Below are 224,851 nucleotides of genomic sequence, written 5' to 3'. Positions count from 1 at the left end.
CTGCGGCTGGGGAATTATCCGACGCCGCGGGATGAAGGGGAGTGGGGGGTGTTGAGGGCGTTTGAGGCGCGGGTGGTGGAGGTGGGGTAGGGGGAGAAGGAGATGTCGCGGGTTGATGCGGCGAGTTGGGGGATTTTTGCGATCGGGTGAGGACGGGGTGTCGGCCGAAGCCGACTTTGGGTCTCCGGCCTATTCGGCGGGTCAATGGCCGTTTTCGTCAGTCCGAACGCAAAACGAGAATGCTGCCCAGCGACCGAAGGCGAACGACCTCTTCGAGAATCAGGCCGCCGGCCCGAATAACTGACTTCCATTCGGCCAACGTGCGCTCCCGTCCGCGACAGCCGACAAACATCTGCATGTCGAAGGAGGCAGCGGCAACATCGGCACTGCTTTCCGGCAGGACCATTTCCAGAATTGCCGCGCGCGCACCGCTATCGCCGATGGCCTCGCGGAGTTTCTGCAATGCCCGAACGCAGGTATCGTCGTCAAAGCCATGCAGTACGGCCGAGAGCAGATAGACATCCTTCGGCCCTGTCGCCGCCGGAATCGTTTCGAGCAGGTTGCCGGGTTGGAAGCGCAGGCGTTCGACCCCCTCGGCTGGATGGTTTGCCCAATACCGTTGAGACGCCGCTACAACCTGGGGCCGGTCTACGATCAGGGCGGACAGCCCGGGGTGGCATTTCAGGATGCCCAAGGCCTTGGTGCCCCGGGAGCCGCCGACATCGATGATGCGTTCGAACCGACTCCAGTCCAGGTCGGTGGCATAACCGTCGCCGGCCAGGGCCTCCACGCTGTCCATGGCTGCAGAGAAGAGCTGATCGAAGTCGCCGTTGTGGTCCAGGTAGTCGAACAGGTGCTCTCCATGGCTGAGACTGAAAGGCGGCGTTCCGCTGCGGATGCCGGCTTCCAGTTGCTCGAACCAGGGGCGGCTCATGGCCTCCGAGTTGTGCATCAGGATCATGGCACGCACGCTTTGCGGGTCGTCACTGGCCAGACAGCGGGAAAGCGCGTTGTTGCGGAAAGTCATCGGGGCCATTTCCTCGAAGACTCCCATAGCGGCGAGGAATCGCATCAGGCGCCCGAGGGCGCTGCCGTTGGCGCCAAGCCGGCCGGCAAGTTCGGATGCCTGCAGGCTCTCCGTTCCTAGAACAGTGGCCACGTCCAGCCGCGCCGCGACGAAGAGCGCCCGAGATTGCCAGTAGGCCGAGCCAATTTGGACGAGCCGGAAAGGGGCCGGTGTCACTTTGTTGGGGATGCCTTGAAGCCACGCGCCAAATTTCATGGCCTTTGCGAATCGGCGCACCGCACCGGCGTTCATTTGGAGTGTCATGCCGCTTCCCCCTGTCGGCGGGAAATGGTCGGCGCTAGGCCGGCGGCAAACAAATGACCGTTGAACCTGGCGAGGCTCTCCAGGAAGGCATCGTCCATGGGTCGCTCCATCTGTTCCTCGAAGATGTCCTTGAGCAGCATCGGGGTCATGGCCAGGCTGACGAAAGCCAGGCGCAGGATGTCGGGGTCGATCGCTGGTGCGACCTGTCCCTGGGCCTTCAAGTCGGCGACCTTGCGCGCCCCGCGGGTGCGTCCGCGTTCCAGCAGCTGATGAATGAAGCGGCGACCCGGCCCGTGTCGGAGTGCCAGCACCTTGAGGATCAGTTTGGGAAATTCGGGACGGGCCGACATCGTTCGGTAGTACAGACCAAGGAATTCCGCGAAACCAGCCGTCGAGGACAAGAGCGGTCCATCGAGAACATCCAGCAGCGGGCTCAAAGTCTCACGGATCATTTCCTCGTAGAGCCCTTCCTTGCTGCCGAAGTAGTAGCGGATCATCGATACATTGGCATCGGCACACTCGGCAATGCGCCGGGTCGTGACGTTGTGATAGTCATCGGCAAGGAAGCAGTCGAGTGCTGCCTTGATCAGGCGGCTACGGAGCGGTTCTGCAGGATTGCAAGTGTCCATGATCGGTTCTGATGGCTTGGATGACAGTGAGGTTAGCAGCCGCCCTGGCCCGATCGTGACGCTTTCGTCAATCAAATTCAGCCAGATGATTGATCGAGGCCGTCATCCCGAGCCGGCGGATACAAGGGGCAAGCCTTTGGGGCGTGCCTCAAGCAATTCACGCCGGGCAATCTCACATTGCTGGCGTAAAGCGGGATGTGCCCCAACGGCTGTTCTGGCCGACAAGCTGCAGTCGGTGTCGTCCGCTAAAGCTTCGCCGCTACGCCTCGGAGGTGCCAGGGTAACGACGTACCTCATCCTCTCAATGAAGGCGTGGTCCTAACCCGCTCCCCACCCCACGCCACGCCACGCCACGCAGTACCATTCCACCCCGGCATCCCCGTCACCCCCTCCATGCCTTTCCTCCCGCCGCCTTTATCCCGCGACGAACTCCTCGCCCGCCATGGCGAGCGCTACAAGTGGTACGCGCTGATCGTCGTCGGCCTCGGCACGATGGCGGCGGTGCTGGCTACCACCAGTTTCAGCGTGGCCGTACCCGCGTTGGGGCAGGCGTTCGGGATTGGGCAGGAGCGGGTGCAGTGGGCGATCACGGGGTTCATGGCGGCGCTGACGGTGGCGATGTTGCCGACGCCGTGGCTGCTGGACCGGCTCGGGTTCCGGCGGCTGTTTCTTGGGGCGATTGCGATGCTGGCGCTGACCAGCATTGCGGGGGCCTTGGCCACCGGCTTTGTATGGGTGGTGGTGGCGCGGGTGCTGCAGGGCGTGGCGGCGGGCTTGTTGCAGCCGTTGTCCAGCATGGTGGTGATGCGCTTGTTTCCGGCACACAGCCAGGGGCGGGCGTCGGGGCTGCTGGGGTTCGGCATCGTGCTGGCGCCGGCGGTGGCGCCGACTTTGGGCGGGGTATTGCTGGACCGCTTTGGCTGGCAGGCGATCTTTTTGCTCAGCGTGCCGTTCTGTGTGGTGGCAGGCGGGCTGGGGTGGGCGCTGCTGCCACGCGCGGCAGAGCCGGTGCGGCGGCCGTTCGACTGGTACGGAGTGGGGCTGCTGGGCGTGGCCACGCTGGTGCTGATCGAGTGCGTGGCCAGCCTGCGCCACAGCGGACTGCTGGCGCCGTGGACGCTGGCGCAGTTTGCGCTGGTGGCCGTGGCCGGCGGCTTGTTCGTGCGGCATGCGCGGCGGGCGGCGGCGCCCATTGTTCATCTCGGTCTGTTTGCCGAGCGCAGCTTTGCGATGGGCACACTGGTGTGCTTTGCCTACGGTTTCGGGCTGTACGCCTCCACCTATGTGATTCCGGTGTTTCTGCAGAGCGCGCTGGGCTATCCGGCGACGGACGCGGGCCTCGCGCTATTGCCTTCCGGGGTGGCGCTGGCGGTGACGATTCCGCTGGCGGGCCTGTTGTCCGACCGTTATTCGCCGCGTCTGATCACGATTGCCGGCCTGTTGTTGTTCTGTGCGTCCTTTTTGCTGCTGGCGTGGCGGGGCGGCGGCTTGAGCCATGCGGAGCTGATCGGCTTCACGGTGATGGGCCGAATCGGCCTCGGCTTGATCATCCCGGCGCTGACGCTGGCGATGCTGCGCCACACGCGCGCGGAACTGCTGGGCCAGTCGTCCATGGTGGGCAGCTACACGCGCCAGCTTGGCGGCGTGCTCGGTATCGCGGTGGTGGCGGTGTTCGTCGCCTGGCGCGAGACGGTGCATGGCCAAGTGCCGCCAGGGTTGTTCGAGGCCTATTCGGAATCCTTCGAACTGCTGGCGGCGACCTTCATCGTCGCCACGCTGGTGGCAGTGCGGATGAAGCCGCGCGGCCCGTCCGGAACGCGTTAGTCCTGGCGCGTGGCGGCTTCCGGATAAAGCTCGGGCAGCAAGAACTGCAGCGCGTCGAGCGGAAAAGCGAAGCGCACTGGCGCGACATGGCCGGTGCTGGTCACCAGCCCGGTCTCGATCAGGCGGGAAAGCAGGCTGCGCGCAGTGCGTTCGCCCAGTCCCGTCATCTGCAAGAATTCCCCGCGCGGCGTGGGGCCGGCGAGAAAGAGGTGGTAGAGCGGGAGCGCGGCCTCCGCGCGGATGAGCTTGTCGTGCGCTGAACGGAAGGCGATCAGCGCCTGGATGCGCGTCTTCATGCCGTCGAGATGGAACATGCGGGTCATGAAGTCGACCTGGTCTTCGCAGACGCCAATGAACCACTCGCACCACTCGTGCAGCGCCTTTTCGCTGAGGTTGCCGCGGCCATCCAGATCGCCTTGGCGGGGCGCGTCGGCAGCGTCCAGTCTGGCGTAGTACTCGTCGCGCCGGCGCGCCAACCCGCGGCTGACGGACCACAGGCCCTGGCTCAGCGGCCACAAGGCGCAATGGGTCTGCAAGCGACAGGCACGGCCGTTGCCGTCCGGAAAAGGATGAATCCAGGCCATGCGCTGGTGGGCTGCTGCGGTGACCAACAACTGGTCGTCGAGCAGGTGGCGGCGGCCGTAGACCTGGTCGAAGCGAGCAAGAAAGGCGGGCAGCGCAGTGGGTGGAGGCGGTTCGTGACGCCCCACCGCCACCTGTACGGCGCGCCAGGCGCCGGGCTCGATCGGAAGGCCGCTGCCTGCAACACGGTCATCCGGCAGCAGCCGTCCATACAGCGCGGCGTGAGCCTGCTGGATGAAGGCGCTGGAGAGCGGGGGCGGTGTATCCAACGTGGAACCGGCCCGTCGCTCAAGGCTTGCTTCCAGCGTGCGTTCGGCCTCGATGTGGGCCACCGCCAGCCGCTGCAGGCGGGCGATGTCGGGCTTGTCGGAAAAGTTGTGACGTAGTGCCCGGCTGATGTTGGCCGGATGAGTGCTTTGTCCCTCGATCCGGTTGGAATAGTAGGAGTTCATCTCCCGGACCAGTTCCCGCAGGCTGGCGAGGGTGTCGGAATGTGCTGCAGCGCCAAGGCGCAAGGAGCACTCGATGACGCTGCGGGAGCGCTCGCGCAAGGATCCGAGGCCGCTCTGCGGCAGCAGCGGTTCGAACTGGTGTGGTTGGGTGTAGTGCGTAATGGGAGAGGTCGGTACGGTCACGGTTTTGCCGGTTTTGATTCCGGTTAGGGTTCCGGGTTGTGCTCCATGATACAACCTTTATTAATAATGACTTGTACGCCATTGCAGGCCCGCTTTGCCTGTTGGTGTGGAGTATTTTTGCCGGTTCTCTCGCCGGCGCGTGTGGGGAGTATTCCTGGCCTCACGCCTCATTCGCCGGCGGCGTGCAGCGGGCGATTTCCTCCGCCGTGGTGATGCCCGCGGCGATGTGGCGGGCGCCGGCCAGGCGCAGCGGCTGCATGCCTTCGCGCACGGCTTGTTCGCGGAAGGGGGCGATGTCCATGCCGGGCTGCACCATGCGGCGCAGCGTGGGCGTCATCACCAGCATCTCGTGGATGCTGATGCGGCCGAGGTAACCGGTCATGCGGCATTCGAGGCAGCCCTTGGGGCCCTTGGCCTGTTGCGGCACCGGGGCCTTCCACGGGCTGACGAGTTCGTTCCACTCGTCCTCGGGCGGGGGCGCGGGTTCCTTGCAGTGCGGGCACAGCGTGCGCGCAAGACGCTGGGCGAGCACGCCGAGCAGGCTGGAGCGGATGAGGTAGGGCGGCACGCCGAGGTCCATCAGGCGGGTGATGGCGGCCGGGGCGCCGTTGGTGTGCAGCGTGGAGAGCACCAGGTGGCCGGTCAGCGCGGCCTGCACCGCCATTTCGGCGGTTTCGAGGTCGCGGATTTCGCCCACCATGATTACGTCCGGGTCCTGCCGCAGCAGGGTGCGCACGCCGGCGGCAAAGTCCAGCCCGATGCCGTGCTGCACCTGCATCTGGTTGAGGTAGGGATAGATCATCTCGATCGGGTCCTCCACCGTGCACACGTTCATCTCGGGCGTGGCGATCTCCTTCAGCGTGGAGTACAGCGTGGTGGTCTTGCCGGAGCCGGTGGGGCCGGTGACGAGGATGATGCCGTGCGGTTGCTGGTAGAGCCGCCGCCAGCGCGATTCTTCCTCGCGGCCGAAGCCGAGGTCGGCGAAGGACTTGAGCTGAAGGCTGGGGTCGAAGATGCGCAGCACCAGCTTTTCGCCGAAGGCGGTGGGCATGGTGGACAGGCGCAACTCGATTTCCTCGCCCTTGGGCGAGCGCGTGCGGATGCGGCCGTCCTGCGGGCGGCGTTTTTCCACCACGTCCATGCGGCCCATCAGCTTCACGCGATTGGTGATGGCGGCCATCACCTGCGGCGGTGCCTGATACACCTGGTGCATCACGCCGTCGATGCGGAAGCGCACGTTGCAGATGTCGCGGCGCGGCTCCATGTGGATGTCGGACGCGCGCTGTTCGAAGGCGTACTGCAGCAGCCAATCGACGATGTGCACGATCGCCTGGTCGTTGGCGTCGAGCGACTTCTTGCTGCCGAGCTGCACCAGCTGCTCGAAGTTGCCGATGCCGGTGGGCAGGTCCTGGTGCTTGTCGGTGGCCTGCTTCAGCGAGCGCGCCAGGCTGTAGAACTCGGCGAGGTAGCGGACGACGTCGGTCGGGTTGGAAAGCACGCGGCGGATGCGGATGCGCAGCAACTGCTCCAGCACCGTCACCCACTCGGTTTCGTACGGTTCCGCGGTGGCAATGGTGACCTCGTCGCCCTGCACGGCCACCGGCAGGATGCCGAAGCGGGTGGCATAGGCGTGCGACACCAGGCCGCACACGGTGGTGACGTCGATCTTGAGCGGGTCGATGTGGAAGTAGGGCACGCCGCTGCGGCCGCCCAGCCATTCGGTCAGCGCCTCGGTGGTCAGCACGTCGTGCGGCGGCAGCGCCCGGGTGAGGCGGCGTTCGCCGATCTGCTGCAAGGGATGCATCTCACGCGTGCGCAGGCGCAGGATGGCCTGGGTGTCGTCGTGGTCCTTGCGGCTGATCTGGCCTTCGGCGAGCAGTCCTTCCAGGACTTCGTCGGCGGTCAGGCGGTGTTCGAAAGCGCTCGTGTTGCGGGCGTGCGCCGGGGGCGCACTGGCGGTGGGGGAGTTAAGGGCTGTCATGGCGGTCGCGCGGATATCCCGGCAGGCTATAGCAAGGGGCGGCCGCGGCTCAAGTGCCGGCGCCGATACATTGCCGCGATGACGAGCGGATCAGGAAAGACCGCCCCGCCAGCCGCCGCGGGCAGGGGTGCGCGCGGACGGAGGGCGGGGCGTATGGGCTTGTCGATACAGCCCGTGTCCCTGCTTGCAAAGTCGCCGCGGCATCGCGGCCAAAAAGCCGTTCAAGGATGGACCGCGGCGACAGCAGGGAGGTTCGCCCGCCGTCGCTTTGGCGACGGGGCGAACCGGGCTTGCGCGCGTTACAGCAGGCGGAAGGCGGCGATGGCCACCAGCGTGGGCGGCAGCGCCGATACCAGCAGGCCGAGCGGGTTCACGGCTTCTTCGTCGAAGTTCTTGCGCAGGATGGACATGCCGGCCGGGTTGGGGGCGTTGGCGATCACGGTGAGGCCACCGCCGGTTACCGCGCCGGCCACCACCGCATACTTGAACTCGTCGCTCAGCCCTTCCACCAGCGAGGCGAGATAGGTGAGCGCGGCGTTGTCGGTGATCGCGGTGAGCGCGGTGGCGCCGAAATACACCGCGTTGGCGTCCATGCCCGCCAGCAGCGGCTGCAGCCACCACGCCTGTTGCCCGCCCAGCACGACCAGGCCGGCAAGGAAGAACGCCACCATCAGCCCTTCGCGCAGGATCAGCCGTTCCTGGAACTGCGGATACGCGGTCGCCAGCCCCATGAACAGCAGGAACACGCCGAGGAACACCGGCGGGTGGTGGGCGAACAGCACGATCAGCGACAGCAGCACCAGATGCACCGCGACCATGGTGTACGGCACCGGCCGTTCCGTACTCTGGGCGAGCGACGTGAGGGCGCTGAGTTCGCGGCGAAACGCGGCGCTGACGACGATGGCGTTGATCAGCACCGCCACGCTGGCCTTCCAGCCGAAGTGGGTCATCATGAACGCGCTGTCCCACGCCCAGGTGGTCGCCACCATCAGCACCGGCGGGGCGGCGAAGTTGGTCAGCGTGCCGCCGATGGAGATGTTGACGAACAGCACGCCCAGCGTGGCGTACATCAGACGCGGCGGCAGCCCGCGGCTGTAGTAGCGGTCGCGCAGCATCAGGGCGGCCAGCGTCATCGCCGCCGGCTCGGTGATGAAGGAGCCGAGCAGCGGCACCACCGCCATGATGGTGAAGTAGACCGCCAGGGGTTCATTGGCCGGTATCAGGCGCGCAACGATGCGCACGATGGCGGAGGCGAACTGCATCACCGGGCGGCTGGCCGCCACCACCATGATCGCGAACACGAACATCGGCTCGGTGTAATTGCGGCTGTCCAGATACTCCACCGCGGTCTCGGTGCCGAGCACGATGCCCATGAACACGACCAGCACGATGGCCCACAGGCCGAACACCGCTTCGACCTCGCCCAGCAGATGCCACAGACCGGCATGGCTGGGACGGGTGTGCGCCAGGTGTTCGAAGATCTTGGTCGAGAAGGTATGGATGATGGCGAGCGCGAAAAGGATGGCGCCCACAAGCTGTATGGTTGTCGGGTTCATACGGGTTGGTCGTTGTTGTTGAAAGAGGGGGCGGGCCAGAGCCCGGGGAAGTGGCAGTCCAGCGGCGCTGGCGGATCGCGGGACGCACCGGCCGGCAGCGTGCGGCCGTGCTCAGCATGACGGGGGCCGTGCCGGGAAGCACGGCGGCACGACGGTGCGAAGGACCCGGCGGCCGGCGTGGAGCGGTCGCGCGGATGGGCGAGAAGGCGGGCGAGAGATGTCACGGGCATGGGCGCAGGAAAGCACGTGCGGCGGCCCGACCGACACGAATCCTGTCTTCCGGCAACCGGCCGGCATGACACCCTGACCGAACTTTACCGAAGCAGGCGCCGCGCGGCCAGCCTTTGCGCCGCGTTGGATGGGCCGCGGCACGCAGCGGCTTCAGGCCGAGGGCCATGCGCGTTCCAGCAGCGGCGCGGCCGCATCGGCGGATTGCAGGGCGCCGAAACCGTGGTCGCCATGGCGGTACACCCGGCTGGCGGCAAAGGCGGCGGCCACTGCCGCGGGGGCGTGGCGACGCAACAGGGCGGCCTGCACCAGCACCACCAGACGGCTGGCACCGCGGCGCGCCAGCCAGGGATCGTCGCGGCCGGCGTTCAGGGTGGCCGCCAGCTCTTCGCAGGCGGCACGCCACCGTCTGTCGCCATCGGCGGCATCCGCCAGGTCGGCAAGCAGCGCGGCGGCGGCGTCCTGCTCGCGGGCGAGGGCGCGCAGCAGGTCCAGGCACATCACGTTGCCCGAACCTTCCCAGATCGAATTGACCGGCGCTTCGCGCAACAGGCGGGGCATGGGGCCGTCTTCGACGTAGCCGTTGCCGCCGCAGACCTCCATGCATTCGGCGCAGAACGCGATTGCGCGCTTGCAGATCCAGAATTTGGCAGCCGGTGTCAGCACCCGCCGCCACGCGCGTCCGCGCGCCGCCGTGCCGCCGCCTGCGCATTCGGCATCGGCGCAGGCCGCAAGGTGGATGGCGAGCAGGGTGGCGGCCTCGCTTTCCAGCGCGAGATCGGCGAGCACGTTGCGCATCAGCGGCTGCGCGATCAGCGGGTGGCCGAAGGCACTGCGGTGGCGCGCGTGGTGCAGCGCTTCCACCAGCGCGCGCCGCATCAGGGCCGCGCTGCCGAGCACGCAGTCGAGCCGGGTTTGCGCCGCCATTTCGATCAGCACGGCGATGCCGCGCCCCGGCTCGCCCACGGGGATGCCAAGGGCGTCGTGGAATTCGACCTCGCCGGAGGCGTTGGAGCGGTTGCCGAGCTTGTCCTTCAGGCGCTGGATCCGTACCGCGTTGCGTTCCCCGTCCGGCCGCCAGCGCGGCACGAAGAAGCAGGCGGGGCCGTCGTCGCCGCGCGCCAGCACGAGGTGGCCGTCGCACGCGGGAACCGAGTAGAACCACTTGTGGCCGACCAGCAGGTATTCGCCGCCAGCGGCGCGCCGGGCCTGGGTGGCCACGCTGCGCAGGTCGGAGCCGCCCTGCTTTTCGGTGAGGCCCATGCCGACGGTGACCGAACGCTTGGACGGGGCCGGCAGGTCGCGGCCGTCGTAGTCGAGCGCGCCCAGTTGCGCCGCCAGTGCCGCGTGCAGCGCGGGTTCGCGGCGCAGCAGCGGGATCGCGGCGAAGGTCATCGTGGCCGGACACAGCGACCCGGCTTCCACCTGGCCGTGCAGGAAGAACGCCGCCGCGCGCGCGACGTGGGCGCCGGGGCCGGGCTCGGTCCATGCCGAACAGTGCACGCCATCGGCGTAGAGCAGGCGCATCAGCGCATCCCAGGCGGGGTGGTACTCGACGCGATCAACGCGCCGGCCGCACGCGTCATGGGTGTGCAATTGGGGCGGATGGCGGTTGGCGAGATCGCCCAGCCGCAGTACCTCGGCATGGCCCAGGCGGGCACCGATAGTGTCCAGCTCGCCCATCCGCGCCGCTGCGCCCGCCGCCGCGACCGCGTTTTGCAGCGCGGGGTCGCACGCGAAAAGGTTGTAGTCGACCAGGGCATCGACCTGGTTGGCGACTTCGTGCGTGGTCCACATCGCGTGCCCGCGCGCGCTGCGTCAGCCGAAGCGCACGCAGTAGATCGGCGGCAGATGGGGCGACAAGCAGCGCCAGTGGTCGCCACCATCGTCCGACAGCCATAGCGTGCCGGTGGTGGAGCCGATCGCCAGGCGGTCGCCGCTGCTGTCCACCGCCAGGCAGTGGCGGTAGATGAGGTCGTAGGCGGGCGGGTGCGGCAAGCCGGCATCGGACGCCTCGAAGTGAGCGCCGCCGTCGCGGGTGCGGGTGACGACCAGCCGGCAGTCCACCGGCACCCGGCACTCGTCCTTTACCGCCGGGACGAACCACGCGATATCCGGGTCACGAGGATGGGCCGCCACGGCGAAGCCGAAGGAGGACGGCGTGGCCTCGATCCGCTGCCAGTGGGCGCCGCCGTCGGTGGAGCGGTAGATGCCGCTGTGGTGCTGCACCCACAGGCTGTCCGGGTGGGCGGCGCATTGCACCAGCCGGTGCGGATCCTGGATCACCGGGTCGGCGCGGCGTTCCGGCGGCATGTAGTCGGCGTACATGCCTTCGGTGGTGCAGGCCCATTCGCCGCCGCCGTCGCGGCTTTGCCACACGCCGCCGCAGGACACCGCCACGGTGAGATGGCGGCTGTCGCGCGGGTCGACGCAGATGGAATGGATGCCGGGGTGGTCGTAGCCGCCGCCGAACCACTGCAGGCGCTCCGGGCGGTCCCACAGCGGACGGTTCAGTGCCCAACTCGCGCCGTGGTCGTCGCTGCGGAAGAGTCCGCCGGGAATGGTGCCGGCCCACAACACGCCCGGCTGGTCGGCGCCACCGGCTTCCAGCGCCCAGATCTGCTGCAGCGACCACGGCGCCGGCGGCGGTCCGTCCGGCGCGGGCGGGGGCAGGCCTTCCGGCTGCGGGGGATAGACCGGCACGCCGCAAGCCTCCCAGTGCGCGCCGTCGTCGCCGCTGCGCCACAGCTTGACGCCGAAGTGGCCGAGGTTGAGCGCGGCATAGACGCTGCCGTCGCGCGCGTCGCCCAGCGCCATCGAGACGGGTTCGCCGAGGAAGTGCGGGCGGCTGATCGGCCAGCCGCCGTCGGCGCCGCGGTGCAGGATGAAAAGGCCCTTGCGGGTGGCTACCAGCAGGCGATCGTCCATGTCCGGGTTCTCCTTGCGTCGGGTTCAGCCGCCGGAAAGCGCCTGCACCACGTAGATTTCGCTCTCCGGCCCCAGCGCATCGCTCAGGCGACGGCGGTCGCGGACGGCCTGGCCATCGACGAACACCGCCACATGGCGGCGCAGCGCGCCCTGGTCGTCCAGCAAATAGGCGCGCAGCGCCGGGCGGGTTTCAAACACGCCTGCCAGCGCGTCGGCCACCGTCGCGGCCGGCAGCGTGGTGTCGGGCGTGGGAACGTGGCGCTGGATGGCGGGGGCGATGACGACGCGCGGCATGCGTTTTTCGGCGAGGACGGTCATCCTTGCAGTGTAGGAAACGCGTTGCGCTCAGGCCGAACCGTTACCGTCGCCCGCGATCTGGTCGGTCTTGGCCGCCATGATGAAGTCGTTTTCGTGCAAGCCCTTGATCTTCTTGGTCTGCCAGGACACGGTCGCGTGGCCCCAGCCGAAGGAGATGTCTGGATGGTGGCCTTCGTCCTCGGCGAGCTGGCTGAGGTCGACCACGAAGCGCAGCGCGCTGCGGTAATCGCGGAAGCTGTAGTGGCGTTCGATGCGGCTGCCGTTGTCGGCCAGCGACCAGCCCGGCGCCTGGCTCAGGTAACGCTCGGCCTCGCTGCGGTCGAGGGCCGGCATTCCGCCTTGGCAGGGCGTGCACTTGCGGGTGGAGAGTTCGTTGAGCATGGAAACCTCGCCTTCGTTCGCTGGGGTGAAAGAAGACCACCGCTCGGCCTTGCGTTGCCATGCCCGCTCGGGGCGCCCGCGGAAGTGCCGGGACGGGGCCGGTATGCGGGCAAGCCGGGGGCTCGGTCCGGCTCGCCCGTGAGGGTAGACCGCGCGGAGGACCAGGGTTCGGCGTGCGGCGACATCGGCGGGCCCTAAGCAAAGCGGGCGCCGGCGCGCTCCGGAACCGCCGGCACGCCGGTGCGCAGCCAGCTTTCCACCTGCTCGGCCACCCACGGCCCGGCGTCCAGCGCAAGGTCGTGGCCGGCGGTGGGGTGTTGCAGGTGCGGAAGCTGCCAGCGCGCGGCAAGCTCGGCCGAGCAGCGCGGATCGACCAGCGCGTCCGCGGCGCTGCTGAGCACCAGCATCGGCACCGGAGGCGGTTGCGGCAGGCGGAAGCGCGCCGCGGCGATCAGCTGGCGGAGCGCGTTGAGGCGCGACACCGGATGGCGCTGCCTCAGCGCAATCCAGGCGTCGAGCGTGCCGGGGGGCGGCTGTTGCGCGGTGAGCTTGAGGATGCGCGCCTCGCTCGCCGCGGCGGTGCCGAGCAGTGCCGCCGTCACTGCCGGATAGCTTGTCGGGCGCAGTCGCCGGTACAGCGGGCTGAGCCCGCGCACGCTGGTGTTGAGCAGCACGCAGCCGGCAACCTCGGCCGGCCGCGCCGCGGCCCAAGCCAACGCCACCATGCCGCCAAGCGACATCGCCAGCAGGTGGAAGGGCGCTTCCACCGGGCGGCTCAGCAACTGGGCGCGGCAGGCCGCGGCGATGTCTTCGACGCGGAGCGGCGTGCGCTGGCGGTACAGCGGACCGTTGCCCGGCAGGTCCACCGCCACCACCCGTGCGCCCGGCAGGCGCGCCGCCAGCTGGGCGGGAAAATCGCCCCAGTGGCCGCTCTCGCGCGTGAGGCCGCGCAGCAGCACCCAGGTGCTCACGTCGGTCTCCCCATCGGTACGCAGGTCGCGCGCGCCTTCATGCCGCCTTGCCTCCGTACCAGCGCTGCATTGCCGCGCGCTGGTGGTGGTCGCGCTCGGCCCCCAGCGGCTGCCAGCCGCGGTGACCGCAGGCGGCGCGGCCGACGAAATCCAGCCACGCCACCTGGCGTCGCAGCACGCGCGCTTCACGGTGCGCGATCAGCGGATTGAACAAGCCCTGTAGCGACAGCAGCTGACGCGGGTTCTTCTTCACCCACAGCCACGACCCCATCTCCAGCGTCAGCGGCAGATGCACCCGTTGCGGGTCTTCGCAGGCGCGGCGGTACAGGTGGTCCCACAGGTCGCCATGGGCCAGGTATTGCCGGCTTTGCGGCTCGAACACGTAGCGGTGGTGCTGGTGGGTCTGGTCGAGGATGTCGCACAGCGCGTGCATCTCAGCGAGGTGGGCGATCGGTTCGCGGGTGTGGGCGTAGGGAAACCAGATCCGGTCGCTCAGCCCGAAGCCGGAGTGGCAATCCACCGCGATGCTGAAACGGTGCGACAGCAGTTCTTCTTCCACCACCGCACACAGCGCCGCGCTTTCGGACTGCAGCGGCGCATCGGCGCGGCCGCGGTACCAGGGCAGGCGCGGGCTGAGGCGGTGGCCGCCCACCAGCGGGGCGACCCGCTCGCGGGCTTCCACCGGCGCGTTGCGCATCAGGTCCACCCCGGCCGGATTGGCGCGGGTGCCGTGCAGCAGGCCGCCCGGATTGACCACCGGCATGAACACCATGCGCATCAGCTCCAGCTGGCGCTGCAGCGTGCTGTCCCACCTCAGGCGCGCGGTGACGCTGTGGAGGAAGGCGATGACCACCGCCGCGCCGATGCGCTCCAGCCCATGCACGCCGCCGAAGAAGCCGACCGCCGGCGCGTCCGGGGCGGGATTGCCGAGCGCGATCACATGGATCGGCAGGCGCTGCCCGGCGGTCTCCACCTCGCCCATAACGCGGGCCTCGGCGCGGCTGTCGAGCCGGTCCACATAGCTGCGCAGCATCTGCAGTTCGACCGGAAGCCGCTCCTTACCTGCCGCGCGCGGGTCCGTCTGCCCGGCGGGCGGGAACAGCGAACGCGGCGAGGAGGCGCTCAGAGGCATCCGGGCTCCGGTACGGCGTAAGGGGACACGGCGCGCGGACGATGCCGCGGCCTAATGAACCATGGGTCAGGTGCAGGCGAAAATCAAACCCGGCCGGCGCGGCGGAAGGTGAGGTTGATGCGGCAGGCGCCTGTCGCGGCGTGCTCGCCGTCCTTCAGCGCCAGCACGCCGTGGTAGCGCAGGCGCGCGGGGCCGCCCCATACCACCACGTCGCCGTGCTCCAGCAGGTAGCGGGTCACCGGATCGCCGCGCCGCAGCCCGCCGAACTGGAACACCGCCGGCAGGCCGAGCGAGACCGACACGATGGGCTGGGAAAAGTCGTGCTCGTTGCGGTCCTGGTGCAGGCTGAGGCGGGCGCCGGGCGCGTAGCGATTGACCAGGCAGGCGTCCGGCTCGAAGGCGGGAAAACCGGCGTCGGCCGCGGCCTGCCGGGCAAGCTCGAGGAAGGCGGCGGGCATCGCCGGCCAGGGCGCGTCGCGCGCGGGGTCCAGCGGCGCGTAGCGGTAGCCGGTGGCGTCGGACACCCAGCCGAGGGCGCCGCAGTTGGTCATCGCTACCGACATGCGGTAGCCGTTGGGCGTGGACATCCAGCGAAAGGGCGCGACCGCTGTCACCTCTGCCACGCCGGCGAGCAACGCTTCGGCCTGCGCGAGCGCGCGCTGGCGCAGCAGCACCGCGCCCGGTGCCAGCGGCACCAGGGTGACGCGGGCGGGCTGTGGCACAAGGGTGGAGAAGAGGTCGGGCGTCATCGCAAGGGCGGGTTTCAGCGCTCGGCCGGGGATTGCGTGTCGGCCGCGAAGAGATCGGTTTCCGTGCGGGCGGCGCGCTCGCGTGCGAGCAGCGCGCGTTTGCGTTCGACGCCCCAGCGGTAGCCCGACAGTCCGCCGTCGCTGCGCACCACGCGATGGCAGGGGATCGCCACCGCAATCGGATTGGCGGCGCAGGCACCGGCCACCGCGCGCACCGCGGCGGGCGCGCCGATGCGTTCGGCGATTTCCGCGTAGCTTGCGGTGCTCCCCGCGGGGATGCGGCGCAGGGCTTCCCACACGCGCTGCTGGAACGCGGTGCCGCGGATGTCGAGCGGCAGGTCCAGCCCGATGGCGGGCGCCTCGACCAGACCGACCACGCAGGCCACGGTGTGCTCGAAGGCGGCGTCGCCACCCACCAGTTGCGCACGCGGAAAGCGGTGCTGGAGGTCCTGCAGCAGCGCGTCCGCATCGTCGCCGAGCAGGATGGCGCAGATGCCCTGCGCGGTGGCGGCGACGAGGATGTCGCCCAGCGTGCAGGCGCCCACCGCGAAGCGGATCTCGACGCCGTCGCCGCCGTTGCGAAAGCGCGACGGGGCCATCCCCAGCATCGGAGTGGCATCCGCATAGAACCGGCTGGCGCTGTTGTAGCCGGCTGCGTAGGCGGTATCGGTGGCCGCTTCCCCGTCGCCCAGCAGGCTGCGGCTGCGCGCCGCGCGTATCGCCTGGGCGTAGGCGCGCGGGGTAAGGCCGGTGTGGGCGCGGAAGATGCGGTGAAAGCGCGAACTGCTGAGCCCGGCCTGGGCCGCCAGCTCCGCCAGCGGCGGCGGTCCGGCGGCATCCTCGATGGCCCGGCAGGCGGCGGTGACGAGCGCACGCTGGCGTTCTTCCAGCGACGGCGCGTCCGGCCGGCAGCGGCGGCAAGGGCGATAGCCGGCGCGTTCGGCGTCTTCGCGGCTGGCGTGGAAGCTGACGTTTTCCGGCCGCGGCGTACGCGACGGGCAGGAGGGGCGGCAATACACGCCGGTCGTGCGCACGGCGTAGTAGAACTGGCCGTCCGCGCTGGCATCGCGCGTCCGCACGGCGGCCCAGCGCGGATCGTGTTCGGCGGCCGGCCCCGTGCGGGCGGGTTCGACTGTAGGGAGCACTGAAGCTGCGGAGTTCATGTTGCCGGATCTCGAAGGGCTGAACGCTGGGGACACTCTAGCGGCGGGCCGAGGTCCGCGCATCCCGAAGCTTGCTGCCGAATTCGACGCCGAGGCGGGGGCGGGGTTTCGTCAGCCGGCGCTCTGGCCGCGCGGCCGGCGGGCTTTGGCGGGGCGCGCGGCGCGCAGTGCCGCAGCAAGCGCGAGCCGGCCCCATTGCGAGGCGGCGTCCGGCGACTCCAGCACTTCGTCCGGCGCGCGGTGGTAGGAGACCTGCACCGTTCGGCCGTTGCGCGCGTATTCGAAGCAGGGCAGGCCGAGTTCGGCGAAGCGGGGCAGGGTCTGCGCATCGGCCTTGAGGTAGAGGACGTCGTCCACCACCAGGCCGAACATCACGCCGTCCAGGTAAAGCCCGTGCCCGCCGAACATGCGCCGCGCGCGCACCGCGCCCAGCGCGGCGAAGGTTTCGACAAGATGGTCGGTGAACTCGCTCATCGGCGCAGCTTATACCGCGAGCTGCACCTCGCGCGGCCGCACGCAGTCGTCCTGGCGCTGGCCGTCGGCAAACAGCGTGAGCGAGCCGGCCGGCAGCCGGTGCCAGTCTTCGTCCGCGGTCAGCGGCCGGGTGGTGACCACCGCCATGCGGTCGTCGAGATGGTTGTGGCGCGCGAAGTCGATCGCGCGGTCGCAGTCCAGCAGCCGGGCGGAACGGAAGGGGTAGGCGCGCACCACGTAGTGAAGGTCGGTGCTGCAGTGGGCGAACATGCGTTCGCCGCAGGACAGCAAGTAGTTGAAGGTGCCGTGGCGCGCGATCCGTTCGGACAGGGTGTGCAGCGCGTCGCGCAGGTCGGCCAGCGCGGGCGGAATGTCGCCGAAACGCAAGGTGAGCTGTTCGAGCAGGTAGTGGAAGGCGTGCTCGCTGTCGGTGGTGCCTTGCGGCTGGCGGCCCGCAAGCGGCGGGCGGAAGCCCTCCAGATTGCCGTTGTGCGCGAACAGCCAGTCGCGCCCCCACAGCCGGCCGCGGAAGGGGTGGCAGTTCTCCAGCCGGATCTCGCCTTGGGTGGCCTTGCGGATGTGGGCAATGATGTTGCGCGAACGGAAACGCTGGCCGCAGTAGCGGCACGCGGGCGAGGTGGCGGCAGGATTGGCGTCACGGAAGACGTGGGCGCCGTCGCCGTCAAAGTAGCCGATGCCCCAGCCGTCGCGATGCTCGTCAGTGCCTCCGCCGCGCTGCACAAAGCCCTCCAGCGAAAACTGGAGCGTGGCGGGCTTGTTGCAATTCATTCCAAGCAATTGGCACATGGGGCGATCTTCTGCTGCACTGCACAGAATGATCGCCAAATCAGTGACCTGTGCCAACCAAGGATGCGTGATTTACTACGCAGCGATGACGAAACTGTGGCATCGCGGCGACGGGCGGCGGGAATTCAGTCGCCAGTGGGGGAGATGCGGAACTCGCGCACGCTGGCGAGCGTGCGGAGCGACTCGGCGAGGCGCGAGAACGCCGCCGGACTTTCGGTGCGGATCACCATGCGGTATTCGAAATAGCGCCCGTCTTCGACCACGCGGTAGCTGAGGTTGGCGACCGAGAAGCCGTGCTCGGCGAGCAGGGCGCAGAGTTCGCCTTCGGCGAGCACGTCGTCGCGCGCAAAACGGATCTGGTGATGGGCGTAAGTCTGCGTGGGCATGCGGGTTTCGACCCAGCGGAACACCGACAGCGTGCCCAGCGTCAGCGCGGTGGCGAGCAGGGCGGGAAAGTAGAAGCCGATGCCGAACAGGATGCCGACGGCGGCCGTCATCCAGATCGAGCCCGCCGTGGTGAGGCCGCGCACGCTGAAGCCTTCCTTGTAGATGACGCCAGCGCCGAGAAAGCCGATGCCGGTCATGATCCCTTGCGCCATCCGGGTGGGGTCGGTGCGTACGCTGTCCAGCGGAATGCCCGGCAGCCAGTTGCCCTGGAACAGGGTCACCAGCATCAGCACCGCCGAGGCGAGGCACACCAGCGTGTGGGTGCGGAATCCGGCGGGACGTCCGTGATAACTGCGCTCCAGCCCGATCAGCCCGCCTGCCACCAGCGCACCCAGCAGGTGCGCGGTCATCGTCGCATTGTCGGAATGCCACAGGGTCTGGAGCAGGGTTTCGGACATCGACGCCTCCGTTCGTTGGACGCGGCCCCGGGTGACCGCGGACAGGTTTTCCCCCATGCGTAATTCGTGCCCGGGGCCTTGCCTCGCAATGTCGCAGCACCCGCCTTCCAAACCGCACGAATGCCCGCTATAATGCGCGGCTTCCACGGAGAGGTGGATGAGCGGTTTAAGTCGCACGCCTGGAAAGCGTGTTCAGGGTAATACCCTGACGCGGGTTCGAATCCCGCCCTCTCCGCCAGAATTCCCGAGGCCCCTGCACTGCAGGGGCCTTGTCGTTTACCGGCGCAATGCGGTGCCATTGGTCTTTGGTCCATGGCCGCGCGGCGTCTAGAACAATAAAATGCGCGCCTACTGGACGCGCCGGGGCGGATGCTCGCCACCGATCACAACAAAGCAGCAAACCCCAACAAGAGAACGGCGGCCATGATTGCCCTCAACCTCCACGACGCGATCACCGCGCTGTCGACCTCCTTCGACTTCGTCGGCATCGATGAAGTGCAGCACGGCAAGCGCGTCGGCTACATGGCGCGCGCGGTCGCCCACCACCTGGGCTGGTCCGACGAGCAGTGCTGGAAGATCCTGCACGCCGGCATGCTGCACGACTGCGGCGTGTCGCGTGTGCGCGAGCATCGCCACCTCACCGAAACCCTGGAATGGGACGGCGAGGAAGAGCACTGCATCCGCGGCGCCAACTACCTGCGCGTCTGCCCCATCCTCGCCCATTTCACCGACATCGTGCGCTACCACCACACCCGCTGGGCCGTGCTGGAGCAGATGGTCGAACTCGACCCCGCGCTGCGGCTGGAAGCCAATCTGGTGTATCTGGTCGACCGCGCCGACGTGCTGCTGGCGCCGTGGCTCGATGGCGGGCGGCTGGACAGCGCGATCATGTGGGAGAAGGACGCGATCGTCGAACGTTTGCGCGGGCTGGCCGGCACGCTGTTCTGTCCGGCGCTGGTGGATGCGTTCGCCGCGGTGGCGGAGTCCGAGGCGTTCTGGCTGGGCATGGAGCCGCTCTACCTCAATGAAGAGATGGAGGCGCTCGGGCGCCAGATTCCGGCGCTGTGCCTGTCGCCTGCCGAGATGCGCGAACTGGCGCTGCTGTTTTCGCGCGTGGTCGATGCCAAGAGCCCCTATACCGACGACCACTCGCGCCGCGTCGCCGCGATCAGCCGCCATCTGGCCGGTGCGCTGGGGCGTGACCGCGACACGCTGGAGATGATCGAACTGGCCGGCTTGCTGCACGACATGGGCAAGCTGCGCGTGCCGGACGAGATCATCGAAAAGCCGGGTGCGCTGACGCGCGAGGAAAAGGCGTGCATCTCGCGCCACAGCTACGACACCTATCGCATCCTCGCGCGCATTTTCCCGTCCACGCCGATTCCGGATTGGGCCGGCGCGCATCACGAAAACCTGCTCGGCCAGGGCTATCCCTTCCGCCGCCGGGCAGGAGAGATCGACCTGGAGACGCGCATCATCTCCGTGGCCGACATCTTCCAGGCTCTGCTGCAGGACCGCCCGTACCGCGCGCGGCTGTCGGGCGAGGAGGTGATGCAACGGATCGAGGCGCTGGTGGATGAGGGCAGGCTGGATGCGGCGGTGGTGTCCGCCCTGCGGCGCGAATTCGACACCTGCGTGCACCTTGCTTCCGGCGCTGACGCGCTGCGCGACCACTTCCCCGAGCTCACCGCCTGAGGGTTTCCGGCGCTTGCCCGGAGTGGGGCATTTGCGCTCTACTGGGGGCGTACCACCTCAGGACATCCTGCCATGGCTTCTTCCCGTAACGTGCTCGGCGGCGAGCTGCTGGCGTGCAGCTACGCCCCGCTGACCGGCTACTACCGCACCGGCTGCTGCGAGGCCGGCGCCGAAGACCGCGGCCGCCATCTGGTGTGCGTCCGCGTCACCGAGGAGTTTCTGCAATTCTCGCGGCGGGCCGGCAACGACCTGTCCACGCCGCGCCCCGAATACCGCTTTGCCGGCCTTAAGCCGGGCGACCGCTGGTGCCTGTGCGCGCTGCGCTGGGTGGAGGCGCTGCAGGCGGGTTTTGCGCCGCCCGTGGTGCTGGAAGCGACTCACGAGGCGGCGCTCAGCATCGTCGATCTCGGCACCTTGAAGGCACATGCCCACGGAACCAAAACGGGGCCGGCGGGCTGAAGTCCGCACCGCCGCTGTGCGCAAGACCCTGCCGGCGAAAAGGTGAAATTTCCCGCCGAAACAAAAAACTAGCAAACGCGTGGACACGAAAATTTACCCCTGATATGTTTAATCATGAATTAAACGCAGGGGTGATGAAATGGCCGCTCAATCCGCGCCGGCAGCCGCTGGCGCCCCCGCAGGCAAACTCTACGACGGACTGATGCGCGCCTGTGGCGTCACCGCCGCGGCGCTGTTCGGTGGTATGGCGCTGCTGGTGTGCGCCGATGTCTTCATGCGCAACGTCGGGCTCGGCACGCTGGCGTGGAGCGTGGAGGTGACCGAGTACATGCTGATGGTCGCCACCTTCGTCGCCGCCCCTTGGCTGCTCTACGCCGGCGATCACATCCGCGTCGACCTGATCGTGCGTGGCCTGCCGCCCGCGGCTCGCTGGCTGTGCGAGGTCGTCACCGACCTTGCCGGGCTGGCGATCAGCGTGGTGCTGGGCTGGCAGTGCTGGACCATCACCCGCGACGCGGCCGAGCAGGGCAGTGTGGTGTTCAAGGTGCTGGTCTTCCCCGAATGGTGGCTCAACCTGCCGATGGCTTTCGCCTGCGCGATGCTGGCGGTGGAGTTCGCCCGCCGCCTGCGCGCGGCCTTCGTGCGCGGAGGACGCTGAGATGGAATGGCAATCCGCGCTGGTATTGATGCTGGGCTGCCTGTTCGCGCTGATGCTGCTGGGGCTGCCGGTCGCCTTCGCCTTTCTCGGGGTGAATCTGCTGGGCGCCTGGATCTTCCTCGGCGGTGAAGCGGGGCTGGGGCAGCTCGTGCGCAACTCGGTGGGCGCGGTCAGCAGCTTTTCGCTGACACCGATTCCCTTGTTCGTGCTGATGGGCGAGGTGCTGTTCCACACCGGGCTTGCGTTCAAGGCAATCGAGGCGATCGAACGCCTGATCGCACGCGTCCCGGGGCGGCTGTCCGTGGTGTCGGTGCTCGGCGGCACGGTGTTCGCCACGCTGTCGGGTTCCACCATCGCCAACACCGCGATGATGGGCGGCACGCTGCTGCCGGAGATGCTGCGCCGCGGCTACCACCCCACCTTGTCGATCGGGCCGATCATGGCGGTGGGCGGCATCGCGATGCTGATCCCGCCCTCGGCGCTGGCGGTGATGCTGGGCAGCCTGGGGGGCATCTCGATCTCACAGTTGCTGATCGGCGGCATCCTGCCCGGATTGGTGATGTCGGTCGGCTTCCTGGCCTATATCGTGCTGCGCTGCAAGGCCGACCCCTCGCTCGCGCCGGCTGACGACAACGTGGTCGAGGTACATGGCTGGGCGCGCTGGCAGCCCTTCGTGCGCGACGTGGTGCCGCTGTTCGCAATCTTCGTCGCGGTGGTCGGCAGCATGCTGGCCGGCTGGGCCTCGCCGACCGAATCGGCCGCGATCGGTGCGCTGGCCTCGGTGGTGGCGACCATGGCCTACCGCGCGCTGACGCTGCAAGCGCTCTACAAGGCGCTGATGGAGACCGCGCGGGTGTCGGTCATCATCCTGTTCGTGATGGTCGCCTCCACCACCTTCTCGCAGCTGCTGAGTTTTTCCGGTGCCACCAGCGGCTTGCTCGGCCTGATCAACGGCCTGGAGCTATCGCCGCTGATGCTGGTGATCGGCATGCTGTTCCTGCTGCTGTTGCTCGGCTGCGTCATCGACCAGGTCAGCATGATGATGATCACGCTGCCCTTCTTCATGCCGCTGGCGCACGCGGCCGGCATCGACACGGTGTGGCTGGGCGTGATGATGCTGATCGCGATCGAGCTGGGTCTGCTGACGCCGCCTTTCGGTCTGTTGCTGATGGTGATGCAGAGCGTCGCACCGCCGCATATCCGTCTGCCGCAGATCTACCGCTCCGCGGTGCCCTTTGTCGCCATCGAACTCGTCGTGCTCGGCCTCATCGTGGCCGTGCCCGCACTGGCGCTGGGCTTGCCCCGGCTGATGAGCTGAGCGTCCTTTACCGAATCGTCTTCCCACGGAGAGCACCATGCACAAGACCACCCGTACCCTTGCCGCCACCTTCGTACTCGCGCTCTCGGCCGGCGCCGCCCACGGCGCGGAAATCACCCTGAGGGCGGTCACCGCCTTCGGCCAGGACACCTTCTTCTCGCAGCGCTTCAAGGCCTTCGTCGACAAGGTCAACGCCGAGGGCAAGGGCATCATGAAGATCCAGGTCGTCGGCGGACCGGAATCCATGCCGCCGTTCGAGGTGGGCAACGCGCTGCGCGCCGGCGTGGTCGACTTCGCCAACAGCACCGGCGTGTTCCACGCCAACCTGGTGCCCGAGGCGCTGGCGATGACGCTGGCGGAAAAGCCGATGGCGGAGCTGCGCGCCAACGGCGGCTACGCGCTGCTGGACCAGATCCACCGCGAGAAGGGCAACATGGTGTGGCTGGCGCGGGTGTCGGACGGCCTGCAGTACCACATCTATTCCAACAAGAAGGTGAGCAGCAGCGACTTCAGCGGTTTCAAGCTGCGCAGCGTGCCGGTGTACCGCGCCTTCTTCCAGTCGATCGGCGCTTCGCCGCTGCAGGTGCCGCCGGGCGAAGTGTTCACCGCGCTAGAACGCGGCGTGGTCGATGGCTACGGCTGGCCTTCGATCGGGGTGTTCGACCTCGGCTGGCAGGAAAAGACCAAGTACCGCGTCGAGCCCGGCTTCTACAACGTGGAAGTCAGCTTCTTCATGAACCAGAACACCTGGAAGAAGCTGGACCCGGCCCAGCGCGCCTTCCTCGAGAAGCAGATCGCCTGGGTGGAAGCGCAGAACGCGGGCGACCTGAAGAAAGCGGAGGAAGAGAAGGCGCGCCAGGCCAAGGCCGGCATCGAAGCGGTGGCGCTGCCTGCCGACCAAGTCAATCTGTTCGTCGCGCGCGCCTATGAGGCCGGTTGGAAGGGCGTCGAGCAGGCCAGCCCGCAGAATGCGGCCAAGCTGAAGCCGCTGTTCAGCAACGGTCGCTGAGCGGGGGGGCTGGCGGGCATTGCGCCCGCCGCGCTTATTCCAGCGCCTGCAGCATGGCGGCGCCGAGCGCGCCGGCCGATTGGGCGCCCGACACCGCGATCTTGCGGTTGAAGATGAAGAAAGGCACGGCGCTGATGCCTTGCTGCTGCACCTGTCCCGCCATGCGCCGCACGGTATCGGCGTCCGCGTCGCTCTTCAGGTAGTTGCGGAAGGCGTCGGCCTTGCCGCCGTCCGGCGAGGCCAGTTCCACCAGCGTGTCGATGTCGCCGATGTCGCGGCCCTGCTGGAAGTGGGCCACGAAAAGGTCGTTGGCGAGGCGCGCCACCTTGTCGGCGGCGGCGCCGCTGGCCTGGGCGCGGTAGATCAGGCGGTGGGCCGGCAGGGTGTTCGGCCGGGTGCGGATGCGGTCGAACGCAAAGCTCACGTCCGGCGCGCCGGCTTCAGCCACTTTGGCCCACACCGCATCCACCGCCGCGGGACCGCCGAACTTGGCCTCGAGGAAGGCGCGGTAGGGCTCGCCTTCGGCCGGGGTGTCGGGGTTGAGGAAGAAGGGCAGCCAGTTGATGTGGGTCTCGACCTCCGGGCGGGCAGCGCGCAAGTCGGCCAGCGCGCGCTCCAGCCGGGTCTTGCCGATGAAGCACCACGGGCAGACGAAATCGGAAACCAGGTCGATGTTGAGCAGCATGCGGGCAGGGGCGCGGGGCGCGGCGAAAGTGGCAGGGCCGCCACGCTAGCACATCCGCCGCCGCCTGCCGTGTTTCAGCGCGCGGCGATGCGGCGGCCGTCGGCGGCCAGCGTGAGCGCGGCGGCGCGACCCGGTTCGGCCGCGTGCAGAAGCCGCTCGCGGATGCGGGGCACCGACAGGATGACGAGAATGCCGTCGCGGCCCTGCGCCGGATCCGGGCGCACCACGCTCTCCGCCATCACGCCATGGCCCGGGAACAGGTTGGCGATCGGGTCGAGTTGGTTCAGCGGAATTTCCGGGGTCTCGGCGAGTGCGTGGGTCAGGATGCCGAACACGCTGTCGTCGGGCGCGCGCACGATGACGATCTGGCGGTAGCTGGCAGCGTCGATCGGACGGGCGGCGCGCAGATCGTGCGCGAGATCGAAAACCGGCACCGGCGAACCGTGGAACATCATCACGCCGCGCACGTGGCCCGGCATGCCGGGCACGCCGGTGATGCTTTCGATGCCGACCGCTTCCACTACGTCGCGGCAGGCAATGCCGAACCACTCGTCGCCGATGTAGAACGTGGCCACTTCCAGCGCCTGCACCGCGTCGTCCGCGTGATGGCGGTGGGCGGTGCGGATGCGGTCGGCGAACGCGGCGGGGGCGATGTCCACGCGCGCCTCTGCGCCCAAGGGCACGAACACCAGCGCGGCCACCGGGTTGCGATACGGGTCGTCCGGGCCCTTGTATTCACGGTAGCCGGAGGACATGCGCGCGCCCACCGCGTGGTAGCTGCCGTCGCGCACCACGATGCTGGAGTGCGCCGCGCCCGGTTCCAGCGCCAGCAGCGCGTCGTCCACGCCGATGGCGCTGCCTACCGCGATGTCGGCCCGGCTGCTGGCGATCACCGTGCCCTTGCGGTCGGCGAACACCGCGAACGGGGCCGCGGCGCCGGGCTCGTCGTGGGCGACGGCATCGCCGAGCATGGCGCGGAACTGCGGCTCGGCGTCGAACACGATCGCAATGCCGCCGACCACGCAGCCTTCGCCCGGGGCGGCGATCGGGGCGGCGTAGATGTAGGTGGGGCGGCCGTCGTAGAGCGGGCTGGGTTCGAACGGCGACACGACGTAGTGGCGCGGGTCTTCCACCCCCAGTGTGCGCCGCGCCCAGTCCTCGCCGAGGGTGCGGCCGAGCAGGTGGCCGTGGGCCGGCGCGGAAACCGCCACCACGCGGGCGCGGCGATCGAACACCACGAGCTTGTCATAGACCGTGTACAGGGCGTTGATCTGGGCGAGGCTCTCGCTCATCCGCGCAAGCTCGTGCGCGGCCGGCGCCTCCTGCGCCAGCCCTTCGCGGAACACCGGGTTCAGCGCCCACCAGCGGCAGTCGTTGGCGCGCTCGTAGAGGTTGCGGTCCATGATGTCGATCGCGAGCGCGGCCTGGAATTCGCAGTCGCCGAGGATGGACGACACGACCGTCTCATGGAGCTGGCCGATCGAACGCGCGAATACGTCCCGGGTCTGCACGCCGGTGTTGGCGATTTCGCCCAGCAGCACCTTGGAGAAGGTGCCATTGAGCGTGCTGCCGCCTTTGCTCTGGCGCACCGCGCCGTTCCATACGGAGCGGTTCAGTTCGCGCTGGATGCGGTCGGCGTGTTCCGGGATGCGCTGCAGCGCGGCCGAAAACAGCGTGGGGCTGCGCATCACGCCTTCCAGCGTCGCGGCCGGCAGGCCGCCGAGGCGGTCGTTGCCGTCGCGGTCGAAGGCGTGCTCGATCGGCACCATCACGTGGCCCAGCCAGCCTGGGCCCATGTAGCCCTGGTAGCCGCGCGTGGCGGTGGAGACGGCGAGGTATTCGCGCCCGCCGAGGCGGACGATGCGGCAGTCGGCGTCGAGCACCGTGTCGGCGCGCGCGCCGACCGGTAGCTGCTGGGGGTCGGAGCTGGCGATGCACCTGCCCTGGGCGTCCAGCAGGCTGACGAGATACCAGTCGTCCGCGCGCAGCAGGTGGGCGAAGATGCCGGCGGTTTCGTCCTCGAAGCGGAAGCACAGGCACAGCACGCCCAGCGGGGCGCCGCCGTCGCCATCCTCGATGCGGTAGGCGTAAGTCAGCGCCGGGCTGGAGCCGGGCTGGAGGTCGGTGACACGGAAGTGCTCCACATAGGGCGCCGTGGTGCGCAGCGCCTCATCGACCAGCGGGTCGCGGCTGTGGGTTTGCTGTTGCCCCTGGTCCAGCCGCGCGAGGATGCGGCCATCCGGCGCGAGCAGCACGATGTCGTGATAGACGGAGTACTTTTCGACGTAGGCGCGAAAGCGCGCGACGATGGCGTTGCGCGCCGCGTCGTCGGCGCTGCCGGCCAGCGCGGCGCGCGCGAAACGGCGCAGTTCCTCGTCGATGGCGAGAAAGCCGATGTCCGCGGTCCGTTCGAACAGGTTGCGCACGAGGATGTCGACCGCCACCTGGGCGCGCGACTTCATCTCCAGCACCACCTTGCGCCGGGTTTCCATGCCGAGGTTGTCGAGCAGCGTCGCGGTCAGGTCGGAGAACGCCTGCCGGGTGCTGTTCATGTCGGTGGCGATGCCCGAGAGCTGCCCGAGCAAGGCCAGGTTGTCCCACACCGCCTGCAGCCGCTGCAGCATCTCGCGATATTCCTCCACGTGCGCCATGTGGCGGATCAGCGGACGCAGCCGCGGCTCGATCTCGATGCCCTTGTAGGTGGTCATGCGGCATTCGCTCCAGTGCGGGAGGGGCGGTACACGATGCGGCGGGAAGGATCAGGATACAGCGAAAGCGGTAATGCGAAAGAGATAGCTGGTGCGGAGATTGCCGGGTCCGGCGGAATGCCCGCCGGACCCCCGGAACCCTTCGCGCTCAGGCGCCGAGCAGTGCCGGCTTGACCTGCTCAAGCCAGGTGTCGACGCGCTCGTCGGTGAGGCCGGCCTGGTTGTCGTTGTCCAGCGCAAGGCCGCAGAACTGGCCGTCGATGACCGCCTGCGAGCTCTTGAAACTGTAGCCCTCGGTCGGCCACGGCCCCACCACGGTGGCGCCGCAGGTGGTGACCGCGTCGTAGAGCAGGCCGATCGCGTCGCAGAACTCGTTGGCGTACTTGTCCTGGTCGCCCAGGCCGTAGATCGCCACCACCTTGCCGCTCATGTCGGCGCCGTCGAGCTGGGGCAGGAATTCGGCCCAGCTCTCGTTCTGCGCGCCCGATTCCAGCCCCGGCAACTGACCGTCGCCCAGCGTCGGGCTGCCGATGATCAGGGCGTCGTAGGCGAGGAAGTCCTCGACCGTGGCCTTGTTGACGTTGACCGGGTCCGCCACCACTTCGCCGAGCTTCTTGGCGATGTACTTGGCGACCTTGCGCGTGCGGCCGGTGTCGCTGCCGAAGAAAATGCCGATTTTTGCCATGGTGTGCTCCGAACGTTTTCAGGGAAAGACTGGGTCCGCTACACGTTGGCCGTCGCGGCGCGTGTGCGGACCGGTGTACAGGGCGGGTGGCGCTTCATGCGTACCCCGGCAGGTTGAAGTGGGTGCGGAGAACGCGCAGCAACTGGTCCAGGGAGAGGTCTTCCTGGTACAGCGGCACGTTGGCGGTCGCGACGTCGGCAATTTCCGGGAAGTCGAGTTCGACGCCGTAGCGTCCCGGGGGCTGGCCGTAGATGAAGATGTAGGCGCCGAGCTTGGGCTCGCCCGGCTGATGGAGGCGCACCGCCTGCTCGTTGTCCTCCCAGCCTGTGCTGACGGCGAGGCGGCCGTCGTCGATCAGCTCGGCAAGGGCGTCGAGCACGGCGAGCAGCGAGCGGTACTTGGGCGGCTGTTGGGTGACCATGGGCGGCTCAGCGCAGGGTGTGGCGCAGCAGCTTGAGGCAGTCGCGCGTGGCGGCCAGGTCCACCGCGCGGGCGTCGTCGAAGTTGGGAATCTGCGGGTCGGCCCCGCATTCGAGCAGCAGCGCCACCATGTCGGCCTTGCCGGCGGACGCGGTGTACATCAGCGCGGTGGCGCCCATGTCGTTGCGGTTGTCGACGTCGATGCCGGCCGCCACCAGCCGGCGCACGACCTCGGCGTTGCTGGATACGCAGGCCAGCCACAGCGCGTTGTTGCCGTCCATGTTGCGGCGCGCGATCGAGACGCCCACCGCAAGCAGTTCGGCGACGATGTCGGCGCGGCCTTCGAGCGAGGCCCGCATCAGCGGGGTCAGCCCGTGCGCACGGGTGGCATCGAGGTCATCGGGGTCGAAGCCGTAGGCAGCGAGGAATTCGAGCAGGGTCGGGCTGAGGCTGGCGGTGCGCGTCGTGCTGCCGCTGCGCGCGGCTTCCGCCTTGGCAAGTTCGGCCGCGAACACCTCGTAGCCGCCATCCACGCTGTAGACCTCGGGAAAGCGGAAGTCGGCGAACATCTGCGCGTAGGTCTGGCTGGCGTTGCCGTGGTAGCAATAGACCAGCACCGGCACGGTCTTGGGCAGGCGCCGTGCCACCGTCAGGAAGCCGGCTTCGGTGAGCGGTTCGGCGCCTTCGATGTGGGCAGCGGCGTAGCGCGCGGCGTCGCGCACGTCGAACACGGCAAGCGCCGGCAGCACGCCGTCGCGGTGGCGCAGCAGCATGTCGGCCGCGTCTGCCGCCGAGATGCGATGGCCGCTGCGGCTGGTCACGGGGGCGGGGGTGGCGGTCTGCGTCATGGCGGTCTCTCTGGTCGGGGGGCGTTGTTCTTTCCGCCGCGTTCAGCCGCGCTGCGGTTCGCGGGCGGGGTAGCCGGGGGTCGATTCGATGCGCGGGTCGTCCACCGCCTTGCCCACGGTGAAGTGGTAGAGCGTCTGGAAGGCTTCGCCGTCCAGCCCCAGCAACTCGTGCACCGGGTCGTCGAAGAAGCAGCCGATGCCGGTGCCGCGCAGGCCGAGGTTTTCGGCCTGCAGGTAGAGCACCTGACCCAGCAGGCCGGCTTCGCGGAAGAGGTCGCGATAGGCGGCGGCGTCTTCGGCCACCACGGCATCAAACGGCGCCAGCATGCCGAGCGCGAAGCAGGCGTTGGCGGCGATGTCCTGATGGCAGTGGAGGCTGCGTGCGAGGCGGTGCAGTTGCACGGTTTCGAACTGCTGCAGGAAGCGCAGATCGAGGTCGTCGCCCAGGCCCTCGACGCGTTGCGGCGAGAACGGCTGCTGCAGCCGGGCAAGCAGCGGGGCGGCGGCCCCGCCGTCGCGGCTGAAGACGTAGAGGCCGGGTTCCAGGCCCTCGACGCGGTGGATGAACAGCACCAGCGTGATCCGCGCAGGGTCGCCGAGCGCGTCCCACGGCAGTCCCGCGTGCGGCTTGAGCGCGCGCAGCAGGTCGGCGAAGGCCGAGCGCGGCATCACGTATTCGGGCGTGAAGCGTTGCGCGCTGCGCCGCTGCAGCAGCAACTCGGCGCTCGGGTGGGCGGTGCCGGTGTCGGCAGCCGTCTTGCGCGTGGCCGGCAACGTGCAGGGCACCGACAGCGTGCGGCGCGGCGCATCGTCGTCCGCACGGCGGGTGGCGACGGCCACCTCGCCGATGATGGGCCAGCGGAACATCGGCCGCGGATCGAGCACGGTGGCCTGGCCGTACCATTCCGCCGCCGCGGCGGCGGCACGGAGCGCCGATGGCGTAGGGGCAGCCTCGTCGGCGAGGTCGTCCAGTTCGATGGTGAACAGGATCTCGGCTTCCTCCCGCTCGCTTTCCGGGAACCGGTGGGTAGGGAAATCCGGGTCGCGGTCCAGCCCCAGCCGCGCGGCCAGCGTCGCGGTGCCCACCTGGCGCTGTTCGGCCAGTCGCCAGCCGAGCAGCGCGCAGGCGTAGCGCAGCGCACCGACCGCATGGCCGACGTCGAGCTGGCAATAGCGGAATGCGCGTTCGCCGTACTTCCACGCTTCGCGCCACATCGCGCTCGACAGCGCGATCTGCAGCCGGGGACTGCCGGCCGGGGCGTCGAGATCGCGCGCGCGGCATTCCAGGGCGTGGTCCTCCGGACGGTAGTGGTGAACGCCGTCGGCCAGGCCGGCCACGCCGCGCGCGATCACCCAGGCTTCGACCGGATGCAGGTTGCCGCTGGACGGGTTGGCACGCACCGCCCAGCGGTCGGGCCCGAGCGATTTCCAGCCGGTGAGGCCGAGCGAGAGCTGCAGCAGCGCACCGATCGCGGCGAGCGTGGCGGGTTGGGCAGGGGCAGGGGCCGGCAGCGCGCCGAACGGGATCGCCATCGCCTGGGCGAGCGGCGAGGCGGGGTCCAGCTCGTCGATCAGCGGCAGGACGACCGCGGAGGCGCCAGGGTACTGGCGGAAGGCGGCCGGCTGGGCGTCCCAGTCGAGCACGCCGGGGCCCATCGCATAGGCCTGGAAACGGTGTTTGGTGTTGCGGTGGTACAGCCGCACCACAAGCGCGGGTGACAGCGCGATGCCGGCCGCCTGGGCGGGCGCGGCGGGCGGGATGACGGGGGCGGGTGAATGAGGGCTGGCGATGTTCATGCCTTCGCCCGTTGCAAATCTGATACCAGCTTTGAACGCGGTGCGAAAACCCCGTACTGGCGCGGGTTTCAGCCCCGCAGGCGAGGGAGTGTCGGATGCATTGCGACGACCGGGGCGGGCTTGTCGAATTTGCGACAGCGCGGCGCGGGTGTGCTGCCGATCAACCCGCTGGCCTGCGCCGCGTCCCTCCTCGCGGCGGTCCCGCAGGGTGGCGGCGGCTGTCGGCCAGAAGGGTAGCGGCGCGCCGCGGTTGAGAAGAATCCGCTTGGCGATGGTCCAACGCGCAAGCCGTGCGGCGCGCGGAGCGCGGAGCGCGAATGAGGCGAGGGAGCGCGCGGTCCGGCGTTCCCGCTGGCGCCGCCAGGGCGCCCCGGCCGGCGGCCCACGCGGTGGATGCGTCGCGCTGTATTACTTTTTGCCAGCAGCCGCCCTGTTCTACCTTGGATCTACGGCCAGGGTGCTGCGGCGCATGACGGGGTAAATACGCAGGGCATGAAATATTTGCCCAAACTATAATCGGCGGCCCCGGACCTGGCGCCCGGCGCCTGCGTCCTCCCATTTTGCGAGGAGAGCTGCAATGAATCTGCCGCTCTGGCCGTCGTGGCCACCGCATTTCGATGCCCTGTTGTTCTTTGCCGTCGCGCTGCTCGCCACCGCGCTCGGCGGCGAGGTGCTCGGGCGCCTGCTGCGCCTGCCGCGGGTGACGGGCTACACCCTGTGCGGGCTGGTGCTCGGCCCCTTGCTGCTGGGCGGTCTGGACAGCAGCGCGCTCGCGGTGCGGCGCGGCGTGCTCGACCTGGCACTGGCGCTGCTGCTGTTCGAACTCGGCGTTCGCCTCGACGTGCGCTGGTTTCGCGCCAACCCCTGGATGCTCGTCTCCAGTCTTGCCGAGGCGGGGCTCACTTTCCTGTTGTGCGCGGGTGCGCTGCGCCTGATCGGCGTTGACCGCGGCATCGCCTTGGCGGTGGCGGCGATCGCGGTGGGCACCGCGCCGGCGGTCGTCATGCGTGTGACAGCCGAACTGCGTGCCGGCGGCCAGGTTACCGAGCGTGTGCTAGCGCTGTGCGCGCTCAACGTCGGTTATTCGGTCGTGCTGTTCAAGCTGATGCTGGGCGGGCTGCACGGCGGCGACCCGGCCGGCGGCTGGGTGGCGGTGCTGCATCCGCTCTATCTGATGGCTGGCTCCCTGCTGGTGGGCACGCTGCTGGCGGTGGGCTTCATCGGGCTGCGCCGGGTGGTCGATCCCGGCACCGAGCAGGGCGTGGTGGCGATCTTCGGCCTGCTGCTGGCGGCGCTGGCCGTGCTTGCCGCGCTGCGCTTGCCGGCGCTGCTGGCACCGCTGGTGGCGGGTATGGCGGTCAAGTGGTACGACCCGCGCCCGCATCGCTGGCCGCAGCATTTCGGCACCGCCGGCGGGGTCATGGTGATTGCGCTGTTCATGCTCAGCGGCGCAACCGTGAGTGCCGGGCCGCTGGTGGCCGGCGTGGCTGCGGGCATCGTCGCCATCGTTGCGCGCGCGGTGGCCAAGCTGGCCGGCGTGATGGCCTTCGGGCCGGCCAGCGGGCTGGGCTGGCGCAAGAGCTTCGCCCTGGGCGTGGCCTTGATGCCGCTGTCGGCGGTGGCGCTGTTGCTGGTGGAGGACGTGCGCACGCTGTATCCCGCCTTCGCCGCGGAACTGGCCCCCATCGTGCTGTGCATGGTGGCGCTGCTCGGCGTGTTCGGGCCGATCGCCACCCAGCGCGCGCTGATCCATGCGCGCGAGAACCGTAGCGGAGCCGAGCAATGAGCCTCGAAGCCTTTTCGCCGTCGCGCGCACTGTCGATCGGTGTGGAACTCGAACTGCAACTGGTCGGCACCCACGACTATGACCTGGTCGGCGCCGCCGACGACATGCTGCGGCTGACCGCGGGGCTGGACCTGCCCGGCGACATCAAGCCCGAGATGACCGATTCGATGATCGAAATCTCGACCGGCGTGTGCGACAACCACGCCATGGTGTTGACGCAGCTGGACGGGCTGCGTGCCGCGCTGGTGGATATCGCCCGCCGGCTCAACGTCGGCATCTGCGGCGGTGGCACCCACGGCTTTCAGGATTGGGGCGAACGCCGCATCTTCGACAACCCGCGTTTTCATTACCTGCACGAACTCTACGGCTACCTCGCCAAGCAGTTCACCGTGTTCGGCCAGCATGTGCACATCGGCTGCCCGGGGCCGGACGCGGCGCTCTATCTGGTGCACGGCCTGTCGCGCTACATCCCGCACCTGATCGCGCTGTCAGCCTCGTCGCCTTTCCTGCAGGGGCAGGACACCGGCTTCCAGTCCTCGCGCCTCAATGCGGTATTCGCCTTCCCGCTGTCGGGCCGCGCGCCCTTCGCGCTCAGCTGGAGCGACTTCGGCGCCTACTTCGACAAGATGAGCGCCACCGGCGTCGTCAGCAGCATGAAGGACTTCTACTGGGACATCCGCCCCAAGCCGGAGTACGGCACGGTGGAAGTGCGGGTGATGGACACCCCGCTGACGGTCGAACGCGCGGCCGCGCTGGCAGCCTACATCCAGGCCTTGGCGCGCTACCTGATGGTGGAGCGGCCGATCCAGCCGCGCGAGGATGATTACCTCGTCTATACCTTCAACCGCTTCCAGGCCTGCCGCTTCGGCTATGCCGGCACCTATGTCGATCCGGAGAACCACACCCACTGCTCGATTGCCGAAGCGCTGGAAGAGAGCTTCACGCGCATCGAGCAGCATGCGATCGAACTCGGGGCGGAAGCGGCAATCGGGCGCCTGCGCGCGGATGTCGCGAGCGGGCGCAATGACGCCTGGTGGTTGCGCGGGCAGCTGGGCCCGCAGGTAACGCTGCCGGAGGTGGTGATGGCGCAGTGCCGGCGCTGGATGAACGGGGAGGGCATGTGAGTGGGGGACCACTGCGGATAGGACTCTCGGCCCGGCTGCTGCACAAGCCGCCGCCCGAACTCGGCTTTCCCGGCAAGAGCCTGCAATATCTCGAGCAGTCGATGGCGCACTGGATCATGGCGCACGGTGCGCTTGCCTTCATGGTCCCCACCATCGGCGAGCATCTCGGCCTGCGTCGTGCGCAGATTTCGGTGCACGATTACGTCGCGGCGCTGGACGGGCTGGTGCTGCAGGGCGGCGCCGACGTCAGCCCCACCACCTACCACGAAACCCCGCTGCGCCCCGAATGGGCCGGCGACCGGGTGCGCGATCTGTACGAGATCGAGCTGCTGTGGGAATTCGTCATCCAGGGCAAGCCCGTGCTCGGCGTCTGCCGCGGCGCGCAACTCATCAACGTGGCCTGCGGCGGCACGCTGTGGCAGGACATCACCGAATACGTGCCGGGCGCCGGCACGCACCGCAACGACGATCTCTACGACAGCCACTATCACGACATCGAACTCCAGCCCGGCAGCCGCCTCGCGGAGCTGTACGGCAAGGTGCCGGGCGGGCGGGTGAACAGCATCCACCATCAGGCGGTCCGCAAGCTCGGGTCCGACCTGTGCATCGAAGCGCTGTCCGTCGGCGACGGCGTGATCGAGGCCATCCGCTGGAACGGCAGCAGCTACATGTTCGGCTGCCAGTGGCACCCCGAATTCCACGGCGACGGCGAGTTGCTGGAGGGCGAGGTGATCCTGCGGGATTTTCTGGAGGCGGCGGCAGTCGCTCGCGACAAGAAGGTGTGAGGGCACCTGCGGACGGCTCCATGTGGGGGCTTGTATAGCGCACGATTCCAAATTTGGTTCGCAGTTTTTGTTATTTCTCGTTCTAAAGAGAGCTGTATGTAATGTCTCCACGTTATTAGTTAGCTGGAGGCCGCATATGAAATCCCCGTTTCGCCTGAAGTCCCTGGTCATCGCCGCTGCACTCGCCGTCGGCGTCACCGGCACCGCGCTGGCACAGACCACCTTGCTCAACGTGTCCTACGACCCCACGCGCGAGTTGTACAAGGACTTCAACGCCGCCTTCGCCAAGCACTGGGAGGCCAAAACGGGCGAGAAGCTGAGCGTCAAGCAATCGCATGGCGGTTCGGGCAAGCAGGCGCGCACCGTGATCGACGGGCTGGATGCCGACGTGGTGACGCTGGCGCTCGCTTACGACATCGACGCAATCGCCGAGAAAGGCAAGCTGTTGCCGGCCGACTGGCAGAAGCGCCTGCCGCACAACAGCACGCCCTACACCTCCACCATCGTGTTCCTGGTGCGCAAGGGCAACCCCAAGGGCATCAAGGACTGGGACGACCTGGTGAAACCCGGCGTGGCGGTGATCACGCCCAACCCCAAGACCTCCGGCGGCGCGCAGTGGAACTACCTGGCGGCGTGGGAGTTCGCCAAGCGCAAGTACGGCGGCGACGACAAGGCGCGCGACTTCGTGTCGCGGCTGTACAAGAACGTGCCGGTGCTGGATTCGGGCGCGCGCGGCTCCACCGTGACCTTCGTCGAGCGCGGCATGGGCGACGTACTGCTGGCGTGGGAGAACGAGGCGATCATGTCGATCAAGGAACTCGGGCCGGACAAGTTCGACATCGTCGTGCCGCCGCTGTCCATCCTGGCCGAACCCCCGGTGGCCGTGGTCGACAAGAACGTCGACAAGAAGGGCACGCGTAAGGTGGCGCAGGCGTACCTGGAATACCTCTACACCGAGGAGGGCCAGGAGATCGCGGCGCGCAACTACTACCGCGCCACCGACCCCAAGATCGCCGCCAAGTACGCCTCGCAGTTCCCCAAGGCCACGCTGTTTACGATCGACGAGGCGTTCGGGGGTTGGCAGAAGGCCGCCAAGACGCATTTCGCCGACGGCGGCGTGTTCGACCAGATCTTCACGGCGCGTTGATTCCATAAGCATTTTCCGGCCCCGCGCCGCGGTTTTCCGCGCCGTGGGGCCGTGCTGTCTTTTTTCGATGCAGTGCACCACGGGGAGGATGTCGTGATTAGAATCGCGGCATTCCGACAACCTGTGCCGCAGCGGCCAGCAAGAGCCGCGCGGTTTGCCCGACATGCCCCTGACTCCCCAGGCCCGGTCGTTGCTCGACATGGTGTATCGCGTGGGTGCCCCGCGATTCCATGAACTCTCCGTGGCGCAGGCGCGCCACTCCTTCCAGAAGCTGCAGTACGCCTTCCGTCCGGATGTTCCCGCGGTGGCCTCGGTGACCGAGGTGCCGATGGCCCGTGCCGACGGCTCGGCGCTGCTTGCCCGCTACTACCGCCCGCTGCAGGCGGGCCCGCACGAAGCCTTGCCCTTGCTGCTGTACTTCCACGGCGGTGGCTGGTGCGTGGGCGATGTCGAAAGCTACGACGTGCTGTGCCGCGAACTGGCAAACGCTGCGGGCTGCGCGGTGCTGTCGGTGGACTATCGCCTGGCGCCGGAGCACCCGTTTCCGGCCGCGGTGCACGATGCGCGTTTTGCGGTGGAGTGGGCGCGCGAGCAGGCCGGGCTGCTGGATATCGACCCCGCCCGCATCGCGCTGGCAGGCGACAGTGCCGGCGGCAACCTCTCCATCGTCACCGCGCTCGCGATGCGCGACGAAGGCGCTGTCCCCGCGCGCTGCCTTGCGCTGGTCTATCCCAGCACCGAGATCGCCAGCGGTCGGCCTTCGCGCGAGCGTTATGCCGAGGGCTATTTCCTCGATCGCGAAAGCCTGCAGTGGTTCTTCGAACGCTATCTGCCGGAAGGCGGCAGCGAAGACTGGCGGGCCTCGCCCATGCGCGCCGACTCGCTTGCCGGCCTGCCGCCGATGCTGCTGGTGAGCGCCGAGTGCGATCCGCTGGTGGACGATTGCACTGCCTTTGCGGCGCGCGTGCGCGCCGAGGGCGGTACGGTGGATGAGGTCTGCGTGCCGGGCATGGTCCACGGCTTCCTGACGCTCGGCAAGTACTTCCCGGAAGCCGGTCAGACAGTACGACTTTTGGCTGAGACCTTGAAAGCGCGTCTGGCATAGAATGCGCGGCCGTGCGAAAACGCATGGCGCACCAGCACGCTGTTGAGTGAAGCTGTCAGTATCCCGCAGCGGGACCCGGCATTTCTCGCCAGGTCTTTGATAATCAGGGGTTGTGGATGCAGGTTGAACACGAGGTTGCAACCGAAAGCGGGCAGGCTCCGGCCTCCTCCGGCCACCGCAAGGGCATCGCAGGTCTGGCCGTGGCCGCGATTGGTGTTGTCTATGGCGACATCGGCACCAGTCCACTCTATACGCTGAAAGAGGTATTCAACGGTCCCCACGCGGTGCCGGTGAACGAGGCCAACGTCTACGGCATCCTCTCGCTGGTGTTCTGGGCGCTGGTCACCGTGGTGTCGGCCAAGTACGTGGTCTTCATCACCCGCGCCGACAACCGCGGCGAGGGCGGCATCATGGCGCTTACCTCGCTCGCGTTGCGCGTCGTTCAGCCCGGCCGGCGCGCCTGGTGGCTGTCGGTGCTGGGGGTGTTCGGCGCCGCGCTGTTCTACGGCGACGGCATGATCACGCCGGCAATCTCGGTGCTCTCCGCGGTGGAAGGCCTGGAGGTGGCGACGCCGGCGTTCAAACCCTTCGTGATCCCGATCGCGCTCGTGGTGCTGGTGGGGCTGTTCGTGATGCAGCGCCGCGGCACAGGCAGCGTGGGGGCCATCTTCGGGCCGGTCATGGTGTGCTGGTTCCTGGTGCTGGCGGTGCTCGGCATCAACGGCATCACGCTGCACCCGGAGATCATCGGTGCGCTCGACCCGCGCTGGGCTGCGCGCTTCTTCATTGACCAGCCGCTGATCGGCTGGCTGGCGCTCGGCGCGGTGGTGCTGGCGATTACCGGGGGCGAGGCGCTGTACGCCGACATGGGCCACTTCGGCCGCCGCCCGATCAAGCTGGCGTGGTTCAGCCTGGTATTCCCGGCGCTCTATCTCAACTACCTCGGCCAGGGCGCGCTGATCCTCGATCACCCGGACAACGTCCGCAACCCGTTCTACATGCTGGTGCCGGACGCGCTGGTCTATCCGATGGTGGGGATGGCGACGCTGGCCACGATCATCGCCAGCCAGGCCGTGATTTCCGGCGCGTTCTCGCTCACCCGGCAGGCCATCCAGCTCGGCTACGCGCCGCGCATGCAGACGCTGCACACTTCCGAGCACGAGATCGGCCAGATCTACGTGCCGGGCGTGAACTGGATGCTGCTCGGCGCTGTGGTGGCGCTGGTGGTGGGCTTCCAGTCGTCCAGCGCGCTGGCGTCGGCCTACGGCATCGCCGTGACGCTGACGATGATGATCGACACCGTGCTTGCCTTCGTGGTGGTGCGCAGCCTGTGGAAGTGGGGACGGGCGAAGGCAGTGTTGTTCCTCGTCGTGTTCCTTGCAGTGGATATCGCGTTCTTCTCCGCGACCACGGTCAAGATCTTCGCGGGCGGCTGGTTCCCGCTGCTGATCGGTGCGGCGATCTTCACGTTGCTGCGCACCTGGAAGCGCGGCCGCAGCCTGCTCAACGAGCGCATCCGCAGCGACACGATGCCGCTCGACATCTTCATCCAGTCGATGTTCCAGAGCCCGCCGCCGCGCGTCGAAGGCACCGCGGTGTTCATGACGACCTGGCTGGACGGCGTGCCGCGCGCGTTGCTGCACAACCTGATCCACAACAAGGTGCTGCACGAGCGGGTGGTGCTGCTGCGGGTGGACACCGCGGACGTGCCGCACGTGCCGGAGGGCGAGCGGGTCGAGGTGGAGGAGATCGACTACGGCTTTTACCGCGTGCGGGTGCACTACGGCTTCAAGGACGATCCGGACATTCCCGCTGCGCTCGGGCTCTGTGCGCAGCGCGGCTTGCCGTTCGACATGATGGAGACCTCGTTCTTCCTCGGCCGCGAAACCCTGGTGTCGCGCGTGGGGTCCGGCATGCCGCAGTGGCGCGAGAAGCTCTTCATCCTGCTGTTCCGCAACGCGGGCAGCGCGGCGGACTACTTCTGCATTCCGCCCAACCGGGTGGTGGAACTCGGCACCCAGGTCGAGCTGTAGCGCAGGCGTCGGCCGACGCCTGCGCTGGCGGGCGTCGTCAGCCGCACACGGCGGCGAGCATCTCCTGCTTGCTGCTGCGCGCGGCATCGAGCAGCGCGTCGAACTTGTCCTTTTCGATGCCCGCCACGCAGGTGTCCAGCAACTGCGGCCGGTGCTTGACGCCCAGCAGCGAATCGAAGGGGTTCGGCGTTTCGGCCGCGACGTTGGCGATGAACAGGATGTCGGCCAGGTTGGCGGGCGGCCACGAGCCGCCGTAGGGGTCCTCGTATTCGAAGGCGTCGAGCACCGCTTCCGGCAGTTCGAACACTTCAAGGATCGCGCGCGCCACCGGGTCGCTCCACGTGGAGACGAATTCGGCGAAGCGATCGAGGTTTTCTTCCAGCGCGGGGTAGGCGGAGGCGCGGGCGACGAGGAAGAACTGCCCTATGTCGACCATCATCCCGGCCAGCATCGCGGTGTCCGGCGTCACCGTGCGCAGGTGGCGCGAAAAGGCGTAGCACCACGACGCGACATCGACCGAGTGCATCCACAGCCCCGATGCGATGAGCCGGATCTGCTTCGAGCGGTGATCCTGCGACAGCTGTTCCGCCGCCACCGCAAAGGCCAGGCAGCGCAGCGAGGCCAGCCCGATGCGCTTGACCGCGTCGTTCACGCTGGTGATCTGGGCGCCGTAGGGGTTGAGCAGCACCGCGTTGGCCATGCGCACGACCTTGGCGCTGAGCACCGGCTCTGCGCGCACCACGTTGGCGATGTCTTCAAGCGACGAGGCGGGGTCGTCGGCGAGGCGCTTGATCCGCAGCGACACATCGAGCGAGGTCGGAAAGTTGAGGCGGCCTTCTTCCAGTTCGGCCTCGATCTGTTCGGAGAATGTCTGGGCCTGGGCTTCGAAGTCGTGCATGTGCATCGCTCGGCGGGAAGATGACGTGAAAGTTTAGCCTGCGGTGGCGGGCGAGGGCGAGCATTTCGGCCCCCGGCGATCGTGCCGCAGCGACCGCCCGGCCTTCGGCGATGTGTTTCCGGACGGCCCCCGGTATGGGCAGTGGCGGGGGCGGCAAGGCCGCGCTCGCGCCCGGCATCAAAGCGACGAGCACGGGGCGGCTTTGCCCGCTTATCGGCCGATGCCCGCCGCGGGGTAATGACTATCATGAGGTCGTCGTCGAATCGTGCCCGCGCGGCGCGTGACTTCGCCTTTTCTGGAGAGCGTCCATGGACGTCCTGTTTCGCCCCGTCATCGTTCTGCTGGATCGCCTGCGCTATCCGTACAAGTTCGCATTGATCGGTTTCGTCAGCGTCGCCGCGTCGGTTGCGCTGCTGGCCCAGATCTACATCGGCCTCAGCCAGGACATCGAATTCACCGAGCGCGAGGTTGCCGGTCTGACGCTGCTCGACCGTGGCTTTGCCGTGCTGGTGACCAGCCAGCAACACCGCGGCCTTTCCGCCGGCGTGCTGGGCGGCAGCGACGCGCTGCGGCCCAAGGTGGCCGAGCGCGCGGCGGCGCTCGCCGACGCGATGGCCAAGCTCGACGCGGAGCTGGCGGCACCGCAGTGGGCCCCGCTGCGCGGCTCGTGGGAGGATATCCGTGGGCGGCTGCAGCGGCTTGCCAGCAACGGGCTGAGCATGAGCGCCCCCGACAACTTCCGCGAGCACACCGCGGTGATCGAGCGCATGCTGAGCTGGATCGGAGATGTCGGCGATGTCTCCAATCTCGCGCTCGACCCCGAAGGCGACAGCTACAACCTGATCGACCCGATGCTGCACGCGCTGCCCGAGATGACCGAGCGCCTAGGGCGCCTGCGCGGCCGCACCACCGGGCTGATCGCGCGCGGTTCGGCCGAGCGCGAAGACCAGTTCGCCATCGTCGCCCAACTTGCCGAACTGGCGCAGACCTCTGCCCAGCTCAACGACCGCCTGCACCGCGCCGGACGCGAGAACGCCACGCTGCGTGACACCTTGGGCGCAGCCACCGTCGAGATCGACACCGCGGTGAAGCGGCTGCGCGATGCCGCCACCTCGCAGGTGCTGGAACAGCGTTTCTCCATGCAGCCGTCGGCCTTCTTCGACCTCGGCACCGAGACCATCGACATCGTGCTGCGCCACCAGCGCGACACGGTGAAGCCGGCGGCGGAGCGGCTGCTCGCGGATCGCCTTGCCGGCCTGCATGCGGCGATGGTGCGCGATGCGGTGCTGTCGGCGATTGCGCTGCTGATCGCCGCCTACCTGTTCATGGGCGTGTATTTCTCCATCCTGCGTTCGGTACGCGAGTTGTCGCGCGGCGCCCAGCAGTTCGCCAAGGGCGACTACCGAACGCGCGTCAGCTTCTCCGCGCAGGACGAACTGCGCGAGGTGGCGGACCGCTTCAATGCGATGGCGCACGACGTGGCCGAGCTGATCCGCGAGATCCAGCACGGCGCGGAGCAGGTCGGCACCTCGTCGGCCGAGGTTTCGACCGCGGCGCATCGGGTTGCCGCAGGCTCCGATACCCAGAGCGAGGCCGCCTCCGGCATGGCGGCGGCGGTGGAGGAGATGACGGTCGGCATCGACGAGATTTCGCGCCACGCCGGCACCGCGCAGACGCTGGCGGAACGCTCGGAGAAGCTTTCCACCGACGGCGGCGAGGTGATGAAGCGCACGGTGGACGAGATGGAGCGCATTGCCGCGGCGGTCAATGCATCCGCGGCCACCATCGGCGAACTCGGCCACAAGGCGCATCACATCAGCGCGATGGTGGATGCGATCCGCGAAATCGCCGACCAGACCAACCTGCTCGCGCTCAATGCCGCAATCGAGGCGGCCCGGGCCGGCGAGAGCGGGCGCGGGTTTGCGGTGGTGGCGGACGAGGTGCGCAAGCTTGCCGAGCGCACCGCGCGCGCCACCGAGGAGATCACCGAGATGGTGGGCTCGATCCAGCAGGGCACCGAAAAGGCGGTGGCGTCGATGGAAGCGGGCGTGTCGCGCGTGCGCGACGGCGCCACGCTGACGACCCAGGCGGGTCAGTCGATGGGCGAAATCCGCGACGGCGCGCGCGAGGTGCTGCAGGCCGTCAGCGACATCTCGCTGGCGCTGCGCGAGCAGAGCAGCGCCAGCGCCGACATCGCCCGCAATGTGGAGCGCATCGCGCAGATGGCCGAAGAGAACAGTTCGGCGGTGCGCGACACCGCCGAGATCGCCTCCACCCTGCAGTCGCTCGCGGGCGAGCTGGAACGCAAGGTCGAACGCTTCAAGGTCTGAGGCCCGGTCGCGCCGGGCACTGCGATGCGGTTCAGCCGCGGCCGCCGAGCTTGCCGACCAGTCCGCGCAGGGTTTCCTGCAGGTCGGCCGGCATCACCACCACCTTCGAACTGCCGCCCTGGCCCAGCTTTTCCAGCGAGGCGATGTATTTCTCGCCGAGCAGGTAGAGCATCGGCGTGGTCTCGTTGCCCACCGCCACGCTGACGCGGCGGATCGCCTCGGCGGAGGCTTCGGCCAGCATCACCTGGGCGTTGGCGTCGCGCTTGGCCGACTCCAGCCGCGCTTCCGCTTCCAGGATGGCGGCCTGCTTCTCGCCTTCGGCCTTGGTCACCGCCGCTTTGCGCTCGCGCTCGGCGGCGGCCTGCATCTCCATCGCGCGCTGCATCGACTGCGATGGCTTGATGTCCTGGATTTCCACCGACTTCACGGTCAGGCCCCAGTCCACCGCCTCGTCGGCGATGCTTTCGCGCAGCCGCGCCTTGATCTTGTCGCGCGAGGACAGCGCCTCGTCCAGCTCCATTTCGCCGACGATGGAGCGCAGCGTGGTCATGATCAGGTTGCGGATCGCTTCCGAGAAGTCGGTGACGCCGTACACCGCCTTGACCGGATCGGTGACCTTCACGAAGGCGATCGCGTTGGTGAGGATGACCGCGTTGTCGCGCGTGATGACCTCCTGTTCTTGCACGTCGAGGATGATGTCCTTGGTGACCAGCTTGTAGGCCACGGCGTCGAGATAGGGAATCAGGATGTTGAGGCCGGGCTTGAGCGTGCCATGGTACTTGCCCAGCCGCTCGACGATCCATTCTTCGCCTTGGGCGACGACGCGCACCCCCTTGGCGATGGTGACGGCCACGAAGACCAGCAATGCGATGACGAAGATCAGGCCTGCACTCATGCGATTCTCCTCGGAGGGTTGAAGCGGAAGACGGAAGGGCTCAGGCGCGGGTGACGCGCAGGAAGCTGCCCTCGATGCCGACGACGCGCACGCGCTCGCCGGCGGGGATGGCGGTTTCGGCGAGGCAGATCCATTCGTCGGCCCCCAGCACCGGGCGCTGGAAGCGCACCTTGCCGCGGCCGTAGGCCTCGATCGCGCCGACCAGCAGGCCGACCTCACCGATGACGTCGCCTTCGGCGGTGCCCGACAAGGTCTTGTGGCGGCGGTGCTCGAACACCTTGAACCACAGCACCGTCATCGCCACCGAGGCAAGCAGCCACAGCACAAGCTGCGCAGTCAGCGAAAGGTCGGCAACCAGCGCAACCAGTGCGACCAGCAGCGCACCAAGGCCGAACCACACCACAAAGAAGGCCGGAATCACGAGTTCCAGCAGGATCAGGGCGATGCCGCCCACCGCCCAGTGCCACCATTCCATGCTCATCGGGTTCTCCAGGTTTGGCGGCATTCTAGCCGCATCGCGCGTGCGGCCAGTGCATCGCACCGGCCCGATGGCGACGAGCGGTGGTAGCACCGCGTCGCGGAAGGCCGTGAGCGATGCCGTCCGCCTGCGCCCATGCCTGCGCTTGCGCCCGGCGGCCATGGAGCGCATCGTCGTTCCGGTTGTCCCATCCAGCGCTGCCGGCGCGCCGGCCATCACGGAGGAGAAGCGAGCATGAACGAACTGGTTCTATACACCCATCCCTATTCGCGCGGACGTATCGCCCACTGGATGCTGGAAGAGGTCGGGCAGCCGCACCGCATCGAGTGGGCCGAATTCGGCCCGGCGATGAAGACGCCGGAGTTCCTGGCGCTCAATCCCATGGGCAAGGTGCCGGTGCTGACCCACGGTGATGTGGTCGTCACCGAGGCGGCGGCGATCTGCGCCTACCTCGCCGACCGCTTTCCGGATAGCGGGCTGGCGCCGGCCGCGCATGACTCCGCGCGCGGCCCCTGGTACCGCTGGCTGTTCTTCGCCGCGGGGCCGGTGGAGCAGGCGGTGACCGCGCATTCGATGGGCTGGCAAGTGCCGGAGGGCAAGGATGCCTTCGTCGGCTTCGGCAGCTACGCGCGCGTGCTCGACACGCTGGAGAAGGCCGTCTCCGCGGCACCGTACCTGTGCGGCGAGTTCAGTGCGGCGGATGTGTACGTCGGTTCCCATCTCGGCTGGGGGATGATGTTCGGCAGCATCGAAAAGCGCCCGGCGTTCGAGGAATACGTCGCCAGGCTGCAGGCGCGGCCGGCGGCACAGCGTGCCGACCGCATCAACGCCGAGCGCATCGAAACCATGCAGAAGAAGGCCTGAGCCGCCCGGCGCCCCCGCGCCGTATCAACTCACCGCGCCGACGAAGGCGGCCAGTTCCGGCGTCTGCGGCGCGGCGAACACCGTCTTCGGGTCGCCGCTTTCGTGGATGCGGCCGTGGTGCATGAAGATCAGCTTGTTGCCGACCTCGCGCGCGAAGCGCATCTCGTGGGTGACCATGATCAGCGTCATGCCTTCGGCCGCGAGCTGCTGCACCACCGCCAGCACTTCGTTCACCAGTTCCGGGTCCAGCGCCGAGGTGATCTCGTCGCACAGCAGCACCTTGGGCTTCATCGCCAGCGCGCGGGCGATGGCCACGCGCTGTTGCTGGCCGCCGGAGAGCTGGTCGGGGAAGCTGTTGAACTTGTCGGCGAGGCCCACCTTCAGCAGCATCTCCTTGGCGATGTCCTCGGCCTCCGCCTTCGACGTGCCCTTCACCACGGTGGGTGCCAGCATCACGTTCTGGCCGGCGGTAAGGTGGGGGAAGAGGTTGAACTGCTGGAACACCATGCCCACCTTCTGGCGCAGCGCGCGCAGGTCGCCCTTGCCGTCGTGCAGCGCGGTGCCATCGACCCGCAGCTCGCCCTTGTCGATGGATTCCAGACCGTTGATGGTGCGCAGCAGGGTGCTCTTGCCCGAGCCACTGCGCCCGATCAGCGCGACGACGTCGCCCTGCTGGACATCGAGGTCGATGCCCTTCAATACGTGATTGGGGCCGAAGTGCTTGTGCAGGCCGGCGATCTTAACGAGCGACATGGAATTTCCTCTCCAGGCTTTTCGCGTACAGCGAGAGCGGATAACACAGGGCGAAGTAGCCGGCCGCCACCAGGCCGAACACCATGAAGGGCTGGAAGGTGGCGTTGGCGAGCATCGAGCCCGTCTTGGTGAGTTCGGCGAAACCGATGATGGAGGTGACCGCGGTGCCCTTGACCACCTGCACCGAGAAGCCGACCGTCGGCGCCACCGCGATGCGCAGCGCCTGCGGCAGGATCACATGGCGCATCTGCTGGGCGTAGGACAGCGCCAGGCTGGACGAGGCCTCCCACTGGCCCTTGGGCACCGCCTCGACGCAGCCGCGCCAGATCTCGGCGAGGTAGGCGCTGGTGAAGAGCGTCAGTCCGGCTGCGGCGGCGAGCCAGGGCGACACGTCGATGCCCAGCAGCGACAGGCCGAAGAACACGATGAAGAGCTGCATCAGCAGCGGCGTGCCCTGGAAGACCTCGATATAGCCCTTGGTGAAGGCCTGCAGTGCGCGGTTCTTGGAGATGCGAGCGAACAGGATGGCCAGCCCGACGATGCCGCCGAGCACGAAGGCGATCAGCGACAGCGCCAGCGTCCATTTGCCGGCGTCGAGCAGGTTGCGGACGATGTCCCAGGTGGTGAATTGCACGAACATCAGCGTGCCCTCCCGACCACGTAGCCCTGGCCGACCTGGATCAGCAACTGGCGGATCAGCAGCGCCATCGCGAAGTAGATCGCGGTGGTGACGAAGTAGGTTTCGAAGGCGCGGAAGTTGCGCGACTGGATGAAGTTGGCGGCGAAGGTGAGTTCTTCCGTGGCGATCTGCGAGCACACCGCCGAACCCAGCATGACGATGATCACCTGGCTGGTAAGCGCCGGCCACACCTTGGCCAGCGCCGGGCGCAGCACCACGTGGCGGAAGATCTGGCTGCGCGTCAGCGCCAGCGATTCGGCGGCCTCGATCTGGCCGCGCGGCGTCGCCTGGATGCCGGCGCGGATGATTTCGGTGGAGTAGGCGCCGAGGTTGATCACCATCGCCAGCACCGCCGCCTGCCATTCGGTCATCTTCACGCCGAGCGAGGGCAGGCCGAAGAAGATGAAGAAGAGCTGCACCAGGAAGGGCGTGTTGCGGATCACCTCCACATAGACGCCGAAGATGCGATCGAAGGGGGCGAGCTTCCAGGCGCGGCAGATCGCGCCGAGGATGCCGAGGCCGATGCCGAACACCGCGCCCACCGCGGTCAGCGCCAGCGTGAAGCCGGCGCCCGACAGCAGCAGGTCGGCGTTGTCGAACACCGGCGCAAAGTCGAATTGATAGGCCATCGTCGAGTCCGTTGAAGGCGGATCACAGGCATGCGTGCGGGGCCGCAGCCCCGCGCGCGGCGGCTTGCGCTTACAGGTCCTTCGGCAGCGGAGCGTTGAGCCAGCGCTGGGCGATGTCGTTGAGCGTGCCGTCCTGCTTGGCCTTGACGATGATCGCGTTCACCTTGGTCATCAGCGCGGTTTCGCCCTTGGCGGTGGCGACGTAACAGGGCGAGTTCTTGATCAGGAACTTGGCGCCGAGGCGGCGCAGCTTGGTCATGTCATTCACCGCGGCGGCCACCACGTTGCCGGTGGCGACGAACTGCACCTGGCCGGTGAGGTAGGCGGAGATCGTCGCGTTGTTGTCCTCGAAGCGCTTGATCGTGACCTTGGGCGAGGCGATCTTGGTCAGCTCCAGGTCTTCCACCGAGCCGCGGGTCACGCCCACGGTCTTGCCGTCCAGCTCTTCCACCTTGGTCAGCTTCACGTCTTCCGGCCCGAACACGCCGTTGAAGAAGGGCGCGTAGGCTTCGGAGAAGTCGATCACCTTCTCGCGGTCGGGGTTCTTGCCCAAGCTGGAGATCACCAGGTCGGCCTTGCCGGTGGTGAGGTAGGGGATGCGGTTGGTGCTGGTCACCGGGATCAGCTCGACCTTCACGCCGAGTTCCTTGGCGATCAGGTTGGCCATGTCGATGTCGTAACCGCGCGGCTTGAGGTCGGTGCCGACGCTGCCGAAGGGCGGAAAGTCCTGCGGCACTGCGACGCGCAGGGTGCCGGCCTTCTGCACGTTGGCCAGCACGTCGGCGCGCGCATCGGCGAGGCCGATGGTGGAGGCGACGGCGATGCCGGCGGCAAGGCCGAAGAGGCTGCGCAGGAAGGGGCGGCGGGTGGTGTGCAGCGCGTGGTTCATGTTGCGGGCTCCGTTTGGAAAGAAGGGCGAAGGGAAGAGAAAACGTCGGGCTCAGCCCGGCGGGCGGTAGTCGATGCCGATGCGGCGCGAGGCGCCGCCGAGGTGGGCATGCATCGCGGCGGCGGCGGCGGCGGCATCGCCGGCGAGGATGGCGTCGATGATCAGGCGGTGTTCGTCGGCCGGTTCCCAGATGCTCGCCGAACGCGAGAACGGCAGCCGCAGGCTGTGGCCGATCTGTTCGCGGAACTGGTGGGCGATCTCGATCAGGCCGGGGTTGCCGCAGAGTTCGGCGAGCAGCATGTGGAACTGCAGGTCCCAGTCGGCCGCCATCACCAGGTCGCCGACCTTGAGCGCGTCTTCCATGCCGGCCTGGATGGCGGCGAGGCGGGCGCGGCCGTCGTCGTCGATGCGCTGGGCGGCGAGCGCAGCCCAGGCGGGTTCGAGCGCGGCGCGGAATTCGATCAGCGCCTGCGGCGTCATGCTGGCGGTGCCGCGCAGCGGCTGGGTGGCGTCGCGCTGGCTGCCGGCGGTGACGAACACGCCTTTGCCCGGCTGGCTGCGCACGAGGCCGAGCGCTTCCAGCGTGGAGATGGCTTCGCGCAGCGAGGCGCGGCTGATGGCGAGCTGGTCGGCGAGTTCGCGCTGCGAGGGCAGGGCGGCGCCGGCGGCGAATTCACCGTTGGTGATCCGGCGTTGCAGGGCCTGGGCGGCGATGTTGGCGATGCTGGGCATGGTTTTCCGGGTGAGTGTTCTGACTGGTCGGACCAGTTGGGCCAGTAAAAGCAGATGGCGTGCCAACAGACCCATTTGCCGATTAGGGCTATCAAGAACGCCGGATGGCGCGGTGTTGAGCGTCGGCTGAAGGTGCGCGCGCGGGCTTGCCGGCCGGACGACGCGCGCCGCGATGGTGCGGACGCGCGTGCCGAGGAACCACGCTGGGGCGCGCCGAGCCGCGCGGCAGGCTGGAGAAACGGGGGTGGAGACGTGCGCCGGACGGCGCGTGGCGCCGGAGGGGGCGCCAGGAAGGGGGCGGAAGCGGGCGGAAGGGCGCGGCCGCCCCCTCCGCCCGTTCAGGTCAGCGCCGGGCGCTATCGACGTGGCGCAGGGTTTCGGAAGGTAGCTCTCCGAACATTGCCTTGTAGTCTGAGGCGAAATGCGACAAATGCCAGAAGCCCCAGCGCGCGGCGATGTCGGCCACGGTTTCGCCGCCCGGCTCGGCGCGCTTGAGGGCGCGGCGCACGCCGTTCAGGCGGAGGGCGCGCAGGAAGCTGACCGGGTTGAGGTTGAGCACGTCCTGGAAGCTGTACTGCAGCGTCCGCCGCGACACGCGCAGTTCGGCGCACAGGTCGGCCACCGTGATCGGCTCGTCGATATGGTGGCGCATGTAATCGCGCGCGCGTTCCACCACCAGCTGACGGGCATTGCCGGAGGGCGAGCGGTGCTCCGGCTCGCCGCCGATGGCCGCGAGCAGGGCCCCGTACACCGCCTGCTCCAGCCCCTTGCGCATCGGCGCGTGGCGCAGCATGTCGGGCGTGGCACGCAGGCTGGCCATCACGGTGCGAAGGAAGGCGCGCAGCGCGTCGGCCTGTGCCGCGGTGCCGGGCACCGTGCGACGGTCGCCGAGTTCGGCTTCGATATCGCGATGTTCCACCTGCAGCGCGTAGTCGTTCAGCGCCTGCGCGCTGGTCGTCACGGCCAGCACGTCGTGCAGGCGGGGCGTGCGGAAGTCGAGTTCGTCGCCGCCGCGCAGCGTGATCACCGAGTTGAAATCCAGCGTTTCGCCGCAGTACCAACCCGGCCCATCGACCTCGATCGGCACGCCGAAGGTGCGCGAGCCGGCCCAGGCCTGGCCGGCCTCGTGCACCGACTGGTTGGTGCGTTCGCGGAAGATCTGCACGTTGCCGAACCAGAACTCTTCGAACGTACCGGAGAAGACCCCGGCGGTGAGCTGGTCGTAGCGCTGGTTCCAGCGCTGCAGGCAGGAGGCGTGGTCGTCGGCGTCCCGGGTGTCGTGCCAGATGGCGCTGAAGGGTTCGTGTACGGCGGCCGGCGAGGAAAGGTTCATGTAAGCGCGACTCCACAACTGTGCTTGGTGGAAGTGCGCATGCACGGCCCGTGCCAGCCGTGGCGTGGGCGGCTGTGAGGCTTCATTCGGTCTGTCTCCTGACCGGAAGTGGTGCTTTTTCGTTATGGGTGACGCTCTGTTTTTTCAGCGTAAACCCGAAGCCGGGCGCTTCACAAGCCCCTTTTCGCCGACCTCGCCGCGGCGGCCCCGCAATGTTGCGGCGCATCGTCGGACAGGCGCCCGAATGGTGCATCGCACTATCACTTACGCCTCATTGCGCCGGTTTTCGCCCGCGATGCACGGCTTGCCGATTTCGGATAACGGCCGCTGCCGCCCTCGGACCAGAATCCATCTCAACCGCTGGCTTTGATCTGCATCAATCCGGCGGACCAAGACCAGCGTATCCGCCGTGCGCGGCGGATTCCGAGAACAACGCGGCGCCTTGCGCCGTGCCCGACAAGGAGGCTCGACGTGCTTCGACACCGTGCGTTGCGAACCTGTCTCGCCGCCGTGCTGATCGCCCTCGCGGGCGGGTCTGCCCAGGCCGAGCTGCAGGTGGAGATCCCGAAGACGGTGGATCTGCCGCCGCCCAATCCGTATCGCATCTACCTCTCCGACATCTCCATCGGCCACATCGTCGATGGCCGGCTGCACGTCATCGACGGCGACGCGCTGCGCTACCTCGGCGTGGTGTCCACCGCCTACGCCGGCCAGGCGGTGGTATCGCCGGACCGCAAGGAGATCTACGTCGCCACCACCTACTACTCGCGCCTGGCCTCGGGCGAGCGCACCGACACCGTGGATATCCACGACGCGCAGACGCTCGCCAAGACCGGCGAGATCGTCATCCCGCCTATCCATGCCCAGGCGCTGAACTACAAGGGCATCGTCCGCACCTCGGCCGACGGGCGCTGGCTCTACGTGCTCAACGCCACCCCGGCGATCTCGGTGACGGTGGTGGACCTGAAGGCGAAGAAGGTCGCGTCGCAGATCGACATCCCCGGCTGCTGGATCGTGCTGCCGGCGGCGAGCGCCTCCAACCGTTTCTCCACCATCTGCGGCGACGGCACCATGCTCACCGTCACCCACGACGACAAGGGCGAGCCGACCGACCAGCAGAAGAGCGCCGCGTTCTTTAACCCGGATGTCGATCCCGTCTTCATCCACGGCGAGCAGGACGGCGACACCTACCGCTTCGTCTCCTACGGTGGCGACCTCTACACCGCCCACGTCGGCGGCGCCGTCGCCAGCTTCGAGCCGAAGTGGTCGCTGCTCACGGACAAGGAGCGCAAGGCCGGCTGGCGTCCGGGCGGCTATCAGCTGCTCGCCCAGCACAACGCGAGCGGGCGCGTGTTCGTCGGCATGCACGATGGCGCCAAGGTCGGCAGCCACAAGTTTCCCGCCAAGGAAATCTGGACCTTCGACCTCAAGACCGGCAAGCGCATCGCGCGCAGCCCGGGCAGCAACGCCATTGCGCTCGCGGTCAGCCAGGGCGACAAGCCGCGTCTGTTTGCCTACGACGGCATGAAAGGCGCGCTCGCCGCCTACGACGCCGCCGCTGCGCCGAAGCTGATCCGCCGCATGGAAGGCGTGGGCGAGTCGCCTTCCCTGATGGAGCTGCAGTGATGGACGCGCTCGCACTCGACCCGGTGCTGGCGCGCACCTGCGGCGCCGCGCTGGCGGTGATCCTGCTGCTGGGCGCGTGGCAGAAGCTGCGTGATCTCGCGGTGTTCGAAGCCTCGGTGGAGCTGTACCGGCTGTTGCCCGAGCGCATGGTGCCGCTGTTCGCGCGGCTCTTTCCGCTGGCCGAAGCCGTGGCCGGAGCGGCGCTGCTGTTCGAGGCCAGCCGCAGCGCCGGCTTCGTGCTCGGCCTCGCGGTGCTCGGCGCGGCCACGCTCGCGGTGGCCATCAATGTGGCCCGTGGCCATACCGACATCGACTGCGGCTGCGGTGGCGCCGAAGGCCACACCCGGCTGTCGTGGGCGCTGGTGGCGCGCAACACGGTGCTGCTCACGCTGCTGACCCTCGGCGCGCAACCCGGCAGCGAGCGCGCGCTGGTGTGGATCGACTACCTCTCGGTGGCCGGCGGCACGCTGATGCTCATCACCCTCTACGCGGCGGCCAACCAGCTGCTCGCCAATCACCCCAATCTCGCCCAATTGAGGAGCCGCTCATGAACGAAGCGCTGATGATCTCCAACGTCCTGCTGTGGGTGGCGGTGCTCGCCGCGCTGGTCGGACTGTTCGCCCTCGCGCGCCAGATCGGCGTGCTCTATGAACGCGTCGCGCCGATGGGGGCGCTGATGCTCGATACCGGGCCGCAGGTGGGCGAAGCCGCGCCGGTGTTCGACCTGCCGCACCTGGTCAATGCCCGCGAGCGCGTCTCGCTCGGCCTGCCGGGCGACAAGAGCACGCTGCTGTTCTTCCTGTCGCCGACCTGCCCGGTGTGCAAGAAGCTGCTGCCCATCCTGCGCTCGGCCAACCAGTCCGAACGCAGCTGGCTGCGCGTGGTGCTGACCTCGGACGGCGAGCAGCCCGAGCACCTCGCCTTCTACGACAAGGCCGGCCTGCAGGACTTCCCCTACGTGCTGTCGCGCGAGCTGGGCATCGCCTACCGCGTCGCCAAGCTGCCCTACGCGGTGCTGATCAGCGAACACGGCCGCATCGCCGCCAAGGGGCTGGTCAATTCGCGCGAACAGCTCGAAAGCCTCTTCACCGCCAAGGAACTCGGCGTCGCCTCGGTCCAGGACTACCTGGAACAGCCGGGCCGCGCCTGATCACCACAAGGAGAAGCCGGAATGAAATGGCTCGATGAATTCTTCGAACGCAAGACGCGCACGGTGGCGCAGCGCGCCTCGCGCCGCAGTGCGCTGATCAGTATCGGCAAGCTGCTGGTGGGCTCGGCCTTCGTGCTGCCGGTGCTGCCCTTCGACCGCACCGCCCAGGCCGCCGGCGCCGCCGCCAAGAAGGCCGGCGGCAAGGCGCCCACCGACGAGGACTGCGAATACTGGCGCTACTGCGCGCAGGACGGCTACCTGTGCAACTGCTGCGGCGGCACCGCGTCGAGCTGCCCGCCGGGCACCGAGGCCTCCAAGGTGTCGTGGATCGGCACCTGCCACAACCCCGAGGACGGCAAGGACTACCTCATCAGCTACAACGACTGCTGCGGCAAGACGGCCTGCGGACGCTGCTTCTGCAATACCAACGAGCGCGAGATGCCGGGCTACCGCATGGGCCTGCACAACGACATCAACTGGTGCATGGCCAACGACTCGACGATGTTCCACTGCACCATGGCCACCGTCGTCGGCCTGGCCGAGACCACGCGCTGAGGCAAGCATGAACGGGACGCGCGGGCGAGGGCAGGGCAGGGCAGGCGGACGCGGCGTCCCGGCGCTGCTGGCCTCCGCGCTGCTCTGCACCGCGCTGCCCGCCGCCGGCAGCGACGATGCCGGCAAGGCGCGCTACCAGTTCATCCTCAACTGTGCCGGCTGCCACCAGGCCGACGGCAGCGGCGCGCGGTCGGGCGGCGTGCCCACGCTGCGCGGCCAGATGGGCCATTTCCTGAAGACGCCGGAAGGGCGCGCCTTCCTCGTGCAGGTGCCGGGCACCTCCAACTCCGCACTCTCCAACGCCGACATCGCCCGGATGCTCAACTGGATGGCGGCGGCCTTCTCCGCGGCCACCCTGCCGCCCGACTTCCAGCCCTACACCGAGGCCGAGGTCAGCGCGCTGCGCGCCAACAAGCTCACCGATGTTTCCGGGGCGCGCCGCGCCATCGTCGCCCGCCTGGCCGCGGAGGGCATCCGCATCGAATAAGCGCGCCGATTTCCTTCCCCAACGATTCCGTTTCCGCACTTTCTTCTCCGACGAGGACACCGACATGACCAAAACGACAAGTAAATCGCTCCGTCCGGCACTGCTGGGCATGGCGATCGCCGCCCTCTTTGCCAGCAACGTCGCGCTTGCCGCCGCCACCGACGCGGAAGTTGCCAGCCTTGGCAAGACGCTGACGCCGATCGGCGCCGAAGTGGCCAAGAATGCTGACAGCAGCATCCCCGCCTGGGCGGGCGGCATGACCCAGGTGCCCGCGGGCTGGAAGCCGGGCAAGCTCGACCCCTTCAAGGACGACAAGCCGCTGTTCAGCATCGACGCGAGCAACGTCGACAAGTACGCCGACAAGCTCTCCGCCGGCCAGATGGCGCTGATCAAGACCTACAAGGGCTACCGCATGGACGTGTATCCGTCCCGCCGCAGCTGCCCGGTGCCGGATTTTGTCGCGGCCCAGACCAAGAAGAACGCCACCACCGCCAAGCTCGGCGCCGACGGCTGGCAGCTGGAAGCGGTGCAGGGCGCGGGCATCCCTTTCCCCTTCCCGAAGAGCGGCGCGGAGGCGATGTGGAACTACAAGCTGCGCTACACGGGCCAGGGCCGGCGCGCGCAGATTTCCGCGCTGATGCCGGACAAGGACGGCTCCTACGTCGAGAACAAGCAGTGGGCCTATGAGCTGTACCCGTTCAACGATCCCAAGGTCACCGGCCCGGCCGACGTGGGCGGCGTGGAAAGCAAGCTGCTGTACGACGTGCTGTCGCCGGCTTCGCGCGCAGGCGAGGGCTACCTGATCCACGCCTACATCGACAAGCCGCAGGACGCCTGGATCTACTTCCCCGGCCAGCGCCGCGTGCGCCGTTCGCCGACCTTCGCCTACGACAACCCGATCGCCGGCTTCGACAACCTCTACTTCGTCGACCAGATCAACATGTTCACCGGCGCGATCGACCGCTACGACTACAAGCTGGTCGGCAAGAAGGAGATGTTCGTCCCGTACAACACCTACAAGCTGATCGACAAGAGCAACAAGTTCAAGGACATGCTCGGCCCCGATTACGTCAATCGCGACTTCATCCGCTACGAGCCGCACCGCGTGTGGGTGGTGGAAGCCACCGTGAAGGGCGACAAGCGCCACTCCTTCGCCAAGCGCGTGTTCCATTTCGACGAGGACTCGTGGGCGCTGCTGCAGGTGGACATGTACGACGCCAAGGGCAACCTGTGGCGGGTGCAGGAAGGCAGCCTGTGGGCCGCGCCCGACGTCGGCGCCTGCATCACCTACGAAACCCAGATGTACGACCTGGTCGCGCGCCGCTACGTGACCGACAACTGGACCGCCGAAGGCGAGGTGATCGACCTCACCGCCGCCAAGGAAGGCCGCGTGAATGCCGCCACCTTCAGCCCGGACGAAATGCGCCGCCGCGGCGAACGCTGATCCAGACCGACCGCTTCCAGGAGAAAACAACATGAATGACAAGACGATTGCGCATCGTCGGGCGGCGCGCGCCCTGGCACCCTCCACGCTGGCACTGGCGGTGGCCGCCACCTTGTGGTCGCCGGCCAGCCACGCCTTCCGCTTCGGCTCGGAAGAAGGGCTGTCGGGCAGCTTCGACAGCACCGTGTCCTTCGGCGTGATGGCCCGCACCCAGTCGGCCGGCTGCTCCACCATCGGCAACGACAGCGGCGGCTGCAACAACGGCACCAACAACGAACTCAACGCCAAGCAGGCCGGCCGCGGCTATGCCAACGCCGACTTCAACTTCACCAACTTCGACGACGGCAACCTGAACTACAAGAAGGGCGACATCGTCTCGGCGGTGCTGAAGGGCACCCACGACCTGTCGCTGAAGCTGCCGGACGGCTGGAGTTCGCTGGTGCGGATGACCTGGTTCCACGACTTCAAGTCGTCCGACACCCGCCGCACCGACGTAGACAGTGCGGCCGAAGGCGAGGTGACGCTGCTCGACGCCTGGGTGGCGAAGAGCTTCTCCATCGGCGAGCACAACGGCAAGATCAAGTTCGGCAACCAGGTGATCTCCTGGGGCGAGGACATCTTCATCCTCGGCGGTGTGAACCAGATCAACGCGATCGACCTGCAGAAGTTCCACGTGCCCGGCACCCAGTTGAAGGAGATCTTCATCCCGGCGCCGATGCTGTCCGGCTCCTTCGGTCTCACCGAAAACCTGGGCATGGAGGCCTACTACCAGTTCGCCTGGAACAGCTTCAAGTTCGACCCCTCCGGCACCTTCTTCTCCACCGCCGACGTGCTGGGCAAAGGCCGCCGCAACGCCTTCGTGCCGACCAGCATCATCGAGGACTTCGCCGGCCCCGGCGCCTGCGCCGGTCTGCCCACCGGGCATTGCGGCGACAACCCGGGCATCTCCGACGCCGATGCGATCGCCGCCGGCATTGCGGTGCCTTACCTCGGCACCAACAAGCCGCGCAAGGGCGGCCAGTACGGCATCAACTTCCGCTACAACGCCGACGAGATCGACACCGAGTTCGCCTTCACCTACCAGCGCTACCACGACAAGCTGCCCTTCCTCGGCTTCACCGGCAACACCGCCGGCGCGGTCACCGGCTATTTCATCGCCTACGGCGAGGACAAGGACCTGTACGCGGTTTCGGCCAACACCAAGATCGCCAACGTCGCGGTGGGCATGGAACTCTCGTACCGGCCCAACGACAGCGTCGGCATCGACCCCACCGTGCCCTTCGGCTCGCTGGCCGGCGCGTTCGACAAGTACAGCGTGTATGACGTCGGCAGCCACCCCGGCTTTGTCGAGGAAGAGAAGTACCAGCTGCACCTGACCGGCTTCTACACCTTCTCGCACAACGACCCCCTGGGCGGGCTGGCGAAGGCGATCGGCGCGACCGACGGCTTCATCCTGGCCGAAGCGGCGGTGACCCACTACCCCGGCCTGGACACCAGCGGGCGGATTCCGTACTTCCTGCCGGACTACTCGCTGCCCGACAAGACCTCGTGGGGCTACGTGGCCGAGATCGGCGTGAATTACCCCAATGTCTTCGGCAGCGGCATCACGCTGACGCCGCAGATCGACTGGTATCACGACGTGGCCGGCACCAGCCCGAACGCGATTCCGTTCGTCGCCGGCCGCAAGGCGCTGACGCTGTCGCTGTTCGCCAACTACCGCGACCGCTGGAAAGGCGCGATCCAGTGGGTGAACTTCCACGGCGGTGGCGCCAACAACCTGATGCGCGACCGCGATTTCATCTCGGCCAGCCTGTCGTACTCGTTCTGATGCCGCACCCCGACCGGCGCTCCGCAGACGGCTGCTCCCAGTGCGGGGGCGCCGTGGCGGAGCCGCCGGGCGGCGCCGGCGTGCATCCGCACCGGCGCCACGTACTCCCCGAAATGGAATCCCCGACATGATCGAGAAACTCGTGCTGGGCCTGCAGCGCTTCTGCTTCAGGTTCCGGCTGCCGATCCTGGTCGCGCTGCTTGCCTTCACCGCGGTGATGGGCACCTTTGCCGCCCGCCTGCACATGAGCGCCGGCTTCGACAAGCAGCTGCCGCAGGATCACGAATACATCCAGACCTTCAACCAGTATCGCGAGGTGCTGTTCGGCGCCAACCGCATCATCGTCACCGTCGAAGCGAAGAACGGCGACATCTGGAACGAGAAGGCGCTGACCAAGCTGTACGACGTCACCCAGGCGCTGTTCTTCATGAAGGGCGTGGACCGGCGCACGGTGAGTTCGCTGTGGACGCCCAATACCCGCGCGGTGCAGATCACCGAGGAGGGGATGAAGGCCGAGGACGTCATCGGCGGTGACGTCACCGTGAAGGCGCTCACCCCGGACAACATCGCCGCGATCCGCGAGCGCACCATCGTCGGCGGCTTCATCGGCAGCCTGGTGGCCAACGATTCGTCCTCCGCGATGGTGGTGGCCGAACTCGCCGACCCCGATCCGCAGACCGGCGAACGGCTGGACTACTTCGAATTCAGCCAGCGGCTGGAAAAGGAAGTGCGCGACGCGTTTTCCGACGACGACGTGCGCATCCGCATCATCGGTTTCGCCAAGCAGATGGGCGACATCTCCGAAGGCGCCACCAGCGTCATCGAGTTCTTCGCGCTCGCCTTCCTGCTGACCGCCGCGGCCGTGTATTGGTACACCCGCTCGTGGGTGCTCACCTTTCTGCCGCTGGCGTGCTCGCTGGTGTCGGTGGTGTGGCAGTTCGGCACCATCACGCTGCTCGGCTTCGGGCTGGACCCGCTCGCCATCCTGGTGCCCTTCCTGGTGTTCGCGATCGGCGTGTCGCACGGCATCCAGCAGGTGAATTACATCGCCAAGGAAGTCATCAACGGCGCCGACGGCTACACCGCCGCCAGCCGCAGCTTCACCGGCCTGTTGGTGCCGGGCACGCTGGCGCTGATCACCGCCTTCGTCGGCTTCGCCACCCTGGTGCTGGTGCCGATCCCGATGATCCGCGAGCTGGCGATCACCGCCTCGGTGGGCGTGGCCTACAAGATCGTCACCAACCTCATCATGCTGCCGGTGCTGGCGAGCTACTTCCGCTTCGACGACAAGTTCGTGCTGCGCGCGAGCAAGGTCGAGGGCATGCGCAACCGCATGATGGCCGGGCTGGGCGTGCATATCGCCAACCCGCGCAACGCCGCCATCGGCACGCTGGTCGGCATCGCGCTGATGGGCGTGGCGGTGTGGCAGAGCCAGGGCCGCCACGTCGGCCACGTGCTGCCGGGCGCGCCGGAGCTGCACGACGATTCTCGCTACAACCAGGACGTGGAAGCCGTGGTGGCGCGCTACAGCCTGGGCCTGGACCTGCTCACCGTGGTGGTGGAAACCCCGGCCGACGGCTGCTTCCGCCACGACGTCATGAGCCATGTGGATCGCCTGACCTGGCACCTGGCCAATGTGCCGGGCGTGCTGTCGGCGCAGTCGCTGCCGACGCTGACCAAGCTCGCCGCCTCCGGGGTGAACGAGGGCAATCCGAAGTGGGCGGCACTGCCGCAGGAAGAGCTGACGCTGGGCGAGGCGGTGCGCCAGGTGCCCGAGGGGCTGCGCCTCTTCAACGCCGACTGCACGCTGCTGCCGGTCAATCTCTACCTGGCGGACCACAAGGCGGCGACCATCAAGGAAGTGGTGGAGGCGGTGAAGCACTTCCGCGCCACCCAGCCCTTCGAGGGCGTCACCGTGCGGCTGGCCAGCGGCAACGCCGGCGTGCAGGCCGCCACCAACGAGGTGGTCGAGCATTCCGAGCTGCCGATGATGCTTTATGTGTACGCCACCATCCTGGTGCTGGTGTTCGCGGTGTACCGCGACTGGCGCGCAATGATCGCCTGCTGCGTGCCGCTGACGCTGGCGACCTTCCTCGGCTACTGGTTCATGAAGTCGCTCGACATCGGCCTCACCGTGGCCACGCTGCCGGTGATGGTGCTGGCGGTGGGCATCGGCGTCGATTACGCCTTCTACATCTACAACCGGCTGCAGATGCACATGGCGCACGGCGAGGACATCGTCACCGCGTTCAAGCAGGCGCTGCGTGAAGTGGGCGTGGCCACGGTGTTCACCGCGGTGACGCTGTCGATCGGCGTGGCGACGTGGTCGTTCTCGGCGCTCAAGTTCCAGGCCGACATGGGCATGCTGCTGACCTTCATGTTCATGATGAACATGCTGATGGCGATCACCCTGCTGCCGGCGCTGGCAGTGACCATAGACATGCTGATCCCGCGTCGCGGCCCGGTGCGGGCGCCGCTGATGGCGCACTGAGGAGGCCCGCGATGACGATCAAACGCAAACTCCTGGCGCTGTGCGCCGCACTGGCCGCGGCGGGGGCGACCACGGTGTCGCTGCACGCCGCCGGTTCGGCCTCCAGTGCCGGCCCGGTGCCGGCGATGAAGGCACGGCTGGCGGCCAAGGTGCCGGTGACCGGCATGGCGCGCGCCGGCGACGCGCTGGTGGCGGTGGGCGACTACGGCACCGTGGTGCGCTCCACCGACAACGGCAAGAGCTGGCAGCAGGCCGAAGTGCCGGTCAGCAGCCTGCTTACCGCGGTGCATTTCGCCGACGCCCAGCGCGGCTGGGCGGTGGGCCACGGCGGCGTGGTGCTGGCCACCACCGACGGCGGCGCCAACTGGACGCTGCAGCAGGTGCTGGACGACAAGCCGGTGCTGCTGTCGGTGTATTTCGCCAGCGCCGAACGCGGCTACGCGGTGGGCGCCTACGGCACCGCCTGGCGCACCGAGGACGGCGGCCAGAGCTGGGAACCGATGAGCGTGGGGCAGGGCCGCGACGCCGACCTCCACCTCAACCACATCTTCGCCACCCGCAAGGGCGCGCTCTACGTGGCCGCCGAAACCGGCTTGGCGTTCCGCTCCACGGACGGCGGCGACAGCTGGACCGCGCTCAAGCCCGGTGTGTCCGGCTCGCTGTGGGGCGGGCTGGAGGCAGGCGACGACGTGGTGCTGCTCGGCATGAGCGGCCGCGTGCTCGCCAGCCGCAACGGCGGCGACAGCTGGCGCGCGGTGTCGGGCGACACTGAACAGTCGCTCACCGGCGCGGTCTCCACAGCGGACGGCAAGCTGCTGGTGGTCGGCGCTGGCGGCGTGATGCTGCGGGGCGACGCCTCCGGCCTGAACGCTGAAGTGCGCGGCGACCGCCAGAACCTCGCCGCCGTGGTCCTCGCGGCCGACGGGAGTGTCGTCATCGGCGGCCAGCTCGGCGTCGAACGCCTGTCCGCTTCCACCACGACCTCGCACTGACGGAGAACCCATGCTGACCCGATTGATCGCGCTGCTGCGCGGCGACCTCGCTGCCGAAGCGAACGAAACCGGCCCCTTCCAGCGCCGCCACATCGCCGTGGCCGCGCTGCTGCTGGAGGCGATGTACGTGGACCACCGCGCCACCGAACAGGAGCACGCCGCGGTCACCCGCCTGCTCGGCAAACAGTTCGGCCTGCAGGAAGGGCACGCGCAGGAACTGCTGCGGGTGGCCGAGGAGCGCTACGCCGAAGTGCTGGACGACTGGGAATTCGCCGAGGCAGTGCGCGCCGGCTTTGGCCCCGCCGAACGGCAGGAAATCCTGACGCTGCTATGGGAAGTGGCCTATGCCGATGGCGATCTCGCCAGGCTGGAGGACCGGCTGATCAGCCGTCTCGCGCGTCAGCTCGAGCTGGACCCCGAGGCCGCGGACGCCGCGCGTGCGGCTGCGGTGGCACGGTCGGGGTTGATTGACGGGGGGAGTTAAGTAACGCGCTCGGCGGCGGTCGGGTCTTGCTCCTCCCCCTTCAAGGGGGAGGCGGGGAGGGGGATGGGGTTGGGCGCACGCCGCATCTAACCCCATCCCCACCCCAACCCTCCCCTTGAAGGGGAGGGAGCAAAACAGGCCAACCCGGGAGCCTCCGCTTCGCTCCGTCGTTCAGCAGGCGGCAAGCGGTGCTTGCCGAAACCCCTGCCTCACCCCCTTGAAGGGGAGGGAGCAAGACAGCCCACCCGGTAGCCGGTGCCAGAGGCACCGTCGTTCAGCAGGTGGCAAGCGGTGCTTGCCGAAACCCCTGCCTCACCCCCTTGAAGGGGAGGGAGCAAACAGGCCAACCCGGGAGCCTCCGCTTCGCTCCGTCGTTCAGCAGGCGGCAAGCGGTGCTTGCCGAAACCCCTGCCTCACCCCCTTGAAGGGGAGGGAGCGAAACAGGACAGCCCAGGAACCTCCGCTTCGCTCCGCCGCTCCGGCGGCGCAGAGCAGTGTTCTGCGAAACCCTGCCTATGCCCCCTTGAAGGGAAGGGATGGGGCTGCGCCGAGCCTGACCCATCCCTCCCAGCTTCCCCTTTAGGGGAGCGGGGAGTCAGACCGTTTCGCTTGCCACGACTGCCCGATAGCAGCAAACAGTTCACACAACCACAAGAGGAGACAACCACGTGACCCTGTACCCCGACCAACTCATCAGCCCCGCCACCCGCGCCTTCCTCGCCCGCCCCAAGCGGATGCTGATCGGCGCCGAATGGTCCGCCGCCGTCAGCGGTGAAACCCTGGCGGTGCTCGATCCGGCGACCGGGCAGGCTTTCGCCACGGTGCCGGCTGGCGGTGCCGCCGACATCGACCGCGCGGTGGCCGCTGCCCGCCGTGCCTTCGAATCCGGCGAGTGGCCGAAGATGCGGCCGGTGGACCGCGAGCGCCTGCTGCTCAAGTTTGCCGACCTGATCGAAGCCAACGCCCAGGAACTCGCCGAGATCGAGGCGCTGGACAACGGCAAGCCGGTGATGATGGCGCGCCATGTGGATGTGGCGCTGGTGGTCGATTTCCTGCGCTACATGGCGGGCTGGGCGACCAAGATCGAAGGCTCGACGATGGACGTGTCGGTGCCGCTGATGCGCGACCGCGAACTCTTCGGCTTTACCCGCCGCGAGCCGGTGGGCGTGGTCGGCGCCATCATCCCGTGGAATTTCCCGCTGCTGATGGCGGCGTGGAAGGTTGGCCCGGCGCTGACCTCCGGCTGCACCATGGTGTTGAAGCCGGCCGAAGAAACGCCGCTCACCGCGTTGCGCTTCGCCGAACTCGCGCTGGAAGCCGGCTATCCGGCCGGCGTGCTCAACGTCGTCACCGGCCACGGCCACACCGCCGGCGCGGCGCTCGCCAGCCACAAGGGCATCGAGAAGGTGGCCTTCACCGGCTCCACCGAGATCGGCAAGCTGGTCGGCAAGGTGGCGATCGACAACATGACGCGGGTGTCGCTGGAACTGGGCGGCAAGAGCCCGGTGATCGTGCTCGACGATGCTGATCCCGCGATGGCCGCGGCCGGCGCGGCGCAGGCGATCTTCTTCAATCAGGGCCAGGTGTGCACCGCCGGCTCGCGGCTATTCATCCACAAGAGCCGCTTCGAGAAGGTGGTGGAGGGGCTGTCGGGCATTGCGGCGTCGATGAAGCTCGGGCCGGGCATCGATCCCTCCACCCAGATCGGTCCGCTGGTGTCGGCGGTGCAGCAGCAGCGCGTGCTCGGCTACATCGAGAGCGGGCTTGCGGAAGGCGCCAGGGCGGCCACCGGCGGCGGAGCGGGCGGCGACGCCGGCTACTTCGTCAAGCCGACGGTACTGGTGAACACCCACGACGCGATGAAGGTGGTGCGCGAGGAGATCTTCGGCCCGGTGGTGGTGGCCATGCCTTACGAGGACCTCGACGAAGTCGCCCACCGCGCCAACGACACGCCGTACGGCCTGGCGGCGAGCATCTGGTCCAACGACCTGACCCGGGTGCACCGGCTGATCCCCAAGATCAAGGCCGGCACCGTGTGGGTGAACTGCCACAACATCCTCGACAACGCGATGCCCTTCGGCGGTTACAAGCAGTCCGGCATCGGCCGCGAGATGGGCCGGGCGGTGCTCGACATGTACACCGAATCCAAGTCGGTGATCATGGCGCTCTAAGCCGCGGCAGTTTCCGCTCAATCCTTCATGGTGTTGCGGTCGGTCGGCCGGGTGGATACCCGGGCCGGCTGACCGTTTTTTTTTGCCGACCGCATGTATCCAGGGCGGGGCGCGCGGCGGATCGGCCACCGCGGCGCGCAGGTCGGCGACGAAGGCCGCATAGGCGCGCTCACGCTCGTCCGCGTCGGCCATCCGCAGCAGCGCCGACGGGTGGATGGTGGCGACCACGCGCGGGGCGAGCGGCGAGGGCTGCGGCACGCCGCGCTGCGCCGTCACCCGGAAGCCGGCGCCGAGCAGCGACTTGGCGGCGGTGGCGCCGAGCAGGATCAGCACCTGCGGCTTCACCCGCGCGATCTCCGCCTCCAGCCACGGCGCGCAGGCCTGCACCTCCACGGTGCGCGGCGTCTGGTGCAGCCGCTTGTGGCCGCGGGTGAAGATCCATTTGAAGTGCTTCACGGCGTTGGTCACATAGCTGCGGCTGCGGTCGATGCCGGCGTCGGCCAGCGCGCGGTCGAGCAGCCTGCCGGCCGGGCCGACGAAGGGATGGCCCTGGCGGTCTTCCGCATCGCCGGGCTGCTCGCCCACCAGCATCACCGGCGCGTCGTCGGGTCCTTCGCCGAACACCGTCTGCGTGGCGTCACGGTAAAGGTCGCAGCCGGTGCAGGCCGCTGCCGCGGCGCGCAGTTCGGCGAGCGTGGCGTCCGGTTTGACGAAAGGGGCTGCGGTGGGCTTCGGTTGGGCGGGGGGCATGGCGGGCATCTGCGGGAGGATGGGCAGGGTGCATCAAGCGCTGTGCCCGGTATTGTCGGCGGTGGCGCCAACTGCATCCTCCGTCGCGAACCCGGCCCGGAGCACAGCCGGTTGGTGCATATCCACCTTGCCGAAGAGGGCCGCATGTTCGAGCAGGTGCGGGAGCGCGCGCTGCGGATCGAGGCGCGGGCGCTCGGCTGGACGATGATGAGCGGGATCCTCTGCGCAGTTTCCTGCGCGAGCTGATCGCCACCCGGAGCCCGGCCTGAGTCCGTCCGCCTACGGGCAGCGACGACCGTCCGCGGGTGCGGTCAGGATGGGGAGATAGAACCAGCGGTTGGGCCACTCCGCCATCATCAGCGGCCATTCGCCGCGCCGCGACCAGGTTGGATCCACCGTGCCGCCGATGCTGCGGTAGGCGCCGGTCCATTCGGTTGCACGCATGCGACCTTCGAGCAGGAAGCGCGCGCGGACGGTCCAGAAGTAGTAGCTGCAGGGCTGCAGCGGGCGCTGGGGCGTGAAGCCGGGCTGGGGCAGCCCGAAGTGCTCCTGCACCAGCTGCGCCGCGGCCACGCCCTCGATGGGAAACGGGCCGGCGTCGTACAGCCGCAGGTCGTAGATCACGGGGACGGCGGTGGCGTCCGCGTCGGCAGGCGCCAGGTCGCGCGGCCAGGCTTCCCAGGCGAACCTTGGCGTGGTGGATACGGCGACCGGTTCGAGGTGGCCCGGTAGCAGCGGCCGCTTGAGGAAGCGTCGCTCCACCCGGAGCGGGGGCGTGAGCGGCTGAAGCGCGTATTCCGGCACGCGCGGGCGCTCACCGTCGGAAGGCGTGGCCGGCTTTCCGGCGGCGGGTGGGTCGCCCCTGTGGACCAGCATCCATTCGTCGATGATCGCCTCCGCCGCTTCCGCCAGCGCGGCGTCGATCGCGCGCGCCATCGCGCCGCCCTGGTCGGCGAGCCACTCGTCGACGGTACGCAAGGGCGTCGAGGTGCGAAGCGTGAGCGTGTCTACCGTGCTGCCGTCCATGTTGCGGATCAGCCGGGCGTGCACCTCGAACAGCAAACCGTAGGGCAGGGCGTTCGCGCCGGTCGTCACCACCTGCGCCTCGATCACCGCCGCTTCGATCACGTAGTCGGTGGAGGCCGGGTAGGTCGGGGTGTCGGCGGGGCGGGACGGACCTTCCGCAAGCGGGTAGAGCTGGGCGCGCAGGTCGGTCTTGTCGGCGTAATGCTCCAGCGCGCGGCCCAGCGCGGCCTGCAGATCCACCGTGGCGAGCCGTTGGTCGAGGCGCCCGTGGCCGGCCACGATGGCCTCGCCGCTGGCGCTGCTGCTAGCGCCAAGTACGGCGCCCACCGCCGCGCCGAACGGCAGGCAGATCAGCGTGATGAGTCCGGTGCCGGGTCCGCTCGAACCTTTCTCAAGCTCGAGACAGGCGAGCGCGCCGTGACCCGCGCCATGGAGGGCGCCGCCGCCCTTGCCGGACACCTCGGCATCCAGTTGCACCCGCGGGGAAAAGTGGCCAAGCGCGATGCCGATCCGGTGCTCGCCGGTGAGCGTGTCGCGATGCCGGGCGGCGCTGCGGGCGCCGTCGCTGGGCAGCGTGCTGCAGGCGGCAAGCAGCAGCGCAAGCAGCGCCGTGCCCACGCGCCGTACCGGCAGGCTGCGCCCTCGGGAACGATGAATCATCGAATGCGCCTCGCAGTGCGGTGCGCGGCGCGCCGGTTCTACGGGAGAAGGCTGGAGGGTGCCGTGGTCGCCCCGGCGCGCGCGCTGCCGTAGCCCATTGTGGCGCGGGCGCGGCCGGGAAACTGCGGAGCGGGTCACGCGGTACCGCTACGAGCGGTAGGGGTACAAGCGGGAGGGTGGGGTGGCGCGGCGGAGCGTGGGGCCGCAGGACGCCGCGGGCACAAGCAGGCGGCGGCCGTCGTCAGGCCGCCGCGGAATCTAGAACGCGTTGCGGTCCCGCACCACCAGCAGCGCCGTCTTCACGATGATCCACAGATCCAGCTTCAGCGACCAGTTGCGCAGGTATTCGAGGTCGAAGTCGATCCGTTTCTGCATCTTGTCCACCGTTTCGGTTTCGCCGCGGTAGCCGTTGACCTGCGCCCAGCCGGTGATGCCCGGCTTGACCTTGTGGCGGATCATGTAGCCCTTGATGAGCTTGCGGTAGGTCTCGTTGTGGGCCACCGCGTGCGGGCGCGGGCCGACGATGCTCATGCGCCCTTGCAGCACGTTGAAGAACTGCGGAAGTTCATCCAGCGACGTGCGGCGGATGAAGGCGCCGAAGCGGGTGATGCGCTGGTCGTTGCGCGAGGCCTGCTTGACCACCGCGCCGTCGTCGCAGGTGGTCATCGAGCGGAACTTGTAGACCACGATCTCACGCCCGTCCAGACCGTAGCGACGCTGGCGGAAGATGGCCGGGCCGGGGGAACTCAGCTTCACGCCTGCCGCCACCGCCAGCAGCAGCGGCGACAGCAGCACCAGAATGATCGCCGCCAGCACGACATCGCTGACCCGCTTGAGCGCCCCGTCCAGCCCGGTGAAGGGCGTCTCGCACACCGCCACCACCGGCATGCCGCAGACGGTGTCGACGCGGCCCTGGATCAGGTCGGTGACGAAGATGTCCGGCACGAAGTAGATCGAGGCAGTGGTGTCCTTCAGGTCGTCGAGCAGCCCGAGGATGCGCGGCTGGGTGGCCATCGGCAGCGCGAGGTAGATGGTGTCGATGCGATGCTGTTTCACGTAGCCGGCCAGTTCGGTCATGTTGCCCAGCACCGGATGGTTGCCGGCGGCCGCCCGGGCCCGTTCGCGGTCGTCGAAGAAACCGGCGACGCGGGTGCCCAGATAGGGGTTGTCGGCAAACTGCCGCGCCAGCTGCATGCCGATCTCGTTGGCCCCCGCGATGACGGCGGTGCGGCGGTTTTCCGCGGCACCGATCACACGCGGCAAGGTGGCGCGCAGCGCCAGGTGGGCAAGCGCGATGGCGAGCGGGGTGCCGCCGATCCAGGTGATCAGCATCGGCTGCGGAAAGTAATACAGGTAACCGCTGAGATAGCCGAAAGCCCACAGCGCCGCCGCGAGCAGCAGCCACCCCACCACGAAACGCCGCAGCACGCGCTGCAAGGGATCACGCAGATGGGCCTTGCCCGGAAAGGTCAGCGAGAACGCGAGCATCGCCAGCACCACATAGGCGGGCCCCAGGCGCTCGTCGTGCCCGTAGGCGGCCGCGAACAGCATTGCGACCACGATGGTCGGGTCGAGAAAGGCTTCGAGCACGCCGGTGAGGCTGACGTGGCCGCGAAGGACGGAGGGAGGGTTGTGGATTGCAGCAGACATGGGCTTGTTTTTCCGGCTTGTTTCTGCAACGCAGCATCACTACAAATATAGCAGGGGGTGCCTGTAACGCTATGGCGAGAATGTGTTTCGTTTAAATGTGATTTGCAACAATTCGAATCGCAGCGTGACCTTCGGACTTGTTTCGTACATCCTGATTTGCGTTCATTCGACTCTCCAATGAGGCCCAACGTCATGGAGAACCGGTTTGCCAGTCTGCACTGCGTGATCGGTATAAGTACCTCTATCTGTATGTTATTGAACACTAATAATTCAAAAGCTGCTGACCCCGACGAGGCCCTCCAGGTGATTGCACGCCAGGAGGTGCGTTACGACAGCAACATATACCGCCTTCCGGACGGTGCGGCTGCACCGAAAGGCCAACGTTCGGACTGGGTGGGCGTGACCGGAGTGGGTTTATCTTTCGATAGAACCTACAGCCTTCAGCGGCTGTACGCCGATATCCAGATCGACCGTACTTATCATGCAGTGCACAAGGCGCTGGACTACACCGGTGGCAAGGCCGACCTGCGTTGGGACTGGGCACTTGGGCGGCACTGGACGGGCCAGCTCGGCCACCTGCACCGTGAAGTTTCTACCGCCGACGACGACTTCATCGGCGCCAGCGAGAGCATCAACGTCTTTCGCCGCAGCAACGCGAGCGCCGATTTCTGGTGGCATCCCGACTGGGCCATCGGCGGCGGCGCGAGCCGTGTCAGCAGCCGTTTCCGCGACGGGGAGCGTCCGCTGTCGGAGTACGACGCCGACGTTGTCGACCTGAACCTGACCTACCGCCCCCGCAGCGGCAACCGGGTGACGCTGTCGTGGCGCGACACCGACGGCCGCTATCCCAACCGCCCGGCGGCAGCGGGCTCGCTGCGTGAGTACCGCCAGCGCGAACTGCGCCTGGGGGCCGATTGGCAGGCCACGGGCAAGCTGCGGGTCAGCGGCTACCTCGGCCGCACCGAGCGCAGCTACGAGTTCGCGCCGGAACGGGATTTCGAAGGCACCACCGGCCGGGTCACCTTCAACTGGCTCGCCACCGGCAAGACGTCGGTCGATCTGTCGCTGCGGCGGGAGATCGGCGCAGAGGAAGACGTCGTCGCCAGCTTTGCGGTTACCGAGGCGGTGCTGCTGCGTTCGCGCTGGTGGATCACCGACAAGGTGGCGCTCGGCGTCGAGGGCGAGGCGCGGCGGCGCGATTTCGATGGCGCGGCGGATCGCGACGAGCGCTCGTATCGCTACGGGCTCAGCGTGCTGTACCGGCCGTTGCGCTCGGCCACCTTCAGCTTTGCCCTGTACCGGACGCTGCGCCAGGCCGATGTGGCCTTCCGCGAGTTCGATGGCTACGTGGGGCGGCTTGCAGCGGAGTTGCGTTTCTAGTGCGGGGAGACGTTTGCCACCAGCCCCGGAGAGGGCCGATCAGCACAATGGAGGCCGTTTCGATGACGAAGTTTGGAACCGTATGTGCGATTGCCGTAGGTGTGGGCCTCTCCCCGGCCTACGGCCAATCGTTCTCGAGCTGGGCGTCGGCTTCTTCCGACCGTCCCGGCCTGTTGCCCGAAAGCGGGCGCGGCGAACCACTGCCTGCCGTGATGCGGCCGGGCGACAGTTTTCTGGGCATGGCCTTTCCGGGCGCCACGGCGCCCGGGGACGAGGCCGCGGCGCGGTTGTCGGCGCCGGCGGTACAGCGGGTCGCCTTCATTCCGGCGGCGGTTGCCGCGTCGCCCGAGGTGGTGCGCGAACCGGCGCCGCGGCGTGACGACCCCAGCCCGGCGGCGGCGCTGGCGGCGGGCTTCGGCTTGCTGGCCTTCATCGTGCGCCGTCGTCTCGCGCGGGTAGGTTGAGATGCGGCACCTGAGTCTGCCCGCGGGGTTGGTGCTGCTGCCGCTGTTGCTGGCCGGATGCCGCGACGGCGCTCGGTCGGGTAGCGACGAGGCGGTCGCCGCGCGCGTCAACGACAGGGCGATTTCGGTCAGTCAGGTGGATCAGGCGATCCCCCGTGACGAACCGATGTCGGCCGACGACATCGCCCGCGCCCGCAGCGCCGTCCTCGAATCGCTGATCGATGAAGAGCTGATGGTGCAGAAGGCCAACGCCCGCCGGCTCGACCTCGAGCCGCGCGTCAGCGAGGAGCTCGAGGCAGCCCGGCGGCGAATCCTTGCGCGCGCTTACCTCGAACAGGTGACGGCCGTCGATCCCCGTCCGGATGACGAGGCGGTCAGCGCCTTCTACCGCAGCCACCCGGCGCTGTTCGCCGAGCGCCGCATCTACTCCTTCCACGAGTTCAACATCCAGGCGCGGCCCGAGCGTCTCGAGGCGCTGCGCGCGGTGGCGGTGCGCGAGCGCGACAGTGCCGCCATCGCCGCCACGCTGGAGCGCGAAGGCCTCAGCTTCGCCGCCCGCGTTGCCGTGTTGCCGGCGGAACAACTGCCGTTCGAGCGCTTGAACGCCTTCTCGCGCCTCAAGGATGGCGACAACCTGCTGACGCCGACGCCCTACGGCGCGGAACTGGTGCATCTGGCTTCGTCGCGCCGGCAGCCGCTGGACGAGGCCTCCGCGCGGCCGGTGATCGAGCAGTTCCTGCGCAACCGCGAGCGCGTCGAACTCGCGCGCGACGAGGCGCGGCGCCTGCGCAAGTCGGCAGAGATCGAATACGTCGGCCCGTTCTCGCGCGCACCGCGGGCAAGCGCCGGGCCGGAGCCCACGGCGCTGCCCGCGGCCCGCCGCACGGCGGCCAACCAATAGCCGGTTTTCCGGGAAGCGAGCGCGCCGCGCTCACCGTTCGTTCGAGGTGATCATGTTCAACAAGCTCATCCGGTTTTCGCTGCTGTTCCTGGCATCCCTCGCGGCCAGCCTGCCTGCATTGGGCGCCTCGCCGGCCGCCCAGCGCGAATACGTGCTCGGCGCGGGCGACGTGATCCGCATCAGCGTGTTCCAGAACCCCGATCTCGCGACCGAGAGCCGGGTGTCGGAATCCGGCGCGATCACGTTTCCACTGATCGGCAGCGTCGAGGTCGGTGGCAAGAGCGTGCCGGCCGCCGAACGCCTGATCGCCACCCGCTTGCGCGAAGGCGGTTTCGTGCAGCAGCCGCAGGTCAGCATCCTGCCGGTGGTGATGAAGGGCAACCAGGTGGCGGTGCTGGGGCAGGTGAACCGGCCCGGGCGCTATCCGCTGGAAACCTTCAACCTCAAGGTGTCCGACCTGCTGGCGCTCGCCGGCGGGGTGGCGCCGCCGGGGGGCGACACCGCGGTGCTGGTGGGCTTTCGCGACGGCCAGCCCATCCGCCAGGAAATCGACATCCCCACGCTGTTCGCCAACGGGGGTGAAACCGACGTGCTGCTGATGGGCGGCGACGTGCTTTACGTGGACCGTGCCCCGGTGGCCTACATCTACGGCGAGGTCCAGCGACCGGGTGCGTTCCGGCTGGAACGCAACATGAGCGTGATGCAGGGGCTGGCCACCGGCGGCGGACCCACGCTGCGCGGCACGGTGCGCGGCCTCAATGTCCATCGCCGCGAAGGCGATCAACTGAAAGTCTTCGAACCGGGGCTGGAGGAAATCCTGCGTCCGGATGACGTCATCTACGTCAAGGAAAGCCTGTTCTGACCAGGAGCGCGCCATGAGCATCCAGCAACTTTTCCTCGTCCTGCGCGCCAACCTGCGGCTCATCGCCAGCGTGTTGTGCGCCGTCGTGGCGCTCGTGATGGCGGTCAGCCTGCTGTTGCCGCGCAAATACACCGCGCAGGGCGAGGTGGTGGTGGACGTGCGGGGCGCCGATCCCATCCAGGGCGCGGTGATGCAGGGCAGCCTGATCCCCGGTTACCTCGCCACCCAGGTCGACATCCTTACCTCCGAGCGCGTCGCGCGGCGCGTCGCCGATCTCCTCAAGCTGAAGGACAACGCCGAATTCCGCGCCGCGTGGGAAAGCGAGCGCGGCGGCGTCGGCAGCTACGAGGACTGGCTGGCGCGCACGCTGGGCGCGGCGCTCACGGTCAAACCCTCGCGCGACAGCAGCGTGCTCGGCATCGCCTTCACCGCGCGCGATCCGGCCTTTGCCGCCGCGGCCGCGAACGCCTTTGCGCAGGCTTACATCGACACCTCGCTCGAACTCAAGGTGGAGCCGGCGCGGCAGTACTCGGACTGGTTCAACGATCGCAGCAGCGGCGTGCGGGAAGAACTCGAAGCCGCCCAACGCCGCCTGTCCGATTACCAGCAGCAGCACCGCATCCTGACTGGCACCGACGAGCGGCTGGACGTCGAGAGCGAGCGCCTCGCGCAGCTTTCCGCGCAACTCGTGGCGGTGCAGGCGCAGCGGGCGGAAAGCCGCTCGCGCACCAGCCAGCCCGGCTCGGTGGACACGTTGCCGGAGGTGCTGCAGAACGGGTTGATCCAGGGGCTGAAGACGGACATCGCGCGGCTCGAGGCGCAGCGCGGTCAGTCGCTGCGCCGGCTGGGGCCCAACCATCCGGAGGTCGCACGCATCGACGCCGAACTCGGCTCGCTGCGCAGCCGGGTGGGTGCTGAAACCGCGCGCGTAGCCGGTTCGCTCGCCACCGCGGCGCGCATGAACGATGCGCGCGAAGCGGAGATTGCTGCCGCGGTGGAGGCGCAGAAGGCCAAGGTGCTGGAATTGAAGGCGCATCAAAGCCGCATCGGCGTGCTCCAGCGCGACGTGGAGAACGCCCAGCGCGCCTATGACATGGTGACCCAGCGCTACGCCCAGACCAGTCTCGAAAGCCAGACCCGCCTGACCAATGTCGTCGTGCTCAGTCCGGCGGCCGAGCCGGTCGTTCCCTCCACGCCCAACCTGCCGCTCAATCTGCTGCTGTCCATCGTCGTGGGCGGGCTGCTGGGCGTGGGCGCCGCGCTGTGGCGCGAACTGCGCCACCCGCGCATCCGCGGCGAGGGCGAACTCGATCAGTTGCTCGGAGTGCCGGTGCTGGCGGTGTTGCCGCCGCGGCCGGCGCTCGCAGGCGTGGGCCTGCGCCGGCTGCTGCCGGCGGTGCCCCAGGCACGCCGTTTGCGCTGAGCGTCTCAGCGTCCCATCTGCTGCACCCGGAGGCGTCTTTCCATGAATGCTCCGCACAAACTTCCGCCGCAGCCGCAAGAGCGGCCGATCGGCGCCATCCTCGTCGAATCCGGGCGCCTGCGCGCGGAGGACGCTGAACGGGTGCTGCGCCTGCAGCGCGAACGCGGCCTGCGCTTTGGCGATGCGGCGCGCGAACTGCGCCTGGTCGATGACGAGGACGTTGCGTTCGCGCTCGCGCACCAGTTCGACTATCCCTACGTGGCGTGGGGAAAAAGTGCCATCCACGACGCAGTTGTTGCCGCCTACCAGCCCTTTGGCGACGCGGTGGAAGCGCTGCGCGGCCTGCGCACGCAGCTGATGCTGCGCTGGCTGGGTGACCCGGCCGCGCGGCGGCGGCTGGCGGTCGTCAGTCCCACCCGCGGCGACGGCCGCTCGTGGACTGCGGCGAATCTGGCCGTGGTGTTCAGCCAGCTCGGCGAGCGCACCTTGCTGGTCGATGCCGATCTGCGCCGTCCCGCCCAGCATCGCCTGTTCGGGCTGCCCAACGGCAGCGGTTTGGGCACGCTGCTCGCGGGCCGCAGCGGCGGCGAGTCGATCCGCCGCGTGGATGGCCTGGTGAACCTCAGTGTGCTGCCGGCCGGGCCCCAGCCGCCCAATCCGCTCGAGCTGCTGTCGCGGCTACCGTTTCCGGCCTTGCTCGACCGCCTCGGGGTTCAGTTCGACGTCGTCATCATCGACACCCCCGCGGCGGAGCAGGGCGCCGACGCCGAGCTGATCGCGGCACGGGCGGGCGCAGCCTGCGTGCTGGCACGCCAGAATGCATCCGCAACGCGTCCCCTCGTCCAGCTTGCCGAGCGCCTGCGCGCCGCCTCGGTGAATGTGGTCGGAAGCGTGCTCAATGCCTATTGAAGCAGGGCGGATGCAACCGCAGCTGGCCGAACCCCGCCGCAATGCCGCCATCGACGCCGCGCGCGCGATCGGCATCGTGCTGGTGGTGATCGGCCATGCGCGCGGCTGCCCGCCCTGGCTGGCAAGCTTGCTGTACAGCTTCCACGTACCCCTGTTCTTCTGGCTTGCCGGCGCGGTGGTGCGTGACGCACGCCTGACCGAAGGGCTGGGCCTCGGTGTCCGCCGTCTCGCCCGCAGCCTGCTGCTGCCCTATGCCTTCTTCTTTGCCGGCGCCTACCTGTACTGGCTGGCGACGCGGGGCATTGGCGACAAGGCGGCGCGCTGGGGCGCCCGCCCGTGGTGGGAACCGCTGCAGGGGCTGGTAAGCGGGCAGGGCGACCTGCTCTACGTCGATCCGGCGCTGTGGTTCCTGCCGGCCTTGTTCGTCACCGCCTGCGCCTATCTGCTGCTGCGCCGCCACGCCGGTGCCGCCGCGGTTGCGCTGGGCGCAACCGCCTTCGCGCTGCTGTGGTGCGCGCTCTTTCCGCAGGCGGGCTGGCGGCTGCCGTTCGCGCTCGACGTGCTGCCGGCCGCGCTGGTGTTCTACGCCTGGGGGCAGTGGCTGCGCGGTGTGGCGGGGCAGTGGCACGGGGGCGTGCTGGCGCTGCTGCTTGTTGCCGCGGTGTGGCTGGCCGCCGCGCTCGCCAACGGCCGCGTCGACCTCAACCAGCTCCGCTTCGGCAACTGGGTGGGGCTGTACTTCGTTGCCGCCGCCGCCGGCATCGCGCTGGTTACGCTGTTGGCGCAGCGCGTGCGCCCCAACCGCGTGGTCGATTGGCTGGCCGCCAACACGCTGCTGATCTTCGCCAGCCACATGGTCACGTTCAGCGTGCTGTCCGGTGTGGCGGCAGTGGCGGGGTGGCGGACTGCCGACGCTGGTTTCGGCTGGGCGCTGGCCAGCTCCGCGATCGCGATCCTGATCTGCGTGCCCTTGCGCGCGCTGCTCGGCGCCCGCATGCCGTGGGCACTGGGCTTGAGGGCGCCGGTAGCGGCGACCCCGGCGGGAGCAGTCTGAGATGGCCGCAGGCAGCTTCGGTGCAGGGCTTGCTCCCGCGCTGGCGATGCCAACCGCATCGCCCCGCGCGCTGTCCGTGGGGGAGCGCCGGGTGGTGCTGTGCGCCGTGGTGCTCGCGTGTTGCTACCCGCTGCTGCTGGTCGGCATTCATACCAACGTGCTGCGGCTCGGCGCCGCGGCAGTCGGGGTGGCGGAAGGGCTGATCCTGGCGCTGTGCCTGCCGCTGCTGCTGCGCCGCGTGCCGGGGCCGATGCTTGCCCTGCTGGTCGGCATGCTCGGCATGCTCGGCTCGCTGTGGCTGCTGCGCGGCGCGGTGGATTTCAAGTCGGCGCGCGACCTCGCGATTCCGGCGCTGTTCCTGTGGCTGGGCAGCGTGGTGGGCGAGCGCGCGCTGGCGCAGCGCGCACTCTTCATCGTCGCCGGGGTGACGCTGGTGGTTGCGCTGGTCGAGCTGCTGTTCGTCGATGTCTATGCGCGCTACTTCAACATCCTCTCGTACTACATCTCGCAAGGCGTGGTGCCCGAGAGCTACCAGCAGGATGTCGCGCTCAATGTGAACGGCGTCCGCCCCGAGGGCATCGGGCGCACGCTGTTTCCCGCGCTGCTCGGCAGCCACCGGGTGTCGTCGATCTTCATCGAGCCGGTGTCGATGGGCAATTTCGCCACCTTGCTGGCGGCGTGGGGGCTGTCGCGCCCCTCCACCGAGCGCGGCACGATTGCGCTGGCACTGTTGCTGGCGTGGGCGCTGATCGTGCTGGCCGATTCGCGCTACGGGCTCGTGGTGGTGACGCTGATGGCGGCGATGCGGCTGACGCTGGTTCCGAGTTGGCAAGGCCTCGGGTTCGGTTTCCCGTTCATCGCGGTGACCGGCATCTGCGCGCTGGCGATCGCGTTTCCGCATCACCTGGCGGACGACTTTGTCGGCCGCCTCGCGCTCGGCGGGCGTTCGGTGCTCGAACTCGGCTGGGCCGGGCTGCTGGGGCTGGAAGGCTGGGCCGCCCGCCACGGCGACGCCGGCTACGCCTACCTGTTCACCCGCTTCGGCCTGCCGCTGGCGCTGGGGCTGTGGTTGTTCCTGTGGTTGTTGCCGATGCGTGACGAAGCGGCTGCGCGCCTGCGCGCCCAGGTCTCGCTCTACATCGCCTTGATCCTGACGGTGAGCGGCACGTCGCTGTTCGCCATGAAGACATCCGCGCTGCTGTGGTTTCTGATCGGCGTGAGCGTGGCCAGCCGCTTCGGCGGCACGACGGAGGACGCCAACGCGGGCGCGCCTCGGGCCGCCGCGCCGTCCTTGTCCGACCCAGTCACCGGGAGAAGTCCATGAAAGTCGTACATGTCGTCCGCCAGTTCCATCCCTCCATCGGCGGCATGGAAGAAGTGGTGCTCAACATCGCCCGCCATCAGGTCGAGGTGTGCGGCCAGCAAGCCGAGGTGGTCACGCTCAACCGCATGTTCCGCGACGAGGATGTGCTGCTGCCGAGCGAGGACGAGCACCAGGGCATCACGGTGCGCCGCCTGCCCTATACCGGCTCGTCGCGCTATCCGCTGTGTCCATCGGTCATCGGTGCCATCCGCGGCGCCGACGTGGTCCATGTGCACGGGGTCGATTTCTTTTTCGACTATCTGGCGGCGACCCGTCTGTTGCATGGCAAGCCGATGATCGCCTCGACCCACGGCGGCTTCTTTCACACCGCGTTCGCGTCGCGCGCCAAGCAGCTGTGGTTCCGCACCATCACGCGGGCCTCGGCCCATGCCTATCGGCGCGTCATCGCCACCAGCGACAACGACGGCGAGATTTTCAGCCGCGTGGTTTCGCCGTTGCGCCTGCGCGTGATCGAGAACGGCGTCGACGTCGACAAGTTCGCCGGCGCGGGCAGCGAGGTTCCGGGCAAGACGCTGATCTACTTCGGCCGCTGGTCGGTGAACAAGGGCCTGATGGAAACCCTGGACCTGTTCGCGCAGCTGGTGGAGGCCGATGACCAGTGGCGTCTCATCATCGCCGGGCGGGAGTTCGACCTCAGCCTGGTCGACCTCGAATGCGCGATCGCGCTGCGCGGGCTGGACGGGCTGGTGGAACTGGTCGCGGCGCCGTCGCAAGCGGCGCTGCAGGCCTTGCTTGGGCGCGCCCAGTATTTCGTCTGCCTGTCGCGTCATGAGGGCTTCGGTATCGCGCCGATCGAGGCGATGAGCGCCGGCCTGGTGCCGGTGCTGAGCGCGATTCCGCCTTTCGCCAAGCTGCAGGCAGAGTCGGGCATCGGACTGCTGATGGGCGAGGGCGTGGGTGTGGACGACGTGCTGGCGCTCGCCGACGTCACGCCCGGGGACTATCAGGCCCGGCGCCAGCGCGCGATCAACTACGCGGCGCGCTACCACTGGCGCCACGCGGCGCACCAGTACGTGGACGAGTACCGCAATGTGGTGGGGAGGGCGTCATGAACACGATGCTACGGCGCTTCGTGCGCACCCTCGCCACCGTCGTGCTCGCGGGCACCGCCTATTCCGCCGCCGCCCAGTGCGACCTCAGCCGTCAGCTCGCCGGGGTCAATCTCGCGGGCGCGGAGTTCAACGGCAAGAAGATTCCGGCGCGCTACGGTTACGACTACATCTACCCGCCGGCGCAGGATCTCGCGTACTTCCAGAGCGTCGGCATGAACACCATCCGGCTGCCGTTCCGCTGGGAGCGGCTGCAGCCGCTGCTGGGCGCTGGCCTCGACACCGCCGAGCTGGGGCGCATGCGCACCGTCACCGAAGCGGCGCGCAGCCTGGGCATGTGCGTGATCCTCGATGTTCACAACTACGGCGCCTATGCGGGGCAGAGCATCGGCAGCGCCGCGGTCAGCGAGGCGGTGTTCATCGACTTCTGGGTGAAGCTCGCGCGCGAGTTCGCCGGTCAGGCGCACGTGGCCTTCGGGCTGATGAACGAGCCGAACCTGATCACGATTCCGCAATGGGCCAGTCTCGCCCAGCGTACCGTCGATGCCTTGCGCAGCGCCGGGGCGAACAACCTGCTGCTGGTTTCGGGCGGGCGCTGGAGCGGCGCCCACGAGTGGCAGAAGCCGATCAACGGCATCTCCAATGCGCAGGCCTTCAGCAGCTTCCGCGATCCGCTCAACAACTTCGTGTTCGAAGTGCATCAGTACGCCAACGCCAGCTATTCCGGCACCACGGTGGAGTGCATTCCGGCCGAGCAGCTGCGCCAGATCATGACGAATGCCAGCGCCTGGGCGCGCAGCACCGGCGCCCGCTTCTTCCTCGGCGAATTCGGCGTGGCCGCCAGCGAGCCCTGTCTCGCCGCGCTCGACGCCATCCTCGCCGAGGTGGACAACAACCCGGTGTGGGCGGGGTGGACCTACTGGGCGGCCGGGCGGTGGTGGGGCACCTATCCGTTCAGCATCCATCCCGCGGCCTCCGGCGTGGAGGCGCCGCAGCTGACGCTGATCCGCAAGTACCTGTAACCCGCAAGACAGACAACAAAGGGGATACTCCATGGAGCAACTCGCACCGGCGCCGGCCGCTCCGGCCACGACATCACCCCGCTATCTGGTGCTGTCCGCGCACGATTACCGCACGCCGCGCCGCGCCAGCATCCACTTCATTGCCGACGAGCTCGCGCGCCGCGGGCAGGTCCGCTTCTTCTCGCTGCGCTACAGCGCGCTGTCGAAGATGAAGGGCGACATCCGCCTGGCGATCGACGACCGCGCCAACCAGGTGGAGCACTGGAACGGCGTCGATTGCTACCTGTGGAAGACGCCGGTGCATCCGTTCAACTCGCGGCGCTGGTATCTGCGGCCGTTCGAGGACGCGATGTTCTGGCTGTACGCCAATTCGGCCAACCCCACGCTGCAGGAATGGATCGGCGAAGCCGACGTGGTGGTGTACGAGAGCGGCATCGCGCCGATCTTTGCCGACCTCGTGCGGCGCATCAATCCGCGCGCGCGCCAGATCTACCGGGCCTCCGACAGCCTGGCCACGATCAACGTGGCGGACTACGTGAAGCGGCGCTTCGTCAAGGCATCGGGCGACATGGACGTGATCGCGCTGCTGTCGCCGCAGCTCGCCGGCGAGATGCCCACGCGCGACAACGTGTTCCATGTGCCGCAGGGTTTTGATTCCAGCCTGGAGTCGCACAGCGACCCTTCGCCCTACGGTGCCGGGCTGCACGCGGTCAGCATCGGGTCGATGCTGTTCGACCCGGCTTTCTTCGAAGTCGCCAGCCGCGCCTATCCCGGCATCACCTTCCACGTCATCGGCTCCGGCTCGCCGCGGCTGCCGGGCTACGGCGACAACGTCCGTGTGTACGGCGAGATGAAGTACGTCGAGACGCTGCGCTACATCAAGCACGCCCGCTTCGGCATCGCGCCCTACCGCTCCGAAGCGGTGCCGAGCTATCTCGCCGACAGCTCGATGAAGCTCGCCACCTACGACTATTTCGGCGTGCCGTCGGTGTGCCCCAACGCGGTCGTCGGCAATTACGCCTCGCGCTTCGGCTATACGCCGGGTGACGAGGCCAGCATCGTCGCGGCGATCCGTCTCGCGCTGGCCGCCCCGCACGAACGTCAGCGCCAGTGCCTGAGCTGGTCCGAGGTGGTGGACCGCCTGCTCGACCCCCACGCCTACCCGGACACCCGGCTTTCATGAGCACCTTGGCAAGGTGGCCGCGAGGGTGCGCCCGCGGCCTCTCGGGTGATATTGCCTCCCGGCCGGCGGGGCAGTTGCGCGGCGCCGCACGTCTGCGGAGGTGGCGATGAGCGCCGGGCAGCGCCGTGCCGGCTTCGGCAGCGGGGCGATGTGGGCGATGCTGGACAACCTCGCCCAGCAAGCGCTGTCCTTCGCCATCTTCATCGTGCTGGCGCGCTTTCTGCTGCCCGAGCACTTCGGCCTGCTCGCGATTGCCCACCTGGTGCTCGGCGCACTGCGCCAGATCGTGTTCGACGCGATCGCGATGCCTGCGCTGCGTGCGCCCGCACCCGACGACGCGCTGTATTCGCGCACCTTCCGCCATTGCGCCGCGGTCGGAATCCTGTGCGGCGGCCTGGTCGCGGCGGGCGCGGGGCCGGTCGCCGCGCTGTACGGCCAGCCGGAACTCGAATCCGTATTGCGCTGGATGAGCGTCGCAGTGGTGTGCGTAGGCTGCGCCCGCGCCTACGAGGCCCGGCTTGCGCGCCAGATGGCGTTTCGCGTGCTGGCGGTGCGCTCCATCGTCTCGGTGTCGATCGGCGGGCTCGTTGGCATCCTGCTCGCGCTGCGCGGCCACGGCGTGATGGCCCTCGTGGCCCAGCAGGTGGTGGGCGCGGTACTGGCGCTGGCCTTGCTCGTGGGGCAGTCGCGCTGGTGGCCGCGCCTGCGCGACGAGGGCGGGGCGCGGCCACGCAACCGGCGCGAGATCGCCCAGGTCGGCTTCACCGGTGTCACCGGCTTCCTCACCACGCATGGCGACATCCTGCTGGTCAGCATCCTGCTCGGCAGCCACGCCACCGGCCTGTACAACTTCGCCAAGCGCATCACCTCGGCGGTGTATCTCGTGGTCGGCAGTTCGATGATCAAGGTGGCGATGACTGCCTTTGCCGATGCAGTGCGCGAAGGGCCGGCCGCGCTGCGTGCCGCCTACGTCCGGGTGCTGGGCGTGACGCTGTTCGTGATGCTGCCGGTGCTCGCCGGCCTCGGCGCGCTGGCTTCACCGCTGATCGCGGCGGTGTTCGGCCCGGTGTGGGCCCCCGCGGCGCCGCTGGTGGCGGTGCTCGGCGTGCTGCACGTGATGCTCGCCATCCACCAGACCAACGACTACCTGCTGTTCGCGGTGGGGCGGCGGCGCGTTCCGGTGCTGCGCGGGCTGGCGCAGGTCGCCGCCGCGGGCCTGTTCGCGTGGTTCGCGGCCGGGCAGGGGGTGTTGGGCGTCAGCTTCGCCTTCGTCGCCGCCAGCGTGCTGGTGTGGCCGTGGACACAGCGCGCGGCCGGGCGGCCGCTGGAGAGCGGCGTGCGTGCGCTGGCGGGCGCCTTGAAGACGCCGGTGCTGGCCACCGCGGCGATGCTGGGTGCGGTGCTGCCGCTCGCCTACTACGGCGCCGCCGCGATCTCGCCGGCGGGCGTTGTGGCCGCCGGCGCAGTGGCCGGTGCGCTGTGCTACTTCCTCGTCTATCTGCTGGTCGCCCGCCTCAGTCGCGGCAGCTACAACGCCTTCGGCGAGCTGCAGCGGCTGCGGCGCGCGGCCGGACGTTGATTTTCATTTCGGCAGACCGGTCATGGAAAACACGCTCTATCTCGGCGGATTCCGCATCCGCAGCGTCACCGGCGACGACTTCGCGGACGAACTCCTGCGCCACTGCGAGGCGCGGGAGAGACGCCGCGTGGTGTTCGCCAACACCAACTTCATCGTGCAGTGCAGGGGGCTGCGGCGGCGCCTGGCGCGCGGCTCGGTATGCGTGGTCAACGACGGCATCGGCGTAGACCTCGCTGCCTTGCTGGTGCATGGCCGCCGCTTCGCCGACAACCTTGCCGGCAGCGACTTCATTCCCAAGCTGTGCGAGCGCAGCCCGCGCCCCTTGCGTTTCTTCCTGCTCGGCAGCCGGCCGGGCGTGGCGATGCGCGCCGGGCAGCGGCTGGTGGAGGAGTACGGCCAGGAGGTGGTCGGCTGTTGCGATGGCTACGACGGCTTTGCCGCGCTGCGCGAGAGCGGCCAGCTTGCCGAACGCATCAACGAGAGCGGCGCCGACGTGGTGCTGGTGGCCTTCGGCAATCCGATGCAGGAGCAATGGATGCTGGACCACGACGAGGCGATCGAGGCGCCGCTGATGTTCGGCGTCGGCGCGCTGCTCGACTTTCTCGCCGGCGAGGCCAAACGGGCACCGGAGTGGGTGCGGCGCGCCCGGCTCGAATGGCTGTACCGCCTGGCGCGCGAGCCGCGCCGTCTGCTGCGCCGCTACACGCTGGACATTGTCACCTTTCTGTCGATCTGCCTGCTGGCGGGCCGGGGCGCCGCGCGCGTCGGCCAGGCGCGCTGATCGGCCGCGCCACCGTTTTCGCTTAACAGGGAGCCCAAGCAATGAAAATCACCGTCATCGGGACCGGCTATGTGGGCCTGGTTTCCGGCGCCTGCCTGGCGGATGTCGGCAACGAAGTGCTCTGCCTCGACGTCGATCCGGCCAAGATCCGCATCCTGGAAGAAGGGGCGATTCCGATCCACGAACCCGGCCTGCTCGAGATCGTCCGCCGCAATGTGGAGGCGGGACGGCTGAGCTTCACCACCGATCCGGTGAAAGCCGCGCAGCACGGCCTGGTGCAGTTCATCGCGGTCGGCACGCCGCCGGACGAGGACGGCTCGGCCGACCTGCAGTACGTGCTCGCCGCCGCGCGCAACATCGGCCGTCATCTGGATGGCTACCGGGTGGTGGTGGACAAGTCCACCGTGCCGGTGGGCACCGCGGACAAGGTGCGCGCGGCAATCGCCGACGAACTGGCCGCGCGCGGCTCCAGCGAGGCCTTCAGCGTCGTCTCCAATCCGGAGTTCCTCAAGGAAGGCGCCGCGGTGGACGACTTCATGCGGCCGGACCGCATCGTCATCGGCGCCGACGACGAGCGCGCGATCGAGCTGATGCGCCAGCTCTACGCCCCGTTCCAGCGCAAGCACGACAAGCTGGTGTTCATGGATGTACGCAGCGCTGAGCTGACCAAGTACGCCGCCAATGCGATGCTGGCCACCCGCATCAGCTTCATGAACGAACTGGCCAACCTCGCCGAAAGCCTGGGGGCGGACATCGAGCTTGTCCGCCAGGGCATCGGCTCCGATCCCCGCATCGGCTGGCACTTCCTCTACGCGGGCTGCGGCTACGGCGGCTCGTGCTTTCCGAAGGATGTGAAGGCGCTGATCCGGACCGCCGCCGAACAGGGTACCGCGTTGCGGGTGCTGACTGCGGTGGAAGAGGCCAATGAAGTGCAGAAGCACGTGCTGATCGACAAGATCGTGCGCCGTTTCGGCACCGATCTTTCCGGCCGTCGCTTCGCGCTGTGGGGGCTGGCTTTCAAGCCCGATACCGACGACATGCGCGAGGCGCCCAGCCGGGTGGTGGTGGAGGAACTGCTGGCGCGCGGCGCCAGTGTCACCGCTTACGACCCCGTGGCCATGGGCGAGGCCGAACGCATCTTCGGCGACGAGCCGCGGATCAGTTACGCCGGGCGGCCCAAGAGTGCGCTGGAAGGCGCCGATGCGCTGGTGATCCTGACCGAGTGGAAGGAATTCCGCAGTCCGGACTTCGAAGCCATCCGCAGCCGGCTGCGCACGCCGGTGGTGTTCGACGGCCGCAACATCTACGAGCCTTCGGTGCTGCGCGCCGCAGGCATCGAATACCACGGCATCGGCCGCCCGTGATCATCGCCGCGACAACGACAGGAGAGACTGCATGGCGAAGGGAATGATACTGGCGGCGGGGCAGGGCACCCGCGTACGGCCGCTGACCAAGTACCTGCCCAAACCGATGGTGCCCATCCTCGGCAAACCGGTGCTGGAATACCTGATCGAGCATCTGGCGCGCTACGGCGTGGACGAGATCATGATCAACGTGGCCTACAACCACTACAAGATCGAGGACTACTTCGGCGACGGCCATCGCTGGGGCGTGCAGATCGGGTATTCCTACGAGGGTGTGCGCGAACACGGCGAGGTGGTGCCGCGCCCGCTCGGCTCGGCCGGGGGGATGCGCAAGATCCAGGACTTCAGCGGCTTCTTCGACCAGACCACGCTGGTGGTGTGCGGCGACGCGATCGTCGATCTCGACATCCGCGCGGCACTGGACGAACACCGCCTGAAGGGCGCGCTCGCCAGCGTGATCACGCTCGAGGTGCCGCGCGAACAGGTGCAGAACTATGGCGTGGTGGTGGCCGACGGGGACGGGCGGGTGCTTTCCTTCCAGGAAAAACCCAGCCCCGAGGCGGCGCTGTCCACCCACGCCAGCACCGGCATCTACGTGCTGGAACCGGAGGTGATCGACCTCGTTCCGCCCGGCGAGGCCTTCGACATCGGTAGCCAGCTGTTTCCGATGCTGGTGGAAAAGTCCCTGCCGTTCTTCGCCCAGAAGCGCTTCTTCAACTGGATCGACATCGGCCGCCTGAGCGACTACTGGTCGGTATTGCAGCGCGTGCTGCGCGGCGAGGTGGCGCAGATGGACATGCCGGGGCGCGAGGTCCGGCCGGGCGTGTGGGTCGGCCTCAACACCTCGATTGCGTGGGAGAGCGTGCAGATCGTGGGGCCGGTGCACATCGGCTCCGGGGTGCGGATCGAGCCCGGCGCCTCGGTGATCGGCCCGAGCTGGATCGGCCACGGCAGCCACCTGCGGCCGGGGGCCCGGGTGGAGCGCAGCATCCTCTTTCCCTACACGCGCATCGGCGAGGGGCAACGCTTCATCGACAAGATCGTGTCGCCGCAATACTGCGTGGATCGTTCCGGGGAGACGCTCTACGTGGGCGACGATACCGCGGCGCTGCGCTGGGGCGATGCCCGCGGTTGAGCGCGGCGGCGGCAGATGATGCGGGCGGCGGGCGGCTCAGCCGCCTTGCCGCTTGCCCGCCGTGCTGCCGTGCTCGTTCTTCCACACCCCGCGCAGGTTGGTGGCGAAAAGGCCGAACTGCAGCACGATCAGCGCCCACGCCTGGGCTTGCCAGCCCCACACGATCCACAACACGTTGCTGAGGATGAAGCACCAGAAACCGGTGCTGCGTTTCCAGCGCTGTTGCGAGCCCACCAGCCACGCCGCTACCAGCGTGGCCACCATCGCCGGCCACTGCATCGCGTCGATCACGGCTTCCATCTGCGCCGCTCCCCGCCTGAACCCGCGCGGGCGAAGCGCCCTCGCCCACGCGGGCTGGTTTGCAGTTGCTTCATCCCGGTGCCTCCGCGCCGATGCCAGATGACGCTGCGCGTCAGCAGGCGGCGTGCCCGGGGCAGACTCAGCGCAGATTGCTCGAGTTGAGCAACACCGCCTGATCGGCGACAAAATTTACGTTGATATAACGCGTGTCATCACCCCAGGTGCAGGCTTTGACGGCGAGCAGATCGCTGCATCGGGTCGGTTCGCCAAGGATGGACTTGACCTCGGCATAGTGCATGCCCATTCTGAGTTTGTCGTAGTTCTCCGGGGTGAGCTTGTTACACCCGGCGAGCGGAAGTGCGGCGAGCAGGAGAAGGGCGAAGCGCATGGGGCTGTCCTTGGGGGGCGATCGGGCAGGATTCTGCCATAGCAGCGGGCGGGTTCCAGGCAGGCATGGCGATTGCGGCCTCACCGTCGCCGGGCGCGAAACGGCGGTGGCGGGGGGAGGTCACCGGTCCACCGTCCTCCGCCATTCATACAACAAGGACAACTTAACGGAGACCCGCCGCCGTGAAGGACACCCTGAAGTTGAGCCACCTGTTTTCGCTCGCGCTGGTGATCGTGGCGGCGGTCATCGCGCAGTGGATCGAGACGCCCGAGCGGTCGCGTTCCGCGCTCGAGCGGGTGCGCGATGGCGGCGTGGTGCTGGCGGGTTACGCACTGGAGCCGCCGTTCGTGACGCTCGAAGCCGATGGCCGGGTCAGCGGCGAGGCCCCGGAGGTGTTCCGGCGCGCGGTGGCGGCGGTCGGCCCAGGCCAGATCGACTGGGTCCATTCGGATTTCGGCAGCCTCGCCCATGAACTTGCTTCAGGCCGGATCGACGTGATCGTGTCCGGCATGTTCATCACCCCCGAGCGCGAAGGGCAAATGGTATTCACCCGCCCGACCGCGGTGGTCTGCCCGGCCTTCGCGGTGCCGGCCGGCAATCCGCAGGGTGTGCATTCCTACACCGAGGTGGCCGACCGCGGCGAACTGCGCCTGGGCGTGGTGGCGGGGGCGGTGGAGGTCGCACAGGCGCGTGGGTTGGGGGTACCGGCGGAGCGGACCGTCGCCTTTCCCGATGCCCTGAGCGGGCTGGCCGCGGTTGAAAGCGGCCGGGTCAGCGCATTTGCGCTGTCCGCGGTATCGCTGCGGCGCGCGATCGTCGAGCATCCCTTGCTCCAGATGGTCGCGCCGCTCGTGGGCGATCCGCCGGTGCTGCCCGGCCGTCCCGCGTTTGCGCTGCGTCCGGGCGACCGCGACTTCCGGGACGCGCTCGATCACGTGCTGGACGGCTTTCTCGGCAGTCCCGAACACCACGCGCTGGTGGTGCCGTTCGGCTTCTTGCCGACGGAATTGCCGCACTACGAACGCAGCGCGAGGTGTGGCCAATGAAGGACGCCCTGCCACGCTCGCCCTTCCAGGTCAGCAGCATGCTGACGCTGGTGGCCATCACGCTCGTGGCGATCGCGGTGCTGCTGCTGGTGGCGTGGTCGTCCGCCCGGTGGGACACCCTGCTGCGAGACAGCGCGGTGCCGCTGGATCGCCTTTCGCAGTCGCGCAGCTTTGCGCTGCAGGCCGAGCTGTTCACCGAGCGCCTGCTGGCGGGCGACCCCGGCAGCTCGCCGAGCCTGGTCCAGGCCAACCTGCAGCGCGCCAGCCACGCCGCGCGCGCGATCGTCAATGACACCACCCGCCTCGGGCGGCTGGAGATCGCCGGGCCGGTGTCGCCGGAACTGCGCCTTGCGGTGGGCGAATACCTCCAGGTGCTGGACGACATGGGCCGCCACATCCGCGCCCGGCTGATCGATCCGGCGCAGACCTCGGCACTGGATCTGCGCGTGATGCACGCTTCGCTGCGAGCTGCCGGGGTGAGGGTGGAGAGCGTGCTGCTGGCGGACATGAATGGCCGTTACGCGTTCCAGCGCGATCTCGACCGGCTGGTCGGGCTGCTGCTGACGGCCATGATGCTGGTGGTGATCGGGCTGCGCTACCGGGCCTCGGTGCGCCAGCGCCATGCGCTGCTGCGCCTGGTGGATAGCGAAGCACGGCTGCGCGCGTTCGCGTACGCGATGCCGGACACCGCCTTCATCCTCGATCGGGAGGGGCGTTACATCGAGGTGTTCGGCATGGGCCGCAGCCTGACGCCCTATGGCCACGAGCGCATGGTGGGCGCCACGGTGTTCGACTACTTCCCGCGTCCGCAGGCCGAGAACTTCGTCGGCGTGGTGCGCGACGCGCTGACCCGGGGCGAGGTGGTGCGCTACGAATACTCCCTGCGGCTTGCCGGTGGCACGCGCTGGTTCGAGGCCCGGGTGGCGCCGGTCGACAGCATGCAGCGGGTGGTGTGGGTGAGCCGCGACGTGACCGAGCGCAGGCGCGCCGAAGAGCGCATCCGGCTGCACGCAGTGGCGCTGGAAGGCACGCGCGACGGCGTGATGGTGACCGACCTGCACGGGCGCATCCAGTCGGTCAATCGCGCCTTCACCTCGATTACCGGCTACAGCGAAGAAGAGGCGATCGGCAAGACGCCGGGGCTGCTCAAGTCCGGCCGCCACGACCCCAGTTTCTACCGCGGCATCTGGAGCGCGCTGCTGAGCGGCGGCTACTGGCAGGGCGAGATCTGGAACCGCCGCCGCAACGGCGAGGTGGCGCCGCACTGGATGTCGATCAGCGCGGTGGGCGAGCAGGGACATCCCTACGAGCACTATGTCGCGGTGTTTACCGATATCAGCCAGTTGCGCCAGTTCGAGGAGCGGGTCAGCCACCTTGCCAACTATGACCTGCTCACCGATCTGCCGAACCGGCTGCGGATGAGCGACTGCCTGGAGACCGCGATTGCCGCCGCGCGCCGCAGCCATACGCAGGTGGGCGTGATGCTGGTGGATCTGGACCGCTTCAAGAACGTCAATGACGCGCTGGGCCATGCGCTGGGCGACGAGTTGCTGGCGGGCGTGGCGGAACGCCTGCGCAAGCACCTGCGCCACGGCGACACGCTGGGGCGGTACGGCGGCGACGAGTTCCTGCTGGTGCTGGAGCAGTTGCGCGATGCCGGCGAGGCCGCGGCCGTCGCACGCACGATGAACAGCGCGCTCGACCAGCCCTTCTTGATGCGCGGCGGGCAGGAGCTGTACATCAAGGCCAGCATCGGCATCAGCCTCTACCCTGAAGACGGTGATACGGCGGCCGAACTGATCAAGGACGCCGACGCGGCGATGTACGAAGCCAAGCGCCTCGGCCGCAACACCTTCCGCTACTACCAGGAAGACCTGACCCGCACCGCCAACGAACGGCTGGCGCTCGAGTCGCGCCTGCGGCGTGCGCTGGACGAATCCATGTTCGAGATGTACTACCAGCCGCTGGTCGCACTCAACAGCGGCGAAGTGCTCGGCGCGGAAGCGCTGGTGCGGCTGCGCCCGGACGGCGGTCCGCGCATCGGCCCGGCGGATTTCATTCCGGTACTTGAGGAAAGCGGCATGATCGCCGAGCTGGGGCGCTGGGTGCAGCGCGAGGTCTGCCGCCAGGGGCGCGCCTGGCTGGACGCGGGCTACGACTTCCAGTTGCTGACGCTCAACCTCTCCGCCGAGGAGGTGCGCCGCGGCGGCGTGGTCGACAACCTGCGCGAGGTGCTGGCGGAGACGGGCTTCCCGGCTGAAAAGCTGGAAGTGGAAATCACCGAGAGCGGCCTGATGCAGCGCGGCAGCGAGGCACTGGACTTTCTGTACGAACTGAAGGGACTGGGCGTGCGGCTGTCGATCGACGACTTCGGCACCGGCTATTCCTCCCTCTCCTATCTCAAGCTGTTCCCGGTGAACAAACTCAAGATCGACCGCGGCTTCATCACCGACATTCCGGAGGACCAGAACGACGTGCAACTGACCACGACGATCATCGCGCTTGCCCGCAACCTCGGTCTGGACGTGCTGGCCGAGGGGGTGGAAACCGAGGCGCAGCGCACTTTCCTGGCCGAGAAGGGCTGTGATGCCTATCAGGGTTATCTGTGCAGTCCGCCGGTAGAGGCCGCGGTGTTCCAGGAGCGCTTCCTCCATGGGCGTCGGTGAACCGCGCCGCGCCGGGCGGCGTCTGCACGCCGCCATGCTGGCGGTGGCGCTCGCGGTTGCGCCGGGTCCGGCCGCCGCACAGGGGCCGGGCGGCGGGGACGGCCGCGCGTTGCGCGTCGCGGTCGACGTGGGCCATACCCTTGCGGCGCCGGGCGCCCGCAGTGCCCGCGGGCGGGGCGAGTTCTCCTTCAACCTGGCCTTGGCGGATGCGGTGGCCCAGGCATTACGGGACCGCGGCGTTGTGGTGCAGGTGGTCAATGCAGATGGCGGCATCGGCTCGCTGCAGGATCGTCCCGCCGAAGCAGCCGCTTTCGGCGCGGATCTGCTGCTCTCCATCCACCACGACTCGGTAGGCCCGCAACTGCTGCGCACCTGGGAATGGGCCGGGCGTACCGAGGCCTATAACGACGACTACGCGGGGCATTCGCTGTTCGTCTCGCGTGACAACCCCAGGGTGGCGGAAAGCGAGCTGTGCGCCCGGGTGATCGGGGCGCGGCTGCAGCGCATGGGCTTTGTGCCGACGGACAAGAACGCCAACCGTCCGTATTCCGACCCGGAGCTGGCCGTGCATTTCTACGACGGGCTCGCGGTGCTGCGCCACGCGACGATGCCGGCGGTGCTGTTCGAAGCGGGGGTGATCCGCAACCGTGCGGAGGAGTTGCTGCTGGCGGATGCCGGCTACCAGGCGCGCATGGCCGACGGTATCGCCACCGCCGTGGCCGCCTGCCTGCGCAGTGGCCGCCCGGCTGCGGAGGCGGCTGGCGGAGCGCGTTGAGGGCGGCGGTCAGTCCGCCGCGCGTTCCTGGTCGTCGATGATCAGCATCTCGGCCTGCGAGGCGGTGACCGGTCGGGAATAGAGGTAGCCCTGACCATATTCGACGCCCAGCTCGCGCAGCAGGGCTTCCTGTTCCGGCAGCTCGACGCCTTCGCACACCACCGCCCGGCCCAGCTTGTGGGCCAGGTTGACGATGGTCTCGACGAAGCTGCGGTCGTCCGCGCGCTCGTGCATGTGCATCACGAAGGAGCGGTCCACCTTCAGCGCGTCGATCGGCAGCCGGTGCAGGTAGGACAGTGAGGAATAGCCGGTGCCGAAGTCGTCCAGCATCAGCGACAGCCGGGTGCGCTTGAGGGCTTCGAGCAGCTCGATCGCGCGCTGGGCGTCCTCCATCATCACGCTCTCGGTGATCTCGAGCTTGAGATGGCGCGCGGAAAGCCCGGTGTCGCGCAGGGTACGGCGGATTTCCGGCAGCAGCTGCGGATGCAGCAGCTGGCGCGCGGAGAGATTGACGCTGACGGTCAGCGCCGGCCGCCGCGGATATTCGAGCTGCCAGCGCCGCATCTGGGCGCAGGCTTCCTGCAGCATCCAGCGCCCGATGTGCACGATCAGGCCGTTGTCTTCTGCCAGCGGGATGAACTCGGCCGGCGAGATCAGGCCGCGATCCGGATGGTTCCAGCGCACGAGCGCCTCGAAACCCATCAGGCGGTTGTCCTTCAGGCGCACGATGGGCTGGTAGTAGGCCTCGAACTGGTGCTTCTCCAGCGCGCGCCGCAGGTCGAGTTCGAGGTCGAGGCGGCGCAGCGCTTCCTCGTGCATGCCGCGGTCGAACAGCACGTAGCCGCCGCCCCCGTGGGCCTTCGCACTGGCCATCGCCATGTCGGCGTCGCGCAGCATCAGGTCGGCCTCTTCGTACTGCTCGCCGCCGAGCGTGATGCCGGTGGACATGCTGGCGAACACTTCGTGTTCGTGCAGCTGGAAAGGCAGCACGAAGTTTTCCTGGATGCGCTTGACCACCCGCACCGGCGAACTCGCATCGCGGATGTCTTCGAGCAGGATGCCGAATTCGTCACCGCCGAGTCGCGCCACCATGTCGGTGGGGCGGGTGGAGCGGCGCAACAGGTTGGCCACCTCGATCAGCAGCAGGTCGCCGACCCGGTTGCCCAGGCTGTGGTTGATGACGCTGAAGCGGTCGATGCCGCAGTGGATGACCGCGAAGCGCAAGTCCTTGCGGCGCTGCGCGCGCAGCATGGTGTGGCAGACGCGGTCGAGGAACAGGCCGCGGTTGGGCAGGCCGGTGAGACCGTCGATGTAGACCTCGGGCAGCCGCGCTTCCAGCTCGGAGAGGTTGACCGCGGTTTCGTGCGCGGAGGCATAGAACAGGTGCTGGTCCACATCGTGGCTGACGTTCCAGGTCAGTCCCACGTAGCGCCCGTCGGCCTTGCGGCAGCGGCATGAGAAACGGACCGTGCTGAGCGCTTCGCCGATGTGGCCGAGGCGCTGCTCGACGTCGGCGCGGTCCAGTTCGTGCACCAGCTCGGTGAACCGACGCCAACGGAGGTCGGCCTGCGTGCCGAGCACCTCGCGCCAGGATTCGCTCATCATCTGGATGATCCAGTCCTCGTCCAGCACCATCAGCAAGGCCCCGGGCAAGCGGAAGAATGCGCTTTCCGAAGGCAGGGCCTGCGGCGGTTTGCGGTAGACCTGGATCATGAATGAAGCGTCTCGATCATCGTGTTCTCGTCGGCAGACGCGTCTGGCGGAGGGAGGGACGCCGGCTGCGGGCGCGATGTTAGCGTGGCCGGAGGCCCCTGCGCACTATGCGGCGCAGCATCTGCCGCTCGTCCGTGACGGACGGCGCAGAATCAGCGTGCGCGGGCGCGCAGCAGGCGGTCGAGCTGGTTGGCGAAGCGCTGCCGGTCGGCATGGCCGAAGGCGGCCGGACCGCCGGTTTCGACGCCGGTGCTGCGCAGCGTGTCCATGAAGTTGCGCATGTCGAGCAGCTCGCGGATGTTCTCCTTGCCATAGCGCTCGCCGCGCGGGCTGAGCGCCACCGCGCCACGCTCCACCACCTGCGCTGCCAGCGGGATATCGGCGGTTACGACGAGATCGCCGCCGGCCACCCGCTCGGCGATGTATTTGTCCGCCTCGTCGAAGCCGCCCGGCACCTGCACCATGCGGATGTGCGGCGCCGGCGGGATGCGCAGCGCCTGGTTGGCCACCAGCGTCAGCGCCAGGCCGGTGCGCTGCGCGGCGCGGAACAGGATGTCCTTGATCACCGCGGGGCAGGCGTCGGCATCCACCCACACCTGCATGCGCGGCTCGTTCAACGCGTCCATGCCGGCTCTCCGAGAATGTGGGTGGCGGCAATGCAGCGGTCGTCGCCGAGCATCATCAGCACGAACAGGCGTTCTGCCAGCGTGCCGGCAAGGGCGCGGCGCGCCAGCAGCGGCGTGGCGGCGGGGTCGAGCACAACGAAATCGGCCTCTTTGCCCGGTGCGAAATTGCCGATGCGGTGATCCAGGTACAGGCTGCGCGCCCCACCCAGGGTGGCGAGGTAGAAGGCGCGTTCGGGCGACAGGTGCTGCCCGTTGAGCTGCAGCACCTTGTAGGCCTCGCTCAGGGTCTGCAGCATCGAGAAGCTGGTGCCGCCGCCAACGTCGGTGCCGATGCCCACCCGCACGCCCTGGGCATGCGCGCGGTCGAGGTCGAACAGGCCGGAGCCGAGGAAGAGGTTGGAGGTCGGGCAGAAGCTGATCGCCGCGCCGGTGGCCGCCATGCGTGCGCGGTCGGCATCGTCCAGCCAGATGCAATGCGCGAACACCGTTCGCGGCCCGAGCTGGCCGAAGCCTTCATATACGTCCAGATAGCTGCGCGCGGTGGGGTAGAGCTGCGCCGCCCACGCCACCTCGCTGCGGTTTTCTGCCACGTGCGACTGCAGGTGGAGGTCCGGGTACTCGGCATAGAGCTGGCCGGCGAGCCGCATCTGCGCGTCGCTCGAGGTGGGCGCGAAACGCGGCGTGACGGCATAACCGAGGCGGCCGGTGCCGTGCCAGCGCTCGATCAGCGCCTTCGACTCGGCGTAACCGCCGTGCGCGGTGTCGCGCAGCGCGGGCGGGCAGTTGCGGTCCATCAGCACCTTGCCGGCGATCATCCGCATGCGGCGCGCGTGCGCCGCGCTGAAGAGCGCGTCCACCGAGGCGGGATGCACGGTGGCGAAGGCCAGCGCGGTGGTGGTGCCGTTGCGCAGCAATTCGTCGCAGAAAAAGGCGGCGACCTCCGCGGCGTGCGCCGGATCGGCAAAGCGCGCTTCCGCCGGAAAGGTGTAGCGCTCCAGCCACGCGAGCAGCTGTTCGCCGTGGCTGGCGATGATGTCGGTCTGGGCGTAGTGGACGTGGGTATCGACGAAGCCGGGCAGGATGAGCTTGCCGCGATGGTCGGTGACCGGCAGCTCGGGCGGCAGCGTTGCAAGCATGGCGGGCGCCGGCCCCAGCGCGGCGATGTGGCCGTGCTCGATCAGCAGCAGCCCGTCCGGAAAATGGACGAGCGCGTCGGGGCGGTCGGCGGGGTCCGCGAGGAAGTGCAGGATTTCGCCGCGGACGGCGTGCAGGGCGTGGGGCATCGGGCGGCAGCGGGCTGGAACAGCCCCGACTATAGCGCGCCCGGGGCGCTAGGCCGAAGGCCGCGCGGGGAGTTCGAGCACGCGCGTGGCGAGGGCCTCGATGCAGGCCGGGTCGTGCGAGGCGACGACCATGGGCAGGCCGGTTTGCGCCAGTGCCGCGAGCACGCGCGCGCTCGCATCGGCATCCAGGCCGTTGGTCGGCTCGTCGAGCAGCAGCACGCGCGGGGCCATCGCCAGCACCCCGGCCAGCGCCGCCAGCCGCTGCTCGCCGCCCGACAAGGCGTGCACCGGCCGCGCCGCGAGGTGGGCGATGTGGAGCGCTGCGAGCATGGCCTCCGCGCGCGCCGCGGCCTGGGTGGGTGCGAGGCCGAGGTTGAGCGGGCCGAAGGCGACGTCCTCGGCCACGGTGGGGCCGAAGAGCTGGTCGTCCGGGTCCTGGAACAACAGCCCGAGCGGGCCGCGCAGCGGGATGAAGTCGCGCTCGCACCGACGCGCCTCGCCAAATACCGCAAGCGTGCCCGCAGCCAGCGGGACGAAGCCGAGCAGCGCGTGCAGCAGCGTGGTCTTGCCCGCGCCGCTGGGGCCGAGCACGAAGAGCCGTTCGCCCGCGTCGAGGACGAGATCCAGGGCGGCGATCACCGTGCGGCCTTCGCGCGCCAGGTGCAGGCCGCGCCCTTCGATCAAGGGCCCGCTCAACGGTCTGCCCCGCCGCCGGGGTGACGAGGGCCGCTGCGTGCCCGCGTCACAACATCAACCACAGCAGGCAGCACGCGGTGGCGGCGCCTGCCGCATGACGCCACGCGGGCGCTGCAGCAGGAAGGGGGCGCGCGGGGGCGAAGCCGCGCGCCCGCAGCGCGAGTTCGACGCGCTCGGCGCGCAGGACCGCGTGCACCAGCACGAGGGCGACCTGCTGGGCAATCACCGCAGCGGAGCGCAGGTCCGCGCGCGGATGGAAGCCGCGCGCCCGCATTGCCAGGTCGATGCGCCGCCGGGTGTCGTCGAGTACCGCGAGGTGCCGCACCGTCATCGCGAGCAGGCGGGCCAGCCGGTCGGGTAGCCCCAGTCCCGCAGCGGCGCGGGCAAGCGCGAATGCGTCCATGCCGGCCAGCAGCGAAATGCAGGCCAGCGCCGCGGCCTCGGTGCGCAGGCTGATGCGCGCGGCCAGGTCCACGCCGGCCTCGGCGAGATGGATGCCGGCGGCATCGATCGACCATGGCAGCAGCAGCCACAGCATCGCGACGAAGGCGGTGACCGAACCCGCCCGGCGCAGCATGGCGGAGCGCAGCGCGGGTCGCCGCGCGAACACGGCAACGAAGGCGCATAGCGCGAGCACCGCGGCGGCACCCAGCAGGCCGATGGCGTTCAGCTGGCAGATCGCCACGCTCGCAAGCAGCGCGGCGGCGAGGCGGTAGCGGTCCATGCGCGCGTTCATGCCGCCCCCGCCGCCAGTGCGCGCGGCATCATCCGGCCCAGCAGCGCGACCGCGAACGCACCGATGACGGCATCGACCGCGAGCACCGGCAGGTGCGCCGCCACCAGCAGCGCGATGAGGTCGGCGAAGGCCCGGCCGCCCGCCAGGGCAAGCAGCAGGCTGGCGATGAGGATGGCGCCGCCGATGCCGACCAGCCCGCACGCGGCACCCGCCAGCATCAGGCGGCGCCGGCCCGGTCCGCCCGGCGCGCGCGACGCCACCAGGCCGCGCAGCAGGTAGTGGGCGGCGACCGCCGGCAGCGCCATGATCAGCAGGTTGGCGCCCAGCACCGTGAAGCCGCCGAACGAGAACAACGCCGCCTGCAGCAGCAGCGCGACGAAGAACACCGGAAACGCCGCCCAGCCGAGCAACAGCCCGGCGAGGCCGTTGAGGATGAGGTGCACGCTGCCGACGCCGACCGGGACATGGATGGTGCTGGCGACGAAAAAGGCCGCGCCGAGCAGGGCGGCCAGCGGCAGGCGCGCGTCGTCCAGGCGTCGCAGGCCGAGGCCGACGCCCATGGCGGCCACAGCGGCGCTGCCGAGCAGTGCGGGCGCGGAGAGCACGCCTTCTGCCAGATGCATGGTCAGCCCCTCCTGCGCGCGGAAACCCACGCCGCGATGCCGGCGAGGCCGACGATGTAGCCGATGCCGCCGATGATGTCCTGCATCCGCAGGCGGTGTTCGAGCCGGGCAATGTCCTCGCGCAGCAGGCCCAGCGCGGCCACGGAGGCCTCGTCGCGCGCCGGAGCGAGGGGTTCGGCGATCACTTCCACGCGGTGGCCTTCCTCGCCTTCGGCGACCACCCGCAGGCGTTTGCCTGCCGGCGCGGGGAGACGGAAACGGCCCTCGGCATCGCTGTTGCCTTCGGTCACCATCGTGCCGTCGCCCTGCGCGAGGCTGGCCGACACATAGATGCCGGCGGCCGGCGTGTCGTCGGTATAGGCGACGCGGCCGACCAGCTGGGCGCCTTCGCCCTGGGCGGTCAGTGTCAGGCCGTGGGCATGGGCCGCGGAGGCCGCGCCCAGCGCGAAGGCGAGGAGCAGGGGGGCGGTGGCGTGCTTCATCGGGCAGAGAACACCAGGCTGTACTCGATGCTCAGCTCGGTCAGCCGCGGGTCGTTGCTTACTGCCTGCCGGCGCCCGGCCCACAGGCGGTTGATCCCGGCACGCGGCGTGAGGGTTGCGATGCCCTTGTCGTCACTGATGGCGTCGGCGCCTTCTTCGCCGAACGCCACCCGGATGCCCGGCGCCGGCTTGCCGTCGATCAGCACCTCCAGCTGCAGCGGCTGACCGGCGCGGGCCGGCGTGGCCGCGAGCGGGCGCAGCTCGAAGGGCTGGCCGAGGGCGCGGGTGGCCTGCTCGCCCCACTGCACGATGGTTTTGTGAAACTTGATCGCATGCACCGCCGAGCGCGCCCCCGCCACCTCGTTCATCGGCTTGTTGATGCTCTTGCCGTTCGCGGTCTTGCTCCAGTAGCCATTGTCATAGCTGGCGGTGAGCAGTACCGGCGCGCCGGCGGCACGTACCCGCACGCCCTCGGCGCCGTCTTCGCGCTGCACTGCGAGCGGCGCGCCGGCGGCGTCGTAGGCATGGACCGCGCCGAGCTTTTCGGCGGGATAGCTTTCGAGCTTGTCCGCATGACCGCCGAAGCGCACGAGGTAGTCGCCGGCGCGCGCGGAATCGGCCTCCAGCCAGACGGTGTGGGCGGCGGCGGGGCCGGCAAGGGCGGCGCACAGCAGCGCGGCGAGGGCGGCGAGACCGGAACGGCGGACGGGCGAGGACGGAGAAGGCATGGATCAGAAACTCAGTTGGGCGCCGACGCGCAGCGTGCGCGGAGCGGCGGTGGCGTAGCCCACCGTGGAAACGGCGGTGGCGTATTCGCGGTTGGCGACGTTGTCGATGGTGGCGTACAGCGTGTAGGCGCCGGCGCCCGGGAAGGTGTAGGCGGCGCCGAGGTCGAACACGCTGTAGCCGCCGTAGGTTTGCGTGTTGTCCTGCGTTACCGCGAACGAGCCGACCCGGCGCCAGGTGACGGTGCCGCGCCAGCCGGGCGCCGGGCGCCAGTTCGCTTCCACCGTGGCGGTGTAGCGCGGCACCGCGGTGACGCGCTTGCCTTCCAGGCTGCTGTTGGGGTTCTCCAGTACCTTGCTGTGCGCGCTGGCCCAGTTCAGCGACAGGTCGAAACGGTCTGCCGGCGCCCACAGCGCCGAGACTTCCACGCCGGTGCGACGCGTGCTGCCCGCGTTGATGTATTCGTTGGCGACGCTGTCGTAGTTGATCTCGTCGGACGAGCGCAGGTGATAGGCGGCCAGGTCCAGCACGAGTTGCGAAGACAGCCTGACGTTGGCCCCCAACTCCGTCTGCCGGAACACGTTGGGATCGACGTGGCGGGCGCCCAGCGAATACTTCGCCATGTCGTTGGCGAGCGCGAAGCCCTCGGTCCAGCTCGCACGCAACTCCACGCCATCGGCGACCTGAGAACGCACGCCCAGCTTGGGGCTCAAGTGCTCCACCGCGTCCATCCGCGCGCAGGGCTGGGCGCTGGTCTCGGCGCCGCGCCGGTCGCAGTCGCCGGTAAAACGGTCCCAACGCAAGCCGATCGACGGTTTGAACAACCGGAGCGCATCGAGTGCGGCTTCGCCGAACACGGCCAGGTTGTCGAGCTTGAAGCGGCGGTCGAACTCGGCGGTGCCGATGCGGCGGCGGAACCGGGTGTTCTCGTACTTGAGGTAATCGGTGGTCTCGGAGGAGGTCTCGACGCCGCCGACCCAGCTCAGTTGCCCGGCGGCGCCCAGGTGGTGGTGGCCGTTGAGGTTGAACCCCGCGCCGAGCACGTCGCGCTCGTAGGTTTCCTCGCGCTGGCGCCAGCTGGGTGCGGCGGCGCCCCCGCGGCTGAACCAGCGGGTGAAGTCCTGCCGGGTCGCGTAGGCGAAGCTCAGCAGCTTGAGTTCGGGCGCCAACTGGTAGTTGAGGTCGGTGCGCAGCGTGTAGAAGCCTTTTTCAGCGCCGTCGTTCTGGGTGCGCGGGTCCTTGCCGTAGGGGTCGTCCTTGAACTGGGCGCGGGTGAGGTAGCCGGGGTTGTCGGCCTTGGCCTCGTGTGCGCGCGCGGACACGGCGACTTCAAGGTCGGACGTGGCCTGGACTGCCCAGCGTCCCGCCAGCGTGCTGCGCTCGCCCGCGGACTGGTCGCGAAAACCGTCGCTGCGGTAGTGCTGGGCGGCCAGGTTGAGTTGCTGGTTGCCGCCGAACCCGGCACCGAGCGCCGCCTGCAGGTCGACGGTGCCGTAGCTGCCGAGGCTGAGGTCGAGGTCGCGGTAGGCGCCACCCTTGCGCGTTTGCAGCGTGACGGTGCCGGCGCGGTTGTAGTTGCCGTACAGCGCAGAAACCGGACCGCGCAGCACGGTCATGCGCTCGAGTTCCAGCGGCACGATCACGTTGAGGTCGGCGTAACCGTCGGCGTGCGACATCGCCTCGTTGAGCGGAATGCCGTCGATGACGAAGCCGATGTCGCCGCCGTGTCCGCCGTTGCCGAAGCCGCGCAGCGCAACCTGGTCCGCCACGCCGGGCAGCCCGTAGCCGGTGAGGTTCATGCCCGGCACCAGGCGGAACAGGTCCTGCGGGCGCGCCACCCGGCGGTCGCGGATATCGTCGTGTTCGAGCCGGGTGGCGGAGTAGGCCGCGCCGGTGCCGTGCAGCGCCTCGCCCTTCACCTCGACCGCCTGCAGCTCGGTTGCGCCGTCCTCGTGGGCGAGCGCGGGCAGGGACGCGGCCGCGGCGAGCAGAAGGGCGAGCGGATGCGGACGGGTGGCAAGTGAAAGTGCGGGGCGAAGCATGGATGGAGGTCGGGCACGAGCGGGGGTATGGCTGTATGAAAAATTCTAGCAAAGTTCATACCGACGCCGCCGCCGTGTGCCCGACCGGATGGATCTCGCGCCGGGGCGGACAGATGTCTGCGTTCAGTCACGGGATTCGTCGTCCGGGTACCGCCTCGGCCGGCGGGTGCGCAGGGTTGCGGCGAGCACTGGCCTGCAAAGCAGGTTTTCACCCGTTTGATCGGACTGGTTGCGGCTGTACCGCTATGTCGGCCGGTCAGCGTGTCAACGCGGTCAGCGTTCCGGCCGGTAGGGTTTGCCGAGCGAGAGCGGGGCATGCAGACGGGCCGTGGCCCGGTTGCGGGAGATCGCCACCAGCACCACGATGGTCGCCCAGTAGGGCAGCGAGGACAGCAGCTGGGACGGAAAGTCGATCTGCAGGCCGGAGCCCTGGATAAAGAGCTGGGTGACCATGACGCCGCCGAACAGATAGGCACCGAGCAGTACCCGCAGCGGACGCCAGCTGGCGAACACGACCAGCGCGAGCGCAATCCAGCCGCGCCCCGCGACCATGCCTTCAACCCACATCGGCGTGTGGAACACGGACAGGAACGCGCCGCCCAGGCCCGCCATCGCGCCACCGAAAACCACCGCCAGGTAGCGCACGCGCTGCACCGGATGGCCGATGGCATGCGCGACCGCGGGCGACTCACCCACCGCGCGCAGCACCAGACCGGGGCGGCTGCGGTACAGGAACCACACGATGCACCAGAACAAGGCCCACGACAGGTAGACCAGCGCCTGCTGGTTGTAGAACGCCTCGCCGATCAGCGGAAGGTCCGCGAGGAAGGGGATGCGGATCGGCGGCACCGCCGGCAGCGCCAGCGACTCGTAGGGCTTGCCGGCGAAGGCGGCGAGGCCGACGCCGAAGATCGCCAACGCCAGCCCGGAGGCCACCTGGTTGGCCTGCAGCGTGATCACCAGCAGGCCGAACAGCAGCGCCAGCGCCGCGCCGGCGAGCATGCCGGCGCCCACGCCGAGCGCGGCGCTGCCGCTTGCATGAGTGGCGACGAAGGCCGCCACCGCGCCGACCGCCATCATTCCCTCGGCGCCGAGATTGAGGATGCCGGCACGTTCGTTCACCAGCAGCCCGAGCGCAACGAGCACCAGCGGTGTGCCGGCCACCACGGTGGCGAACAGGATCGGGGCCAGGGTCGCGCCGTCCATCGTCAGCCAGTCCGGCGCCCGAGCCGCAGGCGGTAGTGGATCAGCACGTCGGCGCCGAGCAGGAAGAACAGCAGCAGGCCCTGGAAGACCAGCGCGATCGAATTCGGCAGGTTCATGTACTGCTGCACCTGCTCGCCACCGATGTAGAGCAGCGCCATCAGCAGACTGGCGAGGGCGATGCCCACCGCGTGCAGGCGGCCGACGAAGGCGACGATGATTGCGGCGAAACCGTAGCCGGAGCCGACCTTGTCGGTGAGCTGGCCGAGCGGCCCGGCGACTTCGCCCATGCCGGCAAGGCCGGCCGTGGCGCCGCCGGCGAGCAGGCCGATCCACACCGCCCGCGCGCGCGAAAAACCCGCATAGCGCGCCGCGGCCGGCGCCTCGCCCGCCACCTGCAGCCGAAAGCCGAGATAGCTGCGGTTCATCAGGACGTGGCCCGCCACGAGTGCGCTCAGCGCAAACAGCAATCCCACGTGCAGGCGCGTGCCTTCGATCAGCGGCGGAAGCAGCGCGTGGTCGCCGAACATCGCGCTCTGCGGAAAGTTGAAGCCCTGCGGGTCCTTCCACGGCCCGAATACCAGCCAGGACACGAACAGTTGGGCGATATAGACCAGCATCAGCGAGACGAGGATCTCGCTGGCCTCGTAGCGGGTGCGCAGCCAGGCGGGAATCGCCGCCCAGCCCGCCCCCGCGGCGGCGCCGGCCAGCACCATGGCGGGCAGCACCAGCGCGCTGTCGCTGTCCTGGAAGTACAGCGCCACGCCGCTGGCGCCGACCGCGCCGAGCAGAAACTGGCCTTCCGCGCCGATGTTCCAGACGTTTGCGCGAAAGCCGATCGCCAGCCCAAGCGCGCACAGCATCAGCGGCGTGGCTTTCAACAGCAGTTCCGAGATGCCGTAGAGGTCCTTCAGCGGGCTCAGCAGAAAGAGCCGCAGACCCTCGCCCGGGTCCTTGCCGAGCAGCGCGAACAGCGCGGCGCCGGTGACCAGCGTCAGCACGATCGCGATCAGCGGCGACACATAGCGCATTGCCGGCGACGCGGTGGCGCGGGCCTCAAGCCGCAGCATGGCGCCCCCCGCCGGCAACGGGGCCGGGGTCGGCGCCCGGCCACAGGCCGCTCATCCACAGCCCTACTTCCTCCATCGAGGTGTCGCGCACCAGCCGCAGCGGGGACAGCCGGCCTTGCGCGATCACCGCAATGCGGTCGCTGATCTCGAACAGTTCTTCCAGCTCTTCCGAAATCACGAGGACCGCGCAGCCCTGCCGGCGCAGGTCGATCAGTGCCTGGCGGATGAAGGCGGCGGCGCCGACGTCCACGCCCCAGGTCGGCTGGGCACACACCAGCAGGGCCGGTGCCTGCAGGATCTCGCGGCCGATGATGAACTTCTGCAGGTTGCCGCCCGACAGCGAGGCCGCCGGCGCCGCCGGACCGCTGCACTTGACCGCGAAGTGCTCGATGCAGCGCTGCGCGAAGGCCCGGGTGGCGCCGAAGCGGCGCAGGCCGGCCCGCACCAGGACCTGCGAGCGCGCCGCGGTCAGCAGCGCATTGTCAGCCAGCGAGAGCGCCGGCACCGCGCCGCGCCCCAGCCGCTCTTCGGGCACGAAGCACAGGCCGAGCGCGCGCCGCGCTGCCGCGCCGAGGCGCCCGGCTTCCACGCCCATGATCTGCACCGGATGCTTCTCGGCGAGTGCTTCCTCGCCCGAAATGGCGCGCAGCAGTTCCTGCTGGCCGTTGCCGGATACCCCGGCGATGCCGACGATTTCGCCGCCACGCACATCGAGGTGGATGTCGCGCAGGTCGGTGCCGAAAGGCTCGACCGCCGCGTGCGACAGCCCGGCAAGCCGCAACCGCACGGGACCATCCAGCACTGCCGGCGGATGAGCGCAGCGCGGCAGCTCGCGGCCTATCATCAGGCGCGCCAGCGACGCGGGCGTCTCCTCCGCCGGCCGGCAGTGCCCGACCACGCGCCCGCCGCGCAGGACGGTCGCGCTGTCGCACAGGCTGCGGATTTCCTCGAGCTTGTGGCTGATGTAGAGAATCGAGCAACCCTCGGCCGCCAACTGACGCAGGCTGGCGAACAGCGTCTGCACCGCCTGCGGCGTCAGCACCGAGGTCGGTTCGTCCAGGATCAGCAGGCGCGGTGTCTGCAGCAGGCAGCGCACGATCTCGACGCGCTGGCGTTCGCCCACCGACAGCGCGTGCACCGGGCGCCGTGGGTCCACCGGCAGGCCGTAGCGCTGCGCCACCGCTTCGATCCGTGCCGCAAGCGCACGCCTACCGATGGGCTCGGGCATTGTCAGCGCCACGTTCTGCGCCACCGTCAGCGTTTCGAACAGCGAGAAGTGCTGGAACACCATGCCGATGCCGAGCGCACGCGCCGTGGCCGGGCTGGTGATGGACACGGGCTGACCTTCCCAGCGGATCTCGCCCGCGTCCGGCTGGACCACGCCGTGGATGATCTTCATCAGGGTCGATTTGCCGGCGCCGTTTTCGCCCAGCACGGCGTGGATTTCGCCCGCTGCGACGCGGAGGTCGATGCCGTCATTGGCGATCACGCCGGGGTAGGCCTTGGTGATGCCGGCAAGTTCCAGCCGTGTGGAAGGCTGGACGACGGTCATGCGCAGTTCTCGACGTTCGCGCCGGTCGTGCATGCGACCGGCGGCACGCCTGCTGACGGAGGCGTCGACCTTGTGCGGAGCGTGAGCAACTGGGCGGCGATCGCAATGGCGATGACCTCCGGTTCCTTGCCGATCACGCCGGTGTCGCCCACCGGGCAGGTCAGGCGCGCCAACTGCTCGGCGCTGTAGCCGCGGTCGCGCAGCCGGTGCTCGAAGCTGGCGCGTTTGGTACGCGAGCCGATCAGCCCGAGGAAGCGGAAGTCGCCGCGGTCGAGCCAGGCACGGACGAGGGCGAGGTCGAGCGCGTGGCTGTGCGTCATCACCAGCGCCGCGGTGCCCGCGGGCAGCATTGCTAGCGCGTCGTCCGGCTCGTCGTACTGCAGGCAGCGCACGTTGGGCGGAACCTGGGCGGGGAACGCGCCCTCGCGCGGGTCGATCCAGCTGACCGCCACCGGCAGCCGCCCGAGCACCTCGATCAGCGCGGTGCCGACGTGACCGGCGCCGAACAGCGCGATGTGGAGTGCGGGGCTGCGCACGCTTTCCACGCTGTAGCGGGGGGCGCCGGTGCCCGGCACGAGCGTCGCGTTGTCGTCGGCCGAGCACAGCAGGGCCGCGACCGCATTGGCGAGGTCGGCGGGCAGTGCATTCTGCAGCGCGTGCGCCGGCACCACGCTTACGCGGCTGTGGTGAAGGTCGAGGATGCGTATCCAGTCTTCGCCCTGCGCCTCCAGCTGGCCGGCAGCGGCCAGCCATTCGGCCTGCGCCGGCCGCACCAGATCGAGCGCCAGGTCCACCATGCCGCCGCAGCATTGGCCGAGGCTGGCGCCAAGGATCAGGCGCTGGTGCCGCGCGGCGGGCGCACGCCCGGGGTTGCCGGCGGCGTCGCGGAGCATTTCGCGCGCGAGTTCGATCGCGCGCAGTTCGAGGTGGCCGCCGCCGATGGTGCCGCTCGTCGCGTTTTCATCGACCAGCATCCGCGCGCCCGGCCCGCGTGGCACCGAACCGCGTGTCGCCGCCACGCTCACCCACACCGCGGGGTGGCCGGCGTCGAGCTGGCGGTGCAGGGCGGCGAGCAGATCGGCGGTCCGCATCGGTGGGCCTTCAGACGCCTGCGGCCTGGCGGGCGGCGTCCACCGCGCGGAGGATTTCCTCCGCGGTGGCGGGCGCGTCGAGCCGGGGCGTGACGCGGTAGTCCGCCGCGGCGGCCACGGCGTCCTTGATCGCGTACCAGACCGACAGCGCCAGCATGAAGGGCGGCTCGCCCACGGCCTTGGAGCGGAAGATCGCGTCCTCGCTGTTGTGGCCGTCTTCCCACAGGCGCACGTTGAACACCGGCGGCAGGTCCGACACCGCGGGAATCTTGTAGGTGGATGGCGCGTGGGTCAGCAGCCGGCCTGAAGCGTCCCAGCGCAGGGCTTCCATCGTCAGCCAGCCCATGCCCTGGATGAAGCCGCCTTCCACCTGGCCGAGGTCGATCGCCGGATTCAGCGAGCGGCCGGCGTCGTGCAGGATGTCGACGCGCAATACACGCGATTCGCCGGTGAGGGTGTCGATGGCGACTTCGCTGCAGGCCACGCCGTAGGCGTAGTAGTAGAACGGCCGCCCGGAAAGGGTCGCGCGGTCGTAGGAGATCTTGGGGGTGCGGTAGAAGCCGGTGGCCGACAGCGACACCCGCGCCATCCACGCCGCGTGGGCGAGTTCGGCAAAGCTGAGGCTGGCGGTGCCGGCGTGGACACGGTTGGCGCGGAACACCACCTCGTCCTCGCGCACGCCGAACCGGGCCGCGGCGAATCCGGCGAGGCGTGCCTTGATCTTGCGCGCGGCATCCTGCGCCGCCTTGCCGTTGAGGTCCGCGCCGCTGGAGGCGGCGGTGGCGGAGGCATTGGGTACGCGCGAGGTGTCCGATGCGGTGACGCGGATGCGGTCGAGGTCGATCTGCAGCTCTTCGGCCACCACCTGCGCCACCTTGGTGAACAGGCCCTGGCCCATTTCGGTGCCGCCGTGGTTGAGCAGCACGGTGCCGTCGGTATAGACGTGGAGCAGGGCGCCCGCCTGGTTGAGGTGGGTGGCGGTGAAGGAGATGCCGAACTTCACCGGCGTCAGCGCGATGCCCTTCTTGATGACCGGGCTGGCGCCGTTCCACGCGCGCAGCGCCGCGCGCCGGGCGGCGTAGTCGCACTCGGCTTCGAGCGTGGCGGTGAGCGTGTGGATGACGTTGTCGGTGATCGTCTGGCCGTAGTGCGTGGTGTTGCGCGCGTCGGTGCCGTAGTAGTTGAGTTTGCGCACTTCCAGCGGGTCGCGCCCGAGGTGGCGGGCGATGGCGTCGATCACCTCTTCGATGCCGAACATGCCCTGAGGACCGCCGAATCCGCGAAAGGCGGTGTTGGACACCGTGTGCGTCTTGCAGCGGTGCGACTCGATCGTCACGTCGCCGAGGTAGTAGGCGTTGTCGGCGTGGAACATCGCGCGGTCGGCGATGGCGCCGGTGAGGTCGGCCGAGTAGCCGGCGCGGCAGCCGTGCATGAAACGCACGCCGAGGATGAGGCCGTCATCGTCGAAGCCGGCTTCCCAGTCGATGCGGAAATCGTGGCGCTTGCCGGTCAGCGCCATGTCGTCGTCGCGGTCAAGTCGCAGCTTGACCGGGTGGCCGGTGTGCCACGCGGCGATTGCGGCGATCGCGGCGATCTGCCCGGGCTGGCTCTCCTTGCCGCCGAAGCCGCCGCCCATGCGCCGGCATTCGATCACCACGTCCTTGGCGTCGACGCCCAGCGCGTGCGCAACCTGCAGCTGTACCTCGCCCGGATGCTGGCTGGAGGAATGCACGTGCAGCGTGCGGTCTTCGCGCGGGATCGCGTAGGCGATGTGGGTTTCGAGATAGAAGTGGTCCTGCCCGCCCAGCCGCACGCTGCCGGCGAGACGGTGCGGCGCCGCGCCGATCGCGGCATCGGCGTCGCCGCGGCGCAGCGTCGCGTCGGGCAGCACGGTGCTGCCGGCCGCGAGCGCCTCGTCGGTGGTCAGCAACGCGGGCAGGTCTTCGTACTCCACCCGCGCCAGACGGGCCGCCATCCGGGCCGCGCGCATGTCGTGCGCCACTACCACGAACAGGGCCTGGCCGTGGAACTGCACCTCGTCGGAGGCAAAGATCGGATCGTCGTGGATGACCGGGCCGAAGTCGTTGAGGCCGGGGACGTCGGCCGCCGTATAGACCGCGACCACGCCCGGCGCGGAACGGACCGGGGCGAGGTCGAGGGCGAGGACGCGGGCATGAGCGCGCTGCGACAGTCCGAGCGCGGCATGCAGGGTGCCACGCAGTTCAGGCAGGTCGTCGATGTAGCTGGCGCAGCCGGTCACGTGCAGGTGGGCCGAGTCGTGCGTCTGCGCGGTGCCGACCCCGCCGCGGATGGCCGCCGCATCGACTGTTCCCAGCTCAGATGGATGCATGTCCCGCGTCTCCCAGGTCGGCAAGGCTGGAGGCGGCCCGCGCCCCTCCGCTTGTTTCGAGTTGCAGGCGCGTCAGCAGGTTCTGCGCGACCCGCATCCGGTACTCGGCCGACGCGCGCACGTCGCTGAGCGGGGTGAAGTCCTGCTGCAGCGCGCGGCGGGCGTCGGCCAGCGCGGCGGCATCGAAGGGACGCCCGAGCAGCGCCGCCTCGGCGGCGTAGGCCCGGCGCGGCGTGGCCGCCATGCCGCCGTAGGCGAGCCGTACCCGTGTGATGCGCCCGTCTTCGTACTGCAGCGCAAAGCCGGCAAATACCGCGGAGATGTCCTGGTCGTGCCGACGCGACACTTTCCAGGCGCGGAAGTGGACGTCGCCGGCGGCACGGGGTAGCGGAATGCGGACCGCCTCGACGAACTCGCCGGCCGCCAGCGCCTTCTGCTGATAGCCGAGATAGAGGTCTTCGAGCGCCAGCCGGCGCTGCTGGCCGGCGCGGTGCAGCACGACTTCGGCCCCGAGCGCGATCAGCGCCGGCATGCTGTCGCCGATCGGACTGCCGTTGGCGATGTTGCCGCACAGGGTGCCGGCGTTGCGGATGGGCAGCGAGGCGAAGCGGCGGTGAAGCCCGGCGGCATCCGGATAGTGCGCGACGAGCGCGCGGAAGGCGTCCTCGAGCCGGACCGCGGCGCCGATTTCGAGCGCACCGTCGTGCTGGCGGATGGCGGCCAGCTCTCGCACCCGGCCGAGATGCAGCAGCAGCGGCAAGGGGCGAAAGTGCTTGGTGATCCACAGCCCGATGTCGGTGCCGCCGGCGAGCACGGTCGCGTCGGGGTTGTCCGCGTAGCAGTTTGCGAAGCTGGCCAGCGTACGCGGCGCGAGATAGCGCCCCTGCGCGTGGGCCAGCACCAGGTCGGCCTCGCCATCCAGGGCCTGCAGGCGGGCGTACAGGGCGGCTTCCCCCGCTGTGCGGTCGGCATCCTCAGCCGGCGCGGGCAAGGCGTACATCCGCTGCGCCGCATCGACGATGGGGCGGTAGCCGGTGCAGCGGCACAGGTTGCCCGACAGCGCGTCGGTGACGGCGTCATCGTCCGCACGGGACTGGTTGCGGTAGAGCGCGAACAGGGACATCACGAAGCCCGGCGTGCAGAAACCGCACTGCGAGGCATGGCAGTCGATCATGGCCTGCTGGGCGGGATGCAGTGTGCCGTCAGGTCCGCGCAGACTTTCTACCGTGTAGAGCGCCTTGCCGTGCAGCGTGGCGAGCAACTGGATACAGGCATTGACGCTACGCCAGGCGATCCGCCCCTCCACCGCCTCTGCGACGACGACGGTACACGCGCCGCAATCGCCCTCGGCGCAACCCTCCTTGGTGCCGCAGCGGCCGCGCGATTCGCGCAACCACGCCAGCAGCGTGGTGGTGGGCGCGAAACCGCTGCACTGCACCTCCTCACCGTCGAGGAGGAAGCGGACGGTGTGGTCGGGGGAGAGGGTGGGCGGCGGGGCGGGTTGACGGCCCATACGGGCTCCGTGGGCGATCGGGATGCGGATCAATGTAGCGAGGCGATCGCGCCGCTGTCAACCATACACATTATGCAAGATACTGAAAGAAAAGATGTTTTTGCGCCGGTTTGGTGCGCGGGCCGGCGCGGATGCACGGCCTTGGGGCCCGCCGGCGAAAACCATCTGCGGTGCCCGCCGTGGAATATGCCGGCAGGGGCGGAACGTCTTAACGCGGGAAGTCCGCGGTGGCGCGCACGCACTCCCGCACCAGGTAGGGACCGCGGTAGATGAGGCCGCTGTACAGCTGCACCAGACTCGCACCGGCTTCGAGCTTGGCGCGCGCGCTGCGGGCGTCCATGACGCCGCCTGCGGCGATGATCGGCAGTTCGCCGCCCAGCGCCGTCGCCAGCTGCGCGACGACGGCGGTCGAGGCCTCGAACACCGGGGCGCCGGACAGGCCGCCCTGCTGTTCCGCGAAGCGCACGCCCTGCACCTTGTCGCGTGAAATCGTCGTGTTGGTGGCGATCACGGCGTCGATGCGGTGACGGCGCAGCGCGTCGGCGATATTGGTGATCTGCGCTGCTTCCAGATCGGGGGCGATCTTCAGCGTCAGCGGCACGTAGCGGCCGTGCTGATCGGCGAGGCGTTGCTGGGCCGACTTGAGGCGGCCGAGCAGGTCGTCGAGTTCGGATTCGCCCTGCAACTGGCGCAGGTTCTTGGTGTTCGGCGAGGAGATATTGACCGTGACGTAGCTTGCCAGCGGATAAACCTTGTCGAGGCAGGCGAGGTAGTCATCGGCGGCGTTCTCGATCGGCGTGTCGAAGTTCTTGCCGATGTTGATGCCGAGCACGCCCTTGAAGCGCGCTGCCTTGACGTTGGCCACCAGCGTATCGACGCCGTGGTTGTTGAAGCCCATGCGGTTGATGATGCCGCGCACTTCCGGCAGGCGGAACAGCCGCGGGCGCGGGTTGCCCGGCTGCGGGCGCGGGGTGATGGTGCCGATTTCGATGAAACCGAAGCCCAGCCGGGCGAGACCGTCGATGGCCTCACCGTTCTTGTCGAGGCCGGCGGCGAGTCCGATGCGGTTGGGAAAGTCGATTCCCATCACGCGCACCGCGTCAGCGGCTTCCGGTTTGCCGGCGGGCAGCGTGCGGCCGGCGAGGTTGAGGGCGGCGAGGGTGAACTCGTGGGCGGTTTCCGCGTCGAGCGAAAACAGGAAGGGGCGGGCGATGTCGTAGAGCATCGCGGGATTGTAGCGTTTCGACCCCGCGTGGTCGAAGGCGGGGCAGGCGGAAAGCCGCGCGGGCGTCGCGTCAGGCGTCGGGCGGTGCGATTTGCGGTTCGAGCGGCTGCCAGCGCCCGTCGGTATAGCCCTCGAGCGGGCGGAAGCGCGCCTTGTAGGCCATCTTGCGGCTCTCCTCGATCCAGTAGCCGAGATAGAGATAGGGCAGCTTCAGCCGGCGGCACGCCTCCACCTGCCAGAGCACGCCAAAGGTGCCGAACGCGCTGCGCGAGGTGTCCGGCTCGAAGAAGGTGTAGACGCTGGACAGGCCGTCAGTGAGGCGGTCGATGACGCTGACCATGCGCAGCAGGCCGTTCTCGCGGAACTCGACCAGTCGCGTATCGACATGGCTCTGGAGCAGGAAATGCGCGTATTGCTCGCGGTTGTCCTGGTCCATGCCGCCGCCGGCGTGGCGCGAGGACTGATAGCGCTGGTAGAGGGTGTAGTGTTCCTCGGAGAACAGCAGCGGTTGCTCGGCCACTTCGAGGTCCGCGTGGCGCGACCACGCGCGGCGCTGGCTGCGGTCGGGCTGGAAGCGCTGGACCGGAATACGCACCGGCACGCAGGCGCTGCAGTGGTCGCAGTGGGGCCGGTAGGTGAACACGCCGCTGCGACGAAAACCGCGGCGGACGAGTTCACTATAGACCTGGGGATCGATGAGGTGGCCGGGGGTGGCCACCTGCGAGCGCGCCATGCGTTCGGGCAGGTAGGAGCAGGCGTACGGTGCCGTGGCGTAAAACTGGATCAGGGCGTAGGGGTAGTCCTTCTGCATCGTCGTGCGCCTGCGTGCGTGATTGCCTGCTCGCTCCAGTTGAGTCGCCGGACGGCGCGTCAGTTCCAGTCGAATTCGGCGGCAGTCGTTCCGCTCCATTTCGCGGGCGGCGGTCCTTCCGCCGTCCACCGTTCTAGGCCCGCGCAGAACTCGCGCCGGGCGATTTCGTGAGCCCCCATGGAGAGCAGGTGGGGCGTAGTCATCTGGCAATCTATCACGCCAAAATCGCGCTGCTCAAGGAAGCGGGCGAGGTGGGCGAGGGCGACCTTGGAAGCGTCGCTGACGCGGCTGAACATGGATTCGCCGAAGAAGGCGCGCCCCAGTGCCATGCCGTAGAGGCCTCCGACCAGGCGGCCGTCGAGCCATGACTCCACACTGTGGGCGTAGCCCAGTTCGTGCATCCGCAGATAGGCGGCGCGGATTTCCGGGGTGATCCAGGTGCCGCCGCCGGGTTCGCGCGGGGCGGCGCATTCTTCGATGACGCGTGCAAAGGCGGTGTCGAAGCGCACTTCGAAGCGTCGCGCGCGCAGCACCTTGCGCAGCGAGCGCGTGATGCGGATCTGGGCCGGTTGCAGCACCAGGCGTGGGTCCGGGCTCCACCACAGGATGGGTTCGCCGTCGCTGTACCACGGAAAGATGCCGCGCCGGTAGGCCGCGAGCAGCCATTCGGGCGTCAGCCGGCCGCCGGCGGCGAGCAAGCCGTTGGGCTCGGTCAGGGCGCGTTCAACAGGCGGAAACGCCGGGCGGTCGGTCAGCCACGGGATCATTACGAAAGCTGGACCAGCGCGGGCTCCGGGACCTGCTGCGGCGGGGCGGCTTCGTCCTCGTCGTCGGTATGGAAGGTGACGACGTGGTCCGCCGCGAGCCGGATGCCGATGCGTTCGCCCAGGGCGTGATTGTGGTGGCTTGGAACGAGCGACAGCACACGTGCCCCGCTGCCCAGCCTCAGCGTGTAGAGGATGTCGGCGCCGCGGAAGGCCTTGTGCACCACCTCGGCCTTCAGCGGGCTGACGTCATCGTGCACCACGTCGTCCGGGCGCAGCAGCACGTCGACCCGGCAGCTGCGGGTGCAGCCGCCACAGCCGCTGCTGCACTCGACCGGCAACGCGCTATTGAGCGTGCCGAGTTCGACCTGCACCTGGCGGTCGTTGAGGACAGTGCCTTGCAGGAAAACCCCCTGGCCGATGAAGTCCGCCACGAAGCGGTTGGCCGGCCGGTGGTAGAGGTTGTACGGCGTGTCCCACTGCTGGATGTGCCCTTGGTGGACGATGCCGATTTCGTCCGCGACGGCAAAGGCCTCGTGCTGGTCGTGGGTGACCAGGATGGCGGTGGTGCGGGTGGCCTTGATGATGTCGCGGACTTCGTACGAGAGCCGCTCGCGCAGTTCGACGTCGAGGTTGGAGAAAGGCTCGTCGAGCAGCAGCAGGCTGGGACGGGGCGCCAGCGCGCGGGCGAGGGCAACACGCTGTTGCTGGCCGCCGGACATTTCATGCGGGAATTTCTCACCCTGGCCCGCGAGGCCGACCAACCCGAGCAACTCCTCGACACGGGCGCGCTTGGCTTCGGCGCGTTCGCCATGCAGACCGAAGGCAATGTTGCCGGCGATGGTGAGATGGGGAAACAGCGCGTAGTCCTGGAACACCATGCCGATGCGGCGGCGTTCGGGCGGAAGATGGAAGTCGCGCCGGCTTACCACGGCGCCGTCCAGCCGGATTTCCCCTCCGGCCACCGGCTCGAAGCCCGCGATGCTGCGCAGCACGGTGGTCTTGCCGCAGCCCGAGGGGCCGAGCAGACAGCCGATGCTGCCCTGTTCGAGACGGAGCGAAAGCCCCCGTACGATCTGGTGCTTGCCGTAGGCGAGGTCGATGCCGGCGAGTTCGAGGTGGGCCATGGTCAGGAGCTATGCGGTTTGGCCGATTATTGCACTGCGGTGAATCAAATGCGATCAATTATAATTTGCGCCGCAAACCGCGCGGAATGGTCCCGCGGATACTTCCCGGGAGCATGATGGAACTCAGCGCAGGTTTTGCGCGCGTTGGCCGGCGCTGGTCCGCGCTGACGGTGGTCGCGCTGGTGATTGCCTTCCTGGTGGCGGCCCCCGTGCTGTCGGTGTTTTCCAATGTGTTCATGGGCGGCACGTCCGGAACCTGGAGCCACCTCGCCGCCACGGTCCTTCCGGAGTTTCTCGCCAATACGCTCGTGTTGTGCGTCGCGGTGGGGCTGGGCGTGGCGTCGATCGGCGTGACTACCGCCTGGCTGACCACCATGCACGATTTCCCCGGGCGCCGCTTCTACGACTGGGGGCTGATCCTGCCGCTGGCCGTGCCCGCCTACGTCATGGGCTATGTCTACACCGACTTCCTGCAGTTTGTCGGCCCGGTGCAGGGCTGGCTGCGCGAAACCTTCGGCTGGCGCCGCGGCGACTACTGGTTTCCGGACGTGCGCACCGTCGGCGGCGCGGCGGCGATGTTCATGTTCGTCCTCTATCCCTATGTATACATGCTGGCGCGGGCGGCCTTCCTCGAGCGGGCGGGCGGCATGCTCGAAGCGGGGCGTTCGCTCGGCCTGGGACCTTGGGGCTGCTTTCTGCGGGTGTCGCTGCCGCTGGCGCGGCCGGCACTGGTGGCGGGCACGGCACTTGCGTTGATGGAAACGCTGGCCGACTTCGGCACGGTGTCCTACTTCGGCGTGCAGACCTTCACGACCGGCATCTATCGTGCGTGGTTCTCGCTTGGCGACCGCATCGCGGCGGCCCAGCTCTCGGCAGCGCTGCTTGCGTTCGTGGTAGCGGTGCTGGCGCTGGAGCGCGCGAGCCGCGGGCGTGCGCGCTTCAACAACACCTCGCGCAACCTCGGTTCGCCCAACCGGCAGCCGCTGTCGCGCGGGGCGGGCCTTGTGGCCTCGGTCGCCTGTTTCATGCCCTTGTTCCTCGGCTTCCTGCTGCCTGCCGGCCTGCTGTTGCGGATGGCCCTCGTGGAAGGCGATGCGCAGTTTGGCGGCCGTTTCCTGCACCTGGCGCGCAACAGCTTCAGCCTTGCGGCACTGACCGCGGTCATCGCGGTGCTGCTTGCGCTGGTGCTGGCCTACGCCGCGCGGCTGGCGCGCAGCCGGCTGCCGCTGGTGCTCAACCGCATCGTTGGCCTGGGCTACGCGGTCCCGGGCTCGGTGATTGCGGTGGGGGTGCTGATTCCGGTGACGCGGCTGGACAACTGGCTGGCTGCGGGCTGGGAGTCGGCTTTCGGAGTCAATCCCGGCCTCGTGCTCACCGGCGGTGTGGCTGCGCTGGTGTATGCCTACCTCGGGCGCTTTCTCACGGTGGCGCTGCACACGGTGGAATCCAGCCTGGGGAAGATCACGCCCAGCATGGACGATGCGGCGCGCAGTCTCGGCTTCGGCAAGTGGCCTACGTTGCGCAAGGTGCACATCCCTATCCTGCGCGGCAGCCTGCTCACCGCCGCCTTGCTCGTGTTCGTCGATGTGATGAAGGAACTGCCGGCCACGCTGGTAATGAGGCCGTTCAACTTCGACACGCTGGCGACCCAGGCTTACACGCTTGCTGCCGACGAGCGCCTGGCTGAGGCGTCGACCGCGGCGCTTACGATCGTGGCGGTCGGCTTGTTGCCGATGTTCGTGATCTCGCGCCAGATCGTGAAGGGGCGCCGCGTCGAGACATGAAAAAGGGCCGGTTGCCCGGCCCTGTTTTCGTGCTTTGCGTTGCCGCGCCGCGGATCAGCGGAAGCCGGCGCGGTCGAAGATGCGCTGCGCTTCTGCCGCGGTGTTGGCGAGTTCGCCCACCGGCAGCGTGTCGGCCTTGAACGGGCCGAGGCGGTCGAGGGCGCGGTTGGAAACCTTGACGCCCGGCACGACCGGCCACTCGTTGTTGCCGTTGGCAAAGTAGGCCTGCGCTTCGTCGGACGCGAGGTATTCCAGGAACTTGACCGCGGCTTCCTTGTGCGGCGCGTGCTTCAGCATGCCGGCACCCGAGATGTTGATATGGGTGCCCCAACTCTGCTGGTTGGGCCACACCGCAACAATGCGGCCAGCCAGCTTCTGGTCGTCCGCTTTCTCCGAGTTCATCAGGCGGGCGAGGTAGTAGCTGTTCACGATGGCGACGCCGCACTCGCCTTCGGCCACTGCCTTGATCTGGTCGGTATCGCCGCCTTTGGGCGCACGCGCGAAGTTGGCGACCACGCCCTTTGCCCACTCTTCGGTCTTGGCCGCGCCATCGTGCTGGATCAGCGCCGCGCCCAGCGAGAGGTTGTAGGGGTGGCTGCCAGAGCGGGTGCACACCTTGCCCTTCAGCGCGGGGTCGGCAAGGCTCTCGTAGGTCTGCACCTGCTCGCCCTTGACGAGATCCTTGTTGTACACGATCAGGCGGGCGCGGGTGGAATAGGAGAACCAGTTGGGCGCGCGCAGATGGGAGGGAATCCGCTCTTCCAGCACCTTGGACTTGACCGGCGCGAAGATGCCGGCTTCATCGGCTTTGGCAAGGCGGGAGGCGTCCACCGTGATGAAGACGTCGGCCGGGCTGTTGGCGCCTTCGTTGCGCACGCGTTCCAGCAACTCGTCTTCCTTCGCCTCGATCCGGTTGATCTTGATGCCGGTGAGCTTGGTGAAGTTGCTGTACAGGGCTTCGTCCGTCTGATAGTGGCGGGCCGAGTAGAGGTTGAGTTCGGTGTCGGCCGCGTTTGCGGAGAGGGCGGCGAGACCGAGAGCCGCCATGACGGCTGCGCTGAGGAGCTTCTTCTTCATGGTGCGACTGCCTTATTTTGCGGGTGGGTTGTCGATGCGCACATAGTAACGAGAGTGATTCGCACTTGCAAAGGGATTGTATTTGCTCCACCATGAATGCGAATCATTCCTACTAAGGTGTTTCGCATGAACGCACTGATCGTCGGTGCCGACCGCCTCGGCAACATTCCGGATGTCCTGCAGGAGTTCGGTATCCGCATCGCCGCCCACGTCAGCGGCCGCGACAGCAACCATCAGCGGCGGACGGCGCCGCTGCCGGCGGGTATCCAGATGGTCATCCTGTTCACCGACTTCATCGGCCACAACGTCATGCAGCGTTTCCGCGATGCGGCGAACAGGGAGGGGGTGGCTTTCGTATGCTGCCGGCGCTCGGTGTGCGCGTTGCAACAGGCGCTGGGGCGTCGCATGGCCGACGACTGCAACGGGTGCGCCGCAGCCTGCCGGCCGGGCCGCCGAGGAAGCAAGTAAGGAAGGAAGAAGGTCTGCCGGTGCCGCAGTTCCGGGCTGCCGGCGCCCGCGTCAGCGCGGGAAGGGCGGGAGTTCGGCGGTAGCCTTCTCGTCGTCCAGCAGGCGGCGGGCGCCGTTGAAGCGCTTTGCCCAGTAGCTGGTGCCCATGTCTTCCACGCGCACGCCGCCGCCACGCGACGGCGCATGCAGGAACTGACCGTCTCCCACGTAGATGCCGACGTGAGAGAAAGCGCGCCGCATGGTGTTGAAGAACACCAGATCGCCCGGCTTGAGTTCCTGACGACCGATCTTGTCCCCGAGATTGGACATCTCGCGCGCGGTGCGCGGCAGGTCCAGCCCCAGCGCATTGCGGAACACGTTCTGCACCAGCCCGCTGCAGTCCAGGCCGGATTCGGGGCTGCTGCCGCCGAAGCGGTAGCGGATTCCGAGGTAGCTCATGCCCTGGTTGATCAACTCCTGCGCGGCGGTGGCGTAGTCGTCGCCGGCGGTCGCGGTCGCGGCAGTCTGGGAGGTCGCGGCCTCCGCCGGCAGCGCGGCGGGAATCCAGGCGAGATTCAGGGCGAGAGCGAGGAGGGGGGCACGAATCTGCATCGGCGCGACTATACGCACCCGATGGCGCAGTGTAAACCTCGGATTGCAATGAAAAAACGCATTAATTTTCAGCTTTGCGGGGTCAGGGCTGGCGCCACAGCTGGCGACGTGCGCGCTCCAGGTCGCCCAGTGCCCGGGCGTGCGCGGCTCCCTGCGCCATCGCGCGCGACTGGGCGGCGAGAAAGAGCTGCGCGATCGCCCAGCAGTCACCCAAAGCGTGGTGACGCTGAAACGTCTCGATCGAGAATGCCCGCATCCAGTCGGCGAGCCGTGCGGGCCGGTCGATGCGCTCGGGGAACAGTGCCGGCAACAGAACGCGCAGATCGAGCCACTGCCAGGTGGGCGCAACGTCGAGGTGGGTGGCCAGCGCCCGCTCGAGCATGACGCGGTTGAAGCCGGTGTTGAACACCACGACCGGCCCCTTGCCGACGAAGTGGAGCAGCCCGGCGAGCGCCGCGGCAGGTTGCCCGGACAGCGGCGCATAGTAGCCGTCGGCCGGCGAGAAACGCCCGCCGTCGACGCGAATTGCACCGACGGCAAGCATCGTGTCCTTGTCCAGGTCAAGACCGGTGGCCTCGGTGTTCAGCACCGTGTAGGCGGCCTCGAAGTGCGGACGTCCAAGGTCCGGCTCCGCAAGCGCCTGCCACGCCTGGAGGCGGGTGCGCAGCTCGTCGTCCAGCGCCGGGGTGTCGCCCCGGGTGGGTAGCAGGCGGGTCAGCCAGTTCATAGCTGGTAGTCCAGCTTCAGTCGGAGCTGCAGCTTGCGCGCCTGACGGAACGCCTCCTTGAGGATGCGGCGGTCCAGTTCGTTGAGTTTGTCCGGGTCGAGCCGGTTGTCGCCGGGCGAGTCGTGTTCGGTTTCAAGGTGTTGGGAGCGCAGGCGCAGCAACTGGATGAAATGGAAGCCGTCGATGATCGCGGCGACTTCTTCGGTTGGCACCCCCAGCCGGACGGCCGACTGGCGGAGTCGCTGAACCGTGCTGCTGGACTCCACGCCGGTGCGTAGCGCGATGATGCGCGCGGCATCGACGAAAAGCCGCGCGCCCGACTTCTTGAGGTCGATGGTGCCGTCGTCCTCCACGACGAAGTCGCGGATGCGCCCGAGCGGCGGGACGACCTGCAGCGCGTTGCTCGCCATCATGCGCAGGAAGGCGGAGTTCATCTTGGCGGTGCGATTCAGCCACTGCCGCAGTTGGTCGCCCAGACGTTCGTTGCCGTACAGCACGCGGAAGTCGAAGAAGATCGAAGCGTTGAGCAGGGCTTGCGGGTCCGGTTCGCGAATCCAGTCGCCGAAGCGGCCTTTCCACTCCTCGAGCGTCAGGCATAGCTCCGGGTTGCTGGCCATGATGTTGCCCTTGCATAGCGGAAAACCGCAGTTGGCGAGGTTTTCATTGACCTCGCGCGCGAAGGCCACCAGCCGGCGTCTTACCTGGCTTGCATCTTCCATCTCAGGGCATTGCCAGATGATGCCGTTGTCCTGGTCTGTCGAGAGCGTCTGCTCGTGGCGGCCCTCCGAGCCGAATGCCACCCAGGCGTAGTCGATGCCGTACAGGTTGTGGGTGTAGAGCGCCAGGTCGATGATGCGGCGGGTGAGCGCGTCGTTGAGCGCGGAGATGAACTGGGTGAGTTGCTCCGCGCCGATGCCCTGGGCGATGAGGTTGAGCGCGAGCTGGCGGATGTCGCGGCTGGCCCGCTGCAGTGACTCCACGTCGTGAGCGCTTTCGATACCCGCGCGGATCTGGCGCAGGCTGATCCGCTGCAGTGAGAACAGATCGCGCTCCGAGACCACGCCCTTCAGGCGGCCGTCGCTATCGATGACCAGCAGGTGTCGCACGCCGTGGGTGGCCATTTCCAGTGCGGCATCGTAGGCGGATGCGGTGGCCGGCAGCTGATGCGGGTTGGCCGTCATCACCTCGCTGATCGGCAGCGAAAGATCGAAGCCTGCGAGCACGACGCGGGGCAGCAGGTCGCTCTGGGTAAGGATGCCCAGCGGGCGCTGGTCGTCGTCCGCGACGATCATGCAGCCCAGGTGCTGCGCCGCCATTTCCTCCAGCGCGCGCCGCGTGGGCGTTTCCGGCGCGACGAACACCGGCGCCTTCTTGACCAGTTGGCCCAGCTGGGTGGTCATGGTCTGCTGTTCCGCCGCGCGTTGCGCGAAGCTCGTCTGCAACTGCTGACGCGACTGGTTCAGCAGGCTGGCGATGTACTGGGTGCAGAACAGGTGGAACACCGGGCTCATCTGCATCAGTTCGAGGAACTGGTCGCTGCTGATCTGGAAGCAGAAGCTGTCCTCCACCGCGATATAGGCGTTGGTGGAGGGGCGCTGGGCCGAGATCGCACCGATCGGAAAGCACTCGCCCGGCCCGAGCGTCATGCTCGCGTATTCGGTGACGGTAGTGGCGCCCCACTGCTGGGCCTGGATCTTGCCCCGCTGGACAATGAAGAAATGCCTCGGCTGCCCCATCTCGGGGGTGAGGATGGCACTGCCGCGCGGATGGAATGCGAGCACGGCGCGCTGGGCCAGGAAGTCCAGCGCCTCTGGCTCCATGCGGTTGAAGGGGGAGAAACGGCGCAGGAAATCCGCGCTTGCGCCGACGAGCAGTTCTTGGGCAGCGGCCGTCATGACATGCCTTGCAGAGGGACTGGGCCGCATTATAGGGCCCTCTGTTTGCGCTGAGGTTTGCGTCAGCGCAAAGCGCGTTGCCACCCTTGAGGTCAGAAGGCGGGATTCAGGTTTTCGGCAAAGCGGGCCTGGGTGTCTTCGACCATCGCCCTGTTGTTGAGGAAGGCGCGTACGCACTCGGCGTCGATCTTTCCGCGTTCGGCCATCGACGACAGTTCGGCGAAGGCGGCCTCGTTGGGCCAGCGCGGCTTGTAAGGGCGTTCGCTGGTCAGGGCGTCGAAGATGTCCGCGATCGCGACGATGCGCGCTTCGAGCGGCACCGCATCGCCGCTCAGGCGGTAGGGATAGCCGGTGCCATCCAGCGCTTCGTGGTGGTAAGCGATGATGTTGCGCATGATGCGCACGGTGCGGTCTTCGGGCAGGCCGATGTCCTGCACCATGCGGTCGAACACGCTGACGCCAAGCTCGACGTGGCTCTGCATGATCTTGCGTTCTTCGAGTGTGAGCGGCCCGGGCTTCTGCAGGATGCTGTCGGGAACGCCGATCTTGCCGATGTCGTGCAGCGGGGCGAACAGGAACACGTGCTCGATGAACTCGTCGTCCAGTTCCACGATGTCGGCAAGGCCGCGCGTGATGATGCGGGTGTAGTGGGCGATGCGGTCCAGATGATGGCCGGTTTCGATGTCGCGGATGCGGGTGAGTCCGCGGGCGACTTCCACCGTGCTGATCAGCGTCCGCACGGCAACGAGCCCGGTCAGGTACATCTGGGCGGCGAGATAGCCGATCAGGTCGAGATAGCGCAGCACTTCGTCCGAAAACGCGTTCGGGCGATCCGCATCAAAGAACAGGAACGCGACGAAGCGCTCGCCGTGGTAGATCGGCACCGTGTAGCTGCTGTGAAAACCCGCCGCGGTGAGCCAGCGGCTGTGGGCTGCATCGCGGCTCGCCAGGGCTTCGGGCAGGTTCTGCAGGATGCGCTTTTCGCCGCTGAGCGCCAGCCGCTGCAGCGAGGGCACCTCGCTCAGGCGCGCTTCGTAGCGCCCGAACGGCGTGGCGTCGCCGTAGGTGCTGTTGATGAAGGTCTTCAGCAGGTCGGTGTCTTCGTCATACGTGGCGAGCGCGATGCGGTTGATCTCGGGATGGCGCGTGGCGATGATGCCGTGGAGGTCTTGCAGGCGCGAGGAAAGGTTTTCTCGCGTGGAAGGGGGCGGCGACGGGGAGATGAATTGGGCCTTCAGCATGGGCGCTGTTCTCGGAGTGGTCCGCTTGCGTTGCCGCGGATCAAAGTCGGGTTTCGAAATGGGCGACCAGCAATTGCAGTTCGCGCGCAGTCGTCTCCAGCGCCGCGGCGGCTTCCTCCACATCGGTCACGGTTTGCAGGTTGTCCTCGGTCAGCCCGCTCATGCGCTCCATGATGTTCGCCACCTCCGCGGAGGCCTGCTCCTGCTGCCTGAGCATGTGGCGGATTTCCTCGGAGTTGTTGGCCACGGCCGTGTTGGCGCTGGATATCTGTTCCAGTTCTTCTGCCACGGTCCGTATGGTGTTCACACTGCCGCTCACGCCCTCGCGCAGGGTCTGCATGGTCTGGATGACGCTGGTTTTCCGCTCGGAAATCTCGGCGATCAGGCGGGCGATGTCCTCCGTGCTGTGCTGGGTTTGCCCCGCGAGTTCGGTGACCTCGCCGGCAACCACCGCGAAGCCGCGGCCCTGTTCGCCGGCGCGTGCGGCTTCGATGGCGGCGTTGAGTGCGAGCAGGTTGGTGCGCTTGGCGATTTCGCTGATGGCTGCGGCCACAACGCCGATCTTTTCGACCGAATCGGAGAGCGCTTCGAGCATGCGGTTGTTCTCTTCCACCGCCGCGACCACGCGATGAGTCGACTCGGCGGCGTTGGACATGTTGCGCTGGCCGTCGGCCGTGATGCTCTGCGCGGTGCGGGCCTGATCGGCGCTGTTGTCGGTGGCGCCGGCGATTTCGCTGACCGAAACCGCCAGTTCCTCCATGGCGGATGCGGACGAGGCAAGCTGGTCGGCCTGGCTGTGCGACCCGCGTTGGAGCCGTTGTGCGCTGGTATGCAGACGTGCCGCCTCGCGCGCCGTGTCGTTGGCGGACGCGACCACGTCACCGATCAGCGCGCGCAGGCTCACCTGCATCGACATCACCGCACTGCCGAGCGTCTGCATCTCGCTGCAGCCTTCCTGCGGCGGCTCGCCTTTCAAGCGGCCTTCGCCGATGTCGGCGAGCAGACCGAGCAGCGTATGCAGCGGCACCTGCACGCGGCGCTGCAGGAGCAACCACAGCCCGGCGGCCACGACGGCCTGTGCCCCCACCAGCAGGGCCGCCGGCAGTCCGTCGAAAAAAGCGGCCGCGGCGCCAAACAACAGCGTCAGGGCCAATCCCGCGCCGGTGGTGACGGACAGCGAACTGCCATGCGAGAGGCGGGTGGGCGGCAGTGTGGCGCTGCCCGTGCGCAGGCGGCCGTACAAGGCTTCGGCGCGCTCCCGGGCTTCTGTTGATGGTGGCGTACGGACCGACATGTAGCCCACCCGCTGGCCGTTTTCGGTCAGCGGTGTGACGTAGGCTTCAACCCAGTAGAAATCGCCATTCTTCGCGCGGTTCTTGACGATGCCGCGCCAGGGGCGGCCCGCCTGTATCGTCCGCCATAAGTCGGCGAAAGCCTCCGCCGGCATGTCGGGGTGACGCACGATGTTGTGGTTTTGACCGATCAGTTCGTCGCGGCTGAATCCGCTGATGGCGACGAAGGCCGGGTTGGCGTAGGTGATCCGTCCTGCCAGATCGGTCTTGGTGACAATCGGGCGGCCCGGCTCCATGAAGCGTTCTCGCGGGGAGTTGGACGGCGAAGGGGTGTGGGGCGAGGGGCGGTTCTGTGCGCGCAAGTCCATGTGAAGCGTCAATCTCGTGGGGTAGGGCGCCTTCGCGTGGAAGGGCGGGGCAAGCGCGGCGTCTTCGCGGTACGGCTGCTGAAGGCGCGAAATATTACGTCATGGTAGAAGTACGGCGGAATTGAACGAAAGTATTAATACTGAGAAATTATTCGCGTTTGCCGTTAAGGAAAAATGCGAAAGGCGTCAAGATTCCGTTAAATCTGTCGGCATATCGTGAAAGTGGTAAACAAAAAAAGCCCGGCAGCGGCCGGGCTTTTTTTATTCAGCGCAGTGATTTACAGCACTTCTGCGGCGTAGTCGGCGAGGCGGGAACGTTCCCCGCGCTGCAAGGTGATATGCCCAGAATGGGGCCATCCCTTGAATCGGTCGACCGCGAAAGTGAGGCCCGACGAGCCTTCCGTGAGATAGGGCGTGTCGATCTGCGCGATATTGCCGAGGCAGACCACTTTGGTCCCCGGGCCTGCGCGCGTGATCAGGGTTTTCATTTGTTTCGGCGTCAGGTTTTGCGCTTCATCAATGATCAGGAACTTGTTGATGAAGGTGCGGCCCCGCATGAAGTTGAGGCTCTTGATCTTGATGCGGCTGCGGATGAGGTCGCGCGTCGCGGCGCGTCCCCAGTCGCCGCCTTCGCCGGTGGTCCCGTTCAGCACGTCCAGGTTGTCTTCCAGCGCGCCCATCCACGGCGCCATCTTTTCCTCCTCGGTACCCGGCAGAAAGCCGATGTCCTCGCCGACCGGTACCGTGACGCGGGTCATGATGATTTCGGAATAGCGCTTGGTTTCCAGCACCTGGGTGAGCCCCGCGGCGAGCGTGAGGAGCGTCTTGCCGGTGCCGGCCTGGCCGAGCAGGGTGACGAAGTCGATCTCCGGGTTCATCAGCAGGTTCAGCGCAAAATTCTGTTCGCGATTGCGCGCGGTGATGCCCCACACGTTGTTCTTCTGGTGGCCGTAGTCGATCAGCGTTTCCAGAACCACGCTGCGGCCGGCTTTCTCCTTGACCCAGGCTTCGAGCGGGCGGGCGCCGTCCTGATAGAGGAATTCGTTGACCAGCAGATTGGCGGTGTCGGGGCCGGCCAGGCGGTAGTAGGTGCGGCCCTCGTTCTTCCACGACTCCATGCCCTTGCCGTTCGCGTCCCAGAACGTGGCGGGCAGTTCGCGCGTACCGGTGTAGAGAAGGTCGGTGTCCTCTAGAACCTTGTCGTTGAAATAGTCCTGCGCGGCGAGTCCCAGCGCGCGCGCCTTGATGCGCATGTTGATGTCTTTCGACACCAGGATGACCGGACGGTCCGGGTGGCGTTCGGCGAGGAACATCACCACCGCGAGAATCTGGTTGTCGCCCTTCGCAGTGGGCAGGGCGGCAGGAAGCGTGACGTTGATCGCTTCCGTCTGCAGGAAGAGCTTGCCGGTCGCGAGCCGCTGCGAGGGCTGTTCGAGCGGGATGCCGCTGTCGATTGCGTCGGGTGCGGACGAAACGATCTCGTCCATCATGCGGCTTGCCTGTCGGGCGTTGCGCGCGACTTCGCTCATGCCCTTCTTGTTGTTGTCGAGTTCCTCCAGCGTCATGATCGGCACGTAGATGTCGTGCTCTTCGAAGCGATACAGGCTGGTGGGATCGTGCATCAGCACATTGGTGTCGAGCACGAAGAGCTTGGTCGCCGGCTTTGCGCGCGGGGCGCGCTTGGCGCGTGGGGCAGCCGGTTTGGCGGCGGCGGTCTTCTTGGAAACTGCAGGCATGTTCGGTCCGCCTTTTGAGGTTGTCAGAGGGATTGCACGAAGCCAAGCACTTCCTGGGCGTGGCCCGGAACCTTCACGCCGCGCCATTCGCGTGCCAGTTGTCCGTCTGCGGCAAGGACGAAGGTGCTGCGTTCGATGCCGCGCACCTGCTTGCCGTACATGTTCTTCATCTTGATGACGCCGAACGCGTTGCAGGCCGTCTCATCGGGGTCGGAGATCAGGTCGAAGGGCAGTTCGAGCTTGGCCTTGAAGTTCTCGTGCGACTTCAGGCTGTCGCGGGAGATACCGAAGACCTTGCATCCGGCGGCAGCGAAGTCGGCGTGCAGGGCACCGAAATCGCGGGTTTCGTTGGTGCAGCCGGGCGTGTTGTCTTTCGGATAGAAGTACAGCACCACCTTCTGGCCCGCGAGCGCGGAGAGCGAAACGGTCTGGCCGCCGGTGGCTGGGAGGGTGAAGTCGGGCGTGCTGCTCGTCGTCATGAAGGCTCCTGTGGGCTGCTGTTTGGCGCAGCGTAAAGGAGTGCCGGGTGCCCTGACAATGGCGCGTCGCCATGCGGGGCGGGTGCGGCGAGGCCGCGCTCCGCGTCGCCGGTCCGCGATGAAACGGCTAAGTGGTTGGCGTGCAAGCGGTTCAGGAGGGCAGGGCTACCCGGTCCGGGGCGTCGTCGGCGCTGGGCAAGGGAATCGGCTGCGAGGCCGGGGCCGAGCGCCACTCGACGAGTTCGAGGCGGCCGTCCAGGTGTTCGACAATCGCGGTGCAGCTATCCACCCAGTCGCCGCAGTTGATGTAGGTCAGCCCGTCGACCTCGCGGATTGCTGCCCAGTGGATGTGGCCGCAGATGACCCCGTCGACACCACGCTCACGCGCCCCGTGCATCACCGAGTCTTCGAAATCGAAAATGAAGTTGACTGCGGTTTTGACCTTGCGCTTCGCATAGCCTGCGAGCGACCAGTAGCCCGAAATGCCCAGCCGTCGCCGTATCCACGACAGCCAGCCGTTAAGCCGGACCAGCGCGTTGTAGGCCACGTCTCCCAACACCGCGACCCAACGGTGATGTCGCGTCACCTGGTCGTATTCGTCGCCGTGCAGCAGCAGGAAGCGGCGCCCGTCGGCCGTCTCGTGCACCCACTCGTGCTCCAGGCGGATGTCTCCGAAGGTGATGCCGACGTACTCGCGCAGCGCTTCGTCGTGGTTGCCCGGCACCAGGATCACGCGGGTGCCCTTGCGCGCGCGCCGCAGTACCTTCTGCACCACGGTGTTCTGCACCGAGGTCCAGTGGATGCTCCGGCTCATCGACCAGAAGTCGATGATGTCGCCGACGAGGTACAGATAGGCCGAATCGTAGTGGCGCAGGAATTCGAGCAGCCGCTCAGCCTGGCAGCCCCGGGTGCCGAGGTGGATGTCGGACAGGAAAATGGCACGGACCTGCTGTTCTTGCATGAAGCGCGGGCGGGCGATGTGGAAGCGCCAGCCTGCGCAGCTTTCGTGACAACGTGATGAACGACGGCGCGGCTCTCAGGCGTGTCCGCCCGCGGCGTGGCCTGAAGACCAGGCCCACTGGAAGTTGTAGCCGCCGAGGTGGCCGGTGACGTCCATCACCTCGCCCGCAAAGAAGAGGCCGGGATGATCGCGCGCCTCCATCGTCTTGGACGACAGCGCGCGGGTGTCCACGCCGCCCAGCGTAACCTCGGCCTTGGCGTAGCCCTGGGTGCCCGAGGGGTGCAGTTCCCAGGCAGCGAGGTTGCGTGCAATGTCGCGCAGGACGGCGCGGGAATACTGGTTGAGCGGCCCGGTCCAGCCGTGCAGTTCGCACCACGCGTGCGCGAACCGGCGCGGGAGGTGTTCGGCCAGCAGGTTGGCCAGCAGGGCGCGCTGCGACGCACGTGCCTGCAACCATTGCTCTGCATCGTGGTCGGGTAGCAGGTTGAGATGCACCGGTTCGCGTGTGCCACCGTCGTAGCCCTGCGCCTGCCAGTAGCTGGAAACCTGCAGGATGGCGGGGCCGGAGAGTCCCCGATGGGTGATCAGCGCCGCCTCGCGAAAGCGCGCGTCGTTGCAGCCGGCTTCCACCTCGAGCGAGGCGCCGGCAAGTGGCGCGAGGCGCGCAAGCGTTTCGGGCGGGAGCGTGAGCGGAACGAGGGCGGGTTGAGGTGCCACGACCGGCAAGCCGAACTGCTCGGCGACGCGGTAGCCGAAGGGCGATGCGCCGATCTTGGGAATGGAAAGGCCGCCGGTGGCGATGACGAGGCTGTGGCAAGCGAAGCGGCCACGGCTGGTGCGGACCATGTAGCGTTCTGAGGTGCCGTCGGCGGGTTCGATGCCGTCCACCCGGGCCGGCATCGCCCATTGAACCTTGCCGTCGTCGCATTCGCGTCGAAGCATGTCGATGATCTGTTGCGCGGAATCATCGCAAAACAGCTGGCCCCACGATCTTTCGTGGTAACGGATGCCATGACGCTCCACAAGACCGATAAAATCGCGCGCCGTATAGCGCGACAGTGCGGAACGGACAAAATGCGGATTGCGGCACAGGTAGTTGTCTGCGCCGACCTTCAGGTTGGTGAAGTTGCACCGGCCGCCGCCGGAGATGCGGATCTTCTCCGCGAGGTGTTCGGCATGGTCGACGAGCAGCACGCGCCGGCCTCGTTGGCCTGCGGTTGCGGCGCACATCATGCCCGCGGCTCCGGCGCCGATCACCACCACGTCGAAGGTCTGCTCTGCCACGGTCCGCGCTCGCGAAGAAAGCGGCGCAGAATACGCGCCGGTTCGGGCAGCAGCAACCCGAGGACGCCTTGCCCCGCGAGCGTCACGGACACTGACCGACAACGCTGCGACAACGAACAAGCAAGAGAGATGGAGCGTTTTGATGACTGATTCCACCCCCGGCGCAACGGCGGCCCACCGCCTGCGCCGGTACGCGCGGCCCGCCATGTGGGGAGCGGGCGCGCTGGCTGCGGTTGCGGTACTGGGTTTTGGCGCCGTGCCGCCGGTGCTGCGGCACTACACGGTGCAAATCCTGCACGACAAGCTCGGGCGCGAAGTCGCAGTGGAAGGCGCGCGCTTCAATCCATTCACACTGACCGCCGAGTTGCGCGGAGTGCGCATCATGGAAGCGGACGGCAGCGCCGAGGCGCTGGCGGCCGACCTCGTGCGCGCCAACCTCGAGCTTGAATCCGTGGTGCGTCGTGCGCCGGTGCTCCATGAGCTTGCCGTGGTCGCACCACGCGTGCAGTTCGTTCGTCGCGCCGACGGCGGCAGCAACTGGTCGGACGTGGTCGAACGCCTGGCGGCCGAGCCGCCCAGCGAGGAGCCGGCCCGGTTCTCGCTCGGCAACATCAGCCTCAGCGACGGGCGCATCGTCGTCGAGGATACCGCGCGCGGTCTGCGCCACGACATCACCGAACTGCGGCTCGGCGTGCCCTTCGTTTCCAATCTGCCGGTGAAGGTCGACGTCTTCGTCGAGCCCACGCTGTCGGGCCGCGTGAATGGCGACCCGCTCGCCCTGTCGGGACGCACGAAGCCTTTCAGCGACGACCGTGAGACCGTCGCCGAGCTGACGCTGAAGAACTTCGAACTGTCGCCCTGGCTGGCCTATCTGCCATTCAAGCCGAAGTTCACGGTGCCTTCCGGCACGCTGAGCACCAGCCTGCAGCTGTCGTTTTCCCAGCCGGAGGGGCAGCAGCCCTTGATCGCCCTGCAGGGGCAGATCGACGTCGCCGGCCTCGCCGTGCAGGAAGTCGGCGGCCAGCCGGTGTTCGCCGTCGAGGAACTGGGACTGGAACTCGGCGACGTTCAGCCGCTGGCCGGAAAGTGGCATTTCTCGCGCCTGCGCGTCATCAAGCCCGAAGTGGATCTGGTGCGGCTGACCACCGGCGGCCTCAACGTGACGGCCCTGCTGCCGGAGAGCGCCGCGAGTGCGCCGGCCGACAAGACGGCGAAGAAGGGCGCGCGTCCTGCCGCTGCCGAGGGTTCCACCGCAGGGTCGGAAGTTGATTTCCTGCTCGCTTCCGCGCGCGTGCGCGACGGCATCGTGCGCTTCGAGGATCGCAGCCTGGGTGTGCCGTTCAAGGCCCGGGTGGAGGCGGTGAACCTCGATATGCGCGATCTGGCGACCAGCGGAGACATGCCGGCCGAGATCCGCCTGGACTACGTGACCGACGGCGGTGAGAAGTTCAGCCATCAGGACAATCTGCGGCTGAAGCCCTTCGAACTCGACGGCGGGGTGGTGATCGAGCAGTTTCAGCCGGCGCGCTATTCGGCGTATCTCGCCCAGGCGCTTCCGGGCGGCGAGGTCCGCGACGGACGGCTGGACGGTGGGGTGCGCTATCACGTAAGCGGGGCCGGGGATGCATTCGATGCGGAAGTCACCGCCGAGAACCTCAGCCTGCGCGACTTCGTGCTGGCGCTGAAGGGGCGCAAGGAGACAGCCCTGAAGGTGCCGGAGCTGCTGGTGAGCCAGGGCGTGATGCGACTGAAGGAGCAACGCGTCGACATCGGTGAGGTGACGATCAACCGGGCTGCGCTTGCCGCAACCCGCTTGCGTGACGGTAGCCTCGACCTGCAGACCCTTGTCGCAAGTGGAGAGCCGGCGCGCAAGATGACTTCGCCGGCGTGGTCGGTCGGCGTCCAGAAGCTGGCGCTGTCCGACGCGTCGCTGCGGCTGGAAGACAGGATGCAGGCCAAGCCGGTGACGCTGGCGGTCGATGGTCTGAGCGTCAAGGCCGACAATCTCTCCACCGCGAAGGGTGCGAATGCCCGCCTCAGTGTCGGCGCGCGGATCAATCGCGCGGGGCGGCTCGGGATTGAGGGCAGCCTGGCGCTGGAACCCTTGAAGGGCAATCTGGAGCTCGACCTGCGCGACATCGACCTGTTGCCCTTGCAGCCCTACGCGCTGGAAGAGACCAAGATCGCGATCACCCGGGGCACGCTCAGCGGCCACGGCACCGTGGCCTTCGAGCAGCGCCGCACCGGCGGTATCGCGGGCGGCTTCAAGGGCGATGTCGGCGTGGGTGACTTCGCAGCGGTCGACAAGCTCAACGCCGCGGACCTCGCCCGCTGGCGCGCTCTGCAGGTCAGCGACATCGATGTCGATTTCGATCCTTTCGCGCTCAGCATCGGCAGGGTCGCGCTCAGCGACTTCTTCAGCCGCCTGATCCTCGACCAGCAGGGCCGGCTCAACCTGCGGGAAATCCGCGGCGGAGCGGCCGAGGAGGCCGCGGCGCAGGCAAACGTCCAGCAGCAGGGCAACGAGACGACCGCGATCGTTTCGCCGCCGCGTCCCTCACCGCCAATCAGGGTCGGGCGGGTGGAACTGAAGGGCGGCAACATCGCCTTCAGCGACCGCTTCGTGCGCCCGAATTACGACGCCAACCTGACCGGTCTTGCCGGCACGCTCAGCGGGCTGTCGTCCGATCCTTCCACAGTCGCCAAGCTGAACCTTGCCGGCAAGGTGGATAACGCGGCGCCGGTGCAGGTGCAGGGCGAACTCAATCCCTTCCGCCAGGACCGCTATCTCGATATCGCCGCGTCAGTGCGCGATTTCGAACTGACGGGCGTTTCCAGCTATGCCGGCAAGTACGTGGGCTATGGCATCCAGAAAGGCAAGCTGTCCGCCGATCTGAGCTACAAGATCCGCGATCGCCAGCTCACCGCGACCAACCGGGTGTTCATCGACCAGCTCACCTTCGGTGACAGGGTGGACAGCCCGAGCGCAACCGATCTGCCGGTGCAACTGGCGGTGTCGCTACTGAAGAATGGTCGCGGTGAAATCGACCTCAGCCTGCCCGTCAGCGGCACGCTCGATGATCCCCAGTTCAGTGTCTTCGGACTGGTCGTGCGTGCGCTGGTCAACCTTGTGGGCAAGGCCGTCACTGCGCCCTTCGCGTTGTTGGGCGGCGCCTTCGGTGGCGAGGAGATGTCGCGGGTGGATTTCTCTGCCGGCGTGGCCCGCCCGGAGGGCGAGGCGCTGGACAAGCTGGCGGCGCTGGCAAAGGCGCTGAACGATCGTCCGGCACTGCGGCTCGACATCACGCCGTTTGCGGACCCGGCCACGGATGTGGAAGGCCTCAAGCGGACGATGCTGGACCGCCAGGTGGCGGCGCTCAAGCTGCGCGCCCTGGTCGCCAAGGGCCAGGCCGCCCCGTCGGTGGAAGAGGTTCAGGTGGGTGCCGAGGAGTATCCCGCGCTGTTGCGCCAGGTGTACCGGGATGGCGATTTCAAGAAGCCCCGCAACGTGATCGGGCTGGTGAAGGACGTCCCTGTGGCGGAAATGGAAGCCCTGATCTTCGCCAATACCAAGGTCGGTGAAGACGAATTGCGCGCCCTGGCGGTGCAGCGCGGGCAGACGGTCAAGAACTGGCTGCTGGGCTCCGGTGGCGTTTCGCCGGAGCGGGTGTTCCTGCTTGCGCCTCGTGTCGGCGGTGCGGGTGCGGAAACGGCGGGTCGCGTGGAGTTCGCGCTCCGTTAAAGGCGGCGGGCAGCCGGGGCTGCCCGCCTTACCTCATCAGGCCGCGTCGAGCGCCTGACCGATGTCGGCAAGCAGATCGTCGATGTGCTCGATGCCGATCGACAGGCGGACCATGTCAGGCGACACGCCGGCCTTGGCCAGTTCCGCCGGTGCAAGCTGGCGGTGCGTGGTCGAGGCCGGATGGCACGCGAGCGATTTTGCATCGCCGATGTTCACCAGGCGGGTGACGAGCTTCAGCGCGTCCTGGAAGCGTCCGCCCGCGGCGTAGCCGCCCTTTACGCCGAAGGAGAGGATGCCGGAGGCGTGGCCGCCCAGATACTTCTGTACCAGGCCATGGTCGGCGTGGTCGGGCAGACCGGCGTAATTCACCCACTCCACCTTCCCGTGCTGCTTGAGGAAACGCGCCACCTCCAGGGTATTCGCGCAGATGCGGTCCATGCGCAGGGCCAGCGTTTCGACGCCCTGCAGGATCAGGAAGGCATTGAAGGGGCTGAGCGCGGCCCCGGTGTTGCGCAGCGGAACCACCCGTGCGCGCCCGATGTAGGCCGCCTCGCCCAGCGCTTCGGTGTAGACCACGCCGTGGTACGAGACGTCAGGCTCGTTGAGCCTGCGGAAGCGCTCCTTGTGCTGGCGCCAGGGGAATTTGCCCGAGTCCACGATGATGCCGCCGATCGAGTTGCCGTGGCCGCCCAGATACTTCGTCAGCGAATGCACCACGATGTCCGCGCCGTGCTCGAACGGCCGGCAGAGGTAGGGCGTGGGGACGGTGTTGTCGACGATCAACGGAATGCCGTTCGCGTGGGCTACCGCGGCCAGCGCGGCGAAGTCCGTGATGTTGCCGAGCGGGTTGCCGACCGACTCGCAGAAGATGGCCTTGGTGCGCTCGTCGATCAAGCGGCCGAAACTTGCCGGATCGCGCTGGTCGGCAAAGCGCACTTCCACGCCGAGTTGCGGCAGCGTGTGGGCAAACAGGTTGTAGGTGCCGCCGTAAAGCGTGGATGCCGAGACAATGTTGTCGCCCGCTTCGGCAATCGTCTGAATGGCGTAGGTGATCGCAGCCATGCCTGAGGCGACCGCGAGCGCGCCGATGCCGCCTTCCAGCGCCGCAACGCGCTGCTCCAGCACCGCCGTCGTCGGGTTCATGATGCGGGTGTAGATGTTGCCCGGGACCTTCAGGTCGAACAGGTCGGCGCCATGCTGGGTGTCATCGAAGGCGTACGAGGTGGTCTGGTAAATCGGGACCGCTACCGCTTTCGTGGTGGGATCCGGGGAATAACCGCCGTGTACCGCAATCGTCTCCAGTTTCATTCCACATCCTCCCTTGTCATGGAAAAGGGGGGCGAGTATAGCCACCTGTTTCATTCCGGGCGAAATAAGTAGTTTCGATTTGAATTTCGGTGGGGCTTTCTCAGGTATGCCTTTAGAGATAAGTTTGTCTTTTTATTTCAGTTTGTTAGCGCACGAAAGTTGATTCTGGCGCCTTGACGTAAGCGCTCGGCGCAGCATAATGGCGGCCTTGCCGCAAAAACCGGACCCGGGCACCACAGACTTGGGACGGTGCGGCAAGCAAGGAGGAGGGAAATCAATGGGAAACATCGCCACGTGGCTGGATCTGGCCATCGCTTCTGCTCGCCCTGCTGATTACAGGGTGCGCATTCACAACATCGACCGGCCGGGCCGGGGCAGCTGCTACGCACTCAGCGTCAATAACCGCTGGCTTCACACCGGAGCCGGGGAGTTGACCCTGTTCCACGGCATCGGGACTGCGCTCCATTTTCTCAAGACCGCAGGCGTCGGCGAGTTCGAGCCGGGCCGCGCCGTGCCGGAATCAACCAGTTGCGGAAACGGCAACTGCTTCTGCCTGGACAAGCAGCGTCGACTCGCGCAGTGCGCTCACCGTCCGCGTTGAGATCGGGCCAAGCCTAGGCGGCGCCGCGGCGCCGGAAGTCGCGCATGCGAAAGCCGAGCGCGAAGAGGGCGCCGAAGTAGGCCGCCATGCCGACACCGACGACGATCGAAAGACGTACGACGCGTTCGAGGCCGTGTCCGGACAGCCACCAGGTGTCCGGACCTGCCGCGAACCACAGGACGGTGCCCATGATCGTGAGCGCGGCGAGGACTTTGAGCGCGAAGATGCGCCACCCAGGTTGCGGCTGGTAGATAGCGCGCCGGCGCAAGCCCCGGTATAGCAGCGCGGCGTTGATGCACGACGCGAGCCCGATCGCGAGCGCCAGGCCGGCGTGCTGGAGCGGCTGGATGAAAGCGAGATTCATCGCCTGGGTCGAGGCCAGCGTGATCAGCGCGATCTTCACCGGCGTGCGGATGTCCTGCCGCGCATAAAAGCCAGGCGCCAGCACCTTCACGAGAATGAGCCCGGTCAGCCCCACGCTGTATGCCACCAGCGCGTCCCGCGTGTGGAGCGCGTCGGTGGCGCTGAACGCACCGTAGTGAAACAGCGTGGTGACCAGCGGAACGGCAAGCAGCGCAAGGCCGAGGGCGGCCGGCAGGGTCAGCAGCAGCGTCAGGCGCAGGCCCCAGTCTAGCAACGAAGAGAACTCCTCGCCCCGCCCGTCGGCGTGAAGCTTGGCCAGGCTGGGCAGCAGAATGGTGCCCAGCGCCACGCCAAGTAGTCCTGACGGAAACTCCATCAGCCGGTCCGCGTAATAGAGCCAGGAGACGCTGCCGCTTTGCAGGAAGGATGCAAAGATGGTGTTGATCAGAAGCGAAAGCTGGCTGACCGATACCCCTAGGATGGCTGGCCCCATCAGCTTCAGGATGCGCCGCACGCCCGGGTTGGAGGGGTCGAAATCGAACCGGGGAAGCATGCCGATCCGGGCCAGCGGGCGAACCTGGAGCGCAAGCTGGAGTATGCCTCCGATGAACACCGCCCACGCGAGGACAAGCACCGGCGGGTCGAAATAGGGTGCAGCGAACAGCGCCATGCCGATGAAGGAGAGGTTCAACAATACCGGCGTGAATGCGGGGATGGCGAACCGGCTCCACGTGTTGAGGATGCCCCCGGCGAGCGCGACGAGCGACATGAAGAGGATGTAGGGAAAGGTAATCCGCGTCAGTTCTACCGTGAGGGCGAATTTCTCCGGCTCGTCGATGAAGCCGGGGGCGGATATCTGGATGATCAGCGGCGCGCCGACGATGCCGAGCAGGGCGACGAAGGCGACGACAAGCCCGAGCAGGGTGGCGACCTTGTCGATCAGACGGCGGGTTTCTTCCGGCCCCTGTTTATTACGGTATTCGGCCAGGATGGGTACGAAGGCTTGTGAAAACGCGCCTTCGGCGAACATCCGGCGCAGGAGGTTGGGGAGCCTGAACGCGACGAAGAACGCGTCGGTGGCAAGCCCGGCGCCGAAGGCGCGTGCCACGACGAAGTCGCGCACGAAGCCGAGGATGCGGGAGAGCAGCGTCATGCCGCTGACGGTGGCGAGGGCGCGGAGCAGGTTCATGGTCGCGGTTCTAACGAGGACCGCGAATGATAGCGGCGTGAGCCGCGCGCCGAAACGCGGGTTGGATCATCGCGGCATAAGCTTGTTGCCATCCGCGCCCTGGCTCGCTATACTCGCGAGCTTTACAGAACCACCTCTACGGGAAGCAAAGATATGGCCAATTCGGCACAAGCTCGCAAGCGCGCACGTCAGGCGACCAAGGCCCGCGCTCACAACGCCAGCCTTCGTTCGCGTCTGCGTACTGCGATCAAAGCTGTGCGCAAGGCTATCGTTGGTGGCGACAAGGCGGCTGCGCAAGCTGTCTTCCGTACCTCCATGAGCACCATCGACAGCGTCGCCGACAAGAAGATCATTCACAAGAACAAGGCTGCTCGTCACAAGAGCCGCCTGTCGGCTGCAGTGAAGGCCATGGCGGCCTGATTGCGGTTCAACCCCTTCGGGGGTTGGCAAAAAAACGGCGACTGCAGGTCGCCGTTTTTTTTGCTCGTCTTGGGGTGTGCGGGCCTCGTGGAGGAGGCGCGGTTTGCTTGCTGAGCCGCGGGTCGCCGCTTCAGTCGTCCTGAATGGGCTCCATCTGCAGTTCGTTGTCGTTGGCGAAGTTGATCAGAAACTTGTAGGCGAGGGGTTCGATGTCGTAGAGGCGGGCATTGACCACGACGGTTTTATCGCCCTTCAATGTGCATCCGGGTCGCACATAGGGCGAGTAGGTCATCCGGTGGTCGGATCCGAATGCCGACATCACGCCGCACAGCCGATCGGCCCAATCGCTGGGGCGGAATTTCTTTCCGCTTGTGGTGACCCCGATGATGACGAAGCTCTCGATCTTTTGGTTCATGTGTCACGCCATGACGGCTACAGGGGCGCGAGTCGTTCTTGGGTATCGCAAACGCCGCGCAAAACGGCGGGCATTCTATCAGAAACCCTGACTCCCTTGCAGTTGCTAGCTCGGTTTCTCCGGGTGCCGCAGGGGCGCGGCTATACAGTTCTCCCCCTTTCGCTTAACATTCCCGCTTTATTTTTCACGGCGGCGCGTGCCGCCGTGCGCATTTCTGGTTCACCTGATCGGGGTTTCCCATGTCCCACGTCATGAACACCTACGCCCGGCTTCCCGTCGCATTCGAGCGCGGCGAAGGGGTCTGGCTGTACGACGATGCCGGTAAGCGGTACCTCGACGCACTTTCCGGCATTGCGGTATCCACGCTCGGTCACAACCACCCGCGGCTCGTCCGGGCGATTGCCGAGCAGGCAGCCGCGGTGCTGCATACCTCCAATCTGTACCGCATTCCTTTGCAGGAAAAGCTGGCGGACCGCCTGGGTGCGATCTCCGGCATGGACGAGGTTTTCTTCTGCAACTCCGGTTGCGAGGCCAACGAAGCCGCGATCAAGCTCGCCCGTTTCTACGGGCACAAACGCGGCGTCGCGCAGCCCACCATCATCGTGATGGAGAACGCCTTTCACGGCCGTACGCTGGCGACGCTGTCGGCCACGGGCAATCGCAAGGCGCAGGCCGGTTTCGAACCGCTGGTGTCGGGCTTCATCCGCGTGCCTTATCGCGACATCCAGGCGATTCGTCAGGTGGCGGAGCACAACCAGGACGTGGTTGCGGTCATGCTGGAGATGATCCAGGGCGAGGGCGGCATCAATCTGGCCGAGGCCGGGTTCCAGCGCGAACTGCGCGAGTTGTGCGACGCGCGCGGATGGCTGTTGATTTGCGATGAGGTCCAGTGCGGAGTGGGGCGTACAGGGAAGTGGTTCGGCTGGCAGCATGCCGATGTCCGCCCTGACGTCGTGACGCTTGCCAAGGGGCTGGGCTCAGGGGTTCCGATTGGCGCCTGCCTGACGAGTGGGGCTGCCGCCGGGCTGTTCGGTCCGGGTAATCACGGTTCCACGTTCGGCGGAAATCCGCTCGCTTGCGCTGCCGCGCTGACCACGCTCGAAGTCATCGAGGAGTCCGGTCTGATGGCCCAGGCCGAGGCCGTGGGTGAAACCATCTGCTCAGGGTTGCGCGAGGCGCTTGCGGGGTGCGAAGGCGTTGTGGAGATACGTGGCCGCGGCTTGATGATCGGTGTGGAACTCGACCGCCCGTGCGGAGCGCTGGTCACGAAGGCGCTCGAGAACGGTCTTCTGATCAATGTCACGGCCGAGCGGGTGGTGCGCCTGTTGCCCGCGCTCGTCTTCACCGCGGCCGACGCCCAAGCCCTCGTCGGCGCGCTGGCGCCGCTCATCCGCGACTTCCTGTCGCAGCAAGGAAAAGGTACTGCGTGATGAGTTCGCCCAGACACTATCTTCAGTTCAGCGATTTCACCGCTGCGGAGTACGACCACGTGTTCCAGCGGACGCGCTGGATCAAGGAAAAGTTCAAGCAGTATGAGCCGTATCACCCCCTGTTCGACCGCACGCTCGTCATGATCTTCGAGAAGGCGAGTACTCGTACCCGCCTCTCGTTCGAAGCCGGCATGCAGCAACTGGGCGGCTCCGCAATCTATCTGAATACGCGCGACTCCCAGCTGGGGCGCGGCGAGCCGGTGGAGGACGCCGCCCAGGTGATCTCCCGCATGAGCGACCTGGTGATGATCCGCACTTTCGAGCAGGACATCATCGAACGGTTCGCGGCCTATTCCCGGGTGCCGGTGATCAACGGCCTCACCAACGAATACCATCCCTGCCAGATCCTCGCGGATATCTACACCTTCATCGAGCACCGCGGCAGCATCAAGGGCAAGACGGTGGCCTGGGTGGGGGATTCGAACAACATGTGCAACACCTGGCTGCAGGCGGCCGAGGTGCTGGATTTCAAGGTGCGGGTGTCGACGCCGCCGGGATACGAGGTCGAACCGACCGACGCAGGTCTGCGCGGCACCGCTCACTTCGCCCAATTCTCCGATCCGCTCGAAGCCTGCCGCGGCGCCGATCTCGTCACCACCGACGTCTGGACCTCGATGGGTTTCGAGGCGGAGAACGAGGCGCGGATGAAGGCTTTCGCCGACTGGTGCGTCGACGCTGAAATGATGTCGGTCGCCGCGCCGGACGCGCTGTTCATGCACTGCCTGCCGGCTCACCGCGGCGAGGAAGTCACCGCGGAAGTGATCGACGGTCCGCAGTCGGTGGTATGGGATGAGGCCGAAAACCGCCTGCACGTGCAGAAGGCCCTGATGGAATATCTCGTTCTCGGTCGCGTCGGGGACGAAGAGTCGAACTAACGCGAATTGCTGCTAACCGCGGGCGAGCTGCAGTTTCGCCCGCAATCAGACTGGACATGACGATGAGCGACGTGAAGAAAGTAGTGTTGGCCTACTCGGGCGGCCTCGATACCTCGGTGATCCTGAAGTGGCTGCAGGATACCTATCAGTGTGAAGTGGTGACCTTTACGGCCGACCTCGGCCAGGGCGAGGAACTCGAGCCGGCGCGCCAGAAGGCACTCAAGTTCGGCATCAAGCCGGAGAACATCTTCATCGACGACCTGCGCGAGGAATTCGTCCGCGATTTCGTGTTCCCGATGTTCCGCGCCAACACGATCTACGAGGGCGAGTACCTCCTTGGCACCTCGATCGCCCGTCCGCTGATCGCCAAGCGTCAGATCGAGATCGCGCGCGCCACCGGCGCCGACGCCGTGTCGCACGGTGCCACCGGCAAGGGCAATGACCAGGTCCGCTTCGAACTCGGCTATTACGCGCTGATGCCCGGCGTCAAGGTGATCGCGCCGTGGCGCGAGTGGGACCTGCTGTCGCGCGAGAAACTGCTGGCGTACGCCGAGAAGCACGGCATTCCCATCGAGATGAAGCACAAGCAGGGCGGTTCGCCGTATTCGATGGACGCCAACCTGCTGCACATCTCCTTCGAAGGTCGCCATCTCGAAAACCCGGCGGCGGAAGCCGAAGAGTCGATGTGGCGCTGGACTGTGTCGCCGGAAGCAGCGCCCGATGCGGCGGAGTACGTCGATCTCGAGTTCGAGAAGGGCGATCTGGTCGCCATCAACGGTCAGCGCCTGAAGGCGCATGAACTCCTCGCCAAGCTCAACGAGCTGGGTGGCAAGCACGGTATCGGTCGCCTGGATCTGGTGGAAAACCGCTACGTCGGCATGAAGTCGCGCGGTTGCTACGAAACGCCGGGAGGCACGATCCTGCTGCGCGCCCACCGCGCCATCGAATCGATCACGCTGGACCGCGAGGTTGCCCACCTCAAGGACGACCTCATGCCGCGCTACGCCAGCATGATCTACAACGGCTACTGGTGGAGCCCGGAGCGCCAGGCACTGCAGGCGCTGGTCGATCACACGCAGCAGACGGTTAACGGCTGGGTGCGCATCAAGCTCTACAAGGGCAACGTCATCGTCGTTGCGCGCGACTCCAAGACCGATTCGCTGTTCGATCCGACGATTGCCACCTTCGAGGACGATCAGGGCGCCTACAACCAGAAGGACGCGCACGGTTTCATCCGCCTCAACGCGCTGCGCATGCGCATTGCTGCCAACGCGAAGACCAAGCGGGGTTAAGGAGCCGCCGACATGGAAGACCCGCTGATCTTCGGGCTGACGATTGCCGAGTTCGAGGATATCTCGCTCAAGGTCTGCTTCACGGCGCTGATCCTGTACATGCTGTTCATCATTGGCAACCTGGCCAAGGAATCCAAGGCCGGCAGATACGGTACGGTGTGGATGTTCATCGCACTCGGACTGGGTTTTGTCGGCTTCGTGGCCAAGGGATTCATCCAGAAGTTCATGGGTATCGAATAAGGAAAGCACAGCTCCATGGGTATTACCGAAAAGCTCGACGGCGTTGCCGTCACCACCAAGGCCAACGTCTATTTCGATGGCAAGTGCGTCAGCCACTCCGTCCGTTTCGCCGACGGTACGGGCAAGTCCGTCGGCGTGATCCTGCCGTCCACCCTGACCTTCAATACCGGCGCGCCGGAAGTGATGGAGGGTGTGGCCGGATCCTGCCGCGTCCGCCTGAAAGGCGAGACCACGTGGAACACCTATGGGGCCGGCGAGTCCTATCAGGTGCCGGGCAACTCGAGCTTCGACATTGAAGTCGTCGGCGAGCCCTATCACTACATCTGCCACTTCGGCTGAACGACCGGACGTCATACCATGCCCTCGTTCGATATCACCTCGGAAGTCGATGAGCCCTCGCTGCGCAACTCGGTTGATGTCGCCAACAGCAAGATCGCCGGGCGTCACGACTTCAAGGGCACGAGCGCAAATGTGGAGCTGAAGGAAAAGCTGATGACGCTGTATGGCGACAGCGATTTCCAGCTCGACCAGATGAAGGCGATCCTCCTGCCCGAAATGACCAAGAAGAAGGTCGACGTCCGCTGCCTGGAATACGGCGACGTCCAGAAGGTCAGCGGCAACAAGGTGAAGCAGGAAGTAAAGGTCCGTGTGGGTGTCGATCAGGATCTTGCGAAGAAAATCGTCAAGCTGCTCAAGGACAGCAAGCTCAAGGTCCAGGCGGCAATCCAGGGCGACGCTGTTCGTGTTTCCGGCGCAAAGCGTGACGTGTTGCAGGAAGCGATCGCACTGGTGAAGAAGCAGATCACAGACTTTCCGCTACAGTTCGGTAACTTTAGGGACTGACGGATCACAGAGGGAGGCGCATGGACGTTTCTTCGATTGCCGCGGCGGCCAGCGCCAACTCCATGGCGCGCGTTCAGCAGCAGGTCTCCCTTGTGGTGCTGAAGCAGGCGCTCGATCTGCAGGAACAGAGCGCCCTGCAGCTTCTTGAGGCGCTTCCGGCGCCGGCGCCGTCTCCGGTGGGCTCGGTGGGCGGGGTGATCGACACCTACGCCTGACCTGATTCCCAGTCCATCAAGCACGGCATTCCCGCCCCGGACCGGGGTGGCGCCGGCTTGATCTTGTTCCGACGACAACAAACCATCGCCCGCCAGGCGCTTGATCTGGAATCCCGATGCGCAACCTCGCCCGTCTTCCGGCATTCCTGCTGCTCGCAAACTTGGTGCTACCCGCGCAAGCCACCGAAGTGCAGCTTGGCGGCGTTATCGGCAATCGTGCGGTTCTCATCGTGAACGGCGGCGGGCCGCAAACTATATCCGCCGGCGCGACAACCCGTGAGGGCGTCAAGCTGTTGTCGGTCACGGGCGACGAGGCCACGGTGGATGTGGAAGGGCGGCGCACCCGGCTGCGTCTGGGTGAGCAACCCGTGTCGATCGGTGGGGCCGGCGGTGGGAGCGGGTCGGAGGTTCGTCTGTCCGCCGATACGCGCGGACACTTCGGGGCCTCCACGCTGATCAACGGCAGCCGCCACACGGCGATCGTCGATACCGGGGCCACCTACGTTTCCCTCAGTACCGACGCCGCCAAGCGGGCCGGTATCAACTATCGCGCCGGGGCTCCAGGCGTCACGACAACGGCCAATGGTCAGGTTCGGGTCTGGAACGTCCGCCTGGATACCGTACAGGTGGGCGATCTCGTCCTTCACGGCGTCGATGCGGTCGTGCTGGACTCGTCGCTTCCGGTCGTCCTGCTCGGCATGAGCTTTCTCAATCGCACCGAGATGCGGCGGGAAGGCAATACCTTGCTTCTGCGCAAGACCTTCTAGTTCCCGTTCGCCTCCTTCGGTCCCGCGCCCTGTGCCGTTCGTCCCGCCTGGCTGGCGGCCTCCGTGGCGCTTAGCAATCATTCATCGTGACCAGACAGGATTTCGTCATGACCATGTCCTTCGTACCGCGTCCGCACGCGCTCGCCCGTCGCCGGGGCGGTTTTTCGTTGATCGAACTGATGATCGTTGTTGCGATCATCGGCCTCCTGGCGAGTATTGCGTGGCCGAACTATCAGGAATACATCCGCAAGACCAACCGTGCGGCGGCGAAGTCCTTTCTCACCGAGGTCATGCAGCGGCAGCAGCAGTATTTGCTCGACACCCGGGGCTATGCTGATGACCTGAGTACGCTGGGAATGACCGTGCCGGACGATGTCAGTAAGAACTACACGATCACTGATCCGTTCGACGTGGATGCCTCCCCCCCCGCAGTGACGGTTACCGCGGTCGCTATCGGAAGTCAGGCCGTGGACGGCGACCTGTCCATCAGCACAACCGGTGCAACCACGGGGCGGTGGTAAGCATGGCCGCCGCCCGCATGCCGCGCCGTCCGCCGGGGACAGCCCGCTATGCCCGGTTCCCGTTGCGGAAAGTCGGCGGTTTTTCCTTAGTCGAAATGGTGGTGGTGGTGGCCCTCGTCGGCATCATCCTCGGTTTCGCTGTTCCCGCAGTTCAAACCATGATGGCGGGGCAGCGCGTCAAGAATGCCGCCAGCGAGCTGTACGAGTCGCTCATCTTCGCCCGTAGCGAGGCCATCAAGCGCGGCGAAAGCGTGGCGTTCAATACCATTGGCTTCGCGAGTGGATGGACCATCGAGGTGACCAGCTCCGGCACCACATTGCGAGAGCAGGCCGCCTTCGACAACGTCAGCTTTTCGCCGTCCGATGCGGACATCTCCTTCAATCGACTGGGGCGTCTCGCGAGTGCGGTCGAGATCGAAATTTCGCGCACGGACAGTGGCAACACGCGTTGCATTCAGATCGAGGCTTCCGGGAAGCCGAAAGTGATCAATGGAGCGTGCCCATGACCGGCAGCTGTTTCCACCGGCGTGGCCGAGGGCAGGCCGGCGTCGGCATGATCGAAGTCATGGTGACGATCGTGATTCTCGTCGTGGGTCTGCTGGGTGTTGCGGGCTTGCAGATGAAGTCACAGTCGGCCGAGATGGAGGCTTATCAGCGAGCCATGGCTGTGGCCTTTGTGCAGGACATGACCTCCCGCATCGCAGCCGGCCGCGGCCACATGGCCGACTACGTAACCTATGCCGGCGCTTCCAGCGCCCCCACGGTATATGGCACGGGCGATGCAACGGATTGCGACGACGCAACCGGCGCCTTGCTTGAAATCTGTGAATGGAGCGAGGCAATGCGCGGGGGGGCGGAAACGACCGACGCCGGGGTTTCCATTGCGGCGCCGATTGGTATGCGAGGCTGCATTCTCGCTGTCGATGCGGAGGTGCCCGGCGCGTTGCAGGAGTTTTTCGTTGTCGGCGTATGGCAGGGGCTGACGCCGACGGCCGATCCGCCCGATGACACGCCTGGAGCCTTGTGCGCCAGCGATGTGGAGTTCGGTGCAGGTCTCCGGCGCAGTTTCGCTACCCGTATTCTTGTGCCCGACATTACGGGATGAGTGCGCGATGAATAACGCCCGATCCGTCCGGTCCCTTCAGGCCGGTATCACGCTGGTCGAACTTCTGATTGCGATGGTCCTGGGGCTCATCGTGCTGGGCGCGATGTCCACCCTGTTCATCACCAATACCCAGACGCGACGGGAAATCGACAATGTCGTGCAGCAACTCGAAAATGGCCGGTACGCGATTCGACTGCTGCGGGACGAACTCCAGGTCGCCGGGTTCCTGGGAGAATTCACCTCGCCGTCCGGGATCGCCGACCTTTCGCCCTGCGATGAAACCTTGGCTAATTGGGACGACGCTCTCGAGTTGGCCGTGACTGGCAGCAATAACGCTGCAGCAGCGGCCGCGTTCTCTTGCCTCACGAGTCTGGGGACGGGCGTCAATAGCGAAGGGGCAACGGGTGCCATATTCGTTCAGCGCGCCTCGACGCAGTGCACCACCTGTTGCACCATCGACGGCCCCTGCAATACGGCAGTCGCCAACTTCGCGGCCAACCTGGCGTACTTTCAGACGGCACTTTGTCAGGAAGATCTCGACGGCGGAAACTACTTCGTTCTCGCCCAGCGTGGAACGGGGGCCAACCCGGGGCCCTTCCTGCGTCAGGCGAAGAACTGCGACACCTCGGACCGAGGGCCGATTCGCCCCTTCCTCAGAAAGATTTTTTACGTCAGTGAGAACGCAACGCTGAACGTCCTCACCGTCCAGCCTGGGGTCGAGCCGTCTGCCGACAACGTGGAAGTGCTGGTGGAAGGTATCGAGGACATCCAGTTCGAATTCGGCGTGGATACCAATGGCGACGGGGCACCCGACGAGTTCCGCGATGCGCCGTCTTCGGCCGCGGAATGGGCGGATGTCATGGGGGTGAAGGTTTGGATACTGGCCCGCGCGCCCGAAACCACGCGTGGCTACAAGGATGAGAAGACCTACACCCTCGGTGCCAAAACGTCCGGGCCTTTCAACGACGAATACAAGCGCCACGTGTTCTCCACTTACGTCGAATTCACCACGCCCGCGGGCCGGAGGGGTGCGTGATGGATAAACGTCCCCTTCATATTCGCAACCAAGGCGGCGCAGTACTGCTGGTCGGCCTGGTGATGCTGGTCCTTATTACGTTGCTCGCGCTTGCTGCGGCCAGGCTGGTGTCCACCAACCTTCGGATCGCCACTAATGAGCAGGCAGTGACGGAAGCCGAATCGGTTGCCAATTACCAGCTCGACGTGGAACTCAATAGCGCTGAGTTCATTGGAGCAACCGCGTCGACCGTCACCATGGCGGCGCCCTCGACCACGGTGGTAGGTGGCACGAGTACGGCAAATTATTCAGTGGCGCTGACGGCCCCTCGTTGCATCCGCTATCGCTATCTGAAAAAAAGCGAGCTCGTCAATCCGACGACCAACGCCGTGAGTACGGAAAATCTGGCGTGCTTTGGCGGTGGGTCCGGCTCGGGTGTGACGATCGTTTCGGCTGCCGCAATGAATGACAACTCGCTGTGCGCGACCTCATTGTGGGAAATGGGCGCTACTGCCAGCGCTGGCGACAGCGGTGTCAGAACAACGATAAACCAGGGCATCGAAGTGAAGATCGACTTCGCTGAAGCCGAAGACGCATGCGACGAAGACTGAGCGAGGAAAGCATGAAAAACGTCAACAAGCGCCTCCTCTGGATGGCCATGCTGCTTGCACTCCCGCCACTTGGCCGGGCCGAGGATATCGACATCTACACCACCGGCAGCACGAGCAGCTCGGCGCCGAACGTATTGCTTTATCTGGATAACTCGTCCAACTGGGCGGCGAACAATCAGGCCTGGGACAAGGCGACCGTGCTCGCCAAATGCGGCACGGACACCGTCTGCCAGGGCTACGTCAACACCGTTTTCTCCACCAACAGCAGTCTCAAACAAGGTCAGGTGGAGGCGAGGGCGCTGAAGCTCGTGTTGCAGGAGCTGATCTGCACGAGCAATCCGGCGCTCCAGAACGTCAATCTGGGCTTGATGGTCGCTAACGACGCGGGCACCGTAGACAGCAATTCGGTGGTCACGGGCTATATCCGCCGCGCGGTGCGTCCGCTTTCGATGACCGCGGTGCCCCCCGCGACGACATCGACTTGTGCGGATTTCATCGCCGACCTTGACACCATCTACAACGACATCACCAATCCCGCGTTCAAGGCTGCGTCGTCGCTGGAGTACGGCGCTGCGCTGTTCGAGGTGTTCAAGTACTTTGGCGGTTACGCGAACACGAACGGTATCGAAGCGACCGTTGGGGGGGCGGATCCAAAGGCGAAGGGTTTTGGTCCGATCCGATACTCCAAGCCCATTAGCTACGAGGACGTCAACGCGTTTACGACAGCGTCGAAAACGACTTACAAGAGTCCTATCGCCGAGGGACAGTGTGGCCGCAATTATCTGGTGATGGTGGGGAACAAGTTTCCCAACCAGGAATGGGGGACGGACCAGAATGCAAACCCTGCCACCAATACGGTGATGAGCTATATCGGTCTTGCTCCGAGCCAGCTTTATTCGGTCGCGCAGAAGTCAAGCATCCGCATGGCAGACGAATGGGCGGCTTTCCTTGCACGTACCGATGTCAGTTCAGTTTCCGGATTCCAGCCGGTCAATACCTTCGCGATCAACGTCTACAACTCGCAACCGGATGCTGCACAGGCAGCTCTGCTCGACAGCATTGCGCGGAACGGTGGGACGGGCCGCAATGGCGCTTTCACTGTGGGTGGCGACCTCAAAGCCCTGGTCGAAGCGTTCAAACGCATCTTCACACAGATCGCCGCGGTCAATAGCGCCTTTGCATCCGCCTCGCTGCCGATCTCGGTGAATTCGCAGGGCACCTACCTCAACCAGATCTACATCGGGATGTTCCGCCCGGACGGCAATTCGCTGCCCCGCTGGGCGGGCAATCTCAAGCAGTATCAGTTTGCGTTGAGCGGCTCCGGATCGGCGCAAACCCTGTACATGGCGGACGCAGATGGTGAGCCTGCGATCGACAACGCCGAAACCGGCTTCCTGCTCGATTGCGCCCGAAGCTTCTGGACCACCGATTCCGGCACCTATTGGCAATCGGTAACGAACACCCCCGCCAGTGCCTGTACGACAACTGCAAACAATTATTCGATCTATTCGGACAGGCCGGATGGAAAGATCGTCGAGAAGGGTGGGGTGGCGCAACGCATCCGTTCCATTGCCTCTGTCTCGAACAGGGCGATTGCCACCTGCGCTGCAGCCCCTGCTAACTGCACGAGCGCCACAGCGTTCTCGGTCGGGACAAGCGATCAGAAGAAGTGGATCCGCGGCGACAACGTCGGTGAGTACGTGCTCGGTGATGAGGTGCTGGAACTGACGGACTACGGCAAGGGTGCGAGCGTAGTGCGGCCGACGGTGCATGGTGACGTTGTGCATTCGCGCCCGCTCGCCCTCAGCTATTCCGACGGAAACGGCGGTGAGAACGTCGTGGTCTTCTACGGCGCAAACGACGGCCTGTTCCGTGCCATCAACGGTAACAAGACCGGCGGTGGCAGCGAGCTGTGGGCGTTCATGGCGCCGGAGTTCGAGAGCAAGCTCACGCGTCTGAGGGCAAATGACCCGCCAGTAAAATACGCCGGCAACCTTTTGAGTACCGCCACACCCAAGGACTATTTCTTCGATGGCGCGATCGGTGCCTACGTTGGTCCATCCAGTGGCGACGGCACAGGAAGCACCGTGACTTACCTGTACCCGTCCATGCGTCGCGGCGGCAACATGATCTACGCGTTCAACGCCACGACCTACCCGGGGACGTCCGCACCGACACCGATGTGGCGTTTCGGCTGCGACTACACCAACGCCGCCAGCCCGGCCTGCGTGGGCACCAGTTCGGATCAGCTTGGCCAGACCTGGTCCGCGCCGCGGGTGATCCGGGTGCGGGGCCAGACCGATCTGTTCACCATCTTCGGGGGCGGCTACGACACCTGCGAAGACTCTGAGACCACCACGGCGCTTCGCAATTGCACCACCACGTCGAAGGGGCGCGGCATCTTCGTCGTCAATGCCACGACCGGGGCGCTGGTCCGCTACATCGACCTGGGCACCAGCGCGGGCCGCGTGGTGGCCGACCTCGTTCCGGTTGACGTCAATCGCGACGGCTTTACCGACGTGATCTACGCCGCCGATACCTCGGGCAACGTCTGGCGGATCAACACGTCGTCCCCCGGCGCTTACAACACCGGTCTTGCCGCTGCCTCGTGGTCGGTCACCCATCTCGCCCAACTCGGGGACTGGAGTTCCAAGTCTTCCAACAACCGCAAGTTCATGTACGCGCCTGACGTAGTCCAGTTCGGCAACTACAACATCGTGCTGATCGGGTCGGGTGACCGCGAAAAGCCGCTGCGCACGTCCGGCACCGCGACCTTGCGCAACCGGTTCTACGGCTTGTGGGACAACTTCGCGCTGACCGGGAATGCATGGACCACCATCGATGACCGCACTCCTTGCGATACGCCGGACGATGCGACGGTTGCGACCGGTTGTCATCTGCTCGACACCACCAACACGAGCTTGACGAGCGAATACGCCACGCTCTTCAACGATCCTCTGCTGCGCCCGCGCGGCTGGGTCATCGACCTCGATGCACGGACGACTGCGGGGCCCAACGAACAGGTGGTGACCACCCCCGCTACGGTGGGCGGCCTGGTCAACTTCTCCACCTTCCAGGCGACGAAGGCGAGCGAAGAAGCGTGCTCGAACATGGGAACGGCGCGAGGCTACGCAGCGTGCTTCCTGCATGGCGGGGCGACCTGCGACCCTGACGAAACCGTGGTGAATCGTTCATCGGAATTCGTCGGCGGCGGCATCCCGCCCAGCCCGGTTACCGGCATCGTGGAAGTGGATGGCAAGGCTGTGCCGTTTATCATTGGCGGAAAGCCCGACAGCGCCGGCGGTTCGCCGCTCGAAGGCTCCAAGCCGAAGATCCCGATCAAGAAGGACCGCAAGAAGGTCTACCGCTACAAGGTGGTCGACTGAATCAGTAGCTGAAGGCGCGGCCAGCCGGCCGCACGACCTTCTTCACGGCGGCTCTGTCCTGTATCCGGGCAGGGCCGCATCGCTTTGACCTCCGATTCATCGAGAGAGCCGGAAACGACCGTGATCAAGCCAGATGTCGGGTTTGCGGAACAGTTGAGACAACGCCTCGCCAGGCAGCGGGAACACACGCACGGCTCGTCCGGTGGAGATTGGCCCGAGCTTGCCGCGCAGTCCGTCGCCGGCCGTCCGCCGCGACCCGCGGCGGTGTTGGTGCCGCTGGTCGAGCGCGAGGACGTGCTGTCCGTTCTGCTGACCCGCCGTACCGACCACCTGCATCATCACCCGGGGCAGATCAGCTTTCCTGGCGGACGGGTGGAGGCCGGTGATGCCGGGCCGCAGGACACCGCCTTGCGTGAAACCGAGGAGGAAATCGGCCTCGACAGGCGGCATGTCGAATTGCTTGGCAGCTTGCCCGACTACTACACCGGCACCGGATTTCGGGTGACTCCCATGGTGGGACTGGTCCGTCCGCCGTTCGAACTGACGCTCGACGCCTTCGAGGTGGCCGAGGTGTTCGAGGTCCCGCTGGCGCACTTCCTCGATCCGCTCAACCACCAGCGTCACAGCATGGAGGTCGAAGGGCGAACCCGGCGCTTCTATGCCATGCCCTACGGCGACTACTACATCTGGGGCGCGACCGCCGGAATGCTGCGCTCGCTGTACGAACTGTTGCAGGATCTCTGAGCATAGCGGCGCCCGCTCGGGCGTCGGCACCTTTGTGGTATCTTCGGGGCAATGCTGCCGGGCAGCACCGAATCGTCATCTGCGCCTCCTCGCCTTCGTTCCGAATGACCCTCTTTTCGCTGATCTTTGCACTGCTCATCGAGCAGGTCCGCCCGCTTCCGGTCCAGCAGGTGGTCCAGTTGCCCTTGCGCCGCCTTTCGGCACTGCTTATCGAGCGCTTCAACGACGGTCAGGCCCGTCACGGCAAGGCAGTGTGGTGGCTTATCGTGCTGCTCGCCTCGCTGGGCAGCGCGGTGGCTTATTTCCTGTTGTGGCATCTGCATCCGCTGCTCGCCTTCGCATTCAACGTCGCGGTGCTGTACCTCACGCTGGGGTTCCGGCAGGAAAGCCATTTCTTTACCGATATCCACCTCGCGCTGAGGATGGGCGAACTCGACCGCGCGCGCGCGCTGCTGGCGGAGTGGCGCGGCGGGCAGTATCACGAGGCGAGCTCCAGTGAAGTCGCGCGGCTCGCGATCGAACAGGCACTCGTCGCCGCGCATCGCAATGTCTTCGGGGTCGCGTTCTGGTTCATCGTGCTGCCGGGGCCGAGCGGCGCGGTCATGTACCGGTTGGCGCGGTTCTTTGCCGACGAGTGGGGGCAACGCGCGGACATCGAGTTCGGGGATTTCGGCCGCTTTGCCAGCCGGGCCTTCGAGGTCATCGACTGGCTGCCGGCCCGCCTGACGGCTGCTTCATTTTCTGTCGTCGGCGACTTCGAGGATGCAGTGTATTGCTGGCGCACCCAGGCCATGCTTTGGCCCGACAAGGCGTCGGCTATACTCATTGCAAGTGGTGCCGGGGCGCTGGGCGTCAAGCTCGGCATGCCGGTCCACGAATCGGGCGAGATCGTAGAACGGCCCGAAATGGGCATCGGGGATGAGGCCGATGCCGACTACATGCAAAGCACTGTCGGGCTCGTTTGGCGGGCCCTCGTGGTGTGTCTGCTGATGCTTGCCCTGCTCGGCGTTGCCGGCTGGGTAGGCCGTTGATTCTCAAGGAGGGAGTGCAGATGGCAAGTCGTGAAGTTGTGGTTTTGAGCGCGGTGCGCTCGGCTGTTGGCGGCTTTGGCGGTTCGCTCAAGGACATGGAGCCGGCCGAACTCGGCGGCGTCGTGGTCAAGGAAGCGATCTCGCGCGCCGGCGTCGATCCGAAGCAGGTCACGTTCGCTACCGTGGGTAACTGCATCCCGACGGAGTCCCGCTATCCGTACGTGGCGCGTGTCGCCACCATCCAGGGCGGCATGTCGATGGAGTCGGTCGCTTTCGCGGTCAACCGGCTGTGTGGCTCGGCGCAGCAGGCCATCGTCAACTCCGCCCAGGCCATTCTGCTCGGCGACGCCGATTACGCTGTGGGCGGCGGGGTCGAAGTCATGTCCCGCGGTGCGTACCTGATGCCGGCGCTGCGCAACGGCGCCCGCATGGGCGACACCAAGGCCATCGACGCCATGGTGGCGGTGCTGACCGATCCGTTCGGTGTTGGCCACATGGGCATTACCGCTGAAAATCTGGCTGCCAAGTGGGGCATCAGCCGCGAAGAGCAGGACGCTTTCGCGCTCGAGTCGCAGCGCCGCGCCGCCGAGGCCATCGCCGACGGCCGCTTCAAGGGCCAGATCGTTCCGATCACCTTCGAAACCCGCAAGGGGCCCGTGGTGTTCGATACCGACGAGCATCCGCGCGCGACCACGATGGAAGCGCTCGCGAAGATGAAGCCGGCGTTCAAGAAGGATGGCAGCGTCACCGCGGGCAACGCCTCGGGCATCAACGATGCGGCCGCTTTCCTGGTGCTGGCCGACGCCGCGAAGGCTTCCGCCGCTGGCCACAAGCCGATGGCGCGCCTGGTGTCCTATGCAATCGCCGGTGTTCCCAACGACCTGATGGGCGAAGGCCCGATCCCGTCGTCCAAGCTGGCCCTGCAGCGCGCGGGCCTGACGCTGGACAAGATCGACCTGATCGAATCCAACGAGGCGTTTGCCGCGCAGTCCCTGACCGTGGCGAAGGGGCTGGAACTCGACCCGGCAAAGACCAACCCCAATGGCGGCGCCATCGCGCTCGGCCACCCGGTTGGCGCGACCGGCGCGGTCATCATCACCAAGCTGCTGCACGAACTGCAGCGCACGGGCGGCCGTTACGGCATGGCGACGATGTGTATTGGCGGTGGCCAGGGCATCACCACGATCTGGGAACGCATCTGATCGCTGCATCAGCGTCGTAAGCAAAAGGCCCGCGAAAGCGGGCCTTTTTTTGTCCACTCGCGGACGTAAGCCGCGCGTATCCGAGCGCTACAGGTGGAAACGCCGGACCGTTTCGACCATGTTGCCTGCCACACTGTTGAGCGTTTGCGCGGAGTGAAGCGCCTGCGCGGTTGCGGACTCGGTCTCCGCCGCATGGCTGCTGATCTCCTCCACCTGCTTGGCGACCTCCGCCGACGCGGTGGCTTGCTCGCGCAGGGCGTTGTCGACCTCGCCGACCAGGTCCGCGACGCGCCGTGCGATGTCCTGCAGCGCGCCTATGGTTTCGCCGGCGAGGCGCGCATGGCCCACGCTGTTCGTCACGGCCGCAACCCCTTCGTCGATGCCGGCAACGGCCTGGCGGGTCGAGTCCTGGATTTCGTTGACCATGCCGGTGATCTCGCCCGTGGAGTGAGAGGTCCGCTCCGACAGCTTGCGGACCTCGTCTGCGACGACGGCGAAGCCGCGTCCGTGCTCGCCTGCGCGGGCGGCCTCGATCGCGGCGTTGAGGGCGAGCAGATTGGTCTGCTCGGCAATCTCCTTGATGACCTGGACGATGTTGGAAATCTTCTGCGACGCGCTTTCCAGTCCGCCGATTCGTTGTGATGCCACGGTGACCACTTCGGAGACGCGGTTGATCTCCTCGATCAGCTTGTCCACCGTGGAACGTCCCTCACGCGCCTGGCGGTCGGAGTCCTGGGCCAGTCGGCTGGCGTCACCGGTGTTTTCGGAAACATGCTTGATCGACACCGTGAGTTCTTCCACCGTGGCGGCGATCGACGATGAGGCTGAGCCCTGCAGGGCGACGTTGCGCTGCATGCTGGCGACGCCGTCACCGAGTTCGCGCGCTGTCGCCGAGAGTTCGCTGGCGTTCTCGCTGGTCTGTTTCAGGGTGGAATGCAGTGCGTCCTGCATGTTGGCCATTGCGCGCACGAGTTGTCCGACCTCGTCGCGGCTCGCGGCGGGGAGGGGCGTCCGCAGGTCGCCCTTGGCAATCCTGCCCGCCGCATCCACCACCGAGCGCAGTTGAAGCCCCATGCGCCGGGCCATCAGCCACGAGGTGAGGGCCGCGACGACGACGCCGATGATGAGCGCTGCGATGCCGTAGGTTTTCGCGGCGCGGGTGGTTGCCTGCGCGTTTGCGCCGTCCGCGGCGGCGCCCTCCACATTGAGCTTGGTCAGGGCCGCAAGCGCGTCGCGCAACTGGTCCGCTTCCTTCACCCATTCAGTCCGTCGCAGGTTTTGCGCACCTTCTTCGTCACCCGCCTGTACCAACGCCACCGCCTTAGCCACCGACTGGCGGTACTGCTCGGCAAAGCGGGCCACGTCGTCGAGCAACTTCTGCTCTTCCGGCGAGGCGACCAGGGGGCGGTAGTCGGCGATCGACTGCGTCACGCTCGACTCCAGCGATCCGAGCGACGCGCCGAGTTTTGTCCGGTCCTCCGCTGTGCCGGGCAGCAGGTATTCGAGGCTGCGCACGCGATAGCGCAAACGCTCCCGGCTCATCTTTTCCACCTGGACGATGGACGGGAGCCAGTTGCGCGTGATGTGCTCGGTATCGGCGCTCATGCGGTCGATCTGCCACAGACAGACCACGATGGCGACGACGAAGACGCCGCCGGAAACGGCGAAATTGACGATGAGTTTCGCTTGTAGGCTCAGGTTGTCCAGCCACTGCATGCCTGTCTCCGCGTTGTGATTGTGGAATGCTGCGCCGTCTTGCCAGCCTCGGCGGGCACTGCATTGCGTGATGTAACGGCAGGCGGGCGGTCAGCTTGAGGACAATCAGGCCCCGGTGTCGCTGTCCGTTTCGGGGACGTGTTCGATCGAGGCGGAGTTGATGCAGTAGCGCAGTCCGGTGGGTTGGGGACCGTCTTCGAACACATGACCGAGATGTGCACCGCATTGGTGGCACAGCACCTCGGTGCGGTGCATGAAGTGGCTGAAATCCTCAGCGGTTTCAACGTTTTCCGGTTCGGCCGCGGTCCAGAAGCTCGGCCATCCGCAGCCGGCGTCGAACTTGTGCGCTGCGTCGAACAGCGGAGCGCCGCAGCACGCGCAGTTGTAGGCGCCTTTGGTCCAGGTGTTCCAGTACTTGCCGGTGAACGCGCGCTCGGTGCCCTTTTCGCGGGTGACGTGGTACTGCTCGGGCGTCAGTGCCTGGCGCCACTCGGCATCGGGCTTTTCGATCTTGCGCTTCATGGCGGTTCTCCTGTCCGGCGTCGTCGTCAGTGAAGGTGACGCGGCATCTGCTCGGCGTGCTCTTCCGGCATCTCGGCGTGGGCGACTTCGCCGTCCGGTGCCGGGTAGAGCGGCGCGCCGCAATCGTCGCAGTACTCAAGCGGAAAACGATGGTCCAGCACGCGGATGTCGGTGACCCCGCATTCGCGCAGGACGGCGTCGATCTGCGAGATCACGTCGGTCTGGTCGTCCTCGGCCCCGAGCAGCGGCCACACTACACCGTGAATCACGTCGTCGCGCTCGCGCAACGTGAAACCGATGCGGTACTCCTCCAGCTGGCTTTCCCAGAACGGCGCGATCACCGCCCGCAGGTTGGTGGCGGGGGTGTCGAGCGCCGTGCCCAGGAAAGCCACCGAGGCTCTTACGGAGTAGGGGCGGCTGGCGGTATCGGCGGCACGGCTGGCAGCGAAATAGGCTTCCGGGAGCACGACGTCCACCGCGCAACCCGGCAGCAGCGGAGCCAGGCAGGCGCCGCCTTGCAGGCGCCACTGCGTCAGCGCCTGGTCGCGGCTGCTGTCGCGCTCCTGCCAACGGAAGATCGGTTCGCCCCGTGGCACAGCGACAGCAGCGAGGAGATAGCGCGTATCCGACAGGAACTGCGCGGTTTCGGGCATGCCTTCGGTTTCGATATGAAGATCGTGGTTCTCGAGCGCGGCGGCGCCGAGCTGGGCGGCGAATTCGGCGGTGGCGCAGTAGCCCTGCGGCAACTGGTCGGGGCTGAAGAGGAAGTCGGCGAGAGCCAGCCGGGCGTTGCCGGCGAGCACGTGGGCCTGCAGGTGAACGCGCAGGTTGGCAAGCACCGCGGCGGGCAGTGCCACGGTGGGGATGCGGTAGCGCGACCAGGCGAGGATAGGCGCGGCGATCAACAGCACGTCGTGCTTGTCGGAAAGGCGGGAGGCCGATTCGGCGCGCGACTCGATGAAGTCGGCGAGTTCGTCGTATCCGCCGGTGTCGCCGCTGAACAGGTGGTCGAGCGCGGCGTTGAGCACCTCTTCGTCGTGCTGCTGAAGCTGCACGTCGATCAGGCCGGTGAGTTCACGTTCCCAGAACTGGTCCTCGGCACGGGAGCCGGATTGCGACAGGCCGGTCGCGAGCCACGCGAGGTTTTCCGCCGCGCGGCCGAGGCCGCCGCGGCGCTTGAGGCGCGTACGTTTCATCGAATTCATTCCGTTGTGTCGCCGTGCATCCGGCGCCCCCGGCAGCGGGGGTGATTCATTCTAGTCCGCTCAGTAGCCGGGCCGATTGAGCCGCACCGACTGCAGGATGGTGGCGGAGATTTCCTCGATGGACTTGGTCGTGGAGTCCAGCCAGCGGATGTTCTCGCGCCGCATCAGTTTCTGCGCGGCGTCGATCTCGTACTTGCAGTTGTCGAGCGAGGCGTAGCGGCTGTTGGGGCGTCGTTCCTGACGGATCTGCGACAGGCGTTCGGGTGCGATCGTGAGGCCGAACAGCTTGCCGCGGTAGTTGTGGAGTTCCCCCGGCAGCTTGTTGCGCTCGAAGTCTTCGGGGATCAGAGGATAGTTGGCCGCCTTTACGCCGAACTGCATCGCCAGATAGAGGCTCGTCGGGGTCTTGCCGGAGCGCGAGACCCCGACCAGGATCACGTCGGCCTCGGCGAGTTCGCCGTCCGAGGAGACGCCGTCGTCGTGCGCCATCGCAAAGTTGATCGCCTCGATGCGATTCTTGTAGTCGAGGCTGTCGGCGATGCCATGGAAGCGCCCGACGGTATGGGTAGAGCGCTGGCCGAGTTCGGTTTCAAGCGGCCCGATGAAGCGATCGAACAGATCGAGGAACAGGGCGTCTGCCTTGTGCAGGGCTTCGACGGTTTCCGGGCTGACCAGGGTGCTGAACACGATGGGGCGGACGCCGTCGTTGCGGGCTGCTTCGCGGATCTGGTTGGCGCAGTCGATGGCCTTGTCGAGATCGTCGATGAAGGGCGCGCGCACCTGGCGGATACGGGCCTCGGGGAACTGCGCCAGAAGACTGTGCCCGAGCGTTTCGGCGGTAATGCCGGTGCCGTCCGAGATGAAGAAAACAGTGCGGATTGGAAGTGTGCTCATCGTCGCTTTCCGGGGCTGGACGGTCAGGGGGGAGGGTCTGGGGATCCGTCCGGCGCACCCTCAAGGCGGGTATTGGGGCAAACCCTGCCGTGCGGTGCAGCACCGATTCTCGTTAAAATCGCATTTTGCTTTTTCTTTGTTCATTCCGGAAGGCCATCCATGACCCGCTATGTCATCCCCTTCACCGAGCTGCGCATGACCGATGTCGATCAGGTCGGCGGCAAGAATGCTTCGCTCGGCGAAATGATCAGCCAACTGCCGTCCAGCGTCCGCGTTCCCGGTGGTTTCGCCACCACCGCGGCTGCATATCGCGAGTTCCTCGCGCACGGCGGATTGGCCGACCGGATCAACGCCGCGCTCGATACCCTCGACGTGGATGACGTGGATGCGCTGGTGAAGACCGGCGCGCAGATCCGCCAGTGGATCGTCGATACCCCGTTCCCCGCGGCGCTCGAAGCCGACATCAAGGCCGCGTACGAAAAGATCACCGCCGAAGGGGAGGGCAGCTTCGCGGTGCGTTCGTCCGCTACCGCCGAAGACCTTCCGGACGCCTCCTTCGCCGGCCAGCAGGAAACCTTCCTGAACATCCACGGCTACGAGAACATCCTGCACGCGATGAAGGAAGTGTTCGCGTCGCTGTACAACGACCGTGCCATCGCCTACCGGGTGCACAAGAACTTCGCCCACGCCGAGGTTGCCCTGTCGGCCGGCGTGCAGCGCATGGTGCGCTCCGATACCGGTGCCTCGGGCGTCATGTTCACCATCGACACCGAATCCGGCTTCTCCGACGTGGTGTTCATCACCGCGTCCTACGGTCTGGGCGAAACCGTCGTGCAAGGCGCGGTGAACCCGGACGAGTTCTATGTCCACAAGCCCACGCTGGCACTGAACAAGCCCGCGGTCATCCGCCGCAACCTGGGCTCCAAGCTGATCAAGATGGTGTTCGCGGACAAGGCCGTGGCCGGCAAGTCGGTGCGTACGGTGGACGTGCCCGAAGCCGACCGCAACCGCTTCTCGCTGACCGACGAAGACGTGCTCGAACTTGCCCGCTATGCGGTCATCATCGAGAAGCACTACGGCCGCCCGATGGACATCGAGTGGGGCAAGGACGGCCAGGACGGCAAGCTGTACATCCTGCAGGCGCGCCCGGAAACCGTTAAGAGCCAGAGCAATGGCCTGGTCATGGAGAAGTACCGCCTCAAGCAGTACGGCAAGGCCCTTACCCACGGTCGTGCCATCGGCCAGAAGATCGGCGCCGGCACCGTGCGCGTGGTCAAGGACGCCTCCGAGATGAACCGCGTCCAGGCCGGCGACATCCTCGTCACCGACATGACCGACCCGAACTGGGAGCCGGTGATGAAGCGCGCCAGCGCCATCGTCACCAACCGCGGCGGCCGTACCTGCCACGCGGCGATCATCGCGCGCGAACTCGGCATTCCGGCAATCGTCGGCTGCGGCAACGCCACCGAGGTGCTGGAAGAGGGCGATTCCGTCACCGTGTCCTGCGCCGAAGGCGACACCGGCTACGTCTATCGCGGCAAGCTGGAGTTCGAAGTGATCACCACCGACATGGGCAACCTGCCTGAAATCCCGGTGAAGATCATGATGAACGTCGGCAATCCGGAACTCGCCTTCGAGTTCGCCCAGATTCCGAACGGCGGCGTCGGCCTCGCGCGGCTGGAGTTCGTCATCAACAACATGATCGGCATCCACCCGAAGGCCATCCTCGAGCTCTCGCAAGTGCCGGCCAGCCTGCGTGACGAAATCACCCGCCGCTCGCGCGGCTACGCCACGCCCAAGCAGTTCTTCATCGAGAAGCTGGCCGAAGGCGTCGCCACCATCGCCGCCGCCTTCTATCCGAAGCCGGTCATCGTCCGCATGTCCGACTTCAAGTCGAACGAGTACCGCAAGCTGCTCGGCGGCGAAATCTACGAGCCGGAAGAAGAAAACCCGATGCTCGGTTTCCGCGGCGCGTCGCGCTACATCGCCCACAGCTTCCGCGACTGTTTCGAGCTGGAATGCGCGGCCATGAAGAAGGTGCGCAACGAACTCGGTCTGACCAACGTGCAGATCATGATTCCGTTCGTGCGCAACGTCGAAGAAGCGGCCGGTGTGGTGGACCTGCTCGCCGAGCACGGCCTGAAGCGCGGCGTGAACGATCTCAAGCTGATCATGATGTGCGAGATCCCGTCCAACGCGCTGCTGGCGGACAAGTTCCTCGAGCACTTCGACGGCTTCTCGATCGGGTCCAACGACCTCACCCAGCTCACGCTCGGCCTCGACCGCGACTCGGGCCTCGTCGCCCACGCGTTCGACGAGCGCGACCCCGCGGTCAAGCTGCTGCTGTCGATGGCCATCTCCACCGCGAACCGGCTGGGCAAGTATGTCGGAATCTGCGGCCAGGGCCCGTCGGACCATGCCGATTTCGCGGAGTGGCTGATGGACGAAGGCATCCAGACCATTTCGCTCAACCCGGATACCGTGGTCGATACCTGGCTGAAGCTGGCCTCGCACGGCAAGCAGTAAGCAGTCGCAACGTCCAGGAAGCGGCGGCCTGCGGGCCGCCGTTTTTTTTCGGCCGGGGCGGTCGTACAAATCCGCACTTGCTCCGCGCTACCACTATGGTGTTAAACTCCGGCGGCTTTTGTGTTTGACCAAATGAAACCGCGTGTGTGGTTTCGGCGGTCGACATTCCGATCTCCATCGACGGCGCCGTGCTTGTTCCGGCGCCGCCGACCCAACCGGAGGAACAGGATGGCGCTGGTCATTCTTTCCGCCGGGGCGATGACGCAATCCCGGGTACGCACGCTGAGCCTGCGCACCTCGCTGGGAATCGCCTCGGTTGTTCTCCTGATTGTCGCTTCAGCCGCATTTGCGATCGGCCTCGGCGTAGGCCGCAGTGCTGTGGAACCCGTCGCCGAAGGTCCGCGGGTCCAGTTCGACCAGCCGGAGGGGCGGGCGCTGATCGACCGCGTCGGCGAAATATCCGGCCGCCTCGTCCGCCTCGAAAGCGACGCTTCCACGCTCGCGCAGCGGATCGGCTTGCTGAAGGAGTTCGAAGCGCGGCAGAACGCGCTGCCCGCACGCAATGCCGCGCCCAGCGTCTTTGAAGGTGCGCGGCCTGCCACGCCTGCTGGCGGGCCGATGCTGGCGCCGCTGACGGTGCCGAATCCGGATCTGGCGGTCGCCGACCTGGACGACCACGGCACGGGATTGGCCGCCCTGGAGCGCGAGCTTCAGCGCCTGGATGCCACGCTGCTCGCGATCGAAAAGGCGACGGACGAGCGCAACCTCGAGTTCATGACCTACCCCAGTCGCAGCCCGGTGCCCGGTGTCGCACGCAACTCCGGCTTTGGCAATCGCGAGGATCCGTTCAACCGCGGGGCCGCATTTCACAGCGGTCTCGACTTCCCCGCGCCGACCGGCACGCCCATCGTGGCGGCTGCGGGCGGGCGCGTCGTGTATGCAGGCATCCGGCCCGAGTACGGCTACACCGTGGAGATCGACCACGGCAACGGTCTCGTTACGCGGTACGCCCATTGTTCGCGGCTGTGGGTCAAGGTCGGCGAAGTGGTCACGCCGGGGCGGCGGATTGCTGCGGTCGGTTCCACCGGGCGTTCTACCGGGCCGCACCTGCATTTCGAGGTGCTGAAGGACGGCCGCTACTCCGATCCGGCGCTGTACCTGGCGAGCAACTGAAAGGCCGCATGCCGTTCTTCCGTCGTTCGCCGACGCGGCGCCTCACCGGCGCGCGCCTTGAACTCGCCGCGGGCCGTCAGCGCCTGCGGCAGCTGTTCCTGGTGCTTGGCGCCGTCGTCCTTGTCACGCTCGCCGTGCTCGCGCTCAATTACTTTGAAAACCATTTTTCGCCGGCACGGCGAGTGGATCAACTCGAGCGCGAGAACGCAACGCTGCGCGAGCAGGGCGAACGCGACCGCCTGGCGCTGGAAATGGAGAAGGCCACCCGCGCCGAGTTGGAGAAGCAACTCGGCGAGGTCAACGACGAGCTCAAGCGGCTGCAGGCCGAACTCGTGTTCTACAAATCGCAGGGCCCCGCGCGGCCCTGATCATCCCGCCCGCCGTCGTGCGGGCCGGAGTACAAGGAGAATCGTCGATGTTTCGCAAGAAGCCCGGAAAGGCGATCGAGATCACCAAGCTGTCGAGCCTGATCGCGGATAACGTGCACATCGTCGGTGATGTCGTGTTTTCCGGTGGTTTGCGTGTCGACGGTCACATCGAAGGCAACGTCATCAACAAGGATGGCAGCCCGGGGCTGCTGGTGGTCAGCGAGAAGGGCAGCATCAAGGGACGGGTCGTCAGCCACGATGCGGTGGTCAATGGCGCGATTGCCGGCGAGCTGACGGTGCATCATTTTCTTGAGTTGCAGTCCAAGGCCCGCTTGTCCGGGGTCATCAGCTACCGCCAGTTGCAGATGGAGTGCGGCGCCACGCTGGAAGGCGAACTGCGACGGCTGGACGACGCCGCCCATGACGCGAAGGTGGTGGAACTGCCCGCGCAGCAGCACGCAGGCGGGCGTTAAGCGTTATTGCGGCGGGGGCGGCGTCCTCACGCCTTCGGTCGATAGCCAGCCGAGCCGTACGAACAACAACCACGCAATCCACGCACCCAGCCAGGTGGCGTAGAAGCTGAAGACGATGTCGGTCAGGAAGTGCCCGCCCTGGGAGATGCGGCCGAGCCCGAATACGGCGCCGGCCGCGAGGCCGACCAGCACCCACCGCCTTCTCGCGGCGGCGCCGCCCAGGAAGCCGAGGCTGACCAGATAGAAGCCGGCAGAGGCGTGCCCGCTGACGAACGAGCAATTGCCGTCGCATTGGTTGGACGGCACCAGCGCCGGCGAGAAGGTGCTGGCGCCGCCAAAAGCTTCCACTTTCGCCGGGCGCGCGCGACCCCAGTAGTCCTTCAGCCCGACATCCACGAACAATCCCGGTCCGAGCGCCATCGCCACCAGCAGGTAGCCCACCTGGATGCGGCGGCGGCGGGCGGCGGGGCTGCGCAGGAAGGCAAGTACCAGCAAGGCCAGGAAAAGGCCCACGATGATTGCCTTGGAGGCCATCGGGATGCCGCGATAAAGCGCGAGCGCGGCCACGTTGTGGTTGCCGGCGAAGCCGCGGACGGGATCGTAGAAGAGCCTGCTCACCGCGATGTCGATCTGAGGCCAGAGCGAGAACACCCCCGCGCACAGCAACAGCGTTGCCATGATGATCAGCGTCAGCGGTTCGACGGGGCGTGTGCTGGCGGGCGAGGGCGCGGAGCCCGGACAGGACGGTGCGCTCATTGGCTGGGATTCCGGTCTTCGGGCGCCGGGGCGTCCGCGGCGGGAAGCGCGCTGGTGTCGGCGGGGGCGGAGGGCGTCTCGGCCTGCTGCTGGCGCCGGACCAGTACCACGCCGCCCTGGCGGAACAGCAACTCATAGCCGCTGGCCGGCAGCCGGTCGAGGCGGGTCAGGGCGATTTCGCCCGGTAGGGGCTCGCGCGAGGGCGTGACCGCTTCGCGATAGACACTGAAGCTGGGCGTGTCGAGACGCCACGCCACGACGGGGCCGCCGAGCCGACGCGCTTCGGCCGCCGCTGCTTTCACCGGCCCTTGCAGCACCGCGCCGGCCCAAGGCACCACGGTGGTGGTCAGCACCAGCACCTGCAGCACCGCCGCCACCGACAGGCTTCGCCACAGCGGGATTGCGGGCCGAAGTGCGACCACCAGCCACGCTGCGAGCGCAAGCAGCGTAACGCCGTAGTAGGCAGGGCCGGCCAACTCGAGGGAGCGAGCCAACTGGGCGCGATAGTAGGCGTTGCCCGCTTCGCTCTGCGAGAGCGCCTGGAACACCAGGGGCAAGGCAGCCAGCGCCGCGAGCAGCAGCGTGGGGGCGGCAAGGTGAGCCCAGCGGCCGCGCAACAGGTCGCGATGGCAGGCGATCAGTACGAAGAGCGGGGTGGAGCCGTACAGCACGTAATGGGGAAGCTTGGTGCCGGAAACCGAAAAGAAGCCGATCACGAACAGCGCCCAGATCCACAGGAAGCGGCGCACACCGGTACCCGTGTCGCTGCGGATCTTGCGCAGCGACGCGAGAAGCGGTCCGGTCCAAGGCAACATCAGCAAGGGCACCGCGAACACGTAGTAGAACAGGCTGCCGGCGTGTCCTTCGAGCGTGCCGGTGAAGCGTTCGACGTTGTGCTTGAGGATGAACCCGTCGATGAAGGCCTGGCCGTGGATGGCGAGCGCGGCGGCGTACCAGGGCACCGTCAGCACGGCGAGAATCGCCCAGCCGAGCGGATCGAACACCGACTTCAGCCAGCGTTGCCACTCCAGCCGGCTGGCGCAGTACAGGAAGGTGACCGCGCCCGGCACGATCAGCGCAATCGGGCCTTTCGTGAGCACTCCGAGGCCGATCCAGACATAGCTGCGCAGCAGCGGCGCGCGCCGGCCGCTTTCCAGATGGCGCCAGGCGTCGAACAAGGCCAGCGCGAGCAGCAGGTTAAGCAGGGCGTCCGCCGTGGCTGCACGGCCGATCGCGAACGGGCCGAGTGCGGTGGCGGCGACTGTGAGCGCGGCAAGCGCCGTGTCGCTGCCGAAACGCTCACGCACGAACTGCCAGGTGGCGTAGCTCCAGCACACCGCGGCCACCGCAGACGGCAGCCTGAACGCCCATTCGCTGGCGCCGAACAGCAGGAAACCGAGCGCCTGCAGCCAGTAGATCAGGATGGGCTTGTCGAACCGGTGCTCGCCGTTGAGGTAGGTCGACAGGAAGTCGCCGCGCTCGAACATCTCGCGGGTGGCTTCCGAGAAGGCGCCCTCGTCGACATCGAACAGCGGGAACGCGCCGAGGCAGAGGAAGAAGCTGAGCAGTGGCAGCAGCAGGCTGAGCGCACCAATGGCGCGCTCGCGGGGGTTCGACGGACTCATGCGCGCTCGGTGCGATGCCAGCCCTGGTCGGCCGCCAGCTCTTCCGCCGGACGGGCAAGATAGGCCCGGGTACTGCCCGATTCGTAGTAAACCCGGGCGAGCAGTTCGGCCAGCACGCCGGAGGTCACCATCTGCACGCCCGCAATCACCAGGAAGAAGCCGCCGAACAGCAGCGGGCGGGTGCCGATGGATTCGCCGAAGAAGACCTTGACCGCCGCGAGGTAGGCGAGGATGAGCGTGCCGATCGAACCCAGGCCGATGCCGATGCCGCCGAAGAAGTGGCCGGGGCGGGTACGGTAGCGCATGAAGAAGTAGACGAAGATCAGGTCCAGCACGACCCGGAAGGTGCGTGAGATACCGTATTTCGATTGGCCGAAAACACGGGCGTGGTGGGTGACCACTTCCTGCGCGATACGACGCGGCGTCGTCACCGTGGCAAGCCAGGCGGGGATGAAGCGGTGCATTTCACCGTACAGGCGCACGCTCTTGATCGCAGTGGCACGGAAGACCTTGAGGCTGCAGCCGTAATCGCGCAGGCGCACGCCGGTCATGCGGGCGATCAGCCGGTTGGCGATGCGGGACGGAATCTTGCGCAGCAGCAGGCCGTCCTGGCGGTTCTTGCGCCAGCCGGCGACGAGGTCGAGGTCTTCGGTGAGCAGCCGGTTGACCATGCGCGGGATGTCGATGGGGTCGTTCTGCAGGTCGCCGTCCATGGTGACGATCACGCTGCCGCGGGCTGCATCCAGGCCGGCCTGCATCGCCGCCGTCTGCTTGAAGTTGCGCACCAGCTCCACCACCCGGACGTGCGGGCCGAAGACCTTGACGCAGCGCGCCAGCTCGGCGGGCGTGGCGTCCGAGCTGCCGTCATCGACCAGCACGACTTCCCACGGCCAGGGATAGGGGCCGAGCGCGAGATGAATGCGTTCGAGCAAGGGTTCGACGTTCTCCGCCTCGTTGTACATCGGCACGACGACCGACAGGGTGTGCTCGGGCAGACCCTCGGGGATTTGCGGCACGGCGGCGGGCAGGGGCGATTTGGTCATCGGTGGGACGGCTCTTTTCAGACGGTTGTATTTGGTTGGTGTGCACTTCCGGCCGGCCCCCCATTGGGGAACAGGGCGGCGATGGCGCCGGCCGTGACTGCGCAGGCAATCACGAAGACATGCAGTGCGAGCGCGGCGCGCAGGCCCGCTTCAAAACCGATGCCCGCGGGCACCAGGGCTGCCGCAGCACCGGCCTCGTAGGTGCCGAACCCGGCGATCCCCTGGATGGGCAGAATCGCTGCAAGTTCCGCGCCCAGGGCGCCGGCCGCGCCGGTGACCATCGGTGCCCCGAGCAGCGCGGCCAGCAGCCAGGCTTGGGCGGCGAGCTTCACGCTCCAGTTGGCAATGGTCCACAGCCAGCCGTAGCGCGCATGCGTGGTGGATTCGGCAAACGCGTTGCGAAGCCGGCCGAGCTTGGCTGCCAGCGGGCCGCGCTCCATCCATCCGTGCGGACGCCGCGCCCAGCGCGGCAGCAGCACCGCTGCGGTCACCAGGGCGAGTGCACCGGCAAGGCGCAAGGCCAGCGGGGCGCCCGGCCAAACGAGCGCGGCGACAATTGCGACGACGAAAGCATCCTGCAGCCGGAACCACAGCAGCGATGCGACGGCGCGGGCGAGCGGGGTGCCGAAGCTGCGGCCGAGCAACAGCGGGAAAGCCGCTTCGCCACCCCGGAACGGCACCACGTTAACCATCGCGTTGTGCATCAGCACGATGCGCAGGCAGGCACCGAAGCGGCCGCGGGCATGGGCGCGGAATTCGTCGTAGACCCGCAGGGCACGGAGCATATAGCTGGCAGCAAAGCCCGCTGCCGCCACCCCCGCGGTGGCAGCGTCCAGCCGGGCCACCGTTTCCGCAAGCTCGCGCCAGCGGCCGCCGCTGGCCAGCCAGCCGAGCAGCGCGAGGCTCAGCGCGACCGCGACGAGGCGCTTCATGCAAGGCTCCGCGGTGCGGGGCGCAGCAGCACGAAGGCGATCCCGCCGAGTGCCCACGCGACGAGCAGGTATTGCGACCACACCCCTTCCGGATAGCCGACATCCTCGATCGCGAACGCGATCGCCAGCACTGCCAGCAGGCCGGCCATTGCCCGCACGCCGCGGGGTTGCTCCCAGAAGCGCAGGCGGTCGGAGAGTCCCACGCCGATCGCGGCGGCCAGCCAGCCGCCGGCCGCACCGGTGAAGATGTCGAGCGGCCAGTGTGCGCCGACGGCGACGCGGGAGTAGGCGACCAGGCAGGCCAGCGCAAGCGCGAGCAGTGCCGGGGCGCGCCGCCACTCGCGGAGGGTGCACAGCGCAAGTACGCCGGCAACTACGAAGGCTGTCGTGGAGTGGCCGGAGGGAAAAGAGTCGGTACGCAGCGGCAGACCGATCACGTTGAAGCTGTCGAGCGGCAGCACGGCCGCCGGGCGCGGCTCGGCGTAGGCGTATTTGAGGCCTTGGGCGAAGGTCGCCGCGAACGGCGCCGCGAGCAGCGTCGCCGCCACCCATTGCGGGCGCCACGCCAGCGCCGGCGCGATCAGGCAGAACGCGCCCAGGGTGGCGCCGAGGTTGGTGATGCCTGCCCACAGTGCGGGCGGCAGCCAGCCGGCCGCGGCTTCGTTCCATACCCGGAACAGCGCCACGTTGCGGTCGTCCAGCGCGATGAAGAGCGCGAGCGAGGCGAGGACGAGCGCGGGCCCGGCAATCCAGGAGGCCAGGATGGCGTGGCTGTTGGCGGGGCGCGGAGCGTGATCCGGAGGCAAGGGCATCGGGCGGGGCGGGAAAAAACGCAGCATTTTAGCCGAATGCCACGGTCTTTCGGCTTCAATCGGGGCGTGCGCGGGCGGCGTCGAGGTCGGGGCGGGGTTTCCCTGCCGGCAAGCAGCGGGGTCTCGGGTATAATCGCGGGCTTCGCCGCCAGCCTGGCGGTGCGCGATATCCGTCACCCGCTCCCGACCGCACGCAATGACTCAAATCCTCAAACTGCGGGGCACGCCCGCGCTTTCCGCTTCCCGTCTCGAACGGCTGTCCCGCTGCGTGGGCGCGGCCCTGCCAAGACTGCGCGGACTGGCGGCCGAGCACTGGTACTTCATCGAACTGGATGCCGAACTCGACGCGGATGAGCGCGGACGTCTCGTGGACCTGCTCGACGCACGTCCGAGCAGTGCTGAAGCGCCCGCCGGCGTGGCGCTGCTGGTGGTGCCGCGGCTGGGCACGATCTCGCCGTGGTCGTCCAAGGCCACCGACATCGCCCGCCAGTGCGGTTTCCACAAGATCCGCCGGATCGAGCGTGGCACCTGTTACACGCTCGACATCAAGTCGCTCGACGAGCCGCAGCGCGCCGCCGTGTTGCCGCTGTTGCACGACCGCATGACCGAATCCGTGCTGGCCAGCCTGGACGAAGCCGGTGCCCTGTTCCACCACTACGCGCCGCAGCCGCTCACCACGGTGGATGTCATCGGCGGTGGCCGCGCCGCGCTCGAGGCGGCGAACGGCGAACTCGGCCTCGCGCTGTCGGAAGACGAGATCGACTATCTGGTCGACAACTTCACCCGCATCGGCCGCAACCCGACTGACGTCGAGCTGATGATGTTCGCGCAGGCGAACTCCGAGCACTGCCGCCACAAGATCTTCAACGCGGACTGGGTGATCGACGCCCGGCCGATGGAGAAGAGCCTGTTCGGCATGATCAAGGACACCCACATGGCCCACCCCGAAGGCACGGTGGTGGCGTACTCGGACAACGCCTCGGTGATCGAGGGCGCGGTCATCGACCGCCTGTATCCGGACGCCGATGGCGCCTTCCGCTACCACAACGAGGAAACCCACATCCTCGCCAAGGTGGAAACCCACAACCACCCGACCGCGATCTCGCCCTTCCCGGGCGCCTCCACCGGCGCCGGCGGCGAAATCCGTGACGAAGGCGCCACCGGCCGCGGTTCCCGTCCCAAGGCGGGCCTCGCGGGCTTCTCGGTGTCCAACCTCAACATCCCGGACTTCGTCCAGCCCTGGGAGCAGCCCTACGGCAAGCCGGAGCGCATCGCCTCGGCGCTCGACATCATGATCGAAGGCCCGCTCGGCGCGGCCGCATTCAACAACGAGTTCGGCCGTCCCAACCTTGCCGGCTACTTCCGCACCTTCGAGCAGGCGGTCGAAGGCGAGGTGCGCGGCTACCACAAGCCGATCATGATCGCCGGCGGCGTCGGCAACATCCAGGCGCAGCAGTCGATGAAGCCGCAGTTCCCGGCGGGCACGCTGCTGATCCAGCTCGGCGGCCCCGGCATGCTGATCGGTCTGGGCGGCGGCGCCGCCTCGTCGATGGCCACCGGCACCAACACCGCCGACCTCGACTTCGCCTCGGTGCAGCGCGGCAACCCGGAAATCGAACGCCGCTGCCAGGAAGTCATCGACGCCTGCTGGCAGCGCGGCGACGCCAACCCGATCATCGCCATCCACGACGTCGGCGCAGGCGGTCTCTCCAACGCGATGCCGGAACTCGCCGACCACGCCGGTCTGGGCGCGAAGTTCGAACTGCGCGAAGTGCACATCGAAGAGCCGGGCATGAGCCCGCGCGAAATCTGGAGCAACGAATCGCAGGAGCGCTACGTACTGGCGATCTCGCCGGACGATCTCGAAGTCTTCCGCGCGATCTGCGAACGCGAACGCTGCCCGTTTGCGGTGCTCGGCACTGCCACCGACGACGGCCACCTCACGGTCACCGACCGCCATTTCGACAACAAGCCGGTCGATATGGACATGCAGGTGCTGCTCGGCAAGCCGCCGAAGATGACCCGCAACGTCTCGCGCCGCGCCACCTACCTGCCGCCCTTCGACGTCGCCGGGCTGGACCTGAAGGAAGCGGCCCTGCGCGTGCTGCGCAACCCGACCGTGGCGAGCAAGAGCTTCCTGATCACCATCGGCGACCGCTCGGTCGGCGGCCTGACCGCGCGCGACCAGATGGTTGGCCCGTGGCAGATGCCGGTCGCTGACGTGGCCGTCACCGCGATGAGCTTCCACGGCTACCGTGGCGAAGCCTTCGCGATGGGCGAGCGTACCACCGTGGCCTGCCTGGACGCGCCGGCTTCCGGCCGCATGGCGATCGGCGAGGCGATCACCAACATCGCCGCCGCCGACATCCCCAACCTCGGTGACGTCAAGCTGTCCGCCAACTGGATGGCCGCCGCCGGCCACCGCGGCGAAGACGCCAAGCTGTTCGACACCGTCAAGGCCGTGTCGGAGTTCTGCATCAGCGCCGGGCTGTCGATCCCGGTCGGCAAGGATTCGCTCTCGATGCGCACCGCGTGGCAGGACGCGGGCGAGAACAAGCAGGTGGTCGCGCCGCTGTCGCTGATCGCCACCGCATTCGCGCCAGTGGAAGACATCCGCAACACGCTGACCCCGCAACTGCAGTTCCCCGAAGGCGAGGAAACCGAGCTGCTGCTGCTCGACCTCGGCAACGGCAAGAACCGCCTCGGCGGTTCGGTGCTGGCCCAGGTCTACAACTCGGTCGGCGAGCATGCGCCCGACGTCGATCCCGCCGAGCTGGCCGCGTTCTTTGCCGCGGTGCAGCGCCTGCGCCGCGAAGGCCTGATCCTGGCCTACCACGACCGCGGCGACGGCGGCTTGTTCGCCACCGTGTGCGAGATGGCTTTCGCGTCCCGCTGCGGCCTGTCGCTGGTGCTCGATACCGTGTGCTACGACCTGCACATGAATGACGTCGATGGTCTCGAGAAGAAACCCGACACGCTCAAGGGCCGCTTCGACGACCGCCTGATCGGCGGCCTGTTCGCCGAAGAACTGGGTGCGGTGGTGCAGATCCGCCGGCCCGACCGCGCGGCCGTGACCGAGATCCTGCGTGCCGGGAAGCTCAACTACCACTTCATCGGCGAACCCAACGACAAGGACGAAATCCGCTTCTGGCGCAGCGCCAAGCTCGTGTTCGGTGCGCCGCGTGCCGAGCTGCTGCAGGCCTGGGCCGAAACCAGCTACCGCATCGCGCGCATTCGCGACGACGCCGAATCCGTCCAGCAGGAATTCGACGGCCTCGCCGATGCGACGGACCCCGGCCTGTCGGTCAAGCTCTCCTTCGATGTCACGGAAGACGTTGCCGCGCCCTTCATCGCCACCGGCAGCCGGCCCAAGGTCGCGGTGCTGCGCGAGCAAGGCGTCAATTCCCAGTTCGAGATGGCGGCCGCCTTCGAGCGCGCCGGCTTCGAACCGGTCGACGTGCACATGTCCGATCTGCAGAGCGGCCGCCGCAAGCTGGTCGATTTCCACGGCCTCGCGGCCTGCGGCGGCTTCTCCTACGGCGACGTGCTCGGCGCCGGCCAGGGTTGGGCCAAGTCCATCCTGTTCAATCCGGCGCTGCGCGCGCAGTTCGAAGCCTTCTTCGGCCGCAGCGACACCTTCGCGCTTGGCGTCTGCAATGGCTGCCAGATGATGGCCCACCTCGCGCCCATCATCCCGGGCGCCGAAGCCTGGCCCACCTTCCACCGCAATCGCAGCGAGCAGTTCGAAGCCCGCTTCGTGATGGTGGAGGTGACCGAGAGCCCGTCCATCCTGCTGCAGGGCATGGCGGGCAGCCGTATGCCCATCGTGGTCAGCCACGGCGAGGGCAGGGCGGTGTTCGCGGCCGAGGCTGACCGCCAGCAGGCGCTGGTCGCGCTGCGCTACATCGACAACCACGGCGCACCGGCCGTCGCCTACCCGAAGAACCCCAACGGTTCGCCGGACGGCGTGACCGGCTTCACCACCGCCGACGGCCGCTTCACCATCATGATGCCGCACCCGGAACGCACCGCCCGAACGCTGCAGATGTCGTGGGCGCCGTCGTGGCTGGTCGAAACCAGCCCCGATGCCTCGCCCTGGCTGCGCATGTTCCGCAACGCGCGCCAGTGGCTGGGCTGAGCGTAACTGATCGCGATCAAGGCGGCGCCCACGCGCGCCGCTAGAATCGCGCCCTGACATACCGCAACCGCCCACGCATGTTCCGACTTCGTTCCCGCCAACGCTGCACTGCCTGGATCGCGAGCTTCGCAATCCTGCTGGCTGCGTTGGCGCCGGTGGTCAGCCAGTTGATGGCTGCCCGGGCGGGGGACGAGGCGCGGTGGCTGGAGATCTGTACGGTCGCCGGTACCGAACGGGTTGCCGTGGCGGGCGACCATGGGGACGGCGGCGGCAAGCCTGCCCAGGCCATGGGCGAGCATTGTCCTTACTGCTTTACCCACGCCGGCAGCTTCGGTCTGCCGCCGGCGGATGTCCCGGTCTTCGCCGTTGCCGGCGGGGCCGACGTCCTGCCGCCGCTCTACTACGCCGCGCCGCGCCCGCTCTTCGCCTGGGCGGCTGCGCAACCGCGCGCACCACCGCTTTCCGCCTGATCCTGCCGGACTGCTCGGGTTCTCCCTGCGGGGAAACACGCGAGTACGCCCCCGGCCGCTGCTGTCTGAATCGATTCGTCCAAAAGGCTTGATGCGTCGCCTGCGCCACTGCTGCACGAGGCCGGTCGCCGCCTTGCTTTCGCCTGGCCACCGCCCGTTGGTGCGGTAACGGCCACGAGTCGTCTAGCCACATGCATGCGTCTTCGGCGATGTCCCGGGTGGACCTCGGCCGAGACGAAGGAACGGGTTTCACATGTATCGTCAGCCGCACATCAAGCCGCTGGTGGTCGCGCTGGGCGCCGCTTTCGCGGCCCTCGTTGCGCCCGCCGCGCTCGCACAGGGCGTCGCCACCGAGCGCGAACTGAACGCCGTCGTGGTCGCCACCGACGGCGCCCGCGAGTCGCTGGATCCAACCCTGCCGTCGTCGAGCCATTCGACCACCCGCAAGGAGCTGGAGAACCAGAGCTTCATCAATACCGAGGACGCGCTCACCTACGCGCCCAACACCGCAGTGCGCAAGCGCTTCATCGGCGACCGCAACGCCAACCTCGCCGGGCGCTCGTTCGGCACGCTGCAGCCGGCCCGCGGGCTGGCCTATGTCGATGGCTACCTGATCTCGAACTTCCTCGGCCGCTTCGATGCGCCGCGCTGGAACATCGTCGCGCCGGAGGAAGTGGCCCGCACCGACGTGCTCTACGGACCGTTCTCGGCGCTCTATCCGGGCAACTCGATCGGCACCACGGTGGCGATCACCACTCGCATGCCGACCGAGCCGGAAGCGTCGGCGCGGGTGCTTGCCTACCGCCAGCGCCACAAGGACTACGGTCTCAGCCGCGACTACGGCGGCGACGAGGAGAGCGCCTATGCAGGCCGCCGCTGGGGCGACCTCTCGCTATCGCTGTCGGTCAACCGCCTGGCCTACGAATCGCAGCCGATGGCTTACGCCAGTGCGAACCCGGTGAATGCCAACGTCGCCGGCCTGCCGGCGGTGAGCGGTGCGGTGCACGACCGGGATCCGTCCGGCAGGGCACGCACGATTCTCGGCGCGACCGGCATCCAGGAGGGCGTGCAGCAACAGGCCAAGCTGCGGCTGGCTTACGACATCACGCCGGAATTGCAGGCCGACATGCTGGTGGCGCACTGGCGCAACGACTACCGCGTCAGCAACGAGACGCTGCTGCGCGATGCTGCCGGCAATCCGTACTGGCGGCCGGCGAGCGGATCGAGCGCGGTCAATATCGACGGCCTGCGCTACAACCTGCCGGCGATGCAGCCGCAGCGCGGCGAGGACGAGCATCTGCAACTCGGCGCGCGCCTGCGCACGCTGCGCGAGCACGGCTGGAACCACTCGATTCAGTTGTCGAGCTACCAGTTGCAGACCGACAGCCTGCGTCAGGCCAATGTCTCGGATCCCTACGCCAGGGGCGCGGTGGCAGGCACCGACACCCGCCGGGACGGCACCGGCTGGACGACTTTCGAGGCGCAGACGACATGGACGCCGGAGAGCCGACTGGGCCACGCACTCACCTTCGGCTATCACCGCAACGTCTACGAACTGGAAAACCGCGTCTATGCACTGAGCGACTGGCACAGCAGTTCCAGCCGTACCGGCGAGACCCAGAACTACCTCGGCAAGACCGAGGTGCAGGCGCTCTACGCGCAGGACGCCTGGCGCTTCCACCCCGACTGGGTCGCCACCGCCGGGCTGCGCCTGGAGCGTTTCCGCGCCTATGACGGCGAACAGTTCGCCGCCGGCACCCGGGTCGGGCACGAGGACCGCAAGGCCTCCGCCGCCAGCCCCAAGCTGTCGCTGGCCTACGTCGTCGACGACTACTGGCTGCTGCGGGCCTCCTACGGCCGCGGCGTGCGCTTTCCGACGGTTTCCGAGCTGTTCCAGGGTACGGTGTCGAACAACACCATCTACAACAACGATCCCGACCTGAAGCCGGAGAAGAGCGATGCGATCGAACTGACCGCGATCCGCGACACCGGCGCGGGCAGCCTGCGGGTGTCGGTCTTCCAGGACAACATCCGCGACGCGATCTTCCAGCAGCGCCAGGATGTCGGTGGCGTCACCGTGAATACGGTGCAGAACGTCGACCGGGTGCGCACCCGCGGCATCGAGTTCGCCTGGCAGGGGAGTGATCTCTTCGTCGATGGGCTGGACGTGCAGGCGAGCCTTGCGTTCAACCGCGCGCTCACCCTGTCCAATCCGGCGGTGCCGGCGTCCGAAGGCAAGAACTTCCCGCGCATCCCGCGCATCCGCGCCAGCGTCTTCGGCAGCTACACGCAGGGGCCGTGGACCGCCTCGCTCGGCGTGCGCCATTCTGGCAAGCAATACAACGAACTCGACAACAGCGACCGCAACAGTGACACCTTCGGCGCGGTGTCGAGCTTCACCGTTGCCGATGCGCGCTTCGTCTACCGCTTCAGCCGCCAGGCCCGCCTCGCCGTCGGCGTCGACAACCTCACCGATGAGCGCTATTACGTCTATCACCCTTATCCGGGACGCACCGCCTATGCCGAACTTGCAATCAGCTACTGAGATGGATATCTCCCCCAGACGCCGGCTGCTGGCAGCGGCTGCGCTGGCGCTTGCCGCGCTGGCGGCGCCCGCGGCGCAGGCGCACGGCGACCACGGCGCCGCACCCGCGGCGACCCCCGCTGCGGCCCGGCCGGAACTCGGCACCAGCGTTGCTTTCGCGCCCGACGGCTCGCTGCATGCGGTCGGCGTGGAAGGTGGCCACGTGTTGCTCTACCGGAGCGACGACGGCGGTGTGCACTGGCAGACGCGGGGCGTGGTGAACCGTGAGCCGGAGCGGATTTCCGCCGACGGCGAGAACCGCCCCAAGCTCGCCTTCATGCCCGATGGCGCCGCGCTGGTCTCCTGGACCAAACCGCTCGCCAAGCCCTACAGCGGCGAGATCCGCTTCGCCCGCGCCGCTGACGGCGAACACTTCGACGCGCCGATCACCGTGCACCGCAACCGCGACGAGATCACCCATCGTTTCGACTCGCTCGCGGTCAGCGGCAGCGGCCAGGTACTGGTGACCTGGATCGACAAGCGCGACCTCGAGGCTGCCCGCCGCAAGCAGGGCACCAAGGCCGACTACCGTGGCGCGGCGGTGTATGCCGCGGTCTCCACCGACGGCGGGCGCAGCTTCCGCCCGGAGGTGAAGCTCGCCGATCATTCCTGCGAGTGCTGCCGCATCGCCATCGCCAACGATGTCGACGGTGTGCCGGTGGTGCTGTGGCGCCATGTCTTCGGTACCAACGAGCGCGATCACGCGCTGACCCGGTTCGATGCCGCGGGCAAGCCGGGAGCCGTGGTGCGCGCCACCTTCGACCGCTGGCACATCGACGCCTGCCCGCATCACGGCCCGTCGCTGGCGATCGCTGCGGACGGCACCCGCCATGCGGTGTGGTTCAACGCCAGGGAGGGCGAGCCCCGGGTGTTCTACGGCCGGCTCACCGGCGACGCCGTGGAAGGCCAGCGCAGCGTCGGCGGCGAACGCGCGGCGCACGCCGACATCGCTGTCGCCGGGCGGGATGTCGTGGCCGTCGTGTGGAAGGAGTTCGACGGCACGCGCACCCAGTTGCGTGCCGAACTGTCCACCGATGGCGGCCGCCAATTCGGCGAAGCACGGACGCTGGCCGCCACCGAAGGCGCTTCGGACCAGCCGCGGCTGGTTCGTAGCGGCGATCGTCTGCTCGCCTTCTGGCGAACCGAACGCGAAGGCATGAGGGGGTACGCACTGCCATGAAAACCTGGATCGCGGGCATCTGCCTGATGCTCAGCATCGGCGCCGTCCACGCGGCAGACGCCGTGCAACCGCTGGATCGTGCAGGTGCCGCACGTCTCACCGACGCCGCCGCCCAAGGCGGGCCGACCATAGTCGCGCTGTGGTCCACCGACTGCGTGCATTGCAAGAAGAACCTCAAGCTGTTCTCCGAACTGGCGGCGGCAGACCGCGGCCTGCGCGTGGTCACGGTGGCGGCGCAGCCGCTGGCGGCCGACCTTGCCGTGCCGCTCGACCGCCTGGCAGTGCCCGGCAAACGCTTCGCCTACGGCAGCGACGCGCCGGAGGCACTGGCCTATGCGCTCGATCCCGCCTGGCGCGGCGAGCTGCCACGGACGCTGCTGTTCGACGGCCGTGGCGGCCGTGTTGCGCTCACCGGCGTGCTCGACCGCGAGCGCGTGCTGGCTGCCCTTGGCCGCAGTGTTCGATAGCTGCGGCCTTCGCACTCTTCCCCTTTCAACGTTCAGGAGTCCAATTCATGACCCCACGCCTCATTCCCGCCCTCGCCATCGGCCTGCTCACCGCCTTTGTTTCCGCCACCGCCGCGGCCCAGGTCGCAGTCAAGGACCCTTGGGTGCGCGCCACCGTGCCCGCCCAGAAGAGCACCGGTGCCTTCATGCAGCTCACTTCCGTGCAGGATGCGCGCCTTGTCGAGGTGCGCTCGCCCGTGGCGAAAGTGGTGGAGGTACACGAGATGGCGATGGAAGGCGACATCATGAAGATGCGCGCCATTCCCGCGCTGGCCCTGCCGGCGGGCAAGCCGGTCGAGCTGAAGCCGGGGGGCTATCACGTGATGCTGATCGATCTGCCCGCGCAGATCCGCGAAGGCGACAGCGTGCCGCTGACGCTGGTGATCGAAGCGAAGGACGGCAAGCGCGAAAGCGTGGAAGTGAAGGCGGCGGTGCGCCCGCTCAACAGCCCGGGTGTGGCACCGATGCACGAGCATAAGCGCTGAAGCGGCAGCCCGGCCGCAGCGCCGGGCGCAGCGATTGCATGGGTAAAAAGATGTCTGTTGCGTTGCAGCGTGGGGTTGCCCGGCTTAGTCTGAGCCGGCGCAACCCGAGGAAGCGACCTGCCGATGAACTCTTTAACCGTCCATCGCACTTGCACGTTCCTGGCCGCGGCGCTGCCACTGGCAACCTGTGCGCTTGCCGACGAAGTGCTGCTGACGAACGGTGACCGTCTGACCGGCACCGTCGTCAACAAAACGCCCGAAGGGCTGGTGCTGGACACCAAGTACGCGGGCAAGATCAAGATCGACTGGCGCATGGTGGAGACGTTGAACACCGAGAAGCCGGTGCGCGTGCTGCTGCGCAACGACGAGGGGCAACTGGAGAGCCGGCTGCTCAGCGCCACCGAGATCGGCGCGACGCGGCTGGCCGCCGTGCCCGAGGTGCCCGCCGTGAAGCTGGAGCGGATCGCCTACCTCAATCCCACGGCCAGCCAGTCCGGCGCAGGGGTGGAGTACGCCGGGCGCGTCACGCTGAGCGGCGGCTCCAACAGCGGCAACAGCAACACCACGCACATCGTCGGCGAAGCGGAGTTGCGCGGCGCGGAGAAGGGCGCCCGGTTCGCCCTGCGTTTTCGGGGCGAACACCGTACCCGCGACGGCGATCTGTCGGCGTCCAACTGGCTGGGCACGGCCGAACGGAACTGGTTTACCGACGCGCGCGAGAAGCGCTTCGTCTATGCGCGCACGTTCGCCGAGCGCGATCCGTTCCGCGACCTGTCGCTGCGCGCGGCGGTGGGCGGTGGTTATGGCGTGCAACTGATCGAAAACGACAGCACCGGCCTGTCGCTGAAGGGCGGGCTGGATCTGGTGCGAGAACACCGCATCGAGAACAAGGACGTCACGTTTCCCGCGCTCGGCTGGGGCGTGGTGTTCCGGCACTGGCTGATCGGGCGCAAGGCCGAGGTGTTCCACGAGCAGGACGGTTACGTGAACATCGAGGACGCGCGCGATATCACGTGGCGGTCACGCACCGGGCTGCGCCTTCCGATCGTCGATCGTCTGACAGCCCAGGTCCAGGGCATCGTGCAGTGGGACGGCCAGCCGCTCAATGGGCGCAAGACCACCGACATCAGCCTGCAGTTCGGTCTGGGATACGAGTGGTGAGTGCGGCTGTCTGGCGCGCAGGCCAAAAAAAACGGGCCGCGGAGTTCGCGGCGCCGTCTTGCAGACCGGGAGGGGTGATTACATCCCCTGGTAGATCGGCCCTTCGCCGCCCTGTGGCACCACCCAGTTGATGTTCTGCGTGGGGTCCTTGATGTCGCACGTCTTGCAGTGCACGCAGTTCTGCGCGTTGATCTGCAGCCGCGGCGCGTTGTTGTCGCCGTCGCGGACGATTTCGTACACCCCCGCGGGGCAGTAGCGCTGCTCAGGGGCGTCGTACTTCGCCAGGTTGATCGCGATCGGAACGCCCGGGTCCTTCAGCTGCAGGTGGCAGGGCTGCTCTTCTTCGTGGTTGGTGTTGGACAGGAACACCGAGGACAGACGATCGAAGCTGAGCTTGCCGTCCGGCTTCGGGTAGTCGATCCGCGGGCACTCCGCGGCCGGGCGCAAGGCCGTGTGGTCGGCCGTGTTGTGCAGCGTCCAGGGCACCTTGCCGCCGAAGAGCTTCTGGTCGATGCCGAACAGCAGCGAGCCCAGCCACAAGCCTTTTTTCATGTAGGGCTTGAAGTTGCGCGTCTTGTAGAGTTCGGCGTGCAGCCAGGAGTCCTGGAAGGCGGACGGGTAGGCGGTCAGCGCGTCGCGCTGGCGGTTGGCGCCCACGGCCTCGAAGGCCGCTTCGGCGGCGAGCATGCCGCTCTTGATCGCCGCATGGCTGCCCTTGATGCGGGCCGCGTTGAGGAAGCCGGCGTCGTCGCCGATCAGCGCACCGCCCGGGAACACCAGGCGCGGCTGGCTCTGCAGGCCGCCGGCGGCGATCGCGCGGGCGCCATAGGCCAGGCGCTTGCCGCCTTCCAGGTATTTGCGGATTTCCGGATGCGTCTTGTAGCGCTGCATCTCCTCGAACGGCGACAGGTGCGGATTGCTGTAGTTGAGGCCGACCACGTAGCCGACCGCGACCAGGTTGTCCTCGAGGTGATAGACGAAGCCGCCGCCGTAGGTGTCGGCGGGCAGCGGCCAGCCCGCGGTGTGCACCACCAGGCCGGGGCGGTGGTTCTGCACCGGCACTTCCCACAGCTCCTTGATGCCGATGCCGTAGGTTTGCGGATCGACGCCGTCGCGCAATTGGTATCTGGCCTCGAGCTGCTTGCCGAGATGGCCGCGGCACCCTTCCGCGAACAGCGTGTACTTCGCGTGCAGCTCCATGCCCAACTGGTGGTTGGGGCCGGGGGTGCCGTCGCGGTTGAGGCCCATGTCGCCGGTGGCGACGCCCTTGACCGCGCCGGCCTCGTCGTACAGCACTTCGGCGCCCGCAAAGCCGGGGTAGACCTCGACACCCATCGCTTCGGCCTGCTCGCCGAGCCACTTGGCAACGTTGCCGAGGCGGACGATGTAGTTGCCGTGGTTGATGAAACAGTCGGGCAACAGGTTGTTGGGGACCGTGTGGCCGCCGGTTTCGTTGAGGAAGATCACCTTGTCCTCGGTGACCGCCGTCTTCAGCGGCGCGCCGCGCTCTTTCCAGTCGGGAAAGAGTTCGGTCAGTGCCCTGGGGTCCATCACCGCGCCGGACAGGATGTGGGCGCCGATCTCGGCGCCTTTCTCGATCAGGCACACCGAGATGTCCTGACCCTTCGCTTCGGCCAGTTGCTTCAGACGGATCGCCGCAGCCAGCCCCGCAGGGCCGCCGCCGACGATCAGTACGTCGAATTCCATCGACTCACGTTCCATCCAATTCTCCTCGTACTCGCTTGCTTGTATCGTCTTTGTTTGGCGGGCGACAGTGTAATACAGCGGGCTGGCGATTCTCCGCGGGCCCAGCAGCGACGCCGAACATACGGTGCCGTATGTTACCTTAGCCGCCACCCGACTACCAACAGAGGAGACACGCATGGAAGCGAAGGGCAAGTTCCTGCACGAAACCCGCATTCCGGTGCGGTGGGGCGACATGGACTTCTACGGTCACGTGAACAACACGGTCTATTTCCGCTATTTCGAGCAGGCCCGCGTCGAATGGATCGAGCAGCAGGGCTTTCGCGTCGGGCCGGACGTCCCGACCGGCGCGGTGATCATCAACGCGGATTGCACTTTCTATGCGCCGGTCAACTACCCGGCGACGGTGGTCGTGCGCATGTATGGCCGCGACCCGGGGCGCAGCAGCGTGATGACGTATTACGAGCTTTACGTCGAGGGCGAGGACCGCCTCTATGCGGATGGTTCTTCGAAGGTGGTGTGGATGGACACCGCGACTGGCAAGTCCGTACCCTTGCCGGATACACTGCGGGCATCCGTAAGTTAGGTATTAACAAATAAATTAAACAAGAGGAGACAGGCATGAACACCACCACCAGCCAACCCGACGCCCCGCTTTGGACGCCGTCCGCGGAACGGATCGCAGCCGCCAACATGACGGCGTTCCGCCATACCGCGGAGCGGCGCTGGAACATCGAGTTGCCGGATTACGCCGCGTTGCATGCGTGGTCGGTCGACCATCCCGAACAGTTCTGGGTCAGCGTATGGGAGGACGGCGACGTGGTGGGCAAGCGCGGCGTGCGCGTGCTGGTGGATGGCGACCGCATGCCGGGCGCGCAGTGGTTCCCCGACGCGCGGCTCAACTTTGCGCAGAACCTGCTGCGCCGTCGTGACGGTGACGATGCGGTGGTGTTCTGGGGCGAGGACAAGGTGCGCGACCGCCTCACCCACGGCGAACTCTACCGGCGCGTGGCGCAGTTCTCGGCTGCACTGCGCGAACAGGGCGTGGGGAAGGGCGACCGTGTGGCGGCCTACATGCCCAACATGCCGGAGACGCTGATCGCGATGCTGTCCGCGGCGAGCATCGGCGCCATCTTTACGTCCGCTTCGCCCGACTTCGGCGTGCAGGGCGTGCTCGACCGCTTCGGCCAGACCGAGCCCAAGGTGTTGCTCGCCTGCGACGGCTATTACTACAACGGCAAGACGGTCGATTGCCTCGCCAAGCTGGGCGAGATCGTGCCGCAATTGCCTTCGGTGGAGCGGGTGGTGATCGTGCCTTATGTGCACCGCGACCACGCGCTCGGGGGCATCCCGCATGCCCGGATGTATGCCGATTTCGTCGCCCCGCACCACGCCGCGACCGAGATCGAGTTCGAAGCGCTGCCGTTCTCCCATCCGCTTTACGTGATGTACTCCTCAGGCACGACCGGGGTTCCGAAGTGCATCGTTCATAGCGCAGGCGGTGCCCTGCTGCAGCATTTGAAAGAGCACCGCCTGCACTGCGATGTGAAGCCTGGCGACCGCGTGTTCTACTTCACCACGTGCGGCTGGATGATGTGGAACTGGCTGGTGTCGGGGCTGGCCGCGGGGGCGACCATCCTGCTGTACGACGGTTCGCCGTTCGCGGCCGACAACCGCATCCTGTTCGATTACGCCGACGCGGAACGGATGACCCACTTCGGCACGTCGGCCAAGTTCATCGACGCAGCCGCCAAGTTCGGGCTGAAACCGCGCGAAACCCATAGCCTGGCGACGGTGCGGGCAATGATGAGCACCGGCAGTCCGCTGGTGCCGGAGGGTTTCGACTACGTCTATCGCGACATCAAGGCCGATCTCCAGCTCTCGTCGATTTCGGGCGGAACCGACATCCTGTCGTGCTTCGTACTCGGCAATCCGGTGCTGCCGGTGTGGCGTGGCGAAATCCAGTGCCGCGGCCTCGGACTTGCAGTGGATGTATGGGACGACGAAGGCCGGCCGGTGCGGGGCGAGAAGGGCGAACTGGTGTGCGCGCGGCCGTTTCCGGCGATGCCGGTCGGATTCTGGCGCGACGAAGACGGCAGCAAGTATCGCGCGGCCTATTTCGAACGCTTCGACAACGTCTGGTGCCACGGCGATTTCTGCGAGATCACCGCGCATGGCGGTCTCATCATCTACGGTCGCTCCGATGCCACCCTCAACCCGGGCGGCGTTCGCATCGGCACTGCCGAGATCTACCGGCAGGTCGAGAAGTTGCATGAAGTGGTCGAATCCATCGTGATCGGGCAGGACTGGCCGCCGCAGAACCCCAACGACGTGCGCGTGGTGCTGTTCGTCAAGCTGCGCGATGGCATGACGCTCGACGACACGCTGGCGGACCGCATCAAGCGCACCATCCGCGACAACACCACCCCGCGCCACGTGCCGGCCAAGGTGCTCCAGGTGGCCGATATTCCACGTACCAAGAGCGGCAAGATCGTGGAACTGGCGGTGCGTAACGTGGTGCATGGCCGGCCGGTGAAGAACCAGGAGGCGCTGGCCAACCCCGAAGCGCTCGCGCACTTCCGCGACCGCGACGAACTGGCCGGTTAGTCGGTCCGCACAAGGCGGAAGTCCGTTTCCGCCTGCATCGCGCGAACCCGCGCGGGGGATCACAGTCGTACCTTGCATTGCGGCGGCCCGACGGGGTGTGTGATGCAAACGAAACTGTGTGTGCTGCTTGCCGGCGGGGCGGCGCTGCTCAACGCGTGCGGCGAGATGGAGACCCAGCCGGTGGAGGCGGGCATGGGCGCAACGCCCAAGCTGGTGGAGCCACGCAAGACGCTGCTGCCTACCGTCAATGTGGCGGAAGCCAAGGGCTGGCCGACCGGAACCATGCCCCAACCCGCGCCCGGCTTGAGCGTTGCAGCCTTCGCCGACGGCCTCGATCACCCGCGCTGGCTCCACGTGCTGCCCAACGGCGACGTGCTGGTGGCCGAAACCAATGCACCCGAGAAAAAGGGCGGCGCTGGCGGCGTCCGCAAGTGGGTGATGAAGCAGGTGATGAAGCGTGCCGGGGCCGGCGTTCCCAGCGCCAATCGCATCACCCTGCTGCGCGATACCGACGGCGACGGCAAGGCGGACCTTCGCTCCCCGCTGCTTGAGGGGTTGAACTCGCCGTTCGGCATGGCGCTGGTAGGCGGGTCGCTCTACGTCGCCAACACCGACGCGGTGGTGCGCTTTCCGTACAAGACGGGTGACACGAAGATCGAAACAGCTGGGGAGAAGATTGTCGATCTCCCCGCTGGCGAACTGAACCACCACTGGACCAAGGACCTGATCGCGAGCCCCGACGGCCGGTTGCTGTACGCCACCGTCGGCTCCAACAGCAATGTCGCCGAGCACGGCATGGAGATGGAGGAGGGCCGCGCCGCGGTCCACGAGATCGACCCCGAAGCCCGAACCATGCGGCTGTTCGCGTCCGGACTGCGCAACCCCAACGGGCTGGCCTGGGAGCCCCGCAGCGGCGCGCTGTGGGTGGCGGTGAATGAGCGCGACGAGCTGGGCAGCGACCTCGTACCCGATTACATGACCTCCGTGACCGACGGCGCCTTCTACGGCTGGCCTTACAGCTATTACGGCCAACATGTCGACACCCGGGTGAAGCCGCCGCGCCCGGATCTCGTCGCGAGGGCGCGCGTGCCCGACTACGCGCTCGGCGCTCACACCGCCTCGCTGGGTTTGACCTTCTATCAGGGCGAGGCGCTTCCCGCGCGCTACGCCGGCGGGGCTTTCGTCGGCCAGCATGGCTCCTGGAACCGCAAGCCGCGCAGCGGTTACAAGGTCGTCTTTGTGCCCTTTGCCGACGGCCAGCCGTCCGGGTTGCCCGAGGACGTCCTTACCGGATTCGTGAATGACAGGGACGAGGCTCTGGGCCGGCCGGTCGGCGTGGCGGTGGATAAGGCGGGGGCGCTGCTGGTCGCCGACGACGTCGGCAACGTGGTCTGGCGGGTGACAGCCGCGCGCTAGCCGGGGTGCAAAGCAGTTCGGCGCCGCGGGACGACGAGCAGGCCGAGCAACGCGGCGCCAAGGACGGCGAGCGCGCCAGGTTCGGCCACCACCGCGGTGACCAGGACGCGCGTGAAATCGGCCGTGATGTTGAACTGGCTCAACTCGAACATTCCGCTCGCGCTGCCCAGGGCCGCGAGCGCGAGCAGTTCGATGGGCGTAGCCAGGCTGCTTACGAAGTCACGATCGAGGTAGGGCACCCCCGCAGGCGGGGCGATCAGCAAGGCGTACTGGAAGAGGCCGAAAAGCCCGCTCCCCTGCATGAAGACTTCGAAGTCGTAGCGATAGCGGTTGAAGTCGAGTGCCGAAATCGATTGGGTAAGCGAGAACGGCTTGAGTACAAGCGGTGCGTTGTCGCCAAAGCGCACGGTAACCGGTCCGATCGGGCCAAAGGGCTCGTTGCTCGTGCTGTCGATGCTCTCCGAGAACAGGGTCGTGCCGAGGAAGTAATCGGGTAGCACGGTCCCGTCCGGGGCTGTGACCGCGCCGAAGAGCGCTTCAGCAGGCCCCTCGCGCAGTTCGTAGGACACCGTGAGGGGCCCCGTCTGCGGCGGTTCGGTTGCGGTTTCGAACTGGCCCGCAAGCTGGAACTGTAGCGGGGCGGCGTGGGCGGGCATCAGCAGTGTCAGCAGCAATGCCAGCAGTGGCGGGGCGAGGCAGGATCGCATGGCGAGTCTCCGGACAACGGGCACGCTTCAATCTGGCACTGCAACAACCCGCGATCAATGCCGGAAACGTGTTGGCCACCCCGTAACGGGTGGCCTCGCTTCCGGGGCGGGGGGCTCTTCGGTTATCATCGCGCTTTCCCGCAGCACAGTTCCCATGACCAAATACGTCTTCGTTACTGGCGGTGTCGTGTCCTCTCTGGGCAAGGGCATCGCAGCCGCCTCCCTCGGCGCCATTCTCGAATCCCGCGGCATCAAGGTGACCCACCTCAAACTGGATCCGTACATCAACGTCGATCCGGGCACCATGAGCCCCTTCCAGCACGGTGAAGTGTTCGTCACCGAAGACGGCGCGGAAACCGACCTCGATCTGGGCCACTACGAGCGCTTCACCAGCGCCAAGATGAGCAAGCGCAACAACTTCACCACCGGCCAGATCTACGAGGCGGTGATCAAGAAGGAGCGGCGCGGCGAATATCTCGGCAAGACGGTTCAGGTCATTCCGCACATCACCGACGAGATCAAGAGCTACGTCAAGCGTGGCGCCGAAGGCGCCGATGTGGCGATCGTTGAAGTCGGCGGCACTGTCGGCGACATCGAGTCGCTGCCCTTCCTCGAAGCCATCCGCCAGATGGGCATCGAAGAAGGCCGCAACGCCACCTGTTTCATCCACCTCACGCTGCTGCCTTACATTCCGACCGCGGGAGAGCTGAAGACCAAGCCGACCCAGCACTCGGTGAAGGAGCTGCGCGAGATCGGCATCCAGCCCGACATCCTGCTGTGCCGCGCCGACCGCTCCATTCCGGCGGACGAGCGCCGCAAGATCGCGCTGTTCTGCAACGTGATGCCGGAAGCGGTGATCGAGTGCCTCGATGCCGACTCCATCTACAAGATTCCCGGTCAGCTGCACGACCAGATGCTGGACGAGATCGTCTGCCACAAGCTGGGCATCCTTGCCCGCGCGGCCGATCTTTCCGTCTGGGAGAACCTGATCCGCGCGCTGGAAAACCCGAAGCAGGCGGTCGATATCGCCTTCGTCGGCAAGTACGTCGATCTGACCGAGTCGTACAAATCGCTGATCGAGGCGCTCAACCACGCCGGCATGCACACCGAATCGAAGGTGAACATCCACTACCTCGATTCCGAAGAGATCGAACGCAGCGGCTGCGCGGTGCTCGAGAAGATGGATGCCATTCTGGTGCCCGGCGGCTTCGGCAAGCGCGGCACCGAAGGCAAGATCGCCGCGATCCGCTATGCGCGCGAGAACAAGGTGCCGTATCTCGGCATCTGTCTGGGCATGCAGCTGGCGGTCGTGGAATTCGCCCGCGACGTGGCCGGCATGGCGGAGGCGCACTCCACCGAGTTCGAGCGCGAAACCCCGTTCCCGGTCATCGGCCTGATCACCGAATGGGCTGATCGCAGCGGCAAGGTCGAAAAGCGCAGCGAAGACTCCGATCTCGGCGGCACGATGCGGCTCGGCGGCCAGGTGTGCAAGCTGGCCGACGGCACGCTCGCACGTGAGGTCTACGGTTCTGGCGAGATCATGGAGCGTCACCGCCATCGCTATGAAGTGAACAACACGCTGCTGGCCCAGCTCGAAGAGAAGGGGTTGGTGGTTTCCGGGCGCGCCCCGGTGACCGACCTGTGCGAAATGGTCGAACTGCCCGCCGATGTTCATCCCTGGTTCGTCGGTTGCCAGTTCCATCCGGAATTCACCTCCAATCCGCGCAAGGGGCATCCGCTGTTCACCGCCTACGTCAAGGCAGCGATCGCCCGCCATAGCGCGTCACGCGGCTGAAGGAGCAACGCATGAATCTGTGTGGATTCGAGGTCGGCCTCGACAAGCCGGTTTTCCTGATTGCCGGCCCGTGCGTGATCGAGTCGCGCGAGATGGCGTTCGAAACCGCCGGCGCGCTCAAGGACATCTGCGCTGAAGTCGGCATTCCCTTCATCTACAAGTCGTCCTACGACAAGGCCAACCGCAGCTCGGGCAAGTCCTATCGCGGCATGGGCATGGAGAAGGGACTGGACATCCTCGCGGACGTCAAGAAGCAGCTCGGCGTGCCGGTGCTGACCGACGTGCATTCGGTCGAGGAGATCCCGGCCGTCGCGGCGGTGGTCGATGTGCTGCAGACCCCCGCCTTTCTGTGTCGCCAAACCGACTTCATCCACGCGGTGGCGTCCTGCGGCCGCCCGGTGAATATCAAGAAAGGCCAGTTTCTCGCGCCCGGCGACATGAAGAACGTGGTCGACAAGGCCCGGGAAGCCAACGGCGGCGCTGACAACATCATGGTGTGCGAGCGCGGCGCGTCCTTCGGCTACAACAACCTGGTGTCCGACATGCGCTCCCTCGCCATCATGCGCGAGACCGGCTGCCCGGTGGTGTTCGACGCCACCCACTCGGTGCAACTTCCGGGCGGGCAGGGCACGGCATCGGGTGGTCAGCGCGAATTCGTACCCGTCCTCGCCAGGGCGGCTGTCGCGGTCGGCGTGGCTGGTCTTTTCATGGAAACTCACCCGAATCCCGCGCAGGCGCTTTCCGATGGCCCCAATGCCTGGCCCTTGCCGCGCATGAAGGCGTTGCTCAGCACGCTGAAGGCGATCGACGAACTGGTCAAGTCGCGCGGGCTGCTGGAAACCGAGGCCTGATCCGCTTCGCGTGCCGCCCCATGTGCAGGCGCACCCTGATTTTTTCTTCCAATTCCTAATCCGTAACCGAAACAGGAACATTCCATGAGTGCAATCGTTGACGTGATCGCCCGCGAGATTCTGGACTCCCGCGGCAATCCCACTGTCGAAGCCGACGTGCTGCTTGAGTCCGGGGTGATGGGGCGTGCTGCCGTGCCCTCCGGCGCCTCCACCGGTTCCCGCGAAGCCATCGAACTGCGCGACGGCGACGCCGCGCGCTTCCTCGGCAAGGGCGTGCTGCGCGCCGTCGAGAACGTCAACACCGAGATTTCCGAAGCGATCATCGGTCTGGACGCCGAAGAGCAGGCCTTCATCGACCGCACCCTGATCGACCTAGACGGCACCGAGAACAAGTCGCGTCTCGGCGCCAATGCGACGCTGGCAGTGTCGATGGCAGTGGCGCGCGCCGCGGCCGAGGAGGCCGGCCTGCCGCTGTACCGCTATTTCGGCGGTTCGGGCCCGATGGCGATGCCGGTCCCGATGATGAACGTCATCAACGGCGGCGAGCACGCCAACAACAGCCTGGACATCCAGGAATGCATGATCATGCCGGTGAGCATGGGCAGCTTCCGTGAGGCACTGCGTTGTGGCGCGGAGATCTTCCATCACCTGAAGAAGATCACCGACAAGAAGGGCTACCCGACCACCGTCGGTGATGAAGGCGGTTTCGCGCCCAACGTGTCCGGCACCGAAGAAGCGCTCAACCTGATCCAGGAAGCCATCGCCGCCGCCGGCTACGAGCCGGGCCGCGACGTGCTGCTGGCGCTCGACTGCGCTGCGTCCGAGTTCTACAAGGACGGCAAGTACGAGCTGAAGGGCGAAGGCCTCAGCCTCACCTCCGAAGGCTTTACCGACTACCTCGCCACCCTGGCCGACAAGTTCCCGATCGTGTCGATCGAGGACGGCATGGCCGAAGGCGACTGGGCCGGCTGGAAGCACCTCACCGACCGCCTCGGCCGCAAGATCCAGTTGGTCGGCGACGATCTCTTCGTCACCAACACCAAGATCCTCGAGCAGGGCATCGACCAGGGCGTGGCCAACTCCATCCTGATCAAGATCAACCAGATCGGCACCCTGTCGGAAACCTTCGCGGCGGTTGAAATGGCCAAGCGCGCCGGTTACACCGCGGTGATCTCGCACCGTTCGGGTGAAACCGAAGACTCCACCATCGCCGACATCGCGGTGGGCCTCAACGCGATGCAGATCAAGACCGGTTCGCTGTCGCGCTCGGACCGTATCGCCAAGTACAACCAGCTGCTCCGCATCGAGGAAGATCTCGGCAACACCGTGGTGTATCCGGGCAAGCGCGCGTTCTACAACCTGCGCAGCCGCTAAGCGACGCCGGTTCGCTTTCCGCTTCGACTGCCGCGACATCCGCCGCGGCAGTCGATTGCGTCTTTCTTTCCCTAGCCGTCGAACTGTTCCATGCGTTGGCCCGTGATCATTCTTGCCGTCCTCGTCGTCGTGCTGCAGTACCCACTGTGGCTAGGCAAGGGCGGATGGCTGCGCGTGTGGGAGGTGGATCGCAAGTTGCACGAGCAGCGTGAGGAGAACACGCGGCTGGAAGAGCGCAACGCGGGGCTCGACGCCGAAGTCCGCGACCTCAAGTCCGGCAACGAGGCGATCGAAGAACGGGCACGGCTCGAACTCGGCCTGACCAAGCCCAACGAAATCTTCGTTCAGGTACCCCAGAAGCACTGAACCGGCTCAAGGCCGGCTCAGTTCCATGCTTCAAACGCGTTCGTCGGACGCGGTCTAGAGCAGTTCGGTGATCAGTTCCCGCTGCTCCAGTTCCTCTTCAAAAGCCACCATTTCGAGACCGAGCGCGTCGCGCGCGGAAATCATCCCGATCGGCCGCCCGCAGTCGGTGACCGGAACGTGCCGGAAGCCGCCCTCGTACATCAGGTGCATCGCGTGCCCGAGCGGCCTGTCGGACGATATCGACTGCGGATCGCGGGTCATGACTTCGCTCAAACGTGTCCGCGCAGGATCGCGGCCGGCGGCGATGACGCGGACGAGCGCGTCGCGTTCGGTAAAGATGCCGCTCAGGTGACCGTCATGGACGATCATGATCGACCCCACGTGCAGGTCGGTCATCCTGCGCGAGGCCTCCAGTACTGTCATGTGTTCGTCGGCGGTCAGAATCTTCTGTCCCTTTACCACCTCTGCAATCTTGCGCGTCGGCATGTCTCTTCCTCCTCCGGAAAACCACCATCGGCCCATCAAAGGTAGATAGCCGCTGCCGGGGAAGCAAGTCCGAACATACCCCAACGCCCGCCGGCGGGGCTACGCGGTTTCAGTCGCGTGCGATCAGCGTCCGCGCGCCGTCGAAGCGCGGTGCGAAGTAGGCGTTCGAGAGCTTCTCGATGCGCACGGCGCCGCGGCTCGATGGCGCGTGGATGAAGCGCCCGTCGCCGATGTAGATGCCCATGTGGGAATGCGGCCGCCTGGCGGTATTGAAGAAAACCAGGTCGCCTGGCGACAGCTCCGCCGGGCTGATGGGGCGGGTGCGCTCGGCAATCTGCGCGGCGTTGTGCGGCAGCCGCTGACCGCTTACCTGCTCCACGACGTAACTCACCATGCCGCTGCAATCGAGTCCCGCTTCCGGATTGCGGCCGCCGAAGCGGTAGCCGGTGTCGAGCAGACCGAGGGCGAACATCACGATCTCTTGTGGATGATCGGGATCGTCGAGCGCGAACAGCGGTTGCGCGGGGCGCGCGGCGGGACCCGGAGGGAGTCGGGATTCGGTGGGCGGCGGAACAGAGCTGCAGGCCGCAACGAGCGCCGCGAGCAGGAACGCGACGCCGGGGCCGGCCCCCGGCCGGCGTCGCCGATAGGGTGGTGTCTGTGCCATGCCGGGACGATAGGGGAATGCGGCGCAGGCGTCCAGCCGCGGCCGGTGGTGGCCGGTCAGGCTTTATCGGGGCGCACGCAGTCGCTGGCGGGGGGAAGGCCGGGGCGTTCGAGCGTGGCGCCGTCCGCGGTCGGACGGAAGACCGTCTGACCGTCGGAATAATCGCTGTTACCAGCGCCGGCACGCAGAGCGAAAACGCCGGCGCCGGTGCGCAGACGGATGTGGCTCGGGTGGTATTCAACGGTAAAGCGTTCACCGTTGCGGCACTGATAGGTCTCGACCTCGCCGTCGTCACGCGTCCACGCCGTGGAGGCGAGACCGATGGAAAGAACGACGACGGTACTGAAAGCAAGGATGCGCATGGGAGGGGAGGAGGGGGAGGGGGAGGGTGATGGTTTTGTTAGTCGGTCAGTTCGATGCTGCCGGACGCAGTCACGCTGACAAGGCTTTCGCCGCCCTCTAGCGGCGCCGGGGCCGCTTCAGCCATGGCGGCGGACATGCGCATGCGCGCGTACGCGGGCGGAGCGCCCGACTCGCCGAGGTTGAGCTGGCGAATCCGGTAGCGTTTGCCGAGCGCCGATGCCACGACGCCGGCCTTGCGTTCGAACGCACGGATCGCGTCGATCGTGGCCTCATCGGCCGCCGCGCGACGGGTGTCGGGCGCCGGCTGCAGGGTGACCTGGGCCAGGCCGAGATTACTCTGCAGCTTCCCGATCAGTTCCGACATCGCGGCGACATCGCGGCTTTCGAGGCGCAGTTCGGAGCGCATGCGCCAGCCCTCGATACGGGTCCCACTCCCCTTTCCGTAGTTGGGCCACGTGCTGGTGCCCGCCGACTGGAGCTTGACCGAGGGGTGGGCGCGCGCTGTTTCCATCGCCGCGGTCACCGCGCGATTCACCCCGCGAGCAAGCGCCGCCGCATCGGCGCCCGCCTGTTCGACGTACATGATGGCGATGACCTGATCGTTGGGGGCGGGGCGTTGCGCATCGACCGAAAACTCGATCACGGGCCCGACAGCCGGCGCCGGCTCGGCCGCCATGGCGGCCAGCGGCGCTGCGTAAAACAGGATGGCAAGCAGGGAGGGGGCAGTTCTCATGAGGACAGGCACCGGCGGCTCTCGATATGCGGCGCTTTATACCCTAAGGCGTACGGCCAGACGGCGGCGAGGTGTAAGCACCTGTGATGACGCCGGCGCTCGCAGCGCCCGGAACAGGGTCAACGCCCCAACACCGCGGCGGCGTCCAGCGGCTCGAGTTCTTCCTCGTACTGGCGGGCGTTGGCGACGTAGTGCGCCGCATTGCGGGTAATCCCGGCGATTTCGTCGTCGCTCAGTTCCCGGATCACGCGCCCAGGCGAACCGACGACCAGCGACCGATCGGGAATGACCTTGCCTTCCGGAATCAGCGCATTGGCGCCAATGATGCAGTGCTTGCCGATGACCGCGTTGTTGAGGACGACCGCGTTGATGCCGATCAGCGTGCCGTCGCCCACGGTGCACCCGTGCAGCATCACCATGTGGCCGATCGTCACATCCGAGCCGATCGTCAGCGGAATGCCGTCGTCGTTGTGCAGGATGGAGCCGTCCTGGATGTTGGTGTTGTCGCCGATCACGATCGGATCGTTGTCGCCCCGAATAACCGCGTTGTACCAGATATTTACGTTTCGTCCGGCTTCGACCCGGCCAATGACGGTCGCGTTGTGCGCGACCCAGCACCCTTCGCCGAAACGGGGCTTGCGCTCTCTCAGGGCATAGATACTCATCAGTCTCTCACGTTGTTTTCTTCGTGCCCGATGTGACCCGGGGGCGAAATCATAGCAAGCGGCCGCGGCGACGTGGGCAAGTCCTTGGTGATGAAGGCGGTTTTTACACTCGATCGGACGGCTGCGGGGCCAGCGGTGTTAGCATTGCGCCGCAGCAGCCGCTCGGGACAGTCCCTTGGACGGCTGCAGTTTTCGTTCCCGCCACCACCGTCTTCATGCTCAGCTACCGTCACGCCTTCCATGCCGGCAATCACGCCGACGTACTCAAGCACATCGTGCTCCTGGAAATCCTCGAGTACTACAACCGCAAGGACAAAGCCTGGTGCTATGTCGACACCCATGCCGGCGCGGGGTGTTATGCGCTCGATAGCGAACGCGCAGCGAAGACGGGGGAGTACACCGAAGGCATCGGCCGCCTGTGGGAACGCACCGACCGACCCGAGGCGGTGGAGTCATACGTCCAGTCCGTACGCCAGTTCAACCCCCATGGGCGCCTGCTGTTCTACCCCGGTTCTCCCGCGCTCGCAATGACCCGCGCGCGGGCGCAGGACCGCCTGCGGCTTTTCGAACTGCATCCGGCGGACATGACCTTGCTCGAACAGACCTTCCGCGGCGAGAGCGAGCGCGTACAGGTCCGGAAGGCCGATGGCTTCGCCGCGCTCCGCGGGTTGTTGCCGCCGCCGTCGCGTCGCGCCGTGGTACTCATCGACCCGCCCTACGAGGTCAAGGACGACTACCGCCGCGTGCTGGAGACCGTGCGCGATTCCATGAAACGTTTTCCGAGCGGCACCTACGCCGTGTGGTATCCGCTGCTTGCCCGGCCGGAGGCGCGCCAGTTGCCGGAGCGGCTGGCGGAGTTGGGGGCGGAAAGCTGGCTCGATGTCCGCCTGGCGGTGCGGGCTCCTGCGGCAGACGGCTTCGGCATGTTCGGCAGCGGCCTCTTCATCGTCAATCCGCCGTGGGTGCTGCCCGAGCGCCTGGAGCAGACGCTGCCGTGGCTCGTCGAGGTGATAGGGATCGATGAGGGCGCGGGTTTCGACGTGGAGCATCAGATTGCCTGATCGGGGAAAGCCCTTCCGTCCGGGCCTTGCGACGGGCGTGCCGGAGAGGAACACACAATGAGCGAGGACACGCTGCAGACGCTGCGCAGGCAGTTGCGCGACTTTGCCGCGGAGCGCGCCTGGGAGCCGTTTCACACCCCCAAGAATCTTGCGATGGCGCTCGCTGGCGAAGCCGGCGAGGTCGTCGAGCACTTCCAGTGGCTGACGCCGGAACAGTCTGCCGCGCTACCACCGGACACGCGGCAGGCGGTGGCGCTGGAACTCGCCGATGTCCTGCTGTATCTCGTCCGTCTTGCCGACGTGCTGGACATCGACCTCGCCGAGGCCGCGGGCCGCAAGCTCGCGATCAATGCGGAGCGCTACCCGGTTGAGCGCGCACACGGGCGCGCGGAAAAATACGACAAGCTGTGACGGACGCCCGCGGGCCGCCGCTGGCGCCCGCGTCCCGCTCGAACCGGACTACGCGAATTGGAACTCCAGCACCTTAAGGAAATCGAGAGCGCCACGGCCCACGGGCGCGGCGAGTTGCTGCGTCTGGGGGTCGTCAGCCTGTTTCTTGTCGCGACGATGCTGTACGCGGCAACGCTGGGCTCCGGCGCCAGCCTGATCCTGGTCGTGGGGGCGGCATTGGCGGCCTACATGGCGCTCAACATCGGCGCCAACGACGTGGCAAACAACGTGGGCCCCGCGGTGGGGGCCAGGGCGATGGGGCTGGTCAGCGCGCTGAGCATCGCCGCGGTGTGCGAGGTGGCGGGGGCGCTGCTGGCAGGCGGTGCCGTCGTCGACACCGTGAAGGGCAGCATCCTCCAACGGCACCTGCTGACCGATGGCGACACCGTTGTCGCGGTAATGCTCTGCGCCTTGCTCGCGGGATCCATCTGGCTGAACGTGGCGACCGCGCTCGGCGCGCCGGTATCGACCACGCACTCCATCGTCGGCGCTGTGCTGGGTGCAGGCATCGCGGCACGCGGGGTGGAGGTCATCAACTGGGAGACCGTAGTGGCGATCACCACCAGCTGGGTGGCATCGCCCCTGCTGGGTGCCGGCTTCGCCGCCGCGTTCCTGTACGCGGTGAAGCGCAGCATCACCTATCAGCCCGACATGGCCAGCGCGGCGCGAAGAGTCGTGCCGTACCTGATGGCCGCGATGACGTGGACCTCCATCGTGTTCCTGCTGGTCAAGGGACTCAACCGCGCGCTGGTGGTGGAACTGGGGGCCGCCGGCTCGTTCGCCGTGATCCCGGCGACGCTCGTGTTCCTCTACATGCGGGCCAGGTTGCGGACGCGGGGACATCTGATCGCGAATACCAAGGAAGGCGTGAACAAGCTCTTCAATCCCCCGCTGGTGTTCGCCGCGGGCTTGCTGAGCTTCGCCCATGGCTCCAACGACGTCGCCAATGCAGTCGGGCCGCTGGCGGCGATCCTCGATGCCCTCGGCAGTGCCGGGACGGTCCGCGCGCTCGCGGGGCCGCCGCTGTGGGTGCTGGCGATCGGGGCAATCGGCATCGCGGTGGGGCTGGCACTGTTCGGGCCTCGCGTCATCCGCACCATCGGCACCGAAATCACCGAACTGGACCAGATGCGGGCGTTCTGCATCGCGCTGGCGGCCACGGTGACCGTGGTACTGGCTTCCGGGATCGGGCTGCCGGTCAGTTCCACGCACATTGTCGTGGGGGGCGTCTTCGGCGTGGGCTTCCTGCGCGAGTTCCTGAAGACGGCCTACGAGCGTACGGTGGCGGAGATCAAGGCCCACCACCCGGCGGGCGAGCAGCAAGCGCTCGATGCCTTCCTGGAGCGCTTCGGCCAGGCCTCGGTGGCCGAGAAGGACCGATTGTTGAAGGACCTGAAGGCGCGCTCGAAGAACAGCGAGGACCCCGCCAATTTCTCCAAGTCGGAGCGCAAGAAGCTGCGCAAGATGTACAAGCAGGAAGTCGTGAAGCGGTCCCAGCTGATGCGGATCGCCGCAGCCTGGGTGGTTACGGTGCCCGTTTCAGGGGTCTTGGCCGCATTGCTGTACACCTTGCTGGCGCAAGGCGTGGCGCGCGCCTGAGGAGGCTGGCATGAACGGTTTCGAGGTCGTGGCGCTCGGTCTGCTCGCGGTGGGCGGCTGGTTCTGGTTCGATAGCCTGAAGGCGAGGGAGGCCGGGATTGCGGCGGTGCGTGCCGCGTGCGCCCGCGAAGGCGTTCAGCTCCTCGACGAGACGGTGGTCGGGCAGGGGATGTGCCTCGCGCGCGACGACGAGGGGCGTGCCGTGCTGCAGCGCAGCTTCGCGTTCGAATATTCCGACTCCGGCTATGACCGCTTCCGCGGCGGAGTGACGCTGCGCGGACGGGAAGTGGTGCTGCTGGATCTCGCCGCGCATCTCCCGCGCTTCCACATCGTCCAGTAGCGCTCAGAGCGCCCGGTTGGGGGCGATTGCGCGCAGGAACTCGTTGCGCAACTGGTCCGAGCGTTCGAAATCGCCGGCGAAGGCCTGCGTCACCACGCGCTCGTCGCCGCGCCGGTCCTCCCCGAGCAGCAGGCACAATTGCTCCGCTTCAATCACGCATGCGGCGCCGGATGCACTGCCGTGGTGCATCAGCGCGTCCGCAATGTCGCGGGTCATCCATTCCTGGTAGGTGAAACGGTGCCCGATGGCGTCCACCAGCCGGGCGATGCGGCCGAAGCCGTGCAGGCGCCCACCCGGCACGTAGGCGACGTGGGCGAGGCCGCGGAACGGAACGAGATGATGCGGACAGACGCCGTGGATGGCGATGCCGCGGACCACGACCATGTCTCGGCGCGGATCCTCGAAGCCCTCGCCGAGCGCCGCAGCGGGGTCGAGTTCATAGCCTCCGAGCAGACGCTTCTGCCACAGTTCGCGCACCCTCTGCGCCGTCCGGCCTGTGTGAGTGGTGTCGGGCTCGACGCCGCACGCCCGAAGCAGGTCGCCGACCGCACGTTCGAACGCCACGGGATCGAAGTTGCCGGAGCGGGGGATGCCGACCGTCCGCGGATGAGGGGTATGGCCGTGATCGTGGTCGCCCCCGGCGCTGTCGGAATGTTGGAAATGGGTGGAGGACATTGTCGGATTTCCTGCGAAGGTTGGCGGATCATACGCTTGAAGCCCAGGCGGGGCCGGAATGTTGCGCTGCACCAAAACCGGCACGCGTCCTGCTTGTCGAAGCCCGTAGATCGACGCGCGCATCCACGAGAGCCGCGTGTCGGCCCGGACCGCAATTCCAGCGCACGCCCAGGAGGCCATGATGTTGACGACAGCGACGGCAAACGAAATTTCCATCCCTCTCGCCGACGCACGGCAGATCTATCGCGTCGAAGACGTGGACAAGGCGCTCGAGGCCAGCGCACCGGCCCGCAATGAGGCGCTTGCGGCGTTCTACGAGCGGATGCGCGAAACCGGCGGGACGCGCTTCGTGGTCAAGCCGAGCCGCGCCGATACGGTGGACCGGCTGTATGAAAGCTGCCCCAACTTCGGCGAGGTGATCGAGGACATCCGGAAGTCGCTGGCGCTGGCGGTGTCCGGTAACGAGCCGGTGTCGTTCGCGCCCATCCTCCTGCTGGGCGAGCCCGGCATCGGCAAGACACATTTCGCGCGCAGCCTGGCCGACAGGCTGGGCACGGGCTATCACTTCGTGTCCATGAGTTCGCTGACCGCCGGCTGGGTTCTTTCAGGCGCCTCGGCGCAGTGGAATCACGCCAAGCCGGGCAAGGTGGCCCAGGCCCTGGTCGGCGGCGAACTCGCGAATCCGGTCATCGTGCTCGACGAGGTGGACAAGGCCGGGGGCGATTCCCGCTACGATCCGCTCGGGCCGCTGTACGAACTGCTGGAGCACGACACGGCGCGCCGCTTCCGTGACGAATACGTCGATGTCGAGATGGACGCGTCGCACATCCTGTGGATCACGACCGCCAACGACGAGCGCAATATCCCCGAGCCGATCCTGAACCGGATGAACGTCTATTGCGTGCCGCGGCCCGACGCGGACGAGTCGCTGATGATCGCGTGCCGCCTGTACCGCGACATCGTTGGCGCACACGATTGGGGTTTTCCGGACGAGCCGCCGGCGGACGTCATGGAATGCCTCGCCACGCTGCCGCCGCGCTCGCAGCGCAGGGCGCTGATGTCGGCCTTTGGTACCGCCAAGCTTGCCGGGCGCGATTACCTGACGGCTGACGATCTCGACAGCTTCCGGCCGGGCAGCAAGCGCAAGATCGGTTTCTGAAGATGCGTCTCCGGCCCGTCACTTCAGGCAATGAAGACCGGGTCGGAGAACACCAGCGTGCCGTCCTTGCGCATCATCAGGTTGTTGGCGTTGAGGATATCCGGGAGCACGTGGTACTCCTCGACGAAGTCCGACAGCGCACGCAAGGCCTCCTGCACGCTGTCGGAGATATCCAGCGGGGTTGTCGTGAGGTGGTAGAGCGCGATGCGGCCCATGTCCATGCCGAGCCGGCTCCATTGTTCGCAGGCCGACCAGTAGAAGTCGATCAGGCGCATCGCCAGATCGGCCGTCGCCGACTTGTCTTCGAGCGGATAGAGCCGCTCCATCTCGAGCAGGTGGAAGGGGTAGCCGGAGCGCGCGCGGCCGATGATGCCGTGGTCGGCATACACCACCGGAAAGTGAGTGCCCTGGGGGCGGTCGGGGGCGGTATGCAGGAAATAGTCGGCGGGCGAACTGACGAGCTTGTACACCCGCTCGCCGTCGCCCTTGTCGATCACGATGGAGTACTCGCCGCGCCCGATCTCGGGCTTGCCGTCCAGCAGCGGATGGGCCGGGACGGGGTCCGGCAGGACGATCGGGTCCCGGCCGAGTTTCACGCGGGCCGCGGCGAGGTCGATCATGACGCGATCCTCAGCCCATGACGTTGTAGCCGGCGTCGACGAAGTGCACCCCGCCGGAGATCAGGCGGCCGGCATCGGAGACGAGGAAGGCGGTGAGCGCGCCGATGTCTTCCGGCGTCACCAGGCTGTGCAGCGGGGAGCGGTCCACCGCCGCCGCCATCAGGCCGTCGAAACCGGCGATGCCGGACGCCGCGCGGGTCATCAGGGGGCCCGGCGACACCGCGTTCACACGGATGTTCTTGGCGCCCAGTTCCGCCGCCATGTAGCGGGTGGCGGCTTCGAGTGCCGCTTTGCACAGCCCCATCACGCCGTAGTGCGGAATCACCTTTTCCGAGCCCAGATAGGTCATCGTCACCAGGGCGCCGCCGCCGGCCTTTTCCATCAGCGGTTCGGCCTTGCGCGCCAGACGTACGAAGGAGTGGGTGGACACGTCCATCGCCAGCGCGAAACCATCGGGCGAGGTGTCGACGACGCGGCCGTGAAGGTCGTCGCGCTTGGCAAACGCCATGCTGTGCACGGCGAAATCGAGCTTGCCGTGGCGCGCTTCGATCTCCGCGAACGCGGCATCGAGCGTATCGGGCTGGGTCACGTCGAGCAGAAAGACGTCCTCTACGCCCAGGCGGTTGATGACCGGCTCGATGAAAGCGCGCGTCTTTTCGTTCTGATACGTGATGATGAGCTTGGCGCCGGCTTGGGCGCAGGCCTCTGCGACGCCGGTGGAGATCGACTTTTCGTTGGCGATGCCGGTGATGAGGCCGACTTTGCCTTCAAGGTTGATGATCGGGTTCATGCTCGGGCTCCGATTCGGATGAGGGTAGGGATAATGCGCAACCGCTTGTCTCACCTGCGTATGACACGCGTACTGGCGGTGATGATACGCGGCGCCCGCAAAAAACGCGCTGGCTCGCGCAGCGGGTGGTGCATTTCAGTATATTCTGCGTCGCAGCATCGATGAACCCGAAGCGGCCGCCAGCCCCGCCGCATCCCTCCTGAGTAAGCAATGCCCCGCACCACCTTCGTCTTCATGGATTTCGACGGCGTCACCCACCCCTGGGGCGAGGTCGAGGATTTCCGCTGCCTGCCGCTGATCGAGTCCGTGCTGAGAGAGTTCGACGAGGCCCGCGTCGTCATCGCCTCCGATTGGCGCATGCTGTTTTCGCAGGCCAAGCTGGTTGCGCGTTTTGCCGAAGACATCCGCCCGCGCGTGGCCGGGGTGACGCCGCACATCCTGCCCAAGCATGGGTCGGAACTGCATGGACTGCGCGAGCGTGAGGCGATGCTGTGGCTCGCGCAGCACGATCCGGAGCCCCATGCGCAGTGGTGCGCGCTAGACGATGCGCCGGGAAACTGGCTCACCCGCTCACGGCTGTTGCTGACCGATTTCAAGCGCGGATTCATCGAAGAGGACGCCGAAGCGCTGAGGCGGCTGCTGGAGAACTTGCGCCGCGGCGTGACCGACGAAGCGCCGCCGCGCACCGGATTGCGCTGGCGCTGAGGTTTCAGGCCGGGGGCGGGGGGCACACCCGGTTGCGGCCGGCGTTCTTGGCCTCGTACAGGCGACGGTCCGCCTCTTTCAGCAGATCCCCGGGCTCGGTGCAGCTAGGCCCGGAGACCGCAACGCCGACGCTGACGGTGAGTGCCACCGGCACACCGTCGATGTCCAGCGCCAGCGCTTCGACCCCGTGCCGGATGCGTTCCGCAATGCCGTGCGCATCCGCCGCCTGAGTGCCCGGCAGCACGATGGCGAACTCCTCGCCGCCGATCCGGCCGATCACGTCGCCTGGGCGTAGCAGACCCGCCGCGGCGGACACGAAGGTCTTCAAGGCATGGTCGCCGGCCGGGTGTCCGTGACGGTCGTTGATGTGCTTGAAATGGTCGATATCGAGCGCGAGCAGTGCCAGCGGCGCGCGCTCGCGGCGCGCCCGTGCCCATTCGCTCGCCAATGTGGCCATGAACTGCCGGCGGTTGCTGGCGCCGGTCAGCGGGTCGGTGGCCGCCAGCCGCCTGAGGTCGGCGTTGGCCTGGCGCAGCAGCGCCAGCGCCGATTCCGCCCGCTCCTTCTCCACGTACAACTGCCGCATCATTTCTTCCTGGCTGAAAACGGTCGAGAACGCGCGGGTCGTGTGAAAGGCGCGCACGACGCCGAAGCTCAGCAGCAGGAAACCCGAGGCGAACACCGCATGCGCCAGCCACCAGGTGTGGTCCCAGGCGGAGGACAGCATGAAGGCCACGGAGGACTGGGCGAACATGCCGAGCGCGATCGCGGTCACGAGGATCAGTGGCGCGCTGGCGCCCTTGCGCAGCAACAGCCCGGCCGCCGCCAGCGCAAACAGGATGGCGCAGGCTTCGAATACCGGTCGGACGGGAAGGGGCAGCAGGTGCGGGTGGAAGGAAAGTTGCGCGACCACGAGGTCGACGCCTAGGAAGAGCCCGATCCAGCCCGCCCACTGTCGCGCGCGAGGGCGGGCGCAGCGAGGTTCGGGTGCCTCGCCGTACAGCATCGCCGCCCGCAGCAGGCATGCCGCCATGACAAAGCGCGAGGCCGGGCCATAGAGCAGGAACCAGTCGAGATGGTGGGCCGACAGGCGGGTCAGAACGCCATGGGGCGCATAGACCACGGTAAAACCGATCAGCCCGAGTGTCAGCCAGCGCAGGAAGGCTTCGCCGGACGACTCGTAGCAGCGCAGCGTGACGTAGCAGACGAAGGCGGATACGCCGATCGCCAGGGCAATGGCCAGCTCATGCGCCACATGGTGTTCGAAGCGGGGCACGTCAGCCTGGAAATGGTGCAGGTAGAGGATCGCGACGAGCGGGCTGAGTGAAAAGGCGAGCAGCAGGCCGCGTTCGTACAGGCGGGTCAGGCGCAGCGTCAGCGCCGAGGCCGGGTTGGGGTGGGGATGCGGCGAAATGGACATTTGTCGGTTCGCGTTTCGATTATGGACACCGCCGGCACCTGAAGCGGCCCCGACCGTCGTTCTTTTCCGACGATCCTAGCGCTGCCCTTGCAGAACCTTCGATAACTATTACTTCACCCAAGCAATTTGCAGTCCATTCGGCGGTCTTGGTCGGCCGTTATTATTCCTTGGTCGTATGCTCGCGGAAATCCGTTTCGATTTGTCCGGCGGGCGTGCCGGCGCGCGTGGCACAATGCCGCCTTTTTCCGCCGCCCAGCCATGTCCTCCGCTTCGCCAGAGTCCGATCCGCTCGCCATTCCTCCCGATCCGCTTGCAACGCAGGCCCCGCCCTCGCTGCAGCAGCAGGCCGCACGCATGGCGCAAGATGCATTCGGGCGCGCGTTCCGCCTTTCGGTTGAAGAGGTGGACGGCGACGGAGTGGCCGCCGTGCGCGAACTGCACGGCGCGCTGGCGAACTGGGCTGCCGCAGGCGGTGACGCCGACGCGCGGGCACTGAGGCTGGCGCTGTTGCTGGCGGGAATGGACCAGTGGGGCCTGGTCTGGACGCGCGCCTTCGGGCTGGTGGGCATTCCCGCCCTCACGGCATTGATTGGCAGCCTGCGTACCGGCCTCGATCCCGAATCGGAAGCGCGCTTTCAGCGTCAGTTCGAGGCGGTATTGGCGGCGGAGCACAACGCGATCGACTTCAAGGTGGAACTGCGCCGCGGCATTCATCTTGCGCTCTGGCACAGCGCCATCGCTGCGGACAACAGCGCGGAGGCGCTGCGACTGGCGGCGGAACTCGGCTCGCAACTGCTTGCGCTGGTACGCGAGATGCCGCTGGTGGGCTGGAGGCTTGCCGCGGATGCGCTGGCGCATATCCAGATTCGTTGCCTGGCCGACGGGCTCGCGCGCGACGGCGTCGGTCTGGAGGCCACCCAAGCCTTGTTCGGTGCGCTCTCGCGTGAGTTGCCCGCCGCGCAGCGCGACCGCGTGATGGCGCATGCAACGCAAGCGGTCATCGCCTGGCAGCGGGCCAGCCGTCCCGGCCCCCAGGTGCATTGAGGTCCGTATGGCGCTGAAGGCAACGGTGTACAAGGCGGAGTTGCAGATCGCCGACATGGATCGCAACCACTACGGCGACTACGGGCTGACGCTTGCGCGCCACCCCTCCGAAACGGACGAGCGGATGATGGTGCGACTGCTCGCGTTCGCGCTTTATGCCGACCCCGCGCTCGGCTTTGGCAAGGGTCTGTGCGTGGAAGACGAGCCGGACCTGTGGCAGAAGGATCTGACCGGCACCATCGAGCGCTGGATCGACGTCGGCCAACCCGACGAGCGCTGGATCCGCAAGGCCTGCGGCCGCGCGCGGGACGTGGTGGTGGTGTGCTATGGCCGTGCGGCAGACATCTGGTGGAACGGGGTGCGCGACAAGCTCGCGCGACAGGAGCGCCTTACCGTGTATCAGCTGGACCCGGAAGCGGCACCGCAACTGGCGACGCTGACCGCGCGGACGATGCGTCTGCAGTGCACGCTGCAGGACGGTCAGGTGTGGGTGACGGACGGCCGCGAAACCGTGCATATCGAACCCGCGCTGCTGATGGGACCCTCACGCGTCTGACGCGACCTCGCCCCCGATCAGAAAGGCGCGGACCGCGTCTGCCGTGGTCGCGGGGTCTTGCTGCATGAAGCAATGCCCGCCCGGCAGCACGCTGTGGCGGACGTGCATGTTCTCGGCGCTCCAGCGGGCGATACCCTTGGCCGCAAAGGGATAGGTATCGGCCCCCTGCAGGACCAGCGTGGGGGTGGTGACCTTCGCCAGCGAAGCCCACAGGCGCCGCGGGTAGGAACTGAAGATTTCGGCCTCGCGCGTGGGGCGGCATTTGAGCTCGACGCCGCCATCAGGCGCCTCGCGCAAGGCGTGATCCACATAGGCGCGCAGCGCCGGTTCCGTCCAACCCTTGAACATGCCCCGTCCGTGCAACGCCACGTAGGCGGTTTCCCGATCGGGCCAGTGGCTGCGGCGCTTGCGCGCGCGCTGGGCGAGGCCGTTGCGCGAGTAAAGCCCGACGACATCCGAGAGCGCCATCAGGCCGATCATCGCAGGCGAGAACAGTACCGGGTCGAGCAGTACCGCGCGGCGAAAGCGCTGGGGCTGGCGCGCCAGCATCAGGCTGGTGATGACGCCGCCGAAGCTGTGCCCCATCGCATGCAGCGGAACGTCTCCGAACACCTTGCCGCGGGCCTGCCAGGCTTCCAGCGCAAGTTCCGCAGTACGGTTCCAGCCGTGAAAGCGGCCGCCGTGATCACTGTCGCCGTGGCCCTGGACGTCGCTCAGGAAGAGATCGAAGTCGCGCGCGAGCAGCTCCAGCAGCGGGGAATAGGTGCGCCCGCAATAGCCGTTGCCATGTACGAAATGCAGCACCGGCTTGCCGCTGGGCGGGGAGTGTTCCCCGCGCAGCGTGAAACCGGCCGAGCAGGAGTGATACCAGGATTTGAGTTGCATGAGGGCAGGTCCGTCGTCCGCGGCGGAGTTTAGCGGGTCATGCGGCGGGTGACGGTGTGAGGCCGCTCAGGCGGGCCACAGGGGCGCCTCATCCATCAGCGCGATCTGCTCGCGCAGTTCCAGCACGCGGTCCTGCCAGTAGCGCTGGGTGTTGAACCATGGAAAGGCTGCGGGAAACGCGGGGTCGTCCCAGCGGCGCGCGATCCAGGCGGAATAGTGGATGAGCCGCAGCGTACGCAGCGCTTCCACGAGGTGCAGTTCGCGCGGTGCGAAGTCGTGGAAGTCCTCGTAGCCGGCCAGGATGTCGGCGAGCTGGCCGACCATCTCGTGGCGTTCGCCCGACAGCAACATCCACAGATCCTGCACGGCCGGACCGCTGCGGGCGTCGTCGAAGTCGACGAACTGCGGGCCGCCGCTGTCGCCCGGCAGCCACAGCACGTTGCCCATGTGGCAGTCGCCATGCAGGCGCAGGGTGGCGACGTCGCCGGCGCGGTCGAAGGCGCGGCGCACGCCATCGAGCGCCTGATCCACCGTGCTGCGCCACGCGGCAAGCAGGTCGGGCGGGATGAAATCATGTTCGAGCAACCAGGCGCGCGGCTCTTCGCCGAAGCTAGCGATGTCGATCGCCGGGCGGGCTTCGAAACGGCGGCAGGCCCCAACCGCGTGGATGCGCCCGATGAAGCGCCCGAGGCGCTCCAGGGTGTCCGGGTCCGACAGCTCCGGGGCGCGGCCGGCGAGGCGGGGGAACACCGCGAAGCGCAGTTCGCCAAAGTGCTGCAGCGTGCTGCCGTTGAACGCGATCGGGGCGGCGACCGGGATTTCCTGCGCCTCGAGTTCGGCGGTGAAGGCGTGCTCCTCGAGAATCGCCGCGTCGCTCCAGCGCGCGGGGCGGTAGAACTTGACCACCCGCATCGGGCCGTCGTCGATGCCCGCCTGGTAGACGCGGTTCTCGTAGCTGTTGAGGGCAAGCAGGCGCCCGTCGGGTGCGAGGCCGACGCTTTCCAGGGCGTCGAGCACCAGGTCGGGCGTCAGGATGGCGAACGGTGGGTTCATTTCGTTGGCACCTGGCCACCCAGGCTCGGCGGAAGTTCCCGCGGGGTTGGCACGTCGGACATGGTTCAGTTTGCGAGCAGGCCGTGGTCGCGCAGCGACTCGGCGATGCCCTCGGCCAGACGGTGATAACCCTGGGCGTTGGGGTGGATGGGGTCGGCGCGCAGCTTCGTGTCGGACAGGACGTCGGCGAACACGGCTTCGACCAGCGGTACGGCCTCTTCGTCGGCCAGGCGGCGGTAGATCAGGGCATCCTTCAAACCGCTGGTGGCCGCGGCAAGAGGCGAAAAGGCCGGCACCGCCACCAGCACCGGCTGGGCACCTGCCGCCTTCACGCTGCGAAGGATGGCGCACAGATCCTCGGCGACGTCCTGTTCCGGACGTCGACGCAGGAAGTCGTTGCCGCCGAGTTCGACCAGCACGAGGCGGGGCGCGTGCTCCTCCAGGGCTTCGTCAATGCGATTGCGCGCGGTTTCGGCGAGGTCGCCGGGAACGCCGGCGTTCTCGATCTTCCAGCCGCTGAGCGCGGCCAGCCGGGTAGGGTAGTCCTCGCCGCGGGCGGCGCCGGTGCCCCAGGTGACGCTGTCGCCGAACGCGAGCACCACGCTGCCTGGTGGCAGCGGGGCGTACTTGGGACGGTCGCTGCCGCACGCCGCCAGCGCGAGCGTGAGGGCGAACAGCAGCCAGCGCCGCATCAGCGCTTGTCCTTGCGCTTCCAGGGCTTGTCACCGCCGGCCGGGCGCGGCTTTTCGCCGGACTTGGGCGGGTAGGGCGCGCGCTCCGTCTTGGCGTGGGGTTTGTCGTAGGGCTTGTCGTACGATTTGCTCTGGGGCCGGTCGTTGTCGCGCGGACGGCGTTCGTCGTAGGGGCGTTTGGTGCGCTCCGGGGCGTCGCCGGCATCACGGCGCGGGCGCCGTGCCGGCGTGGAGGCGGCTTCGGCCTCGGTCAGCGGGCGGATGTCGAGCGCGCACTGGCGCACGCGGGTGCGCTTGAGCAGGCCCAGCAGTTCGCCGGGCAGGCTGGCGGGCAGTTCGACGGTGCTGTAGTCGTCGAAGAGGTGGATCTGGCCGATGTACTTGCCCTCGATGCCGCCTTCGTTGGCGATGGCGCCGACGATTTCCTTGGGCGTCGCGCCCTGGTTGCGGCCGACCGCGATGCGGTAGCGCACCAGCGCGCCGTCGGCGAAAGCACGGCGGCGGCTGAGGATTTCGTCGCGGTTGGGGCGGGGTTCGCGCTCGCCGCGCTCTTCGCGCATGCCGTCACGCACGGTCTCGCGCGGCGGGCGGCGATCGCGTTCCGGCGCGGTGGCGATATCCCAGCCGCGGCCGCTTTCCTCCACCTGCAAAGGCTTGTCACGCTGGGCGAGGAAGGCGAGCGCGGCCGCGATCTCGTGGGCGTCGATCTCATGTTCGTCGACGAGGCCGTTCACAACCTCCATGAAGAAGCCGAGGTCCTCCTGCTGCAGCGTATCGAGCACCAGCTGCTTGAACTGCGCGACACGGCGGCCGGCGACTTCCTCGCGGCTGGGCAGTGCGATCGCTTCGATCGGCTGCCGGGTGGCGCGCTCGATCGCTTTCAGCATGCGCGATTCGCGCGGCGCGACGAAGAGGATGGCGCTGCCTTCACGCCCTGCGCGGCCGGTGCGGCCGATGCGGTGCACGTAGGCTTCGGTGTCGTAAGGGATGTCGTAGTTGATGACGTGGCTGATGCGCGGCACATCGATACCCCGCGCGGCGACGTCGGTGGCGACAACGATGTCGAGCGAGCCGTTCTTCAGCTGCTCGATGACGCGTTCGCGCAGGCCCTGCGTCATGTCGCCATTGAGCGCGGCGGCCGCATAGCCACGCGCCTCGAGTTTGTCTGCCAGTTCGGTGGTGGCGGTCTTGGTCCGCACGAACACGATCGCGGCGTCGAGCTTTTCCTCGGCGTCGAGGATGCGGGTCAGGGCGTCGAGCTTGTCCACGCCGCGCACCAGCCAGTAGCGCTGGCTGATCGCCGACACGGTGCTGGTGGCCGCGCGGATCTTCACTTCCTTCGGTTCGCGCAGGTGCTGATGGGCGACGCGGCGGATCGCGTCCGGCATCGTGGCGGAGAAGAGCGCGGTCTGGCGGCCTGACGGCGTGTGTTCGAGGATCCACTCGACGTCCTCGATGAAGCCCATGCGCAGCATCTCGTCGGCCTCGTCGAGCACCAGGCCGGACAGCGTGTCGAGCTTGAGGCTGCCGCGTTCGAGGTGGTCCATGACGCGCCCCGGGGTGCCGACGATGATTTGCGCGCCGCGCGACAGCTGGCGCAGTTGCACCACCATGCTCTGGCCGCCATACAGCGGCAGCACATGGAAGTCGCGCAGGTGATGCGCATACTTCTGGAACGCTTCGGCCACCTGGATCGCGAGTTCGCGCGTCGGCGTCAGCACCAATACCTGCGGACGGCGGTCGGCGAGGTCGAGCCGTGCCAGCATCGGCAACGCGAACGCGGCCGTCTTGCCGGTTCCCGTTTGCGCCTCGCCGAGGATGTCGTGGCCCGCGAGCAGGTGCGGAATACAGGCGGCCTGGATCGGCGAAGGCGTTTCATAGCCGACGTCGGCAAGGGCTTGCAGCAGCGGGGCGGGCAGGGCGAGATCGGCGAAGGTGACGGTATCTGTCATGGGCAATGGCGAGTTGATTGCGGGGTTCGCCCGATCGGCAGCGCGGCGGACGACGAGTTGGAAGTATCGCCCTTTGATTGCCCCGGTTGCATTGGGGAAATCGGCAGGCGGCGTTCCGGGTGACGGAAAATGAAAAACGCGGCACAAGGCCGCGTTTTGTCAGATACGGCGGAAAGCCGGATCAGAGCGGGCGAATCTTCGCCGCTTGCAGACCCTTGGGGCCCGACTTGACTTCGAATTCGACGCGCTGGTTTTCAGCGAGCGACTTGAAGCCGCTGCTTTGGATTTCGCTGAAATGGGCGAACAGGTCGTCACCGCCGTTTTCCGGGGTGATGAAGCCGAAGCCCTTGGCGTCGTTGAACCATTTGACGGTACCGGTTTGAGTGCTCATTTTTTCGTTCCGATGATATGAAAATAAGGCTTGCGCCCCAACGTGCAGGAGCGATCAAGAAACGTATCGAGGGAATCAGACCGGAAGGTTCGGAACCGGAATTTATCGCGGAGCGAACACGCGGAGAAGAAACCACCAGGACATCCACTGCTTGAATCGACTGCAGGGGGCACGATACACGGTTTCATCACGCCAAGGTGATTTATTTGTCTCGCCAGGTTTCGCTCGGTTTCGCCGCGCGATGGATAATGGCGGACCCCAAGTACGTCTGGACGAACAATGCCCATTCAGTGGTTCCCCGGTCACATGAATTCCGCGCGGAAGAAAGCGGCCGAAATGCTCGCCGCGATCGACGTCGTGATCGAAGTGACCGATGCCCGCCTGCCCGAAGCCAGCAGCAACCCGATGATTGGTGAGTTGCGCCGGTTCCGGAACCGGCCCTGCCTGAAGCTGCTGAACAAGGTGGATCTGGCCGATCCGGCGGCGACCAAGGCATGGATGGATTTCTACAATCGCCAGCCGAACGTCAAGGCCGTCGCCATATCGGCCAAGAAGCCGGCGGATGTCGCACGCATTCCGGCGCTGTGCCGCATGCTGGCGCCACACCGCGATGACGGCACGAAGCCGCTGCGCATGATGATCATGGGCATTCCGAACGTCGGCAAATCCACCATCATGAACGCGCTGCTCAAGCGTAAGGTGGCGGCGGTGGGTGACGAGCCCGCGGTGACGAAGCAGTTGCAGACGCTGGACCTCGGCCCCGGCATGACCCTGACCGACACGCCGGGCCTGATGTGGCCGAAGATCGAGCATGACGCGGACGGTTTCATGCTTGCCGCCAGCCACGCCATCGGCCGCAACGCGGTCATCGACGAAGAGGTGGCGGCCTTCCTGGCGGGCATCCTGCTGGTGCGCTACCCGGCGCTGCTGCAGGCGCGCTACAAGATCGATCCCGCGCAAATGGATGGCCCCGGTGTGGTCGAGGCGGTGGGGCTGCGCCGGGGATGCCGCACGAAGGGCGGCGGGCTGGACCTGGAAAAGGCGGCACAGGTACTGCTGACCGACTACCGGAGCGGCGCACTCGGCCGGATCAGTCTTGAAACGCCGGATACCCGCGCCCGGATGCTGGCCGATGCCGCAGCTGCAGCCGCAGAGGCGCCGGCGGACGACGATCAGGGTTAACGGGCCGGGCCGAACCGGATTCCCTGTGCCAGCGGAAGGCTGCCACTACCATTGATGGTGCAGGTGGCGCGCCGCATGTAGGTCTTCCACACGTCCGACCCGGCTTCACGCCCGCCCCCGGTGTCCTTTTCGCCGCCAAAGGCGCCGCCGATTTCCGCACCGGAAGGGCCGGTGTTGACGTTGACGATTCCGCAGTCGCTTCCGCTCGCGGAGATGAATGCTTCGGCCTCGCCCAGGTCGCGCGTGAAGATGGCGGAGGCGAGACCCTGCGGGACCGCATTGTTCATCTCGATGGCGTCTTCCAGCGTTCGGTAGCGCAGCACATAGAGTATCGGCGCGAAGGTCTCGCGCATCACCACCGGCGTCTGCGCGGGCATTGCCACGAGGGCGGGACGGCGATAACACCCACTGCCCAGACCCGGCACCGCGTATGCCTCGCCTCCGAATACGCGGCCTCCCTCGGCTTCCGCTTCCGCCAGCGCGGCCGTCATCGCTTCACCTGCCGAGGCGTCGATCAGTGGGCCGACGAGCACGTCCGGCTCCATCGGATTACCGATCCGCAACTGCGCCCATGCCGCCTGCAAGCGGGCGAGGAGGGTGTCGTGGATGTGTTCGTGCACGATCAGGCGGCGCAGCGTCGTGCAGCGCTGGCCGGCGGTTCCCGCGGCGGCGAACAGCACCGCGCGCTCGGTCAGGTCGAGATCGGCGCTGGGCGTCACGATCGCGGCGTTGTTACCCCCGAGTTCGAGAATGCTGCGGCCGAATCGCGACGCGACGACAGGTGCGATTTCGCGTCCCATCGCGGTTGAGCCCGTCGCGGACAGGACGGCAACACGCCGGTCGGCTGCGAGTTGTCGAGCCGGTTCGTTGCCCCCGATCAGGACTTCGAGCAGTCCCTCGCACCCTTGGCTGTGGGTCGCGCAGGCGTCATTGAACAAGGAGGCGCAGGCCAGCGCCGTGAGTGGCGTGCGCGGTGAAGGTTTCCAGATCACCGTGTCACCGCACACCCAGGCGAGCGCGGCGTTCCAGGCCCAGACGGCAGCAGGAAAATTGAACGCGCTGATTACGCCGACGACGCCGGCCGGATGCCAGAGTTCCTGCAGCCGATGTCCGGGGCGTTCGCTCGCGATGGTGAGACCATGCAACTGGCGGGACAGGCCGGCGGCGAAATCGCAGATGTCGATCATTTCCTGCACTTCACCGAGGGATTCCTGCCGGATCTTGCCGCTTTCCAGCGTAATCAGCTCGGCCAGGGCCGTCTTGTGGCGGCGCAAGGCATCCGCGTAGTGGCGCACCAGCGTGCCCCGGGCCGGCGCTGGAGCCGTGCGCCATTCGAGCCAGGCCTCGTGCGCACGCCCTATCGCTGCATCGGTTTCGCGATGCGATGCGGGGCGCAATTGCGCAATGGTGCGGCCGTCGATGGGCGAGCGGACTTCCAGTTCGCCGCCATGCAACGTCTCTGGCGAAAGTCCGAAACGGATGAGCAGGGAGGTGGCGTCCACGGCAGCACTCCGGCAACGACGGATGTGCGGTGGACTACCGGGGCGGCGCTTTCGTTTCGGCCGAGGGAGCGGAAGCGTCGGCGGGTGCGGTCACGATCGCAGACCACTGCAGCCACTGGCCGCAGGCGTTGCGCGGGCCGCGCAGCGAGCCGTGCCACGGGCCTTCCTGGCACGGCCCTTTTGGATGTACGGGGTCGAGTTCCACGCTGTGGCCGTCATCCGCCAGGCGGCGCACGCCGCCCCAGCGGTTGCAGGTGGGGCAGCGGCGCAACTCGCCCTTGGGAGGCTCCTGCGGCTGCGCGGCAGGTGAGGTGGACGGCGGGAGGCAAGACATGGACGGCGGCCATCGGGAATGCCGCCGATGATATCCCCGCGCACCGGACCTCGGGAGCGGGTCAGGTGGGCTGGCCCGTTTCGTCGAAGTCGAGCACGGTCAGTTCGTCGTCGGCATCGGTGATTTCGGCGTGCTGCAGCGCCCCGTTGGCGTGATAGGTGTAGCGATGCGCGAGTTCGAGTTCGCCGTACACCATCTTGTCGAAGCCGGTAAGACGGCCTTCCGCATCGAAATAGCCGCGGAAAAAGGTGTTGCGGTTGTCGAGCTCGCTATCTCCAAGCTCGTTCACCAGCTTGAAGGGCAGCTTGACGCCGCTGTAGGTGACGAAGTAACGCGTGATGGTTTCAGCGGTGCTCATGACCATGCTCTGGATGTGGTTATAGAGCGCGCGATGATCGCACACGAGAGCAGGGTCATGAAGGATGTTGCGGTGCGTTTGCTATCATCCCCGGATGAAACCTTGCCGCAGCAGATTCGTCGATGTCCGTGGCCTGCGCTACCACTTGCGCGAATGGGGTACGCCGGGCGCGCCGCGTGTGTTCATGCTTCATGGCTGGATGGATGTCTCGGCGTCGTTCCAGTTCGTGGTCGACGCGTTCGAGCGCGATTGGCATGTCATCGCGCCGGACTGGCGCGGCTTCGGCGCGTCCGCGCGCGGCGGCGATACCTATTGGTTCCCGGATTACCTCGCCGACCTCGACGCCTTGCTGAGAATGGAAGAGCCAGACCGGCCGGCCCGGCTGGTGGGCCACAGCATGGGGGGCAACGTCGCCTGCCTTTATGCAGGCGTTCGCCCCGCGCGCGTTGATCGCCTGGTGGCACTCGACGCCTTCGGGCTGGCGGATCACGCGGCGGACGAGGCCCCGGGGCGCTACGAGAAGTGGCTGGCGCAACTGGAGCGGGCCAGCGGCTTTCGCGATTACCCCGATTTCGAGGCGCTGGCCGAACGCCTTCGTGCGGAGAATCCCCGGCTCGCTCCCGAGCGCGCAGCCTGGCTTGCCCGCCAACTAGGCGAAGGCGCGGCAGACGGATCGGTGCGCTGGGCGGCTGATCCCGCGCATCGCCGGATCAGCCCTGTGTTGTATCGCCGTGGCGAGTCGGAGGCATGCTGGCGCCGCGCGACCGCGCCGGTCATGTGGATCGAGCCGGCCGATGCCGCGCTGCGGCACCGTGTCGGTGTAAGCGACGATATCCACGCCTCGGCGCAGGCCTGCTTCCGCGATTTCCGCCTCGTCCGGATCGACGATGCCGGCCACAACCTTCATCACGACCAGCCGGGACAGGTGGCTGCCGCGATCGAGGCCTTCCTTGTTCAGTCGGAGTAGAACCGTCATGGATATCCACGGCCTGAACGTCGATCTGCACTGCCACTCCACCGTGTCGGATGGCTGGTTGTCGCCCGAGGAAGTGGTGGGCCGCGCTCATCGCAACGGCGCCGACCTGCTCGCGCTGACGGATCACGACGAATTGGGCGGACTCGCTGCGGCGGGCGCAACGGCCGCAGCGCTCGGTCTCGGCTTCGTGCCGGGGGTCGAGATATCCGTCTCCTTCGCCGGTGAAACCATCCACATCGTCGGCCTCGGCGTCGACCCGGCCAACGCCGCGCTGCGCGGCGGGCTGCAGCAAGTGCGCAGCGGCCGCGACGCGCGCGCCCGCGTGATGGCCGAAGAGCTGGCGCGCGTCGGCATCCGCGGCGCGCTGGAAGGCGCACGCCGCTTTGCCCGCAACCCGAACCTCGTCGGTCGTGCGCACTTTGCCCGTCACATGGTGGCCATCGGCTTGATGCCGGACGTGAAGACCGTGTTCGACCACTACCTCGTGCGCGGCAAGCCCGGTTTTGTGGAGCACGAATGGGCCGTCCTCGAGGACGCGGTCGGCTGGATTCGTGCGGCGGGTGGCGTCGCGGTGGTCGCGCATCCTGCCCGCTACCGGCTGTCATCGGCCAACATGCAGCGCTTGTTCGAGCGTTTCGTCGCGGCGGGCGGCGAGGCCGTGGAAGTGGTGTCGGGCGCGCATAACGACGATGAAACCCGTCGATTTGCCCACACGGCACGCGTGCATGGGTTGTTGGCCTCCCGTGCTTCCGATTTCCACGGTGACACCGAAAGCCCGGTGGACGTCGGCCGCTGCCCACCACTGCCGCCCGACCTCGTACCGGTCTGGTCCCGGCTGATTCCATCCTGACCCCATCATGGCCCAGTTCTTTTCCCTGCACCCCGACCAACCACAACCGCGCCTCATCCGTCAGGCCGCGGAGATCATCCGCGGCGGCGGCCTTGTCGCCTTTCCCACCGACTCTGCCTACGCACTGGGCGGCCACACCGGCGATGCGCCGCTGCTGGAGCGGATACGCCGCATCCGCGGGGTGGACGAGCGTCACCAATTCACGCTGCTGTGCCGCGACCTGTCGGAGATTGCAACCTACGCGAGGGTCGACAACAGCCAGTACCGTTTGCTGAAGGCGGTGACGCCCGGTGCGTACACTTTCATTCTCGAAGGCACCCGCGAGTTGCCGCGGCGTGTGCTGCATCCGAAACGCAAGACGATCGGCCTGCGGATTCCCGAACATGCGGTGGTTTCCGCGCTGCTGGCCGAGCTCGGCGAGCCGCTTCTGTCTTCGACGCTGCTGCTGCCCGACGAAGATCTGCCCCTGACCGACCCGGAGGAGATTCGCGACCGGCTGGAAAAGCAGGTCGATCTGGTGATCGAAGCCGGCTTCTGCGGTCCGGAGGCGACCACCGTGGTCGATCTCACCTCCGGCGTGCCGGTACTGGTGCGCGCTGGCCGCGGCGAGCTTGCACCGCTTGGCCTGGAGGCGCCCTGATTGGACGCCCTCTGCTAGAATCGCGCGCTTTCCTACGCGCCCACCCATGGATTCGCTGATCCCCACGCTTGCCATCTGGGCGTTGCCCGTGCTGCTTGCCATCACGCTGCACGAAGCCGCGCACGGCTATGTCGCGCGCTATTTCGGCGATCCGACGGCGCACCTGGCCGGGCGCATCACGCTCAATCCGCTCAAGCACATCGACCCGGTCGGCACGGTACTGGTGCCGATCGCGATTCTTGCGGCGAGCACGTTCCTGGCGGGGGGCGGCATTCTGTTCGGTTGGGCCAAACCGGTGCCTGTCGATTTCGGCCGTCTGCGCCGCCCCAAGGCGGACATGCTGTGGGTGGCCGCAGCAGGGCCTTTTGTGAACCTGCTGATGGCATTGGGGTGGGCCGTGTTGTTCAAGCTAGCGGCGGGCATGCCGCACGGCACGTACACGGTGCCGATGATGAAGATGGCGGACGCGGGCATGCAGATCAATACCGTGCTGATGGTGCTCAACCTGCTGCCGATCCCGCCGCTCGATGGCGGGCGCATTGCCGTCAGCCTGCTGCCTGGCCGGCTCGCCTGGTCGTACGCGCGGCTCGAGCCCTTCGGCTTCCCGATCCTGCTGTTGCTGCTGGCGACCGGGCTGCTGGGCACGGTGCTGTGGCCCTTTGTCGCGGGCTTCCGTTTCTTGCTCGCGTCGCTGATCGGGCTCTGAGCCGGCATCGTCCGACTGCGCAACCATGAATCTGCCTCTCGACCTCGCGCCGGTAGAACAGCTCGGCGATATCGAAGCCGTCGCTCGCCTGTACGGCGAACCGATGCTCGAGCTGCCGAAGGATCTGTACATTCCGCCTGACGCGCTTCAGGTTTTCCTGGAAGCCTTCGAGGGGCCGCTGGACTTGCTGCTTTACCTGATTCGCAAGGCCAATCTCAACGTGCTCGATATCCCGATGGCGCCACTGACGGCGCAATATCTCGAGTATGTCGAGGCGATGCGGGCCAGCAATCTCGAACTCGCGGCGGAATACCTGCTGATGGCGGCGATGCTGCTCGAAATCAAGTCGCGCATGCTGCTGCCGCGCCCCCCGCGCGAACATGAGGACGAGGAAGACCCGCGCGCCGAGCTGGTGCGCCGGTTGCTTGAGTACGAGCAGATGAAACTCGCCGCGGGCCGCCTCGATCTGCTCCCGCGCGCTGAGCGCGACTTCGAGTGGGTCGGGGTGTTCGTTGCGGAAAAGGTGGTGGAGCGCCAGCCGGAGGTCAGCCTGCATGATCTGCAGGTCGCCTGGCTCCGGATCATGAAGAAGGCGAAGTTGACCCAGCACCATCGCGTAGGGCGCGAACAGCTGTCGGTGCGCGAACACATGACCGCCATCCTGCGTATGCTGGGCGACGGCGAGTTCGTGGCCTTCGAGCGCCTTTTCGACCTTGCCCTCGGTACGCCCGGGCTGGTGGTGTCGTTCCTGGCCGTGCTCGAGCTGGTCAAGGAGAAACTGGTCGAAGTGACGCAGAACGAGGCCTTCGCGCCTATTTACGTGAAGCTGGCAGATGGAACCTGCGTCGACGCCTGAGCGGTACAAGCGCATCATCGAGGCAGCCTTGCTCGCGGCGACTGCGCCGCTGCCGGTTGGCACCCTGCGTCGCCTGTTCGATGAGGACCCGGGGCCGGATGTCGTACGCCGCCTGGTGGAGGAGTTGCGCGCCGACTGGTCCGCCGCCGATCGTGGTGTCGAACTGGTGCTGCTCGCCAGCGGCTGGCGCTTCCAGACCCGGCCGGACTGCCAGTCTTACCTCGACCGGCTGAAGGATGAAAGGCCGCCCCGGTATTCCAGGGCGGTGATGGAAACGCTCGCGATCATCGCCTACCGTCAACCCGTCACCCGGGGTGACATCGAAGATATTCGCGGCGTGGCGGTTTCCGCCAACGTATTGAAAACACTGGAAGCTCGCGGCTGGGTCGATATCGTCGGCCATCGCGACACCCCGGGTCGGCCGGCATTGTTCGCGACCACCCGCCGCTTCCTGGACGACATGGGCCTGCGCAGCCTCACCGAGCTGCCTGCGCTGGCCGAAATCGAAAGGATCATGGACCTTGTCGACACCTCGCAAATCGAATCGCCCGCTGCGCCCGCCCCAGAAGAAGAGCCGGGGGCCTGAGGGCGCGGCCGACACGCGCCGGGCCGGTGCGCCCGCCGCCGTACGCGGCGAACCGCGCCGGCGCGCGCCAGAGCAGGTCAGCGATGATCCGCAACGGCGCCCGGACGCGCACCGATCGGCGCTCGGCAGCCCGCAGGATGCCGGTGAGTCCGCGCGCCGCGGTGAGCGACGTCCCGCGCCTGCCGCCCCCACTTTTGCCGAACCCGAGCGCTTGCAGAAGGTACTTGCCCAAGCCGGCGTCGCCTCGCGCCGCGAGATCGAGGAGCTGGTGGTCGCCGGGCGGATTTCCGTCAATGGGCTGCCTGCGTCGCTGGGGCAGAAGATTGGCCCGGGCGACCGGGTCAAGCTCAACGGCAAGTTGATTCCGCTGCGCTTCTCCCAGCGCTCGCCCCGCGTGCTGGTCTACCACAAGCCGGAAGGCGAGATTGTGTCGCGCGACGACCCGGAGGGCCGGCCGACGGTATTCGAACGCCTTCCGCTGTTGCGCAAGGGGCGCTGGCTTGCGGTCGGACGCCTCGACTTCAATACCTCGGGTTTGCTGCTGTTTACCAACGACGGCGATCTGGCCAACCGGCTGATGCACCCGCGTTACGAGCTGACGCGCGAGTACGCAGTGCGGCTGCTGGGTCAGCTGACCGAGGAGCAGGGGCAGTCGCTGGTGGATGGTATTCAGCTCGAAGACGGCCCGGCGCGTTTCCTGTCGCTCGTCGATGCCGGAGGCGAAGGGGTCAATCACTGGTATCGCGTCACCTTGGCGGAAGGTCGTAACCGTGAGGTGCGCCGCATGTTCGAGGCAGTGGGCCTGACCGTGAGCCGGCTGATGCGCGTCCGTTACGGCCCGGTGGAACTGCCGGCCCGTCTGAAGCGGGGAATGTGGATGGAGTTGCCCGAAGCGGATGTGTGCGCGCTTGCCGGACTGCCGCCGCCGCGCGTCGATCCGTCGGCGCGAGGGGCGCGTCGGGAGAAGGCGCCGCGCTTGCATCACACCCTCCCGCACGAACGCTGAACACCCTTGCCGAGCCATGCGCCGGGCCGCCGTCCTTTCCGGGCGGTTTGCCCGGCTGGGCGTTTTGACGCTATACTTCAAAGGCTTTGACAGGCGCCGACCCCTGATGCCATGCAATCCGCACAATGCGGGGCGAAAGGGCGGGGCGGCTGTGTCACTCCGGTTGTGGTCAACAGGAATGGGCGTTTCGCCCATTTTTTATTTGTGGGCGTGGATGGTGGGAATGCAGGCAGGCGTCGAAAATCTTGTCGAGCAGGTGGTCAGTGGGCTGGGATACGAGTTGGTGGATTTCGAACTCTCCCCCAAGGGCCGGCTGCTGCGCGTGTTCATCGACATCGAGCGCGGTGTCACGGTTGATGACTGCGCCACCGTCAGCAATCAGCTGACGCGCGTTTTCGAAGTCGAGAATGTCGATTACGACCGCCTCGAAGTGTCCTCGCCCGGACTCGACCGCCCCCTCAAGAAGCTGGCCGATTTCGAACGCTTCGCGGGCCAGGAAATCCAATTGCGCCTTTCGCTGCCCATTGGCAATCAACGCAATTTCGTGGGCGTGCTGCAGGGCGTGCGTGAATCCAGCGTCGTCCTGCTTACCGAAAAAGGGGAGCTGCTTGCTCCGTTTGAAGAAATCGAAAAGGCCCGCCTTGTTCCAAAATTCTAAGACTCTGGATGTGGAGGTTTTCCTGAAATGAGCCGCGAAATTCTGCTGCTTGTGGATGCACTGGCGCGTGAAAAGAACGTCGCCAAGGATATCGTCTTTGGCGCCCTCGAATCGGCGCTCGCCTCCGCGACCAAGAAGCGTATCCACGACGAGGCCGACGTGCGGGTTTCGATCGATCGCGAAACGGGCGATTACGAATCCTTCCGCCGCTGGATCGTCATGCCGGACGAAGAGGTCACGAACGACGAGGCCGAAATGGGCATCATCGATGCGCGCGAACTCGATTCGAAGATCCAGCTTGGCGAATACATCGAAGAGCCGCTGGAGCCCATCGATTTCGGCCGTATTGGCGCCCAGGCGGCCAAGCAGGTCATCCTGCAGCGCATCCGCGACGCCGAGCGCGAGCAGGTGCTGAACGACTTCCTCGACCGCAAGGAATTCCTCGTCTCCGGCTCCATCAAGCGCATGGAGCGCGGTAACGCGATCATCGAAGTCGGCCGTCTCGAAGCGGTGCTGCCGCGCGATCAGCAGATCCCGCGCGAGAACCTGCGCGTTGGCGACCGTGTGAAGGCGTTCCTGCTCAAGATCGACCGCGGCGCGCGCGGCCCGCAGCTGATTCTGTCGCGCACCGCGCCGGAATTCCTGATGAAACTGTTCGAGCTGGAAGTCCCGGAGATCGAGGACGGCCTGCTCGAGATCAAGGCCTGCGCCCGCGACCCCGGTTTGCGCGCCAAGATTGCCGTCAAGTCGAACGACCAGCGTATCGACCCGATCGGCACCTGCGTGGGACTGCGCGGTTCGCGCGTCACCGCAGTGCGCAACGAGATCGGCGGCGAGCAGATCGACATCATCGTGTGGGCAGCCGATCCTGCGCAGTTCGTGATCGCGGCGCTGCAGCCGGCGGAGGTGGTCTCCATCGTCGTCGATGAAGAGGCTCACGCGATGGACGTGGTCGTCGACGAGAGCAATCTCGCCATCGCCATCGGCCGCAACGGCCAGAACGTCAAGCTGGCGTCCGAACTGACCGGCTGGACGATCAACCTGATGAGCGAACAGGAATCGGCCGAGAAGAGCGAGCAGGAGAAGTCGGGTATCCGCAGCCTGTTCATGGAAAAGCTCGATGTCGACGAGGAAGTCGCGGACATCCTGATCGACGAAGGCTTCTCCTCGCTCGAGGAAATCGCTTACGTGCCGCTCGCCGAAATGCTCGAGATCGAGGCCTTCGACGAAGAGACGGTCACCGAGCTGCGCAACCGCGCACGCAACGTGCTGCTCACCGAAGCCATCGTGACCGAAGAGCAGCTCGAGAACGTGTCCGACGACCTGCTGGGTCTGGACGGAATGGATAAATCGCTGGCTGCCAAACTTGCCGGCAAGGGCATTCGTACCCGGGACGATCTGGCCGACCTGGCGGTCGACGAACTGGTCGAAATGGCCGGGTTGGACGTGGAACAGGCCAAGGCGCTGATCTCGGTTGCTCGCGCCCATTGGTTCGAAGAGTAACGGGAGGGCATTGATGGAACAAATGAGTGTGACCCAGTTTGCCGGCGAACTGAAAATGCCGGCGGCGGCGCTGCTCGAGCAGTTGAAGCGCGCCGGGGTCGACAAGTCCAGCGCGGCCGACCTGCTGACCGAGCAGGACAAATCCCGCTTGCTCGAATACCTGCGCCGCGCCCACGGCGGCGGCGAGCCGAAGGGCAAGATCACGCTGACCCGCAAGCAGACCACCGAGATCCGCGCGACGGATTCCACCGGTCGCGCCCGTACGGTGCAGGTCGAGGTCCGCAAGAAGCGCACCTTCGTCAAACGCGACGAGTTGCTGGGCGATGCCGCTTCGGCCGAGTCGCCCTTGCTCGAAGAGGAACTTTCCGTGGCCGGTGAGGCGGCTGGCGAAGCTGTCGCCGCCCCCGAGCCGGTACTGGAAGCGGCGCCGGTGGAAGTCGTGGCGGAACCGGAGCCGGTTCAGCCTGAGCCGCTGCCGGAGCCCGAACCCGAGCCGGTCGTCGTCGAGGAAGCGCCGGTGCAGCAAGCGGCCGAACCGGAGCCGGTGGAAGCCGCAGCCGTTGCCGCGGAAGCGGAAAGCCCCGAGTCCGCCCAGCCCGCCGCGCCGCGTGCCCGGCCGGTTTCGATTACCGAACTGCTGAGCGAAGAGGAAATCGCTGCCCGGGAGCGTGAGGCTCGCCGGCATCGCGAACTCGTCGAACGCCAGCAGGCCGACCTGCGGGCGCGCCAGCAGCGCGAGGCGGCTGCCAAGGCGGCTGCGGAAGCTCGCCGTCTGGACGAAGAGGCCAAGGCGCGCGCTGAGCAGCAGAAGAAGGAAGAGGCTGCCAAGCCTGCCGCGAAGCCGGCACCCGGGCCTACCGGTACGCTTCACCGTCCGGCCAAGGCCGACGACAAGGCGGGCAAGGACGCCAAGCGCGGCCCTGCTCGCGAAGCCGACGGCGCCAAGCGGCGTGGCATCAAGACGCGCGGCGAAGTCGGCGGTGCTGCCAGTGGAAACGCGTGGCGTGGCGCCAAGGGCGGCGGCCGTCATGGTCGCCAGCAGGACGACCGCCAGACGTTCCAGGCACCGACCGAACCGATCGTGCGTGAAGTGCATGTGCCGGAAACCATTACGGTGGCCGACCTCGCCCACAAGATGTCGGTGAAGGCCACCGAGGTCATCAAGACCCTGATGAAGATGGGCAGCATGGTGACCATCAACCAGGTGCTGGACCAGGAAACCGCGATGATCGTCGTCGAGGAGCTGGGCCATAAGGCGCTGGCGGCCAAGCTGGACGATCCGGATGCCTTCCTGGAAGAGACCGATGCGCACAAGGACGCGGAGCTGCTGCCGCGCGCACCGGTAGTGACCGTGATGGGTCACGTCGACCACGGCAAGACCTCGCTGCTCGACTACATCCGGCGCGCGAAGGTTGCCGCCGGCGAGGCGGGCGGGATTACGCAGCATATCGGCGCTTATCACGTCGAAACGCCGCGCGGTGTCATTACCTTCCTCGACACCCCGGGTCACGAGGCATTTACCGCGATGCGTGCCCGGGGCGCCAAGGCGACCGACATCGTCATCCTGGTGTGCGCGGCGGACGATGGCGTGATGCCGCAGACCCGCGAGGCGATCCACCACGCGAAGGCGGCAGGTGTGCCGGTCGTGGTCGCGATCACCAAGATCGACAAGCCGGAAGCCAATGCCGAGCGCGTCAAGCAGGAACTGGTCAGCGAAAGCGTGATTCCGGAAGAGTACGGCGGCGACACGATGTTCGTGCCGGTGTCGGCCAAGACCGGTACCGGTGTCGACGAACTGCTCGAAGCGGTATTGCTGCAGGCTGAAGTGCTGGAACTCACGGCCGCCGTCGATGCGCCCGCCAAGGGTCTGATCGTGGAAGCGCGTCTCGACAAGGGCCGTGGTCCGGTCGCATCGCTGCTGGTGCAGTCCGGCACGCTGCGCAAGGGCGATGTGCTGCTGGTCGGCGCCACCTTCGGTCGCATCCGCGCGATGCTGGACGAGAACGGCAAGCCGGTGGATGAAGCCGGTCCGTCGATTCCGGTCGAAATCCTCGGTCTGTCCGATGTTCCGGCAGCGGGCGACGAGGCGATCGTGCTCGGCGACGAGAAGAAGGCACGCGAAATCGCGCTGTTCCGTCAGGGCAAGTTCCGCGACGTCAAGCTGGCCAAGCAGCAGGCGGCCAAGCTCGAGAGCATGTTCGAGCAGATGGCGGAAGGCGAGGTCAAGAGCCTGCCGCTCATCATCAAGGCCGACGTGCAGGGCTCGCAGGAAGCGCTGGCGCAGTCGCTGGCCAAGCTGTCCAACGACGAAGTCCGCGTCAATGTCATCCATGGCGCGGTCGGCGCGATCAGCGAATCCGACGTCAACCTGGCGCAAGCCTCCGGTGCGGTCATCATCGGCTTCAACACCCGTGCCGATGCCGGGGCGCGCAAGCTAGCCGAGAGCTTCGGCGTCGATATCCGCTACTACAACATCATCTACGACGCTGTGGATGAGGTGAAGTCGGCGCTGTCGGGCATGCTGGCGCCGGAGAAGCGCGAAGAAGTCATCGGTATGGTCGAGATCCGCCAGGTGTTCACGATCTCGAAGGTGGGGTCGGTGGCCGGCTGCTACGTGCTCGAAGGCCTGGTCAAGCGCGGTTCGTCGGTGCGCCTCATCCGCAACCATACGGTGGTGTGGACCGGCGAGCTGGAGTCGCTCAAGCGCTTCAAGGACGACGTCAAGGAAGTCAAGTTCGGCTATGAGTGCGGTTTGCAGCTCAAGAACTACAACGACATCCAGGTGGGCGATCAGCTCGAGGTCTTCGAAATCAAGGAAGTTGCACGGACCCTGTAATCGATGCCTAAGGAATATTCCCGAAGCCAGCGCGTGGTGGAGCAGATCCGCCGCGAACTGGCGGAGCTGATCCGGCTAGAGGTGAAGGACCCGCGCGTCGGGTTCATCACCTTGACGGATGTCGAGATCTCGCCGGACTACGCGCACGCGAAGGTGTTTTTCACGTCGATGACGGGCGAGGAAAGCGTGCCCGAGATCCTCCAGGGCTTGCGGCGCGCCAGCGGGTTCCTGCGGCGCGAACTCGGCCGCCGCGTTCGTATCCACACCACACCCGAGCTGCACTTCCACTACGACCGCTCGGTCGAGGAGGGTAGCCGGTTGTCCCGCCTGATCGACGACGCCGTGCGCGAAGACGAAATCCGTCACCGCGACGACGACAACTAGCTTTCCGAGGCTTCCCATGCAGCGCAAGATTCCGCGACGCATCGTGGACGGCGTCCTATTGCTGGACAAGCCGAGCGGCATGACCAGCAATGGCGCGCTGCAGACGGCCCGGCGCTTGTTGAATGCTGCCAAGGCCGGTCACACCGGCACGCTCGACCCGATGGCAAGCGGGCTGTTGCCGCTGACGTTCGGGGAAGCGACGAAGTTTTCCCAGATCCTGCTCGACGCGGACAAGACCTACGAGGCGGGCGTGAAGCTCGGCACCACCACCGACACCGGCGACGCCGATGGCAACGTGGTTGCGGAGCATCCGGTTTCCGTCACGCGTGAGGCGCTGGAAGAGGTGCTCTCGCGCTTCCGCGGCGAAATCGACCAGCTTCCGCCGATGTATTCGGCGCTGAAGCGCGACGGCAAGCCGCTCTACGAGTATGCCCGCGCCGGGATCGAGATCGAGCGGGAAGTCCGGCGGGTCACAATCCACGACCTCGAACTGATTGCGTTCTCCGGTGAGCACTTCAGCATGCGGGTCCGTTGCAGCAAGGGTACCTACATCCGCACGCTGGCGATGGACATCGGCGCGGCGCTGGGTTGCGGCGCTCACCTCGATGCCCTGCGGCGCACTGCGATCGGCGATTTCGACGCGGCTCGTGCGGTGACGCTGGAAGCCCTGGAAGCGAGTCCGGCGGCGATGCGGGACGGTCTGCTCGAGCCGGTGGATGCGCTCGTGGCGCACTTTCCCAAAGTCGAACTGCAGCCCGCGGAAGCGGCCGCGATTCTCCAGGGACGCGAGTTGCGAAAACCGGAAGACGGGCAGGGCAGCGTGCGCCTTTTCTGCGGCGATCGCTTTCTGGGTGTCGGCGAGTGCCAATCCGGTTCTCTGCGGCCCAAACGGCTCATCGCTACGCAAACCGGGCAATGATGCTGGCGCGCATATTTTCGATTGAATAAACCGGAGTGACGCGGTTATAATCCGCCGCTTCTGATTGGCAGAACGAATAGAGTAAAGACATCAATGGCTCTCGATACCTCGACTAAAGCGCAAATCGTTTCCGACTTCCAGCGCGCCCAGGGCGACACCGGCTCCCCGGAAGTTCAGGTTGCGCTGCTCACCGCTCGCATCAATGGGCTGACCGGCCACTTCAAGGCCAACGCCAAGGATCACCACTCCCGCCGTGGTCTGCTCAAGATGGTCAGCCAGCGCCGCAAGCTGCTCGACTACCTCAAGGGCCGCAACGTGGATAGCTACCGCGCCCTGATCGAGCGCCTGGGTCTGCGCAAGTAACCGCTCATCCGTGACGCGTTTCGTAGCGCCGAACGCCGCAACGCCGGTCGAGCAAGGCTAGCAAGCAGAGCCGGTGCGAGCCCAAAAGGGTCGCACCGGCTCTGTCGTTTTGGGTTCGGCGTTCTCACGGCGGCCAGCCGTTATCGGGCCGCCATTGCAGTTGTCGTTCGCTGCACATTTCTAGAAAGGAATTCCCTTGCCTACCGCTATCAAGAAAACCTTCACCTACGGCGCCCACACTGTCACGCTGGAAACCGGTGAGGTTGCCCGCCAGGCCGGCGGCGCCGTCATCGTCAATGTCGATGACACCGTTGTCCTCGCGACCGTCGTCGCCGCCAAGGATGCCAAGCCGGGTCAGGACTTCTTCCCGCTCACCGTCGACTACGTCGAGAAGTTCTACGCCGCGGGCCGCATCCCCGGCGGCTTCTTCAAGCGCGAAGGTCGCCCGACCGAGAAGGAAACGCTGACGTCGCGCCTGATCGACCGTCCGATCCGTCCGCTGTTTCCGGAAGGCTTCTACAACGAAGTCCAGGTGATCGTCACCGTTTTGTCGCTCAACCCGGAAGTCGATGCCGACATCCCGGCGATGATCGCCGCTTCGGCTGCGCTGTCGATCTCGGGCATCCCGTTCGACGGCCCGATCGGTGCCGCCCGCGTGGGCTACGCGGATGGCCAGTATCTGCTGAACCCGACCGTCGAGCAGTTGAAGACCAGCAAGCTCAACCTGGTGGTGGCGGGTACCGCGAGCGCGGTGCTGATGGTCGAATCCGAGGCCGACGAACTGTCCGAGCAGGTCATGCTGGGCGCCGTGGTGTTCGGCCACGAGCAGATGCAGGCTGCGATCAACGCGATCAACGAATTGGTCGAAGTCGCCGGCAAGCCCGAGTGGAACTGGCAGCCGCCGGCCGCCAACGATGCGCTGGTCGCGCGCGTCAAGGAACTGGCGCTGGCGGATGTGGAAGAAGCCTTCCGCATCACCAGCAAGCAGGCCCGTACCGAGCGTCTGTCCGAAATCCGCAAGCGCACCATCGCGGCGCTGACCGATGGCGTTGACAATGCGCCGTCCGAGAACGAGATCAAGGACATCTTCTTCACGCTGGAAGCCGGTACGGTGCGCAGCCGCATCCTTAACGGCGAGCCGCGCATCGACGGCCGCGACACCCGCACCGTGCGCCCGATCGACATCCGCGTCGGCGTGCTGCCGCGTACCCATGGCTCGGCGCTGTTCACGCGTGGGGAAACCCAGGCACTGGTTGTTGCCACGCTGGGCACCGGCCGTGACGAACAGATCATCGATGCCATCGCCGGGGAGTACAAGGAGCGTTTCATGCTCCACTACAACTTCCCGCCGTTCTCCACGGGCGAAACCGGTCGTTTCGGTGTGACCAAGCGCCGCGAGATCGGTCATGGCCGCCTCGCCAAGCGCGCACTGGTGGCGATGCTGCCGAAGGGCGAGGATTTCAGCTACACCATCCGCGTGGTGTCGGAAATTACCGAGTCGAACGGCTCCAGCTCGATGGCGTCGGTGTGCGGCGGCTCGCTTGCGCTGATGGACGCCGGCGTGCCGATGAAGGACCACGTGGCCGGTATCGCCATGGGTCTGATCAAGGACGGCAACCGCTTCGCGGTGCTGACCGACATCCTGGGTGACGAGGACCACCTCGGCGACATGGACTTCAAGGTGGCCGGTACCGAAAACGGTGTCACCGCGCTGCAGATGGACATCAAGATCCAGGGCATCACCAAGGAAATCATGCAGGTCGCGCTGGCGCAGGCCGGCGAAGGCCGTCTGCACATCCTCAAGCAGATGAAGGATGCGCTCGGCGTCGCTCGCGGCGAGGTGTCCGAGTTTGCCCCGCGCATGCTCAACATGAAGATCAATCCGGAAAAGATCCGCGATGTGATCGGCAAGGGCGGTGCGGTGATTCGCGCGCTGCAGGAAGAAACCGGTACCGTCATCGAGATCGAGGACGACGGCAGCATCACGATCTCGTCCGTTTCTGCAGAAGGCGCGCAGAAGGCCAAGGCCCGCATCGAGGACATCACCGCGGAAGTCGAGGTGGGCAAGGTCTACGAAGGCACCGTGGTGCGTCTGCTCGACTTTGGCGCCATCGTGAACATCCTTCCGGGTCGTGACGGCCTGCTGCACGTCTCCCAGATCGCCAACGAACGCGTCAATAACGTCGGCGACTACGTCAAGGAAGGCCAGGCGGTGCGCGTGAAGGTGCTCGAGACTGATGAGCGCGGCAAGATCCGCCTCAGCATGAAGGCGCTGTTGAACGAAAACGCGGGCTGATCGGCCGCAGAATGAAAAAAGGGACGCTCCGGCGTCCCTTTTTTTTATCCCCCGACGCGTCAGCTCGCGACCTGTCGTTCCCGGATTTCCGCCAGCGTCTTGCAGTCGATACAGAGCGTTGCGGTGGGGCGCGCCTCGAGGCGCTTCAGGCCGATCTCCACGCCGCAGTTGTCACAATAGCCGTATTCACCCGCGTCGATGCGGGCGAGGGCCTCGTCTATTTTCCCAATCAGTTTGTGCTCGCGATCGCGATTGCGCAGTTCGACAGCAAGCTCGGTCTCTGCCGAAGCCCGGTCCGCAGGATCTGCGAGCGCTTCGGGCTCGTCTTGCAGTTCATCCGCGGCGCGCTGGATGTCGTCGATCAGGGATTGCTTGAGCGAATCCAGCACGCGGCGAAAGTGCGCTGTCTGCCGGTTGCTCATGTAATCCTCGCCGGCCGTAGCGACATAGGGAGGGAAGGTCTTGGGGAGAATGTCATCAGGCATGGCGGATACGCTGGGCCTTGAAAATAATGACAAAACTAATATCAGAATCGTAAATCCCGGGCAAGCGCAGCACGGCTCCGAATATTCGCCGATGGGTCGGGAACAGCCCCATTCTTCAAAATTGAACAGAATGTTTGACGCCCGGAACCAGTCTCTGTATAGTGCGCGGCTCTCGGGGTGTAGCGCAGTCCGGTAGCGCGCTTGCTTTGGGAGCAAGATGTCGGGGGTTCGAATCCCTCCACCCCGACCAGCTCACCCCGAAAAATGCCCGCGGGATCTGCCCGTAGCTCAATTGGATAGAGCACCGGCCTTCTAAGCCGGGGGTTGCAGGTTCGATCCCTGCCGGGCAGGCCAGACAAAAGTTTTCCGGGCCTTGACGTTGTCAGGGTCCTGATAGTGGCGGCATTAGCTCAGTTGGTAGAGCACTGGATTGTGGCTCCAGGTGTCACCGGTTCGATTCCGGTATGTCGCCCCAAGTAACAGAGAAAAACCGCCGACTCCGGCGGTTTTTTTTCGTCCCCGCCCGGGCCAGGCGCCTCGGACGCGAATCAGCGCGACGCCACTCTCCATGATCCTGGCAGTCCATGGCACTGCCTGCCTTTCCACGCCCGGGGGGGCGGGGTGCCGCGGTTCGGTGAGCGAGCGACGCAGCGTCAGGCGGGGCGCCTTCGGTTCGCCCCTACGCAGGCTGCCCAGGCGTCGAACGGCCCGCCGTGCTTTCGGCATCAAAATGTTGCGAAACTGGAGCCCACGCGAGTGTCATTGCTACGCTGCATCAGGTGCAGCTAGCAAGGATGGCGACATGACCACATGGCTTCAGCATGTTTCCCGCAGCCTCCGGCAGGCGGCGCTTCTTACCGCGTTCGCCGTGGCCGGATTCGCGGCCAGCGGCAGTGCTTCGGCAGTGCTCATCACCTTCGACGATCTGCCGCTCGACACGCCAGTGACGGACCAGTATCTAAGCCTCGGGCTGCTGGTAGAGGGCGGGCAGATCCGCGAGAGCTTCGGCACGCCTGCCGAGAGCCCGATCGTCAGTGCGCCGTATGCCCTCAATGACCTGCTGGGGCCCGATCTCTACCTGCGCTTTGTGGGCGTATTGCCCACCACCGTCAGCATGTACGTGACCGCGTTCCTTGGCGACCGGATTGCACTGACCGCCTTCGGGCCGGGCGGATTGGCCGATTTTCATCTGACCGAGGGCTGGGCGGGGCTCGAGGAAAACAGCACGGACCCGATCCCGCGCGAGTTCGTTCAGCTTTCCGGCCCGACCGGGATCAGCCTGATCCACCTTGGCGCGTTCTACTTCCGCCGCGGCGACATCTACATCGACAACCTCAGTTTCTCGTCGGCGGCGGCGCTGTCGGAGCCATCGGCACTTGCTCTGGCGGTCGGTTTTCCGCTGTGGCTTGCGTGGGTTCGTGCGCGGCGGCGCCACAACATAAAGGGATTGCGAACGGCTTGACCCCGCCGCCGGCGTTCCCGCCCCAGGTCACGTGCCGGCGAAGCCGAACAGAGCCGGTGTCTGTCTATGTTCCTGTGTTCCCCTTGATACGGAGGCGAGGTGATGGACCCCATGGAACATGAGCAGGCCCTGTGGCTGCCCTTCACGGCGAACCGGGCGTTCTGGAAGCAGCCGCGCGTCATCTCGGGCGCGCGCGGCCACTACTACACCACCGCCGATGGGCGCGAGTTGCTGGACGGGTTTTCAGGGTTGTGGAGTTGCGGGCTGGGGCACGCCCACCCGGGTATCGTCGCAGCCGTCCAGCAACAGGTGGCGACGCTCGATTTCAGCATGACCTTCCAGGCCACCAACGACAAGGCGATCGCGCTTGCGCGTGAGGTGGCGTCGATGGCGCCCCCAAGGCTTCACAAAGTGTTCTTCACCAACTCCGGTTCCGAATCGGTGGATACCGCGCTGAAGATCGCACTCGCCTATCACCGGGCGCGTGGAGAGGGTCACCGCACCCGGTTGATCGGCCGGGAGCGTGGCTACCACGGCGTCAACCTGGGCGGCACGTCCGTGGGCGGGATTGCGGTCAATCGCAAGGCCTTCGGTGCCGTGCTGACGCCCGGGGTGGACCACATCCGTCACACCCTCAGTCTGCCCGACATGGCGTTCAGCCGTGGGCAGCCGAGTTGGGGCGCTCATCTCGCCGACGATCTGGAGCGGCTTGCCGCGCTGCACGACCCCAGCACCATCGCCGCGGTCATCGTCGAACCCGTCGCCGGCTCCACGGGCATCCTGGTGCCGCCGGTGGGGTATCTGGAACGCCTGCGCGCAATCTGCGACCAGCACGGCTTTCTGCTGATCTTTGATGAAGTGATCAATGCGTTCGGCCGGCTCGGCGCACCGTTCGCGGCGACCCGCTTCGGCGTCACGCCCGACCTCATCACGACCGCCAAGGGCCTGACCAACGGCGTGGTGCCGATGGGCGCAGTCATCGTGCGGCAGGACATCTACGATGCCCTGATGCAGGGCCCGGAGCATGCAGTGGAGTTCTTCCACGGCTACACCTATTCGGGCCATCCGCTCGCTGCTGCGGCAGGGCTGGCGGCGCTGCGTGCCTATCGCGAGGAGGACAGCTTCGCCCGCGTCCGGGCGCTCGAACCCGTGTTCGAGGAGGGCTTGCACAGCCTGCGCGACGAACCCAACGTGGTGGATATCCGCAACTTCGGCCTGATGGGCGGGGTGGAACTGGCGCCTCGCGACGGGGTACTGGGAGTGCGCGGATTCGAGGTGTTCCTGAAGTGCTTCGAAGCCGGAGTCGTCATTCGCAATGGTGGCGACATCCTGCAATTCGCGCCGTTCTTCGACAGCACCGAGGATGAACTCGCACGCATCTTCGAAACCGTGCGCGCCGCGCTGCGGGCCACGGCCTGAGCAGAACGGCAAGCGGCCGCAACCCATCAGGCTGCGGCCGCAGGGAACACGTCACCGCCGGGTTGGCGGCGGCGAAGTGCTTAAAGGTTGCCCTTGGCCCAGGGGCCGGTGATCGCGAAGGTGATCCCCGGGGTCTGGATGTTGACGAAGAGCGTACGGCCCAGCGGATCGAAGCAGGCGCCGCAGAACTCCGAACCGCGCTGGTCGCCGGTACCAGCGGTCAGGTTCTTGCCGACCGCCGCATACTGGGCGGCGCTGAAGTTCAGGTTGTTCTTCGCCAGGATGAACGGGCTGCCCTGGTTATCGATGCCGAACAGGCGCGAACCCGGGCCGAACTGGTCCGGGCTGTTACCGCCGTCCTCGCAGCACACGATGCCGCCGCGCGGGCTGACCGTGATGTTGTCGAGGTTGTTGCCGGCCAGCTGGTTGTTGCTGACGTAGATGCACTTGATGCGGTTGGAGGCCGGGTTCAGCTCCCACAGGCAGCCGTCGCCACCCGCGGCGGTATCCACGATGTAGATGCGGCCGGCGTGGTACCAGATGCCCTCACCGCGCAGCATGCGGGCGCAGCCGGCGTTCCAGGCCTGGGCGAAGGTGCCCGAAACGTTGCGCGTCGTGCCGAGCACGGAAACCGTGGTCGGCGCCGCATCCGGGTTGCCGATTTCCACCCACTCCAGCAGGTACTCGTCGCCCAGGCAGGGCGCGGCGAAGGCGCTCTGGTTGGCTTCGATCAGGGTGCTGGCGCCCGAACGCTCGATGCGGCGGATGCGGGCGGCGTACAGGCGGCCGCCGTCGGCATAGGCGCCACTGTAGCCACCGTCGTTTTCCGGCACGAAGCGGTACAGCGCGGACACCGGGCTGGCATCTTCGGTCTGGTAGCAGACGTTGTTGGTCGGGTCGATCGCCACCGCTTCGTGCTTGAAGCGGCCCATCTGCACCAGCGGCTGGGCGGTGGTGCGGGAGGTGTCGGGATCGACTTCGAACACGTAGCCGTGCTTCTTGCCGCCGACGGCGGTGCGGTCTTCGGTGGTTTCCTCGCAGCTCAGCCAGGTGCCCCAGGGCGTGGCGCCGCCGGCGCAGTTGGTCAGCGTGCCGGCAAGGCTGGCGCGCACATCCACCACCTCGCCGTCGCGCAGCACGAAGGTGGTGGTGCCGCCGCCAGCGTGCAGGCCCGCGGCGTTCAGCGCGTTGTCGTAGCTCGGCGCGGAGCCGGTCTTGCGCGAGAAGTTGCCGACTTCGTGGTTGCGGACGAGCACCAGTTCCTGGCTGCGGCCTTCGCGGCGGTGCTGGACCACGGCCATGCCGTCGAAGCGCGACGGACAGGTGAAGCCGTCGTTCATCAGGTCGTCCTGCCAGCCGATCGTGCGATAGCTGAAGTGGGCGGGAAGTTGCAGCAGCGGCAGGCCGGTGGTCTGGTCGGCGACCGGGGCGACCGGGCCGAACGGGCTGGCACCCATCATCGCAAGGCGGGTGCAGTCGGCAGCCTGGGCCTGGCGTCCGGTCATCAGCGCGAAGGTCGAAACGAAGGGCACGGCGGCAAGGCTGGCGGAGCCCTTGAGCATGTTGCGGCGCGAGGCTTTGAAGCCGAGGTCGTTCATGTACTGCTCCTGTGAGGGTCGGCGCCGCACACGCGGGGCGGCGCATATTCGGGATGTGTCGCCCGGGCTCGGGCCCGGTGCGCCGGCACTGTAGGCGGGCGGTGTTTCAGCGGATGCAGGTGGAATGGCGGCCCTGATAGTCCGAAAGGCCTATCGCAGGGTCGCGCGCGAGTTCCGCGCGGCGGGCGAGGATGCGGGGCACATAGGCCACGGTTTCGGGGTAGGGCGGCACCGTGTTGCCGTAGCGCGCCACCGCGCCCTCGCCGGCGTTGTAGGCCGCCAGCGCCAGCTCGGTGCGGCCGAAGAGGGCGAACAGGTCGCACAGGTAGCGCATCCCGCCGCGCAGATTGGCATCGGCATCGAGCGGGTTCCCGACCCCGTAGCGCGCCGCGGTGGCGGGCATCAGCTGCATCAGCCCGAGTGCCCCCTTAGGCGAACGGGCGTCGACGCGGAACCCGCTTTCCACCTCCACCAGCGCCAGGGCGAGCGCCGGGGCAATGCCGTGTTCAGCGGCGATGCGCACCACGCGGTCGCGCAGCGCGGCGGGGGCGATCGTCGCGGGGGCGGCGCGTCGTGAGGGGGCGGCCAGGGCTGGCGACCCGGACAGTGAGAGGCGGCGGTAGCGCTGGTCGCTCGCCGCATCGCTGAAGTGCGCCACACCCGCGTCATCGACGAAGCCGTAGAGGCCATCCGCAACGGCAGAAAACGACAGCGAGCACAGGATGGCGGCGAGGGCGGATCGAAGCACGGGCAGTGGCGGTGATGGGGGCGGGAAGGCGTCCGACATGGCCCGCAGGCGGCGTCAGGCGCGGGCGAGCGTAGGCGGCGCGGATGACGGTGCCGTGACAACCGTCTTCCCGCATCGGGTGGCGTAGGTTGAACGTCATATGACGTCAACCGGCTGAAACATAGGCCGCTTAGCCTAACGGTCTTCTGTCACCCGCCTTGCCATCCTGCATATGCTGCGCAGCCGCCCGTTTCACGCCAAAGCCGTTCCCGCCCGCCGTCATGCCGCGCCGCGCGGATTCACGCTGCTCGAACTGCTGGTCGTGATGGTGATCATCGGCCTGCT

At 67.1% G+C, this 224,851-nt stretch carries 208 protein-coding genes, 4 tRNA genes and 1 pseudogene (2 of these 213 running past the window's edge); 114 read left to right on the top strand and 99 right to left on the bottom strand.

Going from position 1 to position 224,851, the window contains the following annotated elements; genetic code table 11:
* On the top strand, positions 1–90 hold the 3' end of the coding sequence (locus tag dqs_RS12000; protein WP_065340606.1) for a glycoside hydrolase family 13 protein. 1,572 nt of this gene lie to the left of the window's left edge; 90 of the gene's 1,662 nt are visible here — the last part of the coding sequence; its start codon lies beyond the left edge, outside the window; its stop codon occupies positions 88–90.
* A gap of 127 nt (positions 91–217) precedes the next feature.
* Here dqs_RS12000 and dqs_RS11995 read toward each other — a convergent pair whose 3' ends face one another.
* A complete protein-coding gene (locus dqs_RS11995) occupies positions 218–1,330 on the bottom strand; it encodes a methyltransferase (RefSeq protein WP_065340605.1) in 1,113 nt (370 codons plus the stop codon).
* Positions 1,327–1,959, bottom strand: a complete 633-nt coding sequence (locus tag dqs_RS11990) for a TetR/AcrR family transcriptional regulator (protein WP_065340604.1) — start codon at positions 1,957–1,959, stop codon at positions 1,327–1,329. Before dqs_RS11990 ends, dqs_RS11995 begins: the two co-directional genes overlap by 4 nt.
* A 393-nt stretch (positions 1,960–2,352) precedes the next feature.
* Here dqs_RS11990 and dqs_RS11985 point away from each other — a divergent pair, with 393 nt between their 5' ends.
* The gene (locus dqs_RS11985) at positions 2,353–3,783 is read left to right on the top strand and encodes a DHA2 family efflux MFS transporter permease subunit (protein ID WP_065340603.1); all 1,431 of its coding nucleotides are present in this window, start codon (positions 2,353–2,355) and stop codon (positions 3,781–3,783) included.
* Here the strand turns inward: dqs_RS11985 and dqs_RS11980 are convergent.
* The 14 genes from dqs_RS11980 to dqs_RS11915 form a co-directional block, all read right to left on the bottom strand.
* A complete protein-coding gene (locus tag dqs_RS11980) occupies positions 3,780–5,000 on the bottom strand; it encodes a Fic family protein (RefSeq protein ID WP_011766033.1) in 1,221 nt (406 codons plus the stop codon). The two genes, dqs_RS11985 and dqs_RS11980, sit on opposite strands and share 4 nt — an antisense overlap.
* A gap of 160 nt (positions 5,001–5,160) precedes the next feature.
* Positions 5,161–6,981, bottom strand: coding sequence for a GspE/PulE family protein (locus tag dqs_RS11975; RefSeq protein WP_157108182.1), 1,821 nt, complete (start codon positions 6,979–6,981; stop codon positions 5,161–5,163).
* A 299-nt stretch (positions 6,982–7,280) separates the two neighbouring features.
* Positions 7,281–8,537, bottom strand: a complete 1,257-nt coding sequence (locus dqs_RS11970) for a putative Na+/H+ antiporter (RefSeq protein WP_011766031.1) — start codon at positions 8,535–8,537, stop codon at positions 7,281–7,283.
* 381 nt (positions 8,538–8,918) lie between these two features.
* Entirely contained in the window at positions 8,919–10,562 is a 1,644-nt protein-coding gene (locus dqs_RS11965) for an isovaleryl-CoA dehydrogenase (protein WP_065340602.1), read from the bottom strand.
* Between the two features lie 21 nt (positions 10,563–10,583).
* On the bottom strand, positions 10,584–11,693 hold the full coding sequence (locus dqs_RS11960; RefSeq protein ID WP_065340601.1) for a WD40/YVTN/BNR-like repeat-containing protein: 1,110 nt from the start codon (positions 11,691–11,693) through the stop codon (positions 10,584–10,586).
* Between the two features lie 24 nt (positions 11,694–11,717).
* Positions 11,718–11,987 carry a MoaD/ThiS family protein gene (locus dqs_RS11955; protein WP_041642575.1) on the bottom strand — a complete coding sequence of 90 codons (270 nt, stop codon included), beginning with the start codon at positions 11,985–11,987 and terminating at the stop codon, positions 11,718–11,720.
* A 51-nt stretch (positions 11,988–12,038) separates the two neighbouring features.
* The gene (locus tag dqs_RS11950; RefSeq protein ID WP_011766027.1) at positions 12,039–12,392 is read right to left on the bottom strand and encodes a 4a-hydroxytetrahydrobiopterin dehydratase; all 354 of its coding nucleotides are present in this window, start codon (positions 12,390–12,392) and stop codon (positions 12,039–12,041) included.
* Between the two features lie 194 nt (positions 12,393–12,586).
* The gene (locus dqs_RS11945) at positions 12,587–13,363 is read right to left on the bottom strand and encodes an alpha/beta fold hydrolase (RefSeq protein WP_065340600.1); all 777 of its coding nucleotides are present in this window, start codon (positions 13,361–13,363) and stop codon (positions 12,587–12,589) included.
* Between the two features lie 37 nt (positions 13,364–13,400).
* Complete coding sequence (locus dqs_RS11940; protein ID WP_065340599.1) at positions 13,401–14,495, bottom strand: M14 family zinc carboxypeptidase; 1,095 nt, start codon at positions 14,493–14,495, stop codon at positions 13,401–13,403.
* An 83-nt stretch (positions 14,496–14,578) separates the two neighbouring features.
* On the bottom strand, positions 14,579–15,244 hold the full coding sequence (gene alkB, locus dqs_RS11935) for a DNA oxidative demethylase AlkB (protein WP_065340598.1): 666 nt from the start codon (positions 15,242–15,244) through the stop codon (positions 14,579–14,581).
* A gap of 14 nt (positions 15,245–15,258) precedes the next feature.
* Entirely contained in the window at positions 15,259–16,407 is a 1,149-nt protein-coding gene (gene ada, locus dqs_RS11930) for a bifunctional DNA-binding transcriptional regulator/O6-methylguanine-DNA methyltransferase Ada (protein WP_065340597.1), read from the bottom strand.
* A gap of 111 nt (positions 16,408–16,518) precedes the next feature.
* Positions 16,519–16,881 carry a TfoX/Sxy family protein gene (locus dqs_RS11925; RefSeq protein WP_065340596.1) on the bottom strand — a complete coding sequence of 121 codons (363 nt, stop codon included), beginning with the start codon at positions 16,879–16,881 and terminating at the stop codon, positions 16,519–16,521.
* Between the two features lie 9 nt (positions 16,882–16,890).
* On the bottom strand, positions 16,891–17,670 hold the full coding sequence (locus tag dqs_RS11920; protein ID WP_236778682.1) for a class II glutamine amidotransferase: 780 nt from the start codon (positions 17,668–17,670) through the stop codon (positions 16,891–16,893).
* Positions 17,671–17,813: 143 nt separating this feature from the next.
* Positions 17,814–18,533: an MgtC/SapB family protein gene (locus tag dqs_RS11915; protein WP_011766020.1), complete on the bottom strand. Its 720-nt coding sequence runs from the start codon at positions 18,531–18,533 to the stop codon at positions 17,814–17,816.
* 147 nt (positions 18,534–18,680) lie between these two features.
* Here dqs_RS11915 and dqs_RS11910 point away from each other — a divergent pair.
* From dqs_RS11910 to dctP, 6 genes are all read left to right on the top strand, one after another.
* Positions 18,681–18,771, top strand: a tRNA-Ser gene (locus dqs_RS11910).
* Between the two features lie 185 nt (positions 18,772–18,956).
* Positions 18,957–20,228 carry an HD-GYP domain-containing protein gene (locus tag dqs_RS11905; RefSeq protein ID WP_236778681.1) on the top strand — a complete coding sequence of 424 codons (1,272 nt, stop codon included), beginning with the start codon at positions 18,957–18,959 and terminating at the stop codon, positions 20,226–20,228.
* Between the two features lie 72 nt (positions 20,229–20,300).
* Positions 20,301–20,687 (top strand): DUF2237 family protein, encoded by a 387-nt coding sequence (locus tag dqs_RS11900; RefSeq protein ID WP_011766018.1) that lies wholly within the window; start codon positions 20,301–20,303, stop codon positions 20,685–20,687.
* Between the two features lie 139 nt (positions 20,688–20,826).
* Positions 20,827–21,345 carry a TRAP transporter small permease gene (locus dqs_RS11895; RefSeq protein ID WP_065340593.1) on the top strand — a complete coding sequence of 173 codons (519 nt, stop codon included), beginning with the start codon at positions 20,827–20,829 and terminating at the stop codon, positions 21,343–21,345.
* 1 nt (position 21,346) lies between these two features.
* A complete protein-coding gene (locus dqs_RS11890) occupies positions 21,347–22,663 on the top strand; it encodes a TRAP transporter large permease (RefSeq protein ID WP_065340592.1) in 1,317 nt (438 codons plus the stop codon).
* A gap of 37 nt (positions 22,664–22,700) precedes the next feature.
* Positions 22,701–23,672, top strand: a complete 972-nt coding sequence (gene dctP / locus dqs_RS11885; RefSeq protein ID WP_011766015.1) for a TRAP transporter substrate-binding protein DctP — start codon at positions 22,701–22,703, stop codon at positions 23,670–23,672.
* A 34-nt stretch (positions 23,673–23,706) separates the two neighbouring features.
* On the opposite strand, the gene dqs_RS11880 is transcribed toward dctP, so the two are convergent.
* The 6 genes from dqs_RS11880 to dqs_RS11855 all read right to left on the bottom strand — a co-directional run bounded on the left by dqs_RS11880 (position 23,707) and on the right by dqs_RS11855 (position 30,815).
* Positions 23,707–24,357 carry a DsbA family oxidoreductase gene (locus tag dqs_RS11880; RefSeq protein ID WP_065340591.1) on the bottom strand — a complete coding sequence of 217 codons (651 nt, stop codon included), beginning with the start codon at positions 24,355–24,357 and terminating at the stop codon, positions 23,707–23,709.
* A 74-nt stretch (positions 24,358–24,431) separates the two neighbouring features.
* A complete protein-coding gene (locus tag dqs_RS11875; RefSeq protein ID WP_065340590.1) occupies positions 24,432–27,065 on the bottom strand; it encodes a chemotaxis protein CheW in 2,634 nt (877 codons plus the stop codon).
* Positions 27,066–27,213: 148 nt separating this feature from the next.
* Complete coding sequence (locus dqs_RS11870; protein WP_065340589.1) at positions 27,214–27,750, bottom strand: flavodoxin; 537 nt, start codon at positions 27,748–27,750, stop codon at positions 27,214–27,216.
* 94 nt (positions 27,751–27,844) lie between these two features.
* A complete protein-coding gene (locus tag dqs_RS11865) occupies positions 27,845–28,171 on the bottom strand; it encodes a hypothetical protein (RefSeq protein ID WP_065340588.1) in 327 nt (108 codons plus the stop codon).
* 7 nt (positions 28,172–28,178) lie between these two features.
* Positions 28,179–29,018 carry an ankyrin repeat domain-containing protein gene (locus dqs_RS11860; RefSeq protein WP_011766010.1) on the bottom strand — a complete coding sequence of 280 codons (840 nt, stop codon included), beginning with the start codon at positions 29,016–29,018 and terminating at the stop codon, positions 28,179–28,181.
* A gap of 42 nt (positions 29,019–29,060) precedes the next feature.
* Positions 29,061–30,815: a nitroreductase family protein gene (locus dqs_RS11855; RefSeq protein ID WP_065340587.1), complete on the bottom strand. Its 1,755-nt coding sequence runs from the start codon at positions 30,813–30,815 to the stop codon at positions 29,061–29,063.
* Positions 30,816–31,392: 577 nt separating this feature from the next.
* Between dqs_RS11855 and dqs_RS11850 the strand changes: the two genes are divergently transcribed.
* From dqs_RS11850 to dqs_RS11825, 6 genes are all read left to right on the top strand, one after another.
* Positions 31,393–32,601: a cation:proton antiporter gene (locus dqs_RS11850; protein ID WP_065340586.1), complete on the top strand. Its 1,209-nt coding sequence runs from the start codon at positions 31,393–31,395 to the stop codon at positions 32,599–32,601.
* A complete protein-coding gene (locus tag dqs_RS11845) occupies positions 32,598–33,725 on the top strand; it encodes a YbdK family carboxylate-amine ligase (RefSeq protein WP_065340585.1) in 1,128 nt (375 codons plus the stop codon). The genes dqs_RS11850 and dqs_RS11845 overlap by 4 nt, the downstream gene beginning before the upstream one ends.
* Complete coding sequence (locus dqs_RS11840; RefSeq protein ID WP_011766006.1) at positions 33,722–34,510, top strand: gamma-glutamyl-gamma-aminobutyrate hydrolase family protein; 789 nt, start codon at positions 33,722–33,724, stop codon at positions 34,508–34,510. The genes dqs_RS11845 and dqs_RS11840 overlap by 4 nt, the downstream gene beginning before the upstream one ends.
* A 136-nt stretch (positions 34,511–34,646) precedes the next feature.
* A complete protein-coding gene (locus dqs_RS11835) occupies positions 34,647–35,657 on the top strand; it encodes a sulfate ABC transporter substrate-binding protein (RefSeq protein ID WP_011766005.1) in 1,011 nt (336 codons plus the stop codon).
* A 163-nt stretch (positions 35,658–35,820) separates the two neighbouring features.
* Entirely contained in the window at positions 35,821–36,762 is a 942-nt protein-coding gene (locus dqs_RS11830) for an alpha/beta hydrolase (RefSeq protein WP_179947987.1), read from the top strand.
* Positions 36,763–36,878: 116 nt separating this feature from the next.
* Positions 36,879–38,795 (top strand): potassium transporter Kup, encoded by a 1,917-nt coding sequence (locus dqs_RS11825; RefSeq protein WP_065340584.1) that lies wholly within the window; start codon positions 36,879–36,881, stop codon positions 38,793–38,795.
* A gap of 37 nt (positions 38,796–38,832) precedes the next feature.
* On the opposite strand, the gene dqs_RS11820 is transcribed toward dqs_RS11825, so the two are convergent.
* Positions 38,833–39,693: an HDOD domain-containing protein gene (locus dqs_RS11820; RefSeq protein ID WP_011766002.1), complete on the bottom strand. Its 861-nt coding sequence runs from the start codon at positions 39,691–39,693 to the stop codon at positions 38,833–38,835.
* A gap of 308 nt (positions 39,694–40,001) precedes the next feature.
* Here dqs_RS11820 and dqs_RS11815 point away from each other — a divergent pair, with 308 nt between their 5' ends.
* The gene (locus dqs_RS11815; protein ID WP_011766001.1) at positions 40,002–42,023 is read left to right on the top strand and encodes a methyl-accepting chemotaxis protein; all 2,022 of its coding nucleotides are present in this window, start codon (positions 40,002–40,004) and stop codon (positions 42,021–42,023) included.
* Between the two features lie 31 nt (positions 42,024–42,054).
* Here the strand turns inward: dqs_RS11815 and dqs_RS11810 are convergent, their stop codons facing one another.
* Both dqs_RS11810 and dqs_RS11805 read right to left on the bottom strand, forming a co-directional pair.
* On the bottom strand, positions 42,055–42,918 hold the full coding sequence (locus dqs_RS11810) for an SPFH domain-containing protein (protein WP_065340583.1): 864 nt from the start codon (positions 42,916–42,918) through the stop codon (positions 42,055–42,057).
* Positions 42,919–42,958: 40 nt separating this feature from the next.
* Positions 42,959–43,399 (bottom strand): NfeD family protein, encoded by a 441-nt coding sequence (locus tag dqs_RS11805; RefSeq protein WP_065340582.1) that lies wholly within the window; start codon positions 43,397–43,399, stop codon positions 42,959–42,961.
* A gap of 231 nt (positions 43,400–43,630) precedes the next feature.
* On the opposite strand from dqs_RS11805, the gene dqs_RS11800 reads away from it, so the two are divergent.
* Positions 43,631–44,260 (top strand): glutathione S-transferase family protein, encoded by a 630-nt coding sequence (locus dqs_RS11800; RefSeq protein WP_065340581.1) that lies wholly within the window; start codon positions 43,631–43,633, stop codon positions 44,258–44,260.
* 24 nt (positions 44,261–44,284) lie between these two features.
* Here the strand turns inward: dqs_RS11800 and dqs_RS11795 are convergent, their stop codons facing one another.
* The 6 genes from dqs_RS11795 to dqs_RS11770 all read right to left on the bottom strand — a co-directional run bounded on the left by dqs_RS11795 (position 44,285) and on the right by dqs_RS11770 (position 49,275).
* Positions 44,285–45,013: an amino acid ABC transporter ATP-binding protein gene (locus tag dqs_RS11795; protein ID WP_065340580.1), complete on the bottom strand. Its 729-nt coding sequence runs from the start codon at positions 45,011–45,013 to the stop codon at positions 44,285–44,287.
* Complete coding sequence (locus dqs_RS11790; protein WP_221405607.1) at positions 45,000–45,653, bottom strand: amino acid ABC transporter permease; 654 nt, start codon at positions 45,651–45,653, stop codon at positions 45,000–45,002. The genes dqs_RS11795 and dqs_RS11790 overlap by 14 nt, the downstream gene beginning before the upstream one ends.
* Positions 45,653–46,321 (bottom strand): amino acid ABC transporter permease, encoded by a 669-nt coding sequence (locus dqs_RS11785; protein WP_065340579.1) that lies wholly within the window; start codon positions 46,319–46,321, stop codon positions 45,653–45,655. The genes dqs_RS11790 and dqs_RS11785 overlap by 1 nt, the downstream gene beginning before the upstream one ends.
* A gap of 70 nt (positions 46,322–46,391) precedes the next feature.
* On the bottom strand, positions 46,392–47,210 hold the full coding sequence (locus tag dqs_RS11780) for a transporter substrate-binding domain-containing protein (RefSeq protein WP_011765994.1): 819 nt from the start codon (positions 47,208–47,210) through the stop codon (positions 46,392–46,394).
* Between the two features lie 51 nt (positions 47,211–47,261).
* Positions 47,262–47,942: a FadR/GntR family transcriptional regulator gene (locus dqs_RS11775; protein ID WP_065340578.1), complete on the bottom strand. Its 681-nt coding sequence runs from the start codon at positions 47,940–47,942 to the stop codon at positions 47,262–47,264.
* Positions 47,943–48,285: 343 nt separating this feature from the next.
* Positions 48,286–49,275: a helix-turn-helix domain-containing protein gene (locus dqs_RS11770; protein ID WP_011765992.1), complete on the bottom strand. Its 990-nt coding sequence runs from the start codon at positions 49,273–49,275 to the stop codon at positions 48,286–48,288.
* A gap of 471 nt (positions 49,276–49,746) precedes the next feature.
* On the opposite strand from dqs_RS11770, the gene dqs_RS11765 reads away from it, so the two are divergent.
* From dqs_RS11765 to dqs_RS11715, 11 genes are all read left to right on the top strand, one after another.
* Positions 49,747–50,901 carry an amine dehydrogenase large subunit gene (locus tag dqs_RS11765; protein WP_065340577.1) on the top strand — a complete coding sequence of 385 codons (1,155 nt, stop codon included), beginning with the start codon at positions 49,747–49,749 and terminating at the stop codon, positions 50,899–50,901.
* Positions 50,901–51,452 carry a MauE/DoxX family redox-associated membrane protein gene (locus tag dqs_RS11760; RefSeq protein ID WP_011765990.1) on the top strand — a complete coding sequence of 184 codons (552 nt, stop codon included), beginning with the start codon at positions 50,901–50,903 and terminating at the stop codon, positions 51,450–51,452. The genes dqs_RS11765 and dqs_RS11760 overlap by 1 nt, the downstream gene beginning before the upstream one ends.
* On the top strand, positions 51,449–52,051 hold the full coding sequence (mauD, locus tag dqs_RS11755; RefSeq protein WP_011765989.1) for a methylamine dehydrogenase accessory protein MauD: 603 nt from the start codon (positions 51,449–51,451) through the stop codon (positions 52,049–52,051). Before dqs_RS11760 ends, mauD begins: the two co-directional genes overlap by 4 nt.
* 21 nt (positions 52,052–52,072) lie before the next feature.
* Positions 52,073–52,606 carry a methylamine dehydrogenase light chain gene (locus dqs_RS11750; RefSeq protein ID WP_011765988.1) on the top strand — a complete coding sequence of 178 codons (534 nt, stop codon included), beginning with the start codon at positions 52,073–52,075 and terminating at the stop codon, positions 52,604–52,606.
* A gap of 7 nt (positions 52,607–52,613) precedes the next feature.
* On the top strand, positions 52,614–53,093 hold the full coding sequence (locus dqs_RS11745; protein ID WP_065340576.1) for a c-type cytochrome: 480 nt from the start codon (positions 52,614–52,616) through the stop codon (positions 53,091–53,093).
* A gap of 64 nt (positions 53,094–53,157) precedes the next feature.
* A complete protein-coding gene (locus dqs_RS11740; protein WP_065340575.1) occupies positions 53,158–54,537 on the top strand; it encodes a DUF1329 domain-containing protein in 1,380 nt (459 codons plus the stop codon).
* Between the two features lie 31 nt (positions 54,538–54,568).
* Complete coding sequence (locus tag dqs_RS11735; protein WP_011765985.1) at positions 54,569–56,365, top strand: DUF1302 domain-containing protein; 1,797 nt, start codon at positions 54,569–54,571, stop codon at positions 56,363–56,365.
* A 127-nt stretch (positions 56,366–56,492) separates the two neighbouring features.
* Positions 56,493–58,856: an efflux RND transporter permease subunit gene (locus tag dqs_RS11730; protein ID WP_065340574.1), complete on the top strand. Its 2,364-nt coding sequence runs from the start codon at positions 56,493–56,495 to the stop codon at positions 58,854–58,856.
* Between the two features lie 11 nt (positions 58,857–58,867).
* Positions 58,868–59,848 carry a WD40/YVTN/BNR-like repeat-containing protein gene (locus tag dqs_RS11725; RefSeq protein WP_065340573.1) on the top strand — a complete coding sequence of 327 codons (981 nt, stop codon included), beginning with the start codon at positions 58,868–58,870 and terminating at the stop codon, positions 59,846–59,848.
* Positions 59,849–59,858: 10 nt separating this feature from the next.
* Complete coding sequence (locus tag dqs_RS11720; protein WP_011765982.1) at positions 59,859–60,332, top strand: tellurite resistance TerB family protein; 474 nt, start codon at positions 59,859–59,861, stop codon at positions 60,330–60,332.
* 668 nt (positions 60,333–61,000) lie between these two features.
* Positions 61,001–62,503, top strand: a complete 1,503-nt coding sequence (locus dqs_RS11715) for an aldehyde dehydrogenase family protein (protein ID WP_065340572.1) — start codon at positions 61,001–61,003, stop codon at positions 62,501–62,503.
* A gap of 192 nt (positions 62,504–62,695) precedes the next feature.
* Here the strand turns inward: dqs_RS11715 and dqs_RS20525 are convergent.
* From dqs_RS20525 to dqs_RS11700, 3 genes and pseudogenes are all read right to left on the bottom strand, one after another.
* Positions 62,696–63,253, bottom strand: a pseudogene (locus dqs_RS20525) (UdgX family uracil-DNA binding protein); the annotation flags it as partial.
* Positions 63,254–63,532: 279 nt separating this feature from the next.
* Positions 63,533–64,939, bottom strand: a complete 1,407-nt coding sequence (locus dqs_RS11705) for a hypothetical protein (protein ID WP_157108181.1) — start codon at positions 64,937–64,939, stop codon at positions 63,533–63,535.
* Positions 64,940–65,197: 258 nt separating this feature from the next.
* Entirely contained in the window at positions 65,198–66,589 is a 1,392-nt protein-coding gene (locus dqs_RS11700) for an undecaprenyl-phosphate glucose phosphotransferase (protein WP_236778680.1), read from the bottom strand.
* A 303-nt stretch (positions 66,590–66,892) separates the two neighbouring features.
* On the opposite strand from dqs_RS11700, the gene epsL reads away from it, so the two are divergent.
* From epsL to dqs_RS11625, 15 genes are all read left to right on the top strand, one after another.
* Positions 66,893–67,969, top strand: coding sequence for an XrtB/PEP-CTERM-associated polysaccharide biosynthesis outer membrane protein EpsL (gene epsL, locus dqs_RS11695; RefSeq protein ID WP_050976127.1), 1,077 nt, complete (start codon positions 66,893–66,895; stop codon positions 67,967–67,969).
* A 62-nt stretch (positions 67,970–68,031) separates the two neighbouring features.
* Positions 68,032–68,433 carry a hypothetical protein gene (locus dqs_RS20790; RefSeq protein ID WP_157108180.1) on the top strand — a complete coding sequence of 134 codons (402 nt, stop codon included), beginning with the start codon at positions 68,032–68,034 and terminating at the stop codon, positions 68,431–68,433.
* Between the two features lies 1 nt (position 68,434).
* Positions 68,435–69,334, top strand: a complete 900-nt coding sequence (locus dqs_RS11685; protein WP_084018464.1) for an EpsD family peptidyl-prolyl cis-trans isomerase — start codon at positions 68,435–68,437, stop codon at positions 69,332–69,334.
* Between the two features lie 52 nt (positions 69,335–69,386).
* Positions 69,387–70,196 carry a polysaccharide export protein EpsE gene (gene epsE, locus dqs_RS11680; RefSeq protein ID WP_011765973.1) on the top strand — a complete coding sequence of 270 codons (810 nt, stop codon included), beginning with the start codon at positions 69,387–69,389 and terminating at the stop codon, positions 70,194–70,196.
* Between the two features lie 13 nt (positions 70,197–70,209).
* Positions 70,210–71,619: a chain length determinant protein EpsF gene (gene epsF / locus dqs_RS11675; RefSeq protein WP_065340568.1), complete on the top strand. Its 1,410-nt coding sequence runs from the start codon at positions 70,210–70,212 to the stop codon at positions 71,617–71,619.
* Between the two features lie 42 nt (positions 71,620–71,661).
* The gene (gene epsG / locus dqs_RS11670; protein ID WP_011765971.1) at positions 71,662–72,528 is read left to right on the top strand and encodes a chain length determinant protein tyrosine kinase EpsG; all 867 of its coding nucleotides are present in this window, start codon (positions 71,662–71,664) and stop codon (positions 72,526–72,528) included.
* A 10-nt stretch (positions 72,529–72,538) separates the two neighbouring features.
* On the top strand, positions 72,539–73,582 hold the full coding sequence (locus dqs_RS11665; protein ID WP_084018461.1) for an acyltransferase family protein: 1,044 nt from the start codon (positions 72,539–72,541) through the stop codon (positions 73,580–73,582).
* Position 73,583: 1 nt separating this feature from the next.
* Positions 73,584–74,906 carry a hypothetical protein gene (locus dqs_RS11660; protein WP_065340566.1) on the top strand — a complete coding sequence of 441 codons (1,323 nt, stop codon included), beginning with the start codon at positions 73,584–73,586 and terminating at the stop codon, positions 74,904–74,906.
* Positions 74,903–76,018 carry a glycosyltransferase family 4 protein gene (locus dqs_RS11655; protein ID WP_065340565.1) on the top strand — a complete coding sequence of 372 codons (1,116 nt, stop codon included), beginning with the start codon at positions 74,903–74,905 and terminating at the stop codon, positions 76,016–76,018. The genes dqs_RS11660 and dqs_RS11655 overlap by 4 nt, the downstream gene beginning before the upstream one ends.
* Positions 76,015–77,037, top strand: a complete 1,023-nt coding sequence (locus dqs_RS11650; RefSeq protein ID WP_065340564.1) for a glycoside hydrolase family 5 protein — start codon at positions 76,015–76,017, stop codon at positions 77,035–77,037. The genes dqs_RS11655 and dqs_RS11650 overlap by 4 nt, the downstream gene beginning before the upstream one ends.
* 31 nt (positions 77,038–77,068) lie before the next feature.
* A complete protein-coding gene (locus dqs_RS11645) occupies positions 77,069–78,220 on the top strand; it encodes a GumK N-terminal domain-containing glycosyltransferase (protein ID WP_011765966.1) in 1,152 nt (383 codons plus the stop codon).
* Positions 78,221–78,326: 106 nt separating this feature from the next.
* Positions 78,327–79,799 (top strand): oligosaccharide flippase family protein, encoded by a 1,473-nt coding sequence (locus dqs_RS11640; protein WP_065340563.1) that lies wholly within the window; start codon positions 78,327–78,329, stop codon positions 79,797–79,799.
* A 22-nt stretch (positions 79,800–79,821) separates the two neighbouring features.
* A complete protein-coding gene (locus dqs_RS11635; protein WP_011765964.1) occupies positions 79,822–80,580 on the top strand; it encodes a WecB/TagA/CpsF family glycosyltransferase in 759 nt (252 codons plus the stop codon).
* 41 nt (positions 80,581–80,621) lie between these two features.
* Positions 80,622–81,944: a UDP-glucose dehydrogenase family protein gene (locus tag dqs_RS11630; protein WP_011765963.1), complete on the top strand. Its 1,323-nt coding sequence runs from the start codon at positions 80,622–80,624 to the stop codon at positions 81,942–81,944.
* 31 nt (positions 81,945–81,975) lie between these two features.
* A complete protein-coding gene (locus tag dqs_RS11625; protein ID WP_011765962.1) occupies positions 81,976–83,079 on the top strand; it encodes a sugar phosphate nucleotidyltransferase in 1,104 nt (367 codons plus the stop codon).
* 36 nt (positions 83,080–83,115) lie between these two features.
* Here dqs_RS11625 and dqs_RS11620 read toward each other — a convergent pair whose 3' ends face one another.
* Positions 83,116–83,379: a hypothetical protein gene (locus dqs_RS11620; RefSeq protein ID WP_011765961.1), complete on the bottom strand. Its 264-nt coding sequence runs from the start codon at positions 83,377–83,379 to the stop codon at positions 83,116–83,118.
* Positions 83,380–83,518: 139 nt separating this feature from the next.
* Entirely contained in the window at positions 83,519–83,767 is a 249-nt protein-coding gene (locus tag dqs_RS11615; RefSeq protein WP_065340562.1) for a hypothetical protein, read from the bottom strand.
* A 182-nt stretch (positions 83,768–83,949) separates the two neighbouring features.
* Here dqs_RS11615 and dqs_RS11610 point away from each other — a divergent pair, with 182 nt between their 5' ends.
* Genes dqs_RS11610 through dqs_RS11600 form a run of 3 tightly spaced genes read left to right on the top strand, consistent with a single transcriptional unit; the run spans position 83,950 to position 88,254 of the window.
* Complete coding sequence (locus tag dqs_RS11610) at positions 83,950–84,813, top strand: ectoine/hydroxyectoine ABC transporter substrate-binding protein EhuB (RefSeq protein WP_084018459.1); 864 nt, start codon at positions 83,950–83,952, stop codon at positions 84,811–84,813.
* Positions 84,810–87,479 (top strand): putative bifunctional diguanylate cyclase/phosphodiesterase, encoded by a 2,670-nt coding sequence (locus dqs_RS11605; protein WP_065340561.1) that lies wholly within the window; start codon positions 84,810–84,812, stop codon positions 87,477–87,479. The genes dqs_RS11610 and dqs_RS11605 overlap by 4 nt, the downstream gene beginning before the upstream one ends.
* Positions 87,466–88,254, top strand: a complete 789-nt coding sequence (locus dqs_RS11600; RefSeq protein WP_084018455.1) for an N-acetylmuramoyl-L-alanine amidase family protein — start codon at positions 87,466–87,468, stop codon at positions 88,252–88,254. Before dqs_RS11605 ends, dqs_RS11600 begins: the two co-directional genes overlap by 14 nt.
* 9 nt (positions 88,255–88,263) lie before the next feature.
* On the opposite strand, the gene dqs_RS11595 is transcribed toward dqs_RS11600, so the two are convergent.
* From dqs_RS11595 to dqs_RS11505, 19 genes are all read right to left on the bottom strand, one after another.
* On the bottom strand, positions 88,264–89,967 hold the full coding sequence (locus dqs_RS11595) for a putative bifunctional diguanylate cyclase/phosphodiesterase (RefSeq protein WP_065340560.1): 1,704 nt from the start codon (positions 89,965–89,967) through the stop codon (positions 88,264–88,266).
* A gap of 152 nt (positions 89,968–90,119) precedes the next feature.
* Positions 90,120–90,569 (bottom strand): YaiI/YqxD family protein, encoded by a 450-nt coding sequence (locus tag dqs_RS11590; RefSeq protein WP_041643616.1) that lies wholly within the window; start codon positions 90,567–90,569, stop codon positions 90,120–90,122.
* 11 nt (positions 90,570–90,580) lie between these two features.
* Entirely contained in the window at positions 90,581–91,876 is a 1,296-nt protein-coding gene (guaD, locus tag dqs_RS11585) for a guanine deaminase (protein ID WP_065340559.1), read from the bottom strand.
* A 48-nt stretch (positions 91,877–91,924) separates the two neighbouring features.
* Positions 91,925–92,560 (bottom strand): energy-coupling factor ABC transporter ATP-binding protein, encoded by a 636-nt coding sequence (locus dqs_RS11580; RefSeq protein ID WP_065340558.1) that lies wholly within the window; start codon positions 92,558–92,560, stop codon positions 91,925–91,927.
* A 58-nt stretch (positions 92,561–92,618) separates the two neighbouring features.
* Positions 92,619–93,308 (bottom strand): CbiQ family ECF transporter T component, encoded by a 690-nt coding sequence (locus tag dqs_RS11575; protein WP_011765952.1) that lies wholly within the window; start codon positions 93,306–93,308, stop codon positions 92,619–92,621.
* Complete coding sequence (gene cbiM, locus dqs_RS11570) at positions 93,305–93,931, bottom strand: cobalt transporter CbiM (RefSeq protein ID WP_065341715.1); 627 nt, start codon at positions 93,929–93,931, stop codon at positions 93,305–93,307. The genes dqs_RS11575 and cbiM overlap by 4 nt, the downstream gene beginning before the upstream one ends.
* A 2-nt stretch (positions 93,932–93,933) precedes the next feature.
* Positions 93,934–94,413 carry a carboxypeptidase-like regulatory domain-containing protein gene (locus dqs_RS11565; RefSeq protein ID WP_065340557.1) on the bottom strand — a complete coding sequence of 160 codons (480 nt, stop codon included), beginning with the start codon at positions 94,411–94,413 and terminating at the stop codon, positions 93,934–93,936.
* Positions 94,410–95,141 carry a DUF4198 domain-containing protein gene (locus dqs_RS11560; protein WP_065340556.1) on the bottom strand — a complete coding sequence of 244 codons (732 nt, stop codon included), beginning with the start codon at positions 95,139–95,141 and terminating at the stop codon, positions 94,410–94,412. Before dqs_RS11560 ends, dqs_RS11565 begins: the two co-directional genes overlap by 4 nt.
* 3 nt (positions 95,142–95,144) lie before the next feature.
* A complete protein-coding gene (locus dqs_RS11555) occupies positions 95,145–97,181 on the bottom strand; it encodes a TonB-dependent receptor (protein WP_065340555.1) in 2,037 nt (678 codons plus the stop codon).
* A 273-nt stretch (positions 97,182–97,454) separates the two neighbouring features.
* Complete coding sequence (locus dqs_RS11550) at positions 97,455–98,387, bottom strand: ABC transporter permease (protein WP_011765947.1); 933 nt, start codon at positions 98,385–98,387, stop codon at positions 97,455–97,457.
* Positions 98,388–98,389: 2 nt separating this feature from the next.
* Positions 98,390–99,454, bottom strand: coding sequence for an ABC transporter permease (locus dqs_RS11545; RefSeq protein ID WP_065341714.1), 1,065 nt, complete (start codon positions 99,452–99,454; stop codon positions 98,390–98,392).
* Complete coding sequence (locus dqs_RS11540; protein WP_065340554.1) at positions 99,441–101,006, bottom strand: ABC transporter ATP-binding protein; 1,566 nt, start codon at positions 101,004–101,006, stop codon at positions 99,441–99,443. The genes dqs_RS11545 and dqs_RS11540 overlap by 14 nt, the downstream gene beginning before the upstream one ends.
* Positions 101,003–102,097 carry a xanthine dehydrogenase accessory protein XdhC gene (gene xdhC, locus dqs_RS11535; protein WP_065340553.1) on the bottom strand — a complete coding sequence of 365 codons (1,095 nt, stop codon included), beginning with the start codon at positions 102,095–102,097 and terminating at the stop codon, positions 101,003–101,005. The genes dqs_RS11540 and xdhC overlap by 4 nt, the downstream gene beginning before the upstream one ends.
* 10 nt (positions 102,098–102,107) lie before the next feature.
* Positions 102,108–104,447 carry a xanthine dehydrogenase molybdopterin binding subunit gene (gene xdhB / locus dqs_RS11530; protein WP_065340552.1) on the bottom strand — a complete coding sequence of 780 codons (2,340 nt, stop codon included), beginning with the start codon at positions 104,445–104,447 and terminating at the stop codon, positions 102,108–102,110.
* The gene (gene xdhA / locus dqs_RS11525; protein ID WP_065340551.1) at positions 104,434–105,960 is read right to left on the bottom strand and encodes a xanthine dehydrogenase small subunit; all 1,527 of its coding nucleotides are present in this window, start codon (positions 105,958–105,960) and stop codon (positions 104,434–104,436) included. Before xdhA ends, xdhB begins: the two co-directional genes overlap by 14 nt.
* 208 nt (positions 105,961–106,168) lie before the next feature.
* On the bottom strand, positions 106,169–107,185 hold the full coding sequence (locus dqs_RS11520; protein WP_065340550.1) for a quinone-dependent dihydroorotate dehydrogenase: 1,017 nt from the start codon (positions 107,183–107,185) through the stop codon (positions 106,169–106,171).
* Between the two features lie 70 nt (positions 107,186–107,255).
* On the bottom strand, positions 107,256–107,996 hold the full coding sequence (locus dqs_RS11515) for an arginyltransferase (protein WP_041642559.1): 741 nt from the start codon (positions 107,994–107,996) through the stop codon (positions 107,256–107,258).
* Between the two features lie 59 nt (positions 107,997–108,055).
* Positions 108,056–108,763 (bottom strand): leucyl/phenylalanyl-tRNA--protein transferase, encoded by a 708-nt coding sequence (gene aat / locus dqs_RS11510; RefSeq protein WP_065340549.1) that lies wholly within the window; start codon positions 108,761–108,763, stop codon positions 108,056–108,058.
* Positions 108,763–109,887 (bottom strand): ABC transporter ATP-binding protein, encoded by a 1,125-nt coding sequence (locus tag dqs_RS11505; RefSeq protein WP_065340548.1) that lies wholly within the window; start codon positions 109,885–109,887, stop codon positions 108,763–108,765. Before dqs_RS11505 ends, aat begins: the two co-directional genes overlap by 1 nt.
* Positions 109,888–110,003: 116 nt before the next feature.
* Between dqs_RS11505 and dqs_RS11500 the strand changes: the two genes are divergently transcribed.
* Positions 110,004–111,671 carry an ABC transporter permease gene (locus dqs_RS11500; protein ID WP_065340547.1) on the top strand — a complete coding sequence of 556 codons (1,668 nt, stop codon included), beginning with the start codon at positions 110,004–110,006 and terminating at the stop codon, positions 111,669–111,671.
* Positions 111,672–111,725: 54 nt separating this feature from the next.
* Here the strand turns inward: dqs_RS11500 and dqs_RS11495 are convergent, their stop codons facing one another.
* Entirely contained in the window at positions 111,726–112,748 is a 1,023-nt protein-coding gene (locus tag dqs_RS11495) for a Fe(3+) ABC transporter substrate-binding protein (protein WP_065340546.1), read from the bottom strand.
* 126 nt (positions 112,749–112,874) lie between these two features.
* Here dqs_RS11495 and dqs_RS11490 point away from each other — a divergent pair, with 126 nt between their 5' ends.
* Entirely contained in the window at positions 112,875–113,216 is a 342-nt protein-coding gene (locus dqs_RS11490; RefSeq protein WP_011765935.1) for a DUF2325 domain-containing protein, read from the top strand.
* A 51-nt stretch (positions 113,217–113,267) separates the two neighbouring features.
* Here dqs_RS11490 and dqs_RS11485 read toward each other — a convergent pair whose 3' ends face one another.
* The 9 genes from dqs_RS11485 to dqs_RS11445 form a co-directional block, all read right to left on the bottom strand.
* The gene (locus dqs_RS11485) at positions 113,268–113,807 is read right to left on the bottom strand and encodes a C40 family peptidase (protein ID WP_065340545.1); all 540 of its coding nucleotides are present in this window, start codon (positions 113,805–113,807) and stop codon (positions 113,268–113,270) included.
* A gap of 82 nt (positions 113,808–113,889) precedes the next feature.
* The gene (locus dqs_RS11480) at positions 113,890–114,534 is read right to left on the bottom strand and encodes a 3'-5' exonuclease (RefSeq protein ID WP_011765933.1); all 645 of its coding nucleotides are present in this window, start codon (positions 114,532–114,534) and stop codon (positions 113,890–113,892) included.
* Positions 114,531–116,429 carry a DUF294 nucleotidyltransferase-like domain-containing protein gene (locus dqs_RS11475; RefSeq protein ID WP_011765932.1) on the bottom strand — a complete coding sequence of 633 codons (1,899 nt, stop codon included), beginning with the start codon at positions 116,427–116,429 and terminating at the stop codon, positions 114,531–114,533. The genes dqs_RS11480 and dqs_RS11475 overlap by 4 nt, the downstream gene beginning before the upstream one ends.
* 92 nt (positions 116,430–116,521) lie before the next feature.
* Entirely contained in the window at positions 116,522–117,670 is a 1,149-nt protein-coding gene (locus tag dqs_RS11470) for an HD-GYP domain-containing protein (RefSeq protein WP_065340544.1), read from the bottom strand.
* Positions 117,671–117,710: 40 nt separating this feature from the next.
* Positions 117,711–119,258, bottom strand: coding sequence for a methyl-accepting chemotaxis protein (locus dqs_RS11465; RefSeq protein ID WP_011765930.1), 1,548 nt, complete (start codon positions 119,256–119,258; stop codon positions 117,711–117,713).
* Positions 119,259–119,608: 350 nt separating this feature from the next.
* Entirely contained in the window at positions 119,609–121,066 is a 1,458-nt protein-coding gene (locus tag dqs_RS11460) for a PhoH family protein (protein ID WP_065340542.1), read from the bottom strand.
* A gap of 23 nt (positions 121,067–121,089) precedes the next feature.
* Complete coding sequence (locus tag dqs_RS11455) at positions 121,090–121,545, bottom strand: peroxiredoxin (protein WP_011765928.1); 456 nt, start codon at positions 121,543–121,545, stop codon at positions 121,090–121,092.
* A gap of 151 nt (positions 121,546–121,696) precedes the next feature.
* Positions 121,697–122,506 carry a UDP-2,3-diacylglucosamine diphosphatase gene (locus dqs_RS11450; RefSeq protein WP_065340541.1) on the bottom strand — a complete coding sequence of 270 codons (810 nt, stop codon included), beginning with the start codon at positions 122,504–122,506 and terminating at the stop codon, positions 121,697–121,699.
* 75 nt (positions 122,507–122,581) lie between these two features.
* Entirely contained in the window at positions 122,582–123,790 is a 1,209-nt protein-coding gene (locus dqs_RS11445; RefSeq protein WP_065340540.1) for a BaiN/RdsA family NAD(P)/FAD-dependent oxidoreductase, read from the bottom strand.
* A gap of 142 nt (positions 123,791–123,932) precedes the next feature.
* Between dqs_RS11445 and dqs_RS11440 the strand changes: the two genes are divergently transcribed.
* Positions 123,933–127,532: a DUF748 domain-containing protein gene (locus dqs_RS11440; RefSeq protein ID WP_065340539.1), complete on the top strand. Its 3,600-nt coding sequence runs from the start codon at positions 123,933–123,935 to the stop codon at positions 127,530–127,532.
* 36 nt (positions 127,533–127,568) lie between these two features.
* Here dqs_RS11440 and dqs_RS11435 read toward each other — a convergent pair whose 3' ends face one another.
* The gene (locus tag dqs_RS11435; RefSeq protein ID WP_065340538.1) at positions 127,569–128,840 is read right to left on the bottom strand and encodes a bifunctional O-acetylhomoserine aminocarboxypropyltransferase/cysteine synthase; all 1,272 of its coding nucleotides are present in this window, start codon (positions 128,838–128,840) and stop codon (positions 127,569–127,571) included.
* 277 nt (positions 128,841–129,117) lie between these two features.
* Between dqs_RS11435 and dqs_RS11430 the strand changes: the two genes are divergently transcribed.
* Positions 129,118–129,441 (top strand): hypothetical protein, encoded by a 324-nt coding sequence (locus tag dqs_RS11430; protein WP_065340537.1) that lies wholly within the window; start codon positions 129,118–129,120, stop codon positions 129,439–129,441.
* Between the two features lie 13 nt (positions 129,442–129,454).
* On the opposite strand, the gene murJ is transcribed toward dqs_RS11430, so the two are convergent.
* Positions 129,455–130,993, bottom strand: a complete 1,539-nt coding sequence (gene murJ, locus dqs_RS11425) for a murein biosynthesis integral membrane protein MurJ (RefSeq protein WP_065340536.1) — start codon at positions 130,991–130,993, stop codon at positions 129,455–129,457.
* Between the two features lie 153 nt (positions 130,994–131,146).
* Between murJ and rpsT the strand changes: the two genes are divergently transcribed.
* A complete protein-coding gene (gene rpsT / locus dqs_RS11420; RefSeq protein ID WP_011765921.1) occupies positions 131,147–131,413 on the top strand; it encodes a 30S ribosomal protein S20 in 267 nt (88 codons plus the stop codon).
* Positions 131,414–131,543: 130 nt separating this feature from the next.
* Here rpsT and dqs_RS11415 read toward each other — a convergent pair whose 3' ends face one another.
* Entirely contained in the window at positions 131,544–131,828 is a 285-nt protein-coding gene (locus tag dqs_RS11415) for a DUF3579 domain-containing protein (protein ID WP_011765920.1), read from the bottom strand.
* A gap of 239 nt (positions 131,829–132,067) precedes the next feature.
* Here dqs_RS11415 and dqs_RS11410 point away from each other — a divergent pair, with 239 nt between their 5' ends.
* The 17 genes from dqs_RS11410 (at position 132,068) to dqs_RS11330 (ending at position 147,165) form a co-directional block, all read left to right on the top strand.
* On the top strand, positions 132,068–133,258 hold the full coding sequence (locus dqs_RS11410; RefSeq protein ID WP_011765919.1) for an aspartate aminotransferase family protein: 1,191 nt from the start codon (positions 132,068–132,070) through the stop codon (positions 133,256–133,258).
* Entirely contained in the window at positions 133,258–134,193 is a 936-nt protein-coding gene (argF, locus tag dqs_RS11405; RefSeq protein ID WP_011765918.1) for an ornithine carbamoyltransferase, read from the top strand. Before dqs_RS11410 ends, argF begins: the two co-directional genes overlap by 1 nt.
* Before the next feature lie 62 nt (positions 134,194–134,255).
* Positions 134,256–135,485, top strand: coding sequence for an argininosuccinate synthase (locus dqs_RS11400; protein ID WP_011765917.1), 1,230 nt, complete (start codon positions 134,256–134,258; stop codon positions 135,483–135,485).
* Positions 135,486–135,497: 12 nt separating this feature from the next.
* Positions 135,498–135,725: a DUF2788 domain-containing protein gene (locus dqs_RS11395; RefSeq protein WP_011765916.1), complete on the top strand. Its 228-nt coding sequence runs from the start codon at positions 135,498–135,500 to the stop codon at positions 135,723–135,725.
* A 15-nt stretch (positions 135,726–135,740) separates the two neighbouring features.
* Entirely contained in the window at positions 135,741–136,064 is a 324-nt protein-coding gene (ppnP, locus tag dqs_RS11390) for a pyrimidine/purine nucleoside phosphorylase (RefSeq protein WP_065340535.1), read from the top strand.
* Positions 136,065–136,082: 18 nt separating this feature from the next.
* Entirely contained in the window at positions 136,083–136,568 is a 486-nt protein-coding gene (locus tag dqs_RS11385; protein WP_011765914.1) for a YajQ family cyclic di-GMP-binding protein, read from the top strand.
* A gap of 20 nt (positions 136,569–136,588) precedes the next feature.
* Positions 136,589–136,783, top strand: coding sequence for a YjfB family protein (locus dqs_RS11380; protein ID WP_011765913.1), 195 nt, complete (start codon positions 136,589–136,591; stop codon positions 136,781–136,783).
* A gap of 116 nt (positions 136,784–136,899) precedes the next feature.
* Positions 136,900–137,550 (top strand): retropepsin-like aspartic protease family protein, encoded by a 651-nt coding sequence (locus dqs_RS11375; RefSeq protein ID WP_065340534.1) that lies wholly within the window; start codon positions 136,900–136,902, stop codon positions 137,548–137,550.
* 107 nt (positions 137,551–137,657) lie between these two features.
* Positions 137,658–138,071 (top strand): type IV pilin protein, encoded by a 414-nt coding sequence (locus tag dqs_RS11370; protein ID WP_084018452.1) that lies wholly within the window; start codon positions 137,658–137,660, stop codon positions 138,069–138,071.
* A gap of 2 nt (positions 138,072–138,073) precedes the next feature.
* Positions 138,074–138,577, top strand: a complete 504-nt coding sequence (locus dqs_RS11365) for a GspH/FimT family pseudopilin (protein ID WP_084018449.1) — start codon at positions 138,074–138,076, stop codon at positions 138,575–138,577.
* Positions 138,578–138,624: 47 nt separating this feature from the next.
* On the top strand, positions 138,625–139,176 hold the full coding sequence (locus dqs_RS11360) for a type IV pilus modification PilV family protein (protein ID WP_065341712.1): 552 nt from the start codon (positions 138,625–138,627) through the stop codon (positions 139,174–139,176).
* 7 nt (positions 139,177–139,183) lie between these two features.
* Entirely contained in the window at positions 139,184–140,212 is a 1,029-nt protein-coding gene (locus dqs_RS11355; protein WP_065340532.1) for a PilW family protein, read from the top strand.
* Positions 140,212–140,802 (top strand): hypothetical protein, encoded by a 591-nt coding sequence (locus dqs_RS11350; protein ID WP_065340531.1) that lies wholly within the window; start codon positions 140,212–140,214, stop codon positions 140,800–140,802. Before dqs_RS11355 ends, dqs_RS11350 begins: the two co-directional genes overlap by 1 nt.
* An 11-nt stretch (positions 140,803–140,813) precedes the next feature.
* Positions 140,814–144,188, top strand: a complete 3,375-nt coding sequence (locus tag dqs_RS11345; protein WP_065340530.1) for a pilus assembly protein — start codon at positions 140,814–140,816, stop codon at positions 144,186–144,188.
* A 120-nt stretch (positions 144,189–144,308) separates the two neighbouring features.
* Positions 144,309–144,932: a CoA pyrophosphatase gene (locus dqs_RS11340; protein WP_418202056.1), complete on the top strand. Its 624-nt coding sequence runs from the start codon at positions 144,309–144,311 to the stop codon at positions 144,930–144,932.
* A gap of 104 nt (positions 144,933–145,036) precedes the next feature.
* Positions 145,037–145,963, top strand: coding sequence for a CobD/CbiB family protein (locus tag dqs_RS11335; protein ID WP_065340528.1), 927 nt, complete (start codon positions 145,037–145,039; stop codon positions 145,961–145,963).
* Between the two features lie 20 nt (positions 145,964–145,983).
* Positions 145,984–147,165: an acetyl-CoA C-acyltransferase family protein gene (locus tag dqs_RS11330; protein WP_011765903.1), complete on the top strand. Its 1,182-nt coding sequence runs from the start codon at positions 145,984–145,986 to the stop codon at positions 147,163–147,165.
* 87 nt (positions 147,166–147,252) lie between these two features.
* Here dqs_RS11330 and dqs_RS11325 read toward each other — a convergent pair whose 3' ends face one another.
* From dqs_RS11325 to ppsR, 4 genes are all read right to left on the bottom strand, one after another.
* The gene (locus tag dqs_RS11325; protein ID WP_011765902.1) at positions 147,253–148,881 is read right to left on the bottom strand and encodes a HAMP domain-containing methyl-accepting chemotaxis protein; all 1,629 of its coding nucleotides are present in this window, start codon (positions 148,879–148,881) and stop codon (positions 147,253–147,255) included.
* A 105-nt stretch (positions 148,882–148,986) separates the two neighbouring features.
* Positions 148,987–149,403 (bottom strand): peptide-methionine (R)-S-oxide reductase MsrB, encoded by a 417-nt coding sequence (gene msrB, locus dqs_RS11320; RefSeq protein WP_065340527.1) that lies wholly within the window; start codon positions 149,401–149,403, stop codon positions 148,987–148,989.
* A gap of 26 nt (positions 149,404–149,429) precedes the next feature.
* Complete coding sequence (locus tag dqs_RS11315; protein WP_065341711.1) at positions 149,430–150,599, bottom strand: DUF2863 family protein; 1,170 nt, start codon at positions 150,597–150,599, stop codon at positions 149,430–149,432.
* 69 nt (positions 150,600–150,668) lie between these two features.
* Complete coding sequence (gene ppsR / locus dqs_RS11310; RefSeq protein ID WP_011765899.1) at positions 150,669–151,502, bottom strand: posphoenolpyruvate synthetase regulatory kinase/phosphorylase PpsR; 834 nt, start codon at positions 151,500–151,502, stop codon at positions 150,669–150,671.
* A gap of 159 nt (positions 151,503–151,661) precedes the next feature.
* Here ppsR and ppsA point away from each other — a divergent pair, with 159 nt between their 5' ends.
* The 4 genes from ppsA to dqs_RS11290 all read left to right on the top strand — a co-directional run bounded on the left by ppsA (position 151,662) and on the right by dqs_RS11290 (position 156,042).
* Complete coding sequence (gene ppsA, locus dqs_RS11305; RefSeq protein WP_065340526.1) at positions 151,662–154,028, top strand: phosphoenolpyruvate synthase; 2,367 nt, start codon at positions 151,662–151,664, stop codon at positions 154,026–154,028.
* 228 nt (positions 154,029–154,256) lie between these two features.
* Entirely contained in the window at positions 154,257–155,201 is a 945-nt protein-coding gene (locus tag dqs_RS11300) for a M23 family metallopeptidase (RefSeq protein WP_011765897.1), read from the top strand.
* An 8-nt stretch (positions 155,202–155,209) separates the two neighbouring features.
* Positions 155,210–155,569 (top strand): hypothetical protein, encoded by a 360-nt coding sequence (locus tag dqs_RS11295; protein WP_011765896.1) that lies wholly within the window; start codon positions 155,210–155,212, stop codon positions 155,567–155,569.
* Between the two features lie 47 nt (positions 155,570–155,616).
* Positions 155,617–156,042, top strand: a complete 426-nt coding sequence (locus dqs_RS11290; protein WP_011765895.1) for a bactofilin family protein — start codon at positions 155,617–155,619, stop codon at positions 156,040–156,042.
* 3 nt (positions 156,043–156,045) lie between these two features.
* On the opposite strand, the gene dqs_RS11285 is transcribed toward dqs_RS11290, so the two are convergent.
* From dqs_RS11285 to dqs_RS11265, 5 genes are read right to left on the bottom strand one after another with little or no spacing between them, the layout of a single operon-like run.
* Positions 156,046–156,798 (bottom strand): phosphatase PAP2 family protein, encoded by a 753-nt coding sequence (locus dqs_RS11285; RefSeq protein ID WP_011765894.1) that lies wholly within the window; start codon positions 156,796–156,798, stop codon positions 156,046–156,048.
* Positions 156,795–158,423 (bottom strand): ArnT family glycosyltransferase, encoded by a 1,629-nt coding sequence (locus dqs_RS11280; RefSeq protein WP_065340525.1) that lies wholly within the window; start codon positions 158,421–158,423, stop codon positions 156,795–156,797. Before dqs_RS11280 ends, dqs_RS11285 begins: the two co-directional genes overlap by 4 nt.
* On the bottom strand, positions 158,420–159,466 hold the full coding sequence (locus dqs_RS11275; protein WP_065340524.1) for a glycosyltransferase family 2 protein: 1,047 nt from the start codon (positions 159,464–159,466) through the stop codon (positions 158,420–158,422). Before dqs_RS11275 ends, dqs_RS11280 begins: the two co-directional genes overlap by 4 nt.
* Positions 159,467–159,483: 17 nt before the next feature.
* Positions 159,484–160,398, bottom strand: coding sequence for a lysylphosphatidylglycerol synthase transmembrane domain-containing protein (locus dqs_RS11270; protein ID WP_065340523.1), 915 nt, complete (start codon positions 160,396–160,398; stop codon positions 159,484–159,486).
* On the bottom strand, positions 160,395–161,210 hold the full coding sequence (locus tag dqs_RS11265) for a phosphatase PAP2 family protein (RefSeq protein ID WP_065341710.1): 816 nt from the start codon (positions 161,208–161,210) through the stop codon (positions 160,395–160,397). The genes dqs_RS11270 and dqs_RS11265 overlap by 4 nt, the downstream gene beginning before the upstream one ends.
* 196 nt (positions 161,211–161,406) lie before the next feature.
* Here dqs_RS11265 and purL point away from each other — a divergent pair, with 196 nt between their 5' ends.
* The 7 genes from purL (at position 161,407) to dqs_RS11230 (ending at position 171,734) form a co-directional block, all read left to right on the top strand.
* Positions 161,407–165,348, top strand: coding sequence for a phosphoribosylformylglycinamidine synthase (gene purL, locus dqs_RS11260; RefSeq protein ID WP_065340522.1), 3,942 nt, complete (start codon positions 161,407–161,409; stop codon positions 165,346–165,348).
* Between the two features lie 77 nt (positions 165,349–165,425).
* Positions 165,426–165,818, top strand: coding sequence for a DUF2946 domain-containing protein (locus dqs_RS11255; RefSeq protein WP_065340521.1), 393 nt, complete (start codon positions 165,426–165,428; stop codon positions 165,816–165,818).
* Between the two features lie 253 nt (positions 165,819–166,071).
* Positions 166,072–168,363 carry a TonB-dependent receptor gene (locus dqs_RS11250; RefSeq protein ID WP_084018443.1) on the top strand — a complete coding sequence of 764 codons (2,292 nt, stop codon included), beginning with the start codon at positions 166,072–166,074 and terminating at the stop codon, positions 168,361–168,363.
* Position 168,364: 1 nt separating this feature from the next.
* Positions 168,365–169,582, top strand: a complete 1,218-nt coding sequence (locus dqs_RS11245) for a WD40 repeat domain-containing protein (protein ID WP_236778679.1) — start codon at positions 168,365–168,367, stop codon at positions 169,580–169,582.
* Positions 169,579–170,049: a TlpA family protein disulfide reductase gene (locus dqs_RS11240; protein WP_065340519.1), complete on the top strand. Its 471-nt coding sequence runs from the start codon at positions 169,579–169,581 to the stop codon at positions 170,047–170,049. Before dqs_RS11245 ends, dqs_RS11240 begins: the two co-directional genes overlap by 4 nt.
* A 47-nt stretch (positions 170,050–170,096) precedes the next feature.
* Positions 170,097–170,573, top strand: a complete 477-nt coding sequence (locus tag dqs_RS11235) for a copper chaperone PCu(A)C (protein ID WP_065340518.1) — start codon at positions 170,097–170,099, stop codon at positions 170,571–170,573.
* 123 nt (positions 170,574–170,696) lie between these two features.
* Positions 170,697–171,734 carry a DUF481 domain-containing protein gene (locus dqs_RS11230; RefSeq protein WP_065340517.1) on the top strand — a complete coding sequence of 346 codons (1,038 nt, stop codon included), beginning with the start codon at positions 170,697–170,699 and terminating at the stop codon, positions 171,732–171,734.
* Between the two features lie 78 nt (positions 171,735–171,812).
* Here dqs_RS11230 and dqs_RS11225 read toward each other — a convergent pair whose 3' ends face one another.
* Positions 171,813–173,456, bottom strand: coding sequence for an electron transfer flavoprotein-ubiquinone oxidoreductase (locus dqs_RS11225; protein WP_065340516.1), 1,644 nt, complete (start codon positions 173,454–173,456; stop codon positions 171,813–171,815).
* Positions 173,457–173,616: 160 nt separating this feature from the next.
* Between dqs_RS11225 and dqs_RS11220 the strand changes: the two genes are divergently transcribed.
* The 3 genes from dqs_RS11220 to dqs_RS11210 all read left to right on the top strand — a co-directional run bounded on the left by dqs_RS11220 (position 173,617) and on the right by dqs_RS11210 (position 177,461).
* Positions 173,617–174,024, top strand: a complete 408-nt coding sequence (locus dqs_RS11220; protein ID WP_011765881.1) for an acyl-CoA thioesterase — start codon at positions 173,617–173,619, stop codon at positions 174,022–174,024.
* A gap of 35 nt (positions 174,025–174,059) precedes the next feature.
* On the top strand, positions 174,060–176,045 hold the full coding sequence (locus tag dqs_RS11215) for an acetoacetate--CoA ligase (protein ID WP_065340515.1): 1,986 nt from the start codon (positions 174,060–174,062) through the stop codon (positions 176,043–176,045).
* A gap of 102 nt (positions 176,046–176,147) precedes the next feature.
* Entirely contained in the window at positions 176,148–177,461 is a 1,314-nt protein-coding gene (locus dqs_RS11210; RefSeq protein ID WP_065340514.1) for a PQQ-dependent sugar dehydrogenase, read from the top strand.
* Here the strand turns inward: dqs_RS11210 and dqs_RS11205 are convergent.
* Positions 177,458–178,168 (bottom strand): hypothetical protein, encoded by a 711-nt coding sequence (locus tag dqs_RS11205; RefSeq protein WP_065340513.1) that lies wholly within the window; start codon positions 178,166–178,168, stop codon positions 177,458–177,460. The genes dqs_RS11210 and dqs_RS11205 overlap by 4 nt on opposite strands.
* A 154-nt stretch (positions 178,169–178,322) precedes the next feature.
* Here dqs_RS11205 and dqs_RS11200 point away from each other — a divergent pair, with 154 nt between their 5' ends.
* From dqs_RS11200 to ftsB, 4 genes are all read left to right on the top strand, one after another.
* Positions 178,323–179,963: a CTP synthase gene (locus dqs_RS11200; protein ID WP_011765877.1), complete on the top strand. Its 1,641-nt coding sequence runs from the start codon at positions 178,323–178,325 to the stop codon at positions 179,961–179,963.
* A gap of 11 nt (positions 179,964–179,974) precedes the next feature.
* The gene (kdsA, locus tag dqs_RS11195; protein ID WP_065340512.1) at positions 179,975–180,814 is read left to right on the top strand and encodes a 3-deoxy-8-phosphooctulonate synthase; all 840 of its coding nucleotides are present in this window, start codon (positions 179,975–179,977) and stop codon (positions 180,812–180,814) included.
* An 84-nt stretch (positions 180,815–180,898) separates the two neighbouring features.
* Entirely contained in the window at positions 180,899–182,188 is a 1,290-nt protein-coding gene (gene eno, locus dqs_RS11190; protein ID WP_011765875.1) for a phosphopyruvate hydratase, read from the top strand.
* Between the two features lie 90 nt (positions 182,189–182,278).
* Positions 182,279–182,554, top strand: coding sequence for a cell division protein FtsB (gene ftsB, locus dqs_RS11185; RefSeq protein ID WP_011765874.1), 276 nt, complete (start codon positions 182,279–182,281; stop codon positions 182,552–182,554).
* A gap of 54 nt (positions 182,555–182,608) precedes the next feature.
* Here the strand turns inward: ftsB and dqs_RS11180 are convergent, their stop codons facing one another.
* From dqs_RS11180 to dqs_RS11160, 5 genes are all read right to left on the bottom strand, one after another.
* The gene (locus tag dqs_RS11180) at positions 182,609–183,040 is read right to left on the bottom strand and encodes a CBS domain-containing protein (RefSeq protein WP_011765873.1); all 432 of its coding nucleotides are present in this window, start codon (positions 183,038–183,040) and stop codon (positions 182,609–182,611) included.
* 109 nt (positions 183,041–183,149) lie between these two features.
* Positions 183,150–183,707, bottom strand: coding sequence for a C40 family peptidase (locus tag dqs_RS11175; RefSeq protein WP_065340511.1), 558 nt, complete (start codon positions 183,705–183,707; stop codon positions 183,150–183,152).
* Positions 183,708–183,763: 56 nt separating this feature from the next.
* Positions 183,764–184,069 carry a hypothetical protein gene (locus dqs_RS11170; protein WP_011765871.1) on the bottom strand — a complete coding sequence of 102 codons (306 nt, stop codon included), beginning with the start codon at positions 184,067–184,069 and terminating at the stop codon, positions 183,764–183,766.
* A 38-nt stretch (positions 184,070–184,107) separates the two neighbouring features.
* On the bottom strand, positions 184,108–184,803 hold the full coding sequence (locus dqs_RS11165; protein ID WP_065340510.1) for an SIMPL domain-containing protein: 696 nt from the start codon (positions 184,801–184,803) through the stop codon (positions 184,108–184,110).
* A gap of 119 nt (positions 184,804–184,922) precedes the next feature.
* Positions 184,923–185,468 carry a gamma carbonic anhydrase family protein gene (locus dqs_RS11160; RefSeq protein ID WP_011765869.1) on the bottom strand — a complete coding sequence of 182 codons (546 nt, stop codon included), beginning with the start codon at positions 185,466–185,468 and terminating at the stop codon, positions 184,923–184,925.
* Positions 185,469–185,683: 215 nt separating this feature from the next.
* Here dqs_RS11160 and dqs_RS11155 point away from each other — a divergent pair, with 215 nt between their 5' ends.
* The 4 genes from dqs_RS11155 to dqs_RS11140 are packed head-to-tail and all read left to right on the top strand — an operon-like array spanning position 185,684 to position 188,918.
* The gene (locus tag dqs_RS11155; RefSeq protein ID WP_065340509.1) at positions 185,684–186,529 is read left to right on the top strand and encodes a 23S rRNA (adenine(2030)-N(6))-methyltransferase RlmJ; all 846 of its coding nucleotides are present in this window, start codon (positions 185,684–185,686) and stop codon (positions 186,527–186,529) included.
* A gap of 57 nt (positions 186,530–186,586) precedes the next feature.
* Positions 186,587–186,940 (top strand): nucleotide pyrophosphohydrolase, encoded by a 354-nt coding sequence (locus dqs_RS11150; protein ID WP_065340508.1) that lies wholly within the window; start codon positions 186,587–186,589, stop codon positions 186,938–186,940.
* 57 nt (positions 186,941–186,997) lie between these two features.
* Positions 186,998–188,578, top strand: a complete 1,581-nt coding sequence (locus dqs_RS11145; protein ID WP_011765866.1) for an inorganic phosphate transporter — start codon at positions 186,998–187,000, stop codon at positions 188,576–188,578.
* A gap of 10 nt (positions 188,579–188,588) precedes the next feature.
* On the top strand, positions 188,589–188,918 hold the full coding sequence (locus tag dqs_RS11140; RefSeq protein WP_065340507.1) for a DUF3301 domain-containing protein: 330 nt from the start codon (positions 188,589–188,591) through the stop codon (positions 188,916–188,918).
* A gap of 3 nt (positions 188,919–188,921) precedes the next feature.
* Here the strand turns inward: dqs_RS11140 and folE are convergent, their stop codons facing one another.
* On the bottom strand, positions 188,922–189,593 hold the full coding sequence (gene folE / locus dqs_RS11135) for a GTP cyclohydrolase I FolE (RefSeq protein ID WP_011765864.1): 672 nt from the start codon (positions 189,591–189,593) through the stop codon (positions 188,922–188,924).
* Between the two features lie 178 nt (positions 189,594–189,771).
* Here folE and dqs_RS11130 point away from each other — a divergent pair, with 178 nt between their 5' ends.
* On the top strand, positions 189,772–190,752 hold the full coding sequence (locus dqs_RS11130; RefSeq protein WP_198407888.1) for an AAA family ATPase: 981 nt from the start codon (positions 189,772–189,774) through the stop codon (positions 190,750–190,752).
* 23 nt (positions 190,753–190,775) lie between these two features.
* On the opposite strand, the gene dqs_RS11125 is transcribed toward dqs_RS11130, so the two are convergent.
* The gene (locus dqs_RS11125) at positions 190,776–191,372 is read right to left on the bottom strand and encodes a hypothetical protein (protein WP_065340506.1); all 597 of its coding nucleotides are present in this window, start codon (positions 191,370–191,372) and stop codon (positions 190,776–190,778) included.
* Positions 191,373–191,382: 10 nt separating this feature from the next.
* On the bottom strand, positions 191,383–192,162 hold the full coding sequence (gene fabI / locus dqs_RS11120) for an enoyl-ACP reductase FabI (RefSeq protein WP_011765861.1): 780 nt from the start codon (positions 192,160–192,162) through the stop codon (positions 191,383–191,385).
* A 210-nt stretch (positions 192,163–192,372) separates the two neighbouring features.
* Between fabI and dqs_RS11115 the strand changes: the two genes are divergently transcribed.
* Positions 192,373–192,867, top strand: a complete 495-nt coding sequence (locus dqs_RS11115) for an HAD domain-containing protein (protein ID WP_065340505.1) — start codon at positions 192,373–192,375, stop codon at positions 192,865–192,867.
* A gap of 4 nt (positions 192,868–192,871) precedes the next feature.
* On the opposite strand, the gene dqs_RS11110 is transcribed toward dqs_RS11115, so the two are convergent.
* Positions 192,872–194,287 (bottom strand): GGDEF domain-containing protein, encoded by a 1,416-nt coding sequence (locus tag dqs_RS11110; protein WP_065340504.1) that lies wholly within the window; start codon positions 194,285–194,287, stop codon positions 192,872–192,874.
* 258 nt (positions 194,288–194,545) lie between these two features.
* Here dqs_RS11110 and dqs_RS11105 point away from each other — a divergent pair, with 258 nt between their 5' ends.
* Both dqs_RS11105 and dqs_RS11100 read left to right on the top strand, forming a co-directional pair.
* A complete protein-coding gene (locus dqs_RS11105) occupies positions 194,546–195,331 on the top strand; it encodes a hypothetical protein (protein WP_065340503.1) in 786 nt (261 codons plus the stop codon).
* Positions 195,332–195,338: 7 nt separating this feature from the next.
* Positions 195,339–195,887 carry a YaeQ family protein gene (locus dqs_RS11100; protein WP_011765857.1) on the top strand — a complete coding sequence of 183 codons (549 nt, stop codon included), beginning with the start codon at positions 195,339–195,341 and terminating at the stop codon, positions 195,885–195,887.
* Here dqs_RS11100 and dqs_RS11095 read toward each other — a convergent pair.
* The 5 genes from dqs_RS11095 to cspE all read right to left on the bottom strand — a co-directional run bounded on the left by dqs_RS11095 (position 195,876) and on the right by cspE (position 200,860).
* On the bottom strand, positions 195,876–196,772 hold the full coding sequence (locus dqs_RS11095; RefSeq protein ID WP_065340502.1) for an alpha/beta fold hydrolase: 897 nt from the start codon (positions 196,770–196,772) through the stop codon (positions 195,876–195,878). The genes dqs_RS11100 and dqs_RS11095 overlap by 12 nt on opposite strands.
* A gap of 66 nt (positions 196,773–196,838) precedes the next feature.
* Positions 196,839–197,825 (bottom strand): serine/threonine protein kinase, encoded by a 987-nt coding sequence (locus dqs_RS11090; protein ID WP_011765855.1) that lies wholly within the window; start codon positions 197,823–197,825, stop codon positions 196,839–196,841.
* A gap of 65 nt (positions 197,826–197,890) precedes the next feature.
* The gene (locus dqs_RS11085; RefSeq protein WP_065340501.1) at positions 197,891–198,517 is read right to left on the bottom strand and encodes a GDSL-type esterase/lipase family protein; all 627 of its coding nucleotides are present in this window, start codon (positions 198,515–198,517) and stop codon (positions 197,891–197,893) included.
* On the bottom strand, positions 198,517–200,469 hold the full coding sequence (locus dqs_RS11080) for a DEAD/DEAH box helicase (protein WP_011765853.1): 1,953 nt from the start codon (positions 200,467–200,469) through the stop codon (positions 198,517–198,519). The genes dqs_RS11085 and dqs_RS11080 overlap by 1 nt, the downstream gene beginning before the upstream one ends.
* A 181-nt stretch (positions 200,470–200,650) precedes the next feature.
* Positions 200,651–200,860 (bottom strand): transcription antiterminator/RNA stability regulator CspE, encoded by a 210-nt coding sequence (cspE, locus tag dqs_RS11075; protein ID WP_011765852.1) that lies wholly within the window; start codon positions 200,858–200,860, stop codon positions 200,651–200,653.
* 279 nt (positions 200,861–201,139) lie between these two features.
* On the opposite strand from cspE, the gene ylqF reads away from it, so the two are divergent.
* Positions 201,140–202,042: a ribosome biogenesis GTPase YlqF gene (gene ylqF / locus dqs_RS11070; protein ID WP_065340500.1), complete on the top strand. Its 903-nt coding sequence runs from the start codon at positions 201,140–201,142 to the stop codon at positions 202,040–202,042.
* On the opposite strand, the gene amaB is transcribed toward ylqF, so the two are convergent.
* The 3 genes from amaB to dqs_RS11055 form a co-directional block, all read right to left on the bottom strand.
* A complete protein-coding gene (gene amaB / locus dqs_RS11065) occupies positions 202,039–203,544 on the bottom strand; it encodes an L-piperidine-6-carboxylate dehydrogenase (protein WP_065340499.1) in 1,506 nt (501 codons plus the stop codon). The genes ylqF and amaB overlap by 4 nt on opposite strands.
* A 34-nt stretch (positions 203,545–203,578) precedes the next feature.
* Complete coding sequence (locus dqs_RS21095) at positions 203,579–203,878, bottom strand: hypothetical protein (RefSeq protein WP_011765849.1); 300 nt, start codon at positions 203,876–203,878, stop codon at positions 203,579–203,581.
* A 61-nt stretch (positions 203,879–203,939) separates the two neighbouring features.
* Positions 203,940–204,236 carry a DUF6156 family protein gene (locus dqs_RS11055; RefSeq protein ID WP_065341708.1) on the bottom strand — a complete coding sequence of 99 codons (297 nt, stop codon included), beginning with the start codon at positions 204,234–204,236 and terminating at the stop codon, positions 203,940–203,942.
* A gap of 94 nt (positions 204,237–204,330) precedes the next feature.
* Here dqs_RS11055 and dqs_RS11050 point away from each other — a divergent pair, with 94 nt between their 5' ends.
* From dqs_RS11050 to pnp, 14 genes are all read left to right on the top strand, one after another.
* Complete coding sequence (locus dqs_RS11050; RefSeq protein ID WP_065340498.1) at positions 204,331–205,203, top strand: alpha/beta fold hydrolase; 873 nt, start codon at positions 204,331–204,333, stop codon at positions 205,201–205,203.
* 7 nt (positions 205,204–205,210) lie between these two features.
* Positions 205,211–206,062 carry a 3',5'-nucleoside bisphosphate phosphatase gene (locus dqs_RS11045; protein ID WP_065340497.1) on the top strand — a complete coding sequence of 284 codons (852 nt, stop codon included), beginning with the start codon at positions 205,211–205,213 and terminating at the stop codon, positions 206,060–206,062.
* Positions 206,063–206,069: 7 nt separating this feature from the next.
* Entirely contained in the window at positions 206,070–206,702 is a 633-nt protein-coding gene (locus dqs_RS11040) for an L-threonylcarbamoyladenylate synthase (RefSeq protein WP_011765845.1), read from the top strand.
* Between the two features lie 46 nt (positions 206,703–206,748).
* Complete coding sequence (locus dqs_RS11035; RefSeq protein ID WP_011765844.1) at positions 206,749–207,408, top strand: site-2 protease family protein; 660 nt, start codon at positions 206,749–206,751, stop codon at positions 207,406–207,408.
* 25 nt (positions 207,409–207,433) lie between these two features.
* Positions 207,434–208,264: a segregation and condensation protein A gene (locus dqs_RS11030; protein ID WP_011765843.1), complete on the top strand. Its 831-nt coding sequence runs from the start codon at positions 207,434–207,436 to the stop codon at positions 208,262–208,264.
* Entirely contained in the window at positions 208,242–208,850 is a 609-nt protein-coding gene (gene scpB / locus dqs_RS11025; protein ID WP_065340496.1) for an SMC-Scp complex subunit ScpB, read from the top strand. Before dqs_RS11030 ends, scpB begins: the two co-directional genes overlap by 23 nt.
* Positions 208,786–209,856, top strand: coding sequence for a 23S rRNA pseudouridine(2605) synthase RluB (gene rluB / locus dqs_RS11020; RefSeq protein ID WP_065340495.1), 1,071 nt, complete (start codon positions 208,786–208,788; stop codon positions 209,854–209,856). The genes scpB and rluB overlap by 65 nt, the downstream gene beginning before the upstream one ends.
* Before the next feature lie 223 nt (positions 209,857–210,079).
* The gene (rimP, locus tag dqs_RS11015; RefSeq protein ID WP_011765840.1) at positions 210,080–210,514 is read left to right on the top strand and encodes a ribosome maturation factor RimP; all 435 of its coding nucleotides are present in this window, start codon (positions 210,080–210,082) and stop codon (positions 210,512–210,514) included.
* Positions 210,515–210,541: 27 nt separating this feature from the next.
* A complete protein-coding gene (nusA, locus tag dqs_RS11010; RefSeq protein WP_011765839.1) occupies positions 210,542–212,017 on the top strand; it encodes a transcription termination factor NusA in 1,476 nt (491 codons plus the stop codon).
* A 13-nt stretch (positions 212,018–212,030) separates the two neighbouring features.
* Positions 212,031–214,853 (top strand): translation initiation factor IF-2, encoded by a 2,823-nt coding sequence (gene infB, locus dqs_RS11005; protein WP_011765838.1) that lies wholly within the window; start codon positions 212,031–212,033, stop codon positions 214,851–214,853.
* A gap of 3 nt (positions 214,854–214,856) precedes the next feature.
* The gene (rbfA, locus tag dqs_RS11000) at positions 214,857–215,237 is read left to right on the top strand and encodes a 30S ribosome-binding factor RbfA (RefSeq protein WP_011765837.1); all 381 of its coding nucleotides are present in this window, start codon (positions 214,857–214,859) and stop codon (positions 215,235–215,237) included.
* 16 nt (positions 215,238–215,253) lie between these two features.
* Positions 215,254–216,156: a tRNA pseudouridine(55) synthase TruB gene (gene truB, locus dqs_RS10995; RefSeq protein WP_065340494.1), complete on the top strand. Its 903-nt coding sequence runs from the start codon at positions 215,254–215,256 to the stop codon at positions 216,154–216,156.
* 93 nt (positions 216,157–216,249) lie between these two features.
* Positions 216,250–216,519: a 30S ribosomal protein S15 gene (gene rpsO / locus dqs_RS10990; protein ID WP_011765835.1), complete on the top strand. Its 270-nt coding sequence runs from the start codon at positions 216,250–216,252 to the stop codon at positions 216,517–216,519.
* A 196-nt stretch (positions 216,520–216,715) separates the two neighbouring features.
* Positions 216,716–218,815: a polyribonucleotide nucleotidyltransferase gene (pnp, locus tag dqs_RS10985; RefSeq protein WP_011765834.1), complete on the top strand. Its 2,100-nt coding sequence runs from the start codon at positions 216,716–216,718 to the stop codon at positions 218,813–218,815.
* Between the two features lie 59 nt (positions 218,816–218,874).
* Here the strand turns inward: pnp and dksA are convergent, their stop codons facing one another.
* Positions 218,875–219,300 (bottom strand): RNA polymerase-binding protein DksA, encoded by a 426-nt coding sequence (gene dksA, locus dqs_RS10980; protein ID WP_065340493.1) that lies wholly within the window; start codon positions 219,298–219,300, stop codon positions 218,875–218,877.
* Positions 219,301–219,473: 173 nt separating this feature from the next.
* Between dksA and dqs_RS10975 the strand changes: the two genes are divergently transcribed.
* The 5 genes from dqs_RS10975 to aptA all read left to right on the top strand — a co-directional run bounded on the left by dqs_RS10975 (position 219,474) and on the right by aptA (position 222,181).
* Positions 219,474–219,550: transfer RNA gene (locus tag dqs_RS10975), tRNA-Pro, on the top strand.
* A 27-nt stretch (positions 219,551–219,577) separates the two neighbouring features.
* Positions 219,578–219,654, top strand: a tRNA-Arg gene (locus dqs_RS10970).
* A 45-nt stretch (positions 219,655–219,699) separates the two neighbouring features.
* Positions 219,700–219,775: transfer RNA gene (locus tag dqs_RS10965), tRNA-His, on the top strand.
* 327 nt (positions 219,776–220,102) lie between these two features.
* Positions 220,103–220,762, top strand: a complete 660-nt coding sequence (locus dqs_RS10960) for a hypothetical protein (RefSeq protein WP_065340492.1) — start codon at positions 220,103–220,105, stop codon at positions 220,760–220,762.
* A 102-nt stretch (positions 220,763–220,864) separates the two neighbouring features.
* Entirely contained in the window at positions 220,865–222,181 is a 1,317-nt protein-coding gene (gene aptA / locus dqs_RS10955; protein WP_236778678.1) for an omega-aminotransferase AptA, read from the top strand.
* A gap of 80 nt (positions 222,182–222,261) precedes the next feature.
* Here the strand turns inward: aptA and dqs_RS10950 are convergent, their stop codons facing one another.
* Complete coding sequence (locus dqs_RS10950) at positions 222,262–223,779, bottom strand: alkaline phosphatase PhoX (RefSeq protein WP_065340491.1); 1,518 nt, start codon at positions 223,777–223,779, stop codon at positions 222,262–222,264.
* Positions 223,780–223,885: 106 nt separating this feature from the next.
* Positions 223,886–224,527 (bottom strand): lytic transglycosylase domain-containing protein, encoded by a 642-nt coding sequence (locus dqs_RS10945; RefSeq protein ID WP_065340490.1) that lies wholly within the window; start codon positions 224,525–224,527, stop codon positions 223,886–223,888.
* Positions 224,528–224,738: 211 nt separating this feature from the next.
* Between dqs_RS10945 and gspG the strand changes: the two genes are divergently transcribed.
* On the top strand, positions 224,739–224,851 hold the beginning of the coding sequence (gene gspG / locus dqs_RS10940; protein ID WP_065340489.1) for a type II secretion system major pseudopilin GspG. The gene runs 343 nt beyond the window's last position; 113 of the gene's 456 nt are visible here — the first part of the coding sequence; the start codon lies at positions 224,739–224,741; its stop codon lies off the right edge, out of view.

The organism is Azoarcus olearius, assembly GCF_001682385.1.
GTDB classification, from domain to species: Bacteria; Pseudomonadota; Gammaproteobacteria; order Burkholderiales; family Rhodocyclaceae; genus Azoarcus; species Azoarcus olearius.
This window is presented reverse-complemented; position numbering and strand designations above follow the sequence as displayed.

Bases quoted from the DNA above. Each gene is read 5' to 3' on its own strand.
- dqs_RS11995 (WP_065340605.1), bottom strand. From the start codon at position 1,330: ATGACACTCCAAATGAACGCCGGTGCGGTGCGCCGATTCGCAAAGGCC.
- dqs_RS11990 (WP_065340604.1), bottom strand. From the start codon at position 1,959: ATGGACACTTGCAATCCTGCAGAACCGCTCCGTAGCCGCCTGATCAAG.
- dqs_RS11985 (WP_065340603.1), top strand. From the start codon at position 2,353: ATGCCTTTCCTCCCGCCGCCTTTATCCCGCGACGAACTCCTCGCCCGC.
- dqs_RS11975 (WP_157108182.1), bottom strand. From the start codon at position 6,981: ATGACAGCCCTTAACTCCCCCACCGCCAGTGCGCCCCCGGCGCACGCC.
- dqs_RS11970 (WP_011766031.1), bottom strand. From the start codon at position 8,537: ATGAACCCGACAACCATACAGCTTGTGGGCGCCATCCTTTTCGCGCTC.
- dqs_RS11965 (WP_065340602.1), bottom strand. From the start codon at position 10,562: ATGTGGACCACGCACGAAGTCGCCAACCAGGTCGATGCCCTGGTCGAC.
- dqs_RS11960 (WP_065340601.1), bottom strand. From the start codon at position 11,693: ATGGACGATCGCCTGCTGGTAGCCACCCGCAAGGGCCTTTTCATCCTG.
- dqs_RS11955 (WP_041642575.1), bottom strand. From the start codon at position 11,987: ATGCCGCGCGTCGTCATCGCCCCCGCCATCCAGCGCCACGTTCCCACG.
- dqs_RS11950 (WP_011766027.1), bottom strand. From the start codon at position 12,392: ATGCTCAACGAACTCTCCACCCGCAAGTGCACGCCCTGCCAAGGCGGA.
- dqs_RS11940 (WP_065340599.1), bottom strand. From the start codon at position 14,495: ATGCCTCTGAGCGCCTCCTCGCCGCGTTCGCTGTTCCCGCCCGCCGGG.
- alkB (WP_065340598.1), bottom strand. From the start codon at position 15,244: ATGACGCCCGACCTCTTCTCCACCCTTGTGCCACAGCCCGCCCGCGTC.
- ada (WP_065340597.1), bottom strand. From the start codon at position 16,407: ATGAACTCCGCAGCTTCAGTGCTCCCTACAGTCGAACCCGCCCGCACG.
- dqs_RS11925 (WP_065340596.1), bottom strand. From the start codon at position 16,881: ATGAGCGAGTTCACCGACCATCTTGTCGAAACCTTCGCCGCGCTGGGC.
- dqs_RS11920 (WP_236778682.1), bottom strand. From the start codon at position 17,670: ATGAATTGCAACAAGCCCGCCACGCTCCAGTTTTCGCTGGAGGGCTTT.
- dqs_RS11915 (WP_011766020.1), bottom strand. From the start codon at position 18,533: ATGTCCGAAACCCTGCTCCAGACCCTGTGGCATTCCGACAATGCGACG.
- dqs_RS11905 (WP_236778681.1), top strand. From the start codon at position 18,957: ATGATTGCCCTCAACCTCCACGACGCGATCACCGCGCTGTCGACCTCC.
- dqs_RS11900 (WP_011766018.1), top strand. From the start codon at position 20,301: ATGGCTTCTTCCCGTAACGTGCTCGGCGGCGAGCTGCTGGCGTGCAGC.
- dqs_RS11895 (WP_065340593.1), top strand. From the start codon at position 20,827: ATGGCCGCTCAATCCGCGCCGGCAGCCGCTGGCGCCCCCGCAGGCAAA.
- dqs_RS11890 (WP_065340592.1), top strand. From the start codon at position 21,347: ATGGAATGGCAATCCGCGCTGGTATTGATGCTGGGCTGCCTGTTCGCG.
- dctP (WP_011766015.1), top strand. From the start codon at position 22,701: ATGCACAAGACCACCCGTACCCTTGCCGCCACCTTCGTACTCGCGCTC.
- dqs_RS11880 (WP_065340591.1), bottom strand. From the start codon at position 24,357: ATGCTGCTCAACATCGACCTGGTTTCCGATTTCGTCTGCCCGTGGTGC.
- dqs_RS11875 (WP_065340590.1), bottom strand. From the start codon at position 27,065: ATGACCACCTACAAGGGCATCGAGATCGAGCCGCGGCTGCGTCCGCTG.
- dqs_RS11870 (WP_065340589.1), bottom strand. From the start codon at position 27,750: ATGGCAAAAATCGGCATTTTCTTCGGCAGCGACACCGGCCGCACGCGC.
- dqs_RS11865 (WP_065340588.1), bottom strand. From the start codon at position 28,171: ATGGTCACCCAACAGCCGCCCAAGTACCGCTCGCTGCTCGCCGTGCTC.
- dqs_RS11860 (WP_011766010.1), bottom strand. From the start codon at position 29,018: ATGACGCAGACCGCCACCCCCGCCCCCGTGACCAGCCGCAGCGGCCAT.
- dqs_RS11855 (WP_065340587.1), bottom strand. From the start codon at position 30,815: ATGAACATCGCCAGCCCTCATTCACCCGCCCCCGTCATCCCGCCCGCC.
- dqs_RS11850 (WP_065340586.1), top strand. From the start codon at position 31,393: ATGAATCTGCCGCTCTGGCCGTCGTGGCCACCGCATTTCGATGCCCTG.
- dqs_RS11845 (WP_065340585.1), top strand. From the start codon at position 32,598: ATGAGCCTCGAAGCCTTTTCGCCGTCGCGCGCACTGTCGATCGGTGTG.
- dqs_RS11835 (WP_011766005.1), top strand. From the start codon at position 34,647: ATGAAATCCCCGTTTCGCCTGAAGTCCCTGGTCATCGCCGCTGCACTC.
- dqs_RS11830 (WP_179947987.1), top strand. From the start codon at position 35,821: ATGCCCCTGACTCCCCAGGCCCGGTCGTTGCTCGACATGGTGTATCGC.
- dqs_RS11825 (WP_065340584.1), top strand. From the start codon at position 36,879: ATGCAGGTTGAACACGAGGTTGCAACCGAAAGCGGGCAGGCTCCGGCC.
- dqs_RS11820 (WP_011766002.1), bottom strand. From the start codon at position 39,693: ATGCACGACTTCGAAGCCCAGGCCCAGACATTCTCCGAACAGATCGAG.
- dqs_RS11815 (WP_011766001.1), top strand. From the start codon at position 40,002: ATGGACGTCCTGTTTCGCCCCGTCATCGTTCTGCTGGATCGCCTGCGC.
- dqs_RS11810 (WP_065340583.1), bottom strand. From the start codon at position 42,918: ATGAGTGCAGGCCTGATCTTCGTCATCGCATTGCTGGTCTTCGTGGCC.
- dqs_RS11805 (WP_065340582.1), bottom strand. From the start codon at position 43,399: ATGAGCATGGAATGGTGGCACTGGGCGGTGGGCGGCATCGCCCTGATC.
- dqs_RS11800 (WP_065340581.1), top strand. From the start codon at position 43,631: ATGAACGAACTGGTTCTATACACCCATCCCTATTCGCGCGGACGTATC.
- dqs_RS11795 (WP_065340580.1), bottom strand. From the start codon at position 45,013: ATGTCGCTCGTTAAGATCGCCGGCCTGCACAAGCACTTCGGCCCCAAT.
- dqs_RS11790 (WP_221405607.1), bottom strand. From the start codon at position 45,653: ATGTTCGTGCAATTCACCACCTGGGACATCGTCCGCAACCTGCTCGAC.
- dqs_RS11785 (WP_065340579.1), bottom strand. From the start codon at position 46,321: ATGGCCTATCAATTCGACTTTGCGCCGGTGTTCGACAACGCCGACCTG.
- dqs_RS11780 (WP_011765994.1), bottom strand. From the start codon at position 47,210: ATGAACCACGCGCTGCACACCACCCGCCGCCCCTTCCTGCGCAGCCTC.
- dqs_RS11775 (WP_065340578.1), bottom strand. From the start codon at position 47,942: ATGCCCAGCATCGCCAACATCGCCGCCCAGGCCCTGCAACGCCGGATC.
- dqs_RS11770 (WP_011765992.1), bottom strand. From the start codon at position 49,275: ATGAACCTTTCCTCGCCGGCCGCCGTACACGAACCCTTCAGCGCCATC.
- dqs_RS11760 (WP_011765990.1), top strand. From the start codon at position 50,901: ATGGACGCGCTCGCACTCGACCCGGTGCTGGCGCGCACCTGCGGCGCC.
- mauD (WP_011765989.1), top strand. From the start codon at position 51,449: ATGAACGAAGCGCTGATGATCTCCAACGTCCTGCTGTGGGTGGCGGTG.
- dqs_RS11750 (WP_011765988.1), top strand. From the start codon at position 52,073: ATGAAATGGCTCGATGAATTCTTCGAACGCAAGACGCGCACGGTGGCG.
- dqs_RS11745 (WP_065340576.1), top strand. From the start codon at position 52,614: ATGAACGGGACGCGCGGGCGAGGGCAGGGCAGGGCAGGCGGACGCGGC.
- dqs_RS11740 (WP_065340575.1), top strand. From the start codon at position 53,158: ATGACCAAAACGACAAGTAAATCGCTCCGTCCGGCACTGCTGGGCATG.
- dqs_RS11735 (WP_011765985.1), top strand. From the start codon at position 54,569: ATGAATGACAAGACGATTGCGCATCGTCGGGCGGCGCGCGCCCTGGCA.
- dqs_RS11730 (WP_065340574.1), top strand. From the start codon at position 56,493: ATGATCGAGAAACTCGTGCTGGGCCTGCAGCGCTTCTGCTTCAGGTTC.
- dqs_RS11725 (WP_065340573.1), top strand. From the start codon at position 58,868: ATGACGATCAAACGCAAACTCCTGGCGCTGTGCGCCGCACTGGCCGCG.
- dqs_RS11720 (WP_011765982.1), top strand. From the start codon at position 59,859: ATGCTGACCCGATTGATCGCGCTGCTGCGCGGCGACCTCGCTGCCGAA.
- dqs_RS11705 (WP_157108181.1), bottom strand. From the start codon at position 64,939: ATGATTCATCGTTCCCGAGGGCGCAGCCTGCCGGTACGGCGCGTGGGC.
- dqs_RS11700 (WP_236778680.1), bottom strand. From the start codon at position 66,589: ATGTCTGCTGCAATCCACAACCCTCCCTCCGTCCTTCGCGGCCACGTC.
- dqs_RS20790 (WP_157108180.1), top strand. From the start codon at position 68,032: ATGACGAAGTTTGGAACCGTATGTGCGATTGCCGTAGGTGTGGGCCTC.
- dqs_RS11685 (WP_084018464.1), top strand. From the start codon at position 68,435: ATGCGGCACCTGAGTCTGCCCGCGGGGTTGGTGCTGCTGCCGCTGTTG.
- epsE (WP_011765973.1), top strand. From the start codon at position 69,387: ATGTTCAACAAGCTCATCCGGTTTTCGCTGCTGTTCCTGGCATCCCTC.
- epsF (WP_065340568.1), top strand. From the start codon at position 70,210: ATGAGCATCCAGCAACTTTTCCTCGTCCTGCGCGCCAACCTGCGGCTC.
- epsG (WP_011765971.1), top strand. From the start codon at position 71,662: ATGAATGCTCCGCACAAACTTCCGCCGCAGCCGCAAGAGCGGCCGATC.
- dqs_RS11665 (WP_084018461.1), top strand. From the start codon at position 72,539: ATGCAACCGCAGCTGGCCGAACCCCGCCGCAATGCCGCCATCGACGCC.
- dqs_RS11660 (WP_065340566.1), top strand. From the start codon at position 73,584: ATGGCCGCAGGCAGCTTCGGTGCAGGGCTTGCTCCCGCGCTGGCGATG.
- dqs_RS11655 (WP_065340565.1), top strand. From the start codon at position 74,903: ATGAAAGTCGTACATGTCGTCCGCCAGTTCCATCCCTCCATCGGCGGC.
- dqs_RS11650 (WP_065340564.1), top strand. From the start codon at position 76,015: ATGAACACGATGCTACGGCGCTTCGTGCGCACCCTCGCCACCGTCGTG.
- dqs_RS11645 (WP_011765966.1), top strand. From the start codon at position 77,069: ATGGAGCAACTCGCACCGGCGCCGGCCGCTCCGGCCACGACATCACCC.
- dqs_RS11640 (WP_065340563.1), top strand. From the start codon at position 78,327: ATGAGCGCCGGGCAGCGCCGTGCCGGCTTCGGCAGCGGGGCGATGTGG.
- dqs_RS11635 (WP_011765964.1), top strand. From the start codon at position 79,822: ATGGAAAACACGCTCTATCTCGGCGGATTCCGCATCCGCAGCGTCACC.
- dqs_RS11630 (WP_011765963.1), top strand. From the start codon at position 80,622: ATGAAAATCACCGTCATCGGGACCGGCTATGTGGGCCTGGTTTCCGGC.
- dqs_RS11625 (WP_011765962.1), top strand. From the start codon at position 81,976: ATGGCGAAGGGAATGATACTGGCGGCGGGGCAGGGCACCCGCGTACGG.
- dqs_RS11620 (WP_011765961.1), bottom strand. From the start codon at position 83,379: ATGGAAGCCGTGATCGACGCGATGCAGTGGCCGGCGATGGTGGCCACG.
- dqs_RS11615 (WP_065340562.1), bottom strand. From the start codon at position 83,767: ATGCGCTTCGCCCTTCTCCTGCTCGCCGCACTTCCGCTCGCCGGGTGT.
- dqs_RS11605 (WP_065340561.1), top strand. From the start codon at position 84,810: ATGAAGGACGCCCTGCCACGCTCGCCCTTCCAGGTCAGCAGCATGCTG.
- dqs_RS11600 (WP_084018455.1), top strand. From the start codon at position 87,466: ATGGGCGTCGGTGAACCGCGCCGCGCCGGGCGGCGTCTGCACGCCGCC.
- dqs_RS11595 (WP_065340560.1), bottom strand. From the start codon at position 89,967: ATGATCCAGGTCTACCGCAAACCGCCGCAGGCCCTGCCTTCGGAAAGC.
- dqs_RS11590 (WP_041643616.1), bottom strand. From the start codon at position 90,569: ATGCAGGTGTGGGTGGATGCCGACGCCTGCCCCGCGGTGATCAAGGAC.
- guaD (WP_065340559.1), bottom strand. From the start codon at position 91,876: ATGCCCCACGCCCTGCACGCCGTCCGCGGCGAAATCCTGCACTTCCTC.
- dqs_RS11575 (WP_011765952.1), bottom strand. From the start codon at position 93,308: ATGAACGCGCGCATGGACCGCTACCGCCTCGCCGCCGCGCTGCTTGCG.
- cbiM (WP_065341715.1), bottom strand. From the start codon at position 93,931: ATGCATCTGGCAGAAGGCGTGCTCTCCGCGCCCGCACTGCTCGGCAGC.
- dqs_RS11565 (WP_065340557.1), bottom strand. From the start codon at position 94,413: ATGAAGCACGCCACCGCCCCCCTGCTCCTCGCCTTCGCGCTGGGCGCG.
- dqs_RS11560 (WP_065340556.1), bottom strand. From the start codon at position 95,141: ATGCCTTCTCCGTCCTCGCCCGTCCGCCGTTCCGGTCTCGCCGCCCTC.
- dqs_RS11555 (WP_065340555.1), bottom strand. From the start codon at position 97,181: ATGCTTCGCCCCGCACTTTCACTTGCCACCCGTCCGCATCCGCTCGCC.
- dqs_RS11550 (WP_011765947.1), bottom strand. From the start codon at position 98,387: ATGGACGGCGCGACCCTGGCCCCGATCCTGTTCGCCACCGTGGTGGCC.
- dqs_RS11545 (WP_065341714.1), bottom strand. From the start codon at position 99,454: ATGCTGCGGCTTGAGGCCCGCGCCACCGCGTCGCCGGCAATGCGCTAT.
- dqs_RS11540 (WP_065340554.1), bottom strand. From the start codon at position 101,006: ATGACCGTCGTCCAGCCTTCCACACGGCTGGAACTTGCCGGCATCACC.
- xdhC (WP_065340553.1), bottom strand. From the start codon at position 102,097: ATGCGGACCGCCGATCTGCTCGCCGCCCTGCACCGCCAGCTCGACGCC.
- xdhB (WP_065340552.1), bottom strand. From the start codon at position 104,447: ATGCATCCATCTGAGCTGGGAACAGTCGATGCGGCGGCCATCCGCGGC.
- xdhA (WP_065340551.1), bottom strand. From the start codon at position 105,960: ATGGGCCGTCAACCCGCCCCGCCGCCCACCCTCTCCCCCGACCACACC.
- dqs_RS11520 (WP_065340550.1), bottom strand. From the start codon at position 107,185: ATGCTCTACGACATCGCCCGCCCCTTCCTGTTTTCGCTCGACGCGGAA.
- dqs_RS11515 (WP_041642559.1), bottom strand. From the start codon at position 107,996: ATGCAGAAGGACTACCCCTACGCCCTGATCCAGTTTTACGCCACGGCA.
- aat (WP_065340549.1), bottom strand. From the start codon at position 108,763: ATGATCCCGTGGCTGACCGACCGCCCGGCGTTTCCGCCTGTTGAACGC.
- dqs_RS11505 (WP_065340548.1), bottom strand. From the start codon at position 109,887: ATGGCCCACCTCGAACTCGCCGGCATCGACCTCGCCTACGGCAAGCAC.
- dqs_RS11500 (WP_065340547.1), top strand. From the start codon at position 110,004: ATGGAACTCAGCGCAGGTTTTGCGCGCGTTGGCCGGCGCTGGTCCGCG.
- dqs_RS11495 (WP_065340546.1), bottom strand. From the start codon at position 112,748: ATGAAGAAGAAGCTCCTCAGCGCAGCCGTCATGGCGGCTCTCGGTCTC.
- dqs_RS11490 (WP_011765935.1), top strand. From the start codon at position 112,875: ATGAACGCACTGATCGTCGGTGCCGACCGCCTCGGCAACATTCCGGAT.
- dqs_RS11485 (WP_065340545.1), bottom strand. From the start codon at position 113,807: ATGCAGATTCGTGCCCCCCTCCTCGCTCTCGCCCTGAATCTCGCCTGG.
- dqs_RS11480 (WP_011765933.1), bottom strand. From the start codon at position 114,534: ATGAACTGGCTGACCCGCCTGCTACCCACCCGGGGCGACACCCCGGCG.
- dqs_RS11475 (WP_011765932.1), bottom strand. From the start codon at position 116,429: ATGACGGCCGCTGCCCAAGAACTGCTCGTCGGCGCAAGCGCGGATTTC.
- dqs_RS11470 (WP_065340544.1), bottom strand. From the start codon at position 117,670: ATGCTGAAGGCCCAATTCATCTCCCCGTCGCCGCCCCCTTCCACGCGA.
- dqs_RS11465 (WP_011765930.1), bottom strand. From the start codon at position 119,258: ATGGAGCCGGGCCGCCCGATTGTCACCAAGACCGATCTGGCAGGACGG.
- dqs_RS11460 (WP_065340542.1), bottom strand. From the start codon at position 121,066: ATGCCTGCAGTTTCCAAGAAGACCGCCGCCGCCAAACCGGCTGCCCCA.
- dqs_RS11455 (WP_011765928.1), bottom strand. From the start codon at position 121,545: ATGACGACGAGCAGCACGCCCGACTTCACCCTCCCAGCCACCGGCGGC.
- dqs_RS11450 (WP_065340541.1), bottom strand. From the start codon at position 122,506: ATGCAAGAACAGCAGGTCCGTGCCATTTTCCTGTCCGACATCCACCTC.
- dqs_RS11440 (WP_065340539.1), top strand. From the start codon at position 123,933: ATGACTGATTCCACCCCCGGCGCAACGGCGGCCCACCGCCTGCGCCGG.
- dqs_RS11435 (WP_065340538.1), bottom strand. From the start codon at position 128,840: ATGAAACTGGAGACGATTGCGGTACACGGCGGTTATTCCCCGGATCCC.
- dqs_RS11430 (WP_065340537.1), top strand. From the start codon at position 129,118: ATGGGAAACATCGCCACGTGGCTGGATCTGGCCATCGCTTCTGCTCGC.
- murJ (WP_065340536.1), bottom strand. From the start codon at position 130,993: ATGAACCTGCTCCGCGCCCTCGCCACCGTCAGCGGCATGACGCTGCTC.
- rpsT (WP_011765921.1), top strand. From the start codon at position 131,147: ATGGCCAATTCGGCACAAGCTCGCAAGCGCGCACGTCAGGCGACCAAG.
- dqs_RS11415 (WP_011765920.1), bottom strand. From the start codon at position 131,828: ATGAACCAAAAGATCGAGAGCTTCGTCATCATCGGGGTCACCACAAGC.
- dqs_RS11410 (WP_011765919.1), top strand. From the start codon at position 132,068: ATGTCCCACGTCATGAACACCTACGCCCGGCTTCCCGTCGCATTCGAG.
- argF (WP_011765918.1), top strand. From the start codon at position 133,258: ATGAGTTCGCCCAGACACTATCTTCAGTTCAGCGATTTCACCGCTGCG.
- dqs_RS11400 (WP_011765917.1), top strand. From the start codon at position 134,256: ATGAGCGACGTGAAGAAAGTAGTGTTGGCCTACTCGGGCGGCCTCGAT.
- dqs_RS11395 (WP_011765916.1), top strand. From the start codon at position 135,498: ATGGAAGACCCGCTGATCTTCGGGCTGACGATTGCCGAGTTCGAGGAT.
- ppnP (WP_065340535.1), top strand. From the start codon at position 135,741: ATGGGTATTACCGAAAAGCTCGACGGCGTTGCCGTCACCACCAAGGCC.
- dqs_RS11385 (WP_011765914.1), top strand. From the start codon at position 136,083: ATGCCCTCGTTCGATATCACCTCGGAAGTCGATGAGCCCTCGCTGCGC.
- dqs_RS11380 (WP_011765913.1), top strand. From the start codon at position 136,589: ATGGACGTTTCTTCGATTGCCGCGGCGGCCAGCGCCAACTCCATGGCG.
- dqs_RS11375 (WP_065340534.1), top strand. From the start codon at position 136,900: ATGCGCAACCTCGCCCGTCTTCCGGCATTCCTGCTGCTCGCAAACTTG.
- dqs_RS11370 (WP_084018452.1), top strand. From the start codon at position 137,658: ATGACCATGTCCTTCGTACCGCGTCCGCACGCGCTCGCCCGTCGCCGG.
- dqs_RS11365 (WP_084018449.1), top strand. From the start codon at position 138,074: ATGGCCGCCGCCCGCATGCCGCGCCGTCCGCCGGGGACAGCCCGCTAT.
- dqs_RS11360 (WP_065341712.1), top strand. From the start codon at position 138,625: ATGATCGAAGTCATGGTGACGATCGTGATTCTCGTCGTGGGTCTGCTG.
- dqs_RS11355 (WP_065340532.1), top strand. From the start codon at position 139,184: ATGAATAACGCCCGATCCGTCCGGTCCCTTCAGGCCGGTATCACGCTG.
- dqs_RS11350 (WP_065340531.1), top strand. From the start codon at position 140,212: ATGGATAAACGTCCCCTTCATATTCGCAACCAAGGCGGCGCAGTACTG.
- dqs_RS11345 (WP_065340530.1), top strand. From the start codon at position 140,814: ATGAAAAACGTCAACAAGCGCCTCCTCTGGATGGCCATGCTGCTTGCA.
- dqs_RS11335 (WP_065340528.1), top strand. From the start codon at position 145,037: ATGACCCTCTTTTCGCTGATCTTTGCACTGCTCATCGAGCAGGTCCGC.
- dqs_RS11330 (WP_011765903.1), top strand. From the start codon at position 145,984: ATGGCAAGTCGTGAAGTTGTGGTTTTGAGCGCGGTGCGCTCGGCTGTT.
- dqs_RS11325 (WP_011765902.1), bottom strand. From the start codon at position 148,881: ATGCAGTGGCTGGACAACCTGAGCCTACAAGCGAAACTCATCGTCAAT.
- msrB (WP_065340527.1), bottom strand. From the start codon at position 149,403: ATGAAGCGCAAGATCGAAAAGCCCGATGCCGAGTGGCGCCAGGCACTG.
- dqs_RS11315 (WP_065341711.1), bottom strand. From the start codon at position 150,599: ATGAAACGTACGCGCCTCAAGCGCCGCGGCGGCCTCGGCCGCGCGGCG.
- ppsR (WP_011765899.1), bottom strand. From the start codon at position 151,502: ATGAGCACACTTCCAATCCGCACTGTTTTCTTCATCTCGGACGGCACC.
- ppsA (WP_065340526.1), top strand. From the start codon at position 151,662: ATGACCCGCTATGTCATCCCCTTCACCGAGCTGCGCATGACCGATGTC.
- dqs_RS11300 (WP_011765897.1), top strand. From the start codon at position 154,257: ATGGCGCTGGTCATTCTTTCCGCCGGGGCGATGACGCAATCCCGGGTA.
- dqs_RS11295 (WP_011765896.1), top strand. From the start codon at position 155,210: ATGCCGTTCTTCCGTCGTTCGCCGACGCGGCGCCTCACCGGCGCGCGC.
- dqs_RS11290 (WP_011765895.1), top strand. From the start codon at position 155,617: ATGTTTCGCAAGAAGCCCGGAAAGGCGATCGAGATCACCAAGCTGTCG.
- dqs_RS11285 (WP_011765894.1), bottom strand. From the start codon at position 156,798: ATGAGCGCACCGTCCTGTCCGGGCTCCGCGCCCTCGCCCGCCAGCACA.
- dqs_RS11280 (WP_065340525.1), bottom strand. From the start codon at position 158,423: ATGAGTCCGTCGAACCCCCGCGAGCGCGCCATTGGTGCGCTCAGCCTG.
- dqs_RS11275 (WP_065340524.1), bottom strand. From the start codon at position 159,466: ATGACCAAATCGCCCCTGCCCGCCGCCGTGCCGCAAATCCCCGAGGGT.
- dqs_RS11270 (WP_065340523.1), bottom strand. From the start codon at position 160,398: ATGAAGCGCCTCGTCGCGGTCGCGCTGAGCCTCGCGCTGCTCGGCTGG.
- dqs_RS11265 (WP_065341710.1), bottom strand. From the start codon at position 161,210: ATGCCCTTGCCTCCGGATCACGCTCCGCGCCCCGCCAACAGCCACGCC.
- purL (WP_065340522.1), top strand. From the start codon at position 161,407: ATGACTCAAATCCTCAAACTGCGGGGCACGCCCGCGCTTTCCGCTTCC.
- dqs_RS11255 (WP_065340521.1), top strand. From the start codon at position 165,426: ATGTTCCGACTTCGTTCCCGCCAACGCTGCACTGCCTGGATCGCGAGC.
- dqs_RS11250 (WP_084018443.1), top strand. From the start codon at position 166,072: ATGTATCGTCAGCCGCACATCAAGCCGCTGGTGGTCGCGCTGGGCGCC.
- dqs_RS11245 (WP_236778679.1), top strand. From the start codon at position 168,365: ATGGATATCTCCCCCAGACGCCGGCTGCTGGCAGCGGCTGCGCTGGCG.
- dqs_RS11240 (WP_065340519.1), top strand. From the start codon at position 169,579: ATGAAAACCTGGATCGCGGGCATCTGCCTGATGCTCAGCATCGGCGCC.
- dqs_RS11235 (WP_065340518.1), top strand. From the start codon at position 170,097: ATGACCCCACGCCTCATTCCCGCCCTCGCCATCGGCCTGCTCACCGCC.
- dqs_RS11230 (WP_065340517.1), top strand. From the start codon at position 170,697: ATGAACTCTTTAACCGTCCATCGCACTTGCACGTTCCTGGCCGCGGCG.
- dqs_RS11225 (WP_065340516.1), bottom strand. From the start codon at position 173,456: ATGGAACGTGAGTCGATGGAATTCGACGTACTGATCGTCGGCGGCGGC.
- dqs_RS11220 (WP_011765881.1), top strand. From the start codon at position 173,617: ATGGAAGCGAAGGGCAAGTTCCTGCACGAAACCCGCATTCCGGTGCGG.
- dqs_RS11215 (WP_065340515.1), top strand. From the start codon at position 174,060: ATGAACACCACCACCAGCCAACCCGACGCCCCGCTTTGGACGCCGTCC.
- dqs_RS11210 (WP_065340514.1), top strand. From the start codon at position 176,148: ATGCAAACGAAACTGTGTGTGCTGCTTGCCGGCGGGGCGGCGCTGCTC.
- dqs_RS11205 (WP_065340513.1), bottom strand. From the start codon at position 178,168: ATGCGATCCTGCCTCGCCCCGCCACTGCTGGCATTGCTGCTGACACTG.
- dqs_RS11200 (WP_011765877.1), top strand. From the start codon at position 178,323: ATGACCAAATACGTCTTCGTTACTGGCGGTGTCGTGTCCTCTCTGGGC.
- kdsA (WP_065340512.1), top strand. From the start codon at position 179,975: ATGAATCTGTGTGGATTCGAGGTCGGCCTCGACAAGCCGGTTTTCCTG.
- eno (WP_011765875.1), top strand. From the start codon at position 180,899: ATGAGTGCAATCGTTGACGTGATCGCCCGCGAGATTCTGGACTCCCGC.
- ftsB (WP_011765874.1), top strand. From the start codon at position 182,279: ATGCGTTGGCCCGTGATCATTCTTGCCGTCCTCGTCGTCGTGCTGCAG.
- dqs_RS11180 (WP_011765873.1), bottom strand. From the start codon at position 183,040: ATGCCGACGCGCAAGATTGCAGAGGTGGTAAAGGGACAGAAGATTCTG.
- dqs_RS11175 (WP_065340511.1), bottom strand. From the start codon at position 183,707: ATGGCACAGACACCACCCTATCGGCGACGCCGGCCGGGGGCCGGCCCC.
- dqs_RS11170 (WP_011765871.1), bottom strand. From the start codon at position 184,069: ATGCGCATCCTTGCTTTCAGTACCGTCGTCGTTCTTTCCATCGGTCTC.
- dqs_RS11165 (WP_065340510.1), bottom strand. From the start codon at position 184,803: ATGAGAACTGCCCCCTCCCTGCTTGCCATCCTGTTTTACGCAGCGCCG.
- dqs_RS11160 (WP_011765869.1), bottom strand. From the start codon at position 185,468: ATGAGTATCTATGCCCTGAGAGAGCGCAAGCCCCGTTTCGGCGAAGGG.
- dqs_RS11155 (WP_065340509.1), top strand. From the start codon at position 185,684: ATGCTCAGCTACCGTCACGCCTTCCATGCCGGCAATCACGCCGACGTA.
- dqs_RS11150 (WP_065340508.1), top strand. From the start codon at position 186,587: ATGAGCGAGGACACGCTGCAGACGCTGCGCAGGCAGTTGCGCGACTTT.
- dqs_RS11140 (WP_065340507.1), top strand. From the start codon at position 188,589: ATGAACGGTTTCGAGGTCGTGGCGCTCGGTCTGCTCGCGGTGGGCGGC.
- folE (WP_011765864.1), bottom strand. From the start codon at position 189,593: ATGTCCTCCACCCATTTCCAACATTCCGACAGCGCCGGGGGCGACCAC.
- dqs_RS11130 (WP_198407888.1), top strand. From the start codon at position 189,772: ATGATGTTGACGACAGCGACGGCAAACGAAATTTCCATCCCTCTCGCC.
- dqs_RS11125 (WP_065340506.1), bottom strand. From the start codon at position 191,372: ATGATCGACCTCGCCGCGGCCCGCGTGAAACTCGGCCGGGACCCGATC.
- fabI (WP_011765861.1), bottom strand. From the start codon at position 192,162: ATGAACCCGATCATCAACCTTGAAGGCAAAGTCGGCCTCATCACCGGC.
- dqs_RS11115 (WP_065340505.1), top strand. From the start codon at position 192,373: ATGCCCCGCACCACCTTCGTCTTCATGGATTTCGACGGCGTCACCCAC.
- dqs_RS11110 (WP_065340504.1), bottom strand. From the start codon at position 194,287: ATGTCCATTTCGCCGCATCCCCACCCCAACCCGGCCTCGGCGCTGACG.
- dqs_RS11105 (WP_065340503.1), top strand. From the start codon at position 194,546: ATGTCCTCCGCTTCGCCAGAGTCCGATCCGCTCGCCATTCCTCCCGAT.
- dqs_RS11100 (WP_011765857.1), top strand. From the start codon at position 195,339: ATGGCGCTGAAGGCAACGGTGTACAAGGCGGAGTTGCAGATCGCCGAC.
- dqs_RS11095 (WP_065340502.1), bottom strand. From the start codon at position 196,772: ATGCAACTCAAATCCTGGTATCACTCCTGCTCGGCCGGTTTCACGCTG.
- dqs_RS11090 (WP_011765855.1), bottom strand. From the start codon at position 197,825: ATGAACCCACCGTTCGCCATCCTGACGCCCGACCTGGTGCTCGACGCC.
- dqs_RS11085 (WP_065340501.1), bottom strand. From the start codon at position 198,517: ATGCGGCGCTGGCTGCTGTTCGCCCTCACGCTCGCGCTGGCGGCGTGC.
- dqs_RS11080 (WP_011765853.1), bottom strand. From the start codon at position 200,469: ATGACAGATACCGTCACCTTCGCCGATCTCGCCCTGCCCGCCCCGCTG.
- cspE (WP_011765852.1), bottom strand. From the start codon at position 200,860: ATGAGCACTCAAACCGGTACCGTCAAATGGTTCAACGACGCCAAGGGC.
- ylqF (WP_065340500.1), top strand. From the start codon at position 201,140: ATGCCCATTCAGTGGTTCCCCGGTCACATGAATTCCGCGCGGAAGAAA.
- dqs_RS21095 (WP_011765849.1), bottom strand. From the start codon at position 203,878: ATGTCTTGCCTCCCGCCGTCCACCTCACCTGCCGCGCAGCCGCAGGAG.
- dqs_RS11055 (WP_065341708.1), bottom strand. From the start codon at position 204,236: ATGAGCACCGCTGAAACCATCACGCGTTACTTCGTCACCTACAGCGGC.
- dqs_RS11050 (WP_065340498.1), top strand. From the start codon at position 204,331: ATGAAACCTTGCCGCAGCAGATTCGTCGATGTCCGTGGCCTGCGCTAC.
- dqs_RS11045 (WP_065340497.1), top strand. From the start codon at position 205,211: ATGGATATCCACGGCCTGAACGTCGATCTGCACTGCCACTCCACCGTG.
- dqs_RS11040 (WP_011765845.1), top strand. From the start codon at position 206,070: ATGGCCCAGTTCTTTTCCCTGCACCCCGACCAACCACAACCGCGCCTC.
- dqs_RS11035 (WP_011765844.1), top strand. From the start codon at position 206,749: ATGGATTCGCTGATCCCCACGCTTGCCATCTGGGCGTTGCCCGTGCTG.
- dqs_RS11030 (WP_011765843.1), top strand. From the start codon at position 207,434: ATGAATCTGCCTCTCGACCTCGCGCCGGTAGAACAGCTCGGCGATATC.
- scpB (WP_065340496.1), top strand. From the start codon at position 208,242: ATGGAACCTGCGTCGACGCCTGAGCGGTACAAGCGCATCATCGAGGCA.
- rimP (WP_011765840.1), top strand. From the start codon at position 210,080: ATGCAGGCAGGCGTCGAAAATCTTGTCGAGCAGGTGGTCAGTGGGCTG.
- nusA (WP_011765839.1), top strand. From the start codon at position 210,542: ATGAGCCGCGAAATTCTGCTGCTTGTGGATGCACTGGCGCGTGAAAAG.
- infB (WP_011765838.1), top strand. From the start codon at position 212,031: ATGGAACAAATGAGTGTGACCCAGTTTGCCGGCGAACTGAAAATGCCG.
- rbfA (WP_011765837.1), top strand. From the start codon at position 214,857: ATGCCTAAGGAATATTCCCGAAGCCAGCGCGTGGTGGAGCAGATCCGC.
- truB (WP_065340494.1), top strand. From the start codon at position 215,254: ATGCAGCGCAAGATTCCGCGACGCATCGTGGACGGCGTCCTATTGCTG.
- rpsO (WP_011765835.1), top strand. From the start codon at position 216,250: ATGGCTCTCGATACCTCGACTAAAGCGCAAATCGTTTCCGACTTCCAG.
- dksA (WP_065340493.1), bottom strand. From the start codon at position 219,300: ATGCCTGATGACATTCTCCCCAAGACCTTCCCTCCCTATGTCGCTACG.
- dqs_RS10960 (WP_065340492.1), top strand. From the start codon at position 220,103: ATGACCACATGGCTTCAGCATGTTTCCCGCAGCCTCCGGCAGGCGGCG.
- aptA (WP_236778678.1), top strand. From the start codon at position 220,865: ATGGACCCCATGGAACATGAGCAGGCCCTGTGGCTGCCCTTCACGGCG.
- dqs_RS10950 (WP_065340491.1), bottom strand. From the start codon at position 223,779: ATGAACGACCTCGGCTTCAAAGCCTCGCGCCGCAACATGCTCAAGGGC.